We start from the raw sequence: 224,010 nt of genomic DNA, 5'->3' as shown, positions 1-224,010 counted from the left end.
ATAACGGCCCGGAATACGTCAGTGGCAAGCTAGCAGCCTGGGCAGGAGAGCAGGGTATTGCTTTAACCTTTATCCAGCCTGGCAAACCACAACAGAATGCCTACATTGAGCGCTATAACCGAACCGTACGTTATGACTGGTTGGCACAACACCTGTTCGATAGCATTGAAGAAGTTCAGAACTACGCCACAGGCTGGCTCTGGCATTACAATAATGAACGGCCCAATATGGGGCTTGGAGGGATCACCCCTCAACAAAAACTGGCCATGGTGGCCTGACTCTACTTTTGAACCCCGTTAAAAATGGGGGGATTACCCTTCTTGTCCACGGCTCTGACATTATTTTTTCAGAACGAGGAAACGCTGGGTGGGTAATCAAACTAAATGTAGGACGACCTGCATCACTCTTGAATTCCTCGGCAAAGCTCAGCACATTTCTACCGCCTTGAAAGCCAGCCAAATAGCCAACCAGCCTTTCGTGCAATCTCAACTTGAGTACATTTATCTCGTCGACTTGGGCTTCGCTCATGATTCATCCCCCAGTAAATCCTGCCATGGATCATCTGAAAGACTTATCTTTGCATCTTCTTTTGCGGTTTTTTTCGCCTGGGACACATACGCTTTATCTGGCTCGGAACTCTCCTGCTCAAGCAGCGCCATAACAGCGCCAAGCTTTTCCTTTGGTATGAGCATTAGTTCACTATTCAGGCCCTTCGCGATCAACTCCAAGGTGTCGAGCCTAGGGTTTCCTTTGGACTCCAGGCGCTGATATTGCTGACGAGATACGCCTACACGCAACATCATGTCGTTCTGTTTGAGGCCAAGTGTCAGACGCCGCTGCTTTATTTGGTGGAGTATCGAATTCATCACTGTAAATACATATGTTGCTTTTATAGTCGATAGCAACATATTAGTTGCCCAAAACCCAAAAAGCAACTTATTCGTTGCATTTGCGTGGCTTACTACAGCAAAAACAGAAAAAGCAACACAAGTGTTGCTTTTTGTTGTTTGGCTCTCTTTGTCAGTCCGCAATTGCACCTGTGATGCTTAGCCGTGGTACGCTCCTAAGTCATTGATTTGCTGTTGTCTGCGACAAATTGTCAAAATGAGGAGTTGTCAAAGTTTCCTCACCTATTCTGTATATAGGGAAGGATACTCCATGCCATGTCGCCTGATTGAGGCTATACAAACCCAAGGCTATTCCATTCAGCTGTGATGGCAACTACCAAGGCATTCTCAGTGGTTCGCTGAAGTAGTGACCTCAAGGTCAAACGATAGATTATGCACCTCAGGCTGATTACCAATTGTCCCAGTGTGAGACCGCGCAAGCTCCGGTCGGCACACAACGTCGATAATGGGTGCCCACCTTACAGCAGCATCTTGCTCCGAGCCATAGACTGAAGCGGCAGCTTTTATCGGAACGAAGGAAACGGCTGCAATACCTTGGCAGTGCGGGCGCTTTAGAGTGCGGAAAACCAACCAATTCCAAGGAGCCTATGATCCGCCCAGCTGATACAGGACAGCCTCACTAATCCGAAGGAGTTCTCAACAGATTCACCCAGTAATCCCCCAGTCCGCGAATGACACGAATGAACTGGTCGATGTCCATGGGTTTGGTAATGAAACCTGCAGCACCAGCTTCATAACAGCTTTTGATATCTGTTTCAGCATCGGATGTTGTGAGCACTACCACCGGTATGCTTTTCAACAGCACATCAGACTTCAGCCGCACCAGAAGATCACGCCCATGCATGCCGGGCATATTCAGATCCAACAGGATCAGGCTGGGTTTAATGCTCTGCTGCCAGGGGGGTTCATGTCGCAGATAAGAAAGTGCCTGGTTGGCATTTTCAACATGATGTAAAGCTGCGTTCAGGCCGCTTTCTTCCAGTGCCACACGCACCAGATACGCATCCGCCGGCTCATCTTCAACCAGCAGCAGGTTGAAGGGCTCCCTGTTTTCCTTGCCAGTGACCATGATTCATTCCTGCTCCGTTCAGAATGCCGTTGCCATTACAGGCTCTGTTATACTTGCCAGCTTAATACAAAAACAGTCCACTCGCTGCATTAACAGAATATTATTTTTTACGGGTTTAGTCATGCGCATCTTGCTGCTTTCAGACTACAAGGCACTCTATGAGGCTCTGCAACAGGAGGCCCTGCGTTATTCCGGGCTGGAAATCCTGCAGGTCAGTCCAGACACAGAGTTGCTGACCCTGCCTGACTTTCAGTTTCTGCTATTGGCTCCTCTGGGTGAAAGCGGAGAGGTTGGTTTGCAACCAGACCTTCAACGACTGGCATTCTGGGACCAGCGGCTGGCTGCACTGACCGAGCTTTGTGAGCTACGTCAGGCACACCTGTTGCTCTTGTCGTCTGATCTGGTATTTACTCCTGATCAACAGGCCGTCAGTGAGTTGGACCCTGCCAACGGCACCAGTGATGCAGCAAAAAAACTGCTGAGTATTGAAAGCCAGGCTGCAAGCCTTAACAACGCCATTATCCTGCGCACACCTCCCAGCCTGAGTAACAGTCAAAGCGGCGGACTGAGCTGTATGGTGGAGCGCTGCCACAAGCATAAAACACCTGAAAACGTCGATTATCGTGGCTTGCAGCCACTGGATGATATCGCCAGAGTCATGCTGGGTATCCTGCTGCAAATTGACGCAGGCGCTCAGGCGTGGGGACTGTATCATTATGCTGGCAGTGAGCCCGTCAGCCAGATGGAATTGATGCACACCCTGGCGCGCTATCTTAAAGTAACGCCCTATCCAGCAGATCCTTCGGGTACTACTCGACAGGGGATGAACACCTCGCACCTACTGGAAACCTTTGGCGTCCACCCCAGAGCCTGGCGCGCGCGTCTGCCCGAATTACTGGAACAGCTACAAACCCATGAAACAGTTCAGACCTGAAAGCGATCAACCACCAATGAACAAAGCGTCACGCACTCCACGCCCACTGGGCAGCCTGATGTTCTACCTGGGTTATTTTTCAGCCTTGCTGCTGCTGGGCGCCCCTCTGGCATTGCTGTCCATCCCCTTTCCACTGCGCCAGCGTTTTGCCATTCTGAATCTCTACAACCGCTTCATCATTTTCTGGCTAGGCATCACCTGTGGTATTCGTTACCAGTTTGAAGGTGTTGAGAAGCTGCCCGATGGGGCTTATGTGATGGTTGCCAACCACCAGAGCGAATGGGAAACCATTGTGCTGCAAACCTTACGGCCACCACTTTGCACTGTGTTAAAACAGGAACTGCTGCAGATCCCGATTTTTGGCTGGGGATTACGTCTGATCAAACCCATTCCTCTGGATCGTAGCCAGCCTGCAAAAATGTTACGCAAGGTGTTGAAAGTTGGTGGCGAACGGCTGCAAGAAGGGCTTTCGGTATTAATTTTCCCGGAAGGCACTCGTGTTCCTCCGGGACGGCGCAAGCCTTTCAGTAAGAGTGCCGCAATGATTGCCTGCAAGGCAGGTGTGCCGCTTATTCCGGTTGCCCATAACGCCGGTGAACACTGGGACCCGAAAAACTGGATCAAACAATCCGGCACTTTGAGCCTGCGCATTGGCGAGCCAATTCCAACCGCCGGTCGCAAGCCGGACGAAGTAATGGCAGAAGCTGAAGCCTGGGTAGAGCGTCAACTGACCGACATCTCGGCTGTACCACGTCCGCTGCCAGCTCCAGGCAAGGATGAGTCTGAATCAGCTGAAGTGGAAAAAATGACTCAAGATTAATCAAGGCTTCCAATAAAGTTGATGGCAACAAAAAAGCCCGGTCACTGGACAGTGCCGGGCTTTTGCATCACTGGCTCTGATTAGCCTTGATAACGCTGGAACACCAGGCAGGCGTTGGTGCCACCAAAACCGAAGCTATTGGACAGCACACGATTCAGCGTTACACCTTCGCGCGCCTTGCCGGTGACAATATCCAGACCTGCTGCAGCTTCATCCAGCTCCTCCACGTTGGCAGACGCAGAAATGAAGTTGTTTTCCATCATCAGCAGCGAGTAAATGGCTTCTTGTACACCGGTAGCACCCAGGGAGTGACCCGTCAGCGACTTGGTGGAGCTCAGCGCCGGGCAATCATCACCAAACACCGCACGAATGGCTTTCAGTTCAGCCACATCACCGACCGGGGTGGAAGTACCGTGGGTGTTGATGTAGTCAATTTTGCCATCCAGGCCAGCCATCGCTTGCTGCATGCAGCGGATAGCGCCTTCACCGGAAGGGGCAACCATGTCATAACCATCAGACGTGGCACCGTAACCCACCAGCTCACCATAAATCCTGGCACCACGCGCCTTGGCGTGCTCCAACTCTTCCAGCACCAGCATGCCGCCGCCACCAGCGATAACAAAACCATCACGCTTGGCATCATAAGCACGGGAAGCTTTATCTGGCGTTTCGTTGTAGCTGGTAGACAGTGCACCCATGGCATCAAACAGGCAGGACAGCGTCCAGTGTTCTTCTTCACCGCCACCGGCAAATACCACATCCTGCTTGCCCAATTGGATCATCTCCATCGCATTACCAATACAATGGGCTGAAGTGGCACAGGCTGAGGAGATCGAGTAGTTAACACCCTTGATCTTGAAGGGTGTGGCCAGGCAGGCAGAAACGGTACTACCCATGGTGCGGGTGACGCGATAAGGACCTACACGGCGCAGCCCCTTGTCACGCATGATGTCGGCTGCTTCCACCTGATTGGCAGAGGAGGCACCACCAGAACCTGCAATCAGGCCAGTACGCACATTGGAGACCTGATCTTCAGTCAGGCCTGAATCTTCGATGGCCTGCTGCATGGACAGGTAGGCATAGGCTGCCGCATCACCCATAAAACGCTTGAGCTTACGGTCAACCAGTTCATCAAGATCCAGGTCAACACTGCCGGCAACATGGCTGCGGAAGCCCAGGTCTGCATATTCCTGCTTGAACTTGATGCCGGAGCGCCCCTGGCGCAGGGCATCCAGCACACTGGCCTTGTCAGTGCCCAGACAGGATACAATGCCCATACCGGTAACAACGACTCGTCTCATCAGCTTGTCCTCTCTCAGAAGCCACTGGTGCTGGTGAACAGCCCCACACGCAGATCCTTCGCTTCATAGATTTTGCGGCCATCCACTTCCATGATGCCGTCGGCAATACCAAGAACCAGTTTGCGGTTCATGGTTCGCTTGATATCAATACGGTAGGTGACCAGTTTCGCTTCCGGCAACACCTGACCGGTGAACTTCACTTCGCCACTACCCAGCGCACGACCACGCCCAGGGTTACCTTGCCAGCCCAGATAAAAGCCGACCATCTGCCACATGGCATCCAGACCCAGACAGCCAGGCATCACCGGGTCACCGGGAAAATGACAGGCAAAAAACCACAGATCAGGATTGATATCCAGTTCGGCAATGATCTGGCCCTTGCCATAAGCACCACCGTCGGCATTGATTTCGATGATGCGATCCATCATCAGCATGTTGGGAACTGGCAACTGGGCATTGCCCGGGCCAAAAAGTTCACCGCGGCCACAGGCCAGCAGTTCTTCACGGGTATAGGAGTTTTGTTGGGTCACTGGGTCTTTCCGTTGTTGTGAGTCTTTGGATCAAGAGCAGTTATTGTTGGTTTGCTGCTGCCTAGTTTACTGCCAAAGGGCCAAGTTTGCATCTGTGGCCCAAATCATCCGTCAGTAACCATTTCAGTTGCAAGACTTAACCGACAAAGCTGTCACCAAGCTGCTACAATATGCCATTGACAAAAACTGCAGACCCTGCCGACCATCAACGATACTCATGAAAACCAATCTGCCTGTAACGGATCAAGAAGTTGTGCTTTCAGCCGGAGATCGCCTGGTATCCACGACGGACCTGAAAGGCATTACTCTCTACGCCAATGACGACTTCCAGCGTATCAGCGGTTTTGCAGCTGAAGAGCTGGTTGGCAGAAATCATAATGTGGTGCGTCACCCGGATATGCCGCCACTGGCGTTTGCTGATCTCTGGCAACGCATCCAACGTGGTGAGTCCTGGATGGGGGTGGTCAAGAATCGCTGTAAAAACGGTGATGCCTACTGGGTGGATGCCTACGTCACTCCCATTTTTGAAGGCAACGAGCGTATTGGCTACCAGTCCGTTCGTGTCAAACCGGAAAAAAGTCTGGTGGAGCGTGCTGCGGCCACCTATCAAGCCATTAATACCGGCAAACAAAAAGCCCCCTTGCGCCGCTGGTCCGTCTATGGCCTGCTGGTTGGCCTGGTGTTGCTGCAGGTGCTTTCCACCCTGACTGTGCTGTATCTGGTGGATGATCGCAGCTGGGCCGGGGTATGGGTCGGCAGCCTCGGTTTACTGATCCTGGGGGCCGCGTCTTTCTTTTTAAGTCCACTGAAATACGTTTATCGTCGGGCACTCAGTATTGTTGAAAACCCGGTTGCACAACAGGTTTACAGCGGTAACATGAGTGAATTTGGTGCCATCGACCTGGCCTTGCGCATGCAGCAGGCACAATTGCGCACCGTGATCGGTCGGGTGGAAGATGCCACCCGCACCCTGGGTGAAGTGGCTGAAACCACCGATCAGGCCATGCATCAAGCCGAGTCTGGTGTCCGCGAGCAGGAATCTCATCTGGATTCACTGGCCAGCATGGCAGAACAACTGGCCAGTAGCATTCACGAAATTCAGCACAGCATGCAGGGTATCAACCATGCCAGCGAACAGATGGACGAAGAAACCCGTCGCGGCCAGGATAGCGTAGCGTTGAGCGTCTCCAGCGTGAAGCGTATGGCTCAGCGCTTTGAAGTTGCTGCTGAACGCATCGACAACCTGCGCGAAGATGCCGAAGCCATCAGCGACAGCATCCGCGCCATCACTGACATTGCTGATCAAACCAATCTGCTGGCCCTCAACGCCGCCATTGAAGCAGCCCGCGCCGGTGAGTCGGGCCGTGGTTTTGCTGTGGTGGCCGATGCGGTCAGACAGCTTGCTGGTAGCACCCAGGAAGTCACCGAAACCATCACCCAGCGCATTCAGGCCATTCGCCAGAATATCGGTACAGCGGTTGAGCAGATGATGGCCAGCCGAGAAGACAGCCAGCAAACGGTGGAGCAGATCGAAACTGCAGGCAGGGTGCTTCAGGAACTCACCGATGCGGCAGCCAGTGTGCTGACTGCCAGCCATCGGGCAGCCTCAGCCGTTGAGCAACAGGGCAGTGCAAGTGATAGTGTTGTGGCCAGCCTGCAGCAACTGCGCGAGCTGGCACAAGGTACACGTGGACAAGCGGAAGAAACCTCCCGCAGTGCAGATCACCTGACGGATCAGGTACGGCAGATGCATTCGCTCGCCAAAGCCTTTTCCATCAGGTAATCCTTCATGCCGGAAAACTTAGCTCAACTTTTTCCACTACTGTCACTTCTCCCTGTTGTCCTGGCCGTGGGGTTTATGCTGGGCCAGTGGTACTTGCGCTACCGCAACCGGGAGCAGCGCACTGCTTTCCGGCTGATGAAACAGGTATTTGACCACACCCATGACGGCGTCACCATCACTGATCCCAAGGGCAACATCATTGCAGTTAACCGAACCTTTACCCAGGTCACCGGTTACCGGGAAGATGAAGTGATCGGAAAAAATCCTCGCATTCTCAGCTCCGGCTATCATGACGCCGCGTTTTACGAAAACTACTGGCAAACCCTGATGCGCGATGGCATCTGGCAGGGTGAAATCTGGAACCGCCGTAAAGATGGTGAGGTTTTCCTTGAGTGGCTGACCTGCAAAGTGGTCAAGGATGCACGCGGTGAGGTCAGTCATTATGTTGCTGTATTCACGGACATCACTGAACACCGTCGACAGGAAGCCCGCCTCGAGCATGCCACTGAACATGACCGCCTCACCGGCCTGCCCAACACCGCCACCACACTACGCGAGCTTTCCCGCCAGATTCCCAATCTGCAACAACGCTGGTGTCTGGCACTGATTGATTTTGATAATTTCCGACTGGTGAATGCCAGTTACGGCTTTGCGGTGGGTGATCAACTGTTAACCAGCCTGGCACGACGACTCAGGGAATGTGGACAAAGCCTGGTCGCCCGCCATGCTGCGGATGTTTTTATCGTTGCTTTCCCGCTCACTGGTGGCAATGATGATGGTGAGCGTCTGGCACACATCAACCGGGCGCGCGAGTGCTTAAGCAAACCCTTTTCTGTGATGGGTCGGCTGATGGAGTTCAGCTTCTCGATTGGCGCCACGGTCTGGGACAATGCCTCGGTTCCGGTTGCCGATGTGCTGCAACAGGCAGAACTGGCCTTGCATGCAGCCAAATCCCGCAGCGCCGGACAAACACGCTTTTATACCGAGGACCTGCGGAGCGAAAACAATCCGCTGGCTCGCCTGCAGGGTTTGCGTGATGCCCTGAGCAATCACGAACTCAGCCTGCACTTTCAGCCTCTGGTCACCGCCGAAAGTGAGCAGATTCACGCGCTGGAAGTCTTGTTGCGCTGGGATCATCCCGTCATGGGGCGCATTCCACCGGATCAGTTCATTCCCCTGGCAGAACGCCATGGCCTGATGGAGCTGCTGGGTCAGTGGGTACTGGAGCAGGCATTAAAACACTATGCAACCTGGCAACAGCAGGGCATTGCTCCACACCACATTGCAGTCAATGTCTCACCCCTGGAGTTCCAGAGTGAAAACTTCGTTGACAATGTACGCTCAGCCCTGAAAAAACATCAGGTTGCCGCGCAATGCCTGGAGCTGGAACTGACGGAAGGTGTGTTTGTACAGCAGGATGTGGAAACTCTGGAAAAACTGGATGCCTTATCCCATCAAGGCATCCAACTGGCCATAGATGACTTTGGCACCGGTTATTCTTCACTGGCTTACCTGAAGCACCTGCCGGTGCATAAACTGAAACTGGATCGCGCCTTTGTTAAAGGTTTGCCGGTTAATGAGGCTGATCGCGCCATTGTTGAATCCACGCTGGCACTTTGCCGCGGTTTGAAAATGAGCGTGGTTGCCGAAGGTGTGGAAAACCAGGCGCAGGCTGACTACCTGCGCCGCAAGGGCTGCGACCTTTTGCAGGGATACTATTATGGCCGTCCGAATGATGCACAGGCCACCACCCAGCTACTCATTCAGCAGAAAGTCAGGGCTGCACGGGCATCCTGAGACGGGGATGGCGACCCAGCCATAACAACAAGGGAAAGATGACAGCCCAGGCCAGGGCAAACACCACAAAAGTCAGCAAGCGCCCGTGGGGTAACACAGCAGCGCCCAGCTCTGCACCCGCCAGATAACTGAAACTGCCGCCCAGGCCCCCCAGCAAAACCGCCCAGCCCCATCGACCATACAGCCAACCCAAAGCATGGCGCAGGGTAGTGGCAAACAACAGCCACAACAACATCAACCAGGGTGGAATCCATTGGGCCGACCAGCCAGGAAAGGTCATCCAGCCAGCTTGCATCCACAGACTGTCCATCAAACTACCCAGTGCAGCAACGGCCAGTAAAAAGCGTGCTTCCCCCTGCTCAGCCACAAACAGCAGATGCACAGCAATCAGGCCCATCACAAATACCAGCCAAGGCGTGGTACCACCCAGTACACAGGCAAACCAGCCCACCTGAAATACCACTGCATTGAATACCAGCCTGCGAAAAGATCCGGCAGACGCTTTGGCTACCTCATTCATGCTTGTTTCACTCCAGTCGACCAGCCAGATTGGCGCGGCGATTGGCCGGACGTGCCAGCAACAGCTGACTGGTGCCTATGGCACGCTCGGCAAAACCACCCTCGCAATAGCACAGATAATACTCCCACATGCGAATGAAGCGCTCATCGTAACCCTGTTGCCGCACCTCATCCAGGCGGGTTAAAAACCGCAGCCGCCAGTCATTCAGGGTACGGGCATAATGAAAGCCGATTTCATCCAGATGCAGCAGATTCAGATCCGTGTGACGAGTCAGCTTTTCCAGCAGCTTGGTGTTGCTGGGCAAAAAACCACCGGGAAAAATGTACTTCTTGATGAAGTCCACTTTTTTAACCGACTCCTGATAACGCTGATCACGCACGGTAATGGCCTGAATCAGTGCCAATCCATCCGGCTTTAAATGCTTTTGCAAGGTCTGCAGATAGGTCGGCAGAAAATCGTGGCCAACCGCCTCAATCATTTCAATCGACACCAGCTTGTCATATTCACCCTGCAGATCCCGGTAGTCTTCAAACAACAGCGTGATGCGACCCTCAAGCCCCTCTTCAGCAATCCGGCGACGGGCATGATCATGCTGTTCACGTGAGATGGTAGTGGTGGTCACCCGGCAGCCATAGTGTTTTGCGGCATAAATCGCCATGCCGCCCCAGCCGGTACCAATTTCCAGCAGATGATCGGTGGGTTTAAGATCCAGCTTGTCACAGATGGTTTTTAACTTGTAGGTGGATGCTTCTTCCAGACTCGCTTCTGGAAAGGGATAAATCGCACTGGAGTACATCTTGTGCTCGGTATCCAGAAACAGCCGGAAGAAATCATTACCCAGATCATAGTGGGCACTGATGTTGCGCCGTGAACCTTCACGGGTATTGCGATTAAAAAAGTGCAGCAGCCGATTGACCGGTGCACCAAGGCGCTTGAGCGGATTATCCACACCCTGACGCAGCACTTCCAGGTTGCGCCCCATGATGCGGGTCAAAGCGGTCAGGTCACTGCAGTTCCAGCGCCCTGCCATGTAAGCTTCTGCTCCAGCCAGAGTGCCGCCCAACGCCAGTTCCTGCCACATGCCACGATCCAGAAAACGCACCTTGACCGACAACTCAGCGCCAGGTGTTCCAATCATCCAGCTACCATCCGGGTCCTGAATCTCCAGAAAGGCATCATCAATGCGTGATAACCAGCTTATGGCCAGCTTGCGAAACAGCCGGGTACTCCAGTTGGACTGATCTTTTATGGGTGACAGGTGTTCAGCTTTCATGGGTCAACTCCTTGCTCACCGCTTGGCCATTTTGGCCGGGTGGGCATACACAGGGTTTTTCTTCAACCACAGGCGCAAGGCTTCAAAATGAATCCCGGCCACTGCTTTTAAAGTCATCCAGGGGTGGCGCAACAACATGCGCAACATCGACAACCCCAGATCATCACGGCGCTGCAACACCAGTGTTGAGTCAAAAGGCACTCGTCCATCCGGGTCGATGTTGTCCATGTGCATCACCAGTTGCTCACCAGGTGTGGTGAACTTCCAGAGATACTGCTGCTGCATCGGGTTAAACGGGGAAACGTGCATGCGTTTGTCAAAACTGGCCTGATGCCGGCTTTGATCGGTTTCACAAAGTGCCACATAGGGGGTACGTTCCAGCCAGGGCATGTTGGACACATCACCCAGCACTGCCTGCAGCTGACCCTTGGGATCAAAGCAGTAATAAAGGCTGATCGGGTTAAAACAGATCCCGCCATAACGCAGGTTGGTCAGCAAAAAGATTTCACCTTGTGGGCGAGTCCCCGTCTGACGTTCCACCTCATTGAGTACCGCTTGTTTTAATGGCAGCGAAGCAGGAGCCAGATAATCACTGCGGCGAAACTGCGCCCAGCGCCAGCGTGAACCTTCACGGGTAAAAGGCAGCAGTTCCAGCTCGTCCAGATTCAGCCAGCTCATGAACACCTTGTAGGTGAACGCATGAGGCACCGGGTAATAACGACGGTGCCGCAGGGTGCCAGTGTAAAACCGACTGGTTAATGCCTGCGTGGCGGACAAGCCGGAGCGGTTCATCAGAGGGTCACTCCAAGCTTTTCTGTGACTGCCAGCGCACTGACCACGCCATCTTCATGAAAACCATTGCGACACCAGGCACCACAGAACCAGGTATGACGACTGCCGTTGAGCTTCTGAATGCCTGCCTGAGCCGCCATACCCTCCAGCGTGAACACCGGGTGGGCATATTGATAACGCCCAAGGACTTTATCCGGATCAATGGCCGGGCTGTCATTCAGGGTGACACAGAAGGTGGTGTTGCTGGCTTGCAGCTGCGGATCATCTTCCAGGCGCTGCAGACGATTCATGTTATAGGTCAGGCTCACCAGTGACTGATCATCCTGACCCGGCTGCAGGCGCGCCGGATCGCGACGGCGATAGTTCCAGCTGGCCCAGGCGCGACGCTCGTCCGGCAGCAGGCGGGTGTCGGTGTGCAGCACCACATCATTCATCTGGTAGGGCAACTGCCCCAGCAGCTTCTTTTCTTCATCACTGGGATCTTTCAGTAACGCCAGTGCCTGATCACTGTGGCAGGCCAGCACCACCTCATCAAACACTTCCTCGCCCTGATGGGACACCACGCGGACCTTGTCATCTTCCCGGTAAATGCCCTGCACGGGTGTGCTCAGGCGAATGCCTTCAGCAAAGGGTTTGGACAAAGGCTCAATATAACGGCGTGAACCACCCTGAATCACCCGCCACTGCGGACGATTTTTGATGCTGACCAGCCCATGGTTTTTGAAAAAGCGCACAAAAAACACCAGCGGAAAGTCACGCATGGCTGTCAGGCCGGATGACCAGATGGCAGCCCCCATCGGAATCAGGTAATCCATCATGAAGGCCTGGCTGTAGCCCTTGCGATCCAGATAAGCCCCCAGGGTTTCTCCATCCTTCAACAGCCCCGCATCCAGTTCAGCTGGTGCTTCCTTGTTGAACCGCAGGATGTCGCGGATCATGCCGATAAAGCGCGGACTGAACAGATTGCGCCGCTGGGCAAACAAGGTGTTCAGGTTATGGCCGTTGTACTCCAGTCCTGATTTTTCACAGCTCACCGAAAAACTCATTTCGGTTGGCAAGGAAGCCACCCCCAACTGATCGAGCAGCTTGATGAAATTGGGGTAGGTCCAGTCGTTAAATACAATGAAACCAGTATCGATGGCCCAGTTGCGACCATTCAGCTGCACATCCATGGTTGCTGTGTGTCCACCCAGTCGGCTTTCGGCCTCGAACAGAGTGACCTGATACTTGCGGCTGAGCAGATGGGCTGCCGTCATACCGGCAATGCCCGAACCGATGACAGCAATGCGACCTTGTTTATCCATGAGATGCACCATCCTTCTGACGAACCATTTTTAAACCCAGACGGGTCCTGATGAAAAAAGGCAGGCGACCCAGACAGCGAACCAACCCGACAAACAGTTTTGGATAACGGATTTCCGGCTTGCCCTTCACCAACCCCTGATGAATCGCCGCCGCCATCGCCTCTGCAGTGACCCGCATCGGCATAGGGAAATCATTACGATCCGTCAGCGGCGTTTTGACAAAACCCGGGTAAACCACCGTGACTGCGACCCCCTGCTGAGCCAGATCCAGCCGCAAGGTTTCCATGAAATAACTCACTGCTGCCTTGGATGCACCATAGGCTTCCGCACGGGGCAGAGGTGCATAGGCAGCAGCGCTGGAAATGGCCACCAGCCTTGCTGAATGGCTGTTGGCCAGCAAGGGTTGTGCAACATCGATACAATGCACCAGGCCCATGAAATTGGTTTCCATCACCCGCCGCACCAGCGCTGAATCAACACGCCCGTCATTCAGGTATTCACAGGTACCGGCATTCAGAATCACGCAGTCCAGACCGCCCAGACGCGCCTGAATCAAAGTGGCCACCTCACTTAATGCCTGAGGATCAGTAACATCGGCTGCAGCAGCAATAAAACGCTCAGATTGTCTGGCCAAAGCCTGCAGGGATGCTTCGGAGCGAGCCGTGATCACCACCGAGTGACCGGCTTTTGCCAGCTGCAACGCCAGCGCTTCACCGATTCCGGAGCCGGCACCGGTCAGCCAGATACGGCTGTAGGGTTGCAAACCTTTCATAGAGGTCACTCCTGTTGGTGTTCATCAAACCGCCATGCGCCGCTGCAGCAACCGAATCACGCCGCCCAACAAGGGCAGGTGCTCGTACAACATCTGTCCGGCATCAAAAAAGTCCCGGTGCGCCATCACCTTGCTATCTTGCCAATCCAGCCGACTGACACCCTCCACCCGCACCGGCTTGCCGCCATTAATCCGTGGATGACTGTAAGTCATCACCCAACTGGCCCACACACGCTCACCCAGCAGTTGCGGTTCATCAAACTCAAAACTGATTGCAGTGACTCGTGCATAAAGCTTGTCAAAATAAGCCACCAGTGCATCCAGTCCCTGCACCTGATGAAAAGGATCGGTGAAGGTGATCTGCTTGGCATAAAACTGATGCAGGTCTTTCGTACAATTCTTGTCTAGCTTTTGATAAAAGTCAAAGAATTCTTGTACTCTTGTTGGACAGAGCATAAACACACCTCGCGGGAAAGATTCGGAAATCTGGCAAATGCACAGCCAGGGATTAAGGGAAAAGATGAAAAAGATTAGTTGAACACGGCACCAAAGCCAAACCCGATCAATTAGACAAAGCTGTTATAATGTTTTTTTGGTCAGTCATTGGAGCTGTTCATGGACACAATTAAAACCGTAAAAGTTGAAGCTGAAATGCAGGAAGGTTTTGCCATTCGCAGCAATATCAACGGTCATACACTGATCATTGATCAGCCCGAAGCGGCCAGAGGCAGTAACCTTGGAGCAACCCCACTGGAGACTTTTTTATTTGCCATTGCCGGGTGTGTCGGCACCATCGGCCGCATCATCGCCATGCAGCGTAAACTGGAACTCCGGGGCATGCAGGTACAGGTGGAAGGCGATTACAATCCAGCCGGCCTGCTGGGCAAGCCCACCGATGATCGCATTGGCTTCCAGCAGATCCGTATCAGCGCAGCCATTGATGCCGACTGGAGTGAAGAAGAGAAAAAATCCTTCCTGGATGAAGTCTGCCACCGCTGCCCGATTCACGACAATATCAGCCTGGAAACACTTGTAACCCATCAATCAAGTTAAACCAAAACCTTCCTCCTGCATGCAAAGAGTGCCCATTCAGGCACTCTTTTTTTTAAGTCTTGTCTATGCTGAAAGAAAGCCATGCGAGACAAACAGTTGTGACAGGGGGTGAGCCATGAGCATTTTTGACCGGGTGCAGAGCCGCTACGAGCGGGTGCAGCAGGAAAGCATGAGCCTGCAGGACTACCTGCAACTCTGCCGCAAGGACGCCAGTGCTTATGCCACTGCGGCTGAACGCATGCTGCTGGCGATTGGTGAACCGGAGGTGATCGACACCGCTAAAGACCCCCGCCTGTCACGTATTTTTATGAACAAGGTGATCCGGCGTTATCCTGCCTTTCCGGAATTTTTTGGCATGGAGGATGCGATTGAACAGATCGTGTCCTACTTCCGCCATGCAGCTCAGGGACTGGAAGAGCGCAAACAGATCCTCTACCTGCTCGGCCCGGTGGGTGGTGGGAAGTCATCACTGGCAGAGCGCCTGAAACTCCTGATGGAGCATCAGCCTTTTTATGCCATCAAAGGTTCACCGGTGTACGAGTCCCCGCTGGGGCTGTTTGATGCTGAAGAAGATGGCGAACTGCTGGAACAGGAATACGGCATCCCCCGCCGTTATCTGAAATCCATCCCTTCCCCCTGGGCTGCCAAGCGCCTGAAGGAGTTTGGTGGCGACATCAGCAAATTTGAGGTGGTGCGCCTGTATCCATCCCGTTTGAATCAGCTGGCGATTGCCAAGACCGAACCGGGGGATGAAAACAACCAGGACATCTCCTCCCTGGTCGGCAAGGTGGACATCCGCAAACTGGAGCACTATGCCCAGGACGACCCGGATGCCTACAGCTTTTCCGGTGGTCTGTGCCATGCCAATCAGGGGCTGCTGGAATTTGTGGAAATGTTCAAGGCACCCATCAAGGTGCTGCATCCACTGCTGACCGCCACCCAGGAAGGCAACTACAACCCCACCGAAGGCATGGGGGCGATTCCCTTTGAAGGCATCGTGCTGGCTCACTCCAATGAGTCGGAATGGCAGACCTTCCGCAACAACCGCAACAATGAGGCGTTCCTGGACCGCATCTACATCGTTAAGGTGCCCTATTGCCTGCGGGTTTCCGAAGAAATCAAAATCTACAAAAAGCTGCTGGAAAACTCCTCGCTGGCGCAGGCGCCCTGTGCACCGGACACCCTCAAGCTGCTGGCACAGTTCTCAGTGCTGTCACGCCTGAAAGAGCCGGAAAACTCCAATGTTTTCTCGAAGATGCGAGTGTATGACGGTGAAAACCTGAAGGATACCGACCCCAAGGCCAAGTCGATTCAGGAATACCGCGATGATGCCGGAGTCAACGAAGGCATGGATGGCCTGTCCACCCGCTTTGCCTTCAAGATCCTGTCGCGGGTGTTCAACTTCGACTCCACCGAAACCGCTGCCAACCCGGTACACCTGATGTATGTGCTGGAACAGCAGATTGAGCAGCAGCAGTTTGCGGATGAGGTGCACGACCGCTACCTGCGCTTCATCAAGGAATGGCTGGCACCGCGTTATGTTGAGTTCATCGGCAAGGAAATCCAGACCGCTTACCTGGAATCCTACAGTGAATACGGCCAGAACATCTTTGACCGTTATGTCACCTATGCTGACTTCTGGATTCAGGATCAGGAATACCGTGATCCGGAAACCGGTGAGCTGCTGGATCGCCAGGCACTGAACGAAGAGCTGGAAAAAATCGAGAAACCGGCGGGCATTTCCAATCCCAAGGACTTCCGGCATGAAGTGGTCAACTTTGTGCTGCGTGCCCGCGCCCAGAACAACGGCAACAACCCCGGCTGGCAGAGTTATGAAAAACTACGCAGCGTGATTGAGCACAAGATGTTCGCCAACACCGAGGAGCTGCTGCCAGTCATTTCCTTCAACGCCAAGGCTTCGGTTGCGGATCAGAAAAAACACGAGGATTTTGTCGCCCGGATGACCGACCGGGGTTACACCGAAAAACAGGTACGACTCCTGTCCGAATGGTACCTGCGTGTTCGCAAGTCCCAATGATGGATGGCCTGACACCGAGGTGAAGCATGGGTTACTTCATTGACCGCCGTCCCAACGGCAAGAACAAGAGTGCGGTGAACCGGCAGCGCTTCCTCAGGCGCTACCGCAACCACATTCGTCGTGCGGTCAGTGAAGCCGTTCGCAAACGCTCCATCACCGACATGGAGCGGGGTGAAGAAATCAGCATTCCCGGCAAGGACATCAGTGAACCGGTGTTTCATCACGGCAAGGCCGGGCGGCGTGGGCTGGTGCATCCCGGTAACAAACAGTTCCAGCGCGGGGACCGGGTGTCACGGCCACCGGCAGGCGGGGGCGGCAGTGGCAGTGGTTCCGGCAAGGCCAGTCGGGATGGCGAAGGTGAAGACGAATTTGCTTTCACCCTGTCGCGTGACGAGTTCATGAACTTCCTGTTTGATGATCTGGAACTGCCCAATCTGGTGCGCAAGGAACTGACCGAAACCGACGAAACCCGTCCGGTTCATGGCGGCATTGTGCGCCAGGGCACACCCTCGCGGCTGCATGTGGTGCGCTCCATGCGCTCAGCTTATGCCCGTCGCATCGGCATGGGTTCATCATTGAGGCGTGAACTGCATGAATGTGAACAGGCACTGGCCGCAGAAGAGCAGAAGGATCTGGCCCTACGCCACCCCTTGCGCATCCAGGAGCTGCAGGCCAGCATCGAACAACTGAAAAAACGCCTGGCCGCCATTCCCTGGCTGGATGATGAAGACCTGCGTTACCGTCACATGAAGCAGCAGCCGGTACCGGCCACCCAGGCCGTGATGCTCTGCATCATGGATGTCTCCGGCTCGATGACTGAAAAGCACAAGGAACTGGCCAAACGCTTTTTCCTGCTGTTGTACCTGTTCCTTGAGCGCAACTACAAAAAGGTTGAGCTGGTGTTCATCCGCCATCACACCAGTGCCAGAGAAGTCACTGAAGAAGAGTTTTTTTACTCACGCGAAACCGGCGGCACCATTGTTTCCAGTGCCCTGAAACTGGCCAGCAGCATTCTCGAAGCCCGTTATCCGTCCAGCCGCTGGAATGCCTATATTGCCCAGGCCTCGGACGGTGACAACTGGGATGATGATTCCGACCAGTGCGCAGAATGGATGGCACGTCGACTGATGCCGCTGGTGCGTTATTTTGCCTATGTCGAAATCACCCCTCACGCCCATCAGGCACTGTGGGAAGCCTATGAAGGCATTCAGACCCGCTTCCCGAACAGCTTTGCCATGCGCCAGTTTTTTGAGCCGGGGGAAATCTACCCGGTGTTCCGCGAACTCTTTCACAAGGAGGCGCGCCCATGAACCAGCGTCAGCCCCTGGCCCGTGGCAGTGAGTGGACCTTTGACCTGCTGCAGGCATTTGAAAAGAACATCGCCCGGCTGGCGGAAAAATACCGGCTGGACACCTACCCCAACCAGATTGAAGTCATCACCAGTGAACAGATGATGGATGCCTATGCCGCCACCGGCATGCCGGTGGGTTATCACCACTGGTCTTATGGCAAACACTTCCTCAAGGTGCAGCAGGCCTACAAACGCGGCCAGATGGGACTGGCCTACGAACTGGTGATCAATTCCAACCCCTGCATTGCCTACCTGATGGAAGAAAACACCCTGATGATGCAGGTGCTGGTGATGGCCCATGCCTGTTACGGGCACAACTCGTTTTTCAAGAACAACTACCTGTTCCGCACCTGGACCGATGCCGAAAGCATCATTGATTACCTGGTGTTTGCCCGCCAGTACGTCAGTGAATGCGAAGAGCGTTATGGCATTGATGCAGTGGAAAACCTGCTGGATGCCTGCCATGCCCTGCAAAGCCACGGTGTTGATCGTTACAAGCGGCCACGCCCCCTGTCGGCCCGGGAAGAGCGTGAGCGCCAGCAGGAGCGGGAAGCCATCCTGCAACAGCAGGTCAACGACCTGTGGCGAACCCTGCCCAACCTGAACCCGGAAAAAGAAGCAAAAAATGGCAAAAAGCTGCGTTTTCCGGCGGAACCTCAGGAAAACCTGCTTTATTTCATCGAAAAACATGCCCCACTGCTGGAGCCTTGGCAGCGTGAGCTGGTACGCATTGTGCGCAAGATCGCCCAGTATTTTTATCCACAGCGTCAGACCCAGGTGATGAACGAAGGCTGGGCCACCTTCTGGCACTACACCCTGATGCATGACCTCTATGATGAAGGACTGGTGGATGAAGGCTTCATGCTGGAATTCCTGCAATCCCACACCAGTGTGGTGATGCAGCCGGATTTTGACAGCCCTTGGTATTCTGGCATCAACCCCTATGCCCTGGGGTTTGCCATCTACACCGACCTGAAACGCATCTGTGAACAGCCCACCGATGAAGACCGCCACTGGTTCCCTGACCTGGCCGGGGCCGACTGGCTGGATACCCTGCACTGGGCCATGCGTGACTTCAAGGATGAATCCTTCATCCAGCAATTCCTGTCGCCCAAGGTGATGCGGGACTTTCACCTGTTTGCACTGGTGGATGACGATCAGGACAGCCAGATCGAAATCACCGCCATCCATGATGATGCCGGTTACCGTGCCGTGCGCTCAGCGCTGGCCGAACAGTACAACCTCAGCTTTCGGGAACCGGACATCCAGATCTGGGAAGCCCACCTGCGCGGTGACCGCAGCCTCACCCTGCGCCACAACCGCAGCAACCGCCGCAACCTGGGTGAATCCACTCAGGATGTGCTGCAACACCTGCACACCCTCTGGGGCTTCCCGGTCAAACTGGAAAGCTGGGAAGGTCAGGAAAAGGTCAGTGAACTGGTTTGGCCCGTAACGGAAGACCCGGCCTGTCCGGTGAATTAGCAACATCAACAATGATCAATAAAAGGGATACGATAATATCCAAAACTCCTTACAGAGAATTTGGTTAACATGAACAACTGCTCATAACAGAGGAAAGTGGTGCCATGGATCGTGTTTTATGGACAAAAGACCAGGTAAAACTAGCATTCCATCTTTACTGTCAGCTGCAATTTGGAAAGCTGCATCGCGGTAACCCGGAGATTATCCAACTAGCAAAACTACTGGGCCGAACCCCATCATCACTGGCTCTGAGACTGGTTAATATGTCGAGCCTTGATCCTGCAATTAGGGCAAGTGGACGATCAGGCATGAAAAATGCGTCCAAGCTGGATCATGAAGTTTGGGAGGAGTTTCATGAAGACTGGGAAAGGCTGGCTGAAGATTGTGATCGCTTGCGGCAAGCGTTAGAGCAGTCTCAGCCACTAGAGCCTCTCGTAACAACTGCTGATGAGCTTGGGATACTGGATGACTTCACTGGCGAAACACGCTCAGTCATAACCCAGCAGCGAATGAAGCAGAACTTTTTTAGGCGAGCCGTATTAGCCAGCTATCAGGGGCGCTGCTGCATGAGCGGTTTATCTGAGCCGAGATTGCTCATTGCCAGCCACATAGTACCTTGGAGCAAAGATCATGCAAATCGGCTGAATCCGAGTAATGGCCTGTGTTTGTCAGCCATCCATGACAGGGCTTTTGATCTTGGTTTTTTAACCCTTGATGATGATTACCGAGTCCTTCTCTCCGAGAAGCTACAATCTTCATCTGATGCGTTTGTAGTACAAACTTTCCACGCAATTGCTGGTCGGCCGATCGAAATGCCTTATCGCTTCTTGCCAGAACCAGCATTTATCAAAAGGCACCGGCAAGAAGTGTTTAATGGCTAATCAAAACCTCAGCCCAGCTACCGCTGCCTGGCCTCAACAATCTGATCAATGCTTCCAAGCAACTGCCCGCTACTGGCTTCAGCCTGCTGCATCAACGCAACAATTTGTTCGCGGCTGGCCACACTGGATTGCTGGTAGAGGCTCAAAGCCTGCTGAAGCTGATCCTGCAGGTTGTGATAACTCTGCTGAAGCTGCTGAAAAACAGGCATGCGCCCCAATTCAGTGGTGGCGTTTTTTTCCAACCACAATTCCAGCTGTTCACTGGCGGTCTGTGAACATTCATCACCAGTTGAATTCAACCCATCATAAGCCTGCTGCTTGCTGATCACATGATCCACTTTCAGCAGCGAAGCAAAGCTGATGTCTTTCACCAGCTCAACCTGCTTTAAAGTCTGATGAGCATCTTCTGCCACTTCGGCAAAACGCTGTTGAAAGCCTTTGATTTCCTGCTGGATTTGTTCTGCCAACTGCTGGCTTTCCTGTGCCCCATCCAGCGACTGGCCCACCTGTCGGCTAAATCCCAGCAGGGTGGTGTTGATGCTTTGTGCCGCCTCTTTGGTTTTGTGGGACAGCTGTTTCACTTCATCGGCAACCACCGCAAAGCCCCGGCCCTGCTCTCCTGCACGGGCTGCTTCGATGGATGCATTCAGTGCCAGCAGACTGGTCTGATCAGAAATATCCGTTATCGCCTGCAGCGTGCCGGAAACGGCCTGGCTTTGCCGGTTCAGTGCGGCCACTGTTTCACCCACCAAAGTGACACTGGCTGAAATTTTTTGCAGCAAACCAGCCATCGCTTCTGCAGATTTCTGGCTCTGAGTCGCATTTTCAGCATTCTGCTCAGCTGCATGAGCAATGCCATTCATGGTGTGGCTGATGTTTTTCAGATCCTTCTGTGTCAGCTGTAAGTTGTCTTTGAGATTATCGGTATTCAGTTCATGCAACTGGGAAGAGAGTCGATTCTGTTCGGTGAACGCCTTGTTCGCCTGCATGGCATCAATCGATTGATTGATACTCCCCAGAGAACGGGCAAACTCACCCGGCATGCCCTTGGATAGGGCTTTACGAGAAAAATCACCTCTGCCTACAGCAGCAAAAGCCGAGTTAACCTCTTTAAAATAACTTTCGATCAGGTCTAAAAAGTCATTTAAGTCCCAGCTCACCCGCCCCACTTCACCCAACCCCTGGGTATGAGTAATGCGATGATGCATTTCTCCAATGCGGGCACGGCGCAAAGCATCATCAATCAATGACAGGGTGATCAGCGGTTTGCGTGAATAACGCCAGGCATAAAGGGTAAAAACCAGCGCCATCACAGGCGGCAGCACTACCCACAACCAATGGTGAGTGAGCAGTGCAACCAATGCGGTCACTATCACCAGCAGATTAAAAATCACACAAGTGATCAGGAATTTGCCACTCAGAAAAGGTGAGCCCTTGGAGGTGTGACTTTTTAACATTGCACGATACATGGCATCACTCCGGCAAGGATTCCAACTGGCGAACCAGCTCGTTGTAGGTGCAGCCTTGTGCAGCCACCTGATCCAATAGCCACTGCATGGAGGCTTCCGGTGCCTTGCTGGCAGACTGCTGTGACTCGATGGCCCGCATTTGCCGGTACCAGTGACTGACCTGCTGGATTGCTGCACGATTAGGGCGACGACGCACAGAAAAATATCCCGCCAATTGTGAATTGGCCGTGTAGTCTGGCGTGACATTGGCAAAAACCCAGTAGTACCCACCGTCAGAAGTTCGGTTTTTTACATAACCAAAAAACTCCTGACCAGCCTGTAAGGTGGCCCACATAAAACGAAAAACACCCCGGGGCATCTCAGGGTGTCGTATCAGATTGTGAGGTTTTCCCAGCAGCTGTGGTTCAGAATAGCCGGCAATTTCCATAAACCGGCGGTTGGCATAGGTGATGCGCCCTTTGGGATCTGTTTTGCTGACGATCAGGTCATCCTCATCCAGCCGGATTTCTTCTGCTCCGGTCATAGTGAGTGCTCCTTGTGGGGTGGAAAGGCCATGGAAAACTATCGTTTAAATATATAAACAAATAGTTTAGCCAGGCTGCCCCACAGGCGTTTGTAAATTTGTACAAAAGGTTAATCCAGGTCAAAAAACACCCGTCTGCAACAATCAGCCAACAGGATTTATCCCCATACTTCCACAGACTTATCCACAGAAAGGACCTAGCTTGGCAGTCTCTTAGAATAACCCCAGCGGATGGTCAGTTGCCAGGCTGCCAAGCAGCAGGCTGCTACCCAGCAGCAGAATAAACAAGCCACCCAGTACCGCCAAGAGTGCAGTAAACACGAACAATCGTCGTCCCTGCAGGCGTGACAGGCGCTGAGCCAGGTTACGAGCCTGCACAGCCAGTGTGGCCAGCAGGCCAACGGTCAACGCAGTACCCAGAGCCATGGCCATGGCAGACAACACACCTATCCACCAGAGCCCCAACAGGTTAGCCACCACCAGAACCAGTACCGCACCAGAGCAGGGCCGTAAGCCAATGGATAACAGCAGACCACCTTGCTCCCACCAGCTTTTGCCTTCAACCTGTTCAGGGGCAACATGGTGTACCTTGCCACAACTGGGACAGGGGGTAGCGCTGGCAGCAGGAGCCATTAATGATGAGCCACCTTGTACCGGTGTAAATGCCGTGATGTGCATGCTGCCTTGCTGCACCGGCGTAAAGCCGGTTTGAGCAACCAGCGGAGTATCCACCCTGGTGACCGGCTGCTGTCTGAGATGGTTCAGCAGTTGCCTGGCACCGCGCCAGATCAACCAGCAGCCCATCAGCGCCACCAGCGCAAAGCTGGCCATTTCAACATAGAGCACACTGGAAAAGGCTTCTCGGGCTAAACGCCCCAGGCCATGAACCAGCACAGTGACCAGCAATATGGCTGTCAGCCCTTGCAGCATGGCAGCAAGAAAAGACAACAATAATCCACGACGGAGCTTTTCCGGCTGAGTCAGCAGGTAGGTGGTTAATACTGCCTTGCCATGCCCGGGTCCGGCAGCATGGAACACACCATAAAAGAAGCTCAGCACCAGTAATGCCCAACCATGCTGCCAGCTACCCTGCTCACTGAGTTTTTCAATGCCATCAGCCAGGGCGCGATGATACTCGCGCTGTTTTTGCAGTATCCAGAAGGTTAACTGCTGCCATTGATTACGAAGGCTTGCAGCTTCCTGAGATGGTGCCACTCGCTCCACGGCTGCAGTGCTTGTTCGCTCTGCTGCAGGCAACCCCGGCAAGGGGGCAGCCAACAAGCTGCTGCTCAACAACAGCATCCATAGCAGTAGTAGAGGTTTTGTCATGCGCGCTCCTTTACCGCCAACCTGACCAGATGCACAAGCCCTGTGGCATCAAGGTCGGCAATCCAATACTACCCGCTCAGCAAAGTACTGACCTAACTGCGGGTCATCAGAGATGTCATCAACATCCAACGCCATAGCTTTTTCTATCTGTTCACTGCTTGGGTTGGGTGCTTCAAGCCGTACCCTACAGGCTGCATCCAGACTCTGTGTATCTACGCCTTGTTCGGGAATATGCAGGATTTCAATAAAATAACTGGGGTCATACACCTGATAGCTTACGCGCGCCTCGTTGAGAGACACGGGGTGTTGCAGCGGAAGCACAAAGCTGAACTCCACGCGCTGACCGATACGCATCAGGTTATAGTGTTGCACCTGCCCCACAGGCAATCTTCGGCCCTCACTGTGCAAGCGGGAAAAAAAATCAAAGCGCTGCAGATTGGCCACTACCTCACTGGCCAGCTCATCGTAACGTTTTTCCAGTTCACTGGATGGACCGCCACGTTGCAGCTCTTCAATCAGAATCAGGCTATAAAAGGGGTCAAATCGCCAGGCCTGCTGCAAACCGGTGAGCTGGCCCTGTTCATTCAGCAAGGGACGGACTCGCAGCTCCACCCAGACATGTGGGTGGGCAAAAGCCGTTGCTGAAATCAGCAAACAAAACAGCAGGAACACAACAGCCAACAAGGGCCGAGTCCGACAAGACATGGCAACAGATCACTCCACAAAAACAAAGCGGATAACTTGCCAGACTCGGACCTGCTTTACCAGCGATTGTTCCTGCCCACTTAAGGCTCGAGGGCGCTGAGCAGGGTTTCCAGATTATGTTCCATCATTTTCAGATAGGTGGCTGCCGGGCCGCTGGCATCCGAGAGGGCATCCGAGTAAAGGGTGCCGCCCAGTACTGCTCCGGTTTCACGCTTGAGCTGCTCCACCAGACGGGTATCCCCGATGTTTTCCATGAAGATGGCGCTTACCTTCTGCTGACGGATCTGACGCACCAGTGCTGCCATTTCAGCGGCAGATGGCTCGGATGCTGTGCTCACCCCCTGAGGTGCCACGAACTTGATGCCGTAGGTTTTTCCCAGATAACCGAAAGCATCGTGAGGTGTCAGTACAGTACGGCGCTCGGCTGGCAGGGCATCAAAACGTGCCTTCATGCGCTGATGCAAGGCCTGCATTTCTGCGACATAGGCTTCAGCCCGCTCGGTGTACCCGGCTTCACCGGCAGGATCCACGGCAATCAGACCTTTCTGGATGTTGCGCACATACTGCTGGGCCTGCTCCAGGCTCTGCCAGGCATGCGGGTCGTATTCACCGTGGTGGTGGCCTTCATGACCATGCGAATGACCATGTCCGTGTGAATGGCCGTGGCTGTGACCATGAGAATGGCCATGTGAATGATTGTGACCCCGCTCTTTTCCATGGTTATGGCTGTGAGCATGGCCAGTATCTGCTTTACGGTCATGCGAGTGACCATGACTGTGGCCATGCGAGTGGCCGTGGCTATGACCATGTGATTCCTGATGGTCATCCATACGCAAGCGGGTGATGCCCTCAGTGGCAATCACGCGTGTACCACGGTAACCACTGGCCTCCACCAGGCGGTTCATCCACCCCTTGAAGTCCAGGCCGTTTTCCACCACCAGACTGGCCTGAGCCAGCGTACGCGAATCGGAAGGGCGCGGCTGATAGGCATGAGCATCTTCATCAGCACCCACGAGGGTGATCACTTCAGCCCTCTCTCCAGCTACCTGACGGACCATATCCTGCAGGATACTGAAGGTAGTGACCACTTTCAGGGGTTGCTGTTGTGCAGTTGCCACCAGGGGAAGAGTAATCAGTGTTGCAGCCAGCAGGCCATGCAACCATTTTGAGTAACGCATATTTAACCTCGCTCAGGATTTCAGATGCTTGCCAGGATGTAACCAGCGTTTCAGCAGACCATCCCGACCCATAAAGAGTGAAAAGACATGCAGCAGACCCAACATCAAAATAATGGCCGGACCGGTTGGTAAATCCAGATGCCAGGACATCAGAAGCCCCAACCAGCAGCCCAGCATGGCCAGTGCAACCGCCGTAAACAGCAGTTGGTCCAGTTGTCTGGCCCAGAAACGTGCAGCCGTTGCCGGTAAAATCATGATGCCAACCGCCATCAAGGTGCCCAGTGCCTGAAAACCAGCCACCAGGTTTAATACCACCAACGCCAGAAAAACCAGGTGGGTGGGTGTGCCAATGTTGCTATGGCGCCGCAGAAAGTCAGGATCCAGGCACTCCAGCACCAGCGGACGCAAAAAAATGGCCAGCAAAATCAGCGTGATGGTGGCTATCCCGGCCAGCAGGATCAAGGCTTCATTGTTCAACGCCAGTACACTGCCAAATAACAGATGCAACAGATCTATATTGCGACTCTGGGTGGAAACCAGCAGCACCCCCAGCGCCAGTGACACCAGATAAAACACCGCCAGATTGGCGTCTTCCTTCAGCACCGTGATGCGCGCCAGACCACCGGCCAGTAACGCAACAATCCAGCCTGCAATCAGTCCGCCCAGCGTCATGGCTCCCAACGACAGTCCAGCCACCATATAACCCAACGCTGCACCGGGCAGAATGGCATGCGCCACCGCATCACCGGTCAGACTCATGCGTCGCAGCATCAGAAACACACCGACCGGCGTAGCACTGATCGCCAGCGCCAGACAGCCAATCAAAGCACGGCGCATGAAACCAAAATCAACAAAAGGCGCAAAAAGTGCCTGATAAACCGTCTCAATCATGCCGGTGTGCCTCCGGCATGGCAGACTCAACATCCAGGTCACAAACCGGTGCCAGAGGATCAAAAGGCGCTTGCATACGCCTTGCGCGCTCCAGATTTTGTGGCACCAGCACCTCTGCGGTTGGGCCAAAACCCAACACATCCCGAGCCAGCAACAGGCATAAGGGAAAATGCTCTCGTACCTGATTCAGGTCGTGCAGCACGGCTATTACCGTGCGCCCTTGCTGTTGCCACTGATGCACCAGCGCCAGCAGATCCTGAGTGGTCGACTCATCCACTGCGGCAAAAGGTTCGTCCAGCAGAATCAGTCCCGCATCTTCCAGTAATAACCGGGCAAACAGCACACGCTGTAATTGACCACCAGACAAGGAATCCAGGGAGCGCTGCTCAAAACCATCCATACCAACCTGATGCAGGGCATCGTGCACCGCACGGCGATTGGCACCACTGATGGCTGCAAAAGCACCCTGCCGTGGCCAGTGACCCAGACTGACAAAGTCCGCCACGCGCAGTGGAAAGTCCAGATCAAGTCGCGCCCGCTGCGGTAAATAAGCCATTTGCTGACGACCTGTGGGCCATATAAAACGGCCACCCAGTGGACGCAATTCACCCATCAGGCCTTTCAACAAAGTGGACTTGCCGCCACCATTGGGGCCAACCACCGCCAGCAGGTCACCCTGATGAATATGGCCGCTCAGGTGATGCACTGCCGGGTGGCGCTCATAACCCAGGGTCAGGTTTTCAAACTCGATAACCGGATTTTGTTGTCTGCTTTTCTGCATAAGGCTTGTTCCTAAGCTGTGGCCCATCTTGTCAACAACCACAACAAGCCCAGTACAGGGATCAATGCCAGCAGACGAGTGATCACTCCTTGCTGCAACAATGAAAAACGAACACGGCTCATGACTGCCTCAAATGTTATAACGTAACAATACTGGAATGCAAATTGAATGCACGAACCAGTACCAATTTATTCTTCTTTTTCTACCGGCTGCTCCAGCCCATTACCCAACATCACCGCCAGCCATTGTGTGGAAGGTGCCTGCTCCAGAGCAATCTTGACGATCATGGTCAGGGGAATCGAGAGGAACATACCTACCGCACCAAACAGCCAACCCCATAAGATCAAGGATAAAAACACCACCAGCGGTGACAAACCCAGTCCTTTACCCATAAAACGCGGCTCGACCAGATTACCCATCACCACATTAACAGCCAGGTAACCACTAGCCACCAGCAGCGCATCAGGAATACCCAACTGAACAACTGCCAGTAATACCGCCGGAATGGCAGCCAGTATTGAGCCGACATTGGGGATAAAGTTCATCAGCAACGCAATCAATCCCCATAATACGGGGAAGTCCAACCCTAACCACCAAACCCACAGGGTGATCAGCACACCGGTGATCAGACTGATGGTGGATTTGATCACCAGATACTTGTTGACCTGGCGCACAAAGTCACTGGCATGGCGCAGCTGTTTTTCCACACTGGGCACCGCCTGGCGCAGCTTCTGCCCAAAGGTGGCTTCTTCCAGCAGCAAAAACACCACAATAAACAGGATCAGAAACAGGTTGGTTAACAAGGAGCCCAGATTGCTCAATGCCTTGCCGACCCAATCCATCGCCTGGGAAGGATTCAGGTGTTCCAGCAACTGATCTCGTGTTACCGGCATACCAACTCGTTCCAGCAAGGGCAGCAGGCTGACCATTTCTGCTTCCAGGCGACGCTGATAATCCGGCAGACGGTTGATAAAACTGTCGATGGCGCTACCCACCACCAGGCCCAGCAAACCTCCAAACACCACCAGAAAGGCCACAATAATCAAAATCGCAGCAACTGGCGGCACCTTGTGGCGGGTCATAAAATGCAGAGGCGGCGTGCAGATGATGCCGATAAACAACGCCAGCATGATGGGTATTACAATGGTTTCAGCAGCCTTCAGGCCAGCCAGTATCACGACCAATGCCGCGATACCAACCAGCCAGGTCAGTCCTGAACTGCGGAATTTAAATGCCTGTGACATGAGTGCCTGCCCCGATGAATTGCAGGGCCAAGCTTACACCAGCAGCCCCCTGTAAACCATGGCACAAAACCCTACCGGGTGGATAAAGGGGTACAGGGAAAATCAAGCGGTCGGTGGTTCGTTTTTTTCAACCGGTGTTTTCAGCTGTTGTTTGAGTGCTTTGACGCGATCAACACCCTTGCGACGCTGAGCATAAATTACATCCAGCTTGATCTGAAGCTCATCAGCATCATCCCGCTTTGGCTTTTTTTCCAGCTTTTCACGCAACTTACGCTCTTTTTCCTTAAGCTCTTTCAACACCTTGCGAATGGCCTTGATTTCTTCCAACTGGGTTTTGGAGTCTGCATCCAGAAACCGGGTCAGCCGCTCCAATAATTTGTTTGCTTTCATCCGCTTGCTCCAGACATTCATCATTTCACCCCGTTGTCAGTGCCGATGCCGACAGCTGACAACAGGACAATTATCGGGAAGACTCCGAATCCTGCTCCATCAGCTGCTGCAGCTCTTTTTCATCAAGGCTCAGCGGCTCAGCTTGAGCTGCTACGGCAGGGCGAATCAGTGTATGCACTGCATCCAGTAAACTGCGACTGATCTCAGTGGCATAGTTCTCGTCATTCATGATGGATGTGGCAATGCTTGGAGCAATACGCCGATTCCGGATCATTTCATCCAGATCATCAATCATCTTGCGGCTGGCCTTTTCCAAAGACAGTTTTAGTGAATCCAATGACAGGGATGTGACATCTGAGGGCTCTTCCTTTAACAGTTCGCGCAATTCGCGCAGCAACTTGGCCAGTTGCAGGCGAATCTGGTCATAACGCTCACGCACCGCCAGATTGGATGACAGGCCGTGACGTGACAGGTTGTTATGCAGATGTTTCATGCCTTTCACCGCTTCCACAATGTCACGACTGGCCTGACGCAAGACATAAAGCTCTTCCGTGGCCGTTCGGGTCGACTCACGAGTCTGTGCCTCACCGATAAAGGCCACAATATCGCTGTGCAGGCTCTTGATTTTGGCTTCATACAGGTCTTCCACATCCAGTGGAATGATGCGACGGGTGTATTTGACTGCATCCGCCAGTGACTCATCGGATTCAATGGTGGCACGCTTCAGACTCAAACCATGTGCCAGCAATCCAAAAGCATTGTCGAACAGATGCTGCACTTCCTTGCGCACCGCATTCACCACGGTGGCAGGGGTTTCCAATGCTTCGGGAAAAAGATACAGGGGCTTTTCCGTGGTTTTGGCTTCAAAGCGGATGTGGCGGATCAAGGCGGCTTCCAGCTTGCCGACAAAGGGCGTTAACATCACCACACCCAGCAGGTTGAACAGGGTGTGGAAAAGCGCCAGCTTGAGCAGGTAATCCTGCTCCCTGATCCCCAGTAGTTCAGCCAGTACATCAACCAACTGACCCAACTGGGTAATAAAACTGATCGCCACAACTGCGGTAAGCACGTTAAACAGTACGTGGGAAGCTGCCAGGCGTTTGCCACCCAGGTTGGAGGCAATACTGCCCAGCACGATGGTGATGGTACTGCCCAGATTGGCGCCGATGGCCAGTGCCAGGGCATTTTCATAATTCACCTGGCCCGCTGACAAGGCAGTGATGATGATCAGCAGGCTGGCATGGCTAGATTGCATGATTACAGTAATCAACATCCCGATCAGGGTGAATACCAGTACACCGGCCAGCCCAGTCATGGCATATTCTGTAAGGTCAAATGTTTGCTGGAAGGCTTCAAAACCTTCCTTCATGAAATGAATCCCCAGAAACAGAAAGGCAAATCCCAGCATCAAAGAGCCAATGCCTTTGCGTACCTTGCTTTTCTGCATCATGAACACCATGCCAAACACCAGCACCGGCATGGCATAAGCGGCAATATCCACCTTCAGACCCAGACCGGCAATCAACCAGGCTCCGGTGGTGGTACCGATATTGGCACCCATGATGATGCCGATACCGGCAGCCAGGGTGATCATTTCGGCACTGACAAAAGAGACAGTAATCAGCGAGACCAGTGAGCTGGATTGCATCACCGTGGTGCTGGTCATGCCAAATGCCAGACTTTTCCACAGTCGGTCGGTGGATTTACGCAGGATGGTTTCCAGCGTACCGCCGGTGAATGCCTTGAAACCTTCCTCAAGACACAACATGCCAAACATGAACAGTGCCACACCGGCAGCAATTTCCATAAAGTCGGCATTGGCCCACAGGGCATAAGCCAAAAACAGCAGTACTGCAGGGAAGGTGAATTTTTTCAGCATGATCGAGCAGGTTTCCTTGCTGGCTCTCTGGGATAGTTGTTATGGCGCTGGCAGAAACAGGTCTGGATCCACCCTGGCTCCATTCAGGCTCATGGTCCAGTGTAGATGAGGCCCGGTGGAACGGCCAGTGGTGCCGATCTGACCGATCACCTGGCCAGCTTCAACCCGGTCACCCACCTTCAGATCAGCAAAGGCATGCATGTGGCAGTACATGCTGGTCATGCCCTGACCATGATCGATCACCACGGTTTTACCGTTAAAAAAGTAATGGTTCTGCGCCACAATGCGCCCCGGCAAAGCCGCTACTATCGGGGTGCCCTGCGGGGCAGCAATATCCAGTCCGTTGTGTGGATTGCGAGGCTGATCATTAAAAACCCGACGAAATCCGAAAGGACTGGTCCGTCGCCCTTCCAGCGGCAATGTCACCTCAGACGGCAGCTGTTCCTGCGCGGGCCTGAAAATATCCATGGCACCACGCAGCTCGGGTGTTTCACGCCGTACCCGAGCCAGGTCTTCCGGCGACAGGTCAACATGGCGTGGCTCCACATTCAGGCGCTGCTCAGGGTAGTCCTTGTGATTCACCTCAAAAGCCAGCGGCACATCACCATCACGGGTACGCCACAAGGCCGCCACCAGCCCGGGGGACTGGCTCAGCGGAATACCCACCCAGGCATACCAGCGCCCATCGTGCCGCGCGGTGTACACCCGACGATCATTAAAAAACACATGGGGTGCTGATTCGCTGCGCTGAGGAATCTCGATAATGGCAATACCGCCCGGCACACGATCTTCACGGGGCCAGAAGGCCGCCTGCACAGCACCTGGAAGCCATAACAAAAGTGCCAACAACAGGATCACCAGTGGATTTAATTTTGCCTGACCCGTGTTTTGGCGGGCTTGCTGACTTTGCATCGGTTTCTCCACTGACTTCATGACTCAATCCTTACCTTTTCCACTCGACAGTCCAGGCTGCCTTCTGCCAGTCGCACTTTCACCGGATCACCGGGTTTGATCTGCTTGCTGCTGCGCAGAACCTCACCGGTTTCACTGCTGGCCAGTGCATAACCTCGATTCAGGGTATTTAATGGACTGATGGCATGCAGGCGTGCAGCCAGAGACTGCAGACGCTCCCGATCCAGCCGCTGATGCGATGCCAGCCCTTGCTGCAGACTTTTTTGCCACTGCTGCAAGCGCTGTTGTTGGCGCAGAATTTCCCTTCGGGGTGATGCCGCACCCAGGCGTTCGTTCAGACGCTGCCATTGCTGCCCCATCAACGCCAGTCTGCGACAGGGCTGTTGCGCCTGCAAACGCAATACCAGCTGCTGCAATCGCTGTTGCTGCTGCTTGAGCAGCCGGTTCGGACTGGCGGCACGCAGACTGAGGCTGTCCAGGTGCTGCTGGGCACCTCGCAGCCGGCTGAAAAAAGCCTGTATCAAGCGGCCTTGCTGAACATCCAGCTGTTGTTGCAGGTGCTGGCGATCCGGGCTGACGGCTTCGGCTGCCGCTGAGGGAGTGGGCGCGCGCAGATCAGCAACAAAATCCACCAGGGTAAAATCGGTTTCATGTCCCACCCCGGTAACAACCGGCATGGCTGAAGCTGCCACCATACGGGCCAGGGTTTCATCATTAAATGCCTGCAAATCCTCCAGACTGCCACCACCACGTGCCAGCAACAAAACCTGCGGCTGGCCATGATACTGCGCCAGCGCCATGGCTCGACGTAAGCTGGCGGGGGCTTCCTGACCCTGCACCAGCGCCGGATAAACCAGCACTTCTGCCAGTGGCCAACGGCGTTTCAACACCTGCAGTACATCACGCAGGGCGGCTCCCTGCAGCGAGGTGATCACGCCAATGCGCTGTACCAGGGGTGGGAGGGGGCGTTTGCGCTCGCTGGCAAAAAGACCTTCAGCCGCCAGCTTCTGTTTCAGGGCTTCCAGCCTGGCCAGTAAATCACCTTCACCGCTGAAACGCAGTTGTTCGGCCAGAAGCTGATACTGTCCGCGCCCTTCATAAAGGCTGACGGTACCGCACAGCAGCAGCCGGTCACCATTGCGCGGCTGACGCACCAGCAATTGATTGCGCCCGGCAAACATGACACAGGAAACCTGGGCACGCTCATCCTTTAATGAGAAATACCAGTGCCCGGCAGCAGAAGCCATGAAGTTGGAGACCTCACCCTCGACCCAGACCTGCGCCAACCCCTGCTCCAGCAACTGCCGGGCACGGGCATTAAGCTGGCTGACCGTAAGGCTTGCCACCAACCCTGAAGGGGTGCCCGAAACCAGCGGTGCGTGCACTGAAGGAACTCAGAAGCCGATAAAACGGGCTACCGGCAGTCCCGCCATTTGTGCCAGCAAACCCACAGCCACATTGCTGACCAGGTTGATGCCGAGGAACACAAAAATGGGTGACAGATCCAGCCCACCCAAGCTGGGAATGAACTTGCGCACAGGTGCCAGCAAGGGCTCAATCAACTGATGCACCAGCAGCGCACCGGGGTGTGCTGCCTGGGGAGCAACCCAGCTGAGGATGATGGAAATGATCAGTGCAAAGAAATAAAGATCCAGGATGGTTTTGACCACACCAGCCACACCACCGACAAAAATACTGCCGATACCTGCCAGCTGTCCGGTCATCTGCAGCGCCAGAAAGATGCCCAGCGACTTCAGCAGCACTGCCAGCAGCAGGCTTGCCGGATCTATCCGGCCCACCGGACGCAACAGGGTCTGCAATGGCAGGATCACAGGGTTGGTTGCCTTCACGATGCCCTGAGTGATGGGGTTGAAATAATCCGCTTTACTCAGGTGCAGCAGAAAACGCAGCACAACAATAAAAGTGGCGAGATGAAACAACAGCTGAATGAATGATGCCATGCCTGCACCCATGCCCATAAATATCTCCGCTTGATTCGCTGTGTAAAGGTTTGCCGCTATTCTACGTCAGCCACTGTCCGGCTTCAGCCTTTTGCTGCATCAATTCAACCTTTCAGGGTTTCTGCCAGCTCTGCAGCCCGTTTTGCCGCTGCTGCCGTGGCCGCTTCCACCATGCCTCGCAGGTCAGCCGCCTCAAAGGTCAGCACCGCGCGCTCGGTAGTGCCACCCGGCGAAGTCACCTTGCGACGCAGCTCTGCCGGTTCATCAGTACCTGCCACCAGCATCTGCCCGGCACCGGCAGCTGTCTGCAACGCCAGTTGCCTTGCCAGATCGGTCGGCAACCCCAGTTTTTCACCGGCAGTGACCAGAGCTTCCGTGAACAGGAAATAATAAGCAGGGCCGGAACCGGAAATGGCGGTCACGGCATCCAGCTGGACCTCAGATTCCACCCACAAGGCCTGACCCACAGCCTTGAACAGGGTTTCCACCCAGCCACGCTGTTCTGCCGTGACATCCGGCAGGGCATAAAGTCCGGCGACACCAGCACCCAGCAGGGAGGGTGTATTGGGCATCGAACGTACCAGTGGCAGCGATCCACCCAGCCACTGCAGCAGGATTTCGGTGGTTAATCCGGCGGCAATGCTCAGCACCAACGGGCGGCGCGCCTGTACACCACTAGCCAGCTCGGTACAAACCGCTTTCATGGCTTGAGGTTTTACACCCAACACCACCAGATCTGCAGTTGCCACTGCCTGCAGGTTATCTGTTGAGGTTTGAATACCGGTTTCAGCAGCCAACCCTTGCAAGGACTCCGGATCACGGCTGGTAGCCAGAATAAGTTCAGCAGGGTAACCCTGACGGATCAGGCCACGAATAATGGCACCGCCCATGTTGCCAGCACCAATAAAAGCCAGCTTTGGAAGTTTTGTGTTGGTTGTACTCATGGTTTACCTTGTATTCGGTTCAGAGTTTTCCCGGGATCCGGGGTGGTTTCCAAGGCTTTGGGATTGCGGGCACCAAAAATGGCGGTACCAATACGCACCAGACTGCTGCCTTCTGCAATGGCGGCCTCAAGGTCACCACTCATACCCATCGACAGGCAATCCAGTGGCTGTTCCGGTAAAACCTGCTGCAGGTTTTCCAGCAACCGGCGCATTTGTGCAAAAGCCCTGCGCTGCACCGTCACATCTTCAGTGGCTTCAGGAATACACATCAAGCCACGCAACTGTAAATGGGGTAGCTGGGTCACCGTGCTTGCCAGTGCCTGAACGGCATCCGGTGCAACACCTGACTTGGTTGCTTCACCACTGACATTCACCTGAATCAACACCTGCAAGGGTGCTTTTCCAGGCGGACGCTGATCATTCAGCCGTTGCGCCACCTTTTCCCGGTCCAGGGTGTGCAGCCAGTCAAAGTGGCTGGCGATATCCCGCGTTTTATTGGATTGCACCGGGCCAATAAAATGCCATTCCAGACCGGGCAGATGTGCCAATGCCTGTTGTTTCTGCAGGGCTTCCTGCAGATAGTTTTCACCAAAGGCGGTTTGTCCGGCAGCAACAGCCTCAGCCACAACTTCAGCAGGCTGGGTTTTGCTGACAGCCAAAATTTTGACTTCAGCGGGGTTGCGACCAAATTTATGACAGGCTTGCCCTACCTGTTCGCGCACCTTTGCGATATGCTCAGCAATTACAGAATGCAACATCTTTTCACTTTGTTGTTTGAATAGCCCGGAACTGCGATTTCTTTCACCTGCCAGAGGATTGTGGATGGATATTACAGAATTGCTGGCCTTCTGCGCAAAACAGAAGGCATCGGACCTGCACCTGTCATCAGACTTACCACCGATGATCCGAGTGGATGGCGACATCAAGCGTGTTAATGTCCCAGCCATGGATCACAAGGAAGTGCATGCTCTGGTGTACGACATCATGAACGACAAGCAGCGCCGGGATTTTGAAGAGTTCCTTGAAGTGGACTTTTCCTTTGAACTGCCCGGCCTGGCGCGTTTTCGTGTTAACGCCTTTAACCACAACCGGGGGGCAGGCGCCGTATTTCGCCTGATTCCCTCCACTGTGTTAACGCTGGATCAGCTTGGCATGGGTGATATTTTTCGTAATCTGGCACAGGTCCCTCGGGGCCTTGTGCTGGTTACCGGGCCCACCGGTTCGGGTAAGTCCACGACCCTGGCCGCCATGGTTGATTATGTTAATGAGCGCAAGAATGGTCACATCCTGACCATTGAGGATCCGATTGAATTTGTGCACGAATCCAAAAAATGCCTGATTAACCAGCGGGAAGTACATCGCGACACCCTGGGCTTCTCGGAAGCATTACGCTCTGCACTGCGTGAAGACCCGGATATCATCATGGTGGGTGAAATGCGCGACCTGGAAACCATCCGCCTGGCACTGACAGCTGCCGAAACCGGCCACACCGTATTCGGTACCCTGCACACCACCAGCGCCGCCAAGACCATTGACCGGATCGTGGACGTGTTCCCGGCGGAAGAAAAGTCGATGGTACGCTCGATGCTGTCCGAGTCACTGCAGGGCGTTATTTCACAGATGCTGCTGAAGAAGGAAGGCGGCGGTCGTGTGGCTTGTCATGAAATCATGATCGGCACCCCGGCCATCCGCAACCTGATCCGGGAAGACAAGATTGCCCAGATGTATTCTGCCATTCAGACAGGCTCCGCTCACGGCATGATGACCATGGACCAGGCATTGAAACAACTTCTCTCCAAGGGACTGATCTCAAAAGAGATTGCCCGTGAAAAAGCCAAACAGCCGGAAACATTTTAAGCCATGAAATTCACCGACTTCCTCAAGGAAATGGCTGATCGCAAGGGCTCGGACCTGTTTATCACCACTGGCATGATGCCGAGCATGAAGGTAGATGGACAGCTGGCACCCCTCACCGATCAGAAACTCAGCCCGGATCAGGCTCGTGACCTGGTTCTGGGCGTGATGAACCAGGAGCAGCGCGAAGAGTTTCGCAAGAACAAGGAGTGCAACTTTGCCATCAGTGCACCGGGTATTGGACGCTTCCGGGTCAGCGCCTTTTTCCAGCGCAACCAGGTGGGCATGGTGCTGCGCCGTATTGAGTTCAACATTCCCCAACTGGATGACCTGCGCCTGCCAAAAATCATCAAGGATCTGGCCATGACCAAACGGGGGTTGATCCTGTTTGTTGGTGCCACCGGCACCGGTAAGTCCACCTCGCTGGCCTCGATGATTCAGTATCGTAATGAAAATGCCCGTGGGCACATCATCAGCATTGAAGACCCCATCGAGTTCATCCACCCTCACAAACAAAGCATCGTGACCCAACGTGAAGTGGGCATTGATACTGAAAGCTTTGAAGTGGCGCTGAAAAACACCCTGCGCCAGGCCCCGGATGTGATCATGATCGGTGAAGTGCGTACCCGTGAAACCATGGAGTATGCACTGGCCTTTGCTGAAACCGGACACCTGTGTCTGGCCACCCTGCACGCCAACAATGCTGACCAGGCACTGGAACGGGTGATCAACTTCTTCCCGCAGGAAAGGCATAACCAGATTTTCATGGACCTGTCGCTGAACCTGCGTGGCATCGTTGCCCAGCAACTGCTGCCGATGAAAGATGGTAAGGGTCGTCGTGCAGCCATTGAAGTGCTGCTGAACACGCCGCTGGTATCAGACATCATCCGCAAGGGTGAAGTACACCAGTTGAAAGGCCTGATGAAAAAATCCCGTGAAGCCGGCATGCAGACCTTTGACCAAGCCCTGTTTGACCTGTTTTCAGCAGGTGAAATCACTGAGCAGGACGCTTTACAACATGCTGACTCACCCAACGATTTGCGCCTGATGATCAAACTCGGCACTGCAGATGCAGATAACAACTCGTCTGCTTTTGACAAGGCTGGCAGCAAGTTCACCCTGCAAGACTAGTACGTTGAGTTAAAAAAGCCGCCCGGGGGAGGGCGGCAAAAGACTCGCTTGATGATGAGGAGAACCTGAAAGGCGGGAACCAAGCCACAGAATGCTGACATGAAACCTGTTCAGGTGGAGGGATCTCGCGACCCGTAAATCAATGATAAGCATTCTCATTGAAGCTTGCAAGCACTTTTTTGAGAAAAATTCTCATTGGATCCCTGTCGGTGTATTTTTCATGCCTGACCATTTATTTTCTTGGCGGCAATGGAAGATCCGGCAACTGACGATAAACCGCCTGCATCGCCAGTTGATCAAAATAACGGCTCTGGCGCTCTTCACCCAGTGCCGCATACAAACGGCTCATTTCTGCACACAACTGATTGCTGGCTTCCTGACGATAACTGGCCTGATAGTACTCCAGTGCCTTGCCCCACAATTCCAGTTGCTGGCTGATGCGTGCCAGCGCATGCAACAAAGCCGCATCATTGGGACGTTCCTGCAGCCATTTTTCGGCTTCCAGCAGTCGACGGCGCGCCTCGGCTTCCACCGGCAACAAACCATAGGCTTCAATCAATCGGGCTGACCAGTGATCCCTGAGACTGCGCTTCAACAGCTGCTCAGCTTTTGAATAGTCCTGATGCTTCAACAACACCCGTAACCAGGCCAGCACCAGATCATCCTCGTGTTTAAGCCGTGATGGCAGGCTTTCCCATAGCTCGCTGACCGCTGCCAGCTGGTTTTGCTGCTGATCACGCAGCAACTCATCAAAACGTCGCAGGTAAACCTGACGCTCCAGCTGGGTCAACTCTTCAGGTGAACAGATATGGTGACGCTGCAACTCTGGCAGCAACTGCATCAGGGGTTTCCAGTCAGCCAGCGCCAGATGTACATCCTTCAAGTGACGTAACACCAGTGGGTGATTGGGTACTTTCTGATGTAACCGCACCAGGGTGGCCAATGCCTGCTCATAGTGTCCCTGATCCAGCTGAATACGAGCCTGAGTGAAATCCACTGCCAACCCGGCATCGGGTGTGCTGGCTTCGGCAGCACGCAGCAGGCGCTCGGTTTCTTCTTCCTTACCTTCATAGTGTGCAGCCTGAGCCGCAGCCAGATAGTTGATCAGTGGTGCACCGCTATCTGTCGCCGAGCGGGACAAGAGCTTGCGGGCCTTGCGCCAGCGGCCCTGGGATAACTCCAGCAAACCACGAACGGTGGCGCGCAGGGCGCGCTGGCTCTTAAAGCGCTGATGACGGTTTTTCAGGCCACGCAAGGGGTGGGACAACCAGCCCAGAAGGTGCAGCAGCCAGGCAGCCACTAGCCAGCTGATGATTAACAGAAGCAGGCCAGTCCAGAAGGACATTTCGATACTGGTCTGACCATCCGGCAGCACCACCAACAGGTAACCCGTACCTTTCATCAGTTGCTGACCGGCCAATGCAGCCAATGCCAGAACACCCAATAACAGCAAGATACGCCGGATCATGGAGCATCTCCCTGCTGCGCTTCTTCACCCGATACCGGCAAGGGCACACCATAACGCTGTGCAATGAAGGTTTGCAGTGCATCCAGACTGGACTGGATATTCGGTAAAACCCGGCTGACAGATTGCTCCCTGAGTCCTGTTAATTGCTGCTGCATCAACCGGGTGGATTCCAGTTCTGGATCAAAACCTTCCAGACGCTGCCAGGCCCTTTCAAGGCTGGCCTGATAAAGTGGCTCCTCGCCCCGTAGTGCAGCCCAGGCCGCCTGTTGCAACAGCGCACTTAACTGGTGCCGCAAAGCCAGCTCATCTTCAGTGAAAGGCAAGGATTGAATCGGCAGCTCACGCTTGCGAACCACCACCAGGCTACGAATTTCCAGCCACAAAGCCTCGTACCAGCGCAGGTTTTCTGCTTCCACCACACGATCCAGACTCAGTGCCGGCATCACAGGTAACGAATAGACTTTCAATGCCAAAGCCTGATCCGCCATCTCCTGCAACTCCAGCGCCAGCGAAACCCTGTCAATCTTGTGAATATTCCGTAAAGCTTCGATGTCTTCCAGTAGTCGAGCCCTGACCGCCAGGGTTCCAGGTACATCAGCCTGCTTTAAGCGCTGGTCTGCGGTTTTAAACAGTGTCAGAGCCCCCTGAACATCCTCCTCCAGCTGCAAACGCTGGTTGGCCAGTCGCAACAGGTACTCCACCTCTGCCAACAGCCAGTCACGCGGCCTGGGCTCAGCAGCCTTCAACAAGGCTTGCTGCATCTGTTCCAGTTGCAGGTGATACTGATGCAGACTTGCCGCGACCTGCTGTTGTTGCTGCTGTTGCTGAGTTTCCAGCAGCTGCAGGGGTTGCAGTGCGGCATCCAGTTGCTGGTGGGTGGGTTGAGACTCCACCTGTTGCTGCAGCGCCAGGAGTTGTTGACTGGTTTGTTCTGCCTGTTGATGCGCCAGCCAGGCGACACCACCGGAAACAACCAGCGCCAGCAGAGCGAGCAGACTGACCAGCAGGTGCAACCCCCGTCTTGCGGTGGGGCTGTTTACCGCTGGGCTATTTGCGGCAGGATCACTTGCAGCAGCACTATCGGATGATCCGGCACTACGGCTGTCCGATGATTCCGGCTCCTGCGCCTGGTTCACCGCTCCACTTTCCTGTGGTACTTCCTGTTGGGGCTCGTCCTTTGCTGTGGCTTCATCGGCAGTTTTTTTGTCGGACATGCCGTTTCCTCATGATGGGTCAATCGGTAGCCAGCCGCTGCAGCTGCTGCAAGCTGTCCAGAATAGCTTCTGCACCTGCACCTTCGGTGCAGATCAGTTGCTGGAATCCCAGGGTCTCAGCCTGGCGCACAAGGCGATGACTCGGCAAGAGCAACCAGCGCTGCTGCTGCAGTTGTTTCACCTGTTCCGCACTGGGTAAGTACTGTTGCGCAAACTCCAGGTACTGCTCCAGTCCTTCGCCACTGGTGACCACCATCACCGGGTAATCGCCGGTCAGCAGGTCCTGGAGCTGCTCCAGTTTCAAGCGGGGTTTAACGCGCTGGTAAAGAGGTAACACATCCACTCGGGCACCCCGCTCGACCAGTGCCTGCTCCAGCAATGGACGGCCACCTTCCCCTTTAACCAGCAGTACTCGCTGCCCACTCAGATCCTGCAAAGCATCCAACGCCAGCAGGTCTTCACTGCGATCACCGGTTAATGGGCATTCAGCCACTATGCCTGCCTGCTCCAGTCGCTGGCGGGTGCCTGCACCCACGGTGTACCACTGAACACCCACGGGCCATTGTGGCCAGAAGTCATCCAGCACCTCCAGCAACTGTTCGGCGGCGCTGGGACTGATCACCACCACTCGGTGATAACAATCCAGATCCAGCAGCCATTGCTTTTGTTGGGGTGACACGGGCAAAGGCTCAATCGCCAACAATGGAATATTCACCGCAGTATAACCAGCCGCAGCCAGTGGCTGTAATAAACGATCAGCCTGTGCCAGCGGCCGGGTGGTTAAAACACGAGGCAAATGGGCCAAGGTCAGTCCACCTTAAACCCATAGACCTGGGTCAGAATCTCACCAGCACCCTGCTCAAGCAACAATTCAGCTACCTTTACACCCAACGCCTGTGGATTACTGGCGGGGCCACGCGCTTCGGCTCGCAGGATGCGACTGCCTTCCGGTTCTCCGACCAGTGCCCGCAGCCACAGCTGATCATCTTCCAGCAGGGCATAACCCCCGATCGGCACTTGGCAACCCCCTTTCAGGCGGGTATTCATGGATCGCTCGGCAGCAACACACAGTGCTGATTCAGGGTGATTCAGGGGAGCCACCAGTGCCGCCGAGCGCTCGTCTCCGGTGCGCAATTCAATGCCCAGCGCGCCCTGACCACAGGCAGGCAGGGAAACATCCGCCGGAATTTCCTGACGGATGCGATCGCCCAGCCCCATGCGCTGCAGCCCGGAAGTGGCCAACAGGATGGCGTCATACTCTCCGGCATCCAGCTTGCCGATGCGGGTTTGCAGGTTACCCCGCAACCACTGCACTTTCAGATCCGGCCGACTGGCCAGCAACTGGCAACTGCGACGCAGGCTGGAGGTGCCGATCACCTTGCCAGCGGGAATGGCGTCCAGACTGGTGTAGTTGTTGGATACCAGTGCATCTGTCGGTGCGTGGCGCTCGAGAATTGGCCCCAGCTCCAGCCCTTCCGGGAACTCCATCGGCACATCTTTCATGGAGTGCACCGCTATGTCAGCCTCACCATTCAGCATGCAGGCCTCCAGCTCTTTCACAAACAAACCCTTGCCACCAATTTTGGACAGGGGAGTGTTGAGAATAATGTCGCCCTGGGTCTTGATTGGCACCAGCACCACCTCCAGACCAGGGTGCAGGGCTTCAAGCCTTGCCTTGACGTGTTCTGCCTGCCAGAGGGCAAGCGGGCTGCGGCGGGTGGCAATTCTCAGTTGGGACACAGGGACTCCAGAGTTCAGTTCAGATTATTCAACAGTAACGGATTTTGCCAGGTTGCGGGGTTGATCCACATCGGTGCCTTTTAGCACGGCCACATGGTAGGACAACAACTGCAAGGGCAGGGTGTAAAGGATCGGGGCCAGAATGTCATGCACCTTGGGCAGGTGCAGCACCTTCATACCAGGCTCAGGTTCCAGCAGGGTTTCCGGGTCAGCAAACACATACAACTCACCCCCGCGGGCACGCACTTCCTGCAGGTTGGACTTGAGTTTATCCACCAGATCATCCCGCGGAGCCACTGCAATCACCGGCATGTCCTTGTCGACCAGTGCCAGCGGGCCGTGTTTCAGTTCACCGGCCGGATAGGCTTCGGCATGAATGTAGGAGATTTCTTTCAGTTTCAGCGCGCCTTCCATGGCAATCGGATACTGGCTGCCACGCCCCAGGAACAGGGCATGGTGTTTTTCGGCAAAGTCTTCGGCCAGTTGTTCGATGGCCGCATCCAGCTGCAGGGTCTGTTCGCTCAGGCGTGGCAACTCACGCAGTGCCTGCACCAGCTCAGCTTCCAGCGCATCCTCTTCCGTCTTGTGATGCGCCCGACGCAAGGCCAGTGTCAGCAACAGCAGGGCGGTCAGCTGGGTGGTGAAAGCCTTGGTGGAGGCCACACCAATTTCCGGGCCCGCCTGAGTCATCAGGCTCAGATCGGACTCACGCACCAGTGAAGAACCCGGCACGTTGCAGACCGCCAGCGAGCCCAGATAGCCCGCCGTTCTGGCAAAACGCAGGGCCGCCAGGGTATCTGCTGTTTCACCGGACTGGGAAATGGTCACAAACAGGGTGTCCGGTGTCACCACCACATCGCGGTAGCGGTATTCACTGGCCACCTCAACCTGGCAGGGCAGCCCTGCCAGACGCTCAATCCAGTAACGCGCCACCATGCCGGCATGAAAGCTGGTGCCACAGGCAATGATTTGCACCTGCCTGACCTTCGGCAACAGTTCCATTGCCGCACTGCCCAGTGCCTGGGGCAATACCCGACGGTCAGACAGCCGACCCTCCAGGGTGGCCGCAATCACCGCTGGCTGCTCGTGAATTTCCTTCAGCATGAAATGCCGATAACTGCCTTTTTCAGCAGCCTGATTGCCATGTTCCCACTGGCTGACCGGGCGCTCCACTGCGGCTCCGGCAGCATTGATGACATGATGTTCATTCAGGGTCAGAGTGGCCAGATCACCCTCTTCCAGATACACAAAACGATCGGTGACCTGCAGCAGCGCCAGTGGGTCAGAAGCACAGAAGTGTTCACCAATGCCCACACCAATCACCAGCGGGCTGCCCTTGCGGGCACAAACCAGTCGATCCGGATGCTGCTGATGGATCACCGCCAGCGCATAGGCACCTTCCAGCTGTTGTAATGCCTGCTGCACAGCCAGCGTCAGATCACCGGCCTGTTGATAAAGCTGATGCACCAGATGTGCCACCACTTCGGTATCGGTTTCGGAAGTAAAGGCATAACCAGCCGCCTGCAGCTGGCGCCGCAGGGGTTCATGATTTTCGATGATGCCATTGTGCACCAGCGCCAGTTCATCACTGGAAAAATGCGGATGAGCGTTGGCTTCACTGGGTTTGCCATGCGTGGCCCAGCGAGTATGGGCAACGCCCAGCCCCCCTTTCAGGGGTTGTTCATCAAGGCGCTTTTCAACCTCCGCCACCTTGCCCTGAGCACGGCGGCGCTGCAGCTGCCCCTGATCATCAATGATGGCCAGACCCGCCGAGTCATAACCCCGGTATTCCAGCCGTTTCAGGCCTTCCAGCAGGATGCCGGTGACATTGCGTTCGGCAACCGCGCCGACAATTCCACACATGATTCAGTCTTCCTTCAATTTGGCCGGACGCGGCCAGTTGGCTTTTTGCAGCTGTTTGGCACGGGTGACTGCCAGCGCCTGATCTTCCACATCACGGGTGATGGTTGAACCGGCACCGATGGTGGCCCCACAACCGATCTCTACCGGTGCCACCAGACTGGTGTTGGAGCCAATGAATGCACCCGCACCGATCAGGGTTCGATGTTTGTTCACGCCATCGTAGTTGCAGGTGATGGTTCCGGCACCGATATTGGCGCGTGCCCCTACTTCAGCATCACCGATGTAACTCAGGTGATTGACCTTGGCACCCTGATGAATCAGCGCTTTTTTGGTTTCAACAAAGTTGCCGATGCGGGCACCTGACTCCAGCCTTGTACCGGGGCGCAGACGGGCAAAAGGTCCAACCTGGTTATCTCCCATCAGCTCAGCATCTTCAATCACACTGTGGGAAGCCAGTTTCACACCAGGGCCAAGGCGGGCATTTTTCAGCACACAATAAGGCCCAACCTCAACGCCTTCCGCCAGCTCCACATTGCCTTCAAACACACAACCAACATCAATGAATACGTCCCGTGCAGTGGACAGATGACCGCGTATATCGATGCGAGCCGGATCAGCCAGCGTCACACCAACCGTCATCAGCTGCTCAGCCTGTTCACGCTGGTACACCCGCTCTAGTGCGGCCAGTTGTAGGCGGTTATTCACACCTTCCACTTCCGCACTGGACTGTGGATGCACAGTGTGAATTCTGGTGTTTTCCCGGTGGGCCATACCAATGATGTCGGTCAGATAATACTCACCCTGGGCATTGTCATTGCCAAGTCTTGGTAACCAGCGCTGCAACTGGGCAGCGGTCACCGCCAGAATACCGGTATTCACTTCCTGAATGGCCAACTGCTCAGGAGTGGCATCCTTCTGTTCAACAATGGCCACCACCTGCTGTTGCTCATTACGCAGAATGCGGCCATAACCGGTGGGATTGTCCAGATGCACGGTTAGCAACCCGATGCTGCTGTCACTGACCTGATCCAGCAGTTGTTGCAGGGTTTCAGTACGAATCAGCGGCACATCGCCATAAAGAATCAAAACCCGATTAGCTGGGTTGAGCCGTGGCAACGCCTGCAATACGGCATGACCGGTACCCAGTTGCTGCAGCTGCTCAACAAAGTCCACATCGACCGCCGCCAGCTGTTCTCGCACCTGTTCAGCACCATGGCCCACCACCAGATGGATGCGTTCCGCCTGCAGGCTGCGGGCCGTATCCACCACATGACCCGCCAGCGGTTTACCGGCCAGCTTGTGCAGCACTTTGGGCAGCGCAGAACGCATCCGCGTACCTTGCCCGGCAGCCAGAATCACAACATCCAGAGACATAAACACTCCATCAACAACAGCCTGAAAAGTTAAAGGGGCAGCAGAATCAAACATTCTACTGCCCCTTAGGGGGACTAGCCAGTCAGTAAAGGTTGCAGGCAGTGTCTGACAACTCGTTGCTCAACCCAGATCCAATATTGAAGTGGCAATGGCAAAATAAATCAGCACACCCACAATATCAGCAATGGATGTTACCAGCGGCGCCGAAGCAGTGGCCGGGTCCCAGCCGAGTTTATTGAGCATGAACGGCAGGCTCATGCCAATCAGGCTTCCCACCACCACGATGGCAAACATGCTGTAGGCCACCACCTGAGCGATGTCCATGCCACCCCGCCAGAAACCAATACCAGCAATGGTAGCCGCCATGGTCAGGCCCAGCGATGCAGAGACCACCAGTTCACGGCTCAGCAGCTTACCCCAGTCGCGGGCGCCTACATCTCCGGTGGCCAGACCCCGAATCATCAGTGTTGAGGCCTGGGATCCGGCATTACCACCACTGGCAACCAACAGCGGCAGGAAAAACACTAACACCACATAGGCTTCGATGGTTTCTTCATAAAAAGCGATACCGGCACCAGACAGGATGTTGGCAAACACCAGCAACACCAGCCAGTTGACCCTGCGACGATAAAGGCTGGTGATGCGTGCCTTGCCGAAACCTTCATCCAAGGGGCCAACCGAGGCGCTTTTGTGAATGTCTTCCGTGGCTTCTTCTTCTGCCACGTCCATCGCATCATCGTAGGTCACAATACCCACCAACCGCTGCTGGTCATCCACCACCGGCAAGGCCAACAGGTCATAACGACTGATCAGGCGCGATGCCTCTTCCTGCTCTTCATGCACATTAATGCTGACCAGGTCGGTGGTCATCAAGCCATCCACCACCGCTTCCGGTTTAGCCAGGATCAGCTGACGCAGGGATAGGGTGCCCAGCAATTGCTGAGCCTGATCCAGAATGTAAATCTGATAGATGGTTTCAGCATTGGGTGCCGTCTGGCGCACGATATCCAGCGCACGACCAACCGTAACGCCGGCAGGAACAGTGACATAATCACTGGTCATTACGGCACCCGCTGTGCCCTCTTCATAACTGGCCAGACGCCGGATATCTTCCCGTTCGTCCTGAGCCATGCGGCGCAGGATACCTTCCTGGCGCTCTTCCGGCAGTTCGTTGAACAGGTCAGCCCGCTCATCCGAGTTCATGTGCACAAACAGCTGCGACAGACCTTCTTCGGTCATCTTCAGTGCCAGTTCACACTGCTTTTCCAGTTCCAGATAACCAAAGGCTTCTGCCCGTTCTTCCAAAGGCAGGTGGGTGAGCAGTTTCAGCGAGACTTCCGGCGACTCATGGCGAACAAATTCAGCCAGGTCCGGTGGCTGCATTTCTGCCACCAGCCTTTCGATGGCCAGGGTATCTTCCTGGTCCATGGCTTCATTGAGTGCCTGCGTCAGCTCTTCAAAGGTCATACCCACCTCCTGAAATCATCAGCGACTGAGAATCTTGTTGCTCAACTCACTACCCAAAAGGGTTCGCATACTTTCCGAAAGATCGGTTTTCCAGCCGTCACCCTCCCGGCTGATCAACAGGATATCCAGCTTTTCCCGGTTGGCCAGCTCCAGTGCGGCATTGGTTCCCAGCACCATAAACGCCGTAGCCCAGGCATCTGCCACAGCATTGCTGGGGTGTAAAACAGTAACTGAGGCCAGTTGGTGATTAACCGGCCAGCCGGTACGTGGATCTATGGTGTGCGACATCCGCCGACCGTCCACTTCATAGTAGTTGCGATAGTCGCCCGAGGTGGCCACTGACATGTCACTGACCGGCAAGATGTGATGTGCAACCTGAATGCGCCCATCCGGCACTTCAACACCGATCCGCCAGGGCTGCCCTGGATTGCGCTCTCCAGCCACAATCAGGTCACCACCAATGTTCACCAGAAAGTTATCCACACCCTGTTGCTTCAACCAGTCAGCAACCCGGTCTACCGCATATCCTTTGGCCACACCGGAAAGATCCACATAACTGCTTCGCAGTCGACGAGCTTGCTGGTTTCCATAATCCAGCTCCAGATAACGATAACCTGTTTCTGCTTTGCGCTGCTGGAGCAGCTCCCTTCCCGGAATGGCTTCCGGACGGGCCTCAGGTCCGAAACTCCAAAGGTTGACCAAACCACCCACGGTGACATCAAAAGCACCCCGACTGGCTTCGGATACTGCCTGACTCAGGCTTAACACTTCAAACAGGGGGGTTGAAACGGCCACCCACTCGCCGGGTTCAGCAGCATTAAAGCGGTTCAGCTCTGAATCCTTCAGGTAGGTGGACATGGATTGATTCACCTTGTCCAACTCAGCCTTGATGCCGGTTTCCAGGCGTTTCACCTGGTCAGTTGACCATTGGTCCGGGAAAGTTGCCAGCCAGAAGGTGCCAAAAATCTGTCCTTGCAGACGGACAGGCTGAGGCTCAGGTTCTTTGCCACAACCTGCCAGCAACAACATCAGTAAAACCAGCAGCAGACCCGCACTGAATTTATGTAGTTTTGAAATCAACATACTTCCATCCTGTCACCAGAAAAAGTACAAGAGCAAACCACCCAGCAGCAGGCGATACACCACAAAGGGTTGCATGCCAATACGCTTGATGAAGGCTAAAAAATAATGAATGCACAGATAAGCACTGACGCCTGATAGTAGCGCGCCCCAGAAGATGGCAGACCAGTCTACTGCCTGTGCTTCTTGCAGCAATCCCCTGGTTTCCAGTAATCCCGCCAGGGTTATCACCGGAATCGACAACAGGAAGGAAAAGCGGGCTGCACCTTCCCGACTTAATCCCATCAACAGGGCAGCGGTAATGGTAATGCCAGAACGTGATGTGCCGGGAATTAATGCCAGCGCCTGAGCAAAAGCGATCACCGCCACATCCTTCCAGTTCATCTGGTGCTCTGACCGGTTGCCACGCCGCTGCCAATCGGCGTAGCCCAGCAGCAGACCAAAACCGATCAGTGTCCAGGCCATCACCAAGGGACCGCGCAACTCGGTTGCAATCCAGTCTTTTAACAACAATCCAGCCAACCCCACCGGAATGGTGCCCAGTATTACCGCCCAGGCCAATCGGGCATCCTCGTCCAGTCTGCGCGTCACCAGAGAACGGGTCCAGCTACGAGTCATGCCCAGCAGATCCTGCCGAAAGTAGAGCACCACAGCTGCCAGACTACCGATGTGTAGTGCCACATCAAAAGCCAGCCCCTGGTCTTCCCAAGAGGTCAGTACCGGCACCAGAATCAGGTGGGCGGAACTGGAAATGGGTAAAAATTCTGTCAGTCCCTGCAGTAAGGACAAAACCACCAGCTGCATCCAGTCCATCAACAACTCCAGTAATACTAATACAGACCCAGCAACCAGGTGGCCAGGGCAAAATAGGTCACCACACCAATCACATCAGCCAGAGTGGTAACCAGCGGTGCTGAAGCAGTGGCCGGATCCCAGTTCAGACGTTGCAGGATAAATGGCAGGCTCATACCTATCATGCTGCCCATCAGTACAATAAAAATCATGCTGATGCCGACGACCATCGCCAGATCCATACCACCACGAAAAATACCAATGGGAGAAACGGCCAGCGCCATGGTTAAACCCAGGGCTCCGGCAACCAACAGCTCACGGCCTAACAAACGTGCCCAGTCACTGAGGCTGACATCACCCACTGCCAAACCACGCACCATCAAGGTGGATGCCTGAGAGCCGGCATTACCGCCACTGCCAATCAGCAGTGGCAGGAAAAATACCAGGGCGACATGCGCAGCAATGGTGTCTTCAAAAAAGGAGATACCCAGCCCCGAAACCAGGTTGGCAAAAATCAGCAGGATCAACCAGGTGATACGACTGCGGAACAGATCCAGCATGCTGGAGCGCAACAGGCCTTCTTCCAGGGGCGCAATACTGGCACTTTTGTGAATGTCTTCAGTGGCCTCTTCTTCAGCCACGTCCATGGCATCGTCGTAGGTAACAATGCCCAGCAAGCGCTGGTGTTCATCCACCACCGGCAAGGCCAGCAGATCATAACGACTGATCAGGCGAGTCACTTCTTCCTGGTGTTCATCGGCTGACACACTGATTAACTCTGTGGTCATCAGTTGGTCCAGTGTGGTGCGTGGACTGGCCAGGATCAACTGACGCAAGGAAACCACACCCACCAGTCGATGGCGGGGATCCACCACATAGGTCTGATAAATGGTTTCTGAGCCGGGTGCTGTACGACGCAGGATTTCCAGTGCCCTCTGGACATTAATGCCTGTTGGCAGCAAGGACATTTCCGTGGTCATCAAGGCACCGGCGGTGCCTTCTTCATAACGTGACAGGTGTTCAAGGGCTGCACGATTGCGTGAGGGCAGGGCTTTCAGCAGGCTGGCCTGCTGTTCAGGGCTTAACAGACTGTATAAGTCAGCAGCACTATCCGCCGGTAACTCTTCCAGCAGCTCCATCAAGGAATCAAGCGAGAGAACTTCTGCCAGCTCTTCCTGAACCGGGTCGGGCAGATAGTCAAAGATTTCTGTGCGGCGTGCCAGTGGTAGCAGATCCAGGCAGCTGGCAATGGCCTCCGGCTGTTTTAACTGGCTCAGTTGATCAGCGACATCCACGGCTTGCAAACTGGCCTGGGCATGACGCCAGCCATTTTCACCCGGCAAAGGCAGCTCAGGTGCTGACACCACTTCAGTTTCCGTATTGAGATGGTCTTCGCTCATGCGGCACTCCTGCTGCGGATGTTATGAACGAAACAGAAAAGGCGGCTGATGGCCGCCTTTTCCTTTAGGTAGTATCCGATTGGAACCACCTCTGGGTTTAAACAATCCTGGTGGATTATTTGCCCAGTTTCTTGCGCAGTTGCTGAATGGTTTGAAGCTGAGCGGCTGCCTGGGCCAGCATTGCTGCGGCCTGAGCATACTCCAGCTCGGCAGACTGGTCTGCCATCGCACGCTGAGCGGCTTCAATGGCTTCCTTGGCGGCAGCCTCATCCAGATTCGCAGCCCGTTCGGCCGAGTCGGCCAGTACAGTTACGGTATCCGGCTGGACTTCCAGAAAACCACTGGAAACGTAGATCAGCTCTTCTTCGCCATTCTGTTTAACCACCTTGATGCTGCCGGGTTTCAGCTCAGTCAACAGTGGGGTGTGGCCGGGCAGAATGCCCAGCTCACCCATGATGCCTGATGCCACAACCAGCTCGGCACGGCCGTCAAACAGTTTCTTTTCAGCACTGACAACATTGCAATGCATTGTCATCGCCATGGGTACTCCCCCCGGGTTGTCCCGTCAGCCTTACTTCATGCCCTTGGCTTTTTCGACAGCTTCGTCGATGGAGCCAACCATGTAGAAAGCCTGCTCTGGCAGGTGATCATAATCACCATTCAGGATGCCCTGGAAACCACGAATGGTGTCCTTCAGGGAAACGTACTTACCGGGAGAACCGGTGAATACTTCCGCCACGAAGAAGGGCTGAGACAGGAAGCGCTGAATTTTACGAGCGCGAGATACTGTCTGTTTGTCTTCTTCGGACAGTTCGTCCATACCCAGAATGGCAATGATGTCCTTCAGCTCTTTGTAGCGCTGCAGAACGGTCTGTACACCACGGGCTGCTTCATAGTGCTCAACACCAACAACCAGCGGGTCCAGCTGACGTGAGGTGGAATCCAGTGGATCAACCGCTGGGTAGATACCCAGAGAAGCGATGTCACGGGACAGTACCACGGTCGCGTCAAGGTGCGAGAAGGTGGTCGCAGGAGACGGGTCAGTCAAGTCATCCGCAGGCACGTAAACGGCCTGTACGGAAGTGATGGAACCAGTCTTGGTAGAGGTAATACGCTCCTGCAGTACACCCATCTCTTCAGCCAGAGTCGGCTGGTAACCTACCGCTGAAGGCATACGTCCCAGCAGTGCAGATACCTCGGTACCGGCCAGCGTGTAACGATAGATGTTGTCTACGAAGAACAGTACGTCACGACCTTCGTCACGGAACTTCTCGGCCATGGTCAGACCGGTCAGAGCCACGCGCAGACGGTTACCCGGCGGCTCGTTCATCTGACCGTAAACCAGGGATACCTTGTCCAGTACGTTGGAGTCCTTCATCTCGTGGTAGAAGTCGTTACCTTCACGAGTACGCTCACCGACACCGGCAAATACGGAGAAACCGCTGTGCTCGATGGCGATGTTACGGATCAGCTCCATCATGTTTACGGTTTTACCAACACCGGCACCACCGAACAGACCCACTTTACCACCCTTGGCGAAAGGACATACCAGGTCGATAACCTTGATGCCCGTTTCCAGCAGCTCAATGGCGCTGGACTGTTCATCATAGGTTGGCGCCTTGCGGTGGATAGCCCAACGCTCGTCTTCACCGATCGGACCTGCTTCGTCGATCGGGCGACCCAGCACATCCATGATACGGCCCAACGTCTTGGTACCTACGGGTACCGAGATTGGAGCCTTGGTATTGTTTGCCACCAGGCCGCGCTTCAGACCTTCGGTGGAGCCCATTGCAATGCAACGCACGATGCCATCACCGAGCTGTTGCTGTACTTCAAGAATCATTTCAGTGCCATCAACGGTCAGGGCGTCATACACGTTGGGTACGTCTGCCCGATCAAATTCCACGTCGATAACGGCACCGATGATCTGTACGATACGTCCGCTACTCATCTTGGTTCCTCTCAAACCTGCAAATGAAACCTGCTACCCTCTTCACTTCCACAAAGTGCGTGGAAGCACTCATCAGATCGCTGCAGCACCGCCGACAATCTCGGCGATTTCCTGGGTAATTGCTGCCTGACGCGCTTTGTTGTAAACAAGCTGCAACTCACTGATGAAGTTGCCAGCGTTGTCGGTTGCGCTTTTCATTGCAACCATACGCGCAGACTGCTCACAGGCGATGTTTTCAACAACAGCCTGATAGACCTGGGACTCGATGTACCGGATCAGCAGGCTGTCGAGCAGACTGCGTGGATCGGGTTCATAGAGGTAATCCCAACCGGCTACCTTACGACTGTTACTGTCTTCTTCGACTGCTCCAGCTTCCAGGGGTAACAGCTGCTGGACGAGCGGCTTTTGACTCATGGTGTTGATAAACTCGTTATACACCACATAAAGCCGATCTATTCTGCCTTCTTCATAGGCATCCAGCATGACCTTGACACTTCCCACCAGCTCACTGGCCTTGGGAGCATCACCCAGCCCGCTCTTGGCAGCCACCAGACTACCGCCGTAACGGCGGAAGAAGCCGCCAGCCTTGTTGCCGATAGCACAGATATCAATTTCTGCGCCCTTGTTTTTCCACTCCAGGATGTCTTTTACTGCGGCCTTGAACAGGTTGATGTTCAGACCACCGCACAGACCCCGGTCGGTGGAAACAACAATGTATCCAACCCGCTTGACGTCCCGCTCCTGCATATAGCTGTGGCGGTACTCAGGGGTGGATTCAGCAATGTGGCTGACCACTTTTCTGATCTGGGTGGCATAAGGGTGGCTGGCGGCCATGCGATCCTGTGCTTTACGCATTTTAGACGCCGCGACCATTTGCATGGCCTTGGTGATCTTTTGCGTATTCTTGATACTCCCGATCTGGGAGCGGATCTCTTTTCCGACTGCCATACGCTTTCGCCTTCTTAGCCAACAAGTACCTGAACCGGTTGATTATGCATCAGCCGGTTCATGGGCACTTACCAGGACTGGGTGGCCTTAAACTGCTCAACAGCAGATTTGAGGGCCGCTTCGATTTCCTTGCTGAAATCACCAGAGTCATTGATCTGCTTCATCAGGCCAGCGTGCTCAGCGTGCATGTAAGCGTGCAGGGCCTTTTCGAAGGGCAGAATCTTGCTGACTTCGATGTCATCCAGGAAATGGTTTTCCGCTGCAAACAGCGATACACCCATCTCAGCGATGGACATAGGCGCATACTGGTTCTGCTTCATCAGCTCGGTAACGCGCTGACCATGCTCCAGCTGTTTGCGGGTGGCTTCGTCCAGATCGGAAGCAAACTGGGAGAAGGCTGCCAGCTCACGGTACTGAGCCAGAGCCAGACGGATACCACCGCCCAGTTTCTTGATGATCTTGGTCTGTGCTGCACCACCTACGCGGGATACAGAAATACCGGCGTTCATCGCAGGACGGATGCCTGAGTTGAACAGGTTGGTTTCCACGAAGATCTGACCATCTGTAATGGAGATTACGTTGGTCGGTACAAACGCGGATACGTCACCACCCTGGGTTTCGATGATCGGCAGAGCCGTCAGCGAGCCGGTTTGACCTTTCACTTCACCGTTGGTGAACTTTTCCACGTACTCAGCGCTGACGCGGGAGGCACGCTCCAGCAGGCGAGAGTGCAGGTAGAATACGTCACCTGGGTAAGCTTCACGTCCGGGTGGACGCTTCAGCAGCAGGGAGATCTGGCGGTAAGCCCAGGCCTGCTTGGTCAGGTCATCATAAACAATCAGGGAATCCTGGCCGCGATCGCGGAAGTATTCACCCATGGTGCAACCGGAGTAAGGAGCAATGAACTGCAGGGCAGCTGCTTCAGATGCAGAGGCGACCACCACAATGGTGTGAGCCAGAGCACCATGCTCTTCCAGTTTACGTACCACGTTGGCAATGGTGGACTGCTTCTGGCCCACGGCAACGTAGATACACTTAACACCAGTACCTTTCTGGTTGATGATGGCATCAACTGCAATGGCAGTTTTACCAATCTGGCGGTCACCGATGATCAGCTCACGCTGACCACGACCAATCGGCACCATCGCGTCAACGGCCTTGTAGCCGGTCTGCAGGGGCTGATCAACACTCTTACGCCAGATTACACCCGGAGCTACCTTTTCGACCGCATCGGTCTGCTTGGCATCAATCGGGCCTTTACCATCAATCGGATTACCCAGAGCGTCGACAACACGACCCAGCAGTTCATCACCGACGGGTACTTCCAGGATGCGACCAGTACAACGGGCAGACTGGCCTTCAGCCAGACCGAGGTAATCGCCCAGTACTACCACACCTACGGAGTCACGCTCCAGGTTCAGGGCCATACCATAAGAGCCCTGTTCAAACTCAATCATTTCGCCATACATGACGTCGCCGAGACCGTGAATTTTCACGATACCATCAGCAACACTCACGATGGTGCCCTCGTTCTGGGCTTTCGAAGTGACATCCAAGCTACCGATGCGCTTCTTGATGATGTCACTGATCTCGGATGGATTCAGTTGCTGCATGCCTTGTCCCTCAAAATCAGGATTTCAATGACTCGGCCAGTTTCGCGAGTTTGCCGCGAAGCGAGCCATCGATCACCAGGTCACCGGTGCGAATAACAACACCGCCAATGAGACGCTTGTCAATTTCAACCTTGAGGCTAACCTCACGGTTTAAACGCTTGCGCAGTGCATCTACCAGCAGTTGTTGCTGCTCGGCACTCAGTTCAAAAGCTGAGATCACCTGGGCTTCAACAGATTTTTCCTGCTCGGCTTTAAAAGCCTCATAGATTTCGGCAATCACCGGAATCAGGGGTAAACGGCTTTTTTCACTCAACAGCTTGATGAAGTTGCGGCCCTGGTCATCGATTTTTGCGGCGCAAATTTCGAGCAGGATTTCCGCTTTGGCATCACTGTTCAGCGACGGGTTCAGCAACAGCGCAGCAACTTCTTTATTGGAAGCTGCTTCGGCTACCAGACTGAGCATTGCGGACCAGTCTGCCAGCTTGCCTTCACTTAACGCGTACTCAAAGGCGGCCTTCGCATAAGGCCTGGCGAGTGTGTTCTTGTCAGCCATCAGACACCTCGCTTACAGTTGTTTGGCGAGTTTGTCGACCAGCTCGCTATGTGCTTTTGCATCCACAGAGCTTTCAAGGATTTTTTCAGCACCTTCTACAATCAGGGCAGAAATCTGAGCACGAAGCTCATCCTTGGCACGGTTGATTTCCTGGGTGATCTCGGCCTTGGCTGCTTCAATCAGACGCTCGCCTTCGGCGCGGGCCTGCTCTTTGGCTTCTTCGATCATCAGGGTCGCGCGCTTGTTAGTCTGCTCAAGAATCTGGGCAGACTGCTCTTTGGCTTCACGCAGGGTCTGGGACGCCTTTTCCTGAGCCAGTTCCAGGTCGCGCTGGGCGCGGCTGGCTGAATCCAGGCCATCGGCAATCTTCTTCTGGCGCTCGCGCATGGCCTCGGCAATCGGGGGCCATACAAACTTCATGCAGAACCAGACAAAGAGTGCGAAGGCAATTGACTGACCCAGAATGGTCATATTCATATTCATTGCGATACACCTTTTGCCATTGTTGAAGGTCCGTAGAAAGAGTTTTGCAGGGTCAGACGTTGCTGACCCTCATCAACTCAGTCTTAACCGGCAACAACGAAAATCAGGTACATCGCGATACCAACACCGATCATCGGCACGGCGTCGAGCAGACCAGCCATCAGGAAGGTCTTGGTTTGCAGCTGTGCGCCCAGTTCAGGCTGACGAGCGGTGGACTCCAGCAGCTTGCCACCCAGCAGAGCGAAACCAATGCCGGTGCCCAGAGCACCCAGACCGATCATGATAGCGGCGGCAATGTATACGAGTTCCATGAGTTACTCCTAAGTTACTAAGGTTGGTTGAAGTTGAGTTGAGGTTAAGTTACTGCTAAAACTCGCCTGCCTGCCTCACGGCAGACAGGCTGGTTACTGCTTTGCTCAGTGATGATCTTCGTGAGCAGCACTCAGGTACACAATGGTTAGTACCATGAAGATAAACGCTTGCAGCGGGATGACCAGCAGGTGGAACACTGCCCAGATCCACTGCATGCCCAGACCCAGAAGACCCATGAACAGGCCCGCACCAAAGGTCAGTGCAATCAGGATAAAGACGACTTCACCAGCGTACATGTTACCGAACAAACGCAGTGCCAGACTGATTGGCTTGGTCAACAGGCCAATGATTTCCAGTACCAGGTTGACCGGGATGAACAGCCAATGATTAAACGGAGTGAAAGACAGTTCCTTGGCAAAACCACCCGCACCCTTGACCTTGATGCTGTAGAAAATGATCAGCAAGAATACACCCAGTGACATACCAAAGGTGGCGTTCGGGTCGGTGGTGGGAACAATCTTGAAGTAGTCAGCGCCCAACAGGTGGGCCAGACCTGGAATCCAGTCAACTGGCAACCACTTCAGGCTGTTCATCAGGAAAATCCACACAAAAATGGTCAGTGCCAGTGGGGCAATCAGTGGATTGCGGCCATGGAAGGTTTCCTTGACCAGGTTATCCACAAATTCAAAGCACATTTCTACAAAGTTTTGCAGACCACCTGGAACACCGCTGGTGACCGCATTGGCAGCTTTTTTAAACAGAAACAGGAACAGCAGACCCATGGCAATGGACCAACCCAGGGTATCCACGTGGAATGCCATGAATCCCATTTCAGCCGCTTCAGCACTGCTTTCGGCCATTTTCCACCCCAGCTCGGGGTGCTTGCCGTAAGTCATGTTCTGCAAGTGATGCTGTATATATTCTACAGGTGTATCTGCCATGATCAGCCTCGAAACGTTGCGTGGTTATCGTCTGGACTGCATTAGCCATGGTGCCAGCCAGTGCGCCATCAGAACCACTGAGTAAGCAATTAAAAGTGAAATTGGGTTTGAGGGTTGCACTGCAACAAACACCAGTACAAAAAGAACAACCGTCAAACCAAACTTCAGCAACTCAGCCATAAACATCTGCTGAACAGCCTTCCCTATACGCCTTGCACCACGATGCCGAAACATCACGTAAGCAAATACTGCCTGCGGCAGCAGCGCTATCATGCCACCCCATAGCGCAGACAGACCGGAACCTTTCCATGACACTTCCAGCAAAAGCGCTAACACCAGCGCAGTCAGCAGCTGCAGTAACAGCAGTTTTTTATAGGGCGGAAGGGGTAAATCTGCCATCTTCCGTTATGTCCTGCTGCGCATTCTGTGATTACCTTGTTACCGCTTTTTTACAAAGCCCAAGGATTATAGAGATTAAGCCATTGGGCTTCAACAATGACCGGACAGTCTAACCGGGTCTTTCGACCAAGGTGCAAGAGCCCGGTTTAACGCAGGTGGCGCAGGATGCCATCCAGTTCAGCCAGGCTGGAATAACGTATTTCCAGCTTTCCTTTACCTTTGCTGGAATGCTGAATGCTGACCGGTGCACCCAAACTGGCCTGCAACTGCTGTTCCAGACGACTGATATCCGGGTCTTTTGGTGCCTTGTCATTTGTTTTTTCAGGCTTTTCCAGCAAATGACGCACCAACGCCTCGGTTTGACGCACCGACATACCCTTGGCAACCACCTGACGGGCTGCATCCAGTTGCTGATTTTCTTCAAGCCCCAGCAGTGCGCGTGCATGACCCATTTCCAGGTCACCATGCTCCAGCATGCGGCGTACATCCCGTTGCAATTGTAATAACCGCAACAGGTTGGTGATGCCACTGCGTGATTTACCAACCGCGTCGGCAACCTGCTGTTGTGTCAGTTCAAACTCTTTTTGCAAACGCTGCAGCGCGAGGGCTTCTTCCACTGGATTCAAGTCTTCACGCTGCAGGTTTTCAATCAAGGCCAGTGCAATCACATCGCGGTCTTCTGCTTCACGCACCAGTGCCGGAATTGCATCCAGACCAGCCAGTTGGGCGGCCCGCCAGCGCCGTTCACCAGCAATGATTTCATACTGACCAGAACCCAGTGGCCGCACCACTACCGGCTGCATGATACCTTGCTGTCGAATGGATGCAGCCAACTCTTCCAGTGCTTCCGGATGCATGTCACGTCGAGGTTGGTATTTGCCTGGTCGCAACTGTTCAATCGGCAGCTTTTTCAGTTCACCTTCCGGCAAGCGCTGTTCAGCCGTCTGCACAGCTTCCAGTTGGGTTGGTTCGGGATTAACGGCACCCAGCAGGGCATCCAATCCGCGTCCTAGTCCTCGTTTTTTTGCTGGTGTCATAAGCCTTCTGTGGTATCCAAGGGTTTACAGGGAGTTACGACGCAGAATTTCACCCGCTAAAGCCAGATAGGCCAGACTGCCTTTGGACTTCGGATCATAACTTAATACCGGCATGCCGTGACTGGGTGCTTCTGCCAGACGGATATTACGCGGAATCACGGTACCCAGCACCTGACGTTCAAAATACTGAATCAATTGATTGGAAACATCCTGCGTCAGGCTGTTGCGGGGATCATACATGGTACGCAGGATACCGGTGATTTCAAGACCGGGATTCACTGAGCTGGCAACCCGTTTGAGGGTATCCAGTAAAGATGTCAGACCTTCCAGGGCATAGTATTCACACTGCACCGGGACCAGTACTCCCCGTGCGGCAGTCAGTGCATTGATGGTCAATAGATTCAGTGATGGCGGGCAATCAATCAGAACAAAATCATAATCCTTTTTGACGCTTTCCAGGGCTTCGGCCAGTCTCCGCTCACGACGCGGCTCATTGATCAGCCCAACTTCAGCCCCGGCCAGATCAACATTGGCTGGCAGCAGATCGTAACCACCTGCCTCAGCAGTTATTCGAACTGCCTCGATACCGGCTTCACCCATCAACAGGTCATATACTGAAGCTTGTAATTGTTTTTTATCGATGCCACTGCCCAATGTGGCATGGCCCTGTGGGTCCATATCCACCAATAACACCTTACGTTTGGTAGCAACCAAAGAGGCCGCAAGGTTAACGCAGGTCGTTGTTTTACCAACACCACCCTTCTGATTGGTCACAGCAAAAATCTTGGTCACAGCCTTATCCTTTCGCTTGCAGAACCCTGATCAATCAGTGCAACCCGCACTCACCAGTGGAAGTCCATGGATGACAAAGTTTGATCAGCAGTTTTCTTGTCTGACTAAAACCAACAGATGACGCTGTCCATCTTCTCCGGGAACCTGCAATGGATGCGTCTCCTTTAAAACAAAACCTTGTGGCAAAGCCGCAAGTTCATCTTCCGGGTACAGGCCTTTCATTGCCAGCCAGCGGGCATTCGGAGCCGCCAGTGGTTCTGTTAACCGAATGAAGTCACCCAGACTAGCAAAGGCTCGACTCACCAGCTGTTGCGTTCTTGTAGCAGGCTGCAGACTTTCAGCGCGTACCTGTTGCACAACAAAGTTCTGTAGTTTTAATGCTGCTGCCACCTGAAACTGGAAACGGGTTTTTTTACCATTGGAATCCAGTGACAAGACCTTTAAATCAGGTTTCATGATGGCCAGCGGAATACCGGGTAAACCAGCGCCAGAGCCCACATCAGTGATTTCACCTGCTGCCACATAAGGTAAAATCGACAGGCTATCAAGCAGATGCCGACTGACCATGTCCAATGGATCACGCACTGCAGTCAGGTTATAAGCCTGATTCCATTTATCCAGCAGTTGCAGGTACTCCAGTAACTGCTGTAACTGCTGCTCACTGATGTCCAGCTGCATCTGCTGCATACCCTTGCGCAGCAAATGTTCAGCCGTGTTTAAATAACTCATGCCTGCTTAGCCACCAGATCACGTTTTTTCAAATGAATCAGCAACATCGAAATGGCTGCCGGGGTCACACCGGGAATACGGCTGGCCTGCGCCAGGGTAGCTGGGCGGATGCCACTCAGCTTGTTGCGAATTTCATTCGACAGACCATCCACCCGGCTGTAATCCAGATTTGCCGGTAACAGGGTTTCTTCCTGCCGTCTGACTCTTTCAATATCCTGAGCCTGGCGTTCAATGTAGCCCGCATATTTGGTCTGGATCTGCACCTGTTCCTGCACCTGTGGATCATTCGGCAACTCACCGGGGGCCAGATGGGCCAGATCCCAGTATTCCAGTTCCGGACGACGCAACAGATCCAGCAAAGTCTGCTCTCTGGACAGCGGCTGCGACAGCTTGTCATTGAGTGTTTCAGCGGATGCAGTACCTGGATGCACAAAGGTATCCTTCAGGCGTGCCATTTCCCGCTCAATCCCTTCCCGTTTGGCTTCAAAAGCGGCCCAGCGCTGATCATCCACCAATCCCAGTTCGCGGCCTTTTTCAGTCAGGCGCAGATCCGCATTGTCTTCACGCAACAGCAGACGGTATTCAGCCCGCGAAGTAAACATGCGATAAGGCTCGGAGGTTCCCAGCGTGATCAGATCATCCACCAGCACACCGATGTAGGCTTCATCACGTCGCGGGCACCAGCCTTCTTTTTCCTGCGCACGCAAACCCGCATTCAAACCTGCCAGCAAGCCTTGTGCTGCCGCTTCTTCATAACCGGTGGTGCCATTGATCTGACCAGCAAAAAACAGGTTGTGGATAACTTTTGTTTCCAGGGTTGGCTGCAGGTCCTGTGGATTAAAGTAATCGTATTCGATGGCATAACCGGGACGAGTGATGTGCGCCTGTTCCATGCCACGGATTGAACGCACCAGATCCAGCTGTACATCAAATGGCAAGGATGTGGAAATGCCATTCGGGTAAATTTCATGGGTGGTGAGTCCTTCAGGCTCCAGAAAAACCTGATGACTGTTTTTATCTGCAAAACGATGAATCTTGTCTTCAATGGAGGGGCAATAACGCGGCCCGATGCCTTCAATAACACCCGAGTACATGGGTGAACGATCCAGATTATTGCGAATGATTTCGTGGGTGCGCTCATTGGTATGGGTGATATAACAACTCACCTGCTCCGGGTGTTCTTCCGGTTGCCCCAAAAAAGACATCACCGGAATCGGATCATCACTGGGCTGAGCCTCCATACCGGAAAAATCGATGCTACGGGCATCAATCCGCGGAGGTGTCCCTGTTTTCAAGCGACCAACGCGCAACGGCAATTCACGCAAACGCTGAGCCAGTGCAATCGATGGCGGATCACCTGCCCGGCCACCGGCATGATTCTGCAACCCGATGTGGATCAAACCACCCAGGAAAGTTCCAGCGGTCAGTACCACGCTGGTGGCGTAAAAACGTATACCGGATTGGGTGACAACACCTTTGACCTGATCCCCTTGAACGATCAGATCATCAACAGCCTGTTGAAAAATCTGTAAATTCGGCTGATTTTCCAGGATATGGCGAATCGCCGCCTTATAAAGCACTCGATCGGCCTGGGCACGAGTGGCACGCACTGCCGGTCCCTTGCGGGCATTAAGCACACGGAACTGAATACCGCCCCGATCCGTTGCCCTTGCCATGGCACCGCCGAGCGCATCCACTTCCCGCACCAGATGGCTTTTGCCGATGCCGCCAATGGCCGGATTACAGGACATCTGACCCAAGGTTTCAACATTGTGGGTCAACAGCAGGGTTTTACAGCCCATGCGTGCAGCAGCCAATGCGGCTTCCGTTCCTGCGTGGCCACCGCCAATCACGAGCACATCAAAGCGGGTTGGATAATCCACGGATACACCTCGGAGAACTTGCTTCAGGGAAAACGGCTGATTATAGCTTGATCACGCCTTTACAGCAGCAGAAATCCTTTGTTTCAGCCTTTGTCATAACAATTAATGAACTGAAAAAAAGAACTGATGTTTTAGTTATTACTATGTGGATGATTTCTGTGGATAAATTACTCCAGGCCTTAGTAGTGCTGATTATGCTGAATGGATAAGTGCAGCGGTTAGCCGTTAAAAAGCAGTGCTGATGTTGTGATAACCTGTGGATGACAGAGGGTTTTATCCACTACCCTGAATAATCAGTGATGACTCAACAGGTTTTTTCCAAGGATTCAGCTGCTTTATACACTGGAGTGTGGCATGAAATACCCCATTCACTTACGACGCATTTATCAACCCATTGAACCTGCATTCAGGGTATTAACCGATCGTTTGTGGTCAAGAGGAAAAAAAGCCGAGGAACTGGCACTGGACCTGTGGTTACCGGAAATTGCTCCGTCCCACAATCTCAGACGCAGCTTTCATCGGGGAGAGATGGATTTTCTAGCATTCAGCAACGCTTACAGCAATGAGCTGAAAACACTTGAGGCGTTATTTTTACCACTGATGTGTGCAGCCCGTCAGGGCCGTGTGGATTTATTAACCGCAGCACAAAGGCCTGAAATGTCCCACCTGCCGACGATTCAGAGGCAACTGCTGGTTCTGCTGGAAAGAGATGACCAGTTAGCCGAAGGCAATGAACCAAGCTCACCACCCTGTTACCTGGCACAATTCAGCAAAGACTTTTGATCTAAGGCTGAATAACCTTAAATCGCTGCTATTTACCGATACAAAACTCACCAAAAATCCGTCCCAGCAGATCATCAGCTGAAAAAGCACCGGTGATTTCACCCAAAATTTCCTGAGCCTGGCGCAGATCTTCAGCCAGCAGTTCACCTGCACCATGCAGTTCCAGTTGCTGATAGCCTGCTGCGATGATTTCATCGGCACGCTGCAAGGCATCGAGGTGACGACGTCTTGCTGAAAACCCACCCTCTGTGGTGTTTTGAAAACCCATCACCTGCTTCAGGTGTTGTCTCAAGTTATCCACACCCTGTTTTTTCTTGGCAGAAATCCGGATTACCGGAGGGGTTGTGGATAAATCACAGGTTTCAGTTTCGCCACTCAGATCAATTTTATTACGTACCAATGTCAGGCGTTCAGGATGTGGCAGGCGTGCTACAAATTCAGGCCAGATCTGGTAGGGGTCAAGGCTTTCAGTGGTTTGTGCATCCACCAGCAGTAAAATCCGATCAGCCTTTTCAATTTCCTGCCAGGCTCTTTCAACACCCAGTTTTTCCACCAGATCTTCAGTTTCCCTGAGGCCTGCAGTATCAATGATGTGCAAGGGCATACCATCAATGTGGATGTGTTCCTTCAAGACATCACGCGTGGTTCCCGCAATATCAGTGACCAGTGCACGTTCCTGCCCTGCCAGTGCATTCAGCAGGCTGGATTTACCGGCATTGGGGCGACCAGCCAGCACTACATTCATGCCGTCCCGTAACAGGCAGCCCTGACGTGCTTCGTTGCGTATGGCAGACAACTGTTGTTGAATGGTGAACAATTGCTGGCTGACATGACCATCACTGATAAAATCAATTTCCTCTTCTGGAAAATCAATGGCTGCTTCGACATAAATTCGCAATTGGGTTAATTGTTCTACCAGTTCATGAACCTTGCTGGAAAAAACACCCTGCAGCGACTTGAGTGCATTTTCTGCTGCCTGACGTGAGCTGGCATCAATCAGGTCTGCAATGGCTTCTGCCTGTGTCAGATCCAGCTTGTCATTAAGAAATGCCCGCTGACTGAATTCACCAGGCAAAGCCAGGCGTGCGCCGACCAACAGCAGGTTTTCCAACAGTCGATCCAGCAACATCGGACCACCATGGCCCTGAAACTCCAGCACGTCTTCACCGGTAAAAGAATTAGGTCCGGGGAAAAATAGCGCAATCCCTTCATCAATCACCTGGCCCTGGAGATCATAAAAAGGCCCAAAATGGGCATAACGGGGTTTGGGTTGGTGGCCCAGGAAGGATTTGGCTATTTCACCGCATAAAGGGCCTGAAACACGCACAATACCGACACCACCCCGACCGGGCGGAGTGGCAATGGCTGTAATGGTATCCTGGTGATTCATGATGTTGTCCTGCAGATAGAAAAACCCCCTCAGAAGAGGGGGTCGATTTTTAGTTCCTGATCAGGCCTTGGCAGCCTTCTCTTTTTCCTTTTCTTTTTCTCTCTGGCGATCTTCTGCCTCAATCTTGCGGGTAATGTACCACTGCTGCAGGATCGACAGGATGTTGTTGACCAACCAGTAGAGCACCAGACCTGCCGGGAAGAACAGGAAGAAGAAGGTGAAAATCACCGGCAGCATCTTCATGATCTTGGCCTGCATCGGGTCCGGTGGTGTCGGATTCAGCAGTTGCTGCAAGTACATGCTGACACCCATCAGGATTGGCAGTACAAAATAGGGATCCTTCATTGAAAGGTCTGCAATCCACAGCATAAAGGGTGCATGACGCAGTTCAACGGATTCCAGCAGCATCCAGTAAAGGGCAATAAACACCGGCATCTGCACCAGAATCGGCAGGCAACCACCCATCGGATTGATTTTTTCCTTGCGGTAGAGCTCCATCATCGCTTGTGACAGCTTCTGACGGTCATCACCGGCATCTTCCTTGATTTTCTGCAGCTTGGGTGCAACACGGCGCATGTTGGCCATGGAACGATAAGCAGTGGCTGATAGCTTGTAGAAAACCAGCTTGATCACCACAGTGACCAGAATGATGGCAACACCCCAGTTCCCGACAAAACCGTAGAACCAGTCCAGCAACCAGAACAGCGGCTGGGCAATAAACCACAACCAACCGTAATCCACCGTCAGATCCAGATGCGGAGCCACTTGCTTCATCTCGCTCTGAACCTTGGGTCCTACAAAAGTGCTGGCGGAAATAATGGCAGTTTCACCCGGATGAATCTGGTGTTCTGCACCACGGAAACCAACAATGTTGTTACCGTTGCGATCCGTGCGTGTACTGAAGAAACTCATCTGATCCTGGGGTGGAATCCAGGCTGCAAGGAAGTAGTGCTGCAGCATGGCAGCCCATCCACCCATTGAGTGAGCCTGGAAATTCTGGCGCTGAATGTCACGGAAGCTGACTTTTTCATAACGCTTTTCATCGGTGGAAAAAGCACCACCCAGATAAGCACTCATGCCCAGGAATTCACCCTGACTTGGGTCAGGTGAGGAATCGCGTTTGACCAGACCAATAAAACTGGACGTTACACTGCGGTCTGACTGGTTGTTGATTTCATAATCAACCTGAATCAGGTGACTGCCACGAGTAAAGGTAAATACCTTGGTCAGTTCGATGCCATCCACTTCACCGGTCATGCGAACTTGAAGGTTGTTCTGGCCTTCTTCCAGTTGATAACTGACCTGCTCCGGTTGCAACTGAATCCGCTGCTGGTTCCCAAGGCCACTGATATCACTCTGTACGACATAGTGACGGATATCGTCATCCTGCAGCAGTACAAAGGGATTATCAGAGTTAACACGGGTTTTATGACGCAGGAGGGCGGCGTAAACCAGATCACCACCACGGGGGTTGATGCGAATATCCAGTGTATCTGTTCTAACACTGATCAGACCACTGGAAGTTGTTGTCTGGCGTGCTGGAGCAGCCAATACCGGTGCGGTTGGATCATCCAGCTCCAGCACAGCATCCTCGTCTTCCGATGTCACAGAAGCCTGTTGCTGAACTTGAGGAGCTTGAACTTGAACATCCTGCTGCTGGTAGTCTTTGTTCCACTGAATGATCAGCAGATAGGCGACTACCGCCAGGGATGAAAAGAGCACGATGCGTTTTACGTCCATGGGGTCACTGCCGCTTAATCGAGTGGAGATGGATTTGCAGTCGCCTTGGCGATGCGTCTGCGAAGTTGTGGCCAGGCTTGTTCCAGTTGCTGGTGAAAAGTATCAGCAGGCTTCTGGTCAGCCCCTTTGATGGCAAGAACGATGATATCCACTGCCGGCAACTGGTGTTGCTGAAGTCTGAATGACTCCCTGAACATCCGTTTGTAACGGTTGCGATTAACCGCCAGCTTGACATGCTTCTTGCCGATTACAAAGCCGATGCGGGTTTCCATCTGTTGGCCTGGTGCTGCTAACAGTAAAAAACCGGGACAGAAGGCTTTATAACGGGAGTTCTCAAAAACATAACGGAAATCCCCGGGCTTGAGTAGTCTCAGACGCCGGGGAAAACCATTATTTTTCATCGCTCAACTGGTGCTCAAGCACACAGACGCTTGCGACCTTTGGCACGACGACGAGCCAGAACCTGACGGCCATTCTTGGTCGCCATGCGAGCACGGAAACCGTGGGTGCGCTTGCGCTTCAGAACGCTGGGCTGAAATGTACGTTTCATGATGTCTACTTTCCACTAAGGGTGATGAATGTAAGGGTTCCCTCAGGGTTTGAGAGCGCCCGGAAAATCTTGTGTCATGCAAGAGCGGGGATTTTAGTGAATTCTGCGCCGGAGCGCAATTTTTCCTTTAGCTGCAGCATTCATTCACAGCAACAGGACATAAACAAAAGAGATTTTAAAAGAATAACTGCTACTGTTATTTCTAGTGAGGACAGTTTCTGTGGAAAAGTTGATTTTTCTCTTAATTTTCATGCCTATGTAAACTTGATAACCCTGCTGGTGAGCTGCGATCATCCCTTGCGTGAACTGTCTTTTGCCTGTGGATGAATCGGTCTTTTTTCCACAAGCTGATTTTTTCAGGGTTTTTCTGACCTGTTTTACATCAGTCTAAGGTGTTGTTATCCACAACAGCAATGAAGAAGTGTTCGGTAAAAGCTGGTTGTGGTTGTGGATAACTGATCTGCAAGCAGTTAAAATGCGGAGGTTGAATTCAGGAGTGTTGATGTGTCCGTAGATGACCTCTGGTCGCAATGCCTTGCGATCCTGGAAAAAGAAATCCCTGCCCAGCAATTGTCGACCTGGATTCGGCCATTGCAGCCGGAAATGAACGGACGCAGCCTGCAACTTCTGGCTCCGAATCGGTTTGTGTTGCAGTGGGTGGCTGATAAATATGCTTCACGTCTGCAGCAACTGGTACAAGAGGTATCCAGTGGCCAGGTACCCGATGTTCAACTGGGTGTTGGCAGCCGCCAGGTGCCTGGAGTCAAACCGTCCATCCAGTCACCTACACCGGTTGTTGCTCCCCAGCCAGTGGCAGCTGCTTCCTTGCCCGATTATCAGAATACTTTAAGTGACCTGTCTGATGAGATAGGTGAACTGCCTGATCGTAGTACATCAGGTCTGGCAGGCCGAGGACGGCAAAACAACCGTTCAGGCAACGCTGCAAGCAATGTTCAGGTGGAAGGTGCCATACGTCATGCTGCAACACTGAATCCCATGCATACTTTTGACACCCTGGTCGAAGGTAAGTCGAACCAACTGGCTCGCGCGGCTTCCTTTCAGGTTGCGGAAAATCCAGGTGGTGCCTACAACCCTCTTTTTATATATGGCGGTGTAGGTCTGGGTAAGACTCACTTGATGCATGCTGTGGGTAATCAGATCCTCAAGCAAAACCCTAATGCACGTGTGGTTTATCTGAACTCTGAACGTTTTGTGCAGGATATGGTCAAGGCGCTGCAGTTAAACGCCATTAATGAATTCAAGCGCTATTACCGTAACCTGGATGCCTTGTTGATTGATGACATCCAGTTTTTTGTTGGTAAGGATCGTTCACAGGAAGAGTTTTTTCACACCTTTAATGCTCTTCTGGAAGGAGGTCAGCAGATCATTCTGACTTCTGATCGTTATCCCAAGGAAATCGGTGTCGAAGAGCGCTTAAAAAGCCGCTTTGGTTGGGGGCTGACTGTGGCCATCGAGCCACCTGAGTTGGAATTGCGTGTTGCCATTTTGATGAAAAAAGCAGAAATGGCGGGCGTGGAGTTACCTCAGGAAGTTGCCTTTTTTATTGCTCAGAAAATCCGCTCCCATGTTCGAGACCTGGAAGGTGCACTCAATCGTGTGATCGCTGATTCACGTTTCAAGGGTCAGCCAATCAGTGTTGAGCTGGTGCGTGAATCACTGAAAGACCTGTTTGCGGTGCAGGATAAACAGGTGGGTGTGGATAACATACAGCGCACCGTTGCAGAGTATTACAAAATCAAGGTTGCTGATCTGCATTCCAAGCGCCGTAATCGTTCGATTGCACGACCCCGACAGATGGCTATGGCGCTTGCCAAGGAATTGACCAATCATTCCCTGCCAGAAATTGGTGATGCTTTTGGTGGACGCGATCACACCACCGTATTACATGCTTGCCGCAAGATTGCTTCGTTGCAGGATGAAAGTCCCGATATCCGTGAGGACTGGAAAAACCTGCTGCGTCTGCTGACCAGTTAATAATAAGGTGAAATCAATGAAATTTTCAGTCGCCAGAGAAGTGCTGTTGCGCCCACTGTCCATGATGGCCGGTGTGGTTGGACGACGTCATACACTTCCGATTCTTTCACATATTCGTATTGATGCCACTGCTGAAGGTTTAATTCTGACAGGCCTGGACCTTGAAGTTGAGCTGATCTGGCGTGTAGGAATGCAACAACTGGATGTTCCGGGTAGCATTACTGTTCCAGCTAAAAAGCTTTCCGACATTTGTCGCTCGTTGTCTGACGGTGCCATTATTGAGTTTGCTGTGGAAGATCAGCGTGCAGTGGTGCGTTCCGGGCGTAGCCGATTTGTGTTGGCCACTCTGCCTTCATCCGAGTTTCCATCCATTCAGCTTAGCCAAATCAGGCATCAGGTCGGTTTGCCACAGAATCAGTTACTGAATCTGATTCGTCGCAATGATTTTGCCATGGCGCGTCAGGATGTGCGTTATTACCTGAACGGGATGTATTTTGAACTGCAAACAGGTCGTTTGCGGGCAGTAGCTACAGATGGCCATCGACTGTCATTGGCTGATGCTCAGGTACAGACTGCTGAAGTTGAAAAGACCAGCATGATTGTGCCCGCTAAAGCGATTAATGATCTGGCTAAACTGTTGGATGATGTTGAAGAGCCGGTGCAGCTGATTTTTGGTGAACAACATTTCCAGGTGAACACACCTCACTCCACTTTCATTTCCAAGCAGATTGAAGGTCGTTACCCTGACTATGAACGAGTGATCCCTCAGGGTGGTGACAAGCTGGTGCTTTGTGATCGTTTGCAGTTACGCCAGATGTTGTCGCGCATTGGTATTCTGGCCAATGAAAAATTCCTTGGTATTCGTTTATTGCTCAGTGTTAACACCCTCACCGTGGTGGCCAACAATCCAGAGCAGGAAGAAGCAGAAGAAAGCATGACTGTGCAATACCAGGGTGAAAGCCTGGAAATGGGCTTTAACGTGGGTTACCTGATCGATGTTATGGATAATATTGGTGAACAGGTGGAACAGGTGCAGTTGGTGCTTTCTGATCCTGCCTCCAGTGCACTGATTCAGGCTGCAGGGGGTGGCGCAGCCATTTATGTTGTTATGCCAATGCGCCTCTGATTTTTTAAAGATGCCCGACAGCATTGTTTGTCGGGCCATCAAAATTTCTTGTAGCTGCATTTAATGACCATTCGTCGTCTGCAACTTCAGCATTTTCGAAATATTCAGTCAGCCGATCTAACGCCTGCAGCTGGTATCAATCTGTTGATTGGTGAAAATGGCAGTGGCAAAACTTCCTTGTTGGAAGCCATTCACCTGTTGAGTCTGGTACGTTCCTTCCGAAGCAAAAAACTGAAAAATCTGATTCAACATGAGTCAGAGCGTTTTACAGTTTTTGCACAACTGGCTTCTGGTGATGACCAGACACTTTATCCTTTGGGTATTCAGCGTGGTCAGCAGGATGAAGAAACAGAAATCCTTTTTTGTGGATCACGTCCTTCCGGTGTTGCAGAGTTAACTGCTGCACTGCCAGTGCAATTGATCAATCCGGATGCTTTTCGTTTGCTTGAAGGTAGTCCCAAAGAACGCCGCCAGTTTCTTGATTGGGGAGTGTTTCACGTGGAACCTTCTTTTATGCCCCAATGGCAGCGTTTTCAGCGCGCTCTGAAACAGCGCAATAGCCTGCTCAGGCATGGTAGAATAGATCCTTTACAGCTGCAGTTGTGGGAACAGGAAATAGCAAGGTGTGGTGAACAAATTACCCTGTTCCGTGAGCAATACATGGAAGCCTTGAGGCCTTTGTTTGCATCGCTGTTAAAACGCTTTCTGGATGTTGATGATTTTAAACTCGGCTTTCAACGAGGCTGGGATAAAAATATGGAGCTGGCAGAAAGTTTGCTGGCTTCACGTACAAAAGATGCAGAGCAGGGTTTTACTCAGTCAGGACCACAGCGTGCTGATATCAGAGTCAGCCTGGATGGTCATGCTGCCATGGAAGTGCTTTCACGTGGGCAGCAGAAGTTGGTTGTTTCTGCATTAAAACTGGCACAAGGCGCACTTTTGTCAGTAGTGACTGACAAGCAGTGTGTGTATTTGATTGATGATTTACCGGCGGAACTGGATCGTCATCACCGCAGCATTTTCTGTGAGGTGTTGGAGGCCCAGCAAGGCCAGGTGTTTATTACCGGTGTTGAAGCTGAAGCCCTGGCAACAGGCTGGCAACAACCTGAAAAAATCATGTGGTTTCACGTGGAACATGGGCAGATTCAGCCTGGTGTTCAACCCTGAAGTTGATTGACGGGGATACACGGCAATCATCAGGTGAACAAAAGCAGTGGAGCAGAACGGGAGTGGCTAATGAGCGAAAATAATGCGTATGACTCGTCCAGTATCAAGGTTCTGAAAGGATTGGATGCAGTTCGCAAAAGACCCGGCATGTACATCGGTGACACGGATGATGGTACTGGTCTGCATCACATGGTTTTTGAGCTGGTAGATAACTCGATCGATGAAGCCTTGGCAGGTTATTGCAGTGAAGTACGCGTGATCATACATCCGGATGAGTCCGTCAGTGTGTCTGATGACGGGCGCGGTATGCCAGTGGATATTCACAAGGAAGAAGGTGTCTCTGCTGCAGAAGTGATTATGACGGTGCTGCACGCCGGCGGTAAGTTTGACGATAACACCTACAAGGTTTCCGGTGGTCTGCACGGTGTGGGTGTATCGGTTGTTAATGCCCTGTCAGAAGAACTGACGCTGACCATCTGGCGCAACAAGCAGATTCATGAACAGGTGTACCGCCATGGTGTGCCTGATGCACCCCTGTCTGTGGTGGGCTCGACGGAAAAAAGCGGCACCCTGGTGCGTTTCAAACCTTCCCCCAAGACTTTTAATAACATCGAATTCAGTTTTGATATTCTGGCCAAACGTCTGCGTGAACTTTCTTTCCTGAATTCTGGCGTGCGTATTTCGCTGCTGGATGAACGTGCTGGCCGCGAAGAGATTTTCCATTATGAAGGTGGTCTGAAAGCTTTTGTTGATCACCTGAACACCAACAAAAATGCACTGGGTAAGGTGTTCCATTTTTCGACCCAGCGCGAAGATGATGGTGTTGGTGTTGAAGTGGCAATGCAGTGGAACGATGGTTTCTCCGAAAACCTCTACTGCTACACCAACAACATCCCTCAGCGGGATGGTGGTACCCACCTGGCGGGTTATCGTGCTGCCCTGACCCGTTTGCTGAATCAGTACATCGAGCAGGAAGGCCTGGCTAAAAAGGCCAAGGTATCCACTACCGGTGATGATGCCCGTGAAGGTTTAACAGCCATTATTTCCGTGAAAGTTCCTGACCCCAAGTTCTCTTCCCAGACCAAGGACAAGCTGGTTTCCTCGGAAGTGAAAACGGCTGTGGAACAGGAAATGGGCAAGGCATTTGGTGATTACCTGCAAGAAAATCCGCTGGAAGCCAAGGCCATCGTCAACAAGATGATTGATGCGGCTCGTGCTCGTGAAGCAGCACGTAAAGCTCGTGAAATGACCCGTCGCAAGGGTGCGCTGGATATTGCAGGCTTACCCGGCAAACTGGCTGACTGTCAGGAAAAAGACCCGGCATTGTCTGAAATTTACCTGGTGGAGGGTGATTCCGCCGGTGGTTCTGCCAAACAGGGACGCGATCGTAAAACCCAGGCTATCCTGCCACTGAAGGGTAAAATCCTTAACGTTGAAAAAGCCCGTTTTGACAAGATGCTTTCTTCTGCGGAAGTGGGCACCCTGATCACCGCACTGGGCTGCGGTATCGGGCGGGAAGAATTTAACCCTGACAAGTTGCGTTATCACTCCATCATCATCATGACGGATGCTGACGTGGATGGTTCCCACATCCGCACCCTGCTGCTGACTTTCTTCTTTCGCCAGACGCTGGAACTGATTGAGCGCGGGCATGTTTTTATTGCTCAGCCACCGCTTTACAAGATCAAGCGTGGTAAACAGGAACAGTACCTGAAAGATGAAGCTGCCCTGGAAGAATACCTGACGCAGACCGCGCTGGAAGGCACTGCGCTGCACGTTAATCCTGACGCACCTGGAATGTCAGGTGCGGGCTTGCAGAAGCTGGTAGAGGACTACCGGGCCACCATGAACCGTGTTCATCGCCTGGCGCGTGTTTATCCGGAGTTTGTACTCACTCAGATGATTGATGCGCCGAGTCTGGATGTGTCTGACCTTTCAGATCGTCAGAAGGTTGCCGGCTGGGTTGAAAGGTTGGAAGCCCTGGTTGTTGCAGCTGCCAGTGATACCACCCAGGTGCGCATGCGCATTGAAGAGGAGCATGAGCGGGGTATTTTCTTGCCAGCCGCTGAAGTGATTGCTCACGGTGTACCAACCGAATACGTTTTTGGCATCGACTTCTTTAAATCTGCTGATTACCGTGCACTGCGTACCCTGGGTGAACAGTTGGATGGTTTGCTGGAAGAGGGTGCATACATTGCCCGTGGCGAGAAAAAACAGCCGATTAAACGTTTTGTTGATGCCCTGAACTGGATGATGGCTGAAGCGCGTAAGGGCATTAACATTCAGCGCTATAAAGGGCTGGGTGAAATGAACCCCGAGCAGTTGTGGGAAACCACCATGAACCCGGAAACCCGTCGCATGTTGCGTGTCACCATTGAAGATGCAGTGGCTGCTGACATGATGTTCAACACCCTGATGGGTGATGAAGTGGAGCCGCGCCGTCACTTCATTGAGGCCAATGCCTTGTCAGTATCCAATCTGGATATCTGATTTGTATTGACCGGCAAGAAAAAAGCCCTGCTTCCTTCAAGGAAAGCAGGGCTTTTTTATACCTCCAGGAAAAGGCCTAGCAGCCGTTACGCAAACGCGCAGCCAGCACCTTACACATACCCAGCAGGATTTGTGGTCGTTGCATCACCAGGCTGTGAAATCTCAGTTTATCCAGTCTGAGCAATTCGGCATCTTCTAACAGGGTGGCCGTAGCTGAACGGGGCTGATCATCCAGCAAAGCCATTTCACCCACAGGCTGGCCAGCATCCAGTACTGCCAATACCTGATTTGTACCCTGTTGATCACGACTGATGCTTACCTTGCCTGACACCATGATGTACAGGCAATCACCAGCCTCACCTTGCTGGAATAAACACTCACCCGCACTGGCTTTACGACTTCGTAGCTGTGCATCAAGGGATTGCAGGTCATCAAGGCTGAGCTCAGAAAATAGCGGAATACGGTGTAATAACTCCAGGCGTTCCATCATTGAAGCTCCAAGGTAACTGAAGTTTGTTTGCTGGCTAGCTAAACGTGGCCAAAGCTCGGCCATTTTTTGCATCCATGGATCAGGCATAAAGCGAAACACATTCATTAATAAGCTTTCTGCTTTGTGGCCTGATAAAAACATTAGTTTCAGACTGAATTGTGGCAAGGGCTCAAAAGCAAGGGGTAGCCAGTAGGTAAATCGTCGCTCAGGGATCAGGCTGAGGCTTTCCAGTGCCTGGGCTTGTTGTCGGGCATCACCGGCATAAAGGCGAATTTCTATGCCCTGCATCGTGCCCTGTTGATCAAGTGGGCGTAAAAGCTCCATGAGAATGGATTGGGCTCGGGTTCGAAAATTATGGGTGACCAGCCAGATTAAACGGCGCTTCAAAGGTTCATGAATTTTTGCTGTCAGCGGGAAATCTGCTGCCAGTTTCAACAGTGGATTGCCCCAATGCTTTCGATACCAGTTGATCAAAAGCACACGGGTACGGTCATTCATTACAGGTAAGGCACGCAAAAAAAGTACTATTGAATCAATGGGATGATGTGTGAGCTTGGGTAACATGTACATCAGCGCCCTACGCAGGTTCTTTTCATCCAGTTGCTGGATCTGTTGCAGCACCTCCTGCGCCATTGAAGGTTGATGCAGCAAGGTTAACCAGCGATTCATTCGTCCACGTTTCAGCTCAAAGACAGCAACAGGAACAGCTTTTGTGCGCTCAGGTCGGATGTTTGTCAGGGGGGATGCGGTAAAGCTATGCAAGCCAGGAGAACGAGGTAAATGCTGTTCTGCAGCCTGATTGGCAAACTGCAATGTTCCCTGACTGACCTGGTGCCGCAAGCGCTGCTCATAACACCGTCCAGCTTGCCAATGCACCAATAACAGCAGGCAGGATAAAAGGAAACCTAATACAGCGAGTTGCAACAGGCTCATAAGAGGCTCAAGCAGCAGTAATAACACACCGGCAAAACCAAGTGCCAATGGATAGACCATGCCATCATTAAAAAGCCTCAGGCGGCCAATCACAGAGGCTGGCAAGGCATTGTAGAGGAGTGTTGTGGTGGGTGTATTGACGCTGCTGTCCAGTGGGTCACTGGCAATGTGTGCAACAACACCACTCCATAAACGACCACTGGCCGCAACGGTGACAAAAGCCGCGAGATTTAAAAACGGGTGAACCAGGTGAGTTTTGCTGACACCTAACCGCGGCAACATAAAACCGGTTACCAGCATGGCTAACAATAAACTGGACAGGTGCAGGATACCTACTGCAAAGCCGAGAAAAACGGCCAGGGACTGTTCATCAGCGTAGTGGTTTTCATAGAGGGTAAAAGCCAGGATTTCCTGCAGACACTGAAGCAGTACAGCCAGAGCTACACCAAGTGTTAACCAGCGCGCCAGGGGTTGTTGCCGGTAAATTTGCAGTAACACACCGAGGTTTTTAAAACGTCCAGCCGTTTGCAGGTTTGCTGCCGGTTCATCTTCCTCATCACTGCGGGAGGTTTGCAGTGGTTGCTGCCAGTGATGATAAACAGCAACCACCAGCAGTCCCAACAGGCTCAGCAGACCAATCAGCCAGAGTGACTCAGCGGGTGATAACCAGAGTGCTGTGAGGCTGACCAGTAAAGCACCCGAAATGCCGCCCAATGCCAACACCAGGCTGACCTTGCCGGTCAGGCGTTTACTTTGGGTCAGCGAAAAATAGTCGCTTAACAAAATACCGGCAAGACTGCCAAGCAGTAGTTCGGTGGTGCTGATGCCAAGGTAAAATACAAACGCAGCCGTAGCATTGTTGATACCAAACAGCCAACCAAGGCACGCAATACCCCCCAGTAAAGCCCACAAAGCTGCCAGGATAAACAATCGGGCGGTGCGGTCCAGCCACCAGGAAACCAGAGCGCTGACAGGTGTGGAAACCAGCGCAAAGATAATAAAAAAAAGTGGTAGTGAAGCAGCACCCGCCTGACTTAAAAAAAGTGTAGTGGCCAGGGTGGTGCCGGTAACAATTGATAAGGACAACAAAAACACCAGCACAAGAAAACCGATGGCACGCAACTGCTGATGATTTAAAAATGCATGGGGCAGAGGTGGAGTGGGCATCGCTGCAAGGCTTCCTGTCCGTTAAGAGACCACTGAGGTTGGAGTTCAGTGGCTGGCTTCGGTTAACAGCATCTCAGCCAACTGTGCCAGATTATCCACCACCAGTACATCATCCAAACCTTCTCCGGCAGCCAGGGTTTTTTCGCCCTTACCGGTACGAACCAGTACGGCCTTACAACCCACCGCCTGACCTGCCTGCAGATCGCGCAGCGCATCACCCACCATGAGGGCACCCTCCAGATTCAGATTTAATGCCAAGCTGATCTGGTGCAACAGGCCCGGTCTGGGTTTACGACATTCGCAGTCATCATCCGGCCCATGAGGGCACCAGGCAATGTGATGCACATCACCACCGGCCGCATGCAGCAGGCGCAGCAGTTTTTCATGCTGGTCGTCCAGATCCTGCTGGGTGAACTTACCGCGTGCCAGTCCGGATTGATTGGTGGCAATCGCCAGGATCCAGCCAGCCTGGTAAAGGCGTGCCATGGCTTCAATGGAGCCTGGCAGGGGAATCCATTCATCGGCATTTTTGACAAAGGCGTCTGAGTCTTCGTTGATAACGCCATCCCGGTCAAGGATCAGTATTTTTTTCATCGGTTCAACATTCTACTGGCAAGGTCTGTCATGGCCCTGCTGCTGGATCAAAAAGAGAGTTAAAAAACAGGGGCCATCAGGCCCCCGGTCATCACTGTTGCAATTGGGCAATGTCGGCAGTATGCAGGAACAAAGCCTGCAGGGCTGCCAGCAAGGCCAGACGGTTGTTGCGGATGGCTGGATCATCAGCCATCACCAGTACCTGATCAAAAAATGCATCCACTGGTTCACGCAGCCCTGCCAGGCAGTTCAGTGCAGCCTGATAGTCACCACGGGCATAAAGAGGCGCAACATCAATGTCTTTCACCGCCAGTTGCTCTGCCAACGTCACTTCCGCGGGTTCGGTCAGCAGCGCTTTATTGATGTCGGCAGCAACTGGTGCATCCAGTTTGCCAAGCAGATTGCTGACCCGCTTGTTGGCTGCAGCCAGTGAGGCGGCTTCCGGCAGCTTGCTGAAGCTGGCAACAGCCTGTACGCGTCGGTTAAAGTCGTGCGGATGGGTCACGCCTCGGCTGCGCACGGCCAGAAATACACCGGTGGCAATGCCTTCAGCCTGATACCAGGCGCGGAAGCGATCCAGCATGTAATCCAGCAGCTCGGACGCCACTTCGTCAGCTTTTGGCAGGCGTGAATGTTGGTCCAGTGCCAGTTGAATCAACTCTTTCAGGTCCAGATCCAGTTGGCGGTGCACCAGAATATTCAGTACACCCAGGGTGGCGCGACGCAGGGCAAAGGGATCTTTCACGCCAGTGGGCTTCTGACCGATGCCAAAAATACCGGTGAGAGTATCCAGACGGTCAGCCAGTGCCAGGCAAATGCCCGCCTGGGTTTGTGGCAGTTCATCACCGGCATGGCGTGGCAGGTACTGTTCACGCAGGGCGCGGCAGACTTCCGGATTTTCACCATCGTGCAGGGCATAGGCTTCTCCCATGATGCCCTGCAGTTCCGGGAATTCCAGCACCATTTCGGTGCTCAGGTCACACTTGCTGAGCTGGGCAGCGCGTTCAGCATGGCTGGTGTCAGCATTAATGCGTGAGGCAATGGCAACGGCCAGCGCAGTGACCCGCCGGGTTTTGTCGGCCAGGGTGCCAAGCTGTTGCTGAAAGACCACCTTGTCGAGCCCGCTGCTGCGAGAGGAAAGGCGGGTTTTTTTATCGGTCTGGAAAAAGAAGGCAGCATCAGACAGGCGAGGACGGATGACGCGTTCATTACCCAGGATCACCGCGCTGGGGTCCTGACTTTCAATATTGCAAATGGTGATAAACAAGGGCAGCAGTCGACCTTCATCATTCACCAGATGGAAATACTTCTGGTTGGCCTTCATGGACGAGATCAGGCAGGCATCGGGTACTTCCAGGAAGCGCTCTTCAAAGCTGCCGGTCAGGGCTACGGGCCACTCCACCAGACCGGTAACCTCGTCCAGTAGTGCTTCATCAATCACTGCTGTGCCGCGACGTTTTTCAGCTTCTGCCAGCACCTGCTGGCGAATGATTTCCCGGCGCTCATTAAAATCAGCCAGTACCCGGGCTTGTTTCAGGGCATTCAGGTAATCAGCCGGTTGTTGCAGTTCGATGGCGCTGGGGGCATGGAAACGATGGCCAAAGGTGGTGCGACCAGCCTTGAGCCCCATGATTTCAGCACTGACAATTTGTTGTCCGTGCAGCAGCACCAGCCAGTGTACCGGACGGGAGAATTCAATACGGCTGGCTCCCCAGCGCATGCGCTTGGGCACAGGCAGCGCAGCAAAAGCCTTGTTGACCAGTTCCGGCAATAGGGTTGCAGTGGCCTGCCCCTGCTGGGTGGTGCGGTAAACCAGCCAGCTGCCCTTATCGGTTTCCAGAGTCTGCAGATCGGTGACACTGACACCACAGGAGGCCGCAAAACCTTGTGCTGCCTTGGTGGGTTGGCCATCTTTATAAGCAGCGGTCAGTGCCGGACCACGCCGCTCGATGTCCTGATCCGGTTGTTGTTCAGCCAGTTGATCGATCAGTACCGCCAGACGACGCGGTGTGGCAAAAACACGCGCGGCCTGGTAAGGCAGGCCAGCTTCCTGCAGGCCTTTTTCAATCGACTGGATCAAGGCTTCAGACAGGGGCTTCAGCAGGGTTGGCGGTAGCTCTTCGCAGCCCAGTTCAATCAGTAAATCGGCAGCCATTATGCCTTCTCCTCTTCTGCAGCCAGTTGAGCCAGTACTTCACGCGCCAGATGTTCAGGAGCCAGCGGGAAACCCAGAGCCTTGCGTGAGTTGAAATAGGCCAGTGCCACTTCGCGGGCCAGGGTACGTACACGCAGAATGAAACGTTGGCGCTCAGTCACGGAAATGGCGTGACGGGCATCCAGCAGGTTGAAAGTATGCGAGGCTTTCAACACCTGCTCATAAGCGGGCAGTGGCAGACCGGCAGCCAGCAGTTTGTTGCACTCTTTTTCACACTGATCAAACCAGCTGAACAGTGCTGCAACATCAGCCTGCTCAAAGTTATAGGCGCTCTGTTCCTTTTCGTTCTGCAGGAACACATCACCGTAGGTCACGGGTTGACCCTGAGGATCCAGGGTCCAGACCAGGTCATAAACACTGTCCACACCCTGCAGGTACATGGCGATGCGCTCCAGGCCGTAGGTGATTTCGCCGGTCACCGGGTAACACTCAATGCCACCCGCCTGCTGGAAGTAGGTGAACTGGGTCACTTCCATACCATTCAGCCAGACTTCCCAACCCAGACCCCAGGCACCCAGGGTGGGTGATTCCCAGTTGTCTTCAACAAAACGGATATCGTGCACCAGCGGATCAATACCGAGTACACGCAGTGAGCCCAGATAGCGTTCCTGAATATCGGCAGGAGAAGGTTTCATCACCACCTGAAACTGGTAGTAGTGCTGCAGGCGGTTGGGGTTTTCACCGTAACGACCATCAGTGGGGCGGCGTGAAGGCTGCACATAAGCCGAGTTCCAGGTTTCCGGCCCCAGCGCGCGCAGGAAGGTAGCAGGATGGAAGGTACCGGCACCCACTTCCATGTCTAGCGGCTGCAGGATCACACAGCCTTGATCAGCCCAGTATTGCTGCAGGGCCAGGATCAGGCCCTGAAAGGTTGAAACATCCGGCGTTGACGGGTTCATGGTCAAAACTGCCCTTGCAAACGGTGAATGGATATGAATGGGCAGCGATTATACCTGATCCTTGAGGCTTTCTCAGCTTCCTGACTCACCTTTCAGGGAGCGAATGATGGCCTGGTAAACCGCCAGGTGTTTCAGTGCCACTTGTTCCGGAGCGGATTCCTTAACCAGGCTTTGTGCATCCCGGGTGATACGGGTCCGCATTGGCACGCTGTCATAGAGGACGCGGATCATCTCGATCAGGGACTTCACATCACCTTTACGAAATAACAGGCCATTACTGCGGTGGCTGATCAGTTCAGCAAATCCGGACACCTTGCTGGCAATGACCGGGATATGAAAATTCATGGCTTGCAACAGGGGAGCAAAAGTTGTGGCGTGGTTGGCAGGATCAACAAAAATATTCATCACCGAGTAGTAATCACCGGGGTGCTCGGGTTCACCCACAAAGTCGATGTTGTCCAGGCCTGCTGTTTTCTTGCTCAGTTTGTCCAGTAATGGGCCTTCCCCCAGTACCACAAAAATGGCACCGGGCAACTCCTTGTGCAGGATTTCTGCCGCAGCAACCAGCATCTGTTGGTTGCCTTCACTATCCAGACGGCCGGCATGGCCAATGACAAAACGGCCACGGTAGTGACTGCGCAGCTCGGTCATTTTGATGGGGTTGGTGCTTAATGACTGGATGACGTCCGGGATGCGTTTGACTGGGCAACTGGCACGTTCACGCATGGCTTGTTCGGTGGCAAGGCTGGTCACCAGCATGGCCTGGGCTTTTTTAAGTGAGCTTTGGCTCAACTGACTGATGGAGTCGGCATCAGGATCACGCCAGCTTAATAACCAGGGTGTACCACGTAAGCGTTGTTGCCAACGCGCCCATTGAATGGCTTGAGGATCATGGGCATGGACCAGACCCGTGCGCGGTACACTGAAATGCCCCATAAACCGGGATGAACTGGTAACAATAGGCAGATTGCGCAGATGCCTCAGCTTGTTGTGCAGTTCAGAGTTGCGACGACAGACCAGCAGTTGCCTGATTTTTTTTTCTGCCAGGGTGTGAACCAGGGTTTCAACCTGACGGGTTGATTCATCATAACGGTCACTGAGACATACCTGTATCAGTCGCATGGTTTACGGCCTTGTCTGGGTTGGGGTTTACTGTACCAAGACTCTAGTTTCGCATTAGCAGCAGGCAGTCGGGGTGAATTAATCAGGTTTTTTTGCAATCAGTTGTTGCTGTGGTGCTGTCGCTGTAACCGGCCCGAATCGCCTGCATCCAGCTGTGAGTGGTCAAGGCATTCAGTTTGATCAGACCTCGTTGCAGACGTTGCAGGTTGCGCTCCGCTATCCTGGCATCAGGTTGCCCCAGTCGGCAGCGATCAAAATCGATCAGCCAGACCTGTTGATCCTGTAAACGAACCAGCAGATTACGCGGGTTCAAATCTACATGATCCAGCCCGACCGCATGAAAACGCTGAATACAGGCACCCACCTGATGCAAGAGCGCTGGAATCAGTGACTGATAATCCGGGCTCAGTAAGCATTCGGCCAGTGGCATCACGTTGGGCAGTCGCAGTGTGATCAGATCGGCAGTGTAGGTCAGACCGCTGCGCTTCACCGCCGCAGCCAGAGGCTGGGGTACGGGCAGTCCCAGTGACAGGAGTTTGTTGGTCAGGTGGAATTCCTGCCAGGCGCGGGTGGTGTTTAATCCGGTCCAGAGGTAGCGGTCGCGGATAAAACGCCCGGGCAATCCTCCCCGGTGATAATGCCGCCAGACCGCTTCACCTGCTGGTGTAAGAATGAATGCACTGGTGCCACGGCCGGGTGCACCGCCGAGCAGTGCTTGTTGAGTTTGCCAATAATCAGCATCAAACCATGCTGCACTGATATTTGAGATACACTGGGGGTCATATAGAATGATTCGCCCTTGATCCTGCAGCTGTTGGAAACTGCTCATGCCATCCAAACCTTCTTCCGGTGTTTCAGTCAGTGATGTTTGCATCCTGCGCCTGTCGGCACTGGGTGATGTGTGTAATCTGGTGCCCAGTGTGCGTGCATTGCAGCAGGCTCGACCAGATATCAAAATCACCTGGGTGATCGGTCAGGCTGAGTATAACCTGTTGGCCGGGCTGGAAGGTGTGACCTTCCGTGTTTACGACAAGAAAACCGGCATTGCTGGCATGCGCGCTTTACGTCGTCAATTGCTGGAGGAACGTCAGGGCCGCCCTTTTGAAGTGTTGTTGCACATGCAGGCTGCTTTGCGAGCCAGTATCCTGTCACGTTTTATCCCGGCAAAACGCCGAATTGGTTTTGATAAAGCCAGAGCCAAGGATTGGCAGGGCTTTTTTGTCAGTGAACACTTGCTTCCTCATCCCAATAGTCATGTAGGAGAGGGCTTTCTGGATTTTGTTCGTTATCTGGGTGCTGAACCTCAACAACGCCAGTGGTCCATTCCCTTGCCTTCTGAAGCAGAAAAAGAAGCCGCTGCCTGGGTGTCTGGCAAACAGCCATACCTGCTATTAAGCCCCTGCTCCAGCAATCGGGCGCGCAATTGGCGCAACTGGTCGGCTGAGGGTTATGCACAGATGATTGATCATGCCTGGCAGGCTTATGGATTGAATACCGTGATCACTGGTGGCAACAGCCCGATGGAACAACAGATGGTGGCTGATATTCAGGCACTCTGTGCGGCGCCGGTGATCAATGCAGTGGGAAAAACCTCATTAAAAGCCCTGCTGGTGTTAATTCGGGATGCACAACTGGTAGTGGCTCCGGATTCCGGTCCCATCCATATGGCAGTGGCCATGGGTACTCCACCGCTGGGACTCTATGTGACGTCCAATCCCCTGCGCACCGGCCCCTGGTTGCCAGCAGAACAATTGCAGAGCTGGATAGTGAATTGTTATCCAGCGGCAGTGCGGCAGTTTCTGAAGCGCGAGCCAGAGCAGGTGGGCTGGGGGCAGCGTGTCAGAGACCCGGCCGCGATTGACCTGATTCGGGTTGAAGAGGTCATCATGCGACTGGATCACATCATGTCAGCGGCACGAGCCACAACAGCTTTCGAGGAATTGAAACAATGAAAATCAATCTGGCCGCTTTTGAGCAGGCCCGTTTGCTGGTCGCAGGGGATGTGATGCTGGATCGTTACTGGCAGGGTGCCACTTCCCGCATTTCACCGGAAGCGCCGGTACCGGTCGTGAAGGTGCAGCAGAGTGATGATCGTCCCGGTGGTGCGGCCAACGTGGCACTGAACCTGGTGAGCCTGGGTGGCGTTGCCAGCCTGGTCGGGGTGATCGGCGAGGATGACAATGGTCGTCTGCTGGATCAGCGGCTGCATCAGTTGGGTGTGAAAACTTTTTTTGAATACTCAAAGACCCATCCAACCATTACCAAGTTACGGGTGATGAGTCGTAACCAGCAGCTGATCCGGCTGGATTTTGAAGAAATGCTGGAATCCGGGCAGACGCTGCTGGATCAATACAGCAAAGCAATGGATCAGGTGGATCTGGTGATTCTGTCAGACTATGCCAAGGGTAGTCTGAAGCAGGTTCAATCACTGATTCAGCAGGCTCGCAAGGCAGGCAAACGGGTACTGGTCGATCCCAAAGGCAAGGATTATTCAATTTACCGGCAGGCCAGTGTACTGACACCCAATCTGAGTGAGTTTGAAACAGTGGTCGGACACTGCCGGGATGAAGGAGAGCTGGAGCAGAAAGGTGAAGCGCTGCGCCAGCAGCTGGAACTGGAAGCCCTGCTGATCACACGCAGTGAAAAGGGCATGACACTGATTCGTGCTGATCATCCTCCCTTGCACCTGCCGACCCGTGCGCAGGAGGTTTATGACGTTACCGGTGCCGGTGATACCGTGATTGCAGTGCTGGGACTGGCGCTGGCCTCCGGGCATGACTGGCCGGAAGCCGTGATGCTGGCCAATCTGGCTGCTGGTTTGGTGGTGGCCAAGCCGGGTACTGCCACTGTCAGCCTGGGTGAAATTCATGCTGCCCTGCATGGTGAAAAGCTGATTGAGTATGGTGTATTGCCCGTCAACACGCTGATTGAAGCCGTAAGAGCGGCACAGGCTCGTGGTGAAAAGGTGGTGATGACCAACGGCTGTTTTGACCTGTTGCACGCCGGTCATGTGGCCTACCTGGAAGAGGCCCGCAAGCTGGGTGACCGTCTGGTGGTTGCCGTGAATGCCGATGACTCGGTCAGTCGCCTGAAAGGGCCGTCCCGTCCGATCAATCCACTGGATCGGCGGATGCGGGTATTGGCAGGGTTGCAGTCGGTGGACTGGGTGGTGCCGTTTGAAGAAGACACCCCTGCAGCGCTGATTGAACAGGTATTGCCTGATTTGCTGGTGAAAGGCGGAGACTACAAACCGGAAGACATTGCAGGTGCTGATGCTGTCTTGAAAGCAGGTGGTGAAGTTCGGGTGCTGAGTTTTGTGGATGGTGTTTCCACCACCGCAATGGTTCACTCCATTCTGGATCGTAATTGATAGTGCTGGAGCAAGCATGGCATCCCTGCCTCGACTGATTTATACCGGTTTGCTGTTACTGCTGTTGCCCTTGATTAACCGGCGACTGGAGCGCGAGCGATTGAATGCGCTGTCGGCACGGCAACGTGCGGGCCATGTATCACCCAGTGAACTGCCGGTGATCTGGGCACACTGTGCATCGGTGGGAGAAGTGTTGGCGGCAGAACCCCTGCTGCGTGAACTGCAACAACAGCACCCGGATAAACAGCTGGTGGTCACTACCATGACTGCCACCGGTGCCGCACAGGTGCGTCAGCGCCTGCCGGAAGCACGCCATTACCTGTTGCCACTGGATCTGCCCTGGAATACTGACCGCTTTGTTGCCACACTAAAGCCAGTGCTGGGCATTATTTTTGAAACGGAACTCTGGCCAAACCTGATCCACAGCTGCCAACAAGCCAAGGTACCGCTGGTGATTGCCAATGGCCGCCTGTCTGAAAAGGCGTTTCGGCGTTACCGGCGCATTCGGCCCTTGGTTCGTGAGGCCCTGCAGGCTGTCCGTTGCGTGGCAGCCAAGGCGCAAGAGGATGGAAACCGCTTTGTTGCACTGGGGCTGCCGACTGATCGCATGGAAGTCAGTGGCAGCATCAAGTATGACCTGCAGGTGCCGGCAGATCTGTCGCGCTGGGCTGCGGACCTGCGCAGTGGCTGGGGCACCACGCGCCCGGTCTGGATTGCTGCCAGCACCCATGAAGGTGAAGATGAGTTGTTGCTGCAAGCCCATCAACAACTGCTGAAACACCAGCCAGACACACTGCTGCTGTTGGTGCCACGCCATCCGCAACGTTTTGATCAGGTGGCTGAGCAGGTGGCAGCGCAGGGCTTTTCTTACAGTCGTCGCAGCTTGCAGCAGCCAGTGACCAGTCAGACCCAGGTGTATCTGGGTGACACCCTGGGTGAGCTGTTGTTGCTCTATGCAGCGGCTGATCTGGCTTTTGTGGCAGGCAGCCTGGTGCCGATAGGTGGCCACAACCTGCTGGAACCAGCGGCTGTTGGGGTGCCGGTGATCACCGGACCGCACCTGAATAACTTCACCGAAATTGCCGGGTTATTACGTCAGGCTGGAGCCTTGAAAGAGGTTGCTGATGCTGCCGCTCTGCCGGAAGCCTTGTTACAGCTCTGGCGTGATGCAGAGGCTCGCCAGCACCAGGTTCAGGCTGGCCTGCAGGTGGTGGATGCCAATCGAGGCGCGTTGAAAAAACAACGCCGCATGATTGAACAGTTACTGGCGGAGCAGGATGCTCTGGCAGATAAAGCCCGCACAGAACACTCCTGATATCTCCTTGCCATTCTTGTTAGCCACACTGTTCTTGAAGAAACAGCACCCTGTGTCAGGGTCGCTGTTTCACACAAATGCCGTGGTTTTCATGCTGGGCCTTTGCATCAGTGACTGCAGGCTGGCGGCAAGTTGCGGACAGCGCTGCTGCCACTGGATTTCCGGTAAACGAAAACTCAGGTAATCCAGCGCCACGGCCACCAGCAGGCTGCCCAGATGCAGTTTTTCCAGTTGCCGTGCCTGTTGCTCCAGCTGTTCAAGGGTGTGCTGAATGGCCGCCAGGCGGCGTTGTCCCAGTATCGACCGATCTGCTTCTGCCCCCTGATGCTTGCGGGCAATGACGGTATTAAAGGCCGCATCCGTCAATCCCTGCCCCCAGCCCATCAATTGCAATACCTGCTCCTGCTCTCCGGTGGGCAGCAGTGAGGGTATGGTTGCCGCCTGATCCAGATGCAATGCAATCAGCATGGACTCACTCAGACAGGTGCCTTGTTCAGTTTCCAGTGCCGGAACCCGCAGGGCCGGATTGGCGGCCAGTAATGCCGGATCATTGGCCCAGGGGTCCACCCATACCAATTCCGGCTGCAGGCCTTTTTCCAGTGCAACAACACGCACAAAACGGGCATAGGGCGAAGTGGCGTTCAGATAAAGCTTCATGAAATCTCCAGAGAGAAGCGGCAGGACTGCCGGATGATCTGCTAAGCTGGTATATTCAAACACATGTTTTGAGGTGAGTCATGTTGACCCTGCATCATCTGGAAAAATCCCGTTCCCACCGTGTGCTCTGGTTGCTGGAATTACTGGGTCTGGATTATGAGTTCAAGACCTATCTGCGTGACCCACAGACCCTGTTGGCACCTCCTGCGTTAAAGCAGATCCATCCACTGGGCAAGTCGCCGGTGATTACTGATGGTGAGCTGGTGGTGGCTGAATCGGGGGCTATCATTGAGTACCTGCTGCAGCGTTATGGCAAGGGGCGTTTGCAACAGGTTGCAGACGATCTGCAGGGCTGGGTTGATTACCGTCACTGGTTGCATTACGCGGAAGGGTCGCTGATGCCGGTGCTGTTGATGAAGCTGGTGTTTACCCAGATTCCGAAACGGCCCATGCCGTTTTTTGTAAAGCCGGTGGCCAAAGGCATCAGCAACAAGGTGCTGGAGACCTTTGTGCAGCCGAACCTGGATACCCACCTGGCATTCATCGAGCAGCATCTGGCACAACACCGCTGGTTTGCCGGTGATGCGCTCACTGCTGCAGATGTGCAGATGAGTTTTCCGATGCTGGCTTTGGCCGCACGCTCAGACCTTTCGGCTTATCCGCACATTCAGGCTTACAATCAGCAGCTGTTGGCTGATCCGGCCTGGCAGCGGGTGGTGCAGAAAGCCGGGCCATTGCAGATTCCTTCCTGATCCTTCACCCGGCCTGCAATATCACGCTGCCTGCAATATCAATCCATGGAGGTTCAGCGGCTGGCGGTCAGACGTTTCACGCCGTCGCTGCAACCCAGTAACAGTACATCGGCAGGGCGCTGAGCAAAAATGCCGTTGCAAACCACACCGCTGATGTTGTTGATCATGGTTTCCAGCTTGATTGGGTCGTCCAGCAGGAAGTTGTAACAGTCGATGATCAGGTTGCCGTTGTCGGTTTTTACACCCTCGCGCCATTGAGGATCTGCGCCCAGTTTCACCAGCTCCCGGCCGACATGGCTGCGTGCCATGGGGATCACTTCCACCGGCAAAGGGAAGTCGCCCAGAATTTCAACCTGTTTGCTTTCATCTGCAATGCAGATGAATTTTTCACTGCAGGCAGCGACAATTTTTTCGCGTGTCAGTGCTGCACCGCCGCCCTTGATCATCTGCAGTCGGGCATTCACCTCATCCGCACCATCAATGTAAAAGGGCAGGATGCCTGAGCTGTTCAGGTCATAAACCGGAATGCCGTGGGCTATCAGGCGTTCTGCACTGGCCTCGGAGCTGGCCACGGCACCGTCAAAATCCTGTTTCAGTCGTGCCAGTTCATCAATGAAAAAGTTGGCGGTGGAGCCAGTGCCAATACCTATGATGGTGTCCTTGTACAACTGGTTGCGGATTTCTTCCAGGGCAGCTTTGGCAACGGCCTGTTTCAGTTCATTCTGGTTCATGGCTGGGTCCGGTCTTTGAAGAGAAAAGAATCTGTGCAGTATAACAGCAGCACCCAAGGGCTTCGACTGGACGCAGCCGCAGCAAAACGCCACAATGGTTCGTTTACAGCCTGAATACCACTGCTGCCGGGAAATAACTGCCATCATGCTTGAGCGTTACGTCAAAAAAATCCTCCAGGCCCGAGTTTATGACGTGGCACTGGAAACGCCTCTGTCCGAAGCCCGTTTTATGTCAAAACGCCTGAACAATCAGGTGTGGATCAAGCGTGAAGACCTGCAGCCGGTGTATTCCTTCAAGATTCGTGGTGCCTACAACAAGATGGCGCAGCTGACTCAGGCGGAGAAAGACAAGGGAGTGATTGCGGCCTCGGCAGGTAATCATGCCCAGGGGCTAGCGATGGCAGCCAAAGAAATGGGTGTGAAAGCCACCATTGTGATGCCGCGTATCACTCCGGATATCAAGGTGCAGGCGGTCCGGGCGCGTGGTGCCCGGGTGATTCTGAAAGGGGATGCTTTTGGTGAGGCGCTGGAGCACGCACTGGAGTTGGTGGCAGAGCAGGGTTACACCTATGTGCCACCTTATGACGACCCGGACGTGATTGCCGGTCAGGGCACGATAGGCATGGAGATCCTGCATCAGCACCCGGACCCGATCCATGCCATTTTTGTCCCGGTCGGTGGTGGTGGTCTGATAGCCGGTGTGGCTGCCTACGTTAAATACCTGCGCCCGGACATCAAGATCATTGGTGTGGAAGCAGAGGACTCTGCCTGCCTGAAAGCCGCCATGGAAAAAGGGCGTCGGGTGGTGCTGGATCAAGTCGGTATTTTTGCTGAAGGGGTGGCCGTGGCCCAGATCGGCAAGGAGCCCTTCAAGATCTGCAAGGATTATGTTGATGAAGTCATCACCATCAACACCGATGAGATGTGTGCCGCTGTTAAGGATATCTTTGAAGATACCCGGGCAGTGTCTGAACCTTCCGGTGCCTTGTCACTGGCAGGCCTTAAAAAATACGTGGAAAACACCGGCATCAGTGACACCACGCTGATCTGCATCAATTCAGGTGCCAACACCAACTTTGATCGCCTGCAGCATATTGCCGAGCGCACCGAGCTGGGTGAAAAGCGTGAAGCCATTCTGGCAGTGGGTATTCCTGAGCGGCCCGGCAGCTTCAAGAATTTCTGCAAGGTGATCGGTCGCAAGCGAATGGTCACCGAGTTCAACTACCGTTACGCGGATGCGGAGCAGGCACAGATTTATGTTGGTATTCAGGTCAAACCTGATGGCAATGACCGTGAAGAGTTGATCCATGCCTTGCTGGAAGCTGAATACCCGGTGGTGGACCTGACCGACAACGAGCTGGCCAAGTTGCATATTCGCCATCTGGGTGGTGGCCGCACCCCTTCTGACAGCAATGAAGAAATTTACCGTTTTGAATTCCCGGAGCGCCCCGGTGCACTGCTGAATTTTCTGAACCATCTGGGACATGACTGGAACATTTCGCTGTTCCACTACCGCAACCACGGTGCCGCTTATGGACGAGTGCTGGTGGGGCTGCAAATTCCCAATGGTGACCGGGCCCATGTTGAGGAATACCTGGACAAGATCAGTTATCGCTATTGGCGTGAAACGGATAATCCAGCCTATCAGCTGTTTCTCCGTTAAAGCTGAAGCTTTTTCTGCATGGCTATTAACAAAAAAATAACAAAATGCTGGTCAAAAAGTGACCTGTTCCACTTGTTTGAATTTATTTAAAGGAATAAATTGGAGAAACCTTGGATGGTGCACGGTTTTAAAGTCTTTTTAACCAGGGGACGGTAACACGGAGTTTGCAACAATGAAGAAAAAACCTGATTTGATGCTGCTGCTCGGCATGTTGTTTGTGCTGGGGCTGGTGGCAACCAGCTATGCCCAGACTCTTTTACACTGAAGGGTAAAAGCCGGAACCTGTCACCACACCTGCCAGAGGGACATCCCAGTCGGCGACCGACAGATGTTCAACCCTCTGGCAGTCATGCGCCAGACCAATCAACAGTGGCTGATTGAACTTTGCCGGACGTGCTGCAAAGGTCCGATCATAAAACCCCCCCCCCATCCCCAGTCGACCACCCTGCAGGTCAAAGCCCACCAGTGGCATTAATACCAGATTCAGTGCCTGAGCCTTACGCTGGTTCTGTCGTAAATGGCCGTATCCACGCAAACGCGGTTCATGAATGCCAAAACGATTGGCCTGCATGGGAGTATGGGTGTCATAACGTACAAAACACAAAAAGCCCCGCTGTAATGGGTGCAGCACAGGAAGGTATACCTTTTTGCCCAGTTGGTGAGCGAGTCTGATCAGTTGCTGAGGATCAACTTCACCGTCACTGGCCAGATACACAGCCAGGTGCTTGGCACGCTGAAACCAGCGTTGCTGGCGCAACACACGGCAAATACCTGAAGCGGCTTGTTTTTGTGTGTAAATAGAGAGATTGCGCCGTCTGTTACGCAGTTGCTGGCGTAGGGTTTTACGGGATGGGCTGGTGTCTGTTGCTGCTGGCATGGACAGGTCAGGGAAATAGAGGTGGCCCCAGGGTGCCGCTGTTGTCGTGGCCCTTGAACCCTAAAGTTCAAGGTGGAAGCTACCGATCTGCCGAAGGCTTTCCGCTACATGGCGGACCTGCACACGGGCAAAAACAAGCAGCGTCCCGGTAGTACATCATAGGCTCGAGGACTTGGACAACTGGCCAACACCCCAGGGATGACTTCAGTGTATCAGATCATGTGGGAATTATGGGATCTTTCGTGACCCGACCAAGGCATCCAGTTCTCCAATCGCATTGTCCATCTGATCATTCAGACGCTGAATGCGAGAGGTGCTGGAGCGTTGATTTTCATCATTTTTCAGCAGCTCATGGGTGATATTCAGGGCCGCCATGATCACCAGCCGATCCAGGCTGAGGATCTTGCCACCCTGGCGAATTTCCATCAGCTTGCGGTTGAGGTATTGCGCCGAGCGCAGCAGATCATCCTGTTCCTCGGGCGGGCAGGCAATGAGATATTTGCGATCCAGCAGGGTGATTTCAGTGGTATTCTTGTCACTGCTCATGTGCACGGCTCCAAAGCCCTTTAAAAGCAAGCAACTACTATAGTTCGGCCGCCAGAAGCGGTCAATTGCCGACAAAAAGGCTTGTTTTTTTGTGTGGCGGCTCACCGCACTTTTTATTGAATGAGAGAGAGAACTTCATGGCTTCTGAAATGGCTGACAAACGCCTGGTGGACTTTGATCGTCTGGCCGACTTGTGCCTGAAATACCGCTGCTTTCAATCACCCTCGCTGTTTCATGGCGTGCTGACCGGCCAGCTCTGTGGTCAGGAACGCCTGTCGCGTGAGCACTGGCTGGTGCTGATGGGGCAGCTCTTGGGGGATGAAGGGGTGAACCTGCAGGGTGACGAACGTCAGCTGGCACTGGACTTGCTGGATCAGACCCTGGAAGAGCTGAGCGCGGGGGGGCTGGACTTTGAACCCCTGCTGCCGGATGAACTCTATGAATTGGAAGAGCGCTTCGCTGCCCTGGTGAAATGGTTGCAGGGTTTTCTGAAGTCTTTAAAGGCTGCTGACATTGCTGAACGTGAAATCAGTGCTGAGGCACGCGAGGGCCTGGAAGACCTGCAGAAGATCGTGGATGCCGGTGGTGCACGACTGATAGCAGATGATGACAATGAAAAAGACCTGACTGCACTGGCTGAATTTGTGCGCATGGTGGTGATGTTGTTGTACACCGAACTCCACCCCGGCCGCCCACAGGTTGAAAAGCCCGGTCAGCCCGGTAGCCTTCACTGAAACCCTTCGGAGCCAAGATGAATACTCATGCCTCTTTGCTGCGCCCGGATGTTTTACCGGCCTTGCCACAAAGCGTTTATCGGGCACGACGCCAGCAGTTGCTGGATCAGTTACCCGAAGGGGCGCTGATGATTCTTCCGGCTGCCAACCTGGCGACCCGGAGTCGGGATACAGAATATCCTTTTCGCCAGTCCAGCGACTTCTGGTATCTGACCGGTTATCAGGAGCCTGAAGCACTGCTGGTGCTTTGCAAGGGGCGGCGGGAAGGTGAGCAGTTGCTGTTTAACCAGCCCAAGGACAAGCTGATGGAAACCTGGACGGGTATTCGCCTGGGTCAGGAAGCGGCCATCAGTCAATTGGGTGTGGATCAGGCTTTTGTACTCAGTGAAGCGGATCAGCGAGTCCCGCTGTTATTGGCGGAGGCCAGTGAAGTCTGGTTACCGCTGGAGGATGAGGCGCTTTATCACCGTTATCTGGGTTGGCGTCAGGGTGTCCGACGCCTGCAAAAACGGGCAGCGCGTTTGCCCGATCGGATCACGGATCTCAGCACCCTGCTGGGTGAGCTGCGCCTGATCAAGCAGCCGGAAGAAATTGAGCTGCTGCGAGAGGCGGCACGGATTTCTGCTGAGGCCCACTGCCGTGCCATGCGCAATTGCCGTCCAGGCATGTATGAGTACCAGTTACAGGCCGAAATCGAGCATGAGTTCATGCTGCAGGGAGGTTGCCCGCCCGCTTACGGCAGCATTGTCGGCGCCGGTGACAATGCCTGTGTCCTGCACTATGTGGACAATCGTGATGCCCTGCAGGATGGTGACCTGGTGTTGATTGATGCCGGTGCTGAGTTTCAGGGTTATGCCGGAGACATCACTCGCATCTTCCCGGTTAATGGCCGTTTTTCATTGCAGCAAAAGCAGCTTTATCAGCTGGTGTTGCAAGCCAATGAGCTGGCCATCAGTCTGGTTCGCCCTGGCACCACGCTGGATGCCATTCATCAGGCAGTGGTGCGTTGTCTGGTGGAAGGGCTGGTGGCACTGGATCTGCTGCAGGGCGAGGTACAGCAGCTGATTGACAGTGAAACCTACAAAACCTTTTTCATGCACGGCACCAGTCATTGGCTGGGGCTGGATGTCCACGATGCCGGTCTTTATCGCCAGCAAGGGCAAGCCCGAGCGCTGCAGCCAGGCATGGTGTTCACCATCGAACCGGGCCTTTATATTGCGCCGGATCAAATGGATGTGGATTCACTCTGGCGCGGCATTGGCATTCGGATAGAAGATGACGTGCTGGTGACCGAGGAAGGCTGTGAAGTGCTGACTCAGGGTGTACCCAAAAGCGTGGAAGGGATCGAAACACTGATGGCAGGTGGTGATGCAACAGATTGAGTGTGACATAGCCATTATTGGTGGCGGCCTGGTGGGTGCCAGCCTGGCGCTGGCATTACAACCGCTGGTGAAGCAGTTGGGTTTGCAGGTTTGCCTGATGGAAAGCCACCCTCCGATGCTGGGCCAGCCGGAACACTGGCAGCCCAGCTTTGATGCGCGCTCCTCGGCCCTGTCCTGGGGAACCCGGCTGATTTATGAGCAGTTGGGTTTGTGGCAAGACTTGTCCCGCCATGTGTACCCGATCAAACACATTCACGTATCCGACCGGGGTTATCTGGGCTCCAGCCAGCTGGATCACGAGGAGCAGCAGGTTGATGCCCTGGGTTATGTGGTGCCGAATGCGTGGCTGGGACAGGTGCTGTGGCAAGGCCTGCAGCAGGCAGGTTCAACCCGGCTGCTGGCTCCGGCATCCATTCAATCGGTGCATTTCCCGTCACCGGATCAGGCGGTACTGCAAGGCACCCTGGATGATGCACCGCTGCAGCTTAAAACCCGTCTGGTGGTGGTGGCCGATGGCGGCCGCTCTGGCATCAAGCAGCAGCTGGGTATTGCTGACCGGGTGCATGATTATGAACAGACAGCCCTGATTGCCAATGTGCGCATGTCACGACCTCACCGTGGCTGGGCTTATGAACGCTTTGCTGCAGATGGGCCCATGGCACTGCTACCTCTGGCCGGACAGGATATGGCGCTGGTGTGGACACGTCCCGGCCAACAGGCGCAGCTGGATGCAGCACTGCCGGAAGCTGAGTTCATCCAGCGTCTGCAGCAGAGTTTCGGGAAGCGTGCCGGTCGCTTCCAGCAGGTGGGTGAGCGCTTTGCCTACCCGCTGAAAAAAGTCCGTGCCGTTGAGCAGGTGCGTCGCAATCTGGTGGTGTTGGGTAATGCCGCTCACTACCTGCATCCGGTGGCCGGGCAGGGTTATAACCTGGCAATTCGTGGCGTGATGTCTCTGGCGCAGGCACTGCAAACCGGTGCCACTCAGGCGCGTGCGGAAGGTCAGCCATTCCACCCTGGTGATCTGACCCTGCTGGAAAGCTGGCAGGCACAGCGCATGATGGACCAGGATGAAGTGATCGGTTTCAGTCACGGTCTGATTCAGTTGTTTGGCAGCAGTTTGCCCTTGCTGGGGCATGCCCGTGCAGCCGGTTTGATCGGTTTGAATCTTCTGGCACCGGCACGGCGCTGGCTGGCTGCCAAAGCCATGGGCGTCTGAATGAGTGTCTGAATGGGCTGCCTGAGCGCTGGATTTCAGCGGGGCCGGGGATGTCGGTATTACCGGGAATTTCGGTATTAAAGGATATTAACGTCTGGAGTGAGCATGCAGGAATTTGATCTGATCATTGTGGGTGGTGGCATGACCGGCCTGGCTGTGGCCGCCGGCTTGCGTCATACCCGTCTGCGGCTGGCCATTGTTGAAGCTGCAGCAGAGCCACCCACCTGGCAGGCTGCACAACTGGATCTGCGAGTGAGTGCCTTGTCTGAGGCCAGTCGCCAGCTGCTGGAAAGTCTGGGTGCCTGGAAGCACATGGCAGCCATGCGGGTGAATCCCTATCAGGGTATGCGGGTCTGGGACAGTGAAGGTACCGCAGAGGTGGTCTTTGATGCGGCTGAAGCCGGTGTCAGCCATCTGGGTTATCTGGTGGAAAACCCGGTGACTCAGCTGGGTCTGTTGCAGGCCGTTGAGCAGCAGGCCAACCTGCAATGGTTTCGCGGTGTAGAGCCGGTCAGCCTGAGTGAACCGCTGGATGGTCAGGGGCGGCGCACCCTGATCCTCAGTGATGGCACCGAGCTGCGTGCTGATCTGGTGGTGGGTGCCGATGGTGCGCGCTCCCGCTTGCGCGAGTGGGGTGGTTTTGCCACTCGTGAATGGAATTATGGACACCATGCACTGGTCACCAGTGTGCGTACCGAAAAAAGCCACCAGAACGCTGCCTGGCAAAGGTTTCATGCCAGTGGGCCGCTGGCCTTTCTGCCACTGAATCGCGAAGGGGATGATCACTGGTGCTCCATTGTCTGGTCGACCGACCCGGAAACCGCTGCAGAACTGCTGGAACTGGATGAAGCCAGCTTTAACCGGCGACTGACGGAAGCTTTTGAAGGGCGACTGGGGCAGGTGGAGACCAGTGAGGGTCGGCAGGTGTTTCCTCTGCGGCAACGCCATGCGGTGGATTACATCAAGCCGGGGCTGGCATTGATTGGTGATGCCGCCCACACCATTCATCCGCTGGCCGGGCAAGGGGTCAATCTGGGGTTTCTGGATGCCCAGGCACTGACACGGGTGTTGTGTCAGGCCGCGGAGCGGCAGCGTCCACTGGGCAGTCTTGCCGTGTTGCGTGAATACCAGCAGCAACGCAAACCGGACAACCTGGCGATGATGGCCCTGATGGAAAGTTTCAAGCGCCTGTTTGCCACCCGGCAACTGCCGGTACTGTTACTGCGTAATCTGGGTATGAAACTGGTCAACTCCAATGCCTGGATCAAACGTCAGTTGATTGCCCAGGCACTGGGTTTAAGGCCACTGGCGCGTTAATCAAAGCCGCCATGAGCGGCTTTTTTTTCATTGACTGCGAAAAATCACCAGTCCTTTCAGCAGGTTCAGTGCTTCATTCAACGGGTAGTCGTCTGAGGTGCTGAGCCGTGCAGCCGTGCTGCGGCTGTGTTCACGAGGCTGCTGACCGCCCAGATGGCCCTCCAGATCGGCTTCGCGGGTGCCGACAGGCATTTCCAGCGGGGTGATGCGGGCGTTGACCACTTCAATGTCCGGATGAATGCCATCCGCCTGAATCGAGCGGTCACCGGGGGTGTAATACAGGGCGGTGGTCATTTTCAGGGCGCGGTCATTGTTCAGTGGCAGTACCGTCTGCACTGATCCCTTGCCGAAGCTGGGGGTGCCCATCACCAGTGCTCGGCGATGATCCTGCAAGGCACCAGCCACAATTTCTGAAGCTGATGCCGAGCCGCCATTGATCAGCACAATCAGCGGTATACCTTCCAGTGCATCACCGGGTGAGGCGTCAAAGCGCATTTCGGTATCCGGTAAGCGGCCTTTGGTGTAAACAATCAGCCCGCCATCCAGAAAAATGTCTGCAACATCGGCAGCGGCTTGCAACACGCCACCGGGGTTGTTACGCAGATCCAGAATCATGCCCTGCAAAGGTGTTTCACTTTCCTGTTGCAGGCGTTTGATGGCTTCTCGGGCTTCATCACCAGAGCGATTCTGAAACTGGCTGATGCGCAGGTAGCCAAAACCAGGCTCAAGCAGGCGATGGCGTACACTGGTGATGCGTATTTCGGCGCGCTCCAGTTCCACTTCAAAGGGTTGGTTAACATTTTGGCGCTGGATGGTGAGGCGGATTCTGGTGCCAGGTTCACCACGCATCAGTTCAATGGCTTTATCCACCGACATGTCGCGGGTGGGAGTGTCGTTGATGCGGGTGATCAGGTCGTGAGGCTGCAGTCCGGCGCGTGATGCCGGGGTGTCATCAATCGGGCTGATGACCTTGATGTAACCTTCTTCAATGCCGATTTCGATACCGAGGCCACCAAAACTGCCTTCAGTGCTTTCGCGCAGTTCACGAAAGGCTTCCGGCTCCAGATAACCCGAGTGGGGGTCCAGGCCGGAGAGCATGCCACGAATGGCATTTTCCAGCAGGGTACGGTCATCCACTTCATGGACATAGGCTTGTTTGATGCGCTCATAAACCTCGGCAAAGCTGCGCAGTTCATCCAGTGGCAGGTCGTATTGCGGGTCCAGCGGCTGGTGAAACTGGGCGTTGGCCGACAAGGGCAGGCCTAGCGCCAGTGCAAGCGCGGCACCCGTTAACCAGCGTTGCAACGGGCTGCGGTGATAAAAGGATGCGTCTGGGCGGTACATCGTTTTCTCCTCGGGTGCGCGGGTCGTTCAGCGCCTTGCAATCCAGCTGACTGGATCGACTGGCTGGCCCTGACGGCGTATCTCAAAATAAAGTCCGGTCTGTTGTTGGCCACCAGTGGCGCCAGCGGTGGCAATTACTTCACCACCATTCACCCAGTCACCGGGCTGTTTACGAAGGGTCTGGTTATGACCATAAAGGCTCATGAAACCGTCACCATGGTCAATGATGATCATGAAACCAAAACCGCGCAGCCAGTCAGCAAACACCACCCGACCGCCGTGGATCGCCTGTACGGGTGCGCCTTCACTGGCTTGAATCAGCATGCCGCGGCTGACCAGTCGATTGTTATGCTGGCGGCTGCCAAAGGCACTTAGCACCCGACCTTGTATCGGCCAGGGCAGGTTGCCACGCATTTGCTGGAAGGGCCGGGCATCGCGTGGTGGTGGCAGGCGCACAATGGCCTCGGTAACCGCTTCCAGTAATTGTTCCAGGCGTTTTTGGTCGGCCAGCAGTTTTTGCAGTTCATCATCCCGACCGGCGATTTCACGGCTTAACTCCTGCACCAGTTGCTGGCGCTGACGCTGCTCGGCCAGCAGTTCGGTGCGGCGTTGTTGCAATGAGCGACGCACCTGATCAAGGGTCTGGCCGCGGGTGATGATTTCACTCTGAACGGTATCCAACTGACGTGCCACCGCCAGGTAGGCTTCCATCTTGCGGGTCCGTTCACGGTTGATGTAATCGTAATAACGCAACAGGCGGGCAACCCGGTCCGGCTCCTGCTGGTTCAGCAGTACTTTCAGGTATTCCTGACGGCCCATGGCGTAAGCCGAGCGGATCTGCTGGCGCAGGTATCCGGCCTGCTGGTCCAGTTGGGTTTGCAGTTCCCGTTGTTCAACCCGCAGGCGGGTCAGTCGCTGTTCCAGCTCAGCAGCCTCACGAGTGTTGGCCTCAATACGAGTGACCAGTTGACCGATCTGGGATTCGGTTTGTTTCAGTCGGTCCTGCAGCTGGGATTGTTCACCCCTGGCCTGGGTCAGCCAGCCCTGCAAGCGGTTGATGTCCTGTCGCAGCTGTTGCAATTGCTGCTCGCTGGCTTCTTCCCGATTGGCTTGCAGGGGCGCAGTGGCAAGCAGGGTGGCAGCCAGCAGGCAGATCAAACTGATGCGTTTCATGGCTGATGTATGCCCTCCGCTGGCAGCTTCACTCAGGCGTTGGCCGGTTCAAATTCGACCAGTGGGTGTCCGGTCATTTCAGGCGGCTGCGGCAGACCCATGGCTTTCAGCAGGGTGGGTGCAATGTCGCTGAGGCGACCACCATCCAGCAATCGCGCCTTGCGCCCGGCCGGTGGCAGGTAGATCAGCGGCACCGGGAAGGTGGTGTGGGCGGTCTGGGCCTGGCCGGTGCTTTCATCCAGCATCTGTTCGGCGTTACCGTGGTCGGCAGTGATGAAGCACTGACCATTGACCTGTTGCAGGGCCTCAATCACCCGGCCGATACAGGCATCCAGGGCTTCCACAGCTTTGACTGCGGCGGCAAAGTCACCGGTATGGCCGACCATGTCACCATTGGCGTAGTTGCAGATGATGGCGTCATAGTCGCCGGACAGGATGGCCTGCACCAGGCGCTCGGTCACTTCCGGCGCACTCATTTCCGGCTGCAGGTCGTAGGTGGCAACCTGTGGGGATTGCACCAGAATGCGGGTTTCCCCTTCAAAGGGCTGCTCACGGCCACCGGAAAAAAAGAAGGTGACGTGGGCGTATTTTTCGGTTTCGGCAATGCGCAGCTGGGTTTTGCCAAGACTGGCCAGGTATTCACCAAAGGTGTTGCTGAGGTTTTCCGGCGGAAAGGCAGCCGCCGCAGGAATGTCGTCAGCATACTGGGTCAGCATCACAAAACGACTCAGGCGTGGCCAGGCACGGCGGGCAAACCCCTTGAATTCCGGTTCAACAAAGGCACGGCTGATTTCACGGGCACGATCAGCACGGAAGTTCATGAAAATGACGGCATCGCCATCTTCGATCTGCACCGGCTGACCAATCACTGTGGGCTGCACAAATTCATCATTTTCATCACGTGCATAGGCGGCTTGCAAGCCGGCAACAGCCGACTCGGCAGAAAACTCAGCCTGGCCCAGGGTCAACAGGTTATAAGCCTTTTCAACCCGATCCCAGCGGTTGTCACGGTCCATAGCGTAATAACGCCCGACCAGACTGGCTACCCGTCCGGTGCCCAGCTTGCGAAATGCTTCGTCAGCGGCCAGCAAGGAAGCTTCGGCGCTGCGCGGTGGCATGTCACGACCATCCAGGAAGGCATGCAGGTATACCTGGCTGGCACCACGTTTAACGGCCAGCTCGGCCATGGCAAACAGGTGTTCTTCGTGGCTGTGTACTCCGCCCGGAGACAGGAGTCCCATCAGGTGCACCGCACCCTTGTGGCTGGTGGCCTGATCGACGGCTTCACAGAGGGCGGCGTTGTCATAAAAGCTGCCGTCACGAATGGCCTGGGTGACGCGGGTGAAATCCTGATAAACCACCCGCCCGGCGCCCAGGTTCATGTGACCCACTTCGGAGTTACCCATCTGGCCATCCGGTAGTCCAACGTGCATGCCATCGGTATTGATCTGGCTGGTCGGCAACTCGGCACGCAGTCGATCCATCACCGGTGTGCGGGCATGGAAGATGGCATTGTTGTCCGGAGAAGGGTTGTCGCCGTAACCGTCCAGGATGATCAGGGCTGTCGGGGTGCGTCGGGAACTCATGGGAATATCGGGTCACTCTTGAATGGGAAGGACTTTGCACTGTTGAACAAAACATGACCATGATAGCGGCAGCAGCCTGAAATCGCCATCCTGCTGATGCCATGAGTGTCACTCTGGTGTATCCTTGAACGCCAAATTTTTTGATCCGGACCGGAAATAGTTGCAATCCATGTCTGCGGCACAACCCATGCAATGTTTGCCATGTAAAGAGAGCTGAGATGTTTGAGCAAATTATCGAATTCAGTCTGAACCATCCCCTGCTGGTCAGTGCCTTTGTCATTCTGCTGGTGCTGGTGATTTTCAATGAGACCCGTGGTGCCACAACCGGAGTGACCACTTCTGAAGCTGTGCGTCTGATGAACCGGGACGAAGCCATTGCTGTGGACATTCGTGATCGCAAGGACTTTGCTGCCGGACACATCACCGGCGCCATCAATATTCCGCTGGCCAATCTGGACAAGCGCATGGATGAGCTGGACAAGTACAAGGACAAAAAGGTGCTGGTGGTTTGCCGTATGGGCAATTCCGCCACCCTGGCTGTCGCCAAGCTGCAAAAGGCCGGTTACAAGGGTGCGCTGCGCCTGAAGGGCGGCATGATGCAGTGGCAGACAGATTCCATGCCAGTGGTGAAAAAGTAAGCCTGGCTCCAGACTATTTTGTTGATCAAAGACTTTTAGAAAAGACTCAAGGAAAACCTCATGAGCGAAGCACAACAGCCCCAGTTTGCCCTGCAGCGCATTTACCTGCGGGATGTTTCTTTTGAAGCACCGAACAGCCCGGAAGTGTTCATGGGCTCTGAAAAGCCCCACGTGGACGTCAAGCTGGACACCAGCAACCGCAAGGTCAATGATGAGCTGTATGAAGTGACCGTCAAGATCACGGCGCAGGTGACTTTCGGTGAAAAAACCGCGTTCCTGGCAGAAGTGCAGCAGAGTGGTGCCTTCCGTGTGGTTGGTATTGAAGGTGAAGGACTGGAGCACACCCTGGGTGCTTTCTGCCCGAACATCCTGTTCCCCTATGCGCGTGAAGCGGTGGACAATCTGGTGGTGAAGGGTGGTTTCCCTCCGCTGATGATTGCACCGGTTAACTTTGAAGCCATTTTTGCCGAGCGCAAGCAGCGCCAGGCTCAGCCGGCTCAGCAAACCCAGTAAGTCAGCAGACGCTGCAGCGTGCGCCGCTTCTTTTCACCTCGCGCCCTGGCCGGTCAGCAGCAGTTGGAGCTGGATGGTCAGGTGGTGCGCCACATGATTCAGGTGTTGCGCCTGCAGCCTGGTGAGCAGGTGCAGTTGTTTGATGGTCAGTGCTGTTATCTGGCCGAGCTGCTGGAAGGCAACAAAAACCGTGCTCTGCTGCAACTGCTGCAGCTGCTGGATACAGCACCACCTTCACCGTTACGCAGTCATCTGGGTCAGGCCATTTCCAAGGGTGACAAGATGGACTGGATCATCCAGAAGGCCACCGAGCTGGGAGTGAGTGAAATCACCCCGCTTTATACCCGTTACGGGGATGTGCGCCTGAAGGGTGAGCGTGAGCAGAAGAAGCTGGAGCATTGGCAGCAGGTGGCCATCAGTGCCTGCGAGCAGTGTGGTCGCAATGACCTGCCTGTAATCCATCCCCCGCTGCAACTGGCCGAATGGCTGCAACACCGTGATGAACAATTGAAACTGCTGCTGCATCCGCATGGTCAGAGTGATGCACTGGCGCGCCAGTCGGTGCAGTCAGTGGCGCTGTTGATTGGCCCGGAGGGTGGTCTGCAGGATGAAGAGGTGACACAGGCCCGCCAGATGGGTTTTGCCGGTTTGCGGCTGGGACCACGCATTCTGCGCACTGAAACGGCACCCCTGGCGGCACTGACGTTGGTGCAGCATTGGTGGGGCGACTTTACTTGAATTCCTGCATGAGGTGGTGTTGATGAATAAGCCGGTTGTTCTGGGTGTGGTGATGGACCCCATTGCTGACATCACTTACAAAAAAGACACCACCCTGGCCTTGTTGCTGGCAGCCAGAAAGCGAGGCTGGCAACTGAAATACATGGAACTGGGTGACCTGCACCTGCGTCAGGGTAAAGCCTGGGCACGCATGGCGGATCTGGATGTGTTTGCTGACCCGGATGGCTGGTTCCGTCTGGGTGAAGCTGAGTTGGCACCTCTGGCCGAGCTGGATGTGCTGCTGATGCGCAAGGACCCACCCTTTGATCATGCCTTTTTAACCTCCACCTGGTTGCTGGAAGCAGCCGAGCAGGAAGGGGTGTTGGTGGTCAACAAGCCGCAGAGCCTGCGCGATTGCAACGAAAAACTCTTTGCCCAGCAGTTTCCCCAGTGTTGCCCGCCAACCCTGGTGGCCAGCCGCAGTGAACTGATCCGTGAGTTTCATCGCGAACACCAGGACATCATCCTCAAGCCGCTGGATGGCATGGGTGGCATGGGAGTGTTTCGTGTCACCGCGGAGGGCATGAACCTGGGGGCCATCATCGAACAGCTGACGGATAATGGTCAGCGCCAGATCATGGTGCAGAAATACCTGCCGGAAATTGTCCACGGCGATACCCGCATTCTGGTCATCAACGGTGAGCCGGTACCCTACGGGCTGGCCCGCATTCCCATGGCCGGTGAAACCCGCGGCAATCTGGCTGCTGGTGGCAGTGGTGTGGCACGCGAGCTGACCGATCGGGATTACTGGCTGGTCAGCCAGGTGGCCCCGGCACTGAAAGAAAAAGGTTTGATTTTTGTGGGTCTGGATGTGATTGGTGACTACCTCACTGAAATCAATGTCACCAGCCCCACCTGTGTGCGTGAACTGGATCAGCAATGTGGCCTGGACATCGGCGGTCAGTTAATGGCGCATCTGGCCGAGCGTCTGGGGCGCGGCTGAGTCGCTGGTGATCGGGATGCCGCTGAAGTTGCAGCGTCCCGCTTTTCTGTGGGCATTGCTGCTGGCCCTGCTGGCGCATGCTGGACTGGTGTTCTGGCCTGCTGAACCTTTCCGTATGCCTGAACCCTCAAGGCTGCAAACCACTCAGGTAATGCTGGATGATCTGCCGCAAACAGATGGAGCCAGTGTTGATGGCCAGGCCACAGCACCTGGCATTGCAACCATGCCTCAGGATGCTGCACAAGAACCCGGCCACCCGGCAGCCGTTGACCCTGAGCCGCCCTTGTCTCTGCCCCAGTCTCATTCTCCGTCTTTGCCGCAGCCTGAGCTTTTGCCTGATCCTGTGGATCAGCAACCCTCTGTCATCACTGAACCCATCGAGCAGTCGGTGCGTTCCGGCAGTCTGGTTTCACGCAGCCTGGAAGTGGCAAGACTGGAGGCCGAGCTGCAGTCGCGCGAATCCTTGTTGAGTGAGCGTCCCAGGGTGCGCCGGATCACTTCCGGTGCCCAGATGAGCACTGAAGAAGCGCTTTATTTACGCCAGTGGGAAGCACGGGTGGAGCGCATCGGTAACCTCAACTACCCCGAGGAGGCGCGCCGCCAGAATCTGGGCGGTCGTTTGCGCCTGCTGGTGGTGATCAATGCTGATGGCAGTATCCGTGAAGCCCAGCTTTTAACCAGCTCAGGCCATCGGCTGCTGGATGATGCCGCTATCCGCATTCTCAATCTTGCGGCACCCTTTGCGCCGCTGCCGGAATCGGTCAGGGCTGAAGCTGATGTGCTGGAAATCATCCGCACCTGGCAGTTTGGTGATGGCTGGCAAGCCAACTGAAGAGTCAGGGGCAGTCAGCCCCTTCCTTTCCCGGTATAATTTCGCCAGAATCCGTTTGTATCGACCTGAACAACGAGTTGCCTAGTGAATACTTTGCGGGATCATTTTCTTCTGGCCATGCCACAGCTGGAAGACCCTCACTTCAGTGGCACTTTGACTTATCTGTGTGAACAGAATGAGCAGGGTGCACTGGGTCTGATCGTGAACAAACCCTTGCCATTAAGCTTTCAGGAATTACTGGAACAGATGCAGCTGACCATGTCGGACCTGCGCCATGCTGACGCGCCGGTTTATCGCGGTGGACCGGTGCATGGTGACCGGGGATTTGTATTGCATACCGGCAAGGCAGGCTGGAAAGCCAGTCTGCCGGTCAGTGAACAACTCAGCCTGACCACCTCACTGGATATTCTGGAAGCCCTGGCCGCCGGAGAAGGTCCGCAGCACTTTCTGATAGCGCTGGGTTGTGCCGGCTGGGAAGCCGGTCAGCTGGAGCAGGAACTGCTCGACAATGCCTGGCTGACCTGCCCGGCCAGTGAACAGCTGCTGTATGACATTGCACCGGAGGCCCGTCTTGCCGCTGCCGCTGCCAGTCTTGGCATCCAGCTGGAACTGCTGAGCGGGCAGGCTGGTCATGCCTGATCCGGTGGCCAGGCGGGTGATGGCTTTTGATTTTGGCAGCAAGCGTCATGGAGTGGCGATGGGTAATGAACTGACCCGCACGGCCAACCCGCTGGGTGTGATTCCGGCAAAGGATGGCATACCCTCCTGGGAGCTGCTGGATGCATTGATCCGGGAATGGCAGCCGGACCTGTTTGTGGTTGGTCTGCCACTGGCTGAAGATGGCAGTGAAACACCCCTCAGTCAGCGTGCGCGCAAGTTTGCCCGCCGCCTGTTCGGGCGTTATGGCAAGGCCTGTTATGGCATGGATGAACATGGCACCACCCGCATGGCCAAAGCAGTGGTGAAACAGCAGGGGCATCGCGGCAACTACCGGGAAGATCCGGTGGACAGCCTGGCTGCTGCCATGATTCTGGAAGGTTGGCTGGCGCTGGAGCCGTCGACTGCCAGTCCGTTTTTGCAATCCATTGCCGGACCTGATTTTGTCCGTCAATAAACCCTTTTCTTTTGTGGAGCAACACAGCACATGAATCAGCAAGGCATCACCCATCACCAGCTGCCGGATGTTGCTCCGCTGCTGGAACAGCTGGCTGCACAGCTGGAGCAGCATCTGGCCGCACGTGGCATCAAAGAGCCTCTGCTGGTGGGTATTCACACCGGTGGGGTGTGGGTGGCAGAAGCTCTGCGCCAGAAGATGCAGGTGAACTGGCCGCTGGGCAGCCTGGATATTTCTTTTTACCGTGATGATTACAGCCATAACGGTTTAAACCCCAGTGTTAAACCCTCCAATCTGCCTTTTGCCACCGAAGACCGCCATCTGGTGCTGGTGGATGATGTGCTGATGTCCGGTCGCACCATCCGTGCAGCCCTCAACGAGATTTTTGATTTTGGTCGCCCGGCTTCTGTCACGCTGGTGACCTTGCTGGCCTTGCCGGGACGGGAGTTGCCGATTCAGCCGGATTGTTGTGGTCAGTATCTGGAGCTGCCGGAAGATCAGCGCATCAAGTTATCTGGCCCTTCTCCCTTGCAACTCAACCGGGTGACTCGGCCACTGGACACACCACCGCATAACGGGGAGCAGGCATGAGCAGTGCACAGAACAATCCGGCCCATCCACGCAATGTCCAGTTGACGGCTGATGGTCGTCTGAAACACTTCCTCAGTATCAATGGCCTGTCACGGGCGTTGTTGACGGAAATTCTGGATACTGCTGAATCCTTTGCCAACATGGGCGAGCAGGCGGTCAAGAAGGTGCCGCTGCTGCGTGGCAAAACCATTGTTAACCTGTTTTTTGAAAACTCCACCCGCACGCGAGCCACCTTTGAACTGGCTGCCAAGCGCCTGTCGGCTGATGTGCTGAATCTGGACATCAAGACCTCATCTGCCGCCAAGGGTGAAACCCTGATGGACACCCTGCAGAACATCGAAGCCATGCATGCCGACATGTTTGTGGTGCGCCATGCCGACTCGGGTGCTGCGCATTTTATTGCCAGCCAGGTAACCCCCAGGGTTGCCATCATCAATGCCGGTGATGGTCGCCATGCGCACCCCACCCAGGCGATGCTGGACATGTTCACCATCCGTCGTCACAAGGGCGGTTTTGAGGGACTGAAGGTGGCCATTGTGGGTGACATCCTGCATTCCCGCGTGGCGCGCTCACAAATTCGTGCCCTGCATACCCTGGGCGTCGAAGAGGTGCGCCTGGTCGCCCCTAAAACCCTGCTGCCTATTGGTGTGGAAGACCTGGGTGTCAAACTCTTCACCCGCATGGAAGAGGGCATCCGTGATGTGGATGTGGTGATCATGCTGCGCCTGCAGAAGGAGCGCATGAGTGGTGCCTTGTTGCCATCAGAATCGGAGTTTTACCGCCTCTATGGCCTGACCACTGAAAAGCTGGCTTATGCCCACCCGGAAGCCATCGTGATGCACCCGGGCCCGATCAATCGGGGTGTGGAAATTGAATCCGCAGTAGCCGATGGTTCCCGTTCGGTGATCCTGCAGCAGGTAGGTTACGGCATTGCGACCCGCATGGCGGTGATGAGCATGGCAATGAGTGGACAGATGCAGGAAAGGGCACAGATACAATGAGACTTTCAATTCTTGGTGGACGCGTGATTGATCCCGCCCAGCATCTGGATGAGGTGCTGGATCTGCATGTGGAAGAGGGTCGTATTCTGGCACTGGGCAAGGCTCCGGCCGGTTTTCATGCCGAGCAGACGCTGCAGGCGGAAGGCTTGCTGGTGTGTCCTGGTTTCATCGATCTTTCCTGTCACCTGCGTGAGCCTGGCCCCAGTTACAAGGGCAACATTGTCAGTGAAACCCGTGCCGCACTGGCCGGTGGTTTCACCAGTGTTTGTGCCCGCCCGGATACCCAGCCACCGCTGGATTCAGCGGCGGTTTTACGGGTGGTGCGTGAGAAGGCACAGACTGCCGGTCAGGCCAGAGTGTTGCCGCTGGGTGCGCTGACCCAGAATCTGGAAGGCCAGTTGCTGGCCAACATGGCAGCGCTGCAGGGGGCTGGTTGTGTGGCGGTGACCAATGTGCGCCGCCCGGTGCAGGACAACCTGATTCTGCGTCGTTGCCTGGAGTATGCAGCGACCTTTGATCTGCTGGTTATTTTTTATCCCGAAGACCCCTCGCTGGCAGCCGGTGGCTGCGCCCATGAAGGTGCACTGGCTTCCCAACTGGGCCTGACCGGTATTCCGGAAACGGCAGAAACCCTGGCGGTCAGCCGGGACCTTTTGTTGATTGAACAAACCGGCATTCGGGCTCACTTCAGTCATTTGTCCACTGCTCGTGCCGTGGAACTGGTGCGTGAAGCCCAGTTGCGTGGTTTGCCGGTCACTGCTGATGTGGCCTTGAGTCACCTGTTGTTTACTGATGCGACACTGGAAGCTTTTGACAGCAACTACCAGGTGCAGCCGCCACTGCGCAGTGAAGCGGATCGTATGGGGCTGTTACGTGGGCTGAAGGAAGGTGTATTAACGGCGGTATCCAGTGGTCACCTGCCGCACGAAAAGGCGGCCAAAATGGCACCTTTTGCTGCAGCCGAGCCGGGCATGAGCAGCCTGGAAGTGGTGGTACCGCAGCTGTTGCAACTGGTTGCGGATGGCTGGTTCGGGCTGGATGTGCTGGTTGATCGCCTGGCACTGGGCCCGGCCGAGCTGCTGGGGCTGGAGTCCGGAGCCCTGTTGCCGGGTTATGCAGCAGACATCACCCTGATCGACCCTGAGGCAAGTTGGCAGTTGGATGAACAGAGCTGCTGCTCAGCGGGCCACAATACACCTTTCTGGCAGCAACCCTTGAAAGGTCGGGTAGTGGCTACGCTGGTTGATGGTGATGTCAGATACACAACAAGAGAACAACAAAACCACTAAGTGGAGCATCCAATGATTTCAACTCGGGCTTTTGTACCCACCCTGCAGGGCCAGAACTGGGCGCATTCACTGGGCAAAATTGTTTGTGTTGGCCGCAATTACGCTGAACATGCTGCCGAGCTGAATAACCCGGTGCCGGAACAACCCCTGTTGTTCATCAAACCGGTGACCTGTGCAGTGCCGATGGGTCAGCCGCTGCAACTGCCACAGGGGCGAGGTGAAGTGCACTATGAAACCGAGATTGCCCTGCTGATCGGACAGCCATTGCAACAGGCCGCTGCTGAACAGGCCATGGAGGCTCTTGCCGGAGTCGGGCTGGCGCTGGACCTGACCTTGCGAGGCCTGCAATCGGAGCTGAAAAAACAGGGCCATCCCTGGGAAAGAGCCAAGGCCTGGGATGGTGCCTGCCCTTTGTCCGAATTTGTTCCGGCAAGCCGGGTGGATGACTGGTCTGCACTGGCTCTGAGCCTGTCCATCAATGGCGAACTGCGCCAGCAGGGTAGTGCTGCACAGATGCTGACACCCATCGCACAACTGTTAAGCCACATCAGCGAAACCTTCACGCTTTTACCCGGCGATGTTGTGATCACCGGAACACCGGCCGGTGTAGGTGTGCTGGCATCCGGTGATCAGTTGCAGTTAAGTTTGCAAGGGTTGCTGGAGGTTGAAACGACAGTGATCTGACTGGCAGGAAAATTGCTTAAAACTTCTTCTTAACGGAATGTTACGGCAGGGATGCATAAATCCTGTGGAATACATGCCATTAACGGGCCTAGTCTGAGGTCATGGTCTGAAGGAGTTGGTCCGATGCAAAACACCAGTCTGGTCAGAGAACTGAATCGTTTCCACTCCTTGCCGGAGAAGCTTCGGCATCTGGGTATGCAGCTGCGTACCCGCCACTCAACGGTTGAGCGCTTTTCAGTGGCGCTTTATCACCCGACGACGGATCAGGTTCGCACTTTTTTCACCACCAGCGATATCAGTGAAGCCATCACTGGTTATGATTTTCGTCTGAAAGATGCCTGGTCTTTGCGCCAGATTGCACTCAATCGTCACCCGCGAGTCATTAATGACCTGACCGAGCTGGTGCCACCACGTCAGACGGGGCGCATCAATCCTCACACCCTGCAGCTGGTGCAGCAGGGCTGGCGGGCCAGTTTCACTGCACCCTTGCTGTGCAGCGATGAGCTGCTGGGTTTTGTGTTTTTCAACTCTCACAGTCCATTCACGTTCAAGGGTGATCTGCTCAATGAGCTGGAGCTGTACAGCCAGCTGATTGCTCAATTGATCCATCAGGAGCATGCTGCGGTACGCACCTTAACCGCTGCAGTTCGCTCCACCATGTCTCTGTGTGCGGGCCGTGATCCGGAAACGGGTGGTCATCTGGAGCGGATGGCCCAGTATGCTTTGCTGATTGCCAGACACCTCGAGCCGAAATGGAGTTTCAGTGACCGGCAACTGCAGCACCTGCTGCTGTTTGCGCCTTTGCATGATCTGGGCAAGCTGGCCACACCTGATCGCATCCTGCTGAAACAGGGCAAGCTGACACCGGAAGAATTCAGTGAGATGAAACAGCATACCCTGCAAGGGGTCGTGCTGCTGGATCGGGTGATCGAAAATCATGGCCTGGAGTACCTGCCGGATGTGCAGATGTTAAAAAACATCGTGTTGTACCACCATGAAAAGATGGATGGCACGGGTTACCCGGAAGGTCTGCAAGGCGAGCACATCCCGATTGAAGCACGCATTATTGCAGTAGCGGATGTATTTGATGCCCTGACCAGCGAACGCCCCTATAAAAAGCCCTGGCCTGTAGAACGGGCGCTCAGTGAGTTACAGCATATGGCTGGCACTCACCTGGATCCGGATTGCGTGGATGCTCTGGTGCAGCATCACCTTGAGGCTAGCTTTATTCTGGAGCAGCTGCAATCCGATGTGGTGGAGGCCTGAGCGACCTCACGCCAATAACGGCTTCACTCCAGATAGGTATAACCACTCAGGCCCTCTTCAAACAGCTGCAGAAAAAGCTGTTTCTGAGCGGCATCCAGGTTACTGGCAGCCAGCTGATCCTTGAGTGAAGCCAGCAGCTGATCGGGATCAAAGTTCACATAACGCAATACCCGATCCACTGTGTCGCCCTTGATCAGGTTTTCCAGCACAGCCTGGCCCTGATCATCCAGCACCACATCCACTGAGTCGGTGTCACCAAACAGGTTGTGCAGATCACCGAGAATTTCCTGGTAGGCGCCGGTCAGGAAAAAGCCCAACAGTTTTTCATCCTGCTCGGCCCAGTCTGGAATGGGTAGGGTGCTTTCCAGTCCCTGGGCATCCACATATTCATCAATGCGGCCATCCGAGTCACAGGTGATGTCCTGAATCACACCACGACGGGTTGGCGGTGTTTCCAGACCGGACAGGGGCAGCACCGGAAAGACTTGCTGAATGCCCCAGGTGTCCGGCAAAGACTGGAACAGTGAAAAATTAACAAACAGCTTGTCGGCCAGTTTTTCATTCAGCTCATCATGGATTTCCCGGTGCACCCGGTTGGATAGATTCAATTGCAAGTGGATGCGAGCCGCACAACAGGTGTAAATGCGCTCAGCCAGTGCCCGCCCCGGCAGATCCAGTAATCCATGAATGTACATGTCCTGTGCTTCAGAGAGTGCCTGGACCACATCGTGCCAGGTTTCTACCAGCGAACGCTCATCAATGTCTTCAGCGGCCTGACCATAAACCCGCCAGAGTTCATGCAGGATCAGTGGTGCATCTTCCTCCGGAGGTGCCGGAGGCGTCAGATCCGGCGCCTCAACATCAATGATGTTGGTGATCAGTACCGCGTGATGAGCAGTCAGGGCGCGCCCCGATTCACTGATCAGGTGTGGATGCGGCAGGTCGTTGGCCTCACAGACCTGATGCAGGGCATGCACCACGTTGTTGGCGTATTCAGCCATGGAGTAGTTGATGGAGCAGACGTTGCGCGAGCGGGTGCCGTCATAATCTATGCCCAGACCACCACCAACATCCACCACCTGAACCGGTGCACCTTGAGCCAGCAACTCCTGGTAAAAGCGACCGCATTCTTTCAGTCCACGCTGAATGTCACGGATATTGGCAATCTGTGAGCCGAGGTGAAAGTGCAGTAGTTGCAGGCAGTCCAGCGCATCCGCCTGGCGCAGTTGTTCGACCATGGCCAGCAACTGGCTGGCAGCCAAGCCGAACTTGGACTTTTCACCGCCACTATCCTGCCAGTGGCCCTTGCCGATGGATGATAGTCTGGCTCGCACGCCCAGACGTGGCCGGATTCCCAGCTGACGACCTTCTTCCAGTGCCAATGCCGCTTCCGAGGGTTTTTCCACCACAATGTAAACCTTGTGGCCCAAGCGCTCACCCATCAGGGCCAGGCGCAGGTATTCCCGATCCTTGTAGCCATTACAGACCAGTGTGGTGGGTTTGGTGCCAGCCAGTGCCAGTACAGCCAGTAATTCAGGTTTACTACCGGCTTCGAGACCAACACGAGCATCAACACGTGCCTGACTTTCCAGCAGCTCTTCCACCACCCGCCGCTGCTGATTCACCTTGATCGGGTAAACCGCAGTGTAACCACCCTGATAATCATGGTTTTCAATGGCTCGGTCGAAGGCAGCACAAAGCCGATTGACCCGGTCTTGCAGGATATCGGGAAAACGCACCAACACCGGTAGGGTGACACCTGCTTCACGCAGCTGGCTGACCAGGTCAGTCAGGTTCAGGCGTGCCGGACGGTCTGAGGAGGGTTGGACTTCAATCCGGCCGGCTGGATTGGCAAAAAAATAGCCACTGCCCCAGTGCTGGATGTTGTAAACCTTGTTGGCGTCGTATCGGATAGCTTGGTTCACCCGCTGCTCCTGTTCAGACTGAATCAAACGGCATCTTTGCCGGTTTCACCGGTGCGGATACGGATCACCTGGTCCAGCGGTGAAACAAAAATCTTGCCGTCACCGATCTTGCCGGTATTGGCAACACGCACGATGGCATCAATGACCTGCTCAGCCATGTCATCATCCACGGCAATTTCCAGTTTCACCTTGGGCAGAAAATCCACCACGTATTCAGCACCACGATAAAGCTCGGTATGGCCCTTTTGACGACCAAAACCTTTCACTTCAGTGACAGTGATGCCTTGTACACCAATTTCAGACAGGGCTTCGCGAACATCATCCAGTTTGAAGGGTTTGATAACGGCGGTAATGAGTTTCATGCTGGTTCCTCAGAATAGCGTCAGGGAGAAAGGTTACCTTGCCCTTTAGCATAAAGCCTTATGCAACAAATCACCAAAAACCCGGATAAAAAAAGGGCGCCCGAGGGCGCCCAAACTTCCATGCTCACCAGTCAAGTGTCAATCAACACCTTATTTGGATGATTTGGTAAATTCCGGGTAGGCTTCCATACCGCATTCGGTCAGATCCACACCGGCGTACTCTTCTTCCTCGCTGACGCGGACACCCATGATGGCTTTGATGATCAGCCAAACGATCAGGCTGGCTGCAAAGACCCATACAAAGATACCGACAATACCGAGGATCTGGGCACCGAAGGTGGCATCAGCGTTGGTGAGCGGAACAGCCAGCACGCCCCAGATACCAACCACACCATGTACAGAGATGGCGCCAACCGGGTCATCAATGCGCAGTTTGTCCAGCAGGATGATGGAGAAGACCACAATCACACCACCCACAGCACCGATCAGCGCAGCACCCTGAGCGCTAGGCGCCAGCGGCTCGGCAGTAATGGCAACCAGACCAGCCAGGGCACCGTTCAGGATCATGGTCAGATCCGCTTTCTTGAACAGCAGCTTGGCAACAATCATTGCAGCAATCACACCACCGGCAGCGGCAGCATTGGTGTTTACGAAAACCTGGGCAACGTTATTGGCAGAGTCGAAGTCAGACATCTTCAGCTCGGAACCACCGTTGAAACCGAACCAGCCCATCCACAGGATGAAGGTACCCAGGGTAGCCAGCGGCATGTTGGCACCGGGGATGGCATAAACTTCACCATTCGGGCCATATTTGCCTTTACGGGCACCCAGTACCAGCACACCAGCCAGAGCAGCGGAAGCACCAGCCATGTGAACAATACCGGAACCGGCAAAGTCGGAGAAACCTGCTGCGTCCAGCCAGCCGCCACCCCAGGTCCAGAAGCCGGACACAGGATAGATCACACCAGTCAGTACTACGGCAAAGGCCAGGAAAGCCCACAGCTTCATACGCTCGGCAACTGCACCAGAAACGATGGACATGGCTGTTGCCACAAACACCACCTGGAAGAAGAAGTCAGAACGCATGGAGTAGTAAGGTGCATCTTCATCACCAGACAGGGCTGCATCCAGGGTGTTTTCTTCACCAATCAGGAAACCCAGGCTGGGCAGAATGCCACCTTCAGGGCTGGAGTACATGATGTAGTAGCCCAGGAACAGGTACATGGTGCAAGCAATGGCAAACAGTGCAATGTTCTTGGTCAGAATTTCAGTGGTGTTCTTGGAGCGAACCAGACCGGCTTCCAGCATGGAGAAGCCAGCGGCCATCCACATGACCAGCACACCACAGATCAGGAAATAAAAGGTGTCTATTGCATACGCAAGATGAACGAGATCTTCCATCATTTAATCCTCAGTCAGTCCGTCAATCAAACCGCGTCGTTGCCGCGTTCGCCAGTACGGATGCGGATGGCTTCATCCACAGGAGATACAAAAATCTTGCCGTCACCAATTTTGCCGGTGTTGGCAGCGCCGATGATGGCCTCAACCACGCTTTCAACGCGGGCGTCATCAATGGCAACTTCAATCTTCACCTTGGGCAGGAAGTCCACGACGTACTCAGCACCACGGTAAAGTTCGGTATGGCCTTTCTGACGACCAAAACCTTTCACTTCCGTGACGGTGATCCCCTGAATACCGATTTCGGACAGGGCTTCGCGTACATCATCCAGTTTGAAGGGCTTTATAATGGCTGTTACCAGTTTCATACCTGTATCCTCTCAGCCGTTTCTCGGTGACGCAGCGGTATGCCACGCCGTAAAACTTTCACACTCAGCCCAAAGCAGTGTGTGTGCCACAAGTTACCAAATGCTTTTAAATCATTGGGTTGGGTGCTTTTGTGGATTTTTTGAGTGGCTGCAGTTGCAATTGCGAAGGCTAAAGAGCACCAGTATGAAGCTGTTATAGTTCCATTTTGGTGCGTAAATGCCTGCTTGGCGGGGTGAGTGCCTGTGTTAAGCTGTCGCCGGAGGACATCACCATGATTAATGCTGAACAATTGCAGAAAATTTCCGAAGACCTGTCCGGGCGCTTGTCGGCCATGCCGCAACCCCCGGGTGCATCGTTGTTGAAAGGCATGGTGCGAGAAGCTGTAGCCAAGCTGGATCTGATCACGCGTGACGATTATGAGAGGCTGTTGGAAATCCATCAGCGTACTCGCCAGAAGCTTGATGAGCTGGCGCGTCGGGTGGAGGCACTGGAGCGGGGCCCGGGATCGCAGAAATAAAGCGATCGGAGCAATAAAGCCATCGGAGTAATCGATAAGGACAGCAAACCAACAAGGAGGTTGTTATGTCACTGGCACTGGTTCAGAGCCGTGCACTCTTGGGGTTGGAAGCACCGGAAGTCAGAGTGGAGGTGCACCTGGCCAATGGCCTGCCAGCGTTTAATCTGGTGGGTTTACCAGAAACAGCCGTACGTGAAAGCCGTGATCGGGTGCGCAGCGCCCTGTTGACCGCCGGTTTTGAATTTCCTTCCCGTCGCATCACCGTCAACCTGTCACCTGCAGACCTTCCCAAGGAAGGCGGGCGTTATGACCTGCCGATTGCCCTTGGCATCCTGGTGGCTTCTGGCCAGCTGCCTGCTGCTTGTTTAGAGAGGCGGGAATTTATTGGTGAGCTGGCATTAAATGGTGAGTTGCGCAGTGTGCGAGGTGTATTACCTACCGCACTGGCAATGATGGCTGGTGATCGTGAGTTGATCCTGCCAGCTGTGGATCTGCCAGAGGCTGGGCTGATTGCCGGTTTGCACTCAAGCGGTGCGGAGCATTTGTTACAGCTGACGGCAGCATTACAAGGTCAGCAAGCGTTGCTGAAGGCTGGCCCTCAAACACCGGTCGCAGCCCCGCCAGACCTTCCTGATTTACGTGATGTACGCGGCCAGCCTGCTGCCAGGCGTGCATTAACCGTTGCTGCTGCGGGCCAGCATAACCTGCTGTTGTGCGGTCCGCCGGGAAGTGGCAAAACCCTGTTGTCACGCTGCTTACCCGGCTTATTACCGGAACCGGACGAACAGGAAGCATTACAGGTGGCAGCCGTTCAATCGATCAGTGGCGGTTTTGATCCTGCACAGTGGAAACAGCGGCCTTTTCGTGCGCCGCACCACACTGCATCTGCCGTGGCTTTGGTGGGGGGTGGCAGTAATCCGCGCCCTGGTGAAATCTCCCTGGCGCATGCTGGTGTGTTGTTTCTGGATGAGTTGCCTGAGTTTGGTCGGCAGGTGCTGGAAGTATTGAGAGAACCGCTGGAATCTGGCGAGATCCATCTGGCCCGGGCTGCCCGGCGCGCCAGCTACCCTGCACGCTTCCTGTTGGTGGCAGCCATGAATCCCTGTCCCTGTGGTCATCTGGGTGACCCGCGCAAGGATTGCAGCTGCACGCCTGGCCAGATCAACCGTTATCAATCACGCCTTTCAGGTCCCTTGCTGGATCGCATTGATTTGCAGCTGAATGTACCACCGCTGGATCCAGAGTTACTCTGGCAGGCACCGGATGGCGAGTGCACCAATGCGGTGCGAGAGCGAGTGGCTAAAGCGCGAGACTTGCAATTAAAGCGGGCAGGTAAGGTGAATGCACTTTTGTCAGCCAATGAGCTGGAGCAGCATGCACCGCTTTCGGGCGATCTGCAGCAGCTCATGGCGCGTGCCATGCAGCAGCAAGGCCATTCTGCCAGGGCTGCACATCGTACCCTGCGTGTGGCTCGAACTTTGGCAGATCTTGACGGAGATCAGCATATTGAACGCAGACACCTGCTAGAGGCACTGGGATACCGTAAACTGCCGCTCTGAACCTTGCCCCGACTTCTGTTGTTTTGTTGTACGGCTGGTATAGTGGCTGCCATCAAATACCGGATGAACTGATAAAGTGGACAGACTCAAAAGTGTATTAAAAACCCTTCGGGGGTTTGTTTTTTCATCAATTCTGGCAGTTACCCTGGCGGTATTTTTTGGTGTCACGCTGGTGGCTTCGATCCTCTATGAAAACATCATTGCGCGTCAGGCCGAGCAGACTTCCAGCAGCATTGCGCAACAAACCTTCAACTCGATGTTCCAGGTCATGCGGATGGGCTGGACCCGTCAGCAGTTGGAGGATTTTCTGGATGCCACACGCAGCTCTTTTGAATCCAGCCCCTTTGAGGTCGAGATTTACCGGGGTGAGCTGGTTGAGGCGCTGTTTGGCAGCATTGATCAGCCGCAAAAGGATGCGGATATTCTGCAGGTATTTGCCAGCGGGGAAGATTTATTAAAAGAAACCAATGGCATGCTGCGTCGGGTATTCCCGATGCAGGCACGTGCTGAATGCCTGTCCTGTCACATGAATGTGCAGGTGGGTGATGTGCTGGGTGTGATTGATATTCGCCAGGACATGCGACCGATCAGTGCTGAAGTGCGCCGCAACAATATCGCCATGTTCCTTGGCTTTGGTGTGCTGATCCTCTTGCTGGCGGTGTTTTTGACCCGGCATGTAGCGCGTCGTATTCAGGCCTCCACCGATGGTTTTAAAGGCCGGTTGGAACAGGTCAACTCGGTCAAGGATTTCCGTCAGCTGGACATTAGCAAGGACGACTTTCATTTCCATGAACTGAATGATGCCTTTCAAAGTGTGAACCTGCTGGTGGAACAGCTTAAAGATGTGGCTGTGGACAAGGACATTCTGGAGTTTGAAATCCGCCTGCTGGGTAAATTCATCATCACCTCGGATATTGTGCGTGACTGGCGTGAATTCATTAAAGACCTGTTGATCGACATCAACACCATCCTGGTTGCTCACTCACTGGTTACGGTGTTCCAGGTTGAGGATGAGGGTTATGAGCTGGAAATCTTCTGGCGCTACAACGTGCCGGAGGCCACCCGCCAGATGTTTGAAGCAGTCGTGACGGCACAACTATCCAAACATCCACACTTCCATCAAGGGGTGCCCATTCTGAATATTGTGCATCATGTGGCTGATCCTACCCGTGATGAAGACCTTGCAAGTGCAGGACTGACCTTGAAGGACATCGACCTGCAAACCAAGTCACTGTTACTGGAAACACCCAAGATTGGTGGCGTGGTGGGCATTGGGGTGCAATCGGAAATGGCCCGTGATCCGATTCGTCATATGGTGATTGGCAGTATCCTCACGACCCTGCTGAACCTGGTGGGTTCGGTTAAAGCCATCTACAAGTACACCCGGGACCTGGAGTATTACGCCACTCGTGACCCACTGACCAGCCTTTACAACCAGCGGATGTTCAAGGAACTGCTGGGTTATGAGATTGGCCGCTCTGATCGGCATAATGTTGGCTTTGCACTTTTGATGCTGGATCTGGACAACTTCAAGACGGTTAATGACCGTTATGGCCACAGTTTTGGTGACCAGTTCCTGCAGGCTTTTGCCCAGGTGCTGGAAGAGTCGGTACGCCCCGGTGACTGTCTGGCACGCTACGGTGGTGATGAGTTCACCATCATTCTGCCGGATGCAGGGGAAGAGCAGGCACACAGTGTGTCTCAGCGCATCATGCAGCACCTGGAAAAACTGGTGCTGACCACGCCGGATGGCAATAACGTAAGGGCCACCAGCTCCATCGGCATAGCTGTTTATCCACAACATGGCAAAAACCCGACTGACCTGTTTGTGATGGCCGACAACATGATGTACAAGGCCAAGCGGAGTGGGAAAAATGCCATTGCCTTCCCGGCTGAAGATGAAGTGGCCGAAGTATTCAAAGAGGTGGGTGAAAAAAGTCAGCTGATTCTCAGTGCTTTGGATGAGCGAAGAATTGTCCCCTATTTCCAGCCTATTATTGACCTGAAAAATGGCAATATTGTGATCCACGAGCTGTTGATGCGTATTCAACTGGCTGACAAGGTGGTGTCTGCTTTTGAGTTTATTGATGTCGCAGAAACCATTGGTGTGGTTCATAAAATGGATTACCAACTGATCGAAAAGGCTTTTGATCAGGTACAACGGCAGGGGTATCAGGGACAGCTGTTTATCAACCTGTCGCCCCGCTCACTGATCATCGGAGAGTTCATTGCCAAGGTGCATCGTCTGGCGATGGAGCATCAGCTATCCACTGAGCGGGTGGTGTTTGAGCTGACCGAGCGGGAAACCGTCAGCAACATGGCGTTGCTGGAAAAGTTTGTACTGGATCTGAAAATGGAAGGTTTCAACTTTGCCATTGATGATTTTGGTTCAGGCTTTTCGTCCTACCACTACATCAAACATTTCCCGATTGATGTCATCAAGATCGAAGGTGAGTTCATCCGCAACATGCTGGTGGATGAAAAATACATGGCCTTTGTGAAGAGTATTGTCACCCTGGCACAAAGTCTGGGGATGAAAACCATTGCTGAATATGTGGAAGATGAGGCGGTGTTACGGGCCGTGCGTGAGCTGGGTGTGGATTATGCGCAGGGTTATTTTGTCGGCAGGCCCGGGCCGCAGCTGATCAGCCACGACCCAGAAATGGATGCTTTATTTGCCCAGCTGGTGCAGGATGGCCAGTGAGGGTTCAGCCTGGTTGAGGGTATAAAAATGCAGGCCCGGCGCGCCACCGTCCAGCAACTGTTGACAGAGCCGGACTATAACTTCCTCACCAAAGCGACAGATGCTGTCGCTGTCATCGCCGTAAGACTCCAGCTGTTTGCGAATCCAGCGCGGAATCTCCGCGCCACAGGCATCTGAAAAACGGGCCAGCTTGCTGTAGTTGGTGATCGGCATGATGCCCGGAATGATGGGAATCTCAACACCCGCAGCGCGCACCCGTTCCACAAAGTGGAAATAAGCATCCGCATTGAAGAAGTACTGGGTGATGGCGCTGTCAGCACCAGCCTGGCACTTGCGAATGAAGTTTTTCAGATCAGCCTCCAGTCCTGCTGCCTGGGGATGAGCTTCCGGGTAGGCGGCCACTTCAATGATAAAATCTGATCCGAACTCACTGCGAATGAACTCAACCAGTTCATTGGCATAACGCAGTTCACCACCCATGCCCATGCCGGAAGGCAGATCTCCACGCAATGCCACCAGACGACCTATGCCCTGAGCGCGGTAGTCTCTTAACAGCTCACGCAGCTCATCCCGGCTGGCACCAATGCAAGACAAGTGTGGTGCTGTATCGATGCCTGTCGCACGCAAAGCCAATACGGTTTTGAGGGTGCCATCCTGAGTGGAGCCACCGGCACCATAGGTCACTGAAAAAAAATCCGGGTTGGTGGCAGCTAACTGGTCACGCACAGCCAACAGTTTTTCCTGGCCGGCCGGTGTTTTGGGGGGGAAGAATTCAAAGCTTACAGGGGCAGATGACATGTTCGTTTCCAAGGCTGGGGGTATCCCGGCAGCTTACCTTGCCGGGATCATGAATAAAATGCTGGGGGAATGAATTTTTTTGGCGGGCAAGCTGAAACAAATTCATTTTGTTGCTTTGCGACGCCCTAAAACGGTGGCCAACCAGATACCACAGAAGATAAACGCCATACCCAGCCAATGGAACAACTGTAAACGTTCAGCAAGGAACAGGCTGGCCAGCAGCAGGCCCCAAACGGGAATCAGGTGAATGAAATACCCTGCTCTGGCCGCAGTCAGGATTTCTACACCCTTGTTCCAGAACAGGAACGCAGCCACTGAGGCAAATACTGCCACATAACTGATGCTCAGCAGACTGGTGGTGTTAAAAGTCAGGCTTTTGCCCTGCACCAGCATTTCATAAAGATAAAAGGGTGTTAACAGCAACAGCCCGATCAGGGTGGTCAGCCCAAAAAATGCCAGGCCGCCCAATCCGGCCGGGCGTAGTCGTAACATGACAGAATAAAGTGCCCAGCTGATCACGGCCGTAAGTACCCATAAATTACCATTGCCACTGCCCAGTTGGCTCAGGATGTCCAGCGGTGCACCCTTGCTGACCAGAATGGCAATACCACCCAAAGAAACCAGCATGCCCAGGATCTGTAGCTGGTTAACCCGATCCCCAAAAAACCACCAGGAAAAGGCCAGAATAAAGACCGGGCAGGCGGAAAGTAACAGGATGGCGTTACTGGCAGGCAGGGTCTGTAATCCCAGATAAACCAGAGTATTAAAGCCGGTTACACCCAGTAGCGACATCAGAGTCAGGTTTTTCCAATGCTGGCGAAGGATGCCACGCGCTTGCCACAGCGGACGCAGTGCAAAAGGCAGGATGATCACCAGCGCCAATAACCAGCGCCACCAGGCCAGGGCAATGGGTGGTATTTCAGCATGAACGGCGCGGCCGACGACAAAATTCCCACCCCAGAATAGTGTGGTCAGGATCAGCAGCAGATAAGCCAGCCATTCGAGTTTCTTGAATGAAGTGTTTGCAGGCATGGAAATGGTCCGGATGGATGAGATATCAAACCTTTGCCAGGTGCTGGGTTTGAGTGTTTTGGTCAAGAATATCATGTATTCTTGCCCTCCAGATCAGGAAGTGACTTGTGAAAGTTTCGCACAGGGATTTTGCATCAACTAAATTCAAGATCGACAGATAACAAAAAAGAGGGCTGCAACGTGCAGGCTTTAGCGCTGATTGTTCGTTTTATCAGCCGGCTCAACATCCTGCTCGGGCACTTTTTCTCCTGGTTTTCGCTGGGTATTGTGCTCGTGTGTTTTACGGTGGTTGTGCTGCGCTACGTGTTTTCCATGGGGCATGTCTGGATGCAGGACCTGTACGTCTGGCTGAATGCCATGATGTTTATGGGTATTGCCGGCTTTGCCCTGTACAACAACTCCCATGTGCGGGTGGATATTTTTTACCGCCCGGCCAGCCGCAGGCGTAAAGCCATGGTCGACATGTTTGGCAGTGTGTTTTTTGTCGGCCCTTTTGTCTGGGTGTTGTTCAGTTATGGTTTGCCCTATGTGCAGCGCTCCTGGCGTTTTATGGAAGGCTCGGCCAACTTTGGCGGCATGCCGGGCTTGTATGTGATCAAAACCTTCATTCTGGTTTTTGCAGTGGTCATTGCCTTGCAGGCCTTGGCCATGTTTCTGCGGGGTTTGCTGGTATTGCTGGACAGGGAAGACCTGCTTCCTGAGATGCACCGTTATCAGGAGGACAAATAATGGATTATCAGCTGATTGGTGAGATTCTTTCACTCATCATGTTTTTCGGCATCATTGCAGTGTTGATGCTGGGTTATCCGGTTGCCTTCTCGCTCGCTGGTGTATCCCTGTTCTTTGCCGGTATCGGTTACCTGATCGGTGTGTTTGATCTGTCCAACTTCAACAGTCTTGCCCCCCGTTACATGGGCGTGATGCTGAATGAGGTGCTGGTGGCTGTGCCGCTATTTATTTTCATGGGCATGATGCTGGAGCGATCCGGTATTGCAGAACGTCTGCTGATCACCATGGGGCGTCTGTTCGGCACCCTGCGCGGTGGCCTTGGTCTGTCAGTGATTGTAGTCGGTGCACTGTTGGCGGCATCCACGGGCATTGTTGGTGCTACGGTGGTGACCATGGGGCTGCTGTCCCTGCCAGCCATGATGCGCGCCGGTTATGACCCACGTCTGGCCTGTGGTGTGATCTGTGCTTCCGGCACCCTGGGTCAGATCATTCCGCCGTCGACCGTTCTGATTTTTATGGGGGACATGCTGTCTGGCATCAACTCCCAGGTGCAGATGGCGCAGGGTAACTTTGCACCTTCCGTGGTTTCGGTCGGTGACCTGTTTGCCGGTGCCTTTATACCGGGTTTGATGTTGATCGTCCTTTATATGCTGTGGATGGTGTTCAAGGCTGTGCGTCAGCCAGAAAGCTGTCCGGCACTGGAAGTGACTGAACAGGAGCGCAAGGATCTGGGAAGGGATATTCTGACCAGCCTGATCCCCCCGCTGATTCTGATTTTTGCAGTGCTTGGCTCGATTCTGAGTGGTATTGCCACTCCCACTGAATCAGCCTCGGTGGGTGCCGTGGGTGCCATGCTGCTGGCAGCCATGAGTCGCAAGCTGACCCTGACCAACCTGCGTCAGGTGATGCTGGCCACTGCCAACACCACCACCATGATTTTTGTGATTCTGCTGGGTGCATCGGTTTTCTCGCTGGTGTTCCGCATGATGGGTGGTGAGGAGCTGGTGAATGACTTCCTCAACAGCCTGCCGGGTGGCAAGCTGGGCGCCATCCTGTTTGTGATGCTGCTGATGTTCCTGCTGGGTTTCATCCTGGATACCTTTGAGATCATCTTTATTGTGTTGCCGATCACGGCACCGGTATTGTTGATGATGGGTGTGGACCCGATCTGGCTGGGTGTGATGGTGGCAGTGAACCTGCAGACCAGCTTCCTGACGCCGCCTTTTGGTTTCTCACTCTTTTATCTCAGGGGTGTGGCACCCTCTTCGGTGTCCACTCGCCAGATTTATGAAGGGGTACTGCCCTTTGTGGTGTTGCAGATTATTGCGATGGGCATTCTGATCGCCTTCCCCGGTCTGGTGACCTGGCTGCCGAATCTGTTGTACGGCAGTTGATCAGCGCAGCAGCCAATAAAAAACCCGTCGCATGCGACGGGTTTTTTTACATCAGAGCACCTGCAATCAGGTGTACTTGATGTACTTCTCGCGGGCCAGACCAAAACGCTGATCCACCAGCTCGGTACGCGTGCGCAGCAGGTTGAAGTTCTTGACGAAGCTTTCTGCTGTTTCGCGGGTCAGTGGATCACGGTGCTGACGCAGCTCGTTAACGATGTCCATGGAGGCCTTGGCACCCGCTTCCAGCAGGTCTTCCGGGAAGGTGCGCAGGTTGACGCCATGACGCTCCACCAGGGTTTTTAATGCCACCGGGTCGTTGGCGTAGAAGTCGGAAGCCACCTGGTCGTATTCAGCCTGACAGGCGATTTCAACAATGCGCTGCAGATCCTGAGGCAGGGCAGCAAACTTGGACTTGTTCACTACCAGCTCAGTGGCCAGGCCCGGCTCGATGAAGCTGGGCAGGTAGTATTCCTTGCAGATCTGGTGGAAACCCAGCGCCAGATCGTTGTAGGGGCCTACAAACTCAGCGGCGTCCAGAGCACCAGACTGGAGTGCCTGATAGATTTCACCGGCAGCCATGTTGGTGACGTTGGCACCCATGCGGGACCAGACCTGACCACCCAGACCGGGGGTACGGAAGTTGATGCCCTGAATGTCGGCCAGGCTCTTGATTTCACGGCGGAACCAGCCACCGGCCTGAGTACCGGTATCACCGGACAGGAAGCCTTTGACACCAAACTGGTCATACACCTTGTCCCAGATTTCCTGACCGCCCATGAAGCGTACCCAGGCGGACAGCTCGCGGGAGGTCATACCATAAGGAACACCGGTGAAAAAGGAGGTTGCCTGGCTTTTGTTCTGCCAGTAGTAGGCTGCACCGTGGCTCATCTCTGCCGAGCCTTCGATAACGGCATCAAAGGACTGCAGTGCCGGAACCAGCTCGCCCGCTGCAAATACACGAACAGTCAGGCGGCCACCGGACATGGCGGTAATGCGATCAGCCAGACGCTGGGCACCCACGCCCAGACCGGGGAAGTTGCGAGGCCAGGTGGTGACCATGCGCCAGGTGATGTTGCGCTGGGCAATGGCGGGGGCAGCAACTGTGGCGGCGGCAGCGGCACCGGCACCAACAGCAGCAGTTTTCAGAAAGCTGCGTTTGCCCTGATCAACGGTTTGATCTTTCATGTTCAAAAAGCTCCCAAGTCGATTTTGGTATTTTTGTTTTGAGCTGCGGTTTCGCATCCAGGCGTTGAATCCACTAGAATGCCTTCTCTGCCGTGCAGCTGAATTAATACTACACGCAAATTCGCCGGGCATTAAAGAAAATTGATCCAACAAGTCAACGAGGTAGCGATTGATGTCACAGCAAGCCCCAGACCCCAAAGACCCGCAGCTGTTGCGCCAGAAGCTGGCGCTTGAAACCGCGCGTATTGGTTGGCGTGAGCTGGAAGCACACCATGCCCGTGGTGTGGTGGTACAGGTTGCTGACCAACTGGATCTGGTGGAAGTTGCCATGCAGCTGATCAGTGACAATAAACCTCAGTTTGAAGCCTGGTTGGCCAGTGGTGAAATTGGTCCGGTGGCTGATGCTGATGCACATACCTGGCACCATGAGTCCGCCGCTGTCTGGGCATTGGTTGTTGCGCCCTGGGTACTGGTGCAACAACGAGGCGAAAATGAAGCTGCTGGTAAACCAGCCAGTGCCCGGTTGCAATGAATCCGCTGGACTACCAACCGCCTGTTGAACCCTGGCTGGATATCCTCTATCAGGACAAGGACCTGCTGGTGCTCAACAAACCGGCTGGCCTGTTATCCAATCCTGGTCGTGACCCAGCCATGCATGACAGTGCTGAATCACGCGCCAAGGAATTAAACCCTTATGCTGAGCTGGTGCATCGACTGGATATGGATACTTCCGGTGTATTGCTGCTGACCCTGCGTAAAAAAGCCGAGCGGGCTCTGAAAATCCAGTTTCAGGAGCGTCAGACGCGTAAGGTGTATCGCGCCAGGGTCTGGGGTTGCCCGCCGGAGCTGGAGGGTGAAATCAATCTACCGTTGATTTGTGACTGGCCCAATCGACCCTTGCAGAAGGTCTGCTTTGAAACCGGCAAGCCTTCATTAACCCGCTACCGGGTGCTGAAGCAGGAGGGGCCAACCAGTTTGCTGGAGCTTTACCCACTGACAGGTCGCTCTCATCAGTTGCGGGTGCATCTGTTATCGGTAGGTTGCCCGATTCTGGGTGATCGCTTTTATGCTTCCGGGGAGGCTTTGGAGGCCAGCTCCAGGCTGCTGTTGCATGCACTGGAGCTGGAGGTGGGTCATCCTTACTCAGGAGAGCGACTGCTGTTCACTGCTCCCTGTCCTTTCTGATGTCTTGGTTTTTCTGGCTTTACGTGCACGCCAGAAGGCTTTTTCCACTTCAACCAGCAACAGCACCACCACCCCGTACGCCAGCATCAGGCCCCAGTGCTGCAGGGTCAGTGGAGCACTCTGGAACAGGGTGTTCATCAGCGGGGTATAGATAAAGGCCAGTTGGGCCAGCAGCATGGCACCAACACCACCCCAGATCCAGGGGTTGGAAAAGATGGGGGTGCGGAACAGGCTGATGGTCAGTGAGCGGCAGTTGAACAGGAAGGCGCTCTGCACCACCACAAACAGGGTGACGGCCAGAGTGCGTGCCACTTCCTCTGTTTCTCCCTGAGCCAGTGCCCACTGGAACAGACCAAAGGCACCTATCAACAGCAGGGTACTGACGGACACAATGCGCCCCATCATTTCACCACTGAGAATTGGTGAGTCAGGAATACGCGGCATGCGCTTCATGATGCCGGGTTCGCGGGGTTCAAAGGCCAGCATCAAACCCAGGAAAACGGCCGTGGTCATGTTCAGCCACAGGGCCTGCACCGGCAATACCGGCAGGGTGGCACCAATCAGGATGGCCACCATGATCACCATGCCCTGACCCATGTTGGTGGGCAGAATCCAGGTGATGAATTTCACCAGGTTGTCGAACACGTTACGACCTTCTTCCACCGCACCCTCAATGGTGGCGAAGTTGTCATCGGTCAACACCATGTCGGCCGCTTCTTTGGATACTTCCGTGCCGGCAATGCCCATGGCCACACCGATATCAGCCTTTTTCAGTGCGGGTGCATCATTCACCCCGTCACCGGTCATGGCGACCACGTGTTTTTTGGCTTGCAGTGCAGTCACCAGTTTCAGCTTCTGCTCCGGGGCAACACGGGCAAATACTGCGACTTTCTCTACTTCAGCCAGCAGCTCGTGGTCACTCATTTCCGCCAGTTCACGGCCGGTTAATACCCGATGTTTTTCTTCCTTGCCTTCCGGATGGGCAATGCCGATCTGTTCGGCAATGGCGCGAGCCGTCAGGGCGTGGTCACCGGTGATCATTTTCACCGAGATACCGGCACGCTGACAGGTGGCCACTGCACGAATGGCTTCGGCACGCGGTGGATCAATCATGGCCTGCAGACCAATAAAGGTCAGCTGTTCAGCATCTTCCTGTGAATGGAAGCGGTCAAAGGTGGTTTCACTCTTCGGCACCCGCTGCATGGCCAGGCACAGCACCCGCAGACCCATGGCGGCAAACTTTTCAGCCATGGCGGTGATCTTGTCGCGATCCAGCGCAAGGGGATTGCCCTCGGCATCCTGAGCGTCCTTGCAGCGAATCAGGGTGCGCTCCAGTGAGCCTTTCAGGTAAATGACATTCTGCTGTTCATCAAAGTGATGCAGGGTGGCCATGTACTGGCGGTCGGACTCAAACGGAATCACATCCAGGCGCTTGTGGGTTTGCAGCAGCGCATCACGATCCAGCCCTGCTTTCAGGCCGGAGGTGATCAGTGCACCTTCGGTGGGGTCACCTTGTACCTGCCACAAGCCCTCTTTCTGGATCAGGTCGGAGTCATTGCTGATCAGACCAGCCACCAGGCACTCACGCAGTGCAACAGGCAGGCTGGTCAAGGCAGTGCCATCCACAGGTTTGACTTCACCTTCCGGCTGGTAACCACTGCCAGACAGGTCATATTCCTGGTCCCCGGCAAACACCTTCTGTACCGTCATCTGGTTTTCAGTCAGGGTACCGGTCTTGTCAGAGCAGATGATGGTGGTGGAGCCGAGGGTTTCCACTGCAGGCAATTTCCGCACGATGGCATTACGCATCGCCATGCGGCGTACACCAATGGCCAGGGTGATGGTGACTACGGCTGGCAGACCTTCAGGAATGGCGGCTACCGCCAGTGCGACAGCGGCCATGAAGGTGGAGACCCAGTCCTGACCATGGAACAGGCCAACCAGGAAGGTAACGGCAGCCAGGCCCAGGATCACATACAGCAGGATTTTGCTGAAGGCATGGATTTTCTGGGTCAGTGGTGTATCCAGACTGACAGCTTCGGAAATCATGTGGGCAATCTTGCCGGTTTCCGTGTCATCACCAGTGGCAATCACCACGCCGCCGCCCTGACCATAGGTCACCAGAGTGCCGGCAAAAGCCATGTTGACGCGATCCGCCAGTACCGTGTCTTTTTCCAGCTGTGCACGCTCTTTCTGCACTGCCACAGATTCACCGGTCAATGCCGACTCATCAATCTGCAGGTCGCGGTTTTCAAACAGGCGCAGGTCGGCAGGCACCTTGTCGCCGGATGCCAGATAAACAATGTCGCCCGGCACCAGTTCAGTAGCCGGTACGGAAATGCGTTTGCCATCACGCACCACATTGGCATTGGCAGACAGCATTTTTTTCAGCGAATTGATCGCTTCTTCTGCTTTGGATTCCTGCATGTAACCAATGATGGCGTTGATGATCACCACGCCAAAAATAACCGCCGAGTCGATGTACTCCTTCAGGAAGAAGGTCACCACCGTAGCCACCAGCAGGATGTAAATCAGCGGGTTGTGAAATTGCAGCAGGAAGCGCTTCCAGGCTGGAACCGGTTTTTGAGCCGTGATGGCGTTGGGGCCAAACAGCCGCAGGCGTTCTTCAACCTCCTGTTTGGTCAGGCCTTCATGGTGATTACTTTTGAGGGCTTCAAAAACGTCCTCTTCAGCCAGGTGATGCCAGAGATCTTTGGGTAGGTTTTCCACGGGATTCCTCCTTAGCAGCCGCACAAAGATACTACCAATAGGGGGGATTACATAAAAGCAAAACCGGCGGGATGGATGACAGAAGTCATTTGGTGCAGGATAAAAAAGTAACATTGTGTAAATGTTATCCTGCATACTGAGCCAGTAGCAGTTCATATTGACTGGAGGTCATCATGAAAGGACAACGTTACACCTTCATGGTCAGTATCCTGGCCCTGTTTGGTTGCTTGACACTGATCTTGTCGATCTTTCTGATCAGTAACTTCTATGCACGCAGCCTGAACCAGGCTTATGAGCTGCTACAGCAGAACAATACAGAAACCACCCGGCATGTTGCGGAAAGCTTGCGAAGCTCACTCTATGGTGCTCAACGCCAGCTGCAGGTGCTCCAGGCGCTGGATCAGGAAGCGGATATCAGTGATTCTGAAACCCTGTTGCAGCGCGTGATGTGGCAGCAACTGGGGAGTGATGCCAGCATTGCCAGCCTGTTTATGGCTGATCAGCAAGGCAGTTTTATCCAGGTAAGGCGTGAACCCGAGCTGGCTTTACGCACCATCAACCGCAGCGTGCCGAATCCGCAGGATGTCTGGACTTACAAGGACCCGTCTTTTCAGACCTTGCGTGTGGAGTCGCTGGCGGCAGACTATGATCCACGCCCCCGCAGCTGGTATCAGGCCGTGACTGCCCAGAGTCCCGCTTACTGGTCTGATCCTTACTTGTTTGCTTCCACTGGGGCGCCGGGCATTACGCTGGCGCTGGGGCAGTTTGCAGCGGACGGGCAGAAAACCAAGGTGGCAGCCGTGGATTTTTCCCTGCAGGGCATGCAGCGCCTGCTGCAGGAGAAAGCCGCACAGCTGGGTGGTCAGTTGGTGATGTTGGGTGCCGGTGATGAGGTGATTGCCACGACTCTGCCACTGGACTGGCAGGACGGACTCCTGCTGAATGTTGCGCAGGCCGGATCACCCCTGCTGCAGCAGTTGCATCAGCAACAGCGGTTTGGGGTGTCGAGGGGGGAGCTGATGGATGAAGCTGGTCGTACCCAAATCTTTTTTATCTCGGAGCTACCGGGGGAAGCCGGGCGACGCTGGTATCTGATCGCCTTGTTCGACAAGGCAGAGGTGATTGGTGACATCCGCCAGCAATTGCTCAGGAATGTACTGATTTCGATTCTGGTGATTCTGCTGACCTATGTGCCGCTGCAGGCCATGCTGAGGCGCTATGTGATTCGGCCAGTACAAAAGCTGGATGCCATGACTCACGCCATTGCCCGTCAGGAGTATGACCGGGTTGAACCACTGGAAACGCGTATCCACGAGTTTCATCAACTGTCCCGCTCGATGGTCAACATGGCGGGGGCCATTCGCCAGTACCAGGAAGATCAGAAAAACCTGATTGATTCTTTCATTCGTATTCTGGCCGAAGCCATAGATGACAAATCCCATTATACCGGTGGCCACTGTGAGCGGGTACCCGAGGTGGCGCTGTTGCTGGCAGAAGCAGCTGATCAGTGTCAGCAGGGCACACTGGCCGATTTCCGTTTCCACAATGATGATGAGTGGCGGGAGTTCCGGGTGGCGGCCTGGTTGCATGATTGCGGCAAGATCATCACGCCGGAGCATGTGGTAGACAAGGCCACCAAGCTGGAAACCATCTACAACCGCATCCACGAAATTCGTATGCGTTTTGAGGTACTGCACCGCGATGCCACCCTGACTTATTACCAGCAATTACTGCAAAAACCACAGCATGAAGCACAGCTGGCGACCACCTTGCAGCAGCATCATCAGGCGCTGCAGGAGGCTTTTGCTTTTGTGGCCCGTTGCAATCAGGGTGGTGAGTTCATGGCCGATGAAGACCTGGTGCGTTTGCAGACCATTGCGGGTTGGCAATGGCAGCGGCATTTTGATGATCGTCTGGGGTTGGGGCAGGATGAAATCCTGCGCTTGCAGGGTGAGCCAGGTGTTTTGCCTGTAACGGAGCCCTTATTGGCGGATCGGCAGGAACACCGTATTCCCCGAGGCCGCGCCATTGATCTGAAGGAGTATCAGCGGCTGGGTTTCAAGATGCAGGTACCGGAATACGAGCGCAATCTGGGCGAGTTATACAATCTGAGTGTGCGCCGTGGCACCTTGACGGAAGAGGATCGCTTCATTATCAAGGGGCACATGATCGCCACCATCAAGATGCTGGAGCGTATTCCTTTCACTGATAATCTGAAACGGGTGCCTGAGTATGCCGGTAGTCACCATGAAACCCTGATCGGCACAGGTTATCCGCGTCAGTTGGTGAAGGAGCAGCTATCCATTCCAGCACGCATCATGGCGATAGCGGATGTGTTTGAAGCCCTGACAGCCAGTGATCGCCCTTACAAAAAGGCCAAACCCCTCAGTGAGTCCCTGAAAATCATGGCGTTCATGCGCAACGATGGGCACCTGGACCCGGAGTTGTTCGACCTGTTCCTGACCAGTGGGGTGTATCAGACCTATGCGGAACGCTTTCTGGCACCCGAGCAGATGGATGTGGCCGATATTACGCCTTATCTTGCAGCAGCATGAGGCAAGGGATCAGGGATTAAGCCAGATCAGCAGCCCGCCACCGAGCAGGCTGCTGATCAGCAGCGCCGGGATCGACCAGTAGTGGAACTGCAGCAGTAGCCCCGGCAGGCGCACCAACCGCAGGGCAATCAGGTTGGCCAAGGATCCCAGAGCCAGACCAAATCCACCGACACTGACACCCCAGGCCAGCGCCTGCCAGTCTTCGGTGAAATGCGCCAGAAACAAGGTGGCCGGAACATTGGACAAAACTTGTGACAACAGTACGCCAGCCCCGTAAACACCACCCGGCCAGTGATCCAGTTGTTGCCCCAGCTCAGTGAACAGCGGCAGGCGAGCCAATAGTCCCAGATTGATGAACATCAGCAGGAAAATCACCAGCAACAGCCAGTCAATGCCCAGCAGCAAGCGGGGATGCAGCAGCAGGTACACCAGCAATACCAGTAGTGCCGCCAAGGGCGCATAACCCGCATCCGCCAGCAGCAGAAATGGCACAAACAACAGTAGTGATGTCCACAGCAGCGGCCCATGCAGGGTGGGCAGGCGGGGTGAGGTGTCTGCTTGCAGGGTTCGGCTGGAAAAAGCCGGGATCACAGCCAGCAGCAACAGCAGTAACAGGCCAAGAGCCAGTGGCCACATCATCTGCAGGAAGGCCAGAAAGCTCACGCCGGAAGCCTGCCAGATGAACAGGTTTTGTGGATTGCCGATCGGGCTGATACTGGAGCCTGCATTGACGGCCAGCGCCATAAAAATGGTCAGGCGCGCCAGTGGCAGGGGGCTGATCTGATGCAGGGACAGCATCAGCGGGATCACAATAAAAAGTGCTACATCATTGGTGATCAGTGCCGACAGGGTGGCAGCAAATAACACCAGCATGGCAGCCAGCTTGCGTTCAGTGGATAGCTGGGTCAGCAGTATTACACCCAGGCGGGATAACAGGCCGCTCAGTTCCAGTCCGCGACTTAACAGCAGCAGCCCGGTGAGGGCTGCCAGGGTTTGCCATTCCACCAGTTGCGGCAGCTCGGCTGCTGCAACTGGTGACCACCAGAGCAGTGGTGGCAGGCTGAGCAGTAACACCAGCAGCAGCCGGTCTTCCGTAATCCGATTGATCAGATGACGTAACACCGGCAGCATGCTGGAGCGCCCCTGTTTCTTAGTAGCGGTAGGTTTCCGGTTTAAACGGACCTTCCTGCGGAACACCCAGGTACTCGGCCTGTTTGGGGGTCAGCTGAGTAATGACTCCACCAAAACCCTGCACCATGTAACGCGCCACTTCTTCATCCAGTTGTTTGGGCAGCACTTCAACAGTTACCTTGCCGGGCTTCTGGTCGGCGGGCAGGTTGGCAAAACCACCCTGATACAGGTGAATCTGTGCCAGCACCTGGTTGGCAAAAGAGCCATCCATGATGCGGCTGGGATGGCCGGTGGCATTACCCAGATTCACCAGACGGCCTTCGGACAGCAGGATCAGGTAGTCATCGCTGGTTTCATCAAACTGGCCGGGCTTGCCATCGCGGAATACCTTGTGCACCTGAGGTTTGATTTCCTGCCAGGCCCAGTTGTTGCGGGTGTAAGCCGTGTCGATTTCATTGTCGAAGTGGCCGATGTTGCAGACCACGGCACCTTTTTTCAGGGCTTTCATCATCGGGGCATCACAGACATTGACGTTACCGGTGGTGGTGACCACCAGATCAATTTTGCCCAGCAGGGGTTTGTCGATGCAGTCGTCCTTGCCGGTGTTGCGGCCATTCAGGTAGGGGGATACCACTTCATAACCGTCCATGCAGGCCTGCATGGCACAGATCGGATCCACCTCGGTGACTTTGACAATCATGCCTTCCTGACGCAGGGAGGCAGCAGAGCCCTTGCCCACGTCACCATAACCGATCACCAGTGCCTGCTTGCCGGACAGCAGGTGGTCAGTGGCACGCTTGATGGCATCGTTGAGGCTGTGACGGCAGCCGTACTTGTTGTCGTTCTTGGATTTGGTCACCGCATCGTTGACGTTGATGGCCGGGATTTTCAGGCTGCCCTTTTTCATCATTTCGATCAGGCGATGCACGCCGGTGGTGGTTTCCTCGGAAACACCGTGGATGCCATCCAGCAGTGCCGGGTATTCGTGATGCAGGATTTCGGTCAGGTCACCGCCGTCATCCAGCACCATGTTGGGCACCCAGCCATCCTTGCCTTCAATGGTCTGCTTGATGCACCAGAGATACTCTTCTTCGGTTTCGCCCTTCCAGGCAAACACCGGAATGCCTGCAGCGGCAATGGCGGCAGCGGCGTGATCCTGGGTGGAGAAAATGTTGCAGGATGACCAGCGCACTTCAGCACCCAGATCCACCAGGGTTTCAATCAGAACACCAGTCTGGATGGTCATGTGGATGCAACCAGCAATACGAGCGCCTTTTAATGGCTGCTGAGCACGGTATTTGGCACGAATGGCCATCAGTGCCGGCATTTCACTTTCGGCAATGCGCAGTTCTTTGCGGCCCCAGTCAGCCAGCTTGATATCGGCGACCTTGTAATCATTAAAAGCTGTCATAAACACTCCGTTTAACTAATCAATAAAGATCAGCAATCCGCCGGTTGAGCGGCAGAAAAACTCATCATTTCAAGTTGAACGGGCGCCGTTGAACAGTGTTTCCTGAACTGAGCCTGACAGTAAAAGCTGCTGCAGCGCCCCTCAGTTCAGGGAAAAGGGGGCAGTATGGCTGCCCGAAAATCAATTATAGCAGGCCGGTGGCTTAACTCACACGCTGGTAAATCAAGTCCCAGACACCATGCCCGAGGCGTTCGCCGCGTTGTTCAAACTTGGTCAGCGGGCGGCTGTCCGGGCGGGGTACAAAGTCTTCTCCCGCTGCTGCGGTGTTCTGGTAACCCGGTGCGGCATTCATTACGTCACGCATGTGTTCAGCATAGGCTTCCCAGTCGGTGGCGAGGTGAAAACGGCCGCCGATTTTCAGTTTTTTGCGGATGGTTTCCACAAAAGGGGGCTGCACAATACGGCGTTTGTGGTGTTTCTTTTTTGGCCAGGGATCAGGGAAAAACAGCTGGAACAGGTCGATGGATTCATCGGCAAAACACTGGTTCAGCACTTCCACGGCATCGGCGCGATAGACCCGCAAGTTACCCACACCCCGATCGCCAGCTTCACACAGCAGTTTGCCAACACCGGGCAGGTGCACTTCAATGCCAACAAAGTCGTGATCCGGCATGGCCTGGAGTTGCTCCAGCAGGGAGGCACCCATGCCAAACCCCACTTCTACCACCAGCGGTGCTGAGCGGCCAAATACGCTGGCTGCATCAAAAGGGCCTTCTTCCAGCGTGCGGCCATATTTTGGCAGGAATTCATCAATGCCCCGTTGTTGGGCTGCAGTCATGCGGCCCTGGCGCAGTACAAAACTGCGGATGCGCTTGTCGTGGATGGCATCATCAGCACGGTCATGTTTATTGCTGGGCATCTTGTCTGACGTCTGGCTCATGAATGGATCAGTCCTTCCAGGGGTGAGCTGGCGCTGGCATAGGCTTTTTTCGGCATACGGCCGGCCAGGAAGGCTTCTCGTCCGGCTTCGATGGCTTTTTTCATCGCGCTGGCCATCAGCACCGGGTTGCGGGCATGGGCAATGGCGGTGTTCATTAATACGCCTTCACAACCCATTTCCATGGCAATGGCGGCATCAGAGGCAGTACCCACCCCGGCATCCACCAACACCGGCACCCTGGCATCTTCCATGATCAGGCGAATGTTGTGTGGGTTCAGGATGCCCAGCCCGGAGCCAATCAAAGAACCCAGCGGCATGATGGCAACACAACCCATGGCTTCCAGCTCCTTGGCAGCAATGGGGTCATCACTGCAATACACCATCACTTCAAACCCTTCCTTGATCAGGGTTTCCGTGGCGGTGAGGGTTTCACGCATGTTGGGGTAAAGGGTTTTCTGGTCACCCAGTACTTCCAGCTTGACCAGATTGTGCCCATCCAGCAGTTCACGAGCCAGCATACAGGTGCGCACGGCATCCTTGGCGGTGTAACAACCGGCCGTATTGGGCAGGATGGTGTAACGATCCGGTGAAATCACATCCAGCAGGTTGGGTTCATCCGGGTTCTGGCCAATATTGGTGCGGCGTACGGCGACCGTGACAATTTCGGCACCGGAGGCTGCAATGGCCTCGCGGGTTTCATTCAGATCCTTGTATTTGCCAGTGCCAACCAACAGGCGGGATGTGAATTCCCGCTGGCCAATCCGGAAGCTGTCTTTTGTATTCATCGTGGGTCTCTTTATTCGGGGTCACACAATATGGGGTCACACAGCGTTATGCATTTACAGGGTATCAGCCGCCGCCAATGGCGTGGACAATTTCCACCTGATCCTCTGCTTGCAACAGGGTTGTGGCATGGCGACTTTTGGGAATGATGTTTTCGTTGACCTCTACGGCCAGGCGTTTGCCGGTCAACTGCAATTGTTGCAGCAGATCTTCAATGCTGGCTTGCTCAGGCAGGGCATGGGGTTGCCCGTTTAAACGTATCTGCATGTCCACCTCCGGTCAGGGGTGACATTCTACCGGATTTTCAGTCTTGCTGAAGGGTGGTTGACCGGATGGTGGCCAGTGGAATCAGCTTGGCTGATAGTGGCTGACCTGCATTTAGCGTGGAGGGATGGAGTAGGTGGCAACAACATGAGCCACGCTTTCCGCTTCGCCTTCGCTGTAGAGGTTCACCTCTCCGATCACCAGGCGTTTTCCCAGTTTTAAAAGGCTGGCTTTAGCCATGATGGCGCGATCAGCACGGGGTTTGTTGAGGAAGTGAATGGTGAAATCGGTGGTGACAGCCAGTGCTACCGGGCCAATTTTTGACAGGATGGCCACATACAGGGCAACATCCGCCAGCGCCATCAGTGTTGGGCCGGAGACGGTACCGCCGGGGCGCAGATGACTGTCATTGATTGGCAGGCGCAGCAGACTGTATTGATCTTCCACTTCACAGACTTCGCCCACATACTGGGGAAACTCCTGCTGCAGAAAGGTGATCATTTCTTCGCGGGTCATTTTCAGTGAGCTGGTCATCCGGTTATCTCGCTTTGTTCTTGTTGGTGAAAAAAATTATGCAGCAGTTTCCAGAGCTTGTATGCCTTCCATGCTGGTTGAGTGTGACCGGGCGGTTTTGTTAATGGTCAAAAATCCACTGCAACTGCTGTACCGGGATGCCGACCTGCTGGTGGTTCACAAACCCTCTGGCTTACTGGTGCACCGCAGTCCGATTGATCGGCATGAAACCGAGTTTGCCTTGCAGTACGCGCGTGAGCTGAATGGCGGTGAACACGTTTACCCGGTGCACCGGCTGGATAAACCCACCTCGGGTTTGCTGGTGTTTGCCCGCTCAGCGGAAGTGGCTTCAGCACTGGGGCAACTGATGATGACTCGCCAGGTGCAGAAAACCTATCTGGCGGTGGTGCGTGGCTGGCCGCAGGATGCAGGCAGCATTGATTATCCCTTGCGGCTGGAGCCTGCGGATAAACGGGATACCAGTGAGCAGCCGGTACAATCCGCAGTGAGTGATTATACCTGCCTGGCCAGGGTGGAGCTGCCGGTGCAGGTGGACCGTTACCCCCAGACCCGTTATGCACTGGTGGCCGTGCACCCGTATGAGGGGCGCAAACATCAGGTCAGACGCCACCTGAAGCAGTTGGACCACCCGATTCTGGGTGACATCAAACACGGCAAAGGCCCGCACAACCGTTATGCTGAAAGTGAGTTTGGGCGTGGGCTGTTGCTGGCCTGTGTGCAGATGACTTTTCCGCACCCGGACTCCGGTGAACCACTGACCTTGAATGCACCGCTGGAGCCCCGGTTTGCCGAAGTGATCCGGCGCTGGAACTGGCAGCAGAGCCTGCCTATGGAATGGCTTCAGTCCACCTGAAAAATCTATTGGCAAGTTATTGATGGCGGCTTTAATATCCGCGCACTTTCCTGTATCGCCGTCCGGCAAAAGCAAGTAACCCCCTCTCCTTTTCTGTGAGGTTCTGAGCGTGAAGCTGATTACCTTTGATGCCCTGCGTACGCTGGGGCTTCCGCGTGCCCGTTATATCAAGCCGGAACGGATGTATGATCATCTCGATGAAATTCGCGCGGCAGACTGGCTGCTGTTTCCTGAGTACTGGCAGATCAACACCCTGTTGTATGGCCTGAACAAGCGTATTTTTCCCAGCCCGGCCAGTTATTATCTGGGGCACAACAAGGTGGAGCAGACCCGTGCATTCATGGCGGTTTGTCCGGAGCATCTGCCAAAAACAGCCATTCACGGCAGCTCACGTTATGCCTTGCAGGCAGTGCTGGAAAACTTTTCCCTGCCGCTGGTTGCCAAGGCGGTAAAAAGTGCGCGGGGAGAAGGGGTGGCACTGTTAAACACGGAGGCAGAGTTGTTTGACTGGGCCGCCAACCATGATGTGTTGTATGTGCAGGAAAAGCTGGATATCAACCGGGATCTGCGAGTGGTCTGGGTGGGTGGTCGGTGCCTGGATGCTTACTGGCGCATTGCCCCCGAGGGTGGTTTTTTAAACAATGTTTCCCAGGGCGGCAGCACCAGCCGGGATGATGTTCCACAGGCAGCACTGGATCTGGTGGCCCGGATAGCAAACCAGTTACAGATCGATCACGGTGGTTTTGATGTAGCGATGGTGGACGACTGGCCTTACCTGTTTGAGTTCAACCGCCTGTTTGGCAATCAGGGTTTGGCCGGTGGTACTGCGGTGTGGGCTGAGGCAGTGTTGGCGCGCCTGTCCTCGCAATAACCTCAGCTATCACGCAGGTTACCGATCCGGCCGCTCATTTCCTGTGCTACGTCCACGGCATAGTTGTCGGTCATGCCACCGATGAAGTCCAGCGCCCGACGGTAGCTCTGATACAGCGGCCAGTTTTTTTCCGGCATGTTTTCGCCGATCAATGCCAGCACTCGCTGGTGTTTGAAGCTGGGTGCTGATGGGTCACGGTGCAGGGCATTACAGGCCTCACAAAAGGTTTGCAGCAGGGTGCCCAGGGTGGTGTAAGCCCCGATTTCCAGCTTGGCCTTGCGCTGATGGCGGAAAATGCGGTCTCGGGCCAGAATTTTGGCCTGGCGCACACCCTGCGCAACTGGCGTTGGGCAGACATCGATCAGGTCCTGATCAAAGCGCCCGGCCAGCAAATCGGGTTGATGTTGAACAAAAGCCTGCACCACTGCAGTGACCATCTTTTCCATGGCATGGCCACGCAAGGCAGCCACCTTGCGGCGGCGTGAAGCGCCCGTCAGTCGCTGATAATCGGATGGTGTGCCACCACCGATGGACTCCAGCAGCTCGGCAACCTCGGCAAACTGCAGGATTTCCATTTCCAGGCCATCTTCCAGGTCCAGCAGGGCATAACAGATGTCGTCGGCGGCTTCGACCAGATAAACCAGCGGATGCCTGACCCAGCGCCAGTCTTCAAGCTGGATCAGTCCAAGATTGTCTGCCACTTCCCTGAGTTGCTGTTTTTCCGTCTGAAAAGCAGAAAATTTGCCCTTGTTGCTGGCGTGTTCCACTGTCCAGGGGTATTTCAGCATGGCCCCCAGGGTGGCGTGGGTCAGGCGCATGCCACCATCAAACTGGTTGTATTCAATCTGGGTGACCACCCGAAAACCCTGGGCATTGCCTTCAAAAGTCTGCAGGTCCAGCTGTTCAGCTTCACTCAAGCCTTCCAGCAGGCCTGCTTGTCCGGCCTGGCGAAACCAGTCACGGATGGCATATTCCCCGGCATGGCCAAACGGCGGGTTGCCGATGTCATGGGCCAGGCAAGCTGCCTGTACTATCACCCCGAGGTCTGCCGGGGTGGCCCAGTCTGGCAGTGCCGGGCGCAGCAGTTCACCGGCCAGCATGCCCAGGCTGCGACCGACACAGGCAACTTCCAGAGAGTGGGTCAGGCGGGTGTGGACGTGATCATTGTTGGCCAGTGGATGCACCTGGGTCTTGCGGCCCAGCCGCCGGAAAGAACCGGAAAAGATGATCCGGTCATGATCCTTGTGGAATGGGCTGCGCCCCCGCTCTTCACGAGGGCCGCGGACTGCGCCGAGCCTGCCGGAACTGAGCAGGCGCTGCCATTCCATCATTATCCGGTTATTCAGAAGTTAAGGCGGAAACCGACATGAAAGCCCTTTTCGATCGGGTCATTAAAACCCCTATCGGTTTTCAGGTGTATGTGACGGTAACCCAGAAACACATCGGTGTTCTGGATGGCGCGATAGGCAACACGGCCACCGACTTCATAAAGGGTTTCAGTGTCATTGAAGCTGGTGACCTTGGGTGCATACCAGGCATAACCACCGGCTGACAGGCGCTGTGCGCCCGGCACCACGTGATAAAACAGGCCGCCAAAGGCAATCGCCAGGCCGGAGTTGGAGCCGGGGGCGGAGTAACCGTACATGCGGGCACCGATGGCGGCCCGGTAGGTACGATTATCGGTTTCCACACCCTGCAGGCCAAAAGTGGCCACCGTTGCGGAAGAGTCACTGTCTTCTTCCGTATAAAGGAAACTGCCATTGATGTGCAGATTGCTGGCACCCGTCAGTGGTCGGTCGTATTCCACCTGCAGGGTGTCATTATTGATATTGGCTTCCAGTGAACCGGGTGACAAGCCAAAAGCTGCGGCAGGCAGGCTGAGCACCAGCAGTGGCAGTAACAGAGCAGATGAGCGCAGAACGTGAGTCAGCATAAGCAGGTTCCCTTGGGTAAAAAGTCAGACACCATAAGTCTGACGGTAATCTTCAATGGCTCCGACGTGTTGCTGGAGTTCGGGGCGATTGGATGCAAATTCCAGCACATTGTCCAGTGAAATGATACTGATCACCGGGATCTGCAAGTCCTGTTCGACTTCCTGGATGGCAGAGCGTTCACCCTTGCCACGCTCCTGGCGGTTCAGGGCAATCACCACACCAGCCACTTCACCGCCTGCCTGCTCAATCATCGGCAGCACTTCGCGAATGGCAGTGCCGGCAGTGATGACATCATCAATGATCAGCACTTTTTTGCCCTGCAGGTCAGCGCCCACCAGTTGGCCGCCTTCGCCATGCGTTTTGGCTTCTTTGCGATTAAAGGCAAAAGGTGTCGGGCGCTGATGGTGTTCGGCCAGCATGCTTGCCGTGGCTGATGCCAGCGGAATACCCTTGTAGGCCGGGCCAAACAGCACATCAAAATGCAGGCCGGAAGCCATGATGGCCTGGGCATAACTCTTGCCCAGTTGAACCAGTGCTTCACCGGAGTTAAACAGGCCGGCATTGAAAAAATAGGGGCTGACGCGGCCGGATTTCAGTTTGAACTGGCCAAAACGCAATACCTGCTGCTGCAGGGCAAAATCAATGAAATCTTGTTGATAATTTAACATTGTCAAATAAGGTCGAGCTGGCAACTGGTTAACTGAATTGTGTATGAAGACCGTATTGCGGCAAAATGACGCCGATTCGCGACCGATACAAACAGCAATTCCCCAAAAGTCTGAAGGTCAGGTATCATACACCCAAACAAAACGAGTCACCACGCAGGAATGGGAACAGCGCACGCATGAAAGTGATCAGCCTGAATGTTGGCGGAATCAAACAAGCCGTTGAAAAGGGGTTCCTGGACTGGTTAAAAGACCAGGATGCAGATGTTGTCTGTGTTCAGGACGTGCGTACCAAAAGCTGGAAGCTCGGTGATGCCATCGAGCGTCCGGATGGCTGGGAAGGTTACTTCTTTGACGCCGAGCAGGATGATTATGCCGGCACTGGCATTTATTGCCGCCAGATGCCCAAGGCAGTGATGACCGGCCTGGGTTTTGAGCTGGCTGATCGGGAAGGGCGCTTCATGCAGGCTGACTTCGACAAGGTCAGTGTGGCCAGCTTCCTGATGCCTTCCGGCAGCAACCCGGCGGAAAAGAAACTTTTCATGGAGCAGTACCTGGAGTTCCTCACCAAGCTGCGTCGCAAGCGTCGTGAATTCATCATCTGCGGCACCTGGAACATTGCCCACAAGACGCTGGATCTGGCCAACTGGCAGGACAATCAGCTCAGCATCGGCTTCCGTCCGGAAGAGCGCGCCTGGATGGATCAGGTATTTGGTCCGCTGGGATTCATCGATGCCTACCGTGAAGTCAACCGGGACAACGATCAGTTCACCTTCTGGCCAGACAGCCAGCGGGACAGGGATCGTCAGGAAGGCTGGCGCCTGGATTATCAGGTCACCGGCCCCAACCTGCGCAAGGCTGTTAAAAAAGCCTGGATTGATCGCAGTGTGAAGGTTTCTGATCACGCACCGGTTTATATTGAATACGACCTGTAACCTGTGTGGATGTAATCTGGTGCTGATATAAAAAAGCCGGGTAGCGTTGCTCCCGGCTTTTTTACGTCTGACCTGTAAAAAATCAGGGCTGTTCCAGTGCCTGCTTCTGCAGTTCAATCAACTCACGGCAACCCTTTTCAGCCAGCTCCAGCATCGCGTTCATTTCGTCACGACTGAAGGGCTGGCCTTCTGCAGTGCCCTGCACTTCAATGAACTGGCCGGCTTCAGTCATCACCACATTCATGTCGGTTTCGCAGCCGGAATCTTCCGGGTAATCCAGGTCCAGCACCGGTACACCCTTGTAGATGCCCACAGAAACCGAACTGATGAACTGACGGAAAGGATCCGTCTTGATCTGCTTGTTCAGCTGCAGATGACGCAAGGCATCCACCAAAGCCACACAGGCACCGGTGATGGAAGCGGTGCGAGTGCCGCCATCCGCCTGAATTACATCACAATCCAGGGTGATGGTGAATTCGCCCAGTTTGTTCAGGTCCACCACCGAGCGCAGCGAGCGGCCGATCAGTCGCTGGATTTCCAGTGTGCGTCCACCCTGTTTGCCGCGTGTGGCTTCACGGGCATTCCGGGAGTGGGTGGAGCGTGGCAGCATGCCGTATTCTGCCGTGATCCAGCCCTGCCCCTTGCCGTTCAGCCAACGTGGTACACCTTTTTCAACGGTGGCGGTGCAGATCACCTGGGTATTGCCGAAACAAACCAGTACAGACCCTTCGGCATGGCTGGTAAAATGACGGATAATTTTTACATCTCGTGCCTGATCCGGTGTTCTGCCACTTGGACGCATTGATCTTTCCTGAAGCCTGATGAATGGATAGGCCGACCAGTATACCACTCCAGAGGAGCACACATGACCGCCAGCATGACCGCATTTGCCCGCCGGGAAACTCACCAGCCCTGGGGTAGCCTCAGCTGGGAAATCCGCTCCGTCAACCAGCGTTATCTTGAGCCCAGCTTCCGTTTACCCGATAGCCTGAGAGAGCTGGAGCCAGCACTGCGTCAGCAACTGCGCCAGAGCCTGTCGCGTGGCAAGCTGGATCTGACCCTGCGCTTTTATCCGGCACAACAGGATAAAAGCCTGCAACTGGATACCGAGCTGCTGGATCAGGTGATCGAAGCCGCTGACCAGATTTATGCCCGTATGCCCTCCGCAGCGCCGCTGGACCCATTAAAGCTTCTGCAGTGGCCCGGTGTGCTGCAAAGTCAGGAAGCGGATCATGAGACTGTTAAACAGGTGGCGTTGCAGGTATTTAATGAGGCACTGGACGAGCTGCAGCAGCACCGATTGCGGGAAGGCGAGGCATTGGCAAAAGCCATCACCGAACGCTTGCAGCAAATGGTCAAACACCTGAAAACAGCCAAAACCCTGCTGCCGGAAGCCTTGCAGAAATGGCGGGAGAACCTGCTGGAGCGGGCTGCCAAACTTCAGGTGGATGTAGACCCTGCCCGGCTGGAGCAGGAAGTGGTGCTGCTGGCGCAGAAGCAGGACATCGAAGAAGAGCTGGACCGTCTGGCCGTACACATTCGTGAAGTGACCCGCGCCCTCAAGAGCAAAGAACCGATCGGCCGCCGCCTGGACTTCCTGATGCAGGAAATGAACCGCGAAGCCAACACCCTCGGCTCCAAGGCCATCAGCATGGACATGACCCAGGTTTCAGTGGACCTGAAAGTCCTGATCGAACAAATGCGCGAGCAGGTGCAGAACATCGAGTGAAGCCTGTCGAGGCCTGACCTGCATCATGACGCTTATCGGTGGCTTCTTAAAAACGCTCTTAACTTAAATTAATGCGGCCTGTTATTTTATCTTTGCGATTAAGTTAAAATAACGTGAGGATTTATTTTAATGATGAGTCAGCAAAGAGGTGTCTATGGAGCGACGAGCTACCGGATATTATGTCCCCAGCATTGCTGGAGGGGTGAACTGTCAGGCGTTTATCCCTGCTCCTTTACCGCCCAACCCTGCCTTGCAGCTAGACAACAAATTACAGAGTCGCATTAATCAAGCCATGCTGGCTCTTGGGCGACTGGATGCGATCAGCACCCTTTTGCCTGATGCCCGACTCTTTTTATACAGCTACGTGCGTAAAGAAGCGGTGATGTCCTCACAAATTGAAGGCACACAATCTTCTTTAAGTGACTTAATGCTCTACGAAATGGAGGGTGTACCTGGTGTGCCAATGGATGACGTGCAGGAGGTATCTTGTTACGTCAATGCATTGGAGCTTGGGGTGCAGCGTATCCGGGAAGGTGAGCCCATCACCTTTCGACTACTGACAGAGCTGCATAAAGCCCTGATGACGTCGGGCAGGGGCATCAGTAAAGGTCCGGGAGCGTTCCGTAAAAATCAGGTATGGCTTGGCGGCCATCGAGCAGATGAGGCCATCTTTGTGCCAACACCTGCCAATGAGCTCGCCCAGTGTTGGTCTGAATTGGAGCGCTTCATCAATGATGTGCCAGAAGCCACTGACCCACTGATTAAAGCCGCTTTGGTTCATGTCCAGTTTGAAACCATTCATCCTTTTATGGAAGGTAATGGCCGGCTGGGGCGTTTACTCATTCCGCTCATTCTGGTCGAGGCCAGAATACTCAGTGAACCCTTGTTATATTTATCCGTATTCTTCAAAAAACATCGCCAGATCTACTACGACAAGTTGCAGCAGGTTCGTTTAAGCGGAGACTGGGAAAGCTGGTTGCTGTTTTTTGTTGATGCCGTTGCTGAAACGGCCAATCAGGCCGTGAATACTGCGCAACAACTGAACCAGCTGCGCCAGATGCATCGCAGTCAATTAGTCAGCCTCGGACGTATGGCTGCTTCTGCTCAGCAGGTGTTGGATGTGTTGTTTGAATTCCCCGTCGTGAATATCAATACCCTTGTAAAACACAGTGGCATCACACCTGCCACAGCAGGCAAGGTGATGGATAAGCTGGCACAACCAGAGTTTGCACTGGTGCGTGAGCTCACCGGGCAAAAACGTAATCGCGTCTTTGCCTACAGTGCTTACATTGACATCCTGAATCAGGAATAGGCCCCCCCGGCGTAATGCTTCTAAAGCAGTTCCTCTCCGGCCAGGGCCAGGCGTGAGCGTTCGATGCTGCGCAGGGTGACGTGCCCGGCATGCGCCCAGTTGCGAAAGCCTTCCACCACAGCCGCCAGTCCACAGGTGTTGGCGGTGAGGTAGGGGGTGTCGATCTGGCCGACATTACCAAGGCAGACAATCTTGCTGTTGCGTCCGGCGCGGGTGATCAGGGATTTCAGTTGTTTGGGAGCGAAGTTCTGCGCTTCATCAATGATCAGAAAGGTGTCGTTGAGGGTACGTCCGCGCATGAATCCCGGTGAGCGGATCTGCACCCGGCTGTTGACCAGGCTGCGGGTGGCCGAGTCACTCCAGGTGTTTTCACCATCTTCGTTGCGCAGCAGGTTGTCCATGTTGTCGTGAAAGGCTCCCATCCAGGGTGACATCTTTTCCTCTTCGGTGCCCGGCAGAAAACCGATGTCCTCACTCATTGAAATGGGCGCACGGGTGAACACAATGCGTTCAAAACGCCGCTGGTCAAAAGTCAGTTCAAAAGCGGCGGCCAGCGCCATGTAGGTTTTTCCGGTGCCAGCACTGCCGGACAGGGTGACCAGATCCATGTCCGGGTCCATCAGCAGGTTCAGGGCAAAATTCTGGCGGCTGTCACGGGCATGCACTCCCCAGACGCTTTTCTGATGCCGGTAGTTGCGCAGCAATTCCAGCCGGGCGCGCTGTGGCTCCAGTTCACGAATGATGGCTTCAAAACCGGCGTCCCGCTCACTGTCACTGATCAACTGGCTGAGGTGCCAGTCATGCGGCAACCTGCCCTGCAGTGAATAAAAGGTATGGCCGTCGCGCCGTTCGGTCTGTACATCCATCTGCAATGCCTGCCACAGGCTGCCGTCATGCTGGCCATCCAGCTCCGGGTAGATGCGCACACCGTCAATCATGCTGTCGGAATCAGCAAAGGCCTGATCGGTTCGATAGTCTTCCACCGGCACCTGCAGGGCTGAAGCCTTCACCCGCAGGTTGATGTCCTTGCTGACCAGAATCACCGAGGCATCGGTACGCTCATCACGCAGTCGACAGGTTTCTGCCAGCAGGCGATTGTCCGGGGTGTCGGTCAGGTGTGAAGGCAGTTGCAGGTCGGTGTAACACAGGAAGCGGAGTTTTCCCTTGCCGGGCAGGGTGATGCCCTGCTGGATGTCACTGAAACTGGCCTGACGGGTGAGGTCGGACAGGGTACGACTGACCTGACGGGCGGTGCGGGCAATTTCCTTCAGGCCATTCTTGTGCTTGTCGAGTTCCTCCAGCACCGTGAGTGGAATAACCACGTCGTGCTCATCAAACTGGAACAGGGCGGCGGGGTCGTGCAGCAGGACGTTGGTGTCGAGGACATACAGGCGGGTGGCTTTCTTTTCGAGTCGGACCATCAGGCATTCACTCCCCTTGCATCAGCTGCTTTCAATCTGCAGTCTGTTGATGACAGAAGCATGACTCTGGCAGGAGGCTGAAACTGGTGCGTTTTTATCCTGCGCTTGCTTTGTTATGGTGCCTTTTTTGCACTGCGTCAAAGGCTTTTTTGCGATGATGCTTTTACATCAATGATTTGCAAGGAAAAATATTTTGTGGCATATCACTTGCTTGAAACCTGATGCAACAGAACAGTGTTCCTGGTCATGCTGCACGACTGAAAACTGAAAAAATAGAGCGCTAGGGTTCCGATTGTCCGCTTCGCAGGCATCGACAATGACTGGTCCGAGAGCACTCAACCTTCTGGTTGGTATCCCCGTTGATGCCCCCGGCGGAAGGTCACACGGCGGGATAAAAGCCCGGGAGATCACTGGCAACAGCCAGGAATACTCCAATAACCTGTGACAACCCGATGGGGGTTCAACATGAAGCGACTGACTTCTTCTCTGCTGGCACTGGGCCTCAGCGCCCTGCTGATTGCCGCTCCGACGCATGCCACTGCCGACAGCCAACGCACTGACTTCAGCATCTGCTGGTCGATCTATGTCGGCTGGATGCCCTGGGGTTATGCCGCGGATCAGGGCATTGTGAAAAAATGGGCTGACAAGTACGGCATCAACATTGATGTGGTGCAGATCAACGACTACATCGAATCCATCAACCAGTACACCGTGGGCCAGTTTGATGGCTGCACCATGACCAACATGGATGCCCTGACCATTCCGGCTGCCGGTGGTGTGGATTCCACCGCGCTGATTGTCGGTGACTTCTCCAACGGCAACGATGGTGTGGTGTTGAAGGGCAAGCGCAACCTGCGTGATATTCGTGGTCAGCGGGTTAATCTGGTGGAGCTGAGTGTGTCCCACTACCTGCTGGCACGTGCACTGGAAAGTGTTGGCATGAGTGAGCGGGATGTACGGGTGGTGAACACCTCGGATGCGGATCTGGTGGCTGTGGCCGCAACCCGTTCGGTGACTGCAGTAACCACCTGGAACCCGCTGCTGAGCGAAATTCTGGCGATGCCCAACACTCATCTGGTGTTTGATTCCTCAAAGATCCCCGGTGAAATCATTGACCTGCTGGTGGTGAACAGTGCAACCCTCAAGGCCCACCCGGAACTGGGCAAGGCATTGACCGGTGCCTGGTATGAAACCATGAGCCGCATGCAGGATGGTGCCAGCACTGCCAGTGCCAGCCGCAGTTACATGGCAGAAGCTTCCGGCACCGATCTGGCCGGTTATGAACAGCAGCTGGCCAGCACTGAGATGTTCTACGACCCGGCAGCGGCTGTAGCCTTCACGCGCAGTGCCCAGTTACCCGCCACCATGCAGAAGGTTGCTGCCTTTTCCTTTGAGCATGGCCTGCTGGGTGACGGTGCAGCGGATGCCGGTTTTATTGGTGTGGAAACCCCCGCCGGTGTGGTTGGCAACCCCAGTAACATCCGCTTGCGCTTCACCGCTGACTTCATGCAGATGGCCGCTGACGGTAGCCTCTGATGAAACGCCTGCTCAATCTGCAGCCTTCCCGTTTCAGCCGGGTGTTGCTGGGACTGCTGCCGCTGGCACTGATTCTGCTGGTGTATCTGGTGGCATCAGACCTGCGGCTGGCAGCCAACCCGGATGACAAACTGCTGCCGTCACTGGCGCAGATGGGCGATGCCATCAGCCGCATGGCGCTGGAACCGAATCGCCGCACCGGCGAGTACATCTTCTGGGTGGATACCTTCAGCAGTCTGCAACGCTTGCTGCTGGGGGTATTGATTGCCGCTTCACTGGGGCTGGTGATTGGATTGTTGACGGGTTCGTTGCCCTTGTTCGGTGCCGGCTTTTCGCCGCTGCTGACCATCCTGTCACTGATTCCCCCGCTGGCGCTGTTGCCGGTGCTGTTTATTGTGTTCGGGCTGGGTGAATTGTCCAAGGTGGCCTTGATTGCCATTGGCATCACCCCGTTCATTGCCCGGGACATTCAGCGGCGGGCGCAGGAAATCCCGGTGGAACAACTGATCAAGGCTCAGACGCTGGGCGCCAATACCCTGCAGGTGATGATTCGGGTGCTGTTGCCGCAACTGATGCCGCGCCTGCTGGATGCCGTGCGCCTGTCGCTGGGTGCCGGTTGGTTGTTCCTGATCGCAGCAGAAGCCATTGCTTCCACTGACGGGCTGGGTTACCGCATCTTCCTGGTGCGCCGTTACATGGCCATGGACGTGATTATTCCCTATGTGGCCTGGATCACCCTGCTGGCCTTTGTGCTGGATCAACTGCTGGCCTGGTTCAGTCGCCGTTTGTACCCCTGGCACGGCAAGGGAGGTGTGTGATGCTTGAAGCCCGCAATTTGTGGAAGCGTTATGGCGACAAGGTGGTGCTGGAGCGCATCAGTGTGTCTGTGCAGGAGGGGGAGTTTGTCACCCTGGTGGGCACCTCCGGCTGTGGCAAAAGCACCTTTCTGAAACTGCTGCTGGGTACGGAAACTGCCAGCGAAGGCCAGTTGCTGCTGGACGGCCAGCCGGTGCGGGATGAACCGGACTCTGATCGCGGCATTGTGTTTCAGCAGTATTCGGTGTTCCCGCACATGACGGTGCTGGATAACGTGATGGCGGCCCGTGCTTTTGCCCGTCGTGGCCTGACTGGTTATCTCTTCGGGCAGGCAAGGCGTGAAGCGCAGGGAGCGGCAATGGAGCTGCTGCACAAGGTGGGACTGGGGCATGCCCTGAAACTTTATCCACACCAGCTTTCCGGCGGCATGCGTCAACGCCTGGCGATAGCTCAGGCACTGTTGGCAAAACCCCGCATCCTACTGCTGGATGAACCCTTTGGTGCACTGGACCCCGGTATCCGTGCCGACATGCATCAACTGGTGCTGGAACTCTGGCAGAGCCATCAGTTGACCGTATTCATGGTCACCCACGACCTCAAAGAAGGTTTTTATCTCGGTACCCGCCTGTGGGTGTTTGACAAGCTGCGCCACGATCCTCAGGCACCGGATGCCTATGGTGCAGGCATCACCTACGACCTGCCGGTGGGTAAAAGTGATCGCCAGACGCTGCAAGCGATACAGGCCGATCTCAAGGAGCCACAACATGATATCCAGAATTGAATACACCACGCAGTTGCCGACTGGTGGCCACTGGTCGCTGCGCATGGCCCGTGGCACGGTGCTGCGATTGACCGACCTGAAAGGCGGTGCCAATGCCGGACTGCTGTTTTACAACCCGGAAAACCTGCTGGAGCGTTATAACGCCCCGGACACTCTCAAGTGTCAGCACACCTTTCGGCTGACGCGCGGCCACTGCCTGTATTCCGACATGGGGCGGATTTTCTGCTCGCTGGTGCAGGATGACTGCGGTTGGCACGACACGGTTTGTGGCAACAGCAATGCCCGAGGCGTGGCAGAGTGCTGGGGCAAACGGGATTACCAGCACCAGCGTAATGCCTGGTATCAGAACGGTCAGGATGCCTTCCTGGTTGAGCTGGAAAAATACGGTCTGGGGCTGGCGGATCTGGCTGCCAACCTCAACCTGTTCAGCAAGGTGGTGGCGGATGAAGCCGGTCAACTGCAACTGGATGCCAGTGAAACAAGACCGGGGCGTCAGGTGACCTTAAGGTTTGAAATGGACACCCTGGTGCTGCTGCATGCCTGCCTGCATCCACTGAATACTGCTGCAGATTACCCGGATGCACCGGTGCAGGTGGAGCTGGGACTGGCCGAGCCAGTCAGTGAAGATGACTACTGCCGCAATTTCCGTCCGGAAAACCAGCGCGGCTTCCAGAACAACGCACTCTATCACCTGGGACGCTGAGGAGGACAAGATGCTGAAAACCAGTGATCGCCTGCCGGAGCAGGCCAGCTTTCGAACCGTGGTTGATTCCGGTGATTATTACATCGGGCGACTGAGCAAGGGCCAGACCCTGCGCATTCTGGATCTGGAAGGTAATCAGGCAGCGGATACCCTGTTTTACAACGCGGACAACCCGGCGGAACGCTACAGCATGACGGATACCCTGAGTGCTCAGGGGCAGATCTACCTCACCACCGGCAGCCGCCTGATGTCCAACGAACAACGGGTGATGCTGGAGATTGTGGCTGATACTTGTGGCCGCCATGACACCCTCGGCGGTGCCTGTGCCACCGAAAGCAACACCGTGCGTTATGACCTGGAAAAACGCTGCATGCATGCCTGTCGTGACAGCTGGATGCTCGCCATCGGTGAACACCCCGAATACGGCCTGACCAAACGTGACATCGGCCACAACATCAACTTCTTCATGAACGTGCCGGTGACCAGTGATGGCGGCCTGAGCTTTGCTGATGGCATCTCCGCTCCCGGCAAGTATGTGGAAATGACCGCCTGCATGGACCTGATTGTGCTGCTGTCCAACTGCCCGCAGCTGAACAACCCGTGTAATGGGTATAACCCGACGCCAGTTGAGCTATTGGTTTGGAATAATTAACAACAGCAGTAATATCCAGCAAGGATTCACGTAACGAGCGCAGATCAAACAAGGCGAAATTGACCGAAAAAAACGCAGTTTACACGCAGTAAATGAGTATTTTTAGGGCAATTTCAACGCAGTATGATCAAGCGCAGTCGTGAAGACCATCAAGACTTCAGTGGACGACCACTGTCGTATTCTCTTCGGGACGACCCGCCAGGATTGATGATGTTTTCCAAAGTTCTGATTGCCAACCGGGGTGCCATTGCCGTGCGTTTGTTGCGCACCCTGAAAAAACTTGGCATCACTTCGGTGGTGGTGTACCACGCCAGTGATGCCCGCAGCCTGCATGTGCAACTGGCGGATGAAGCCTGGCCGCTGGGTGATGGCAGTGCAGCAGAAACCTACCTGAACATGGACCTGCTGCTGGATATTGCCCGTCAGTCCGGTGCTGAAGCCATCCATCCCGGTTATGGTTTTCTCAGTGAAAAACCTGAATTTGTACGCCGTTGTGAAGCGGCCGGGCTGGTGTTCATCGGTCCGACTGCAGAGCAGATGGAGATGTTCGGCCTGAAACATCGGGCACGTGAGCTGGCACAGGCTGCCGGTGTGCCGTTGTTGCCGGGGTCAGAGCTGTTGCAGGATCTGGAAGCTGCCTGTCAGGTGGCGGCAGCAATCGGTTATCCGGTGATGTTGAAAAGCACCGCCGGTGGCGGTGGTATCGGCATGCAGGTGTGTGCTGATGAAACCGCCTTGCGTGAAGGTTTTGAGCGGGTCAAACGGCTGGGCAGCAACAACTTTGCGGATGACGGGGTGTTTCTGGAGAAGTTTGTGGCCAGGGCCCGTCACATTGAAGTGCAGGTGTTCGGTGATGGTCAGGGCCAGGCACTGTCGCTGGGTGAGCGGGATTGCTCCAGCCAGCGGCGCAACCAGAAGGTGGTTGAGGAGTGTCCGGCCCCCGGCCTGAATGAGGCGCAGCGGCAACAACTGCATGCCACGGCGGAGCGCCTGCTGGCATCCGTTCACTACCGCAATGCCGGTACGGTGGAATTCATTTATGACGCGGACCGGGATGATTTTTATTTTCTGGAAGTGAATACCCGTCTGCAGGTGGAGCACGGCGTTACTGAAGAAGTTTTTGATATTGATCTGGTGGCGTGGATGCTGCAACTGGCTGCCGCTGAGCCGCTGGACCTGCAACAGCAGCGACAGGCACTGCAACCACAAGGGCATGCCGTGCAGGTGCGGATTTATGCAGAAGATCCCTGGCGCAATTTTCAACCCAGCCCCGGCCTGTTGAGTCAGGTGCTGCTGCCGGAGTTGCCGGGGGTACGCATTGATCACTGGATTGAAACGGGTATTGAAGTGCCTGCCCTGTTTGACCCGATGCTGGCCAAGGTGATTGTGCATGGTTCAGATCGTGCCACCGCCCTGCAGCAGCTCCAGTCAGCCCTGCAGCAGATTCAGCTCTACGGCACCCAGACCAATCTGGATTACCTGCAGGCCTTGTGTGTTGATCCGGTGTTGCAGGCCGGGCAGGTCACCACCGCCTACCTGAATCATTTCCGTTACCAGTCGGCGCGCATTGATGTGCTGCAGCCCGGTACCCAGACCACCCTGCAGGACTGGCCGGGACGTCAGGGACACTGGGATGTCGGGGTGCCACCTTCTGGTCCGTTTGACAGTTATTCCTTCCGGTTGGGCAATCGTCTGCTCGGCAATGAAGCAGGTGCCACGGCACTGGAAATCACCCTGCAAGGCCCGCTGCTGGAATTCAGTTGTGCCACTCAGGTGTTGCTGGCCGGTGCACCGGCAGAAGTCTTGCTGAATGGGGTGGCAGTGAGCCACTGGCAGCTGCTGGCCATTCAGCCGGGGGATCGTTTGCAGATCGGGCGTATTCAACAGGGTGCCAGGGCCTATCTTTGTGTGCGTGGAGGTATTCAGTGCCCGGCTTATCTGGGCTCCACCAGCACCTTCACGCTGGGTCAGTTTGGGGGTCACAATGGCCGCGCCCTGCGCAGCGGTGATGTATTGCAGCTGGCCGTTGATACGTCACCGGTACAGTCGCCGCCGCTGGATGCCGCATTGCTGCCGGACATCAGCAACCACTGGCAGTTGCGGGTGATTTACGGGCCACACGGTGCCCCGGACTATTTCACCGGGCCAGATATCGAGCGCTTTTTTGCCGCTGACTGGGAGGTGCACTACAACTCCAGTCGCACCGGCATTCGGCTGATCGGCCCGAAACCTGACTGGGCCAGACGGGATGGTGGTGAAGCCGGTATGCACCCGTCCAACATCCATGACAATGCCTATGCCTTCGGCACGGTGGATTTCACCGGTGACATGCCAGTGATCCTGGGACCGGATGGCCCGTCACTGGGTGGTTTTGTCTGTCCGGCCACGGTGATCACGGCCGATCTGTGGAAACTGGGCCAGTTACGGGCCGGAGATCGCATTCGTTTTGTGCCGGTCAGTCTGGCCGACGCCGTGGCACTGGAAGCGGCTCAGCAGCAGTCCCTGCAAAACCTGCAAAGTGTACCTTGTGACTGGCAGCCGGTGCGGCCGAGCAGCCCGATTCTGGAACACCTGCCGGCATCGGAATTTGGTGATGACATCCTGATACGTGCTGCCGGTGATCATTTCCTGCTGGTTGAATACGGTGAACAACAGCTGGATCTGCGCCTGCGTTTTCGCGCCCATGCCTTGATGCAGTGGTTACAGCAGCACCCACTGCCGGGATTAAAAGAGCTGACGCCGGGGGTGCGTTCATTGCAGTTGCACTTTGACAGCCAGCAGCTCAGTCACCAGCATTTATTGCAACACCTGCGCCGTGCGGAGCAGCAACTGGCGCGTCAGCTTAACCAGCTGACGGTGCCATCACGCACCGTCTGGTTGCCCTTGTCCTGGGATGATGAAGCCTGTCAGCTGGCGATCAGAAAATACATGCAATCGGTGCGCAAGGATGCACCCTGGTGCCCCAGCAATCTGGAATTCATTCGCCGCATTAACGGCCTGGATAGCCTGGATGAAGTGAAGCGCATCGTTTTTGAGGCGGCCTATCTGGTGATGGGGCTCGGTGATGTGTATCTGGGTGCTCCGCTGGCAACCCCCCTGGACCCGCGCCATCGGTTGGTGACCACCAAATACAATCCGGCACGCACCTGGACAGCGGAAAACTCGGTGGGTATCGGTGGTTCTTACCTCTGTGTGTACGGCATGGAAGGCCCCGGTGGTTACCAGTTTGTCGGTCGCACCCTGCAGATGTGGAACCGTGAACGCACCACTCGTGAATTCACGCGCCCCTGGTTGCTGCGCTTTTTTGACCAGATACGTTTTTATGAAGTGTCGGCTGAAGAACTGCAGCAGATTCGCCGGGATTTTCCCCTGGGTGACTATCCGTTAAAGATTGAAGAGGGGCATTTCAGTCTGGCTGAGTATCAGGCGTTTCTGGACCGGGAACAGGCCGATATCCAGGCTTTTGTGCAACAACGGGAAGCCGCCTTTGAGGCTGAGCTGGCGCATTGGCATGCCAGCGGTCAATTCAACTTCACCCACGAAGAAGTAGAACAGACCGAACAGCAGCTGGACTGGCCGGAAGGCAGCCTGCTGGCCGACAGCCCGGTTTCGGGCAGTGTCTGGCAATTGCAGGTTGCGGTGGGGGATCTGGTGCAGGCCGGTCAGACCCTGCTGGTGCTGGAATCCATGAAAATGGAAATCCCGGTGCTGGCAAGCGCTCCCGGTGTGGTGGAACAACTGCTGGTGAATGCCGGTGGGCGTGTCACCGCCGGACAACCGCTGGTGGTCATGTCAGCGGCTGAAACCTGATGGCGCGCCTTTTCTGAACATCACTGCACCGGATCAGTCGCCAGCGTCCGGTGCAGTTTTCAGATGTTTGCTGATGACGTATTCACTGTAATACAGCGGCATCACATGGGGTTGCTGTTCAAGCAAGGAAGAGCCTTGTGTGCCAGTGAGCTTGATGCTTTTGTGGGGCGTACACTTGCTGATGTAAGACAGAAGTGACTTAGCGCGGGTACGTTTGCCGCTTTTCACTTCGATTGGAACAACCCGGCCCTGATCGTCTGCGGCAATGAATTCAATTTCTGCTCTGGCATCATTCCATGAGTAAGTCGTATCCATACCCTGGGCGGCAAACTCCTGCTGGACAAAGTTTTCAGCAACATAACCCTTGTATTCGTAACCCTGCTGTTTGATTTCCCGATAACTGACGCCAAGCATGTGGTTGAGCAGTCCAACATCAAACAGGAAGAGCTTGACCAGGTTGTCTTTGCGGTAGGCTGCCAGTGGGCTGCGGGGTGTGCCTGAAAGGGGGTGGTTTTTCAGAATCAAGCGGCATTTTTCCAGCCAGCTGATGGCACTTTCAAACTCACCATAACGTGATTTGCGCTCATGCACCTCTTTGAACTTGAAGCGTTTCACGGACTCATCCATAACACTGGACAGCTGTGATGGTATGTTACGAAACACGGCCTCAATCAGAGTTGCATCCACCTTGCCGGCATATTTTCCAAAATCCCGCATATAACCTGAAACCAGGTTGGTATGGATATCCGAGACAGCTTGTATGCGCTCAAGGATGCTGCTTTTTTCCAGTTCAAACCAGGTGTGAACAGCTTCAGGCATACCGCCGGTGAAATAATAATCTGTGAGCTTGTCGAAGAGCTTGTTGTGGGCCGCAGCTGAATTCATCTGGGAGTCAAAAGCCTGAAACAGTGGTTTGTCGCCTGATGCAATAAGAAACTCGCGAAAAGTAAGTGGGCGCAGATTGTGCTGTTCAACCTTGCCAACAGGAAAGGTGTTCAACAGGCCAATATTGGAGCCACTGGCTGCAACATACATCTGGGGAGCTTTTTCAGCGAAATACTTCAAGCCAGTGACAGCTCGCGGTGACTCACCAATTTCATCCAGAATCAGCAGGTCTTTGTCTGGGTTGAATGGTTGGCCGGTCAGTAGCTCAAGGTTTTTGATCACATCTTCTGGAGTCAGCGAGCCTTCAAAGGCAGCAGCCATGTCTGGTGATTCCAGGAAATCAATGCGTAATACCTGTTGGAATTGCTGGCCGAGCAGGGTCTGCAGCAGGTAGGTTTTTCCAGTCTGGCGAGCACCATCGATCAACAGCGGCTTTCGTGTTGGTTTGTTTTTCCATGCCAGTAGTTGTTCAAGAAGTAGCCGCTGCATGCTTGATCCTCGGTGAGCAGGCAAGTCACCGATCATTACACTTTATGGCGCATAAAAATGCAAGTATGCACACTTTTAAGCGCGTAAAAGTGCTGCGCTCCCGTTTTGGAAGTTCACTGCTCGGGCGGGATTTGTAAATCTCGGTGCAGCAGGGTGCGCAGCAGGATGCCGAGCATGGGGCAGGCGGCCATCACTGCCAGCATCGGGATGGGTGAACCATCACCTAACAAGCCAACCAGAGTGCCGCTGGCGGCCCCGACCATAAAACCGGTGGCGGTGATCACGGCACTGGCAGTGGCAGCACTCTGCGGGAAATAATCCACTGCACTGGAAATGCCATTGGCCATGATGAAACCGTGCTGCCCCATGAACAGCATGATCATCAGCACCAGTCCCCAGAGGGGCAGTTCAAACAACAGGTAACTCAGCAGCAGGACCAGGCCAAACAGCAGTTGTACAGCCTGCCCGATTTTTAACAATCGCAGCGGCGAGGTGTGATTGAGGAACAGCACATTCAGCCGATTGCAGGCCACCAGGGTGAGGATGTTCATGCCAAACAGCACCGGAAACAGTTGCGGGCTGGCACCGTAATATTCCATGTACACCAGCGCCGAGCCGGTGATGAAAGCAAACATCCCGGCGTGACTGAATGCAGTGGCGCTCAGAAAACCCAGTGTTGGGCGATGGCGGATCACCGACCAGTAACGCCGCAGCGGATGCATGGATACCTGAACACTGGCCTGACGGGTTTCCGGCAGGGTGCGCAGCAGCACCAGTAATAAAGCGAGGGCATAAAGCATCAGTAGCGCAAAAATGCCGCGCCAGTTGCTGAACAGCAGAATACCACTGCCGATAAAAGGAGCCAGCAGGGGTGCCGCCAGCATGATCGACACGATGCGCGACAAGGCACGGGCACTGTCACGGCCACTGTAAAGATCCCGCACCACTGCCATGGTGTTGACCACCCCGATGCCGCCACCAAAGGCTTGCAGCACACGAGCCAGCCACAGGATTTCAATCGAAGGTGTCAGTGCTGCCAGCAGGCTACCCAGTGCAAAAATACCCAGCCCGGAAAGGATGGTCAGGCGGCGACCGTACTGGTCGGAAAAAGGCCCGCCGAACAACTGCCCCAGCGCAAAACCGATCAGAAAGACACTCAGGGTCAGCTCCACATGATGAATGGAGGTGTCCAGGCTGGTGGCAATTTGCGGCATGGCCGGCAGGTAGGCATCAATCGCCAGCGGTCCGATGGAAATCAGACCGGCCAGCATCCAGGTCAGGCTTTGAAACGAGGTGGCGGGAATCTTCATGCCGGATGTCCTAAAAATGGACTTGATAGTCTAACCGATCTGCCAATAAAAAACCGCCCCGAAGGAGCGGTGAAAAGCACAGCTATGACTACAACAACAAAACGAAGCAGGTTCAGCTTCAGACCGTTTCAGTGGCCTGGGCAGCAACAGGGGCCGGTGTGCGGATCAGGTGATCAAAGGCACCCAGCGCTGCAGTGGCACCGGAACCCATGGAAATGATGATCTGCTTGTAAGGTGTGCTGGTCACATCACCGGCAGCAAATACACCCGCCATAGAGGTACGGCCGTGGCTATCCACCACAATTTCACCGCGCTCAGTCAGCTCCAGGGTGTCGCGCAGGAATTCACTGTTGGGCACCAGGCCGATCTGCACAAAAATACCGGCCACATCCAGCACGTGCATTTCATCATGCTTGCGATCCTTGTATTTCAGACCGATCACCTTGTTGTCATCACCCAGCACCTCGGTGGTCATGGCCTCCTTGATGATGGTGATGTTGGCCATGGACTCAGCCTTGCGCACCAGCACAGCATCAGCCCGCAGGGTGTCACCGTATTCCAGCACCGTGACGTGCTCAACAATACCGGCCAGATCAATGGCGGCCTCAATACCGGAGTTGCCACCGCCAATCACTGCCACACGCTTGCCTTTGAACAGCGGGCCATCACAGTGGGGGCAGTAGGCCACACCCTTGCCACGGTATTCCTTCTCACCGGGCACATTCATTTCGCGCCAGCGGGCACCGGTGGCCAGAATCACACTGCGGCTCTTCAGGGTGGCACCACTTTCCAGCGTCACTTCGATGTAATCGCCTTTTTTCACCGCTGCGGCTTTCTGCTCGGTGATCAGGTCCACTTCATATTCCTTCACGTGCTGTTCCAGGCTGGCCACCAGTTTCGGGCCTTCGGTGTAGGGCACGGAAATGAAGTTCTCGATGCCTACGGTGTCCATCACCTGGCCACCAAAACGCTCAGCCACCACACCGGTGCGAATGCCTTTGCGGGCCGCATAGATGGCTGCAGAAGCACCCGCAGGACCACCGCCGATCACCAGTACTTCATAGGGTGCCTTGTCATTCAGGGCAGCTGCCTTGCGTTTGGCAGCACCGGTATCCAGCTTGCTGACAATTTCATTCAGCGTCATGCGGCCCTGGCCGAAGGGTTCATCGTTCAGGTAAACCGAAGGCACTGCCATGATCTGTTTGGCTTCCACTTCCGGCTGGAACAGTGCGCCATCCACCATCACGTGAGTGATGCCGGGGTTCAGGGTCGCCATCAGGTTCAGCGCCTGCACCACGTCCGGGCAGTTCTGGCAGGACAGTGAAATATAGGTAACAAAGTGGTATTCACCCTGGAGATTGCGGATCTGCTCCAGGACTTCGGGGTCAGCCTTGGACGGATGACCACCGGCCTGCAACAGTGCCAGCACCAGGGAGGTGAATTCGTGACCCATCGGAATACCGGCAAAACTCACGCGCGGTGTTTCGCCGACTGGGCCTACAGCCATACTGGGCGTGCGCTCGGCCGCCACTTGCTTGAGGCTGATCTTGCCGGACATTTCGGCCAGTTCAGTTGCCAGTTCCAGCAGTTCTTTAGATGAGGCCTGTTCGTCAGTGGACACGCTCAGCTCGATCGGATTCACGATGTGCTGCAGGTAGGCGTCCAGCTGTTGTTTCAGAGTAGCGTCCAACATGGTGCGTGTCCTTTGATAACAGAAAGAGAAAAACGCTTGATACAATAAAGGCAAAGCAGGGGGTAAAGACCCCGCCGGCAGGGGACACCGGCGGGTCAGATCAGTAAACGCGGGGTTTACTTAGATCTTGCCGACCAGATCCAGAGACGGCTTCAGGGTGGCAGCACCTTCTTTCCACTTGGCAGGGCAAACTTCGCCGGGGTGGGAAGCAACGTACTGAGCAGCCTTAATCTTGCGCAGCAGGTCATCAGCATCACGGCCAATGCCTTCAGCAGTGATTTCAACAGCCTGAATCACACCCTGCGGGTCGATGATGAAAGTGGCGCGATCAGCCAGGCCCTGGCCTTCACGCATCACACCAAAGTTGTTGGTGATGGTGCCGGTCTGGTCGCCAACCATGAAGTACTGGATCTTGCCGATGGTTTCAGAAGCATCGTGCCAGGCTTTGTGGGTGAAGTGGGTGTCAGTGGACACGGAGAAGACTTCAACGCCCATTTTCTGCAGTTCAGCGTACTTGTCAGCTACGTCACCCAGCTCGGTTGGGCAAACAAAAGTGAAGTCGGCTGGGTAGAAGAAGAATACCGCCCACTTGCCTTTAACGTCGGCTTCGGTGATGTCTACAAACTTGCCCTGCTTGAAAGCGGTGGCTTTAAAAGGTTTGATTTCAGAGTTAACAATACCCATGACTTTTACATCTCCTGGTTGGTAAAAAAAGGTTGAATCCTCAAGACAGGCTCATATTATCGCTGTCTATTGGTATTTCAAAATTGATTAACTTTAACAGTGCGATTGGAAACGCCTATCATCTGTAGGGTCAGAATGATAAGCTGATTCCAATATACAGCAGAAACACGTGAATGGAATGTGTCAGGGCCATGAAAGGAAAGCAAAACTCACCAGCTGTAGATGGTTTTCAGGCGGTTTCCACCATCCTCGATAGCCTGGATGCCTTGGTTTATGTTGCGGCTATGGATAGCCATGAGTTGCTGTTCATGAACGAATATGGTCGCAGCAAGTGGGGTGAGGCAGGAGGGCGTAAATGCTGGCAGGTACTGCAGGCGGATCAATCCGGTCCTTGCACCTTCTGCACCAACAACCAGCTGCTTGATGAACAAGGCCAGCCCACCGGTGTGCTGGTGTGGGAGTTCCAGAATACGGTAAATGGTCATTGGTATCAGTGCCGGGATCAGGCCATTCGTTGGCCGGATGGTCGTTTGGTACGGATTGAAATTGCCACCGATATTACCGACCGCAAGCAAATGGAGCAACAGCTGGAAGCGGCCCGGCGAGAAGCAGAAATCCGGGCGGACACGGATGCCCTGACCGATCTGAACAATCGCCGTGCCTTCTTTAATCTGGGCCGCCAGGTGCTGCGTCAGGCCCAGTCAAGTGCTACACCAGTGAGTCTGGTGATGTTTGATCTGGACCACTTCAAGCAAATCAATGATGAGTATGGCCATGCTGCCGGAGACGAAGTACTCAAGGCGATGGCCACAGCCGCAGCCGGACAGGTGCGGGCGACAGACATTCTGGCAAGGTTGGGCGGTGAGGAGTTTGCCATCCTGATGCCTCAAACCACCTTGCAACAGGCTGAAAAACTATCTGAGCGACTGTGTCAGGCCCTGGCCGCCTGTGTCATCAGTTTTGAAGGCAAGCAGCTGCAATGCACCGGCAGTTTTGGTGTCAGTACAGCATCCAGTGGCGAGGCGTCACTGGATGCACTGCTGGCCCAGGCAGACAAGGCCATGTTTAAAGCCAAGGGTGCCGGGCGCAATCGCGTCAGTATTGTCGACCGTTGAGTGGATCAGTTGCGGTGCTTGCCAAGTTGACAGTTTTCCCCGTCCAGTTCCTGCAGCTCCCGCACCCTGTCCAGCGTCTTGCGCAGGTCGGCAATATCACGTCGATGCCCGGCTCGCAGTTGCTTGCGCAACTTGCCCATCACAAAGCGACGGATTTCCTGATCCGTCTGCAGGATCAACCCCGGCACTGAGGTGGGCTTGCGGGTTTCTTCATCCACTGCCACCATGGTGAAATAACTGGTGTTGGTGTGTTTCACGATCTCCTTGCGAAAATCTTCGGAAATCACCTTGATGCCCACTTCCATTGAACTCTTGCCGACATAGTTCACCGAAGCAAACAAGGTCACCAGCTCACCGACTTCCACCGGATTCACAAAATCCACCGAATCGACTGAAGCCGTCACACAATATGCCTTGGCGTGAGTGGCCGCACAGGTATAAGCAATCTTGTCCATCAGCGACAGCAACACACCACCGTGCACCTTGCCACCGAAATTGGCATAAGACGGCACCATCAGCTCTTTCAGAATCACCTGCGAAGACTGCACCGTACGAAAACCAGCCTCATTCACCATCGGGGGTCAACTCCTAATCAATTCATCAATTGATGCAAGGGTATTGCATCCCATCGCTGACGGCCAGCTATCGGGGTGATAGGGTCAGCATGACTCAGGCCAGGCATAAACCGGGGCAAAACCGCCGCCGGGGGTACGAAAATTGGTGGTCTGTCCCTGATACAAGCGTGCGGCCAGCCATTGTACCTGCCCTTGATAAACATAGTTGCGCAGGTCGAACTTCAGCGGGGCAGCGGGATTATCCGGGGAACACTTGCGCTCTCCCGGTGGCACCAGTGTTTGTGCCACATAACGTCCTTTCAGAATCTCTGCCCAGACACCGCGGGTTAACTTGTCACCCCTGTAAGCAGCTTTGCTACCGTACCCGCTGGCTGGTTTGAAGAAGAGTTGCTTCCTCTGCTGCCACAGGCGCTCGGCTTGCTCCGGTGTGACTCGCTCGGTATGTGGGATACCTTGCAGTAACACCTGTTGTATAGCCCCTGGTACACCCAGCTCCTGCAATGCCTGTGGATCAGTCAGCAGCGTCAGATTGAACTTGTCAGCATACAAGGCATAAGCACGAGGATGAGGTGTCACCAGTGCTGCATCGTCCAGCAATGCCTGGCGTATCAAGGCGCTGCGTGGCTGTTCCAGAGTAAAATCTGTCAGACGGTTGTAGACCAGATCAATCATTAGATCACCACACCAGAGGTGACCATCACGCAATTCCAGCTGTTGTGGATCTGCAATCACTGCCTGGATGCCGTGTTTCTCGAACAAACGCCGGAACAGGATGAATTCCGGATAGAGGTACTGCTGTTCAGGGTTTTCATCCACCAGCGCAATGCTGCTTAGGGATCGATCACGCCCAGCCAGCGCCCATTCCTGTCTGAACATACGAATGATGTCCTGCTCCAGCCGCTGGGCTGAAACCGGCATCGGCCAGAGATTTGCCATTTCCGGGCAGCAAGCACGCTGGGCGCGACCCAGTACGGTATTCAGCATCGCTCCACCGGCATTGGTATTGATTTCGATCAGCCCCAGCTGTTCACCGCGCAGGTGGAAATCAAACCCCATGAATACCCCGCTGGCACGCCCAGGCGTATGGTGCACCACCTCGTCACATCCGTGCAGCACCCGCTCCTGCCAGGATGGCAGCGTCACGACTTGCTCCACCGCAGTAATCACCGCTGCCATACGTTGTTGCTGGCGCTGTGGCAAAAACACCGGCTGGGCGGAGAACAGGTAAGGGCAGCGGGATTGAACCAGATCAGCCAGCCCCGGACTACCTAGTTCCTCCTCCAGCGCGTGACGCAACACTGCCTCATCCAGACTGAGGCAGAAACATTCATCGTTAAAGCGTTCGGGAGAAAGCAGGGTGGGGTGGGTCATGGTATTTACAGGTTTTCCGGCCGAGGATTTAAGCCTTGTGTCGCCCGGTACAATTCTGGGCACTGAGTTGTTCGCCATCCAGTGTGGCAAAATACACGTCATCCTTTTCATACGCCAGTCTGGCTTTTGTGGCCTGCTGCAAGAAGGCCTGAGAGGTGGCTGGATGCTGTCAGTTTCCTTTGAAATTTGCCTGATTTTCAGCCGATCGAAAACACAGGCGATGAAGCAGTTTTTCAGCAGGAAGGTATTTTGGAAAGCAGCCTGTAAGCCTTGATTTGCAAGGGTTTGACGAGAATCAAGGAAGACTTGGCTTAGAGGAAAGCATCGAAAAAGTTTTGGCGCGCTCGGCGGGATTCGAACCCACGACCCCTGCCTTCGGAGGGCAGTACTCTATCCAGCTGAGCTACGAGCGCGTGAAGAGGTCGGGAATTGTAGGGGGCTGGTCCCTATTTGTCCAGACTTCTACCCTGGCGGCGGATGAACTGTTCGATCTGGGCGCGGCTGAGTTCTCCGAAGTGCCGATCGACCAGTTGTCCTTCTGCAGAATAGAACAGGGTGGCGGGTAGTCCGGGAGCTTCAAAGCGGCGCATGGCGTTCTGTTCCGGGTCGAGCAGTGGCAGGGTGAAGCGCAGTCGCTGGTCGTCCAGGTAACGTTCCACTGCCAGCAGACTTTCTCCCTGGTTGATCAGCAGAATCTGTACTCGTGGGTCATTTTCAAAGTCCATCAGCATTGGCATTTCACGCCGACAGGGCGGGCACCAGGTGGCCCAGAGGTTGACCACCAGCGGGCGTCCATCCGCCAGTTGATTCAGGCGCAGTTCTTCACCATCCAGATTGAATACCCGCAAATCCGGGATGGCATCGCCCTTGCCCTGGGTGCCCGGCAGCAGTGCCAGCACCAGCAGGCCGGTGGCCGCAGTGGCGGCAAAGCTGAGTCCGCCGATTTTACGCAAGGGCGCGTGGCGGTGGAGGTAAATACCGGTGAAGATCAGACCACCCAGCAGCGCGCCCCACCAGCTGTAACCCGGCTGCCAGAAGTAGAGCAGTGTCCAGGGGGCGCTCAGGTAAGCGCCGGGTGCTCCGGCAGCGTAGATCAGGCGTCCGGCCAGTGCCGCCACCAGCAGGGTCAGCCAGCCCCAGCGCGCCAATCCGGGATGACGTTTGTCCAGCAGTTCGGTACTGATCAACAGCACCAGCAGGGCTGCCAGTCCGGGCAGGCGACTGACAGGTAGCAACAGTGGACCGAGGGTCAGGGCTTCCATGGTTGGGTGTGCCTCAGCGGAAACGCATCAGTGCCGGTTCCGGGTGCTGCTGTGCTGGCAGACCGGTCACATCCGGCAGGCGTGGCAGGCGCAGCATACCGGCGTGGGTGTGCAGCTTGCCGTCAGCATCCTGCCAGACCCAGCCGGGAGTGCCGTTGATGCCCAGTGACTGCATCAGGTCCATGTTGGCCTGGAGTTGTTCACGCTCCAGATTGTCCGGGGTTTTGTCCAGCTCTGGCAGCGGCTGGCCAAACTCTTTCATGTTGCGTTCCAGCAACAGCGGCTGGCGGCTGGGCGGTGCACTCAGCAGTGCGGCGGCACGGTTGCGGCTGTCCGGTTTCAGGTAGGCAACGGGAATCCAGCGCACTTCCAGCCCGGCAGCACGGTAAGGTTGCAGGGCCATCCAGGCCAGTTGGCAAAAGGGGCAGTTGGCATCAAAAAACACATAAAGGGTGTTTTCGGTGATGCGATCACCGCTGTCAGTGATGCGACTGCTGCTTTCCGTCAGGTAGCTGGCACTGGCCAGATCATTCCAGTCCGGGCGCGGCAGCCATTCTTTCTGGTGGGCTTCGGTCAGATCCTGCCCTTGTGCATTCAGCAGTACACCATTGATCAGAAATTCGCCATCAGTGGTGGTGTAAACAATCAGGTCGCGGCCTTCAAAACTGACCACCCAGCCGCGCAGGGATGCACCAACCGGGAATTCACGTAGAATGTCCAGTCCCTGATTCTGCAGGTGCTGGATGGGTTCCGGCAGATCCAGCAGGCTGGACTGCTGGCCGGGTTGTGTTGCAGCCTGCTGGGCAAAGGCCTGTCCGTTGCCGGTCAGACCGGCCATGAGAAGGCCCGTCAAGAGTAAGCCAGTGACCAACAGGGCGATCATCAAGGATCGCTGCAGAAAGCGGGATGTAAAAGACATAAAACGAAAATTCCTCTGTTGGCCGTGCCGGACAAAAAACAAGCGGTAAGGGTAGCCAGTTTGACTGCAACTGTCACCCTTGGCCTGTTGCTGCACTATTGGGAGTCATGAATGTTGAAAGATCCTTTGCGCTTCTGGGCGGTGGTTTCGCAGGCTGCAGGATTTACGCTGATTGTGCTGCTGGAGACCTGGCTGGGGCGTGCTCAGGCAGGTTATTGGCAAATCCGTGTATTGGTAGTGATGCTGGCCATTGCGTTGGTGATTGCGGTGTTGCGGCGGTATCAGCAGCGCAAGGCCCAGCGCCTGGCAGCAAAACGTCGTCAGCTGCTGCAGGATGAAGCAGCCGACGATTGAAGCTGTTTACGGCATAATTTCAAGGTGATGCAGGCTGTTGATGCGGATGCGCCAGTCATGGTGGCGTGAGTTGTCACGCACCAGCCAGCCTCTGACACGTACAGCTTGACCTTGCAGTTGACGCAGTTGTTGTACTTCGTCTGCGGTGAGGTCGTTTTTTGGCCACTGCAGTGCCACTCGCCCTTCCAGGTTCAGCCACAGGTTGTCGCGGCTTTCTCCGATGCGTTCCACCCGTCCATGCAGGATCACGGCACCCTGGGTGCCGGCAGGAATGGCGGTGGCGGCAATGCCGGGGTGGTATTCAGTCTGTGACCAGATGCCACGGCGTGCCTGGCGGGCTTCACGCTCCACCGGTTTGAGGCATTCAGCATAGGCGGTGTTGGGTGCCAGAGTGACCTGCATCACATAACCCTGCTCCAGCAGCAGGCGTTGCACATTGCGTCCATCCGGCAGAAACAGCCAGGCCAGCAGGCGGCCATGACGGTCCTGAGCCTCAGTACCCAGATGCAGGTGTACCCGGTTGCCGGACATGGCCAGCAGCTGGCGCAGGTAATCCCGGCCTTCCAGTGCAAAGGGTTCGTGCGGGCGACCATCCCGCCCCAGTTCCGGTGCATCGATGCCCAGCACCCGCAGACGTTCACCACTGGCCAGGGTCAGGGTGTCGGCGTCATACACATTCGCCACCCGAGCTTCCCGATCCAACTGCTGAATGGGGCAGGGTTCGGCTTGCAGCAGTGAACTGAACAGCAGGCTGAGTAGCAGCAGTGCCAGTGGCTTATACGACTGAGTATGCAACCGGGCACGTGGCTGGGTGGGTTGTTGGGCAGGTGTAAGCCGGAACAGATGCATCACGGGTTTCAGACCTTCAGGTGTTTCATCAGACCTTGCAGATGAAAAAGCTGTTTGTAATCCCCTTCCACTTTAACAGCACCTTCCTGGATGGCACGCATGAAGGCGTTTTTGTCCTTGCTGGTGAGGGTCTGCCAGGCTTCAGTCGGGGTGTTGAACACCAGTTTCATGTCGGCCTGATCCAGATCGCCGCTGGTGCTTTGAATGCCATTTGGCTGCAGGCTGTAGCTCCGGCCCAGACGCTGATCGCTGGTTTTGATCACAAAACGCAGGGGTTGTTGTTCGAGTTTCTGACGAAAGGCTTCGTCCTTGCGCCAGGCACCTTTTAACAGGCGGCCGAGCATCCAGAGTAAAAAACGCAGTTTCAGCATGGTGGTGTTAATCCAGTTGGGTCAGTGGTGCAGCCAGAATAAAACAAGTGTTTTAAAAAGTCAGCTATCAGGATTATGGGGGGTTAACCTGCTCAGGCCAGCAAGGGCGGCAACAGCCGGGTCAGTCGAGCCTTCTGGCGCACGGCTTTACCGGACAGGGCAAAACCCAGCAATTGGCCCTGGGCATCCAGAAACTGGCCTTCCATGCCTTCTTCATCACCGCTGAACTGCCATTCCCCCCGGCTGCCAGCGGGTGGTGTGGCTGCCACCACCGGGCAGCGACTGGTTTTCACCAGCACCGGCAGGGCTTCCAGTGACAAGTGAGCGGTGTCATCACCGTGCAGCAGGCTGGCCAGCATCCGCGCACTGGCCATCAGGGGTTGCACATACATCAGGTTCAGGCCGTCAATTTCAGCACAGTCTCCCAGCGCATGGATATCCGGATCACTGGTTTGCAGTTGGCGGTTCACTCGTATGCCACGTCCGCAGTCCAGTCCGGCCTGTTGTGCCAGTTGAATGCGTGGTCGCAAGCCGGTGGCGCTGATGATGAGCCCAGCATCCAGGGTCTGGTGCTGATCGGTATTAACCTGCCATTGCCCTGGCTGGCCGCTGATGCTGGTGGCCGAGGTGTTCAGGTACTGTTTCAGCCCCTGTTGTTGCAGTGCCCATTGCAAGGGGGCGGCCACTGCTGCGGGCACCAGACCCGGCAACAGGTTGGCGCTGCGGGCCAGCAGGCTGACCGAATGACCGGCATTCAGCAGGTCCTGAGTCATTTCCACCCCTACCAGTCCGCCACCCAATACCACCACCGGTGTATCGGCGGTCAGTTGCTGGCGAAAGCGGCGATAGTCGTCCAGATCGTTGATCGACAGTAATGCACCTTCGGGTGAAGGTGTTGTCAGGCGCGGTGCCAGGGCTTCAGCACCGGTGGCAAGGACCAGTTGGTCGTAACGAATCAGGCCCTGCTCAGTGAGCAGGGTATGCTGTTCACGGTCAATGGCCTGGACTTGCCGATGATGACGAATTTCGATTTGCAGGCGTTTGGCCTGTTCATGGGCTGTGGCTTGAATCAGTTGTTCAGGCTGTTGTTTTTTGGCCAGTGCAGTTGATAGCAGCGGCTTGGAATAGGCTTCCCCGCCATCCTGAGTCAACATCAGGATCGGGCGATCATCACCCAGACGGCGTAACTCGGTGGCCAATTGGTATCCCGCCATGCCGGAGCCAAGGATCACCAGGGAGGCAGCAGGTGTTAAAGGCATCAGCTTGTCCTTGTGTTAGAATCCGGGGCCATTATAGACCGCCTTGCTCAGCTTTGGTTTTTCATGCATTTAACCGCCGCACCGCTAAAAATACAGATCCAGGCCAGGTTGCAGCAACTGGATGGCCGCCTGCCACCACGTTGGCTGCCAAGCAGTCATTTGACGGGTGCGCCCGCAGGTGCCTGGCGCAGCTGGTTGCAGGAGCAAGGTTCGTTAACCCTGAGGTTGCAGTCGCAGGCACGGCAAGGTTTTCGGGTGCGGGTATTAAGTGAAGGAGTGAGCCGAGTCCACCCGCAGGAAGCGCAATTGCTGCAAGCCGCTTCACATCGGGTTTGGGTGCGCCAGGTGTTGCTGGAAGTGGATGATCAACCCTGGGTGTTTGCCCGTTCGTTATTGCCGCTGGATGACCGGGGGTTGTTGCGTCGCCGGATTTTACAGGTCGGTAACCGTGCGCTGGGGCACATCCTGTTCAGTGACCCGCTGATCGAGCGTGGCCCCTTGATGTTCTGTGCACCGGGGCAACTGCCTTTTGACAGTTTATGGGGGCGCGCTTCCTGTTTTTACGGTGAACACCTGCGGTTGCTGGTGGCCGAACATTACCTGCAGCCCATGGCTGAGCGTTTGGCGTTGCCAACACTGCCTTATTACGCAACCGCTTTGATGCAAGGAGTGACCCCGTCATGACCCCCGCGCCACACCTGACTCCCTCCAATAGTTCCTGGCATCAGCGCTTGCCCGCTTTTGTGAACCTCACCCGGTTGAATCGCCCGATTGGCACCTGGCTGGTGATGTGGCCAACCCTGTGGGCCTTGTGGTTTGCAGCCGGTGGTTTTCCGGATTTAAAAGTGCTGCTGATTTTTGTACTGGGTGTGGTGCTGATGCGCTCGGCCGGTTGTGTGATCAATGACTATGCAGATCGCAATTTTGACGGTCATGTGCAGCGCACTCAGCAACGGCCACTGGCCACCGGGCAAGTGTCCACCCGCGAAGCCCTGACCTTGTTTGTGATTTTGTGTCTGCTGGCTTTTGTACTGGTGTTGTTCACCAATACCCTGACCATCCTGCTGGCACCGGTGGCGTTGCTGCTGGCAGCCTGTTATCCCTTTATGAAGCGTTACACCCACTTTCCTCAGGTGGTGTTGGGTGCGGCTTTTTCCTGGGCGATTCCAATGGCTTTTGCTGCCCAGACCGGCAGTCTGCATTGGGGGTTGTGGCTGGTGTTTCTGGCCAATCTGATGTGGACCGTGGCTTATGACACGGCTTATGCCATGGAAGATCGTGAAGATGATTTGAAAATCGGCGTGAAATCCACCGCGGTGTATTTTGGCCAGTATGACCGGCTGGCGATTGGCATCCTGCAGGCCTTTACCCTGTTGCTGTTACTGGCTGCCGGAGTGGCCTTTGAGCGGGGTGCAGTGTTTATGGTTGCCGGTGTCGGCGGCATGGCGCTGCTGTTCATCTGGCAGCAGTGGTTGATCCGTGATCGCCAGCGGGGGCCTTGCCTGCGTGCCTTTCTGAATAACCATTATGCCGGCATGCTGGTGTTTGCTGCCTTGTTTATCGACTATCTTCTGTATTGAGCGCCGGGCTGTCATCATCCTGTCATTTAGTGAAGTTGTAATAAGGATGAAATACGCTTGCAGCGTGCATGACAGGAAGGTGTTATGACAGCAAAAACTGTTCTCATCGTTGATGATGAAGCCCCGATTCGGGAAATGATTGCCGTGGCGCTGGAGATGGCTGATTACCAGTGCCTGGAAGCCGCTGACGCCCAGCAGGCCCACGGGCTGGTGGTGGATCGTCAGCCGGATCTGATTCTGCTGGACTGGATGATGCCCGGCACCAGTGGCATCGAGTTTGCCCGTCGCCTGAAGCGCGACCCGGTGACCGCCGAAATTCCGATCATCATGCTGACTGCCCGCAGCGAGGAAGACAACAAGATCCTCGGTCTGGAAGCCGGTGCCGATGATTACATCACCAAACCCTTTTCCCCGCGTGAACTGGTGGCCCGCCTGAAAGCGGTGCTGCGTCGTACTACCCCGGCGGGTATTGAAGAGCCGGTGGAAGTGGAAGGTTTGCGACTGGACCCGGTCAGCCACCGGGTGACTTCCGGTGAAACACCGCTGGAAGTGGGACCCACGGAATTCCGCCTGCTGCAGTTTTTCATGACCCACCAGGAACGGGCTTACACCCGTAATCAGTTGCTGGATCAGGTCTGGGGTGGCAATGTGTATGTCGAGGAGCGTACGGTGGATGTGCACATTCGCCGTCTGCGCAAGGCGCTCGGCCCTAAACATGAGCATCTGGTGCAAACCGTGCGCGGAACCGGTTACCGTTTTTCCACCAGGGTCTGATTCATTCGTGAAACAACTTGTCCACAGGGAGTTGCGTCGACTGCTGTTGCTGCTGGTGATCGGCGCACTGCTGGGTTGGGTTGCAGGTTATGGATGGGTCGGTGTGCTGTCTGGAGCTCTGTCCGGGTGCCTGGTTTATGCACTGCTGAACATCCATCAGTTATGGCGATTGCAGCGCTGGTTGCAGCAGCCTCAGTCAGAGCCGCCGGAAGCCAAAGGCTTGTGGGGTGAAGTATTTGATGCCCTTTATCATTACCAGCGCCAGCAATTACGCAGTCAACTGCGGCTGAAACAGACTCTGGATCGCATTCAGGAGTCGAGTCAGGCACTGCGTGATGGGGTGGTGATGATCGACAGCAAGGGCGACCTGGAGTGGTGGAACAAGGCCGCTGAAGGGCTGATTGGTCTGCGCCACCCCGGTGATCGTGGTCACCCCATTACTCACCTGCTGCGTGAGCCACGTTTTGTGGAGTATTTTGAGCAGCAGCGTTATGCCGAACCCTTGATTCTGCCATCCCCGATTGCCGAAGGGCGCACGCTGGAATACCAGGTCACGCTGTTTGGTGAAAATGAACGGCTGCTGCTGATCCGTGATTTCACCCGCATGCAGCGGCTGGAACGCATGCGGCAGGACTTCATTGCCAACGTGTCCCATGAACTGCGCACACCACTGACGGTTTTGTCCGGTTATCTGGAAACCTTCAGTGATCATGCCGATAACCTCCCCAGCAAATGGCAGCGTGGCCTGTTGCTGATGCGTCAGCAATCCACCCGCATGGAACATCTGGTGGAAGATCTGCTGACCCTGTCGCGCCTGGAAACCAGTGATTTTGAAGCGGAGGCAGAGCCGATTGATGTGGTGACGCTGCTGCGTTCCATTCGCACAGATGCGCTGGCGCTATCTGGTGAACTACACCGGGTGCAACTGGATCTGGACCCGCATCTGCAGATTTATGGTTCTGAAAAAGAGCTGCGCAGTGCTTTTTCCAATCTGGTGTTTAATGCAGTGAAGTACACACCCGCCGGTACTGAAATCCAGTTGCACTGGTTTCATGACCGAGCCGGGGCTCATCTGGAAGTGAAGGATAATGGCCCGGGTATTGATCCGGCTCATCTGCCGCGTTTAACCGAACGTTTTTACCGGGTGGATCAGGGGCGCTCCAGCTCCACCGGCGGTACGGGCCTGGGCCTGGCGATTGTAAAACACGTGATGTTGCGCCATCAGGGCAAGCTGGATATTCGCAGCCGCCAGGGTGAAGGCAGCAGTTTCACCTGCCACTTCCCGCTGTCCAAGGTTTACCTGTCAACCGACCAGTAACAAGACTTTAGCCAGTTGGGCTGCTGCTTCGGCGCTTTCCGGTTGCAACTGGATGCGCAGGTGGGCGGTGTCACACTCGGCAGTTTTTTCGGCCAGCTGCAGGCTGTAGACCAGTGCCGGTACACTGATGCGCACCGGTGCTTCATCAGTACCCGCAGCCAGTAACAGCTGTACCTGACCACCGAGGGATGGAAAGCCCTTGGGTGTTTTCAGGGTTAACAGCGCCTCTTCACGGTTGATCTCGCGGATGGCTACCGGGCAACGCTGCTGATCCCAGTTCAACAGCCCCTTGCCTTTGCTGCGCCTGGCAGGGGCCGCGGCGCGAGGAGCACCACCCCCGGCCAGCAATTCCGCGCCACCCGCTGCTGCGATACGATCCTTGCGCATCAGCGACATGGCTTCTTCACGGCTGACTCGACCCGACTTGATCAGTTGTTTCATGACCTTGTCGATCAGCTGTTTGGGTGAAAAGGGTTTGCTCAGGTAGTCACTGACACCAGCTTTACCGGCTTCCACCACATGTTCTTTCTGGTCCAGGCTGGTGATCAGCACAAAAGGCTGGGCTTTTAACGTCTCTTGTTTGCGCACCCATTTCAGCAGTTCGATACCGGTCATTTCCGGCATTTCCCAGTCACACAGCACCAGATCAAAACTGTGATTCTGCAGCAGTTGTTGAGCTTTTTTACCGTTCTCGGCCTGATGGATCTCAAAACCTTTCAATTCACTGCGCAGGGTTTTATCAATCAGTTCGCGGATGAACTTGTCATCATCAATGCTGAGAATGCGGATGGTGGTCATGGTCTGTTCCGTATCTGCGTGCTGAAAGTTTATGAAAGGGATTCTAACCTTTCCGCCTACCTGGATGCACGGTGATGCGATGTGTTTGTTAAAAAATGCAATCAGATGACATAAAACAGCTTCGCTGTAAGAAAAGTGTCATCCGGGCGTCAGATAATCCGTTTTCGAAGTCACCCACGTGAGAGAAAACATGCTGAATCGCCTGAATATTCCCATCCGCCTGTTGTTATTGGGTGGCGTTCCCATGCTGGGGTTGCTCCTGGTGTTGGTCGCCTCCTTTCGGGTCTCGGAATTCAAGGACGAACTTTTTGACCGGCTTTATGACCAGCATCTGGTCATTCTCGGTGATGTGCTCCATACCCAGCGTTTGCTGCAACAAACGGCGCTGGATGAGATACGCCGTTACCGGACTGGCTGGGCCAGTCAGGATGCAACCAGGGATTCAGTGACACAACTGCTGGAACAGGCAAAAGGTTACTGGTCTGCTTATCAATCGGTACGGCCGGATGCTGACAATGAGCTGGATCAGCAAGCGGATCAACAGGTGGAGCGAGCCTTGCGCCTGTATCAGGAGTGGTTGCAGCCAGCCGGTACTGATGCCCTGTTTGTGCGTATTCTCAATGAGTCCACCTTTAACGGTGAAGTGGGGCAGCATTTAAATGCCATGGGCCAGGCGCTGGATCAACTGGTGCAAGCCCAGATCCATGCTGCCGCTGATGTGCAGCAGGAAGCGGCAGGCCTGACCGAGCGTATGGCGGCCTGGTATCTGCTGGGCGGTACTGGCCTGGTGCTGGGTTCCTTGTTACTGGCCTGGCGTATTCAGCGTTCCATCAAGTTGCCGCTGTATGAACTGCGTCGTCTGATTCTTGCGGTGGAGCGGGATTCCGACCTGACCCTGCGATCTTCAGTCAGGGGCAGTGATGAGGTGGCAGAGGCTGCCACGGCATTGAACACCATGTTAAGCCACTTCCAGCAGTTGATTCAGGACATGGAGCGTAATGCCAACCAGCTGAAAAAACATGCCGGTCGTATGCACGCCATCAGTGAAGAAGTCAGCAGCAGTGCCATCAATCAGGCCAGTGAAACCGATCAGATGGCTGCATCCATCAGCCAGATGTCCCAGGCCATAGCGGATGTTGCCGCCAGTGCAGACCATGCCGCACGGCTGGCGCGTCAGGCGGATGTATTAAGCAGCGACGGTGCCGGAAAAGTCAGTGAGGGCATGCAGGTCACCGAGCAGCTGGCTGGACGGATGGCGAGTGCAGCCGAAATCATTGCCGGTCTGCATCGTGAATCAGCCAATATCTCCGGGGTGCTGGGGGTGATCCAGAACATTGCGGAACAGACCAACCTGCTGGCATTAAACGCAGCCATTGAAGCAGCACGAGCCGGAGAAGCCGGACGCGGATTTGCAGTGGTGGCTGATGAAGTGCGCAGTCTATCCGCCAGTACTGCCAGTGCCACTGAATCCATTCGCAAGATGCTGCAACAGTTGCAGCAGCAGGCTGATCTGGCGGTGGAGTCGATGCAGCAGGCCGGTGATCAGGTTAAAGGCAGTGTTGATTTTGCCCGCGAATCCAGTGTTGCCCTGGAAGCCATCAGCCAGGCGGTGCAGTCCATTGCCGAGGTGAATGCCGGTATTTCGGCTGCCACGGAACAGCAGAAGCTGGCAGCAGACCAGACCCGTGATGGTGTTGGACAGCTGAATGCAGATGTCACCCGACTCAGTCAGGAAGCTGGTGAGTCCACCCGCATCAGCCAGGAGCTGGCGGATCTGGCGGTCAGTCTGCGCACCAAGGTGCGCCAGTTCAAGGTGATCTGATGCAGTTGTTGCTGGCTGATGCCGTGCGCCATCCATTGCTGTTGCTGCTGGCCGAGGTTCGCACCCAGTTACAGGAATTGCAGCGGCTGCTGGAAAAACCGGGCGCTGCGTTGGCACAGGGTCTGCTGCGACGCCGTGGTCAGCCGCATCAACTGGCACACCGAGTGCAGCAGCGGGCGTTGGAGCAGCTGCACGCCAGTACAGATGGGCACTTGCTGCCTTCGGTGCGTGCTGCCGGTGATACTGCCGACGAGCTGGAGCGTATTGCCACCTTATGCCGGGAGGCAGCCCGGGAAGCCCTGCAACTGGAAGGTCAGCGCCTGCAAAGGCCGCAGCGTTACATCAAGCGCCTGCAGCAGGTGGATCAGACGCTGCAGCAACTTGAGCAATTGATCAGCACACCGGATGCCCATGAAATCCTTCGTATCAGTCGGGTGCAACGCAAGTTGACCCGCTTTTATCAGCGGGTGCGCAAAGCCCACCTGAAAGCCTTGAAACAGCAGGAGAATCCTGAGCTGCTGATCATCAGTCTGTTTCTGGCGCGTCATATCCATGAAATGGGGCAGGCACTGGTCAGCATCTGTGAGTCACTGATCAGTGTGCTGCTGGGCCAACCCATGAGTCCGGCACAACTGCGGTCATTAAAATCCATGATGACCCAATTGGGAGTGGAACCGGACTGGCAGGGGCTGTCACTGGCTCCGCTGGCTGAAACCCGTTCCGGCAACTCGATTGCAGCACTGGCCAGTGAAGCCGGAACCGGCAGTATGATTGGTGTGCTCAAGGAAGGTGAACTGCACAAGGTGAAAGAGGAAAAACGCGGATTGCGTCAGTGGAACAGCCTGTTTCCCGGCATTGCCCCGCAGATCCTGTCACACCATGACCAGGGTGATTCTGCATCCCTGATCATTGAGCACCTGCCGGGCCTGACCTTTGAGCGGTTGTTGTTGCAGGAGGATGCACCGGCATTGCAGGCCGGTATGACCCATTTGCTGGCACTGTTGCCCCAGGTATGGGAGGCAACCCTGCAGTCCCGCCCGATCAGCGGTCAGTACATGCGCCAACTGGGCAAACGCCTGCCCTCGGTTTACAACGTGCACCCGGAATTTCGGCGCTGGCAGCAGCAAGCCATGACGCTGGCTGATCTGTTGCAGGCAGCGGGGCAACTGGAGCAGAAGGCACCGGCCCCCTTTTCTGTCTATATTCACGGAGATTTCAATCTCGACAACCTCTTGTATGACGCCCGTGAAGAGAAGGTGCGTTTCATTGACCTGCACCGCTCAAGACAGATGGATTATGTACAGGATGTTTCGGTGTTCATGGTGTCCTGCCTGAGGTTGCCGCTGTTTGAAAGTGAATCACGCCAGCGCGCCCGGCAAACCGCCTGGCAGATGTTTGATATGGCACAGGCTTTTGCCAGCGCACATCAGGATGATGGCTTTGAGTTGCGCATGACCCTGGGCCTGGGGCGCAGTCTGATCACTTCCACCCGTTATCTGCTGGATCGGGCTCATGCCCGTGAACTGTTTGAGCAGGGTTGCAGGCTGCTGCTGGCATTGCATCAACAGAAACCCAACAAGCCCCTGCAGATTCATCTGAAGGAGTGGTTGCATGGCTGATCCACGTATTGCAGTGATAGGTACTCCCGGCAAGTGGTCCACTGAAGTGATGGCGGATGCACTGGAAGAGCGAACCGGTTTTCGGCTGGTGCTGGACCTGGCTGAACTGAGTCTGGATCTGCAACACCGGCGTCTGATGGCGCAGGGCATCAACCTCTGTGAACTGGATGCCATAGTGGTGCGCAAGGTCGGTGCACAGCCCGGCCCCCTGACCCTGCAGCGGCTGGAAATGCTGCGGGTGGCGGAAGCGGCTGGAGTTCGGGTGTTCAGCCCGGCGGGCAGTCTGTTGCGCTTGCTGGATCGGCTGGCCTGTACCGTGACACTGCGCAATCAGGATCTGCCGATGCCTGCCACACGCATCACGGCCAGTGAAAAGGAAGCCCTGCAGTGCATTCAGCAGTGGGGGCAGGTGATTTTAAAGCCCATGTTTTCCAGCAAGGCGCGTGGCATGCTGCCCCTGTCGGCAGAGCAGCCGGAAGCAGAATTAAAAGCGGCACTGGCAGACTATCACCAGCAGCACCCGCTGCTTTATGTGCAGCAGCGCATTCATCTGCCGGGGCAGGACATGGCGCTGGTTTTTCTGGGCGGTGAATACCTGGGCGCTTATGCCAGGGTGGCAGCAGAGGGAGCCTGGAACACCAGCACCAGTAACGGTGGCCGTTATGCTGCCTGTCAGCCGGATGCCTCACTGATTGATCTGGCATGGCGCGCACAAAAGCCCTTCGGACTGGACTTTGCCACGGTGGATCTGGCGCTGGGTGAACAGGGGCCGGTGGTGTTTGAGGTTTCGGCACTGGGCGGATTTCGTGGCTGTCAGACCGCCACCGGGCTGGATATTGCCGGTTATTGTGCCGAACATGCCCTGCAGCAGTTGCGCCAGGGTCTGGCATGACACCCTTTAAACATCTGCTGGCCACCGCAGAAGCCTGGCCTTTGCCGCAGGCTTGCCAGTTATTGCCGGATGCAAGCCGCTGGCCTCATCAGCCGGTGATTTTCATCAGTGATCTGCATGCCACCCCGGAAGCCCTGACCACCAGCCTGCTGGCCACCGGTTTTTTTGGGCTGGATGCTGAGGGTGAGTTACAGCCGCTGCTGCCGGTCAGTGACTTTCGATTGGTGCTGGGCGGTGATTATTTTGACAAGGGCCAGCAACCGCTGAAGCTGGTGCAGCAGTTGTTGCGACTGCAGCAGCAGGTGCAACTGACACTGCTGGCCGGTAATCATGATGTACGCACTTATCTGGCAATGCAGGCAGTGGGGCGTAGCAGTGATCCCCTGACCGGGCATTTTTTTCTGCGTCAGGGCAGTCGTTTTTTCAGCTGGGCGGATGCTTTGCGGCGTGATCTGGATGAAGCTGCCCAGCCGGATGAAGCAACCTGTTGTCAGCGGCTGTTGCCACCGGATGACTGGGTCGTGCGTTTTTCCGAAGCGGTGGCAGGTCGGTTGCCGGTGTTGCAAGTGGAAGCGGAAATTCGTCGTTTTGCCCGTCGGCGGGATGCTTTTCTGGCCGAGCGTAAAAAGCGCCGGATGAGCTGGCGTCAGGTGCATGCGGTGGCAGAGTGCTGGCGCAGCCGGTTTTTGCATCCTGAGGGTGAGGCCTTTGCTTTCACCGCTGCCCTGCAACTGCTGCACCGGGATGCCGGTGTGTTGTTCAGCCATGCCGGTGTTGATGACTCTCAGGCTCAGGCTCTGCTGCAGCAAGGTGTGGCTGCCATGGATCAGCAGTTTCAGGTGCAGTTGTTAAGCGGCCAGGATGAAATGGCATTTGCCGTTTATTTCAGTGCTGCTGCCAGCCTGCTGCGTACCAAATACCGCAGCCATGAATGGGCCTTCACGCAACAGGGTGCAACAGCGCTGAGCCAATCCGGCATTCAGCTGCTGGTGAATGGTCATCGCAACCTCACCGCAGGTCAGCAACTGGTCTGTCGCGAAGGCTTGCTGTGCATTGATGCCGACATCAGTCTGAACCCGACAACGCGCCGGGAAAACGGACTGAAAGGTGAGGGTGCCGGGTTTACCCTGCTGCTGCCAGATGCACAGGTGCTGGCAGTGGCTGCAGACTACCCCCGGCCGCGTTTGTTACGAGTTGGTTGAGGCTGTTTGTGGTCGTCCCGGTGGCAGCGCCAGAGACACCAGAGCAGCCAGCAACACCAGCAGGGCTGAAATCCACAGGCAGGCTTCCAGTCCATAAACCTGATACACCCAACCGGATAGCAGAGTGCCAGACAGGCGACCCATGGCATTGGCCATGTAATAAAAACCAACATCCAGGGATACACCATCGCCACGGGCATAACTGACAATCAGGTAGCTGTGCAGTGAAGAGTTGACCGCAAACACTGCGCCAAAGATCAGCAGACCCGTGACCAGCACCTGTGCCGGGTCCAGATCCGTCATGAAACCCAGAGCAATCAGTGCCGGCAACAATGCCAGCAACAGTCCCCAACTGACCACTGTACCACGACCGGGGATCTGCCCGGAGGCCTTGCCGGTGAAGCGTGGAGCCAGTGATTGCACCACTCCGTAACCCAGAATCCACACCGCCATGAAGCCACCCACCAGCCAGAAATCCCAGCCCAGGGTTTCTTTCAGGAATACCGGCAAGGCCACCACAAACCATACATCCCGCGAGGCAAACAGGAACAGCCGCGCAGCTGACAGGAAGTTGATGGCTCGGCTCTTGGAAAACACATCCGTGAACTTGGGCTTGTTTTTCATCCGCCCCAACTCTTCTTTCAGGGTGAAGATGGAAAACAACCACACCAGCGCCAGCATGGCCGCCATGGCCAGCAGTGCCCCACTGAAACCGACCAGCGTCAGCAGCAGCGCACCGAGGAAAAAGCCGATGCCCTTCAAGGCATTTTTGGAGCCGGTCAGTAATGCCACCCACTGATACAAACGGCCCTGAGCCTGTTCCGGCACCAGCAGCTTGATGCTGCTTTTGGCGCTCATCTTGTTCAGGTCCTTGGCAATGCCGGACAAAGCCTGGGCCAGCATCACCCACACCAGCGTCAGGTATTCGGCGGGTACCGTCAGCATCAGCAGGGCACCGACCTGCAAGGCCAGGCCGATGTTCATGGTGCGATTCAACCCGATGCGGGCACCCAGCCAGCCGCCCACCAGATTGGTGATGACACCAAACACCTCATAAAACACAAACAACAGTGCAATCTGCAGCGGGCTGTAACCCAGCAGGTGGAAGTGCAGCACCACCAGCATGCGCAGGGCACCGTCAGTGAGGGTGAAGGCCCAGTAGTTGCCGGTGACAATCAGGTATTGCCGCACCGCCAGTGGTAGTCCTGCCAGCATCATGCAGCGCCCTGATCCAGCAGCCCAACCTTGCGAGCCAGCTCCGCCAGTCGCAGGGCATAACCCCACTCATTGTCATACCAGGCGTAGATTTTCACATGGGTGCCATTAACGACCATGGTGGACAGGGCATCCACAATGCTGGAACGGGGGTCACCCTTGTAATCAATGGATACCAGCGGACGTTCTTCATAACCCAGAATGCCTTTTAACGGGCCATCCGCCGCAGCCTTCAGCAGTGCATTCACTTCCTCGGCACTGGTGGCGCGCTCCACTTCAAACACACAATCGGTCAGTGATGCATTGGCCAGTGGCACCCGTACCGCATGACCATTAATGCGTCCGGCCAGCTCCGGGAAGATTTCGATGATGGCCTTGGCCGATCCGGTGGTGGTGGGAATCAGGCTCATGCCGCAGGCACGGGCACGACGCAGGTCCTTGTGGGGTGCATCCAGAATGGTCTGGGTGTTGGTCAGGTCGTGGATGGTGGTCATGCTGGCATGGCGAATGCCCAGGGCTTCATGAATCACCTTGACCACCGGCGCCAGGCAGTTGGTGGTGCAGGAGGCAGCAGTGACAATCCGGTGTTGGGTTGGATCATACAGGGTGTCATTCACACCCATCACCACATTCAGTACACCGGCTTCCTTGATCGGGGCTGAAACCACCACCCGTCTTACACCCTGATCCAGATAGGCCTGTAGCACTTCAGTGGTCTTTTTCTTGCCGGAACATTCCAGGACCAGATCACAGCCGGACCAGTCGACATCAGCAATTTCTTTCTGCTGGCTGCAGCGCAGGGTGCGACCGTTAATGATCATCTGGTCACCTTCGGCATGGGCCTCGTGTTGCCAGCGACCTTGCACGGAATCAAAGTTCAGCAGGTGTGCCAGGCTGGTTGCATCCGCTGCCGGGTCATTGATCTGCACAAATTCCAGTTCCGGCCAGTCCCAGGCACCGCGTAATGCCAGCCTGCCCATACGACCAAAACCATTGATGCCTACTTTGATTGCCATGATTCACCTCGTCAAAACCACGATTCATATGTTTAACACAACATATATGTGTTGGGGTATATGCGCAATACTGAGGGTGAACCATGACACTAAGATGACAATGGCTCAGCGTTTGGGTCGACTTTGCACGATGGCCTGCAGCTGGTCATCATCCTTGTGACGCACATCCAGCCCCTGCACCAGATAAATGGTGTACTCACAGACATTGCGGGCGTGATCACCAATGCGTTCAATGGCGCGACCCACCCAGGTCATTTCCACGATGCGGGTGATGTTGCGGGGGTCTTCCATCATGTAGGTCATGTTCTGGCGCAGGATGGCTTCATAATCACTGTCGATGGATTTGTCTTGCAGTGCGGCAGCCAGGGCTTTGTCAGCGTCCATTTCACGAAAGGCCTGCAGGGTGTTCTGCAGCATGCTGATGACATGGCTGCCGATCAGCTCAAATTCACCATACTGCTTCTGGTAACGTTCATCGGCATCCGCCAGTTTCACGGCAATGCGCGCAATGCGTTTGGCCTGATCACCAATGCGCTCCAGATCCTTGATGGCCTTCATGATGGCGACCACGGCACGCAGGTCACCGGCCGCCGGTTGGCGTCGAGCCAGAATCTGGATGCAGTGATCATCAATTTCCAGTTCCAGTTCATTGATGCGGGTGTCCTTGCTGATCACATCCTGTGCCAGGGCAACATCGCCTCGAATGAAGGCAAACAGGGCGGACTCGGTCTGTTCGGTGACCAGTTCACCCATGGCCAGCAGGTCGCTGACGATGCCTTCCATTTCTTCATCAAAACGTTGTGAGATGTGTCCGTCAATGCGTTGGGTACTCATGTCTGACTCCCGATCAGCCGAAACGGCCAGTGATGTAGTCTTCGGTACGTGAATCCTGCGGATTGGTGAAGATTTCACGGGTATCGTTCAGCTCCACCAGATTACCGAGGTGGAAAAATGCCGTCTTGTCGGAAACCCGTGCTGCTTGCTGCATGTTGTGGGTCACGATGGCGATGGTGTAACTGCCTTTCAGCTCATCAATCAGCTCTTCAATGATGGACGTGGCAATTGGGTCCAGTGCCGAACAGGGTTCGTCCATCAGAATCACTTCCGGGCTGACAGCAATGGCACGGGCAATGCACAGGCGCTGCTGCTGACCACCGGACAGACCGGTGCCGGGTGCCTCCAGACGATCCTTCACCTCGTCCCAGAGACCGGCGCGACGCAGACTGGACTCCACCACTTCATCCAGATCGCGCTTGTTGTCGACCAGACCGTGCAGGCGCGGGCCATAAGCAATGTTTTCAAAAATCGATTTGGGGAAGGGGTTGGGTTTCTGGAACACCATGCCGACCTGCGCGCGCAGTTGCACCACGTCCAGGCTGCGGTCGTAGATGTCCTTGCCATCCAGTGTCACCAGACCGGTGACGCGAGCGGTATCGATGGTGTCATTCATGCGGTTCAGGCAACGCAGGAAGGTGGACTTGCCGCAACCGGATGGACCGATGAAGGCAATCACCTCATTTTCGAGGATGTCCATGTTGATGCCGTGCAGGGCTTCATTATCCCCGTAAAACACCTTCACATCGCGGGCACTCATTTTCACGGCGTGTTCGGCCTGAGCGGCGTTATCCTTTTTTTCACCAAAACTGACTTGCATGGTATTCATGGCTGGCTGTCCTCTCATGGCTTACCAACGTGTTTCAAAATGTCTGCGCAGCCAGATCGCCAGCGCATTAAGGGAGATCATCAGGGCCAGCAGCACAATGATGGCTGCTGAAGTGCGTGCTTCGAAGAAGTTACGCAGCTCGTTGCCCTGCCACAGGTAGATCTGTACCGGCAGGGCGGTGGACTGGTCAAAGGGGCTGCCGGGTACACTGGCAACAAAAGAACTCATGCCAATCAACAGCAGTGGTGCGGCTTCACCCAGTGCCTGGGCAACACCCAGAATGGAGCCGGTGAGAATGCCGGGAATCGCCAGTGGCAACACATGGTGGAATACCGACTGCACCTTGGAGGCACCAATACCCAGTGCCGCCTGACGGATGGACGGTGGAATGGCCTTGAGGGTGGAGCGGGTGGCAATGATCACGGTGGGCAGGGTCATCAATGACAACACCAGGCCACCGACAATCGGTGCTGACAAGGGCAGTTTGAACCAGAGGATGAACACCGATGCACCCAGCAGACCAAACACAATGGAGGGTACGGCGGCGAGGTTGTTGATGTTCACTTCAATCAGATCGGTCAGGCGGTTTTTCGGTGCAAACTCTTCCAGGTAAATGGCCGAGGCCACACCCACTGGCACCGCCAGGAACATCACGATCAGCATCATCATCAGTGAGCCCATGAAGGCACCGGCCAGACCGGCAGATGCCAGTGAACTGCGCGAGTCAGCATTCATGAACAGGGCGGTGCTGAACTGGTTGCGAATGATGCCGCGTTCGGCCAGCTCATCCGCCCAGGCGCGGGTGCGCGCACTTAACTGCTGTTGACTGTCCGGCAGGCTGCGGTCGATGTTGCCCTTTAACCAGACATCCACGTTGGCATCCGCCAGCAGTTTCAGGCGCAGGGTCTGACCCACAATGGCCGGGTTGTCTTCCACCAGCTGACGCAGTCCAAAACGTTCACCACTGGTCACCAGGCGCATGGCATCCCGCTGATAACGGGGTGCTTCCGGCAGCACTTCAGCCAGAGAGTTAAGAATGATGCGGTTGAAATTCACAAAGCCCAGGTCGGTTTGCCAGGCCAGCATACGCTGCTGGAAGGCACCGTCACTTTCACCGGGCTGGCGCACCGGCTTTTCATCAATTTCGATGATTTCCGGGTCAAAATACACATCCAGTGTCAGGGTGGCCTGCCAGAAGGCAGGTAAACCTTTGGACAGAATGGTGATGAACAGGATGGCCACAAAAGACAGGGCCACAGTCACTGCTGCCATACCGTAAAGGCGAAAGCGTTTTTCACTGGCATGGCGGCGTTTTAAGGACGCAGCCACACGCTGTTGCATCAGATCGCGTTTCTGAGCCAGATCCATGAGGTCTGGCTGCTGGGTCTTGGTTTGCTCGGAATCAGAAGGGGTCATGGCTTCACTCATACTGTTCACGGTATTTGCGGACAATCACCAGTGCCACCACGTTCAGCAGCAGGGTGATGACAAACAGGGTCAGGCCCAGGGCAAAGGCCACCAGTGACTGGGGGCTGGCAAAGTCCAGGTCGCCGGTTAACTGGTTGACGATGGTGACGGTCATGGTGGACACCGCCTCAAAGGGGTTGGCTGTTAATACCGGGCTGTTACCGGCGGCCAGCACCACAATCATGGTTTCACCAATGGCACGGCTGGCGGCCAGCAGGATGGCACCGACAATACCGGGCAGTGCTGCAGGCAAAACCACCTTGCGGATGGTTTCTGATTTGGTGGCGCCCAGTCCCAGGGAGCCGTCTCGCATGGCTTTGGGTACCTGGGTGATGATGTCGTCACTGAGTGAAGAGATGAACGGAATGATCATGATGCCCATCACCACACCAGCGGTTAAGGCTGAGGTGGTACGAATTTCCAGTCCGAAGCTGGCGCCCAGCTGGTTCAGGAAAGGGCCAACAGTGATCAGGGCAAAAAAGCCGTAAACAATGGTTGGAATACCGGCCAGCACCTCAATGATGGGTTTGGCCGTGGAGCGGACCTTGGATGGCGCATATTCAGCCATGTAGATGGCTGCCATCAGACCGACCGGGATCGCCACTGCCAGTGCAATCAGGGCGATCATCAGGGTGCCCCACAGCAGTGGCAACATGCCAAATCCGGTCTGGCCATCGGTGCCGACCGTCGAAAAACGAGGGTTCCAGGTGGTGCCAAAAAAGAAATCCAGCGGGTTCACAAAGGTAAAGAAGCGGAAGGCTTCGCCCAGCATCGACAGCACAATGCCGACGGTGGTCAGGATGGCCACGGTGGAACAGATGATCAGCAGCCAGCGAATGATGCTTTCCATCTGATTGCGGGCGCGCAAATGGGGTTCGATCCGGCGCCAGGCCAGTACCAGTGCAGTGGCGGCCACGGCAGCCATCAACGCCGTCATCAGGGTGCGGCCGATGCCGTGCAACTGGTTCAGGTAAGCCGCAGCGGCCAGTTCGTAATCAGCTGCTTCTTCAGTCAAACCAAAACCTGAGGCCAGATTGGCCAGGCGGCGCAGCAGAATACGCTGTTCGGTATCCGTGGTCGGTTGGAATTCAGGTGGAAGTTGGGCGAGTACCAAGGCGTTGATGATGCCAGGCTGTGCCAGACTCCAGACTGCAAAAATGGCTGCTGCCGGGACTACGGCCCAGAAAGCCACCAGCATGCCGTGGTAGGTGGGACGCGAATGCATCCGGAAGCCTGTCCCATTGGTGGTGACAGCCACCCGTTTGCTGCGGGTCAGACCCAGCTGATAAGCCAGTGCCATGACCATCAGCAACAGCGTCATCAATACCAGATTACTCATATATGTTTTGCCCTATATCTTGCTGATGTGCAAAAACCGGGGATGCAAGCAGAGCCCCGGTTCTTGTGGTTAAAGCAATTACTGCATGATGGTGCGAGCACGCACACTGCGGATCACATCACGACGCTCGTTGCTAGGCATCGGGATCAGACCGGCGGCCTCCAGCGGGCTGCCATCACCACCCACTTCTTCACTCATGAAGTAGAGGCTGTATTCCAGCAGGCCGGGGATCACACCCACGTGCTGGTTCTTGACGTAGAAGAACAGCGGGCGGGATACCGGGTATTCGCCGGAAGCAATGGTTTCCAGGCTGGGGGTGACACCACTCATGGTGGCAACCTGCAGGCGGTCACGGTTCTGGTCGTAGAAGCTCAGACCGAATACACCCAGGGCATTGCGCTGGGCATCCAGGCGCGCCAGGGTTTCAGTGTAGTCACCGGCTACTTCCACCACGCGACCATCGGTACGAATGGCGTTACAGAAGTTGTTGCGAGCGCTGCTGTCCATGGCTTTGACTTCGGCAAAACTATGGCAGCCGGGGTGTACCACGGTTTCTTCATAAACTTCACGGGTGCCGTGGTTGGAGCCGGGGATGACCAGCAGGATTTCCTGGTTTGGCAGGCTGGGATCAATCTGATTCCAGCGGGTGTAGGGGTTGCGTACCATGCGACCATTCTGTGGAACCTGAGCGGCACCGGCCAGAAAGACGTGGCGTGGCTCCAGCGCGTAATTGGCGCTGTCAGAGCGGGAAGCAAACACAATGCCGTCATAACCGAATTTCACTTCGATCACTTCAGTCACGCCGTTGCTCTTGCAGTTGGCCAGTTCGTTGGGACGAATCGGGCGAGAAGAGTTGGCGATGTCGATGGTGTTCGGACCCACACCCTGACAGAACTGACGCAGACCGCCACCGGAGCCGCCAGAGCCGACCACTGGAGTACGGAACTGCGGGAAGGAGTTACCAAATTCTTCAGCCACGATGGAAGCAAAGGGCAGCACGGTGGATGAACCGGCAATCTGAATGGTGTCACGAGCCAGAGCCGGAGCGGCCAGGGCAACACTGGCTGCAGCAGTCAGTGCCAGGGAAAGGGTTTTGTTGCGAAAAGTCATGCTTCATTCCTCGTCTGGTTTTAATAGTCACGACCAGCAGGCAGAGGGCCTTTGAATTGATCGCTAACTGAAACGCAGTTTGCAGCGAGTTTATTTCAGCCAGATGTCGAGAATGTGACAGTTGGATGACAGTGCGCAGGAGCAGGAATGACGCTTTTTTGGCTCAGACAGACGGCAGCTTTAGCAATGAAATCAATAAAGTATATTTTTATTGAACATTAACTGATTATTTCATAGAATCATCTTAATGGAATTTTTATTGACGCTAATCAACCTTTCCGGTGGTCGTTGGGGCGGGAGGGGATGAATGATGCAGGAGATGTGTCATGGCTCTGTCAGCAACACACGGTTATGGAGAGGTGTTGGCTGGACCTTTACTGCAGCAATTGCTCAGTACAAAGGACCCAGACCTTCAGCCGCGTATACAACCCTTGCTACCGGATGAAAAACCGGCGGCAGATGCACGTTTTCAGGTAGCGGACTGGTCGCTGGACATGTCTGCCCAATCCCTTGTGCTGCGGGTGAATGGTGCGCCAGATCACCTGCAGTTACTGACTCATGCCCATCTGATCAGTCTGCAACTGAATTTTGCACATCAGCTTTATCAGAGTCATGCGCTGGAAGTGCTCAGGGTGGAGTTGTTCAACAAGTACCTGTTGCTGCGCGTTCAGTTGCCTCGACACCTGAGCCGGGTGTTCCAGCGATCCTCCTTTCGGGTGCACCTGTCTGCCAGTCTGATGGTCCGGGCGCAGGTTCAGCACCTCGGTCGTTTGATTGAGGGGCGCCTGCTGGATCTTTCTTATGGTGGTTGTCGATTGGTTCTGCCGATCCAGAGCAGCCTGTTGCTGGGCATTGAACGGCAGCAACTGCCACTGACACTGGCGTTTCCCTGTGGGGAGCAGTTGCAGTTGCAGCTGGAAAGGATCTGCTTGTTGCCCAGCAGTGATTTTGACAAGGCATTATTGGGTGGTCGTTTTGTTAATCTCAGTGAAGCGGATGAAAAACGCATCATGCGTTTCACACTGGAAACCGAACGCGAGGTGGCGCGTATTGGCAAAGAGCACTATGGCCACCTGAAACCTTCCTGGCTTTATCAATATCCTGCGGATCATCCGCCATTCAAAGCAGCGGCGCACACCTCCCCGATTCATGAAATTGCTGATCGTCTGGGTGGCCAGATGCTGCTGCTGGGCAGTGGCAAGGGTTTGAGTGCAGAACAACTGGAACTGCTCAGCAAGCGGTTGATCCAGTTGCTGGAAGACAATCCGGGTCAATTGCACCTGCAGTTGTGTGATGTCAGTCACTGCCACAGCCTGCTGCTCCACCATCTGCGTGTTGCCGCCCGCTTTTATCCATTGGCACTGCGTATTGGCATCAGTGATCGTTTTCAACTGGCCTTGATGGCGGCCATTCTGCTGCATGATCTGGGTCGGTTGCTGGTGGATGGTTTTGCCTGTCCGACGGAAGGGCAACTGATCATGCGCCGTCAGGAGTACCGCATCAGTCTGCTGCAGCTGTTACGAGCAACGGCAAAACTCAGTTGGATTCCACGTGGCTTGGCTGAAGCAGTGATCGTGAACGCCAATGAAAAGCTGGATGGCAGTGGGTTTCCGCGGGGCTTATCCGGCAATCAGCAGGATAGCTTGACGCGTGCGTTGGCGGTGGTGAAAAAACTGGATTGCCTGACCGGTGATTATCCGGGGCAACCGGCGCTGTCCTGGACCGAGGCTTATGCCTGGATGAAGCAGCATGACCAGGCTTATGATCTGAACATGCTGGAGCATTACATCCGGATCCACGGGCTTTATCCGGTGGGCAGCTGCATTCATTTTGAAAAGGGCCAGGTGGCCCGGGTGATCCGGGTGGACCACCAGGGTGAGCCGGCAGAGGTGGAGTTGCTGTACAGCCTCGATGCGCCGGAACAGTTATTGCGTCAGGAGCGCATCACTGATCAGACCATGATGCAGCTGGGTCGGATTCTGGGTGAATACGGAGCCTGATCGGTGATTCAGCCTTCCAGGTCCTCATCGGTGCGTGTGCCAAGACGGGTGTGCTGGCTGATGGCGGCCTCGATCTTTTCGGTTTTGGTGTAACGCACGTCCTGTCCTTCCACCAGGTAAATGACAATTTCCGCCAGATTGCTGGCGTGATCGCCGACCCGCTCCAGGGAACGCAGTACCCACATGATGTTCATCACCTTGGAGATGGAGCGGGGATCTTCCATCATGAAGGTCACCAGTGCGCGGGTGGCAGAGCGGTATTCCAGATCCACATTGTCATCTTCACGCAGGACTGCCAGCGCTTGGCTGGTATCAAAGCGGGCAAAGGCATTCAGGGCATCCTGCACCATCTGGCGGACATGTGCACCCAAGTGACGGGCTTCAATGTAACCCCGTGGAGAATGGCCTTCTTCTGCCAGCAGCAGCGTGGCGCGGGCAATCTTGCTGGCCTCATCACCCATGCGCTCCAGGTCAGAGGTGGCACGAATCACCGCCAGCACCAGTCGCAGGTCGGAGGCAGCCGGTTGGCGACGGGCCAGAATCTGGGTGCACTGTTCATCCAGCTCCAGTTGCAGGCGGTTGACCTGTTTGTCACGCTGGCGCACTTCGCTGGCCAGCCGGGTATCACCATCGATCAATGACTGAATGGCATCCTGAATCTGTTTTTCCACCAGCCCCCCCATCTCCAGCAGATGGCTGCGGATGTCTTCCAGTTCTTCGTTATAACGCTGGGAAATGTGGCTGGTATGACTTTCCTTGCTGATTCTCATGATGTTTGCTTGCCTCAGGGGTTCTGGTGATCAGCCGTAACGGCCGGTGATATAGTCTTCAGTCTGTTTGTGAGCCGGGTTGGTGAAGAGTCGCTCGGTGTTATCAAACTCCACCACTTCTCCCATATACATAAACGCAGTGTAGTCAGAGACACGTGCCGCCTGTTGCATGTTGTGGGTGACAATGACAATGGTGAAGCGGTTTTTTAACTCATGGATGAGTTCTTCAATCTTCAGGGTGGAGATGGGGTCAAGTGACGAAGCAGGTTCATCCAGCAATAGAATTTCCGGTTTTACGGCAATGGTGCGGGCAATCACCAGTCGCTGCTGCTGACCGCCGGACAGCTCCAGGGCTGATTCGTGCAGGCGATCACGGGTTTCATCCCACAGGGCTGCAGAGCGCAGTGCCCATTCGATGGTTTCATCCAGCAGACGTTTGTTGTTGATGCCCTGCACCCGCAGACCATAAGCAACATTCTCATAAATGCTTTTGGGGAAGGGGTTGGGTTTCTGGAACACCATACCCACGCGACGGCGCAGATCCGGCACATCCACGCCGCGGGCATGAATGTCCTCACCATCAATCAGGATCCGGCCCTGATGGCTGGCATTTTCAACCAGATCGTTCATGCGGTTGAAGGTGCGAATGAGGGATGACTTGCCACAACCGGAAGGGCCGATGAACGCGGTGACCCGCTGGCAGGGAATATCCAGATTGACCTGCTGCAGGGCTGGCACCTTGCCATAAAACAGTGAAAAGTCCTGCACCTGAATGCAGACCTTTTCCTGAGTGATGTCTGGCATCTGTCGGTGCAGCGGGCGGCGACTGGATGATGACGAAGTGTCTGAAAACTTGTTCATGGTTATGCCTGTTACATGTCCAGGGCGCGGTATTTTTCCCGCAGGTGGTTACGCAGTGCAATGGCGGTCAGGTTCAGCACCAGAATCACCAGCACCAGCAGCAGGGCGGTGGCGTACACCAGTGGCCGGGCGGCTTCAATATTGGGGCTCTGGAAACCCACATCATAAATGTGAAAACCCAGGTGCATGAATTTACGCTCCAGATGGACATAGGGTGCATTCAGATCCACCGGCAGGCTGGGGGCCAGTTTCACCACACCCACCAGCATCAGCGGCGCCACTTCACCGGCGGCACGTGCCACTGCCAGAATCACACCGGTCATCATGGCCGGGCTGGCCATCGGCAACACCACGCGCCAGAGGGTTTCAGCCTGGGTGGCACCCAGCGCCAGGGAGCCTTCACGAACCGAACGGGGAATCCGTGACAGACCTTCTTCAGTGGCCACAATCACCACCGGCAGGGTCAATAATGCCAGCGTCAGGGAAGCCCACAGCAGGCCGGGTGTGCCAAAGGTGGGTGCCGGTAGCGCTTCGGGGAAAAAGATCCGGTCCAGCCCACCACCAACAAAATAGACAAAAAAGCCCAGACCAAACACCCCGTAAACAATGGAAGGCACGCCGGCCAGATTGTTGACGGCAATACGAATGCTGCGAGTCAGCCAGTTCTGGCGGGCATATTCATGCAGGTAAATGGCGGCGACCACCCCCATGGGGGCCACCATCACTGACATGATCAACACCATCATCACGGTGCCGAACAGGGCAGGAAAAATGCCACCTTCGGTATTGGCTTCGCGCGGTCCTTCTGACACAAAAGCCCAGAGATTCAGCAGGTAAAGCCTGATTTTCTGCAGCAGTGACAGGTTGTTGGGTTGATGAATACTGACCAGGTTCCGGAATGGCAGCAGCAGTTGCTGGCCATCAGCGGTTTGCACCAGCAGGCTGTCTCGGGCCAGGGGTTGATGGATGGCCAGCAGTTGCTGTTCCAGTCGCTGGTATTCTGCCTGCAGGTTGCGGCGCTCCAGCTGCAGGGCGGCCAGTCGGGTGGCATCTGTCTGTCCACGCAACGCCATGCGTCGTTCTGCCAGTCGCAGGCGCTCCAGTTGATGGTTGATGGCACTGATGTCGCGTTGTTCCAGCTGGCGCATTTTACGCTGCAGCAATTGCACGCGCTGCAGGCGTAACTGTACTTCGTCCCACAGGCGGTTTTCATCCGGTTGTTGTTCTGCGATCAGCAGTCCACCTTCCTGGATGCCACGGATGAAACCATGGAAATTACCCCATTCACTGCGCTGAATCACCACGGCGTGGCGCGGGTGATGCAGGTTGGATAACTGGTATTCCAGCACCCAGCGGAAATCGAGGCCATACAGGTCGCGGTTACCCACCTTGATCAACTGGCGTTGCAACAGATCCACGCCAGGTGGAACCGGCAGTCCGGCATTGCGTATCTGGTCGGCAGTGACCTGCTGGCGTTCAACCCGGATACCCAGTAACTGCAACTCCTCACCCTGCGGATCGGTATAGGTCACCAGCTGCAACGGGGCTGGCCAGAAGTGACCCAGGCCACGCACCAGCAGAATACCCATCAGACCGATGACCAACAGCAGGCTGATGGTGACCGCACCGGCATTCAGCCAGATCCAGGGTTGCCCGGTGCGAAACCATTGCTGCAGCGAGTTGTACATGGTGAATCCCTTTTCTGCCTAGAGGCGACTGTATTTCTGTCGCAAACGCTGGCGTACCACTTCAGCCAGCGTATTAAAAACAAAAGTGAATACAAACAGCACCAGCGCTGCCAGGAACAGGATGCGGTAATGCGTGCTGCCGACTGCTGATTCACCCATTTCCACCGCAATGTTGGCGGCCAGGGTGCGCATGCCTTCAAAAATATTGGCCGACATCACCGGGGTGTTGCCGGTGGCCATCAGCACAATCATGGTTTCCCCCACGGCTCGTCCCAATCCAATCATGATGGCTGAAAAAATACCGGGGCTGGCAGTGGGTAAAATCACTCGGGTCAGGGTTTGCCAGGGGGTGGCACCCAGTGCCAGTGAACCATGACTGAGTGAGCGAGGCACACCGAAAAGGGCGTCCTCCGCGATGGAATAAATGGTGGGGATCACGGCAAAACCCATGGCAAATCCCACCACCAGTGCATTGCGCTGATCATAGGGGATGCCCATTTCATTGGTTAACCAGTGTTGCATGTCACCACTGAACAGCAGCAGCTCCAGTGGTTGACTGAGGCTCAGCGACACCCAACTGATCAGCAGGATCACCGGGATCAGTAATATGGCATGCCAGCCATCCGGCAGGGCGTGGCGCAGGGTTTCCGGCAGGCGTGACCAGAGGTAACCAAACAGCAGCATACCGGGTGGCAGCATCAACAGCAGCGCCAGAATGCCCGGCAGGTATTGCTCCAGGAAGGGTGCCAGGAACAATCCGGCAAAAAAGCCCAGCACCACAGTGGGCAGCGCTTCCATCAATTCAATCACCGGTTTGATCTTGCGCCTGAGGCTCGGTGCCATGAAAAAGGCGGTGTAAATGGCACCACACAGCGCCAGCGGGATCGACAGCAGCATGGCATAAAAAGCTGCTTTCAGGGTGCCGAATGCCAGCGGGGTCAGGCTGAACTTGGGTTCAAAGGCATTGGAGGCTGAAGAGGACTGCCAGACCCACTCGGGTTCTGGATAACCTTCATACCAGACCTTGCCCCACAGTGCCTTGAAAGATGCTTCAGGGTGGGGATTGTGCAGGTGCAACTGGTGCAAGTGCTGGTGTTGATCCAGTGTCAGCAACAGGCTGCCACGCGGCGACAGTGCCATCAGTTGTGGCTGTTCCGGCAGCAGTGGCCCACTGATCACCCGGTTTTCTGCGGTGGTGCTGAACACACCCAGTTGACCCGTGGCATCTGCTGCCACCAGTCCTTTGCGTCTGGCTTCGGGCAGCAAATGGGTAACGGGTTGCTGGCCCAGTTGCAGGGTGCGAATGTGGGTCAGCTGTCGATTTTCCTGCTCATCACGCACCATGAACCACTGACTGACGTGGCCATGACTGTCACTGACCAGCAGTGACTGGCTGCCCAGCTGAAGGGTTAGTCCAGTGATCTGACCACCGTTTGGCAAGAGTTGGTGCTGTTGACCTTGTTGATCCTGCAGCAGGGTCAGGGTTCCATCCTGGCGGGCCAGATACACCAGCCGGTGCCCCGGTGTGGTTAACAGGTAATCCGGTGGTTCATCCAGCTCCAGTTCCAGGCGCTGGCTGGTTTGGGTGCCCGCACCGGGAAACAGGCTGCGGGTGTTGTTGTAACGCAGCAGGGTCAGCTGTGTTCCACTGACAGCAGCAAGGGTGATTTCCTGCTCCTGTTGCTGATGGTGCAATAACCGGATGGCCTGTCCCTGGTGATTGATGGATATGGGTTGCTGACCCAGAGGGAAGCTCAGGCTGGGCTGAATGCCACGCGGCTGGCCTTCCTGGCTGAAAGCCAGGGTGAACTCAACTCGTGTGACCAGTAACTGACCCGTATCCAGACCCAGCAGTAACAGCCGACTGTCTGCATGGGGTGGGCTGATGCTGGAGATGCGTGCGCCTTGCAGATCCAGCTGCAGGCTTTGTTGCAGCTGTCCACTGGCAAGATCAACAAAGTGCAGCTGGCCTGAAGGCATCAACAGGCCAGCCATTTGTTCCTGTTCTTCGGTCAGCAGCAGCAGCGGGGCTTCCTGATCGGGTAGATCCAGTTGCAGTACGGGTCCATGACGGGTGGTGGCCGGTTGAAACAGCGGCAAGACTTCGTGGAATAAATAGAAAAAAATCAGCGTGATGGCCAGAATCACACCGAGCCCGCCAGCACCGACCAGCCAACGTACACCCTTGTCGCGTCCAGCCCGCAGCCGCCGCTGACGTCGGATGCGCGGACTGTTCAGTTCCTGTTCCAGTTTTTCGGAAATGGATTTCATGCAGGGGCTCTGGACATAACGGGCAGATTACAGACCAAGCTGTTGTTGAAGATGCTGGACCAGCTCTGCTGACAGCGGGATATAACCGTCACGTAACACCACCTGTTGGCCCTGATGAGACAGTAACATGCGAATAAACTCGCGTTCCAGCGGTGGCAGCGGCTGATTGGGGCGCTGATTCACATACACATAAAGGAAGCGAGACAGTGGAAAGTCACCGCGTGAAGCCTGCTCTGCTGTCGCTTCAATAAACGGCTGACCTTCTGCAACGGCAATCGGAACGGCGCGCACTGAAGAGGTTCGGTAACCGATGCCGGAATAACCGATGGCATTCAATGAAGTGGAAATGGCCTGCACCACTGATGCAGAGCCGGGTTGCTCATTAACGTTGTTACGGAAATCACCGCCACACAGGGCCACATTCTTGAAATACCCATAGGTGCCGGATACCGAGTTGCGACCATAAAGCTGGATGGGGCGCTGTGTCCAGCTGCCGGTTAATCCCAGCTCACCCCAGCGGTTGACCCGGCTGCGGGCACCACAGTGGCGGGTGGATGAAAAAATGGCATCCACCTGAGCCAGTGTCAGGCCCGGCAGAGGGTTATCCTTGTGGACATAAACAGCCAGTGCATCAATGGCCACTGGAATGGCGGTGGGTGGATAGCCGTGGCGCATTTCAAAGGCCTGAATTTCCGAATCCCGCATTGGGCGAGACATGGCGCCCAGATTGGCGGTGCCCTCGGCCAGTGAAGGAGGGGCGGTGGAAGAACCCGAAGCCTGGATCTGGATGTGAATGCCAGGGTAAAAACGGCGGAACTCCTCTGCCCAGAGGGTCATCAGATTGGCCAGGGTGTCTGAACCGACCGTGGAAAGATTGCCAGAGATGCCACTGACCCGTTGATAATCCGGCAGGCGCTCCGTTGCTCCAGCCTGTAGTGGCAGGCTGGATAACAGTAGAAAGGCCAGCAAACTGCAGGATCTGAGACTGGACATGAGGGGATCTCCCTGGCTGGATGTGGGGCAACAGCTGAGCTTAACGGATCAGGATGACAGTTTCATGAAAAGTGTTTCAGCCGGTGAAAAAGTCTTGCTTTCCCTTTCTGGCAGGCTAAGCTTTTGTGTATCGCATCTGCGAAAAGCCCGGGTGGTGTGAATCTGTAGTAATCTGAGTACAGCTTGATACTTCACAGAATAATGATAAAAGTGATCCCATGACCGAACTTGATGATCTGGAAGACAACCCCGGCCCGGAAGGCCAACTGACTTTAAAACTGGTGGCTACCCCGCAAGATACCAATCTCCATGGCGACATTTCTGCCGGCTGGGTTGTTTCTCAGATGGAGCTGGCGGCTGAATTGGCTGCCGCGCGTCTGGCCCACGGACGCACCGCCACCGTGGCCACCAGCGGCATGGATTTTCTCTGCCCGGTACGGATCGGCAGCCTGGTGCAGATTCACACCGAACTGCTGGAAACCGGCAACAGCTCCATGCGCCTGAATGTTGAAGTCTGGATTTTGCCGCCCAATGAAAAAGACCCCAATGCCCTTTACAAGGTCACCGAGGCCTCATTTGTAATGGTCGCACTGGACGAAAAAGGCCGCATACGCACCCTGCCGGGTCAGGGATAAAATAAAAGATGTTTCCATTCAAGGAGCTGGATATGAAGTTAACCCTCAAGATTTCCGCAATGACGTTGGGCTTGCTGTTGGCTGTTACTGCTCAGGCACAACAGAATCCTGCCGCCAATCCTGCTGCTGAAGCAGCACGCTCAGGTGCTCTGGCGCTTCCTGAGGCAGCAGCTGATCAGGCCAGAGAAAGTTCTCAGCAGGGTTTGGATCGAGCCAATCAGGCTCGTGAACAACGTGGAGAGCAGGGCCAGCAGCGAGCAGAACAGGCTCGCGAAAGAGCTGAGACCATGCGTGAGCAGCAACAACAACAGGCTGAGCAGCGGCGTGAAACCGGTGAAATGATGCGCGAGCAGCATCAGCATCGCAATATGCCGGAAGCCGGCTCGCGCCAGCCTATGCAGCAACGCCCGGAAGCGCCAGCGCGCCCCGGACGTCCTGAGCGCTGAAAATCAGCTCAGCTCCTGAAAACACTCACGGATGATCTGCAGACCCTGTTGCAGCTGTTCGTCCGGCACGGTCAGTGGCACCAGGATACGAATGACGTTGCCGTAGAGTCCGCAGGACAAAAGGATCAATCCCTTTTCACGGGCTTTGGTGAGGATCTTGCCGGGCAGTTCGCTGTCCGGTGTGCCATCAGCCTTGAACACTTCCATTGCCACCATGGCGCCCAACCCCCGCACATCACGAATCGCCGGGAAGTCTTTGGCTAAGGCTTTCAGGTTTTCGGTGATGGTCTGCCCGAGTGCCTTGCTGCGATCCAGCAGCCGCTCTTCTTCAAATACCTCCAGCACAGCAAGGGCTGCGGCACAGGCAATCGGGCTGCCGCCGTAGGTGCCACCCAGACCACCAGGTGCAATCTTGTCCATGCATTCGGCCTTGCCAACAATACCGGACAAGGGGAAGCCACCGGCAATGGATTTGGCAAAGGTAGTGATATCGGCACTGACGCCCATCTGCTCCATGGCAAAAAAGGTACCGGTGCGCCCGGCGCCGGTCTGCACTTCATCGGCAATCAACAGGATACCGTGTTGATCACAGAGTTCACGCAGGGCTTTCATGAATGCCGGTGGTGCAACATAAAAGCCACCTTCGCCTTGCACGGGTTCCAGAATGATGGCGGCAATGTTGCTGGGTTCAGCGTCAAACTTGAAGATGCGCTGAATCGAAGCCAGGGCTGCTTCGGTACTGACACCGTGCAGCTCGCAGGGGTAAAGGGCACGGTACACATCACCGGACATCAGTCCCATGCCGGTGGAATAGGGTGCCACCTTGCCGGTCAGCGCCAGGGTTGCCAGGGTGCGACCATGATAAGACGCACCAAAAGCAATGATTCCGGTGCGTCCGGTGGCCGCGCGAGCCACCTTGATGGCATTTTCCACGGCTTCGGCACCGGAGGTGAACAGGGCGGTTTTTTTCGGCTCCTTGCCGGGTGCCAGGGCGTTGATTTTTTCACACACGGCCACGTAGGGTTCATACCCCATCACCATAAAACAGGTGTGGGAGAGTTTTTCCAGCTGGGCGGCAACGGCGGCTTTCACCTTCGGGTGCAGGTGACCGGTGTTGAGCACCGCAATGCCACCGGCAAAGTCGATGAACTGGCGGCCTTCCACGTCAGTGACGGTAGCGTTCTCTGCTGATTCAACAAAGACCGGGTGTAATAAACCGACACCTCGTGCCACGGCGTCATTTTTGCGATTGATCAGGGATTGATTGGTATTGCTCATGACTACTCCGTTTTTGAGTCGCTGTTCAGACAAGGTAGCAGTTTGCAGGGTTACTTTTCCAGTCAGTCAGCTTCCATCTGTGTCGCAAGGCTGCTGCCTGATGGTGTTCATCTGTTATGCTTGCCGGTTTTTACTGGCAGACTTCTCTGGAAGCATGAAATGTCCAATTTATCCCCGGCCGTGCTGATCCGCTTGTTGAACACCCTCTGGGTCGGGCTGTTGGGTGGGCTGGTATTTACCTGGCTGCATATTCCGCTGGCCTGGATGCTGGGGCCACTGGTGGCCAATCTGCTGGTGTCTCTGGCAGGCATGCCGGTGGGCATTCGGCCGCGTTTGCGCGGTGTGTTTCTGGGTTGTCTGGGGTTGATTCTCGGTGGGCAGGCTGACCCGGAAACCCTTGCACAAGCCAGTCAGTGGCCTGGCAGTCTGGCCGTATTAAGCCTGGGTGTGGTGCTGATCATTGTGGGTGTGGCGGTTTATTTTCGTCGGGTCGCAGGGTTTGATCGGGCCTCTGCCTGGTTTTCGGCGGTGCCGGGGGCAATGACTTCGATGATTCTGATGGGTGGCCAGGCGGGGGGTGATGAGCGGCGCATCACCCTGGCTCATGCGCTGCGCCTGACCTTTGTGGTGCTGCTGGTGCCTTCCCTGTTCTGGATGGTCCACGAACCACCGCAAGGCGGCAATCCACTGGCTTATGGAACAACAGAGCACCTGTGGTTGTTAGCGGGTGTTTTACCGGCCTGGTGGCTGGCGCGACTGATTCGCATGCCAACCCCTGAGTTTACCGGTCCCTTGTTCATGGGCGTGGCGGCAGCCATGGCGGGATATTCTTTTCATGCCCATGAATGGCTGGTGGCTGCGACTTTTCTGGTACTGGGTGGCTCCATAGGTGCGCGCTTTCATGGCACGCCCTTGCGTGAAATTTTCTGGCTGGGCAAACATACGCTGGCTGCCACACTGGTGGCACTGATGCTGGCGCTGGTGTCGGCGCTAGTGATGAATTGGTTGCTGGATATTCCGCTGGCCACTGCCATGCTGACCATGACCCCCGGAGGGATTGGTGAGATGGCAATGGTGGCGCTGGCGCTGGGGGTTGATCCGGTGTTTGTGGCTGTACACCATTTGTTCCGGATTCTGGCACTGATGCTGCTGGTGCCTTTTATGGTGCGCTACTGGCGCAATCCTGAGGTGGCCGATTAACCCCGGTTACTGAGTTCCACATTTTTCTGGTGCAGCCGTTCAATCAGCTTGTAGATGATCTGATCCTTGATTTTTTCACGCGCAGCCGGTGCCAGGTTTTTAAGGGCGGCGCGATTGCAGCGGAACAGCAAGGTTTGTTTGATGGCAACTACACTGGCAGTGCGCGGGGTGTCTGTCAGGAAGGCCACTTCACCCACGGTTTCGCCGGGTGGGATTTTGGCCAGGGTTATTTCCTTGCCAGTTTCGTTGGTCATGCGTACTTCCAGCTCACCACTGAGCGGGATATAAAGTGTGGGGTCAACGGTGCCTTCCTTGATGACATACTCACCTTCTTCAGCAAGTACAATCATGCCCTTGCCATCCACTAGCAGGGTTTTTTCGGTGGCAGTGAAATCTTTGAAGAAATCCAGTCGTGCCAGTAGCTGGATGATTTTATGTTTGAGGGTGTTGATCTGTTTCATCGGTCCATCATTCCTTGTCCGCACTGATTGTCTGCAAGAATAGCAGAGGCTACACAGGAAGAAACGTGATGTGGGTAAAGTTTTTGGTTGTGTTCGGCCATCCAGGCACTACACGAAGGCCCGCATCTGCTGTAAATTGCCTTTCTGGCTTGATTCATGTCGAGAGGAACACTGTTTGAAGCAACAAGGCCTACCTGATTATTACCGCAAAAAAATATCTCAGCATGAAGCGCTGGAAAGGCAGTTACGTGAAGAGCTGCTGAAACTGGACGCCTCACGTCCCGGTCATGATCCGGATGCTGCCTTGCGTGCCGATATGGAAGCCCTGCTGGCACGTTATGATTTTTCTCCAGCGCAGATGGCTGACATTCTGCTGACCTGATTAACACGCAAAAATCCCCACTCGGGCTTGAAAACCACAGCCGCTATCCCCATCTACCCGTAAACAGCAATACCTGATTCATGTCTTTGGGCAAAATGCCCGGTTTACGGAGTTGATTTATGAGCAAGCAAGAGGAACTCGCACAGCAGGCCGAGCAAGCGGCTGCAGCTGCTTCTGCACCTGATGTGGCACTCAGCCCGGAAGAAGAAATTGCCGGTCTTTCAGCGCAGGTTGAAGGTTTGCAGCAAGAGCTGGCTGAAGCCCGTGATCAGATGCTGCGTGCTGCTGCGGAGGCCCAGAATGTTCGTCGTCGTGCCGAGGCGGATGTGGAAAAAGCCCACAAATTTGCGCTGGAAAAATTTGCCCGCGAACTCTTGCCGGTGGTGGACAGCCTGGAAAAGGCCTCTGAAGCCCTGGGTGAAGTGGATGAGTCACAGAAAGAAGGCGTGGAAATGACCCTGCGTCTGTTTCTGGGCGTTCTGGAGAAGTTTCAGGTTAACCAGCTGCACCCCATGGGCCAGACTTTTGATCCTCAGTTCCATGAAGCCATGAGCATGGTGCCGAATCCGGCTCTGCCTGCCAATTCGGTGATGGATGTGCTGCAGAAGGGTTATACCCTGAACGAACGACTGCTGCGTCCGGCAATGGTGGTGGTGAGCACCGGCGGCACAACAAAAAAGATTGATGAAACGGCTTGAAAAAGCACTCTGGCGCACACATTTATCAGTCAGGCGTCAGGAATCCAACCTGCAGAAATGAATTGAAACCTTTTTCGGAGAAACATTATGGGTCGCATTATTGGTATTGACCTTGGCACCACCAACTCTTGTGTTGCTGTACTGGATGGTGACAAGCCAAAAGTACTGGAAAACGCTGAAGGCGGACGCACTACACCTTCCATTATCGCTTACACCGATGACGGTGAAACCCTGGTGGGCATGAGTGCCAAGCGCCAGGCTGTCACCAACCCGGACAACACCCTGTACGCCGTCAAACGCCTGATTGGCCGTCGTTTTGATGAAGAGGTGGTACAGAAAGACATCAAGATGGTGCCTTACAAGATTGTCAAGGCCGACAACAACGATGCCTGGGTTGAAGTGAAAGGCAAAAAGATGGCACCGCCGCAGATTTCTGCTGAAGTGCTGAAAAAGATGAAAAAGACCGCTGAAGATTACCTGGGTGAAGAAGTCACCGAGGCGGTCATCACGGTTCCTGCCTACTTCAATGACAGCCAGCGTCAGGCCACTAAAGATGCTGGCCGCATCGCCGGTCTGGAAGTGAAGCGCATCATCAACGAACCAACCGCTGCTGCACTGGCTTATGGCATGGACAAGTCTCGTGGCGACAAGACCATTGCTGTGTACGACCTGGGTGGTGGTACTTTTGATATCTCCATCATCGAAATTGCTGACGTGGACGGCGAAACCCAGTTTGAAGTACTGGCCACCAACGGTGACACCTTCCTGGGTGGTGAAGACTTTGATATCCGCCTGATTGACTACCTGGTGGAAGAATTCAAGAAAGACAGTGGTATCAACCTGAAGGGTGATCCACTGGCCATGCAGCGCCTGAAGGAAGCGGCTGAAAAGGCCAAGATCGAATTGTCTTCCAGTCAGCAAACCGACGTTAACCTGCCCTATATCACGGCTGATGCCAGTGGCCCGAAACACCTGAATGTGAAGGTGACCCGTGCCAAGCTGGAAGCCCTGGTGGAAGAGCTGGTGCAGCGTTCGCTGGCACCCTGCCGTACAGCCTTGCAAGATGCCGGTGTCACCACCAGTCAGATTGATGACGTGATTCTGGTCGGCGGTCAGACCCGCATGCCGATGGTACAGGCCAAGGTTGCCGAGTTCTTCGGTAAAGAAGCACGTAAAGACGTCAACCCGGATGAAGCAGTTGCCGTCGGTGCTGCCATTCAGGGTGCCGTATTGTCCGGTGACGTAAAAGACGTACTGCTGCTGGACGTTACGCCGCTGACGCTGGGTATCGAAACCATGGGTGGGGTGATGACTTCTCTGATCGAGAAAAACACTACCATTCCGACCAAGAAGTCGCAGGTGTTCTCCACTGCTGAAGACAACCAGAATGCGGTAACCATCCACGTGCTGCAGGGTGAACGCAAACAGGCCGCCCAGAACAAATCACTGGGACGTTTTGACCTGGCTGACATCCCTCCGGCACCCCGTGGCGTACCTCAGATCGAGGTGACCTTCGATCTTGATGCCAACGGTATTCTGAACGTGTCAGCCAAAGACAAGGCCACTGGCAAGCAGCAGTCGATTGTGATCAAGGCCTCTTCTGGTCTGTCTGATGAAGAAATCGAGAAGATGGTGCGTGATGCTGAAGCTCACGCTGCAGAAGACAAGAAGTTTGAAGAGCTGGTGCAGGTGCGTAACCAGGCGGATGGCATGATCCATGCAACTCGCAAGACACTGGTCGACGCGGCTGACAAGGTTGAGCCAGCTGAGAAAGAAGGCATTGAAAAAGCCATTGCCGAGCTGGAAGAAGCCCTCAAGGGTGATGACAAGGAAGCCATTGAAAGTAAAACCCAGGCGTTGGCAGAAGCGTCCGGCACCCTGGCTCAGAAACTTTATGCTGAGCAGGCGCAGCAGGCTGAGGGCGCCCAGGCACAAGATGCAGCAGCAGGTCCGGATGATGCTGTGGATGCTGAGTTTGAAGAAGTGAAGGACGACAAGAAGTAAAGCTTCTTCCTGAAATAACACAGCAAGTAACCAACGCGGGATGCCACCCCGCGTTGGTTTTATTCAGACGGGTGGAAACAAGACGGTGACAGAAAACCATGGCAAAGCGTGATTATTACGAAATCCTGGGCGTCGAACGTGAGGCGGATGAAAAGGCCATCAAAAAGGCTTATCGTCGCCTGGCGATGAAGTACCACCCGGACCGCAATTCGGATGATCCGGCTGCCGAGGAAAAATTCAAGGAAGCCACGGAAGCTTATGAAGTGCTGGCAGATGCCGAAAAGCGCGCTGCTTATGATCGCTTTGGTCATGCCGGTGTAGACCCACAGATGGGTGGTGGCGGTGGTTTCTCCGGTGGTGGCAATTTTGGTGACATCTTCGGTGATATGTTTGGCGACATCTTTGGTGGCGCTGCTTCTGGTCGTGGTGGGCGTGGCGGTGCGCAACGTGGCTCCGATCTGCGTTACCAGTTGGATCTGGATCTGGAAGATGCCGTGCGAGGTACCAGCGTCAAGATCAAGGTGCCGACGCTGGAAGAGTGTCACCACTGTCATGGCACGGGTTCTGAAGATGGCAAGGCAGAAACCTGTGGCACCTGTAATGGCATGGGCCAGGTCCGCATGCAGCAGGGCTTTTTTGCCATCCAGCAAACCTGTCCGCGCTGTCATGGTTCCGGCAAGATCATTCGTAACCCCTGTAAAAAGTGCCATGGCGAAGGTCGGGTGCAGAACACCAAAACCCTGGAAGTGAAAATTCCGGCTGGAGTGGACACCGGGGATCGCATTCGTCTTTCCGGTGAGGGCGAAGCCGGGCGCATGGGGGGTGGCACTGGTGATCTGTACGTACAGATTAATGTACGCCCACACCCCATTTTTGAACGTGATGGTGCCAATCTCTATTGCGAGGTACCGGTGAGTTTTGTGGATGCCACTCTGGGCGGCGAGCTGGAAGTGCCGACCCTGGAAGGCCGGGTGAAGTTGAAGATTCCTGCTGAAACCCAGACCGGCAAATTGTTCCGCCTGCGTGGCAAGGGTGTTAAACCCGTGCGGGGTGGTGCGGCTGGCGATCTGTTGTGTCGGGTGGTATTGGAAACACCGGTGAACTTGTCCGAGTCGCAGAAGGAATTACTGCGCAAGTTCCATGAAGATACCAGCGGTGAAAAACATTCACCCAAAAAATCCAACTGGTTTGATGGTGTTAAAAAGTTCTTTGAGGACATGAAGCCCTGAAGCAACTGACCTCAGTGTCAAAAAGAAAAACCGCCGTGATGTAGAACAACACGGCGGTTTTTTTATGCTGGCATCAGTTGCCGGTAGGTATCAGCGCTCGATAGCCAGCGCTACACCCTGACCACCACCAATGCACAGGGTCGCCAGACCTTTTTTGGCATCACGCTTGACCATTTCATGCACCAGACTGACCAGTACACGACAGCCGGAAGCACCAATCGGGTGACCCAGGGCAATGGCACCGCCATTCACGTTCACCTTGTCAGTATCCCAGCCCAGTTGGCGGTTTACACTCAGTGCCTGAGCAGCAAAGGCTTCGTTGGCTTCAACCAGATCCAGGTCGTCAATGGACCAGCCAGCTTTTTCCAGGCACTTGCGAGTGGCAGGAACCGGGCCGGTACCCATGATTTTGGGGTCAACACCAGCAGAGGCATAAGCCTTGATGCGAGCCAGAACGGGTAAACCCAATTCGGCTGCCTTGCTGGCAGAGCAGAGAATCACAGCAGCGGCACCATCATTGATTGACGATGCATTACCAGCGGTGACAGTGCCATCCTTTTTGAAGGCAGGTTTCATGGTGGCCAGCTTTTCCACGGTGACAGAGCGTGGGCCTTCATCGGTATCAAAGACCACCGGGTCACCCTTGCGCTGTGGAATGGTCACAGGCAGGATTTCATCCTTGAAGCGACCTTCAGCCACTGCTTTGCTGGCCTTGGCTTGAGAGGCAGCTGCAAAAGCATCCTGATCTTCACGACTGATGTTGAACTGCTCAACAATGTTTTCAGTGGTGATGCCCATGTGGTAGTCATTAAAAGCACACCACAGGCCATCCACAATCATGGTGTCCTGAGCGGTCCAGTTACCCATGCGCTGGCCATTGCGCGAGTTGGGCAGAATGTGTGGCGACAGGCTCATGTTCTCCTGGCCACCGGCAATAATGATGTCGGCATCGCCGCAACGAATGGCCTGAGTGGCCAAATGCAGGGCTTTTAAACCGGAGCCACACACCTTGTTGATGGTCATTGCTGGAACGGTTTCCGGCAGGCCTGCGTGGATCACGGCTTGGCGGGCAGGGTTTTGGCCGCAGCCAGCAGCCAGTACCTGGCCGAGAATCACTTCATCCACCTGTTCTGGCTTGATGCCCGATTTTTCCAGTAGTCCCTTGATAACGGTGGCACCCAGCAGGTGGGCAGGAACACTGGCGAGACTACCTCCAAAACTGCCGATGGCGGTACGGCCAGCAGCGACAATAACGACGTCTTGCATTTTCGTTCTCCTGGTGAGCCTCGGGCCGAGGCGAATTGTTCTGATCAGCTCCATACTGGAAGAAAAAGGTAACAGAAGCGTGACGGGTTGCCTACCAGCCGGTAACAAAAAGCCGTGCGGAGTAAGACGAAAGAGTGGCAGGCAGAAGTTCAAAATAAACAAGGCAGCCGTAGCTGCCCTGGGATGGATGCCTGGTGAAGAATAACGCCTCAGGCTACCTGTACCGGAATGGCATTGCTGGTATGACTGACGGCATTGCCCTCAGAGAGGTAAATCAGTGCCGGTTTGTGTTTGATGCGCTCAGCTTCAGTGAAATTGGCATAAGCACAGATAATCACGCGGTCACCCACGCTGGCCAGATGAGCGGCTGCACCATTCACTGAAATGATGCCACTACCGGGTTCACCACGAATGATGTAGGTGGTGAAACGCTGGCCATTGGCCAGGTTATAAATCTGGATTTGCTCATACTCATGCAGTCCGGCCATATCCAGCAGGTCGCCATCAATGGCGCAGGAGCCTTCGTACTCCAGTACAGCATGGGTGACACGAGCCTGATGCAGCTTGGCCTTGAGCATAATGGTTTGCATGTTGTTCTGGTCCTCTTGAAATCAGTATCAGTCCCGGTGAACCACCAGGTTGTCAATCAGGCGGGCTTTACCCAGCCGTGCCGCCACCAGGATGACCCACTCCCTGGCACGTATGTCTGGTGGGCTCAGGTCCGTGGAACGAATGTCCACGTATTCAGGTGCAAAACCCTGCTCAGCAAGACGCGCACGCGCCTGATGGCTGAGTTCAGCAAAGTGAGTGTTGCCAGCAGCCAGTTTCTGACCGGTGGCTTTCAGCACTGCATAAAGTGCCGGTGCCTTTTTTAATTGTTCGGGTGTGAGGTAACCATTGCGCGAAGATAGCGCCAGGCCCTCTGGGGTACGGCAAGTGGGTACACCAATGATGCGGATCGGGAAACAGAGATCAGTGACCAGTTTGCGAATCACTGCCAGCTGCTGGTAATCCTTCTGTCCGAAACAGGCCACATCCGGCTGCACAAAATTGAACAGTTTGCTGACCACTGTGGCAACACCATCAAAGTGTCCGGGTCGTTTCTGGCCGCAAAGCCCTTCACTGACAACGGGGACCACCACCCGGGTATGATCTTCCTGCCCCTCGGGGTAAACATCGGCCACCGAAGGTGTAAACAGCAGGTGACAGCCGGCACTCTGCAGCATTTGCTGATCCTGTTCCAGGGTGCGGGGATAACTCTCGAAGTCTTCGCCAGGTCCAAATTGCATCGGATTGACAAAGATGCTGGCCACGACCACGTCAGCATGGCGGCGTGCTTCTTCAACCAATCGCAGGTGGCCCTGGTGCAGGTTACCCATGGTGGGTACTAACGCCAGGATTTTGCCCTGACGGCGCAGTTCGGCAAGGTGGCTGCGCAATTCACTAACAGACGTCAGAGTGATCAGTGAGTCGCTCATTTGAAGCAGTGTTCCTCAGCAGGAAAGGTGCCGCTTTTGACGGCTTGATGGTAGGCCGCCAGTGCATCCGCAATGGAGTTGGATTCAGCCATGAAGTTTTTCACGAATTTTGCAGTTTTGCCAACGGTAACACCCAGCATGTCATGCAGAACCAGTACCTGACCATCAGTATCCGGGCCAGCACCGATGCCAATCACCGGACATTTTACAGCCGCTGTCACTGCCTTGCCGACCTCACTGGGTACACACTCCAGCAGCAGCAAGCTGGCACCGGCAGCTTCCAGTTTGATGGCTGCATCCACCAGTGCCTGTCCGGCTTCACCGCGGCCCTGCACCTTGTAACCGCCCAGTTGGTTAACGGTTTGTGGTGTCAGGCCAAGGTGTGCACAAACAGGAATACCGCGTTGAGTCAGTTCAGTAATGCCGGGAGCCAGCCATGCATCACCTTCGATCTTGATCAGATGAGCCCCTGCACGCATCAGGCGGGCAGCATTTTCCAGCAGTTGCGGAATGCTGGCATCAGACATGAAGGGGAGGTCTGCCATGATCAGGCAATGCTGATTGCCACGTTTCACCGCAGCGGTGTGATAAACCATGTCATCAAGGGTGACTGGCAGCGTGGAGTCATGGCCTTGCAACACCATGCCGAGGGAGTCACCAATCAGCATTACCTCAATCCCGGCTTCATTGATGCGACGAGAAAAAGTGGCGTCGTAACAGGTCAGGACGCTGAATTTTTCACCTGCATCCTTCATGGCACGCAGGGTTTGGATGGTCACAGTTTTCATGGACTGCTCCCTTATTCTGGTTGTATGGGTATGGATGCCACTGAAAAGGCCAAGCATCCAGAGCATGGAAAAAGGGGATTGTTACCCCTGGTAACCCAAAAGTCAAAGAGTGCTCAAGCCCTCTGCTTCAAAGGGTAACACCTGCTTGATTTCATCAGTGCTCAGTGCACCTAACAACTGGGCCACCGGACCGTGATCCGGCACCAGCAGCTGATCATTCAGTTCAGCCAGAGGCAGTAATACAAATGCACGCTGACTGATGCCGGGGTGCGGAACCTTTAATCTGGGGTGGTTAATCCGCTGCTGATCATACAGCAATAAATCCAGATCCAGTGTGCGTGGTCCCCAGTGCTGCACACGTACCCGGTGATGCGCTTGCTCAATGCTTTGTAATGCATCCAGTAGTTGCAAGGGTTCAAGTTGTGTTTCCAGTTCGGCAACCGCATTCACATAGTCGGGTTGATCCTGGGGTCCCATGGGTTTGCTGTGCCAGAGGCGGGATGCACGACAAAGGTGGCTTGCAGGTAACTGCGCCAGGGCTTGTAATGCTCCTTGTATTTGTTGGACGGGCTGATCCAGGTTGCTGCCCAGTCCAATCCATGCTCGGGCCATCAGCTGCTGCTGCCTGTGTCAGCAGGTTTGCGCCGCCGCCTGGGCCCACGTTTGCGGTTGGCGGTTTTACTGCGAGCGGGAGATTTGCCCAAGTTTTCAAGCAAGCGTTGCTGACCTGCTTCATCGGTATCCTGGAAGCGAGTCCACCATTCTGCCAGACCGTCGGTTGCTTCACCGGCTGTTTCACGCAGCAGCAAGAAGTCATAAGCCGCACGGAAGCGGGGTTGGTGTAAAAGCTCCCAGGCACGCTTGCCATGACGCTGTGGCAGTTTTAACTGCAGATCCCAGATTTCACGCATCGGGAAGGCAAAACGCTTGGGAATGGTGATGTGCTGTTGCTGGCGTTGCAGCAGTCGGTTGCCCGCTTGTTGCATGGCCGGGAAGGGCGGCACACCATTTTTCAGCAGGTCGGAATAGATCAACTCAAGCCCGGGCCAGAGTAGTGCGGCATATAAAAAAGCCGGAGTCACTGGGCGTTCATCAGCAATACGCTGATCGGTATTGATCAATGCCTGTTCCACCAGCTTCAGTGACGTTGGATTGACCTTGAAGGCTTCAGCGCTGGCAGGGAAGAGGAAGGCAAACAGGCCATAGTCCTTCAGTAGCCGGAAGGTATCCAGGGCATGGCCGGCCAAAAACAGCTTGAGCACCTCATCAAACATGCGGGCTGGTGCCACTTGCAGCAGCAGGCTAGCCTGTTCGCGAATGGGCGCTTCGGTGGCCGGATCCAGATGAAAACCCAGTTTTGCAGCAAAGCGCACTGCACGCAGCATGCGGACCGGGTCTTCGCGGTAGCGAGTATCCGGATCACCAATCAGTCGCAGGGTGCGGCTTTTCAGATCTTCCAGACCACCAGTGAAGTCGTGAATGGCAAAGTCGGCAACATTGTAATACAGGGCGTTGATGGTGAAGTCCCGACGCAGGGCATCCTCTTCAATGTTGCCCCACACGTTGTCACGCAGCAGCATGCCTTCATCGGATTGGCGCAGGTGTTTGCTTTCATCTTCATTGGCCTGGCCGCGGAAGGTGGTGACTTCAATGATTTCACGACCAAAACGCACATGCACAATACGAAAGCGCCGACCGATCATGCGCGAGTTACGGAACAGGTGGTTGACCTGTTCAGGAGTGGCGTCGGTTGCCACGTCAAAATCCTTGGGCGTTTTCCCCAGCAGGCGGTCACGGATGCAGCCGCCAACAAGATAAGCCTGAAAGCCGGCTTTATGGAGACGATAAAGGACTTTCAGTGCACCCTCCGGGATTTCACTGCGTGAAATGGGGTGTTCAGAACGTGGCAGAATCTGCAGCTTTGCTACCGGCTGTACAGGTGCCTTGCCCAGTCGTTTCCTGATGTAGCGGGTGATTCCTTTAATCATTTTGACCTGTGCTTCTGAAATGAAGATGCAGCAGTTTAACCGACCAGCGGGGTGGGGCAAAGACTGAAGGGTAGACAGATAACAAAAGGGGAAGGCCGTGGCCTTCCCCTTTGAATCGATTGACACTGTTTTCCTGATGCATCCATGCATGAATTAGGGAGATGTTTCTAGATCGCCCTGAATACGTATCACAGTCACCAAGTTGCTGCCCGTTATTGTTGTTGTTGCGGGCTGACGGTTGACCGCCTCGTATTCAAAACAATTTAGCCTCAGCTTGGACCTGGTTCCGGAGTGCTTGTTGTTTTTATTCACTCCATTGATGCGACCTGATTTTGTTTTTGTTTTTATCAGGTGGCATCGGTTTTCGCTGAAGACCGGAGACCCTGGCAGTTATTTTTATTGTTAGTGCCTATTCCTGTGGTGCCTTTTGTTGTTTTTATGTCGGCTTGCAGGGGTCGCTCACCTGGCTTCCTGTTGTTCTTGTTATGTGGAAGCCGGTTCGGCCAGGCTCAGGTTTGTTGTTGTTTTGCTGAGTCACTGACGCCGGTGTTCTTGTTTTTCTTGCCAAGAATAATGCTCAATGCGTGCCATAAAAATTAAATTGCTTTAAAAACATTGGGTTATTGTTTTTTTGTACCTGAAAAACAAGGTCTGGAGCAGAAGTGTTACCTCGTTTCAGGAGGTGCGGTACGGGGGGTGGGTGTTACGGTAACACCCTGGGTGCTTAACGACTGGTAGCGGTTTTACGGCGCGGAATTCCCAGGCGCTGACGTCTTTCCCACAGGCACTTGCGTGAGATGCCGAGCTTTTTAGCCAGCTCGGTTTCACTCAGATGATCCTGGTTTTCCCGAACAAAACGGACAAAGTAGTCTTCCAGCGATAAATCATCCACAGGGAGGTGTGCGGGATCATGGTCGCTGCTGGTGGAGATCGGATTTTCAACCTGGGTTGGCAAGGCTGTTGTTGTTGCTGAGGGGGCAAAGCTGGCACGACGTGTTGCGTGACTGGGTTGAGGCAGATCCAGATCCTCGGCGTGTAACAGGGTGTCATCACACAGCAGTACGGCGCGTTCGACGCGGTTTTCCAGCTCCCGTACATTGCCTGGCCAGGAGTAGGACAGAAGTGCATTGCGGGCTGACTTGGAAAAACGTGCCTGGGGTTTGCCCAGGCGCTGGCAGATGTTGGTCAGCAGGTGGTCAGCGATCATCAATACATCTTCGCCGCGCTCAGACAAACAGGGCAGCTCCAGCTCCACAACATTCAGGCGGTAATAAAGATCCAGGCGAAAACGCCCCTGGTCCACCAGGGTGCGTATATCCCGGTGGGTGGCAGCAATCAACCGTACATCGACCCGTCGTGACTCGACAGAGCCCAGGCGTCGAATTTCACCCTCTTGCAGTACGCGCAGCAGGCGTGCCTGGGCTTCCAGTGGCAACTCACCGATTTCATCCAGAAACAGGCTGCCGCCATCAGCCGCTTCCACCAGACCATTACGGCTGGCATTGGCGCCGGTGAAAGCCCCTTTTTCGTGGCCAAAAAGTTCGGATTCGATCAGGGTTTCCGGTATCGCGGCACAGTTGACTGAAATCAGCGGTGCATCACGACGCGGACTGAGGGCATGCAGGGCCCGTGCGACCAGCTCTTTGCCAGTGCCGGATTCACCAAGAATCAGTACCCGACTGTCATAGGGTGCAATTTTTCTGATCTGACGGAATACCGCCTGCATCACGTCGCTGTCGCCGATCATGCCAGCCAGACCAACAGCCGGTGATGCGGTTGGTTGATCTTCTGCTGTGGCTTGTGACTCTTTTGTGCGGCGGTGTTGGCTGAGGATGTGGTTGACCGCTGACAGCATTTCATCATGGTCAAAGGGCTTGGCAATGTAGTCCACGGCACCCAGCTTCATGGCATCCACTGCCGAGCGTAGGCTGGCATAACTGGTCATGATCAGTACCGGGGTTTCCTGGCTGATCAGCTCGGTGCCAGACTCGCCCGGCAGGCGCAGGTCACTGATGATCAGGTCAAAGGTTTGAGCGGCCAGTTGTTGTCGAGCTTCAGCAACGGTTCCCGCTTCACTGACCTTGAAGCCGTTGCGCTCCAGCAAGCGGCGCAGGGCGGAACGGATGATGCCTTCATCCTCAACGATCAGTATCTGACTCATGGCGTTTTACTGCTCCTGATATTCGGGTGCGTTGGCCGTGATCGGAAAGCGGCAGCGGAAACAGCTGCCTTTTCCTGATATGGGGCTGGGGCTGATGGCCTGAATCTGCCCGTGATGTTCTTCGACAATACTATAAACCAGTGCCAGCCCCAAGCCTGTCCCTTCACCGGCCTGTTTGGTGGTGTAAAAGGGTTCAAAAAGGTGCTGCAGATGTTCTGCAGGTATGCCACAGCCATCGTCATGAACCTCAAGCACCAGATGGTGATTTTCCTGATAACCACAACAAAGTATCTGACCACCATCCTGGGTTGCATCACGGGCATTGCCAATCAGGTTGACAAACACCTGGATCAGCCGCTGCCCATCCCCCTGCATCACCAACTGCTCAGGGCAGTTGTTGGTGTACTGGCGATTACGACCCCGGTTGCTGAGGGAAATGAGGTTGATGGCTTCCTGGAAGGCATCATGCAGTTTAACCTGCTCAAAACGCAGGCTGTCACTGTGGCGTCCGGCATGAGCAAAACTGACCAGTGAGTGAACAATGGCTGTGATGCGGTTGGTCAGTTGCAGGATCTGGGTGCTGGTTTCGCGAACGGCATCCGGCTCTTCTGCGTCATAACGCAGATTCTGCGCCAGAGAAGAGATGCCAGTGACAGGGTTGCCAATTTCATGGGCCACACCGGCTGCCAGCCGACCGATTGAAGCCAGGCGCTCGTTATGCAGCAGTTTGTCTTCCAGTTCCTTGACTTCACTTTGGTCCTCCACCAGCAGCACGGTGCCACCCATCACCGCAACCGGATCATCCAGGCGCGCTTTGTGCAGGGTTAACCAGCGTGTTTTGTTCTGCTGCTCCAGAGGTTGGCGATAAGCCTGACGATTGGGGTTTTGCAGGAATTCGTCCAACAGGTTGTTCCAGGGTTCCGGCAGGTGACGAATGCGAGAGCCAATCACCTGATCACCACTGATGCCAGTGAGTTTTTCCATGGCGCGGTTCCACATCAGTACTTCCTGATCCCGACCCAGGGTGCAAATACCAACCGGGAGGTGCAGCAGGGTCTGGCGATGATGGCGGCGCAGTTTGTCCAGCTCACGAGCCATGCCGGTCAAGCGGGTACGATATTCCTCCAGATGACGCTCCACGTAGTGAATGTCATCTTCTGAGTCGGCACTTTTGGTTTTCCAGGGCAGGTAGCGATCAGTCAGTTCCTGCGCGACAGCAGGACCCATCAGGCCAGACAGGTTGGCCTGGATCTGGTCACGCAAGCGGCGCATTGAATAGGGCCTGGCATCGGCCGGATGCAAACCAAGTTCATTGAGTGCCCGGGTCACTTCGCGCTGGGCGGTTTCCTGCCCCAGGGGGATGCTGAGAAAACGGGTGAAGTCTTCACAGGTCCGCGCTTTCAGTTGCAGGCGTTTGGGCTGTAACAAGGCATCCTGTGAGCAGGCCAGTGCCCCGGCCTTTTCTTCTTCGCTGGCATCAGTAACCAGGGAGATCACAATAAAAATCAGAATGTTGCTGGTAATGGCCAGGATGGTGACCTGAAACCAGTCATCAATGCCGCGCAGTTCCAGCAGACCACCACCGGGGAGTGCCAGTTGGTGAATGTCCAGCATCAATGGGAAACCCAGTCCGATGGCCCAGACACCAAAACCGGCTGTTAAACCAGCCAGCAGCCCTTTGCGATTGGCCGTTGGCCAGTAGAGCAGCGCCAGAATACCGGGCAGGAATTGCAGGGTGGCAATGAATGCCGAGAGTCCCAGTGTGGCCAGATCATGGTGAGCACTGACCACCAGGTAAACCAGATAACCAATGAAAATCAGCGAGGCGATCAGCAGTCGCCGCATCCAGATCAGCCAGTAATAAATATCAAAGTGGGCCGGTGGCTGATACACCGCCAGCACCAGGTGATTCAGCACCATCGGAGCCAGGGCCAGGGTAATCACAATGATGGTGCCGCTGGCGGCGGCCAGACCGGCAATAAATGACAGCAGGGTCCAGTAACCACCTAAAGACAAACTGGCATATTCAATGGGCAGACTGCTGCCCAGGGCCTGATGTCCCCAGTAGATCACCGGTACTGGTAAGGCCAGTAGCAGCAGGAATATCGGCAGCATCCAGCTGGCCTGGCGCAGTGCTGTTTCGGAGGGGTTTTCGGTGAAAATGATGTGAAAGATATGGGGCATGGAAACAGCAGTGGCAAAAAACAGTAACAGCAGGGTGCGCCATTGGTTGTCTTCCAGTGGCTGCACTGCGGCAGCCAGGCTGTCACCGTGGGTTATCAGCCAGTTTTCCAGCCCGTCAAAACCATCAAACACCAGCCACAGGGTTACGGCTCCCAGTGCCAGAAAAGCCACCAGCTTCACCAGGGACTCAAAGGCAATGGCGACCAGCAGGCTTTCATGGCGCTCGCGCAATGAAATATGACGGGCACCAAACAGGGTGGCAAACAGGGAGATGACTGCGCAGAACACAAAAGCCAGATGATAGGGCGAAGATTCATTGGTCAGCAGGTGAATGACATCACCGATGGCCTGAATCTGCAGGGCCAGCAAAGGCATGGTTCCTGCCAGCAAACCGAGAGTGACCAGCATGCCTACCCAGCGACTGCGAAAACGGAAGGCAAACAGGTCGGCCAGGGAAGATAGTTGGTAGGTGCGGGTCAGCCGTAACAGGGGAGTCAGTAACACTGGGGTCAGTACAAAGGCTGCAGAGATACCGAGGTAATAGGTCAGATAACCGTAACCATAACGCTCGGCCATACCAAAGGAGCCATAAAAGGCCCAGGCGCTGGCATACATGCCCAGTGCCAATACATAAACCAGTGGATGACGGACCAAGCGTTGTGGCAGCCAGCCACGCTCAACAATCCAGGCGCAGGCAAACAGGATCGACAGGTAGCCGACACCAAGCACAAAAATCTGCGTGAGCGTGAAACTCATGTTATTCGAGCTGCTCCAGGCGGCGCTTCTGTTCCAACCACAGGGTGCCGCCAATCAGCGCCAGCCACATCAGAAAGGGTTGGTACCAGTTGCTGCTGCCCCAGGGCAACAGGAACCAGGGAGAGAAGAAATAACCGATGGTGACCAGTACCAGCACTAAGCGATAGAAATACATGGTTTCAGGTCCGTTTCACTGATGGCTGCCACGGCGGGCACCTTGTCCAGCTGCCAGAAGTGGATGGCTTCATGCAGCAGGGTTTCAGGTGTTTCCTGCTGAAGTGCCGGGTCGGGTTGTTGGCCCAACGCCTGCAAGGCCAGCATTAACAGGCTGCTGATGCGGGCGGTATCCAATGCCGGTGCCAGATTCTGTTTGGAAAGTTTCTGGCCGACGGCATTCACTATAACGGGAAGGTGCGCGTATTGGAATGCCGGGGCATCACTGTTCGCCCGGCCCATACAGACCTGCAGCCAGATCTGCCAGGGTGTGGAGTCGATCAGATCGATACCGCGCAGGATATGAGTCATACCCTGTTTCAGATCGTCCACCACCACCGCCAGTTGATAGGCCCAGAGCTGATCCTTGCGACGGATCACCACGTCACCGGCTTGTTGCAGTGGCCAGCATTGCGGACCCTGTACCTGATCCTGCCATTGAACACTGACCTGATCATCAACGCGAAGTCGCCAGGCCAGTGGTTGGTCCGGGTGTTGTGGTGCTGAGCGACACCAGCCGGGATAGCGGTGATGCCCTTCGAGTGCCTTGCGGCTGCAGCTGCAGGGGTAGGCGTGGCCCGCCTGAATCAGCTGATCCAGCTGTTGCTGGTAAGCAGCATGGCGTTGGCTCTGATACATCACCGAGCCATCCCAGGTCAGACCAAAGGCTTCAAGGGTGTGCAGGATGTGATCGGCTGCACCGGGCGCTTCACGCGGTGGGTCCAGGTCTTCCATGCGAACCAGCCACTGGCCCTGATGAGAGCGGGCTTCCAGCCAGCTGGCCACGGCAGTGACCAGCGAACCGAAATGCAACGGGCCTGAAGGAGTGGGGGCAAAGCGCCCCCGATAGGTGGTGGATGCAGTCAGCGGGGGCTGCATTCAACCGCCGATTTGTTTTTCCTTGATTTCGGCCAGGCTCTTGCAGTCAACACAGAGGGTGGCCGTGGGGCGGGCTTCCAGACGACGAATGCCGATTTCAATGCCGCAGGCATCACAGTAGCCGTAATCACCCTGCTCAATTTTTTCCAGTGTATCGTTGATTTTTTTGATCAGCTTGCGTTCACGATCACGGGTGCGCAGCTCCAGGCTGAATTCTTCTTCCTGGGTGGCGCGGTCTGCCGGGTCGGCAAAGTTGGAGGCTTCTTCCTTCAGGTGCTGAACCGTGCGGTCCACCTCTTCCATCAGCTCCTGTTTCCAGTCCAGCAGCAGCTGGCGAAAGTGGGCCAGTTGCTCGTCACTCATGTACTCTTCACCCTCGGCCTGCTGGTAAGGGGTAAAGCTCTGATTTGCTTGCATCTCTTGCTTGCTCTCTGGCATGGCCTTGCCTCGCGACGTGATTGCGTCCTGAAAATCGGTTACTACCGGGCGAAAAAAAGACTAGCTTATTTACTGTAATCCCAGACAAATTGCAAGAAAGTACTGCTGGACTTTAGCAGTGCAGGGTTTTGAAACGGCAGTTGGAGGCGACTTTTGAAGCAACTGAAATGGCACTGGAGTGCCTTGATTATGGGGCTGTTGTTGCTGGCAGGTTGTGCTGGCGCTGCTACTCAGAAAGAACCTGAATGGCTGGCCGGGGAGCAGATGGATCATCCCCTGGTGGGACAGCTCTGGTCAGTGAAAAAGCAAGCCCTGGTGAACCGGGATATGTGGCTGGAGTCGCTGCCTGATGGTGTCTGGTTGCTGGTGGGTGAGCAGCACGATCATCCGGATCATCAGCGGCTGACACACCAGTGGATGCTGCAACTGGCTGCACAACAACGGCTGGGGCCCCTGGCACTGGAAATGGCACGCCAGCCGCAACAGCCAGCGCTGGATGCCGCACTGGGTCAGTCATCCGTGACACCGGAGATGCTGGACTGGCAGCCCGGCTGGCCGTGGGAGCGTTATGGTGAGTTGGTGCAGAGCGGGTTATTGCATGCGAAGCGCGTGCTGGCTGCTGATCTGGACACGCAGCAGCAGCGTGATGCTTATCAGCAGGGAGCCCCTTTGCCTGCCATCAGCGAGGCCATGGCGCAGGTGCTGGATCGCATGATGGATGAAGGTCATTGCGGTCAGTTGCCTGAAGCACTGCTGCCAAAAATGCGGGAGGTGCAGCTGGCCAGAGATCAGGCCATGGCCGAGGTGTTACTGGGAGTTGAGCTGGATGGGCGCGTAGGCCTGCTGCAGGCAGGATCAGTGCATGTACGCAAGGATCTGGGTGTCCCACGCTGGCTCCCGCCGGATGTGAAACATGTCAGTGTCTGGCTGGTGCAGGTTGATCAGCGTCAGCAACCACAGGATTACCTGCCACCCGCGGTGGACGGGTTGCAGGTTTATGATTATCTGCTGTTCACACCGGCAATAATGCCGGTGGATTATTGTGCAGCCTTTCAGTCATCCAGTCGCAGGTGATCCCGGATCAGGCGCACCAGCGTCTGGCTGGCTGCCGGTGCATCGGTGTCAACGGTGACGGCACAGGTCAGTTCATCAGCATCCAGCGGTTCGTGAGTGGCCAATTGATGTTCCAGTACCAGCAGATCAGCTTCTGCGATCTTTTCACCTTCATCCATGCGCTTGGTCAGGCGGCGGCGCAGGGTGGCTTCATCGGCTTTCAGCGAAATGATCAGGGATGGCAGTCCGAGATTTTCAGCCACGGCGCGCAGGCGTGTGCGCTGGTTCTTTTTCAGGTTGGTGGCATCCAGGGTTACCGGGAAGCAGGCCCGCAACACCTGGTCGGCCAGTTCGGTCAGGCGCTGATAGGTTTGTTCAGTGGCCTCCGGCGTGTAGATGCCACCCGTGAGACCGGCACGCCCAGATTCTTCAGCACGTAACCCGAACAGGCGCTTGCGCTCCACATCGGAACGGATACGAATGCCACCCAGCTCTCTTACCACACTGCCGGTCAGGGTGCTTTTGCCACTGCCGGAAAAGCCGTGAGTGATCAGCAGGTAGGGTGTGTGGAAGTCGGTGTAGCTTTCGGCCAGATCAGTGTAGCTGCGGTACTGGCGCAGTACAGCGGCACGATCTTCATCATCCAGCCCGGGCTGGCCAAGGCGGAACAGATTGACCTTGGCGCGCACCAGTGCCCGGTAAACCTTGTAGAAGGCCAGCAGTTGCAGCCCCTGATAATCACCAGTCTGTTCCAGGTAATGATTCAGGGTCAGTTGTGCCATTTTTTTCAGGCCACGGTCTTCCAGGTCCATCAACAGGAAGGCCAGGTCACTGATCACGTCACACCAGCGGAAGGCGTCATTGAATTCGATGCAGTCAAAAGCCACCACCTTGCCTTGCCACAGGGTGGTGTTACCCAGGTGCAGGTCACCGTGGCAGGCGCGCACATAACCCTGCTCCAGACGCTGCTGCATCAGTTCCGAGAGGCGGGAAAAGGTGTCACGTGACCAGCTTTCCAGCAGTTGCAGCTGTTTCAGGGCTTCTTCGTCCTGCAGCAGATCACGGATCTGGTCAAAGTTCTGCTGAGCCGGTGCCCAGACCGCTTCGGGAGTACCAAGCCCTTCGGGCGGCTGACCCGGTGCAATGGCCTGGTGGAAGTCTGCCAGTTCAGTGGCCAGTTGCAGCAGGTGGCTTTCTTCCAGTTCACCGCGCTGTTGCAGGGCGTTGAGTAGCTGGCTGTCATCAAAGCGCCGCATTTTCAGCAGGTATTCAAAGGGGGCACTGGCATCACCGATGCGAGGTGCATCAGCAGTGCCGGAAACCGGCAAGACTTCCAGATAAAAGTCTGGCGCCATGCGCTGGTTAAGCTCCAGCTCCAGTTCGCAGTAGTGTTTGCGAAGATCCAGGCTGGAATAGTCAAGAAAGCCGAAGTTCACCGGTTTTTTGATTTTGTAAGCAAAATCACCGGCCAGAAACACCCAGGAGATGTGTGTTTCGCGCAGCTGCACCTCACTGACGGGGTGATCATAGGTGGATGGATTTTTAAATGCCTGCAGTAAAGCCTCGTTCACGGGCGACTCCTGATGGTGGCTGTCATTTCAGACGGGCAAAAGCCTTTTCGGCGGCTGCCAGTGTGGCTTGAAGTTCTGCTTCGCCGTGGCAGGAGGAAACAAATCCTGCTTCGTAGGCAGAGGGGGCCAGATAGACGCCCTCATCCAGCATGGCATGGAAGAAGCGTTTGAAGGCTTCAATGTTACAAGTGGTGGCTTCTGCAAAACTGCTGACACTCTGGGCGCTGGTGAAAAACAGTCCGAACATGCCGCCGACCTGCTGGGTCAGGAAGGGAATGCCGGCTGCATCTGCCTTCTGTTGCAGGCCCGCACAGAGGCGACCGGCATAGTCAGCAAGCTGCTGATGAAAGCCGGGCTGGCGCAGCTTGTTCAGCAGTGCCAGACCCGCAGCCATGGCCAGCGGATTACCGGACAGGGTGCCGGCCTGATACACAGGGCCCAGTGGAGATAGCTGGTTCATGATTTCCAGCTTGCCGCCAAACGCACCAACCGGCAGGCCACCACCAACAATTTTACCCAGGGTGGTCAGATCCGGTGTAACTCCATAGTGCTGCTGGGCACCGCCCAGCGCCACACGAAAACCTGTCATCACTTCATCAAAGATCAGCACGGTGCCGCTGGCATCACAGACTTCGCGCAGACACTCAAGGAAACCGGGTGCCGGCGGGATGCAATTCATGTTGCCTGCTACTGGCTCAACAATGATGCAGGCAATCTGTTCACCCATTTCGCTGAAGCAGCGGCGTACACCTTCGATGTCGTTAAAGGTCAGGGTCAGGGTGTGCTGTGCCAGATCGGCTGGAACACCCGGAGAGGTAGGCACACCAAAGGTCAGGGCACCGGAACCGGCCTTGACCAGCAGTGAGTCACTGTGGCCATGGTAACAACCTTCAAATTTGATGATCTTGTCCCGGCCGGTGTAACCACGCGCCAGACGTATGGCGCTCATGGTGGCTTCGGTGCCGGAGTTCACCATGCGTACACGCTGCATGGAAGGTACCAGTTGGCACAGGAGTTCAGCCATTTCCGTTTCCAGTGCCGTGGGTGCGCCGTAAGAAAGCCCCAGTTCCAGGCGGTTGCGCACGGCTGCAAGGATGTCCGGATCAGCATGGCCCGTGATCATCGGCCCCCAGGAGCCGACATAATCGATGTAGCGTCGGTTGTCCTCATCAACCATGTAAGCCCCTTCGGCCTGCTTGATGAACAGCGGAGTGCCGCCGACACTTCTGAAGGCCCGCACCGGGGAGTTGACGCCGCCGGGGATGGATTGTTGGGCGCGTTCAAAGAGTTCTGCTGAGCGGGTCATGCTGTACCTCATTTAAATTGAAGGAAAAAGAAGGAGCGCAGGCTTCATGATACTGGCGAACGGCCAATGCTGGATTGGCTGTGGCAAAAATGCCTTCCACGGCTGCAATCATGTGTGCACCGGCAGTGGCAACCTGCCCGGCAAGTTCTGGCGTAATGCCGCCAATAGCAACGCAAGGCAGTCCCAGAGGGCGGGCCTGTTTGAAAATGCCCAGGTCGGCAACGGGCGCCAGCGGCTTGGTGCCGGAGACAAAACAGCGGCCAAAAGCCAGATAATCAGCGCCATCCTGTCTGGCCTGGTGTGCCAGATCCAGACTGGAGTGGCAGGTGCGCCCAAGCAGGGCGTCAGTGCCAAGGAGTTCGCGGGCATGACGCAAGCAGCCATCCCCTTGTCCCAGGTGTACACCATCAGCCAGACTGGCTCGGGCCAATTCGGCATCATCATTAATGATTAACAGGCAGTCATAGCTGTGACAAAGGTCGGCCAGTAGGCGAGCCTGGCGTAGTGCTTTGCTGGCATCTGCTGTTTTGTCCCGGTATTGCAACAGGCGCAACCCACCCTGCAATGCTGATTCAACCTTTTCCAGCAGTTGGGTGTCATCCGCCATGAAGCGCGGGTCAGTAATGGCGTAGATGCCAGTAAGGAACGCAGTTTCAGCCATGGGCCGGCTCCCTGAGTCGAAGTGGAAGGTGCTGTCCTTCCGTCAGTTTTAATGCCTTTTCAAGGCTCTGCCAGGTGAAGTCCTGCGCCTGAGTGCTGGCTTTTTCCAGTGATTCTCCACGGGCCAGCAATCCAGCCAATGCCGCCGCTAGGGTACAGCCAGAGCCATGATATTCATACGGCAAGCGCTTCCAGCGACTGATCAGTGGAGGTATTGATGGGTGGGTGAATAACTGGTTCTTGATGCCACGACTCTGCGCATGTGCACCGGTTAACAAAACCGCCTTGCAGCCCTGGCGAAGCAGTTCGCGGGCTTTGTCTTCCGGATTCTTTTTGCCGGGAACCAATTGTTCCAGCTCAGGAAGATTGGGGGTGATGACGCTGCTGCGCGGCAATAGATGTTCTTTGAGGTGAGTCAGCTGCTGTTCATTCATGAAGCCGGTGCCACTGGTGCTGCTGATCACCGGATCAAGCACCACGGGGATATCTGGGTAGCGCAGTAACAGCTCGGCGATGGATTGCTGTATATCAAGGCTGCCGGTAACCCCGATTTTGATGGCTGCAGGGCGAAAGTCCTGTAACAGGGTTTCGAGTTGCAGGTGGAAGTCGGCTGGATCCTGAGCTTTGACACTGTTGACCTGGTGGGTGTTCTGGGCGGTCAGGCAGGTGATCAGTGTCAGTGGCCAGGCTTTAAGAGCCAGCAGCGCCTGTGCATCTGCAAGAATTCCGGCACCACCGCTGGGGTCGTGACCACCAATGGCCAGTACTGCTGGATAGTTTTTCTGGAATTGTGGATGTACGCCAGGTTTGATCATGCTGAATGGCCTTTGTCTTCACCAGGGTTTAACCACAACAAGAACAACCACGAAGACCAGGATGAAAACGGGCAGTTCATTAAAAATGCGATACCAGACGTGGCTGTGACGGTTGACTCCTGCTGCAAACTGGCGCAACAGGGCGCCACACCAGAAGTGATAGATCAAAAGCAGGACAACCAGTGCAAGTTTGGTGCGCATCCAGCCCTGCTCCAGGTAACCGGTAAAATTCATGCTCAGCAAAGCCAGTCCAAGCGCCAGAGCTACCAGCATTGATGGGGTCATGATGCCCCTGTAAAGTTTGCGTTCCATGACACAAAAGCGCTCTGCACCGCGCTGATCACCCTCCTGCTCTGCCTGGGTGTGATAAACAAACAGCCGAGGCAGGTAAAAGAGGGCGGCAAACCAGGTAACAATGGCAATGATATGAAAGGCTTTCAGCCACAGGTAGTTCATGGTTCATCCAGATGAATACAAGGCAGACAAGGATACCTTAATCAGCCTTCAGAGGGTAAGAAGGCTGAGCAAATGGCATACTCGAACAGGAATTTTGTGTATCATCTGCGGCTGATTAAATCTTATTTTGCTGGTCAGGCAGGAGGTGATGTGGTGATCAAGGTCGGAATTGTTGGTGGTACAGGCTATACAGGGGTTGAACTGCTGCGCCTGCTGGCCATTCACCCACAAGCCAGGGTTGATGTCATCACTTCGCGTTCCGAGGCCGGCATGCCGGTCGATGAGATGTACCCCAATCTCCGTGGTCATTATCCAGGGCTGGTATTCAGCGAGCCTGATACAGCCCGGTTGGCAGCTTGTGATGTGGTCTTTTTTGCCACTCCACATGGCGTGGCTCACGCATTGGCTGCCGAACTGCTGAACGCAGGTACTCGGGTGATCGATCTGTCTGCAGACTTTCGTATCCGCGATGCGGACGAATGGGCATGCTGGTATGGCCAACCCCATGGAGCCCCTGAACTCTTGCCTGAGGCGGTTTATGGCCTGCCAGAGGTTGCCCGCGATAAAATTCGGGATGCACGCCTGATCGCGGTGCCTGGTTGTTACCCCACTGCGGTGCAGCTGGGTTTGATTCCGCTATTGGAAGCAGGCTGGGTTGAACCCCAGGGAATTATTGCAGATTGCAAGTCTGGGGTGTCGGGTGCAGGGCGTGGAGCCAAGGTGGGATCGCTGTTCTGTGAAGCCGGTGAAAGCATGAAGGCTTATTCCGTCGGCAATCACCGTCATCATCCGGAAATTACCCAGGGATTGAGTGATGCAGCTGGTCAGTCTGTAGGCCTGACCTTTGTGCCGCACCTGACGCCGATGATTCGTGGCATCCATGCAACCCTGTATGTGAGGCTGAACGGTAACAGCCTGAAACGAAATGATGTGGAGTTGCAGCAGCTTTATGAGGCACGTTATAAGGGAGAACCTTGTGTGGATGTCATGTCCTGGCAGTCCTGCCCGGAGACACGCAGTGTTCGGGGTGCCAATGTCTGCCGTATCGCTCTGCACCGGCCGCAGGGTAGTGATCTGCTGGTGATCCTTTCGGTTATTGATAACCTGGTTAAGGGTGCCAGTGGTCAGGCAGTACAAAATATGAATATCATGTTTGGTCTTGAAGAGTCGGCAGGTCTTGCCTTCCCGGGTTTGATGCCCTGAAGGTAATGCAGGAAATCAACGGATACCGAAAATGAACAAAGGACAGGACGAACGTCTGGAGATAGTGGCTTACAACCCTGTAAGACGTCTTCTGGTACGTGCAATAACCTTGGTACTTATGATTGCCCTGGCTGTGGGAGGTTATCACCTGGGGCAGTGGTCGATCTGGCATGAGCGCGGTACAGCAGTGATCGAGCGTGATGAGCTTCGGATCAAGACACGGCAGCAGGAAAAGGAGTTGTCCGAATTGCGCCGTCGTGTGTTGGTGACTGAAAGCAGCAATGCAGTGGATCGCAGGGCTTATCAGGAGGTTCAGCAAACGGTATTGAACCTTAACGCACGTATTGCCCAGCTGGAAAATGAACTACATTTTTATCAGCGGGTGATGGCGCCGGAAAAGGCGGATCGAGGCTTGAGAATCGATCGTTTTGACCTGCGTCCAACTGATAATCCAAGGGTTTTTGATTATCAGCTGGTGATTACTCAGGTGACTGACAACAATACGTTTATTGAAGGTCGCGCATTGGTCAGTCTGGTGGGGTCAAGAGGCCAGACGATGAATGTTACCTTGCCGCTGAAGGATGTGTCTCCGGAAGTGGACGAGTTGAGTGTTCGATTCAGGTTCCGGTTTTTCCAGAACGTAGCAGGTCAGATACACTTGCCAGAAGATTTTAAACCCGAAAAAGTACAGGTTATCCTGCAATCAACCGGAAGCAAGGCGATGCGCATCGAATCAGAGTTTGACTGGGTCAGCCAGGAGGCTATTTAAATGTTTGGAAAAAATGCACCTCCAACAAATCATTTTGACACCCTGGTTTCCGGTAAGGCGGAAATTGTTGGTGATATCCACTTTTCCGGTGGACTGCACATTGATGGCCGAGTGTTCGGCAATATCATTGCTGATGACGACTCCAAGGCGGTATTGCGCATCAGTGACAAGGGTGTAGTTGAAGGTGAGGTGTCTGTACCTCACGTGATTGTGAATGGCACCATTGTTGGTGACGTTCACTCTTGTGAGCACCTGGAGCTGGCAGCCAAGGCCGCAGTCAAGGGCAACATTTTCTACAACACTGTAGAAATGGTGATGGGTGCACAGGTGGATGGCCGCCTGGCGCATCGCTACAAGAGCAGCAAGGGTAGCGAAAAACCCAAAATGCCAAAACAGGTTACACGCGAGAAGCCGCGCCCCTCTGTTGCAGTTGCGGAGGGTGACAAGCCTCAGGTTGCTGCAGCCAAGCCTGCTGCTCCTGCGACTGCAGCACCCGTTGCAGCCGCACCTCGACCGGCAGTGGCACCTGCATCTGCCGCACCTCAGTCTACAACGACTGATCCGCTCAAGAAATGATCGAGTGGGCCATCTGCCATCAGGTGGATGGCCAATACTTGACTGCTTTGCTTGGTTAAGTCAGACTTTATATCCGTATCACCGGAGATGAAGGCATGACCTCAGCTGTAAGTTTTGTTCCCCAGGCCCTGTTGATTACGCCTGCTGCTGTAAACAAGGTGAGGCAACTGGTTGCCGAAGAAGCCAATCCCGATCTGGCTTTGCGAGTTTATGTCACCGGTGGTGGCTGCTCAGGCTTTCAATATGGTTTTGACTTTGCTGAGTCGATCACTGAAGGTGATACAGTCATCGAAGAGCAGGGTGCACGCTTCCTGCTGGATGAGTTGAGTTACCCCTATCTGGCTGGGTCCACGGTGGACTATGTTGAAGGCCTTGAGGGGGCGCGGTTTGTCATACGCAACCCAAATGCCAGTACCACCTGCGGATGTGGTTCTTCTTTTTCCATCTAGGTTGATCTCAGGCGGGGTAAAATCCGCCCAGAATCCTTTCACCTTTGGCGCCGGTTACGGCGGGCAGATTTCCTGGTCGTCCGAGTGTATGGCGCCATGCCAGCCAGGCAAAGGCCATGGCTTCAACCAGTTGTGGGTCAACACCCAGCTCATGGCTGCTGATCAGTGGTCGTGGCGCTGTCAGATGCCGAATGCGCCGGATCAGGTCAGTGTTGAACCAGCCGCCACCACAAACCACCAGTTCAGCTGATGCATCAGGGTCAAGTAGCTTGATGCCCTGCGTTAGACTGATAGCAGTCAATTCACTGAGGGTGCATAACACATCAACAGGTTCTGGCTGGTTGCTGAGTCGTGCCAGGTGTTGATCCAGCCAGCCAGGATTAAAGTGTTCGCGTCCTGTGCTTTTGGGTGGGGGTTTTGAGAAATAGCCGTCACCCAGCATCGACGTCAGCAGTGGTTGATGCAGTTTGCCGCTGGCAGCCATCTGTCCTTGCGGATCAAAAGTGCCAGACCAATGATGCTGGTGCCAGTAATCGAGTAACAGATTGGCAGGGCCGGTATCAAAACCGGTAACAGGTTGCCGGGTGTCAGCAGGTATAAAGGAAAGATTGGCAATGCCGCCGAGGTTGATGGCAATTCGATCCTTGGCTGGGTGATGAAAAACGGCTCGGTGAAAGGCGGGCACCAGTGGTGCGGCCTGACCTCCCGCTGCAAGATCACGACGTCTGAAGTCGCAGATGATATTCTGGCCGGTCAGCTCCGCTAACAGGGAAGGATTTAATAGCTGCAGGGTATAAGGAATATTGGCATCAGGACGATGTTCAATGGTCTGGCCATGACAGCCGATTGCAATGGGTATTGTGGCGCCATGTTGTTGCAGCAGCTCTTGAATGCAGCGAGCGTAATGACGGGTGATGCCATCCTCTGCTGTGGCCAGTTCGGTGAAGCTGAGCTGTTCTGCGTGAGCCAGCTTTTCCAGCAGGGTACGTAGTGAGGCATCAATGTCTATGGAGTGTTTTGCCAGTAACCGGGGTTGCTGCCCTGAATCTGAAAAGGCGACCAGTACACCATCCACTGCATCCAGGCTGGTGCCGGACATGAGTCCTGCAAAAATGGCTGACATGGCTGATTCTCCATTGGGAAGGTGGGTTAACTGGTCGGTTTCAGATGTTATACTCTGCCACATTTTTCATTGACCTCAAATGCTGATGCCTGCCTGGCGGCAGGTACAGAAAGGACACAAGAATGGCCGACTCCCGTGAAGCGCTGGAAATCATCAAGCGCGGTGTACATGAAATCCTGGTTGAAGATGAGCTGCTGAAAAAACTGGAAGAAAAACGCCCGCTGCGTGTCAAGGCAGGTTTTGATCCTACTGCCCCTGATCTTCATCTGGGTCACACAGTGTTGATCAACAAAATGCGCCAGTTCCAGGAGCTGGGGCATGAGGTCATGTTTCTGATTGGTGATTTCACCGGTCGTATTGGTGATCCCACGGGAAAGAATGTTACCCGCAAGCCGCTGACCGAAGAGCAGGTGCTGGCCAATGCCCAGACTTACAAGGAGCAGGTGTTTAAAATCCTTGATCCAGCCAAAACCCGCGTGATGTTCAACTCTGAGTGGATGGGCAAGATGTCGGCTGCCGGACTGATTGAGCTGGCAGCACAACAAACTGTAGCGCGCATGTTGGAGCGGGATGACTTTGAAAAGCGCTACAAGGGGAATCAGCCGATTGCCATTCATGAGTTTCTCTACCCTCTGGTGCAGGGGTATGACTCGGTGGCCATGGAGGCGGATATTGAGCTGGGTGGCACCGACCAGAAGTTTAACCTCTTGATGGGGCGCGAGCTGCAGAAGGGTAAGGGCATGGCGCCACAGGTAGTGATCACCATGCCGCTATTGGAAGGATTGGATGGTGTGCAGAAGATGTCCAAATCGCTGGGTAACTACGTGGGCATTGATGAAGCGCCGGGCGTGATGTTCAACAAGCTGGTTTCCATGCCTGATAGCCTGATCTGGCGTTATTTTGAGTTGTTGTCTTTCCGTAGCCTGGATGAGATTGCGCAATTAAAGCGGGATGTTGAGCAGGGTGCCAATCCACGTGATATCAAAATACTGCTGGCGCGTGAATTGATCGAGCGTTTCCATGGCGCAGAAGCAGCGGCCAGTGCTCACAAGTCTGCAGGTAATCGCCTGGCTGAAGGTGAGGTGCCTGAAGATCTGCCTCAGGTTGAAGTGAATACAGAGGGTGAAGCGGACCTGCCGATCATTGCGGTGATTAATCGCGCCGGTTTAACCGCGAATGCTGCACAGGCCAAGGATGCAGTAAAGCGAGGGGCAGTGAAAGTCGATCACGAAGTGGTAGATGATGCTTGTCGGCTGACTAAAGGCAGTGAGCAGCTGATCCAGGTCGGCAAGAAAAAGTACGCGCAGGTAAGGCTGGTTTAATCGTTTTGTAAAAAAGTTTCAGAAACCCCTTGCAAGACAGAATTGAGTGCCTATAATACGCAGCTCTTGTCAGGACGGCCTCGGAAACGGGGTGAGCAGGAAGTTTTGGCAAGGGGTGTAGGGGTTTGTTTTTTCAGGGTTTTCTTTAGAGAATTTGAAAAAAGAGGCTTGACACTGAGTGGAGTTGCTGTAGAATGCGCCCCACTGATTCGGCAGGTGACTGGGTTGAGAAATCCGGGTCTGTTTTGAATCACGCTCTTTAAGAATGAAGCATCAGGTACATTCATGTGGGCGCTTGCGGGATGTTTTGTGATCAGTCACAAGATATCAAGGCAAGCGACTCGTCGGGATTGAAT

Annotated in this window: 209 protein-coding genes, 1 tRNA gene, 1 other RNA gene and 2 riboswitches; of the genes, 82 read left to right on the top strand and 129 right to left on the bottom strand. The window is 55.0% G+C overall.

The features are described from left to right. Nucleotides 1-278 (top strand): integrase core domain-containing protein (locus tag BT114_RS07895; protein WP_143142789.1); only part of this gene is annotated, 278 nt, incomplete at its 5' end. A gap of 246 nt (nt 279-524) precedes the next feature. On the opposite strand, the gene BT114_RS07885 is transcribed toward BT114_RS07895, so the two are convergent. After that, on the bottom strand, nt 525-1,037 hold the full coding sequence (locus tag BT114_RS07885) for a helix-turn-helix transcriptional regulator (RefSeq protein ID WP_218163473.1): 513 nt from the start codon (nt 1,035-1,037) through the stop codon (nt 525-527). A 490-nt stretch (nt 1,038-1,527) separates the two neighbouring features. Further along, nucleotides 1,528-1,977, bottom strand: coding sequence for a response regulator (locus BT114_RS07880; protein ID WP_072325811.1), 450 nt, complete (start codon nt 1,975-1,977; stop codon nt 1,528-1,530). A 121-nt stretch (nt 1,978-2,098) separates the two neighbouring features. Between BT114_RS07880 and BT114_RS07875 the strand changes: the two genes are divergently transcribed. Further along, a complete protein-coding gene (locus BT114_RS07875) occupies nt 2,099-2,911 on the top strand; it encodes a sugar nucleotide-binding protein (RefSeq protein ID WP_072325810.1) in 813 nt (270 codons plus the stop codon). 16 nt (nt 2,912-2,927) lie between these two features. Continuing rightward, a complete protein-coding gene (locus BT114_RS07870; RefSeq protein WP_072325829.1) occupies nt 2,928-3,731 on the top strand; it encodes a lysophospholipid acyltransferase family protein in 804 nt (267 codons plus the stop codon). 80 nt (nt 3,732-3,811) lie between these two features. On the opposite strand, the gene fabB is transcribed toward BT114_RS07870, so the two are convergent. Both fabB and fabA read right to left on the bottom strand, forming a co-directional pair. Continuing rightward, a complete protein-coding gene (gene fabB, locus BT114_RS07865) occupies nt 3,812-5,032 on the bottom strand; it encodes a beta-ketoacyl-ACP synthase I (RefSeq protein ID WP_072325809.1) in 1,221 nt (406 codons plus the stop codon). A gap of 14 nt (nt 5,033-5,046) precedes the next feature. Further along, the gene (fabA, locus tag BT114_RS07860) at nt 5,047-5,562 is read right to left on the bottom strand and encodes a 3-hydroxyacyl-[acyl-carrier-protein] dehydratase FabA (protein WP_072325808.1); all 516 of its coding nucleotides are present in this window, start codon (nt 5,560-5,562) and stop codon (nt 5,047-5,049) included. A 217-nt stretch (nt 5,563-5,779) separates the two neighbouring features. Here fabA and BT114_RS07855 point away from each other — a divergent pair, with 217 nt between their 5' ends. Together BT114_RS07855 and BT114_RS07850 are read left to right on the top strand one after the other, a co-directional pair. Then, on the top strand, nt 5,780-7,345 hold the full coding sequence (locus tag BT114_RS07855) for a methyl-accepting chemotaxis protein (RefSeq protein ID WP_072325807.1): 1,566 nt from the start codon (nt 5,780-5,782) through the stop codon (nt 7,343-7,345). Nucleotides 7,346-7,351: 6 nt separating this feature from the next. Then, a complete protein-coding gene (locus BT114_RS07850) occupies nt 7,352-9,142 on the top strand; it encodes a putative bifunctional diguanylate cyclase/phosphodiesterase (RefSeq protein ID WP_072325806.1) in 1,791 nt (596 codons plus the stop codon). Here the strand turns inward: BT114_RS07850 and BT114_RS07845 are convergent. Genes BT114_RS07845 through BT114_RS07820 form a run of 6 tightly spaced genes read right to left on the bottom strand, consistent with a single transcriptional unit; the run spans nt 9,120 to nt 14,259 of the window. Next, entirely contained in the window at nt 9,120-9,662 is a 543-nt protein-coding gene (locus BT114_RS07845) for a DUF2878 domain-containing protein (protein ID WP_072325805.1), read from the bottom strand. The two genes, BT114_RS07850 and BT114_RS07845, sit on opposite strands and share 23 nt — an antisense overlap. A gap of 7 nt (nt 9,663-9,669) precedes the next feature. Further along, the gene (locus BT114_RS07840) at nt 9,670-10,935 is read right to left on the bottom strand and encodes an SAM-dependent methyltransferase (RefSeq protein WP_072325804.1); all 1,266 of its coding nucleotides are present in this window, start codon (nt 10,933-10,935) and stop codon (nt 9,670-9,672) included. A 15-nt stretch (nt 10,936-10,950) separates the two neighbouring features. After that, nucleotides 10,951-11,727, bottom strand: coding sequence for a DUF1365 domain-containing protein (locus tag BT114_RS07835; RefSeq protein WP_072325803.1), 777 nt, complete (start codon nt 11,725-11,727; stop codon nt 10,951-10,953). Then, nucleotides 11,727-13,031: an NAD(P)/FAD-dependent oxidoreductase gene (locus BT114_RS07830; RefSeq protein ID WP_072325802.1), complete on the bottom strand. Its 1,305-nt coding sequence runs from the start codon at nt 13,029-13,031 to the stop codon at nt 11,727-11,729. The genes BT114_RS07835 and BT114_RS07830 overlap by 1 nt, the downstream gene beginning before the upstream one ends. Then, a complete protein-coding gene (locus BT114_RS07825) occupies nt 13,024-13,803 on the bottom strand; it encodes an SDR family NAD(P)-dependent oxidoreductase (RefSeq protein ID WP_072325801.1) in 780 nt (259 codons plus the stop codon). The genes BT114_RS07830 and BT114_RS07825 overlap by 8 nt, the downstream gene beginning before the upstream one ends. 24 nt (nt 13,804-13,827) lie before the next feature. Beyond that, nucleotides 13,828-14,259 (bottom strand): nuclear transport factor 2 family protein, encoded by a 432-nt coding sequence (locus BT114_RS07820; RefSeq protein ID WP_072325800.1) that lies wholly within the window; start codon nt 14,257-14,259, stop codon nt 13,828-13,830. Nucleotides 14,260-14,418: 159 nt separating this feature from the next. Here BT114_RS07820 and BT114_RS07815 point away from each other — a divergent pair, with 159 nt between their 5' ends. The 5 genes from BT114_RS07815 (at nt 14,419) to BT114_RS07795 (ending at nt 20,608) form a co-directional block, all read left to right on the top strand. Further along, entirely contained in the window at nt 14,419-14,856 is a 438-nt protein-coding gene (locus BT114_RS07815) for an OsmC family protein (RefSeq protein WP_072325828.1), read from the top strand. Between the two features lie 115 nt (nt 14,857-14,971). Next, the gene (locus BT114_RS07810) at nt 14,972-16,894 is read left to right on the top strand and encodes a PrkA family serine protein kinase (RefSeq protein WP_072325799.1); all 1,923 of its coding nucleotides are present in this window, start codon (nt 14,972-14,974) and stop codon (nt 16,892-16,894) included. Nucleotides 16,895-16,920: 26 nt separating this feature from the next. Further along, entirely contained in the window at nt 16,921-18,204 is a 1,284-nt protein-coding gene (locus BT114_RS07805) for a YeaH/YhbH family protein (RefSeq protein ID WP_072325798.1), read from the top strand. Continuing rightward, entirely contained in the window at nt 18,201-19,727 is a 1,527-nt protein-coding gene (locus BT114_RS07800) for a SpoVR family protein (RefSeq protein WP_072325797.1), read from the top strand. Before BT114_RS07805 ends, BT114_RS07800 begins: the two co-directional genes overlap by 4 nt. Before the next feature lie 104 nt (nt 19,728-19,831). Then, complete coding sequence (locus tag BT114_RS07795; RefSeq protein ID WP_072325796.1) at nt 19,832-20,608, top strand: HNH endonuclease; 777 nt, start codon at nt 19,832-19,834, stop codon at nt 20,606-20,608. A gap of 17 nt (nt 20,609-20,625) precedes the next feature. Here the strand turns inward: BT114_RS07795 and BT114_RS07790 are convergent, their stop codons facing one another. From BT114_RS07790 to BT114_RS07720, 15 genes are all read right to left on the bottom strand, one after another. After that, a complete protein-coding gene (locus BT114_RS07790; protein WP_072325795.1) occupies nt 20,626-22,077 on the bottom strand; it encodes a methyl-accepting chemotaxis protein in 1,452 nt (483 codons plus the stop codon). Between the two features lie 4 nt (nt 22,078-22,081). After that, a complete protein-coding gene (locus tag BT114_RS07785) occupies nt 22,082-22,600 on the bottom strand; it encodes a PAS domain-containing protein (protein WP_072325794.1) in 519 nt (172 codons plus the stop codon). 213 nt (nt 22,601-22,813) lie between these two features. Continuing rightward, nucleotides 22,814-23,929, bottom strand: a complete 1,116-nt coding sequence (locus BT114_RS07780; RefSeq protein ID WP_072325793.1) for a nickel/cobalt transporter — start codon at nt 23,927-23,929, stop codon at nt 22,814-22,816. A 48-nt stretch (nt 23,930-23,977) separates the two neighbouring features. Continuing rightward, a complete protein-coding gene (locus BT114_RS07775) occupies nt 23,978-24,613 on the bottom strand; it encodes a DUF1007 family protein (RefSeq protein ID WP_177247058.1) in 636 nt (211 codons plus the stop codon). A 101-nt stretch (nt 24,614-24,714) separates the two neighbouring features. Beyond that, nucleotides 24,715-25,812, bottom strand: a complete 1,098-nt coding sequence (locus tag BT114_RS07770) for a metal ABC transporter solute-binding protein, Zn/Mn family (protein ID WP_072325791.1) — start codon at nt 25,810-25,812, stop codon at nt 24,715-24,717. A 12-nt stretch (nt 25,813-25,824) separates the two neighbouring features. Next, nucleotides 25,825-26,703 carry a metal ABC transporter permease gene (locus BT114_RS07765; RefSeq protein ID WP_072325790.1) on the bottom strand — a complete coding sequence of 293 codons (879 nt, stop codon included), beginning with the start codon at nt 26,701-26,703 and terminating at the stop codon, nt 25,825-25,827. After that, nucleotides 26,696-27,484, bottom strand: coding sequence for a metal ABC transporter ATP-binding protein (locus tag BT114_RS07760; RefSeq protein WP_072325789.1), 789 nt, complete (start codon nt 27,482-27,484; stop codon nt 26,696-26,698). Before BT114_RS07760 ends, BT114_RS07765 begins: the two co-directional genes overlap by 8 nt. 188 nt (nt 27,485-27,672) lie before the next feature. Further along, nucleotides 27,673-28,728: an AI-2E family transporter gene (locus tag BT114_RS07755; protein WP_072325788.1), complete on the bottom strand. Its 1,056-nt coding sequence runs from the start codon at nt 28,726-28,728 to the stop codon at nt 27,673-27,675. A gap of 102 nt (nt 28,729-28,830) precedes the next feature. Further along, nucleotides 28,831-29,118 carry a hypothetical protein gene (locus BT114_RS07750; RefSeq protein WP_072325787.1) on the bottom strand — a complete coding sequence of 96 codons (288 nt, stop codon included), beginning with the start codon at nt 29,116-29,118 and terminating at the stop codon, nt 28,831-28,833. 70 nt (nt 29,119-29,188) lie between these two features. Further along, a complete protein-coding gene (locus BT114_RS07745) occupies nt 29,189-30,997 on the bottom strand; it encodes a Na/Pi cotransporter family protein (protein ID WP_072325786.1) in 1,809 nt (602 codons plus the stop codon). 39 nt (nt 30,998-31,036) lie between these two features. Further along, the gene (locus BT114_RS15285) at nt 31,037-31,930 is read right to left on the bottom strand and encodes a peptidoglycan DD-metalloendopeptidase family protein (RefSeq protein ID WP_084662003.1); all 894 of its coding nucleotides are present in this window, start codon (nt 31,928-31,930) and stop codon (nt 31,037-31,039) included. Further along, a complete protein-coding gene (gene xseA / locus BT114_RS07735) occupies nt 31,927-33,255 on the bottom strand; it encodes an exodeoxyribonuclease VII large subunit (RefSeq protein ID WP_218163472.1) in 1,329 nt (442 codons plus the stop codon). Before xseA ends, BT114_RS15285 begins: the two co-directional genes overlap by 4 nt. A gap of 48 nt (nt 33,256-33,303) precedes the next feature. Further along, nucleotides 33,304-33,870, bottom strand: a complete 567-nt coding sequence (locus tag BT114_RS07730) for a YggT family protein (RefSeq protein ID WP_245770407.1) — start codon at nt 33,868-33,870, stop codon at nt 33,304-33,306. 104 nt (nt 33,871-33,974) lie between these two features. After that, nucleotides 33,975-34,814: a pyrroline-5-carboxylate reductase gene (proC, locus tag BT114_RS07725; protein ID WP_072325784.1), complete on the bottom strand. Its 840-nt coding sequence runs from the start codon at nt 34,812-34,814 to the stop codon at nt 33,975-33,977. Beyond that, a complete protein-coding gene (locus BT114_RS07720) occupies nt 34,811-35,572 on the bottom strand; it encodes a YggS family pyridoxal phosphate-dependent enzyme (protein WP_072325783.1) in 762 nt (253 codons plus the stop codon). Before BT114_RS07720 ends, proC begins: the two co-directional genes overlap by 4 nt. 64 nt (nt 35,573-35,636) lie before the next feature. On the opposite strand from BT114_RS07720, the gene BT114_RS07715 reads away from it, so the two are divergent. Then, on the top strand, nt 35,637-36,671 hold the full coding sequence (locus BT114_RS07715) for a type IV pilus twitching motility protein PilT (RefSeq protein WP_072325782.1): 1,035 nt from the start codon (nt 35,637-35,639) through the stop codon (nt 36,669-36,671). Between the two features lie 3 nt (nt 36,672-36,674). Beyond that, entirely contained in the window at nt 36,675-37,799 is a 1,125-nt protein-coding gene (locus tag BT114_RS07710; protein WP_072325781.1) for a PilT/PilU family type 4a pilus ATPase, read from the top strand. A 232-nt stretch (nt 37,800-38,031) separates the two neighbouring features. Here BT114_RS07710 and BT114_RS07705 read toward each other — a convergent pair whose 3' ends face one another. The 23 genes from BT114_RS07705 to mnmG form a co-directional block, all read right to left on the bottom strand. Then, entirely contained in the window at nt 38,032-39,267 is a 1,236-nt protein-coding gene (locus tag BT114_RS07705) for a heme biosynthesis HemY N-terminal domain-containing protein (RefSeq protein WP_072325780.1), read from the bottom strand. Continuing rightward, on the bottom strand, nt 39,264-40,481 hold the full coding sequence (locus BT114_RS07700; protein WP_072325779.1) for a uroporphyrinogen-III C-methyltransferase: 1,218 nt from the start codon (nt 40,479-40,481) through the stop codon (nt 39,264-39,266). The genes BT114_RS07705 and BT114_RS07700 overlap by 4 nt, the downstream gene beginning before the upstream one ends. 19 nt (nt 40,482-40,500) lie before the next feature. After that, nucleotides 40,501-41,286 (bottom strand): uroporphyrinogen-III synthase, encoded by a 786-nt coding sequence (locus BT114_RS07695; RefSeq protein ID WP_072325778.1) that lies wholly within the window; start codon nt 41,284-41,286, stop codon nt 40,501-40,503. A 2-nt stretch (nt 41,287-41,288) separates the two neighbouring features. Continuing rightward, a complete protein-coding gene (gene hemC / locus BT114_RS07690; protein WP_072325777.1) occupies nt 41,289-42,221 on the bottom strand; it encodes a hydroxymethylbilane synthase in 933 nt (310 codons plus the stop codon). Between the two features lie 24 nt (nt 42,222-42,245). Beyond that, nucleotides 42,246-44,084 carry a glutamine--fructose-6-phosphate transaminase (isomerizing) gene (gene glmS / locus BT114_RS07685; RefSeq protein WP_072325776.1) on the bottom strand — a complete coding sequence of 613 codons (1,839 nt, stop codon included), beginning with the start codon at nt 44,082-44,084 and terminating at the stop codon, nt 42,246-42,248. A 3-nt stretch (nt 44,085-44,087) separates the two neighbouring features. Beyond that, a complete protein-coding gene (gene glmU / locus BT114_RS07680) occupies nt 44,088-45,458 on the bottom strand; it encodes a bifunctional UDP-N-acetylglucosamine diphosphorylase/glucosamine-1-phosphate N-acetyltransferase GlmU (protein ID WP_072325825.1) in 1,371 nt (456 codons plus the stop codon). 120 nt (nt 45,459-45,578) lie between these two features. Continuing rightward, nucleotides 45,579-46,925: a magnesium transporter gene (gene mgtE / locus BT114_RS07675; RefSeq protein WP_072325775.1), complete on the bottom strand. Its 1,347-nt coding sequence runs from the start codon at nt 46,923-46,925 to the stop codon at nt 45,579-45,581. Between the two features lie 18 nt (nt 46,926-46,943). Then, the gene (locus BT114_RS07670) at nt 46,944-48,008 is read right to left on the bottom strand and encodes an FAD:protein FMN transferase (RefSeq protein WP_072325774.1); all 1,065 of its coding nucleotides are present in this window, start codon (nt 48,006-48,008) and stop codon (nt 46,944-46,946) included. A 12-nt stretch (nt 48,009-48,020) separates the two neighbouring features. Next, nucleotides 48,021-48,818, bottom strand: a complete 798-nt coding sequence (locus tag BT114_RS07665) for an undecaprenyl-diphosphate phosphatase (RefSeq protein ID WP_072325773.1) — start codon at nt 48,816-48,818, stop codon at nt 48,021-48,023. Nucleotides 48,819-48,835: 17 nt separating this feature from the next. Beyond that, the gene (gene mgtE, locus BT114_RS07660) at nt 48,836-50,197 is read right to left on the bottom strand and encodes a magnesium transporter (RefSeq protein WP_084661999.1); all 1,362 of its coding nucleotides are present in this window, start codon (nt 50,195-50,197) and stop codon (nt 48,836-48,838) included. A gap of 115 nt (nt 50,198-50,312) precedes the next feature. Next, entirely contained in the window at nt 50,313-50,738 is a 426-nt protein-coding gene (locus tag BT114_RS07655) for a F0F1 ATP synthase subunit epsilon (RefSeq protein WP_072325772.1), read from the bottom strand. A gap of 30 nt (nt 50,739-50,768) precedes the next feature. After that, nucleotides 50,769-52,148, bottom strand: coding sequence for a F0F1 ATP synthase subunit beta (gene atpD, locus BT114_RS07650; RefSeq protein ID WP_072325771.1), 1,380 nt, complete (start codon nt 52,146-52,148; stop codon nt 50,769-50,771). Nucleotides 52,149-52,220: 72 nt separating this feature from the next. Then, nucleotides 52,221-53,096, bottom strand: coding sequence for a F0F1 ATP synthase subunit gamma (gene atpG / locus BT114_RS07645; protein WP_072325770.1), 876 nt, complete (start codon nt 53,094-53,096; stop codon nt 52,221-52,223). 68 nt (nt 53,097-53,164) lie between these two features. Further along, the gene (gene atpA, locus BT114_RS07640) at nt 53,165-54,709 is read right to left on the bottom strand and encodes a F0F1 ATP synthase subunit alpha (protein ID WP_072325769.1); all 1,545 of its coding nucleotides are present in this window, start codon (nt 54,707-54,709) and stop codon (nt 53,165-53,167) included. Between the two features lie 16 nt (nt 54,710-54,725). Further along, nucleotides 54,726-55,262, bottom strand: a complete 537-nt coding sequence (locus BT114_RS07635; protein ID WP_072325768.1) for a F0F1 ATP synthase subunit delta — start codon at nt 55,260-55,262, stop codon at nt 54,726-54,728. A gap of 12 nt (nt 55,263-55,274) precedes the next feature. Then, nucleotides 55,275-55,745, bottom strand: a complete 471-nt coding sequence (locus BT114_RS07630; RefSeq protein WP_072325767.1) for a F0F1 ATP synthase subunit B — start codon at nt 55,743-55,745, stop codon at nt 55,275-55,277. Nucleotides 55,746-55,828: 83 nt separating this feature from the next. Next, entirely contained in the window at nt 55,829-56,056 is a 228-nt protein-coding gene (atpE, locus tag BT114_RS07625; RefSeq protein WP_072325766.1) for a F0F1 ATP synthase subunit C, read from the bottom strand. Nucleotides 56,057-56,161: 105 nt separating this feature from the next. Further along, entirely contained in the window at nt 56,162-56,998 is an 837-nt protein-coding gene (atpB, locus tag BT114_RS07620; protein ID WP_072325765.1) for a F0F1 ATP synthase subunit A, read from the bottom strand. A 24-nt stretch (nt 56,999-57,022) separates the two neighbouring features. Continuing rightward, nucleotides 57,023-57,397, bottom strand: a complete 375-nt coding sequence (locus BT114_RS07615; protein ID WP_072325764.1) for an ATP synthase subunit I — start codon at nt 57,395-57,397, stop codon at nt 57,023-57,025. A gap of 146 nt (nt 57,398-57,543) precedes the next feature. Further along, nucleotides 57,544-58,434, bottom strand: a complete 891-nt coding sequence (locus BT114_RS07610; protein ID WP_072325763.1) for a ParB/RepB/Spo0J family partition protein — start codon at nt 58,432-58,434, stop codon at nt 57,544-57,546. A 24-nt stretch (nt 58,435-58,458) separates the two neighbouring features. Next, a complete protein-coding gene (locus BT114_RS07605) occupies nt 58,459-59,226 on the bottom strand; it encodes a ParA family protein (protein WP_072325762.1) in 768 nt (255 codons plus the stop codon). Between the two features lie 84 nt (nt 59,227-59,310). Continuing rightward, complete coding sequence (rsmG, locus tag BT114_RS07600) at nt 59,311-59,955, bottom strand: 16S rRNA (guanine(527)-N(7))-methyltransferase RsmG (RefSeq protein ID WP_072325761.1); 645 nt, start codon at nt 59,953-59,955, stop codon at nt 59,311-59,313. Further along, a complete protein-coding gene (gene mnmG / locus BT114_RS07595) occupies nt 59,952-61,838 on the bottom strand; it encodes a tRNA uridine-5-carboxymethylaminomethyl(34) synthesis enzyme MnmG (protein WP_072325760.1) in 1,887 nt (628 codons plus the stop codon). Before mnmG ends, rsmG begins: the two co-directional genes overlap by 4 nt. A gap of 354 nt (nt 61,839-62,192) precedes the next feature. On the opposite strand from mnmG, the gene BT114_RS07590 reads away from it, so the two are divergent. Beyond that, nucleotides 62,193-62,621 carry a DUF488 domain-containing protein gene (locus BT114_RS07590; protein WP_072325759.1) on the top strand — a complete coding sequence of 143 codons (429 nt, stop codon included), beginning with the start codon at nt 62,193-62,195 and terminating at the stop codon, nt 62,619-62,621. A 28-nt stretch (nt 62,622-62,649) separates the two neighbouring features. Here the strand turns inward: BT114_RS07590 and mnmE are convergent, their stop codons facing one another. Genes mnmE through rpmH form a run of 4 tightly spaced genes read right to left on the bottom strand, consistent with a single transcriptional unit; the run spans nt 62,650 to nt 66,301 of the window. Further along, on the bottom strand, nt 62,650-64,011 hold the full coding sequence (mnmE, locus tag BT114_RS07585; protein WP_072325758.1) for a tRNA uridine-5-carboxymethylaminomethyl(34) synthesis GTPase MnmE: 1,362 nt from the start codon (nt 64,009-64,011) through the stop codon (nt 62,650-62,652). 60 nt (nt 64,012-64,071) lie between these two features. After that, nucleotides 64,072-65,751 carry a membrane protein insertase YidC gene (gene yidC / locus BT114_RS07580; RefSeq protein WP_072325757.1) on the bottom strand — a complete coding sequence of 560 codons (1,680 nt, stop codon included), beginning with the start codon at nt 65,749-65,751 and terminating at the stop codon, nt 64,072-64,074. A gap of 14 nt (nt 65,752-65,765) precedes the next feature. Then, nucleotides 65,766-66,152, bottom strand: a complete 387-nt coding sequence (gene rnpA, locus BT114_RS07575; protein WP_072325756.1) for a ribonuclease P protein component — start codon at nt 66,150-66,152, stop codon at nt 65,766-65,768. A gap of 14 nt (nt 66,153-66,166) precedes the next feature. Beyond that, nucleotides 66,167-66,301 (bottom strand): 50S ribosomal protein L34, encoded by a 135-nt coding sequence (gene rpmH / locus BT114_RS07570; RefSeq protein ID WP_072325755.1) that lies wholly within the window; start codon nt 66,299-66,301, stop codon nt 66,167-66,169. A gap of 504 nt (nt 66,302-66,805) precedes the next feature. On the opposite strand from rpmH, the gene dnaA reads away from it, so the two are divergent. From dnaA to gyrB, 4 genes are all read left to right on the top strand, one after another. After that, a complete protein-coding gene (dnaA, locus tag BT114_RS07565; RefSeq protein ID WP_072325754.1) occupies nt 66,806-68,296 on the top strand; it encodes a chromosomal replication initiator protein DnaA in 1,491 nt (496 codons plus the stop codon). 16 nt (nt 68,297-68,312) lie between these two features. After that, complete coding sequence (dnaN, locus tag BT114_RS07560; protein ID WP_072325753.1) at nt 68,313-69,422, top strand: DNA polymerase III subunit beta; 1,110 nt, start codon at nt 68,313-68,315, stop codon at nt 69,420-69,422. Nucleotides 69,423-69,485: 63 nt separating this feature from the next. Then, nucleotides 69,486-70,589: a DNA replication/repair protein RecF gene (gene recF, locus BT114_RS07555; RefSeq protein ID WP_072325752.1), complete on the top strand. Its 1,104-nt coding sequence runs from the start codon at nt 69,486-69,488 to the stop codon at nt 70,587-70,589. Nucleotides 70,590-70,658: 69 nt separating this feature from the next. Then, nucleotides 70,659-73,079 (top strand): DNA topoisomerase (ATP-hydrolyzing) subunit B, encoded by a 2,421-nt coding sequence (gyrB, locus tag BT114_RS07550; protein WP_072325751.1) that lies wholly within the window; start codon nt 70,659-70,661, stop codon nt 73,077-73,079. A 76-nt stretch (nt 73,080-73,155) separates the two neighbouring features. On the opposite strand, the gene BT114_RS07545 is transcribed toward gyrB, so the two are convergent. The 6 genes from BT114_RS07545 to BT114_RS07520 form a co-directional block, all read right to left on the bottom strand. After that, nucleotides 73,156-75,669: a cyclic nucleotide-binding domain-containing protein gene (locus tag BT114_RS07545; protein ID WP_072325750.1), complete on the bottom strand. Its 2,514-nt coding sequence runs from the start codon at nt 75,667-75,669 to the stop codon at nt 73,156-73,158. 45 nt (nt 75,670-75,714) lie between these two features. Further along, nucleotides 75,715-76,263 carry a D-glycero-beta-D-manno-heptose 1,7-bisphosphate 7-phosphatase gene (gene gmhB, locus BT114_RS07540; RefSeq protein WP_072325749.1) on the bottom strand — a complete coding sequence of 183 codons (549 nt, stop codon included), beginning with the start codon at nt 76,261-76,263 and terminating at the stop codon, nt 75,715-75,717. A gap of 91 nt (nt 76,264-76,354) precedes the next feature. Beyond that, nucleotides 76,355-78,418 carry a glycine--tRNA ligase subunit beta gene (glyS, locus tag BT114_RS07535; protein WP_072325748.1) on the bottom strand — a complete coding sequence of 688 codons (2,064 nt, stop codon included), beginning with the start codon at nt 78,416-78,418 and terminating at the stop codon, nt 76,355-76,357. Then, a complete protein-coding gene (gene glyQ, locus BT114_RS07530) occupies nt 78,418-79,377 on the bottom strand; it encodes a glycine--tRNA ligase subunit alpha (RefSeq protein WP_072325747.1) in 960 nt (319 codons plus the stop codon). The genes glyS and glyQ overlap by 1 nt, the downstream gene beginning before the upstream one ends. A gap of 72 nt (nt 79,378-79,449) precedes the next feature. Continuing rightward, nucleotides 79,450-80,499, bottom strand: a complete 1,050-nt coding sequence (locus BT114_RS07525; RefSeq protein WP_072325746.1) for a glycosyltransferase family 4 protein — start codon at nt 80,497-80,499, stop codon at nt 79,450-79,452. An 82-nt stretch (nt 80,500-80,581) separates the two neighbouring features. Then, nucleotides 80,582-81,328 carry a 3-deoxy-D-manno-octulosonic acid kinase gene (locus BT114_RS07520; protein WP_072325745.1) on the bottom strand — a complete coding sequence of 249 codons (747 nt, stop codon included), beginning with the start codon at nt 81,326-81,328 and terminating at the stop codon, nt 80,582-80,584. Here BT114_RS07520 and BT114_RS07515 point away from each other — a divergent pair. The 3 genes from BT114_RS07515 to waaA are packed head-to-tail and all read left to right on the top strand — an operon-like array spanning nt 81,327 to nt 85,184. Next, the gene (locus BT114_RS07515; protein ID WP_072325744.1) at nt 81,327-82,451 is read left to right on the top strand and encodes a glycosyltransferase family 9 protein; all 1,125 of its coding nucleotides are present in this window, start codon (nt 81,327-81,329) and stop codon (nt 82,449-82,451) included. The genes BT114_RS07520 and BT114_RS07515 overlap by 2 nt on opposite strands. Further along, a complete protein-coding gene (gene hldE, locus BT114_RS07510) occupies nt 82,448-83,869 on the top strand; it encodes a bifunctional D-glycero-beta-D-manno-heptose-7-phosphate kinase/D-glycero-beta-D-manno-heptose 1-phosphate adenylyltransferase HldE (RefSeq protein WP_072325743.1) in 1,422 nt (473 codons plus the stop codon). The genes BT114_RS07515 and hldE overlap by 4 nt, the downstream gene beginning before the upstream one ends. Nucleotides 83,870-83,885: 16 nt before the next feature. Beyond that, on the top strand, nt 83,886-85,184 hold the full coding sequence (gene waaA / locus BT114_RS07505) for a lipid IV(A) 3-deoxy-D-manno-octulosonic acid transferase (protein WP_072325742.1): 1,299 nt from the start codon (nt 83,886-83,888) through the stop codon (nt 85,182-85,184). A 69-nt stretch (nt 85,185-85,253) separates the two neighbouring features. On the opposite strand, the gene BT114_RS07500 is transcribed toward waaA, so the two are convergent. Further along, nucleotides 85,254-85,841, bottom strand: a complete 588-nt coding sequence (locus tag BT114_RS07500; protein ID WP_072325741.1) for a glutathione S-transferase family protein — start codon at nt 85,839-85,841, stop codon at nt 85,254-85,256. An 80-nt stretch (nt 85,842-85,921) separates the two neighbouring features. On the opposite strand from BT114_RS07500, the gene BT114_RS07495 reads away from it, so the two are divergent. Next, the gene (locus BT114_RS07495; protein ID WP_072325740.1) at nt 85,922-86,593 is read left to right on the top strand and encodes a glutathione S-transferase; all 672 of its coding nucleotides are present in this window, start codon (nt 85,922-85,924) and stop codon (nt 86,591-86,593) included. Nucleotides 86,594-86,646: 53 nt separating this feature from the next. Here BT114_RS07495 and rpiA read toward each other — a convergent pair whose 3' ends face one another. Further along, the gene (rpiA, locus tag BT114_RS07490; RefSeq protein ID WP_072325739.1) at nt 86,647-87,324 is read right to left on the bottom strand and encodes a ribose-5-phosphate isomerase RpiA; all 678 of its coding nucleotides are present in this window, start codon (nt 87,322-87,324) and stop codon (nt 86,647-86,649) included. Nucleotides 87,325-87,469: 145 nt separating this feature from the next. On the opposite strand from rpiA, the gene ilvA reads away from it, so the two are divergent. Further along, nucleotides 87,470-88,987, top strand: coding sequence for a threonine ammonia-lyase, biosynthetic (gene ilvA, locus BT114_RS07485; protein ID WP_072325823.1), 1,518 nt, complete (start codon nt 87,470-87,472; stop codon nt 88,985-88,987). A gap of 256 nt (nt 88,988-89,243) precedes the next feature. On the opposite strand, the gene BT114_RS07480 is transcribed toward ilvA, so the two are convergent. From BT114_RS07480 to BT114_RS07470, 3 genes are all read right to left on the bottom strand, one after another. Next, a complete protein-coding gene (locus BT114_RS07480; protein ID WP_072325738.1) occupies nt 89,244-89,864 on the bottom strand; it encodes a 5-formyltetrahydrofolate cyclo-ligase in 621 nt (206 codons plus the stop codon). A gap of 20 nt (nt 89,865-89,884) precedes the next feature. After that, a non-coding RNA gene (gene ssrS / locus BT114_RS07475) (6S RNA) lies at nt 89,885-90,066 on the bottom strand. A gap of 26 nt (nt 90,067-90,092) precedes the next feature. After that, entirely contained in the window at nt 90,093-90,410 is a 318-nt protein-coding gene (locus tag BT114_RS07470; protein ID WP_072325737.1) for a cell division protein ZapA, read from the bottom strand. Between the two features lie 137 nt (nt 90,411-90,547). Here BT114_RS07470 and BT114_RS07465 point away from each other — a divergent pair, with 137 nt between their 5' ends. The 4 genes from BT114_RS07465 to BT114_RS07450 all read left to right on the top strand — a co-directional run bounded on the left by BT114_RS07465 (nt 90,548) and on the right by BT114_RS07450 (nt 95,059). Next, the gene (locus BT114_RS07465) at nt 90,548-91,144 is read left to right on the top strand and encodes a UPF0149 family protein (RefSeq protein ID WP_084661997.1); all 597 of its coding nucleotides are present in this window, start codon (nt 90,548-90,550) and stop codon (nt 91,142-91,144) included. Between the two features lie 17 nt (nt 91,145-91,161). Next, entirely contained in the window at nt 91,162-92,526 is a 1,365-nt protein-coding gene (pepP, locus tag BT114_RS07460) for a Xaa-Pro aminopeptidase (RefSeq protein WP_072325736.1), read from the top strand. Next, nucleotides 92,513-93,742, top strand: coding sequence for a 2-octaprenyl-6-methoxyphenyl hydroxylase (gene ubiH, locus BT114_RS07455; RefSeq protein ID WP_072325735.1), 1,230 nt, complete (start codon nt 92,513-92,515; stop codon nt 93,740-93,742). Before pepP ends, ubiH begins: the two co-directional genes overlap by 14 nt. 105 nt (nt 93,743-93,847) lie before the next feature. Further along, nucleotides 93,848-95,059: a UbiH/UbiF/VisC/COQ6 family ubiquinone biosynthesis hydroxylase gene (locus BT114_RS07450; RefSeq protein WP_072325734.1), complete on the top strand. Its 1,212-nt coding sequence runs from the start codon at nt 93,848-93,850 to the stop codon at nt 95,057-95,059. Nucleotides 95,060-95,086: 27 nt separating this feature from the next. On the opposite strand, the gene BT114_RS07445 is transcribed toward BT114_RS07450, so the two are convergent. From BT114_RS07445 to gpmI, 3 genes are read right to left on the bottom strand one after another with little or no spacing between them, the layout of a single operon-like run. Beyond that, on the bottom strand, nt 95,087-96,403 hold the full coding sequence (locus BT114_RS07445) for a S41 family peptidase (RefSeq protein ID WP_072325733.1): 1,317 nt from the start codon (nt 96,401-96,403) through the stop codon (nt 95,087-95,089). Nucleotides 96,404-96,430: 27 nt separating this feature from the next. Continuing rightward, nucleotides 96,431-97,576, bottom strand: coding sequence for a murein hydrolase activator EnvC family protein (locus tag BT114_RS07440; RefSeq protein WP_084661995.1), 1,146 nt, complete (start codon nt 97,574-97,576; stop codon nt 96,431-96,433). Nucleotides 97,577-97,608: 32 nt separating this feature from the next. After that, a complete protein-coding gene (gene gpmI, locus BT114_RS07435) occupies nt 97,609-99,162 on the bottom strand; it encodes a 2,3-bisphosphoglycerate-independent phosphoglycerate mutase (protein ID WP_072325732.1) in 1,554 nt (517 codons plus the stop codon). Between the two features lie 218 nt (nt 99,163-99,380). Between gpmI and BT114_RS07430 the strand changes: the two genes are divergently transcribed. The 12 genes from BT114_RS07430 to BT114_RS07375 all read left to right on the top strand — a co-directional run bounded on the left by BT114_RS07430 (nt 99,381) and on the right by BT114_RS07375 (nt 108,810). Then, on the top strand, nt 99,381-99,800 hold the full coding sequence (locus tag BT114_RS07430; protein WP_072325731.1) for a rhodanese-like domain-containing protein: 420 nt from the start codon (nt 99,381-99,383) through the stop codon (nt 99,798-99,800). 60 nt (nt 99,801-99,860) lie between these two features. Beyond that, a complete protein-coding gene (gene secB / locus BT114_RS07425) occupies nt 99,861-100,313 on the top strand; it encodes a protein-export chaperone SecB (protein WP_072325730.1) in 453 nt (150 codons plus the stop codon). An 18-nt stretch (nt 100,314-100,331) separates the two neighbouring features. Further along, nucleotides 100,332-101,051, top strand: a complete 720-nt coding sequence (locus BT114_RS07420) for a 16S rRNA (uracil(1498)-N(3))-methyltransferase (RefSeq protein WP_072325729.1) — start codon at nt 100,332-100,334, stop codon at nt 101,049-101,051. 22 nt (nt 101,052-101,073) lie between these two features. After that, a complete protein-coding gene (gshB, locus tag BT114_RS07415) occupies nt 101,074-102,033 on the top strand; it encodes a glutathione synthase (protein ID WP_072325728.1) in 960 nt (319 codons plus the stop codon). Between the two features lie 16 nt (nt 102,034-102,049). Beyond that, complete coding sequence (locus BT114_RS07410; RefSeq protein ID WP_072325727.1) at nt 102,050-102,865, top strand: energy transducer TonB; 816 nt, start codon at nt 102,050-102,052, stop codon at nt 102,863-102,865. A gap of 84 nt (nt 102,866-102,949) precedes the next feature. Next, nucleotides 102,950-103,504 (top strand): YqgE/AlgH family protein, encoded by a 555-nt coding sequence (locus tag BT114_RS07405; protein WP_072325726.1) that lies wholly within the window; start codon nt 102,950-102,952, stop codon nt 103,502-103,504. Continuing rightward, nucleotides 103,497-103,979 carry a Holliday junction resolvase RuvX gene (gene ruvX / locus BT114_RS07400; RefSeq protein WP_072325725.1) on the top strand — a complete coding sequence of 161 codons (483 nt, stop codon included), beginning with the start codon at nt 103,497-103,499 and terminating at the stop codon, nt 103,977-103,979. Before BT114_RS07405 ends, ruvX begins: the two co-directional genes overlap by 8 nt. 30 nt (nt 103,980-104,009) lie before the next feature. Continuing rightward, entirely contained in the window at nt 104,010-104,570 is a 561-nt protein-coding gene (pyrR, locus tag BT114_RS07395) for a bifunctional pyr operon transcriptional regulator/uracil phosphoribosyltransferase PyrR (protein ID WP_072325724.1), read from the top strand. Next, entirely contained in the window at nt 104,567-105,571 is a 1,005-nt protein-coding gene (locus tag BT114_RS07390) for an aspartate carbamoyltransferase catalytic subunit (protein WP_072325723.1), read from the top strand. The genes pyrR and BT114_RS07390 overlap by 4 nt, the downstream gene beginning before the upstream one ends. Next, nucleotides 105,568-106,860 carry a dihydroorotase gene (locus BT114_RS07385; RefSeq protein WP_072325722.1) on the top strand — a complete coding sequence of 431 codons (1,293 nt, stop codon included), beginning with the start codon at nt 105,568-105,570 and terminating at the stop codon, nt 106,858-106,860. The genes BT114_RS07390 and BT114_RS07385 overlap by 4 nt, the downstream gene beginning before the upstream one ends. A gap of 12 nt (nt 106,861-106,872) precedes the next feature. Then, on the top strand, nt 106,873-107,544 hold the full coding sequence (locus BT114_RS07380; protein WP_072325721.1) for a fumarylacetoacetate hydrolase family protein: 672 nt from the start codon (nt 106,873-106,875) through the stop codon (nt 107,542-107,544). Between the two features lie 123 nt (nt 107,545-107,667). After that, entirely contained in the window at nt 107,668-108,810 is a 1,143-nt protein-coding gene (locus tag BT114_RS07375) for an HD-GYP domain-containing protein (RefSeq protein ID WP_072325720.1), read from the top strand. Between the two features lie 23 nt (nt 108,811-108,833). Here BT114_RS07375 and speA read toward each other — a convergent pair whose 3' ends face one another. The 4 genes from speA to BT114_RS07355 all read right to left on the bottom strand — a co-directional run bounded on the left by speA (nt 108,834) and on the right by BT114_RS07355 (nt 112,863). Continuing rightward, complete coding sequence (gene speA / locus BT114_RS07370) at nt 108,834-110,735, bottom strand: biosynthetic arginine decarboxylase (RefSeq protein WP_072325820.1); 1,902 nt, start codon at nt 110,733-110,735, stop codon at nt 108,834-108,836. A gap of 23 nt (nt 110,736-110,758) precedes the next feature. Beyond that, nucleotides 110,759-111,097, bottom strand: coding sequence for a P-II family nitrogen regulator (gene glnK / locus BT114_RS07365; protein ID WP_072325719.1), 339 nt, complete (start codon nt 111,095-111,097; stop codon nt 110,759-110,761). Between the two features lie 150 nt (nt 111,098-111,247). After that, nucleotides 111,248-112,498, bottom strand: a complete 1,251-nt coding sequence (locus tag BT114_RS07360) for an ammonium transporter (protein WP_072325718.1) — start codon at nt 112,496-112,498, stop codon at nt 111,248-111,250. A gap of 26 nt (nt 112,499-112,524) precedes the next feature. Further along, nucleotides 112,525-112,863, bottom strand: a complete 339-nt coding sequence (locus BT114_RS07355) for a P-II family nitrogen regulator (protein WP_072325717.1) — start codon at nt 112,861-112,863, stop codon at nt 112,525-112,527. 272 nt (nt 112,864-113,135) lie between these two features. Between BT114_RS07355 and BT114_RS07350 the strand changes: the two genes are divergently transcribed. From BT114_RS07350 to BT114_RS07340, 3 genes are all read left to right on the top strand, one after another. After that, nucleotides 113,136-113,381 (top strand): accessory factor UbiK family protein, encoded by a 246-nt coding sequence (locus BT114_RS07350; protein WP_072325716.1) that lies wholly within the window; start codon nt 113,136-113,138, stop codon nt 113,379-113,381. Nucleotides 113,382-113,446: 65 nt separating this feature from the next. Continuing rightward, on the top strand, nt 113,447-114,940 hold the full coding sequence (locus BT114_RS07345) for a YifB family Mg chelatase-like AAA ATPase (protein ID WP_072325715.1): 1,494 nt from the start codon (nt 113,447-113,449) through the stop codon (nt 114,938-114,940). Nucleotides 114,941-115,016: 76 nt separating this feature from the next. Beyond that, nucleotides 115,017-117,644 (top strand): putative bifunctional diguanylate cyclase/phosphodiesterase, encoded by a 2,628-nt coding sequence (locus BT114_RS07340; RefSeq protein WP_072325714.1) that lies wholly within the window; start codon nt 115,017-115,019, stop codon nt 117,642-117,644. On the opposite strand, the gene metF is transcribed toward BT114_RS07340, so the two are convergent. Both metF and BT114_RS07330 read right to left on the bottom strand, forming a co-directional pair. Continuing rightward, complete coding sequence (gene metF, locus BT114_RS07335) at nt 117,612-118,442, bottom strand: methylenetetrahydrofolate reductase [NAD(P)H] (protein ID WP_072325713.1); 831 nt, start codon at nt 118,440-118,442, stop codon at nt 117,612-117,614. The two genes, BT114_RS07340 and metF, sit on opposite strands and share 33 nt — an antisense overlap. A 102-nt stretch (nt 118,443-118,544) precedes the next feature. Then, entirely contained in the window at nt 118,545-119,474 is a 930-nt protein-coding gene (locus BT114_RS07330) for a DMT family transporter (protein WP_072325819.1), read from the bottom strand. 180 nt (nt 119,475-119,654) lie between these two features. Here BT114_RS07330 and BT114_RS07325 point away from each other — a divergent pair, with 180 nt between their 5' ends. Both BT114_RS07325 and BT114_RS07320 read left to right on the top strand, forming a co-directional pair. Next, nucleotides 119,655-120,203, top strand: a complete 549-nt coding sequence (locus BT114_RS07325) for a TRAP transporter small permease subunit (protein ID WP_072325712.1) — start codon at nt 119,655-119,657, stop codon at nt 120,201-120,203. Further along, nucleotides 120,203-121,597: a TRAP transporter large permease gene (locus BT114_RS07320; RefSeq protein ID WP_072325711.1), complete on the top strand. Its 1,395-nt coding sequence runs from the start codon at nt 120,203-120,205 to the stop codon at nt 121,595-121,597. The genes BT114_RS07325 and BT114_RS07320 overlap by 1 nt, the downstream gene beginning before the upstream one ends. 66 nt (nt 121,598-121,663) lie before the next feature. Here BT114_RS07320 and BT114_RS07315 read toward each other — a convergent pair whose 3' ends face one another. After that, complete coding sequence (locus BT114_RS07315) at nt 121,664-122,782, bottom strand: TRAP transporter substrate-binding protein (RefSeq protein WP_072325710.1); 1,119 nt, start codon at nt 122,780-122,782, stop codon at nt 121,664-121,666. A gap of 172 nt (nt 122,783-122,954) precedes the next feature. Between BT114_RS07315 and BT114_RS07310 the strand changes: the two genes are divergently transcribed. Together BT114_RS07310 and BT114_RS07305 are read left to right on the top strand one after the other, a co-directional pair. Continuing rightward, nucleotides 122,955-123,314 carry a DUF2288 domain-containing protein gene (locus BT114_RS07310; protein WP_072325709.1) on the top strand — a complete coding sequence of 120 codons (360 nt, stop codon included), beginning with the start codon at nt 122,955-122,957 and terminating at the stop codon, nt 123,312-123,314. Next, nucleotides 123,311-123,967 (top strand): pseudouridine synthase, encoded by a 657-nt coding sequence (locus tag BT114_RS07305; protein WP_072325708.1) that lies wholly within the window; start codon nt 123,311-123,313, stop codon nt 123,965-123,967. The genes BT114_RS07310 and BT114_RS07305 overlap by 4 nt, the downstream gene beginning before the upstream one ends. On the opposite strand, the gene BT114_RS07300 is transcribed toward BT114_RS07305, so the two are convergent. Then, complete coding sequence (locus BT114_RS07300) at nt 123,926-126,697, bottom strand: cation-transporting P-type ATPase (protein WP_072325707.1); 2,772 nt, start codon at nt 126,695-126,697, stop codon at nt 123,926-123,928. The genes BT114_RS07305 and BT114_RS07300 overlap by 42 nt on opposite strands. 173 nt (nt 126,698-126,870) lie before the next feature. Here BT114_RS07300 and BT114_RS07295 point away from each other — a divergent pair, with 173 nt between their 5' ends. After that, complete coding sequence (locus BT114_RS07295; RefSeq protein WP_072325706.1) at nt 126,871-129,252, top strand: HD domain-containing phosphohydrolase; 2,382 nt, start codon at nt 126,871-126,873, stop codon at nt 129,250-129,252. Nucleotides 129,253-129,261: 9 nt separating this feature from the next. Here BT114_RS07295 and BT114_RS07290 read toward each other — a convergent pair whose 3' ends face one another. The 6 genes from BT114_RS07290 to BT114_RS07265 form a co-directional block, all read right to left on the bottom strand. Beyond that, nucleotides 129,262-130,383 carry an SLC13 family permease gene (locus BT114_RS07290; protein WP_177247057.1) on the bottom strand — a complete coding sequence of 374 codons (1,122 nt, stop codon included), beginning with the start codon at nt 130,381-130,383 and terminating at the stop codon, nt 129,262-129,264. 19 nt (nt 130,384-130,402) lie between these two features. Then, nucleotides 130,403-131,794, bottom strand: coding sequence for an adenosylhomocysteinase (gene ahcY, locus BT114_RS07285; protein ID WP_072325705.1), 1,392 nt, complete (start codon nt 131,792-131,794; stop codon nt 130,403-130,405). 73 nt (nt 131,795-131,867) lie between these two features. Then, a riboswitch (S-adenosyl-L-homocysteine riboswitch) is annotated at nt 131,868-131,943 on the bottom strand. A gap of 53 nt (nt 131,944-131,996) precedes the next feature. Beyond that, nucleotides 131,997-132,734 (bottom strand): tRNA (guanosine(46)-N7)-methyltransferase TrmB, encoded by a 738-nt coding sequence (trmB, locus tag BT114_RS07280; RefSeq protein ID WP_072325704.1) that lies wholly within the window; start codon nt 132,732-132,734, stop codon nt 131,997-131,999. Then, nucleotides 132,731-133,519: a thiazole synthase gene (locus BT114_RS07275; RefSeq protein WP_072325703.1), complete on the bottom strand. Its 789-nt coding sequence runs from the start codon at nt 133,517-133,519 to the stop codon at nt 132,731-132,733. The genes trmB and BT114_RS07275 overlap by 4 nt, the downstream gene beginning before the upstream one ends. A gap of 64 nt (nt 133,520-133,583) precedes the next feature. Beyond that, nucleotides 133,584-133,784: a sulfur carrier protein ThiS gene (gene thiS / locus BT114_RS07270; RefSeq protein WP_072325702.1), complete on the bottom strand. Its 201-nt coding sequence runs from the start codon at nt 133,782-133,784 to the stop codon at nt 133,584-133,586. Nucleotides 133,785-133,895: 111 nt separating this feature from the next. Next, nucleotides 133,896-134,315 (bottom strand): PaaI family thioesterase, encoded by a 420-nt coding sequence (locus tag BT114_RS07265; protein ID WP_218163470.1) that lies wholly within the window; start codon nt 134,313-134,315, stop codon nt 133,896-133,898. Between the two features lie 61 nt (nt 134,316-134,376). Between BT114_RS07265 and BT114_RS07260 the strand changes: the two genes are divergently transcribed. Then, the gene (locus tag BT114_RS07260; RefSeq protein ID WP_245770406.1) at nt 134,377-135,168 is read left to right on the top strand and encodes a pseudouridine synthase; all 792 of its coding nucleotides are present in this window, start codon (nt 134,377-134,379) and stop codon (nt 135,166-135,168) included. Nucleotides 135,169-135,277: 109 nt separating this feature from the next. Then, entirely contained in the window at nt 135,278-136,039 is a 762-nt protein-coding gene (locus BT114_RS07255) for an ATP-grasp domain-containing protein (protein WP_072325701.1), read from the top strand. 2 nt (nt 136,040-136,041) lie between these two features. Here the strand turns inward: BT114_RS07255 and BT114_RS07250 are convergent, their stop codons facing one another. From BT114_RS07250 to pyrE, 3 genes are read right to left on the bottom strand one after another with little or no spacing between them, the layout of a single operon-like run. Then, nucleotides 136,042-137,367: a deoxyguanosinetriphosphate triphosphohydrolase gene (locus BT114_RS07250; RefSeq protein WP_084662011.1), complete on the bottom strand. Its 1,326-nt coding sequence runs from the start codon at nt 137,365-137,367 to the stop codon at nt 136,042-136,044. Between the two features lie 14 nt (nt 137,368-137,381). Further along, entirely contained in the window at nt 137,382-137,972 is a 591-nt protein-coding gene (locus BT114_RS07245) for a YfaZ family outer membrane protein (RefSeq protein WP_072325699.1), read from the bottom strand. Between the two features lie 24 nt (nt 137,973-137,996). Beyond that, entirely contained in the window at nt 137,997-138,641 is a 645-nt protein-coding gene (gene pyrE, locus BT114_RS07240) for an orotate phosphoribosyltransferase (RefSeq protein WP_072325698.1), read from the bottom strand. Nucleotides 138,642-138,817: 176 nt separating this feature from the next. Between pyrE and BT114_RS07235 the strand changes: the two genes are divergently transcribed. Next, a complete protein-coding gene (locus BT114_RS07235; protein WP_072325697.1) occupies nt 138,818-139,573 on the top strand; it encodes an exodeoxyribonuclease III in 756 nt (251 codons plus the stop codon). Nucleotides 139,574-139,655: 82 nt separating this feature from the next. Here the strand turns inward: BT114_RS07235 and rph are convergent, their stop codons facing one another. Further along, nucleotides 139,656-140,375 carry a ribonuclease PH gene (gene rph / locus BT114_RS07230; protein WP_072325696.1) on the bottom strand — a complete coding sequence of 240 codons (720 nt, stop codon included), beginning with the start codon at nt 140,373-140,375 and terminating at the stop codon, nt 139,656-139,658. Nucleotides 140,376-140,438: 63 nt separating this feature from the next. Between rph and BT114_RS07225 the strand changes: the two genes are divergently transcribed. Beyond that, on the top strand, nt 140,439-141,302 hold the full coding sequence (locus BT114_RS07225) for a YicC/YloC family endoribonuclease (RefSeq protein WP_072325695.1): 864 nt from the start codon (nt 140,439-140,441) through the stop codon (nt 141,300-141,302). 154 nt (nt 141,303-141,456) lie between these two features. After that, nucleotides 141,457-142,614, top strand: a complete 1,158-nt coding sequence (locus BT114_RS07220) for a Fic family protein (RefSeq protein WP_072325694.1) — start codon at nt 141,457-141,459, stop codon at nt 142,612-142,614. Between the two features lie 20 nt (nt 142,615-142,634). Here the strand turns inward: BT114_RS07220 and BT114_RS07215 are convergent, their stop codons facing one another. After that, the gene (locus BT114_RS07215) at nt 142,635-144,035 is read right to left on the bottom strand and encodes a PhoH family protein (RefSeq protein ID WP_072325693.1); all 1,401 of its coding nucleotides are present in this window, start codon (nt 144,033-144,035) and stop codon (nt 142,635-142,637) included. Between the two features lie 269 nt (nt 144,036-144,304). Further along, nucleotides 144,305-144,443, top strand: a riboswitch (guanidine-I (ykkC/yxkD leader). Between the two features lie 57 nt (nt 144,444-144,500). Here BT114_RS07215 and BT114_RS07210 point away from each other — a divergent pair. The 6 genes from BT114_RS07210 to uca all read left to right on the top strand — a co-directional run bounded on the left by BT114_RS07210 (nt 144,501) and on the right by uca (nt 152,333). Further along, the gene (locus BT114_RS07210) at nt 144,501-145,571 is read left to right on the top strand and encodes a putative urea ABC transporter substrate-binding protein (protein WP_072325692.1); all 1,071 of its coding nucleotides are present in this window, start codon (nt 144,501-144,503) and stop codon (nt 145,569-145,571) included. Then, nucleotides 145,571-146,389: an ABC transporter permease gene (locus BT114_RS07205; protein ID WP_072325691.1), complete on the top strand. Its 819-nt coding sequence runs from the start codon at nt 145,571-145,573 to the stop codon at nt 146,387-146,389. Before BT114_RS07210 ends, BT114_RS07205 begins: the two co-directional genes overlap by 1 nt. Further along, entirely contained in the window at nt 146,389-147,168 is a 780-nt protein-coding gene (locus BT114_RS07200) for an ABC transporter ATP-binding protein (RefSeq protein WP_072325690.1), read from the top strand. The genes BT114_RS07205 and BT114_RS07200 overlap by 1 nt, the downstream gene beginning before the upstream one ends. After that, entirely contained in the window at nt 147,152-147,871 is a 720-nt protein-coding gene (locus BT114_RS07195) for an urea amidolyase associated protein UAAP1 (RefSeq protein ID WP_072325689.1), read from the top strand. Before BT114_RS07200 ends, BT114_RS07195 begins: the two co-directional genes overlap by 17 nt. Nucleotides 147,872-147,881: 10 nt before the next feature. Further along, nucleotides 147,882-148,523, top strand: a complete 642-nt coding sequence (locus BT114_RS07190) for an urea amidolyase associated protein UAAP2 (RefSeq protein ID WP_072325688.1) — start codon at nt 147,882-147,884, stop codon at nt 148,521-148,523. Between the two features lie 210 nt (nt 148,524-148,733). Next, nucleotides 148,734-152,333 carry an urea carboxylase gene (uca, locus tag BT114_RS07185; protein ID WP_072325687.1) on the top strand — a complete coding sequence of 1,200 codons (3,600 nt, stop codon included), beginning with the start codon at nt 148,734-148,736 and terminating at the stop codon, nt 152,331-152,333. 33 nt (nt 152,334-152,366) lie between these two features. Here the strand turns inward: uca and BT114_RS07180 are convergent, their stop codons facing one another. From BT114_RS07180 to ahpC, 4 genes are all read right to left on the bottom strand, one after another. Continuing rightward, complete coding sequence (locus BT114_RS07180; RefSeq protein WP_072325686.1) at nt 152,367-153,707, bottom strand: ATP-binding protein; 1,341 nt, start codon at nt 153,705-153,707, stop codon at nt 152,367-152,369. Nucleotides 153,708-153,820: 113 nt separating this feature from the next. Then, nucleotides 153,821-155,017, bottom strand: a complete 1,197-nt coding sequence (locus BT114_RS07175; RefSeq protein ID WP_072325685.1) for a multidrug effflux MFS transporter — start codon at nt 155,015-155,017, stop codon at nt 153,821-153,823. A 118-nt stretch (nt 155,018-155,135) separates the two neighbouring features. Beyond that, the gene (gene ahpF / locus BT114_RS07170) at nt 155,136-156,710 is read right to left on the bottom strand and encodes an alkyl hydroperoxide reductase subunit F (protein WP_072325684.1); all 1,575 of its coding nucleotides are present in this window, start codon (nt 156,708-156,710) and stop codon (nt 155,136-155,138) included. 120 nt (nt 156,711-156,830) lie between these two features. Further along, the gene (gene ahpC, locus BT114_RS07165) at nt 156,831-157,388 is read right to left on the bottom strand and encodes an alkyl hydroperoxide reductase subunit C (RefSeq protein WP_425434779.1); all 558 of its coding nucleotides are present in this window, start codon (nt 157,386-157,388) and stop codon (nt 156,831-156,833) included. Between the two features lie 197 nt (nt 157,389-157,585). On the opposite strand from ahpC, the gene BT114_RS07160 reads away from it, so the two are divergent. Next, a complete protein-coding gene (locus tag BT114_RS07160; protein WP_072325815.1) occupies nt 157,586-158,509 on the top strand; it encodes a GGDEF domain-containing protein in 924 nt (307 codons plus the stop codon). A gap of 5 nt (nt 158,510-158,514) precedes the next feature. On the opposite strand, the gene BT114_RS07155 is transcribed toward BT114_RS07160, so the two are convergent. Continuing rightward, on the bottom strand, nt 158,515-159,084 hold the full coding sequence (locus BT114_RS07155) for an acyl-CoA thioesterase (RefSeq protein ID WP_072325682.1): 570 nt from the start codon (nt 159,082-159,084) through the stop codon (nt 158,515-158,517). 84 nt (nt 159,085-159,168) lie between these two features. After that, complete coding sequence (locus tag BT114_RS07150) at nt 159,169-160,455, bottom strand: hypothetical protein (protein WP_072325681.1); 1,287 nt, start codon at nt 160,453-160,455, stop codon at nt 159,169-159,171. Here BT114_RS07150 and BT114_RS07145 point away from each other — a divergent pair. Beyond that, nucleotides 160,454-160,729, top strand: coding sequence for a hypothetical protein (locus tag BT114_RS07145; RefSeq protein ID WP_072325680.1), 276 nt, complete (start codon nt 160,454-160,456; stop codon nt 160,727-160,729). The two genes, BT114_RS07150 and BT114_RS07145, sit on opposite strands and share 2 nt — an antisense overlap. 62 nt (nt 160,730-160,791) lie before the next feature. On the opposite strand, the gene BT114_RS07140 is transcribed toward BT114_RS07145, so the two are convergent. The 3 genes from BT114_RS07140 to dsbG form a co-directional block, all read right to left on the bottom strand. Continuing rightward, nucleotides 160,792-160,868, bottom strand: a tRNA-Arg gene (locus BT114_RS07140). Nucleotides 160,869-160,901: 33 nt separating this feature from the next. Next, complete coding sequence (locus tag BT114_RS07135; protein WP_072325679.1) at nt 160,902-161,717, bottom strand: TlpA disulfide reductase family protein; 816 nt, start codon at nt 161,715-161,717, stop codon at nt 160,902-160,904. 13 nt (nt 161,718-161,730) lie between these two features. Continuing rightward, a complete protein-coding gene (gene dsbG / locus BT114_RS07130; RefSeq protein WP_143142787.1) occupies nt 161,731-162,636 on the bottom strand; it encodes a thiol:disulfide interchange protein DsbG in 906 nt (301 codons plus the stop codon). A gap of 111 nt (nt 162,637-162,747) precedes the next feature. On the opposite strand from dsbG, the gene BT114_RS07125 reads away from it, so the two are divergent. Then, on the top strand, nt 162,748-162,990 hold the full coding sequence (locus BT114_RS07125; protein ID WP_072325677.1) for a hypothetical protein: 243 nt from the start codon (nt 162,748-162,750) through the stop codon (nt 162,988-162,990). Between the two features lie 6 nt (nt 162,991-162,996). Here BT114_RS07125 and BT114_RS07120 read toward each other — a convergent pair whose 3' ends face one another. From BT114_RS07120 to BT114_RS07110, 3 genes are all read right to left on the bottom strand, one after another. Next, nucleotides 162,997-163,839 carry a thermonuclease family protein gene (locus BT114_RS07120; protein ID WP_072325676.1) on the bottom strand — a complete coding sequence of 281 codons (843 nt, stop codon included), beginning with the start codon at nt 163,837-163,839 and terminating at the stop codon, nt 162,997-162,999. Between the two features lie 8 nt (nt 163,840-163,847). Further along, nucleotides 163,848-164,210, bottom strand: coding sequence for an SCP2 sterol-binding domain-containing protein (locus BT114_RS07115; protein WP_072325675.1), 363 nt, complete (start codon nt 164,208-164,210; stop codon nt 163,848-163,850). A gap of 92 nt (nt 164,211-164,302) precedes the next feature. Continuing rightward, a complete protein-coding gene (locus BT114_RS07110) occupies nt 164,303-165,469 on the bottom strand; it encodes an FAD-dependent oxidoreductase (protein WP_072325674.1) in 1,167 nt (388 codons plus the stop codon). A 63-nt stretch (nt 165,470-165,532) separates the two neighbouring features. Here BT114_RS07110 and BT114_RS07105 point away from each other — a divergent pair, with 63 nt between their 5' ends. The 4 genes from BT114_RS07105 to phoR all read left to right on the top strand — a co-directional run bounded on the left by BT114_RS07105 (nt 165,533) and on the right by phoR (nt 169,141). Then, nucleotides 165,533-166,153 carry a chorismate--pyruvate lyase family protein gene (locus tag BT114_RS07105; protein ID WP_084661988.1) on the top strand — a complete coding sequence of 207 codons (621 nt, stop codon included), beginning with the start codon at nt 165,533-165,535 and terminating at the stop codon, nt 166,151-166,153. Continuing rightward, on the top strand, nt 166,150-167,049 hold the full coding sequence (ubiA, locus tag BT114_RS07100; RefSeq protein ID WP_072325673.1) for a 4-hydroxybenzoate octaprenyltransferase: 900 nt from the start codon (nt 166,150-166,152) through the stop codon (nt 167,047-167,049). The genes BT114_RS07105 and ubiA overlap by 4 nt, the downstream gene beginning before the upstream one ends. 84 nt (nt 167,050-167,133) lie before the next feature. Beyond that, nucleotides 167,134-167,823, top strand: coding sequence for a phosphate regulon transcriptional regulator PhoB (gene phoB, locus BT114_RS07095; protein WP_072325672.1), 690 nt, complete (start codon nt 167,134-167,136; stop codon nt 167,821-167,823). Between the two features lie 7 nt (nt 167,824-167,830). Further along, nucleotides 167,831-169,141 (top strand): phosphate regulon sensor histidine kinase PhoR, encoded by a 1,311-nt coding sequence (gene phoR / locus BT114_RS07090; RefSeq protein ID WP_072325671.1) that lies wholly within the window; start codon nt 167,831-167,833, stop codon nt 169,139-169,141. On the opposite strand, the gene BT114_RS07085 is transcribed toward phoR, so the two are convergent. Further along, nucleotides 169,127-169,939, bottom strand: a complete 813-nt coding sequence (locus BT114_RS07085; protein WP_072325670.1) for a response regulator — start codon at nt 169,937-169,939, stop codon at nt 169,127-169,129. The genes phoR and BT114_RS07085 overlap by 15 nt on opposite strands. 190 nt (nt 169,940-170,129) lie before the next feature. On the opposite strand from BT114_RS07085, the gene BT114_RS14950 reads away from it, so the two are divergent. Genes BT114_RS14950 through BT114_RS07065 form a run of 4 tightly spaced genes read left to right on the top strand, consistent with a single transcriptional unit; the run spans nt 170,130 to nt 175,474 of the window. Then, entirely contained in the window at nt 170,130-171,761 is a 1,632-nt protein-coding gene (locus BT114_RS14950) for a methyl-accepting chemotaxis protein (protein ID WP_072325669.1), read from the top strand. Next, nucleotides 171,761-173,380, top strand: coding sequence for a phosphotransferase (locus BT114_RS07075; RefSeq protein WP_072325668.1), 1,620 nt, complete (start codon nt 171,761-171,763; stop codon nt 173,378-173,380). The genes BT114_RS14950 and BT114_RS07075 overlap by 1 nt, the downstream gene beginning before the upstream one ends. Next, nucleotides 173,373-174,272 (top strand): GAK system ATP-grasp enzyme, encoded by a 900-nt coding sequence (locus BT114_RS07070; RefSeq protein ID WP_072325667.1) that lies wholly within the window; start codon nt 173,373-173,375, stop codon nt 174,270-174,272. Before BT114_RS07075 ends, BT114_RS07070 begins: the two co-directional genes overlap by 8 nt. After that, nucleotides 174,269-175,474, top strand: coding sequence for a metallophosphoesterase (locus tag BT114_RS07065; RefSeq protein WP_072325666.1), 1,206 nt, complete (start codon nt 174,269-174,271; stop codon nt 175,472-175,474). Before BT114_RS07070 ends, BT114_RS07065 begins: the two co-directional genes overlap by 4 nt. Here BT114_RS07065 and arsJ read toward each other — a convergent pair. From arsJ to BT114_RS07030, 7 genes are all read right to left on the bottom strand, one after another. Beyond that, entirely contained in the window at nt 175,460-176,689 is a 1,230-nt protein-coding gene (gene arsJ / locus BT114_RS07060) for an organoarsenical effux MFS transporter ArsJ (protein ID WP_218163474.1), read from the bottom strand. The genes BT114_RS07065 and arsJ overlap by 15 nt on opposite strands. Beyond that, nucleotides 176,689-177,705, bottom strand: coding sequence for an ArsJ-associated glyceraldehyde-3-phosphate dehydrogenase (locus BT114_RS07055; protein WP_072325664.1), 1,017 nt, complete (start codon nt 177,703-177,705; stop codon nt 176,689-176,691). Before BT114_RS07055 ends, arsJ begins: the two co-directional genes overlap by 1 nt. 105 nt (nt 177,706-177,810) lie before the next feature. Beyond that, nucleotides 177,811-178,539 (bottom strand): phosphate signaling complex protein PhoU, encoded by a 729-nt coding sequence (gene phoU / locus BT114_RS07050; RefSeq protein WP_072325663.1) that lies wholly within the window; start codon nt 178,537-178,539, stop codon nt 177,811-177,813. 13 nt (nt 178,540-178,552) lie between these two features. Beyond that, a complete protein-coding gene (gene pstB / locus BT114_RS07045; protein WP_342715776.1) occupies nt 178,553-179,359 on the bottom strand; it encodes a phosphate ABC transporter ATP-binding protein PstB in 807 nt (268 codons plus the stop codon). A gap of 30 nt (nt 179,360-179,389) precedes the next feature. Beyond that, nucleotides 179,390-180,796: a phosphate ABC transporter permease PstA gene (gene pstA, locus BT114_RS07040; RefSeq protein WP_143142791.1), complete on the bottom strand. Its 1,407-nt coding sequence runs from the start codon at nt 180,794-180,796 to the stop codon at nt 179,390-179,392. After that, complete coding sequence (gene pstC / locus BT114_RS07035) at nt 180,789-182,174, bottom strand: phosphate ABC transporter permease subunit PstC (protein ID WP_072325661.1); 1,386 nt, start codon at nt 182,172-182,174, stop codon at nt 180,789-180,791. The genes pstA (BT114_RS07040) and pstC overlap by 8 nt, the downstream gene beginning before the upstream one ends. A gap of 78 nt (nt 182,175-182,252) precedes the next feature. Beyond that, a complete protein-coding gene (locus tag BT114_RS07030; protein ID WP_072325660.1) occupies nt 182,253-183,284 on the bottom strand; it encodes a substrate-binding domain-containing protein in 1,032 nt (343 codons plus the stop codon). A 326-nt stretch (nt 183,285-183,610) separates the two neighbouring features. On the opposite strand from BT114_RS07030, the gene BT114_RS07025 reads away from it, so the two are divergent. Beyond that, entirely contained in the window at nt 183,611-185,284 is a 1,674-nt protein-coding gene (locus BT114_RS07025) for an HD domain-containing phosphohydrolase (RefSeq protein ID WP_072325659.1), read from the top strand. Between the two features lie 8 nt (nt 185,285-185,292). On the opposite strand, the gene phoU (BT114_RS07020) is transcribed toward BT114_RS07025, so the two are convergent. The 5 genes from phoU (BT114_RS07020) to BT114_RS07000 form a co-directional block, all read right to left on the bottom strand. Next, complete coding sequence (gene phoU / locus BT114_RS07020; RefSeq protein WP_072325658.1) at nt 185,293-186,054, bottom strand: phosphate signaling complex protein PhoU; 762 nt, start codon at nt 186,052-186,054, stop codon at nt 185,293-185,295. Nucleotides 186,055-186,084: 30 nt separating this feature from the next. Next, nucleotides 186,085-186,858, bottom strand: coding sequence for a phosphate ABC transporter ATP-binding protein PstB (pstB, locus tag BT114_RS07015; protein ID WP_245770408.1), 774 nt, complete (start codon nt 186,856-186,858; stop codon nt 186,085-186,087). Nucleotides 186,859-186,926: 68 nt separating this feature from the next. Beyond that, on the bottom strand, nt 186,927-188,603 hold the full coding sequence (gene pstA / locus BT114_RS07010; RefSeq protein ID WP_072325656.1) for a phosphate ABC transporter permease PstA: 1,677 nt from the start codon (nt 188,601-188,603) through the stop codon (nt 186,927-186,929). 18 nt (nt 188,604-188,621) lie between these two features. After that, on the bottom strand, nt 188,622-190,874 hold the full coding sequence (locus BT114_RS07005; protein WP_072325655.1) for an ABC transporter permease subunit: 2,253 nt from the start codon (nt 190,872-190,874) through the stop codon (nt 188,622-188,624). A gap of 27 nt (nt 190,875-190,901) precedes the next feature. Further along, nucleotides 190,902-191,867 carry a PstS family phosphate ABC transporter substrate-binding protein gene (locus BT114_RS07000; protein WP_072325654.1) on the bottom strand — a complete coding sequence of 322 codons (966 nt, stop codon included), beginning with the start codon at nt 191,865-191,867 and terminating at the stop codon, nt 190,902-190,904. A gap of 218 nt (nt 191,868-192,085) precedes the next feature. On the opposite strand from BT114_RS07000, the gene BT114_RS06995 reads away from it, so the two are divergent. Further along, complete coding sequence (locus tag BT114_RS06995) at nt 192,086-192,502, top strand: acyl-CoA thioesterase (RefSeq protein WP_072325653.1); 417 nt, start codon at nt 192,086-192,088, stop codon at nt 192,500-192,502. A gap of 32 nt (nt 192,503-192,534) precedes the next feature. Then, the gene (locus tag BT114_RS06990; protein ID WP_143142784.1) at nt 192,535-192,948 is read left to right on the top strand and encodes a hypothetical protein; all 414 of its coding nucleotides are present in this window, start codon (nt 192,535-192,537) and stop codon (nt 192,946-192,948) included. Between the two features lie 3 nt (nt 192,949-192,951). Here the strand turns inward: BT114_RS06990 and gabT are convergent, their stop codons facing one another. Next, nucleotides 192,952-194,226, bottom strand: coding sequence for a 4-aminobutyrate--2-oxoglutarate transaminase (gabT, locus tag BT114_RS06985; RefSeq protein WP_072325651.1), 1,275 nt, complete (start codon nt 194,224-194,226; stop codon nt 192,952-192,954). Between the two features lie 159 nt (nt 194,227-194,385). Between gabT and BT114_RS06980 the strand changes: the two genes are divergently transcribed. Next, a complete protein-coding gene (locus BT114_RS06980) occupies nt 194,386-195,426 on the top strand; it encodes an AbrB family transcriptional regulator (RefSeq protein WP_072325650.1) in 1,041 nt (346 codons plus the stop codon). On the opposite strand, the gene BT114_RS06975 is transcribed toward BT114_RS06980, so the two are convergent. Further along, on the bottom strand, nt 195,423-195,887 hold the full coding sequence (locus BT114_RS06975; protein WP_072325649.1) for a cyclic nucleotide-binding domain-containing protein: 465 nt from the start codon (nt 195,885-195,887) through the stop codon (nt 195,423-195,425). The two genes, BT114_RS06980 and BT114_RS06975, sit on opposite strands and share 4 nt — an antisense overlap. 175 nt (nt 195,888-196,062) lie before the next feature. Between BT114_RS06975 and BT114_RS06970 the strand changes: the two genes are divergently transcribed. The 4 genes from BT114_RS06970 (at nt 196,063) to dnaJ (ending at nt 200,200) form a co-directional block, all read left to right on the top strand. Beyond that, nucleotides 196,063-196,269, top strand: coding sequence for a hypothetical protein (locus BT114_RS06970; RefSeq protein WP_072325648.1), 207 nt, complete (start codon nt 196,063-196,065; stop codon nt 196,267-196,269). A 119-nt stretch (nt 196,270-196,388) separates the two neighbouring features. Then, a complete protein-coding gene (grpE, locus tag BT114_RS06965) occupies nt 196,389-196,967 on the top strand; it encodes a nucleotide exchange factor GrpE (protein ID WP_072325647.1) in 579 nt (192 codons plus the stop codon). 87 nt (nt 196,968-197,054) lie between these two features. Further along, nucleotides 197,055-198,971: a molecular chaperone DnaK gene (gene dnaK, locus BT114_RS06960; RefSeq protein ID WP_072325646.1), complete on the top strand. Its 1,917-nt coding sequence runs from the start codon at nt 197,055-197,057 to the stop codon at nt 198,969-198,971. Nucleotides 198,972-199,069: 98 nt separating this feature from the next. Further along, nucleotides 199,070-200,200, top strand: a complete 1,131-nt coding sequence (gene dnaJ / locus BT114_RS06955) for a molecular chaperone DnaJ (protein WP_072325645.1) — start codon at nt 199,070-199,072, stop codon at nt 200,198-200,200. Nucleotides 200,201-200,290: 90 nt separating this feature from the next. On the opposite strand, the gene BT114_RS06950 is transcribed toward dnaJ, so the two are convergent. The 11 genes from BT114_RS06950 to dksA form a co-directional block, all read right to left on the bottom strand. Then, a complete protein-coding gene (locus tag BT114_RS06950; protein ID WP_072325644.1) occupies nt 200,291-201,466 on the bottom strand; it encodes an acetyl-CoA C-acetyltransferase in 1,176 nt (391 codons plus the stop codon). A 209-nt stretch (nt 201,467-201,675) separates the two neighbouring features. Beyond that, a complete protein-coding gene (gene panD, locus BT114_RS06945; RefSeq protein WP_072325643.1) occupies nt 201,676-202,056 on the bottom strand; it encodes an aspartate 1-decarboxylase in 381 nt (126 codons plus the stop codon). Between the two features lie 27 nt (nt 202,057-202,083). Further along, nucleotides 202,084-202,932, bottom strand: coding sequence for a pantoate--beta-alanine ligase (panC, locus tag BT114_RS06940; RefSeq protein ID WP_143142790.1), 849 nt, complete (start codon nt 202,930-202,932; stop codon nt 202,084-202,086). 8 nt (nt 202,933-202,940) lie between these two features. Next, entirely contained in the window at nt 202,941-203,732 is a 792-nt protein-coding gene (panB, locus tag BT114_RS06935; protein ID WP_072325641.1) for a 3-methyl-2-oxobutanoate hydroxymethyltransferase, read from the bottom strand. A gap of 102 nt (nt 203,733-203,834) precedes the next feature. After that, nucleotides 203,835-204,344 carry a 2-amino-4-hydroxy-6-hydroxymethyldihydropteridine diphosphokinase gene (gene folK, locus BT114_RS06930; protein WP_072325640.1) on the bottom strand — a complete coding sequence of 170 codons (510 nt, stop codon included), beginning with the start codon at nt 204,342-204,344 and terminating at the stop codon, nt 203,835-203,837. Continuing rightward, nucleotides 204,344-205,720 (bottom strand): polynucleotide adenylyltransferase PcnB, encoded by a 1,377-nt coding sequence (gene pcnB, locus BT114_RS06925; protein WP_072325639.1) that lies wholly within the window; start codon nt 205,718-205,720, stop codon nt 204,344-204,346. The genes folK and pcnB overlap by 1 nt, the downstream gene beginning before the upstream one ends. A gap of 724 nt (nt 205,721-206,444) precedes the next feature. Next, on the bottom strand, nt 206,445-207,881 hold the full coding sequence (locus tag BT114_RS06920) for a sigma-54-dependent transcriptional regulator (RefSeq protein WP_072325638.1): 1,437 nt from the start codon (nt 207,879-207,881) through the stop codon (nt 206,445-206,447). A 6-nt stretch (nt 207,882-207,887) separates the two neighbouring features. Then, the gene (locus BT114_RS06915; RefSeq protein ID WP_072325637.1) at nt 207,888-210,821 is read right to left on the bottom strand and encodes an ATP-binding protein; all 2,934 of its coding nucleotides are present in this window, start codon (nt 210,819-210,821) and stop codon (nt 207,888-207,890) included. A gap of 1 nt (nt 210,822) precedes the next feature. Then, entirely contained in the window at nt 210,823-210,996 is a 174-nt protein-coding gene (locus BT114_RS14945; RefSeq protein WP_177247056.1) for a hypothetical protein, read from the bottom strand. Continuing rightward, nucleotides 210,978-211,913: a tRNA glutamyl-Q(34) synthetase GluQRS gene (gluQRS, locus tag BT114_RS06910; RefSeq protein WP_072325636.1), complete on the bottom strand. Its 936-nt coding sequence runs from the start codon at nt 211,911-211,913 to the stop codon at nt 210,978-210,980. The genes BT114_RS14945 and gluQRS overlap by 19 nt, the downstream gene beginning before the upstream one ends. Continuing rightward, nucleotides 211,914-212,330 (bottom strand): RNA polymerase-binding protein DksA, encoded by a 417-nt coding sequence (gene dksA / locus BT114_RS06905; RefSeq protein WP_425434778.1) that lies wholly within the window; start codon nt 212,328-212,330, stop codon nt 211,914-211,916. It lies immediately after the preceding gene. A 174-nt stretch (nt 212,331-212,504) separates the two neighbouring features. Here dksA and BT114_RS06900 point away from each other — a divergent pair, with 174 nt between their 5' ends. Continuing rightward, a complete protein-coding gene (locus BT114_RS06900; protein WP_143142783.1) occupies nt 212,505-213,425 on the top strand; it encodes a ChaN family lipoprotein in 921 nt (306 codons plus the stop codon). Here the strand turns inward: BT114_RS06900 and BT114_RS06895 are convergent. The 5 genes from BT114_RS06895 to hemJ are packed head-to-tail and all read right to left on the bottom strand — an operon-like array spanning nt 213,404 to nt 218,212. Next, complete coding sequence (locus tag BT114_RS06895; protein WP_072325633.1) at nt 213,404-214,975, bottom strand: bifunctional aminoglycoside phosphotransferase/ATP-binding protein; 1,572 nt, start codon at nt 214,973-214,975, stop codon at nt 213,404-213,406. The genes BT114_RS06900 and BT114_RS06895 overlap by 22 nt on opposite strands. A gap of 22 nt (nt 214,976-214,997) precedes the next feature. Then, nucleotides 214,998-216,281, bottom strand: a complete 1,284-nt coding sequence (hemL, locus tag BT114_RS06890; RefSeq protein WP_072325632.1) for a glutamate-1-semialdehyde 2,1-aminomutase — start codon at nt 216,279-216,281, stop codon at nt 214,998-215,000. Then, the gene (gene thiE, locus BT114_RS06885) at nt 216,256-216,942 is read right to left on the bottom strand and encodes a thiamine phosphate synthase (RefSeq protein WP_072325631.1); all 687 of its coding nucleotides are present in this window, start codon (nt 216,940-216,942) and stop codon (nt 216,256-216,258) included. The genes hemL and thiE overlap by 26 nt, the downstream gene beginning before the upstream one ends. After that, nucleotides 216,935-217,756: a bifunctional hydroxymethylpyrimidine kinase/phosphomethylpyrimidine kinase gene (thiD, locus tag BT114_RS06880; protein ID WP_072325630.1), complete on the bottom strand. Its 822-nt coding sequence runs from the start codon at nt 217,754-217,756 to the stop codon at nt 216,935-216,937. Before thiD ends, thiE begins: the two co-directional genes overlap by 8 nt. An 18-nt stretch (nt 217,757-217,774) precedes the next feature. Continuing rightward, nucleotides 217,775-218,212: a protoporphyrinogen oxidase HemJ gene (gene hemJ, locus BT114_RS06875; protein WP_072325629.1), complete on the bottom strand. Its 438-nt coding sequence runs from the start codon at nt 218,210-218,212 to the stop codon at nt 217,775-217,777. Nucleotides 218,213-218,365: 153 nt separating this feature from the next. On the opposite strand from hemJ, the gene argC reads away from it, so the two are divergent. The 4 genes from argC (at nt 218,366) to erpA (ending at nt 221,209) form a co-directional block, all read left to right on the top strand. After that, nucleotides 218,366-219,415 carry an N-acetyl-gamma-glutamyl-phosphate reductase gene (gene argC, locus BT114_RS06870; RefSeq protein WP_072325812.1) on the top strand — a complete coding sequence of 350 codons (1,050 nt, stop codon included), beginning with the start codon at nt 218,366-218,368 and terminating at the stop codon, nt 219,413-219,415. Nucleotides 219,416-219,446: 31 nt separating this feature from the next. Beyond that, a complete protein-coding gene (locus tag BT114_RS06865) occupies nt 219,447-220,184 on the top strand; it encodes a DUF6776 family protein (protein ID WP_072325628.1) in 738 nt (245 codons plus the stop codon). Beyond that, entirely contained in the window at nt 220,185-220,760 is a 576-nt protein-coding gene (locus tag BT114_RS06860) for a bactofilin family protein (protein ID WP_072325627.1), read from the top strand. A gap of 95 nt (nt 220,761-220,855) precedes the next feature. Further along, nucleotides 220,856-221,209, top strand: a complete 354-nt coding sequence (gene erpA / locus BT114_RS06855; protein WP_072325626.1) for an iron-sulfur cluster insertion protein ErpA — start codon at nt 220,856-220,858, stop codon at nt 221,207-221,209. 7 nt (nt 221,210-221,216) lie between these two features. Here the strand turns inward: erpA and BT114_RS06850 are convergent, their stop codons facing one another. Further along, the gene (locus tag BT114_RS06850; RefSeq protein ID WP_072325625.1) at nt 221,217-222,332 is read right to left on the bottom strand and encodes an anhydro-N-acetylmuramic acid kinase; all 1,116 of its coding nucleotides are present in this window, start codon (nt 222,330-222,332) and stop codon (nt 221,217-221,219) included. 122 nt (nt 222,333-222,454) lie between these two features. On the opposite strand from BT114_RS06850, the gene tyrS reads away from it, so the two are divergent. Next, a complete protein-coding gene (gene tyrS, locus BT114_RS06845) occupies nt 222,455-223,654 on the top strand; it encodes a tyrosine--tRNA ligase (protein WP_072325624.1) in 1,200 nt (399 codons plus the stop codon). Nucleotides 223,655-224,010 lie beyond the last annotated feature (356 nt).

Source organism: Marinospirillum alkaliphilum DSM 21637, from assembly GCF_900119735.1.
Classification (GTDB): domain Bacteria; phylum Pseudomonadota; class Gammaproteobacteria; order Pseudomonadales; family Halomonadaceae; genus Marinospirillum; species Marinospirillum alkaliphilum.
The sequence above is the reverse complement of the archived record's forward strand: the minus strand, read 5'-3'. Positions and strand labels throughout refer to the sequence as shown.

What these genes read in the sequence shown, in the direction of transcription:
- BT114_RS07545 (WP_072325750.1), bottom strand. Translation starts at nt 75,669, where the DNA reads ATGCCCACTCCACCTCTGCCCCATGCATTTTTAAATCATCAGCAGTTG.
- gpmI (WP_072325732.1), bottom strand. Translation starts at nt 99,162, where the DNA reads ATGAGTTCCCGACGCACCCCGACAGCCCTGATCATCCTGGACGGTTAC.
- BT114_RS07000 (WP_072325654.1), bottom strand. Translation starts at nt 191,867, where the DNA reads ATGTCCAGTCTCAGATCCTGCAGTTTGCTGGCCTTTCTACTGTTATCC.
- pyrE (WP_072325698.1), bottom strand. Translation starts at nt 138,641, where the DNA reads ATGTTAAATTATCAACAAGATTTCATTGATTTTGCCCTGCAGCAGCAG.
- BT114_RS07830 (WP_072325802.1), bottom strand. Translation starts at nt 13,031, where the DNA reads ATGGATAAACAAGGTCGCATTGCTGTCATCGGTTCGGGCATTGCCGGT.
- BT114_RS07075 (WP_072325668.1), top strand. Translation starts at nt 171,761, where the DNA reads ATGCAGTTGTTGCTGGCTGATGCCGTGCGCCATCCATTGCTGTTGCTG.
- BT114_RS07810 (WP_072325799.1), top strand. Translation starts at nt 14,972, where the DNA reads ATGAGCATTTTTGACCGGGTGCAGAGCCGCTACGAGCGGGTGCAGCAG.
- gyrB (WP_072325751.1), top strand. Translation starts at nt 70,659, where the DNA reads ATGAGCGAAAATAATGCGTATGACTCGTCCAGTATCAAGGTTCTGAAA.
- BT114_RS07665 (WP_072325773.1), bottom strand. Translation starts at nt 48,818, where the DNA reads ATGGACTGGATGCAGCTGGTGGTTTTGTCCTTACTGCAGGGACTGACA.
- folK (WP_072325640.1), bottom strand. Translation starts at nt 204,344, where the DNA reads ATGGCCCGAGCATGGATTGGACTGGGCAGCAACCTGGATCAGCCCGTC.
- BT114_RS07160 (WP_072325815.1), top strand. Translation starts at nt 157,586, where the DNA reads ATGAAAGGAAAGCAAAACTCACCAGCTGTAGATGGTTTTCAGGCGGTT.
- BT114_RS07195 (WP_072325689.1), top strand. Translation starts at nt 147,152, where the DNA reads ATGATATCCAGAATTGAATACACCACGCAGTTGCCGACTGGTGGCCAC.
- ubiA (WP_072325673.1), top strand. Translation starts at nt 166,150, where the DNA reads ATGACCCCCGCGCCACACCTGACTCCCTCCAATAGTTCCTGGCATCAG.
- BT114_RS06920 (WP_072325638.1), bottom strand. Translation starts at nt 207,881, where the DNA reads ATGAGTCAGATACTGATCGTTGAGGATGAAGGCATCATCCGTTCCGCC.
- BT114_RS07525 (WP_072325746.1), bottom strand. Translation starts at nt 80,499, where the DNA reads ATGCGACTGATACAGGTATGTCTCAGTGACCGTTATGATGAATCAACC.
- hldE (WP_072325743.1), top strand. Translation starts at nt 82,448, where the DNA reads ATGAAAATCAATCTGGCCGCTTTTGAGCAGGCCCGTTTGCTGGTCGCA.
- rpmH (WP_072325755.1), bottom strand. Translation starts at nt 66,301, where the DNA reads ATGAAACGTACATTTCAGCCCAGCGTTCTGAAGCGCAAGCGCACCCAC.
- BT114_RS07350 (WP_072325716.1), top strand. Translation starts at nt 113,136, where the DNA reads ATGATTAATGCTGAACAATTGCAGAAAATTTCCGAAGACCTGTCCGGG.
- BT114_RS07385 (WP_072325722.1), top strand. Translation starts at nt 105,568, where the DNA reads ATGAGACTTTCAATTCTTGGTGGACGCGTGATTGATCCCGCCCAGCAT.
- BT114_RS07375 (WP_072325720.1), top strand. Translation starts at nt 107,668, where the DNA reads ATGCAAAACACCAGTCTGGTCAGAGAACTGAATCGTTTCCACTCCTTG.
- BT114_RS07870 (WP_072325829.1), top strand. Translation starts at nt 2,928, where the DNA reads ATGAACAAAGCGTCACGCACTCCACGCCCACTGGGCAGCCTGATGTTC.
- BT114_RS07265 (WP_218163470.1), bottom strand. Translation starts at nt 134,315, where the DNA reads ATGACCAGCTCACTGAAAATGACCCGCGAAGAAATGATCACCTTTCTG.
- phoU (WP_072325658.1), bottom strand. Translation starts at nt 186,054, where the DNA reads ATGAGAATCAGCAAGGAAAGTCATACCAGCCACATTTCCCAGCGTTAT.
- pepP (WP_072325736.1), top strand. Translation starts at nt 91,162, where the DNA reads ATGAATACTCATGCCTCTTTGCTGCGCCCGGATGTTTTACCGGCCTTG.
- BT114_RS07610 (WP_072325763.1), bottom strand. Translation starts at nt 58,434, where the DNA reads ATGACACCAGCAAAAAAACGAGGACTAGGACGCGGATTGGATGCCCTG.
- BT114_RS07520 (WP_072325745.1), bottom strand. Translation starts at nt 81,328, where the DNA reads ATGAGCAGTTTCCAACAGCTGCAGGATCAAGGGCGAATCATTCTATAT.
- BT114_RS07085 (WP_072325670.1), bottom strand. Translation starts at nt 169,939, where the DNA reads ATGACCACCATCCGCATTCTCAGCATTGATGATGACAAGTTCATCCGC.
- ahpF (WP_072325684.1), bottom strand. Translation starts at nt 156,710, where the DNA reads ATGTTGGACGCTACTCTGAAACAACAGCTGGACGCCTACCTGCAGCAC.
- BT114_RS07310 (WP_072325709.1), top strand. Translation starts at nt 122,955, where the DNA reads ATGTCACAGCAAGCCCCAGACCCCAAAGACCCGCAGCTGTTGCGCCAG.
- BT114_RS07105 (WP_084661988.1), top strand. Translation starts at nt 165,533, where the DNA reads ATGCATTTAACCGCCGCACCGCTAAAAATACAGATCCAGGCCAGGTTG.
- BT114_RS07205 (WP_072325691.1), top strand. Translation starts at nt 145,571, where the DNA reads ATGAAACGCCTGCTCAATCTGCAGCCTTCCCGTTTCAGCCGGGTGTTG.
- waaA (WP_072325742.1), top strand. Translation starts at nt 83,886, where the DNA reads ATGGCATCCCTGCCTCGACTGATTTATACCGGTTTGCTGTTACTGCTG.
- BT114_RS06980 (WP_072325650.1), top strand. Translation starts at nt 194,386, where the DNA reads ATGTCCAATTTATCCCCGGCCGTGCTGATCCGCTTGTTGAACACCCTC.
- BT114_RS07760 (WP_072325789.1), bottom strand. Translation starts at nt 27,484, where the DNA reads ATGCAGAAAAGCAGACAACAAAATCCGGTTATCGAGTTTGAAAACCTG.
- BT114_RS07225 (WP_072325695.1), top strand. Translation starts at nt 140,439, where the DNA reads ATGACCGCCAGCATGACCGCATTTGCCCGCCGGGAAACTCACCAGCCC.
- BT114_RS07780 (WP_072325793.1), bottom strand. Translation starts at nt 23,929, where the DNA reads ATGACAAAACCTCTACTACTGCTATGGATGCTGTTGTTGAGCAGCAGC.
- BT114_RS07235 (WP_072325697.1), top strand. Translation starts at nt 138,818, where the DNA reads ATGAAAGTGATCAGCCTGAATGTTGGCGGAATCAAACAAGCCGTTGAA.
- BT114_RS07065 (WP_072325666.1), top strand. Translation starts at nt 174,269, where the DNA reads ATGACACCCTTTAAACATCTGCTGGCCACCGCAGAAGCCTGGCCTTTG.
- hemL (WP_072325632.1), bottom strand. Translation starts at nt 216,281, where the DNA reads ATGACCCGCTCAGCAGAACTCTTTGAACGCGCCCAACAATCCATCCCC.
- BT114_RS07150 (WP_072325681.1), bottom strand. Translation starts at nt 160,455, where the DNA reads ATGACCCACCCCACCCTGCTTTCTCCCGAACGCTTTAACGATGAATGT.
- trmB (WP_072325704.1), bottom strand. Translation starts at nt 132,734, where the DNA reads ATGAGCCAGACGTCAGACAAGATGCCCAGCAATAAACATGACCGTGCT.
- glyS (WP_072325748.1), bottom strand. Translation starts at nt 78,418, where the DNA reads ATGGCTGCCGATTTACTGATTGAACTGGGCTGCGAAGAGCTACCGCCA.
- mgtE (WP_084661999.1), bottom strand. Translation starts at nt 50,197, where the DNA reads ATGAGCGAAGACCATCTCAATACGGAAACTGAAGTGGTGTCAGCACCT.
- BT114_RS07770 (WP_072325791.1), bottom strand. Translation starts at nt 25,812, where the DNA reads ATGCGTTACTCAAAATGGTTGCATGGCCTGCTGGCTGCAACACTGATT.
- BT114_RS07495 (WP_072325740.1), top strand. Translation starts at nt 85,922, where the DNA reads ATGTTGACCCTGCATCATCTGGAAAAATCCCGTTCCCACCGTGTGCTC.
- BT114_RS07275 (WP_072325703.1), bottom strand. Translation starts at nt 133,519, where the DNA reads ATGAATACAAAAGACAGCTTCCGGATTGGCCAGCGGGAATTCACATCC.
- BT114_RS07315 (WP_072325710.1), bottom strand. Translation starts at nt 122,782, where the DNA reads ATGAAAGATCAAACCGTTGATCAGGGCAAACGCAGCTTTCTGAAAACT.
- BT114_RS07430 (WP_072325731.1), top strand. Translation starts at nt 99,381, where the DNA reads ATGTTTGAGCAAATTATCGAATTCAGTCTGAACCATCCCCTGCTGGTC.
- BT114_RS07705 (WP_072325780.1), bottom strand. Translation starts at nt 39,267, where the DNA reads ATGATCCGGCGTATCTTGCTGTTATTGGGTGTTCTGGCATTGGCTGCA.
- BT114_RS07700 (WP_072325779.1), bottom strand. Translation starts at nt 40,481, where the DNA reads ATGTCCGACAAAAAAACTGCCGATGAAGCCACAGCAAAGGACGAGCCC.
- BT114_RS07715 (WP_072325782.1), top strand. Translation starts at nt 35,637, where the DNA reads ATGGATATTACAGAATTGCTGGCCTTCTGCGCAAAACAGAAGGCATCG.
- BT114_RS07245 (WP_072325699.1), bottom strand. Translation starts at nt 137,972, where the DNA reads ATGCTGACTCACGTTCTGCGCTCATCTGCTCTGTTACTGCCACTGCTG.
- thiE (WP_072325631.1), bottom strand. Translation starts at nt 216,942, where the DNA reads ATGGCTGAAACTGCGTTCCTTACTGGCATCTACGCCATTACTGACCCG.
- BT114_RS06995 (WP_072325653.1), top strand. Translation starts at nt 192,086, where the DNA reads ATGACCGAACTTGATGATCTGGAAGACAACCCCGGCCCGGAAGGCCAA.
- thiS (WP_072325702.1), bottom strand. Translation starts at nt 133,784, where the DNA reads ATGCAGATACGTTTAAACGGGCAACCCCATGCCCTGCCTGAGCAAGCC.
- BT114_RS07355 (WP_072325717.1), bottom strand. Translation starts at nt 112,863, where the DNA reads ATGAAACTGGTAACAGCCATTATAAAGCCCTTCAAACTGGATGATGTA.
- BT114_RS07025 (WP_072325659.1), top strand. Translation starts at nt 183,611, where the DNA reads ATGGCTCTGTCAGCAACACACGGTTATGGAGAGGTGTTGGCTGGACCT.
- glyQ (WP_072325747.1), bottom strand. Translation starts at nt 79,377, where the DNA reads ATGAACCCGTCAACGCCGGATGTTTCAACCTTTCAGGGCCTGATCCTG.
- phoU (WP_072325663.1), bottom strand. Translation starts at nt 178,539, where the DNA reads ATGAGTACCCAACGCATTGACGGACACATCTCACAACGTTTTGATGAA.
- BT114_RS07855 (WP_072325807.1), top strand. Translation starts at nt 5,780, where the DNA reads ATGAAAACCAATCTGCCTGTAACGGATCAAGAAGTTGTGCTTTCAGCC.
- BT114_RS07880 (WP_072325811.1), bottom strand. Translation starts at nt 1,977, where the DNA reads ATGGTCACTGGCAAGGAAAACAGGGAGCCCTTCAACCTGCTGCTGGTT.
- atpB (WP_072325765.1), bottom strand. Translation starts at nt 56,998, where the DNA reads ATGGCAGATACACCTGTAGAATATATACAGCATCACTTGCAGAACATG.
- BT114_RS07800 (WP_072325797.1), top strand. Translation starts at nt 18,201, where the DNA reads ATGAACCAGCGTCAGCCCCTGGCCCGTGGCAGTGAGTGGACCTTTGAC.
- BT114_RS07305 (WP_072325708.1), top strand. Translation starts at nt 123,311, where the DNA reads ATGAATCCGCTGGACTACCAACCGCCTGTTGAACCCTGGCTGGATATC.
- BT114_RS06950 (WP_072325644.1), bottom strand. Translation starts at nt 201,466, where the DNA reads ATGCAAGACGTCGTTATTGTCGCTGCTGGCCGTACCGCCATCGGCAGT.
- pyrR (WP_072325724.1), top strand. Translation starts at nt 104,010, where the DNA reads ATGAATCAGCAAGGCATCACCCATCACCAGCTGCCGGATGTTGCTCCG.
- BT114_RS07055 (WP_072325664.1), bottom strand. Translation starts at nt 177,705, where the DNA reads ATGGCAATCAAAGTAGGCATCAATGGTTTTGGTCGTATGGGCAGGCTG.
- BT114_RS07005 (WP_072325655.1), bottom strand. Translation starts at nt 190,874, where the DNA reads ATGAAATCCATTTCCGAAAAACTGGAACAGGAACTGAACAGTCCGCGC.
- BT114_RS07330 (WP_072325819.1), bottom strand. Translation starts at nt 119,474, where the DNA reads ATGCCTGCAAACACTTCATTCAAGAAACTCGAATGGCTGGCTTATCTG.
- thiD (WP_072325630.1), bottom strand. Translation starts at nt 217,756, where the DNA reads ATGATCAAACCTGGCGTACATCCACAATTCCAGAAAAACTATCCAGCA.
- secB (WP_072325730.1), top strand. Translation starts at nt 99,861, where the DNA reads ATGAGCGAAGCACAACAGCCCCAGTTTGCCCTGCAGCGCATTTACCTG.
- hemJ (WP_072325629.1), bottom strand. Translation starts at nt 218,212, where the DNA reads ATGAACTACCTGTGGCTGAAAGCCTTTCATATCATTGCCATTGTTACC.
- panD (WP_072325643.1), bottom strand. Translation starts at nt 202,056, where the DNA reads ATGCAAACCATTATGCTCAAGGCCAAGCTGCATCAGGCTCGTGTCACC.
- BT114_RS07445 (WP_072325733.1), bottom strand. Translation starts at nt 96,403, where the DNA reads ATGTACCGCCCAGACGCATCCTTTTATCACCGCAGCCCGTTGCAACGC.
- BT114_RS07345 (WP_072325715.1), top strand. Translation starts at nt 113,447, where the DNA reads ATGTCACTGGCACTGGTTCAGAGCCGTGCACTCTTGGGGTTGGAAGCA.
- BT114_RS07390 (WP_072325723.1), top strand. Translation starts at nt 104,567, where the DNA reads ATGAGCAGTGCACAGAACAATCCGGCCCATCCACGCAATGTCCAGTTG.
- rnpA (WP_072325756.1), bottom strand. Translation starts at nt 66,152, where the DNA reads ATGAAAAATAATGGTTTTCCCCGGCGTCTGAGACTACTCAAGCCCGGG.
- dnaK (WP_072325646.1), top strand. Translation starts at nt 197,055, where the DNA reads ATGGGTCGCATTATTGGTATTGACCTTGGCACCACCAACTCTTGTGTT.
- BT114_RS07110 (WP_072325674.1), bottom strand. Translation starts at nt 165,469, where the DNA reads ATGCCTTTAACACCTGCTGCCTCCCTGGTGATCCTTGGCTCCGGCATG.
- grpE (WP_072325647.1), top strand. Translation starts at nt 196,389, where the DNA reads ATGAGCAAGCAAGAGGAACTCGCACAGCAGGCCGAGCAAGCGGCTGCA.
- BT114_RS07210 (WP_072325692.1), top strand. Translation starts at nt 144,501, where the DNA reads ATGAAGCGACTGACTTCTTCTCTGCTGGCACTGGGCCTCAGCGCCCTG.
- glmS (WP_072325776.1), bottom strand. Translation starts at nt 44,084, where the DNA reads ATGTGTGGAATTGTCGGCGCGGTTGCCGAACGCAATGTCACCGGCATC.
- BT114_RS07720 (WP_072325783.1), bottom strand. Translation starts at nt 35,572, where the DNA reads ATGTTGCATTCTGTAATTGCTGAGCATATCGCAAAGGTGCGCGAACAG.
- BT114_RS07615 (WP_072325764.1), bottom strand. Translation starts at nt 57,397, where the DNA reads ATGGCAGATTTACCCCTTCCGCCCTATAAAAAACTGCTGTTACTGCAG.
- BT114_RS07220 (WP_072325694.1), top strand. Translation starts at nt 141,457, where the DNA reads ATGGAGCGACGAGCTACCGGATATTATGTCCCCAGCATTGCTGGAGGG.
- dksA (WP_425434778.1), bottom strand. Translation starts at nt 212,330, where the DNA reads ATGCAAGCAAATCAGAGCTTTACCCCTTACCAGCAGGCCGAGGGTGAA.
- BT114_RS15285 (WP_084662003.1), bottom strand. Translation starts at nt 31,930, where the DNA reads ATGAAGTCAGTGGAGAAACCGATGCAAAGTCAGCAAGCCCGCCAAAAC.
- BT114_RS07730 (WP_245770407.1), bottom strand. Translation starts at nt 33,870, where the DNA reads ATGGCATCATTCATTCAGCTGTTGTTTCATCTCGCCACTTTTATTGTT.
- pstA (WP_072325656.1), bottom strand. Translation starts at nt 188,603, where the DNA reads ATGTACAACTCGCTGCAGCAATGGTTTCGCACCGGGCAACCCTGGATC.
- BT114_RS07850 (WP_072325806.1), top strand. Translation starts at nt 7,352, where the DNA reads ATGCCGGAAAACTTAGCTCAACTTTTTCCACTACTGTCACTTCTCCCT.
- BT114_RS07030 (WP_072325660.1), bottom strand. Translation starts at nt 183,284, where the DNA reads ATGACTTTTCGCAACAAAACCCTTTCCCTGGCACTGACTGCTGCAGCC.
- gshB (WP_072325728.1), top strand. Translation starts at nt 101,074, where the DNA reads ATGAATAAGCCGGTTGTTCTGGGTGTGGTGATGGACCCCATTGCTGAC.
- BT114_RS07180 (WP_072325686.1), bottom strand. Translation starts at nt 153,707, where the DNA reads ATGCAGCGGCTACTTCTTGAACAACTACTGGCATGGAAAAACAAACCA.
- gabT (WP_072325651.1), bottom strand. Translation starts at nt 194,226, where the DNA reads ATGAGCAATACCAATCAATCCCTGATCAATCGCAAAAATGACGCCGTG.
- BT114_RS07805 (WP_072325798.1), top strand. Translation starts at nt 16,921, where the DNA reads ATGGGTTACTTCATTGACCGCCGTCCCAACGGCAAGAACAAGAGTGCG.
- rpiA (WP_072325739.1), bottom strand. Translation starts at nt 87,324, where the DNA reads ATGAACCAGAATGAACTGAAACAGGCCGTTGCCAAAGCTGCCCTGGAA.
- BT114_RS07500 (WP_072325741.1), bottom strand. Translation starts at nt 85,841, where the DNA reads ATGAAGCTTTATCTGAACGCCACTTCGCCCTATGCCCGTTTTGTGCGT.
- rsmG (WP_072325761.1), bottom strand. Translation starts at nt 59,955, where the DNA reads ATGAGTTATTTAAACACGGCTGAACATTTGCTGCGCAAGGGTATGCAG.
- BT114_RS07755 (WP_072325788.1), bottom strand. Translation starts at nt 28,728, where the DNA reads ATGTCACAGGCATTTAAATTCCGCAGTTCAGGACTGACCTGGCTGGTT.
- atpE (WP_072325766.1), bottom strand. Translation starts at nt 56,056, where the DNA reads ATGGAACTCGTATACATTGCCGCCGCTATCATGATCGGTCTGGGTGCT.
- BT114_RS06990 (WP_143142784.1), top strand. Translation starts at nt 192,535, where the DNA reads ATGAAGTTAACCCTCAAGATTTCCGCAATGACGTTGGGCTTGCTGTTG.
- BT114_RS07360 (WP_072325718.1), bottom strand. Translation starts at nt 112,498, where the DNA reads ATGGAAGATCTCGTTCATCTTGCGTATGCAATAGACACCTTTTATTTC.
- rph (WP_072325696.1), bottom strand. Translation starts at nt 140,375, where the DNA reads ATGCGTCCAAGTGGCAGAACACCGGATCAGGCACGAGATGTAAAAATT.
- BT114_RS07290 (WP_177247057.1), bottom strand. Translation starts at nt 130,383, where the DNA reads ATGCTGCCGGTGTTACGTCATCTGATCAATCGGATTACGGAAGACCGG.
- BT114_RS14950 (WP_072325669.1), top strand. Translation starts at nt 170,130, where the DNA reads ATGCTGAATCGCCTGAATATTCCCATCCGCCTGTTGTTATTGGGTGGC.
- BT114_RS06865 (WP_072325628.1), top strand. Translation starts at nt 219,447, where the DNA reads ATGAACAAAGGACAGGACGAACGTCTGGAGATAGTGGCTTACAACCCT.
- BT114_RS06850 (WP_072325625.1), bottom strand. Translation starts at nt 222,332, where the DNA reads ATGTCAGCCATTTTTGCAGGACTCATGTCCGGCACCAGCCTGGATGCA.
- BT114_RS07480 (WP_072325738.1), bottom strand. Translation starts at nt 89,864, where the DNA reads ATGCCAGCAGCAACAGACACCAGCCCATCCCGTAAAACCCTACGCCAG.
- BT114_RS07465 (WP_084661997.1), top strand. Translation starts at nt 90,548, where the DNA reads ATGGCTTCTGAAATGGCTGACAAACGCCTGGTGGACTTTGATCGTCTG.
- BT114_RS07750 (WP_072325787.1), bottom strand. Translation starts at nt 29,118, where the DNA reads ATGAAAGCAAACAAATTATTGGAGCGGCTGACCCGGTTTCTGGATGCA.
- BT114_RS07670 (WP_072325774.1), bottom strand. Translation starts at nt 48,008, where the DNA reads ATGTTGATTTCAAAACTACATAAATTCAGTGCGGGTCTGCTGCTGGTT.
- BT114_RS07155 (WP_072325682.1), bottom strand. Translation starts at nt 159,084, where the DNA reads ATGGTGAATGAGGCTGGTTTTCGTACGGTGCAGTCTTCGCAGGTGATT.
- pcnB (WP_072325639.1), bottom strand. Translation starts at nt 205,720, where the DNA reads ATGATTAAAGGAATCACCCGCTACATCAGGAAACGACTGGGCAAGGCA.
- BT114_RS07190 (WP_072325688.1), top strand. Translation starts at nt 147,882, where the DNA reads ATGCTGAAAACCAGTGATCGCCTGCCGGAGCAGGCCAGCTTTCGAACC.
- BT114_RS07070 (WP_072325667.1), top strand. Translation starts at nt 173,373, where the DNA reads ATGGCTGATCCACGTATTGCAGTGATAGGTACTCCCGGCAAGTGGTCC.
- BT114_RS07630 (WP_072325767.1), bottom strand. Translation starts at nt 55,745, where the DNA reads ATGAATATGAATATGACCATTCTGGGTCAGTCAATTGCCTTCGCACTC.
- BT114_RS07145 (WP_072325680.1), top strand. Translation starts at nt 160,454, where the DNA reads ATGGTATTTACAGGTTTTCCGGCCGAGGATTTAAGCCTTGTGTCGCCC.
- BT114_RS07450 (WP_072325734.1), top strand. Translation starts at nt 93,848, where the DNA reads ATGCAGGAATTTGATCTGATCATTGTGGGTGGTGGCATGACCGGCCTG.
- glmU (WP_072325825.1), bottom strand. Translation starts at nt 45,458, where the DNA reads ATGTCTCTGGATGTTGTGATTCTGGCTGCCGGGCAAGGTACGCGGATG.
- mgtE (WP_072325775.1), bottom strand. Translation starts at nt 46,925, where the DNA reads ATGACCTTTGAAGAGCTGACGCAGGCACTCAATGAAGCCATGGACCAG.
- ilvA (WP_072325823.1), top strand. Translation starts at nt 87,470, where the DNA reads ATGCTTGAGCGTTACGTCAAAAAAATCCTCCAGGCCCGAGTTTATGAC.
- BT114_RS07745 (WP_072325786.1), bottom strand. Translation starts at nt 30,997, where the DNA reads ATGCTGAAAAAATTCACCTTCCCTGCAGTACTGCTGTTTTTGGCTTAT.
- BT114_RS07515 (WP_072325744.1), top strand. Translation starts at nt 81,327, where the DNA reads ATGCCATCCAAACCTTCTTCCGGTGTTTCAGTCAGTGATGTTTGCATC.
- BT114_RS07590 (WP_072325759.1), top strand. Translation starts at nt 62,193, where the DNA reads ATGAAATACCCCATTCACTTACGACGCATTTATCAACCCATTGAACCT.
- BT114_RS07710 (WP_072325781.1), top strand. Translation starts at nt 36,675, where the DNA reads ATGAAATTCACCGACTTCCTCAAGGAAATGGCTGATCGCAAGGGCTCG.
- BT114_RS07655 (WP_072325772.1), bottom strand. Translation starts at nt 50,738, where the DNA reads ATGGCGATGACAATGCATTGCAATGTTGTCAGTGCTGAAAAGAAACTG.
- dnaJ (WP_072325645.1), top strand. Translation starts at nt 199,070, where the DNA reads ATGGCAAAGCGTGATTATTACGAAATCCTGGGCGTCGAACGTGAGGCG.
- BT114_RS07785 (WP_072325794.1), bottom strand. Translation starts at nt 22,600, where the DNA reads ATGACCGGAGCAGAAGAAATCCGGCTGGATGAGGATGACCTGATCGTC.
- ubiH (WP_072325735.1), top strand. Translation starts at nt 92,513, where the DNA reads ATGCAACAGATTGAGTGTGACATAGCCATTATTGGTGGCGGCCTGGTG.
- ahcY (WP_072325705.1), bottom strand. Translation starts at nt 131,794, where the DNA reads ATGACAGCTTTTAATGATTACAAGGTCGCCGATATCAAGCTGGCTGAC.
- BT114_RS14945 (WP_177247056.1), bottom strand. Translation starts at nt 210,996, where the DNA reads ATGTATTTCTATCGCTTAGTGCTGGTACTGGTCACCATCGGTTATTTC.
- BT114_RS07125 (WP_072325677.1), top strand. Translation starts at nt 162,748, where the DNA reads ATGTTGAAAGATCCTTTGCGCTTCTGGGCGGTGGTTTCGCAGGCTGCA.
- BT114_RS07790 (WP_072325795.1), bottom strand. Translation starts at nt 22,077, where the DNA reads ATGTATCGTGCAATGTTAAAAAGTCACACCTCCAAGGGCTCACCTTTT.
- BT114_RS07815 (WP_072325828.1), top strand. Translation starts at nt 14,419, where the DNA reads ATGGACACAATTAAAACCGTAAAAGTTGAAGCTGAAATGCAGGAAGGT.
- pstB (WP_342715776.1), bottom strand. Translation starts at nt 179,359, where the DNA reads ATGCAAGTCAGTTTTGGTGAAAAAAAGGATAACGCCGCTCAGGCCGAA.
- BT114_RS07845 (WP_072325805.1), bottom strand. Translation starts at nt 9,662, where the DNA reads ATGAATGAGGTAGCCAAAGCGTCTGCCGGATCTTTTCGCAGGCTGGTA.
- gluQRS (WP_072325636.1), bottom strand. Translation starts at nt 211,913, where the DNA reads ATGCAGCCCCCGCTGACTGCATCCACCACCTATCGGGGGCGCTTTGCC.
- pstB (WP_245770408.1), bottom strand. Translation starts at nt 186,858, where the DNA reads ATGCCAGACATCACTCAGGAAAAGGTCTGCATTCAGGTGCAGGACTTT.
- tyrS (WP_072325624.1), top strand. Translation starts at nt 222,455, where the DNA reads ATGGCCGACTCCCGTGAAGCGCTGGAAATCATCAAGCGCGGTGTACAT.
- mnmE (WP_072325758.1), bottom strand. Translation starts at nt 64,011, where the DNA reads ATGAATCACCAGGATACCATTACAGCCATTGCCACTCCGCCCGGTCGG.
- BT114_RS07875 (WP_072325810.1), top strand. Translation starts at nt 2,099, where the DNA reads ATGCGCATCTTGCTGCTTTCAGACTACAAGGCACTCTATGAGGCTCTG.
- glnK (WP_072325719.1), bottom strand. Translation starts at nt 111,097, where the DNA reads ATGAAACTCATTACCGCCGTTATCAAACCCTTCAAACTGGATGATGTT.
- BT114_RS07795 (WP_072325796.1), top strand. Translation starts at nt 19,832, where the DNA reads ATGGATCGTGTTTTATGGACAAAAGACCAGGTAAAACTAGCATTCCAT.
- atpG (WP_072325770.1), bottom strand. Translation starts at nt 53,096, where the DNA reads ATGGCAGTCGGAAAAGAGATCCGCTCCCAGATCGGGAGTATCAAGAAT.
- BT114_RS07250 (WP_084662011.1), bottom strand. Translation starts at nt 137,367, where the DNA reads ATGGAATGGCAGCGCCTGCTCAGTTCCGGCAGGCTCGGCGCAGTCCGC.
- atpD (WP_072325771.1), bottom strand. Translation starts at nt 52,148, where the DNA reads ATGAGTAGCGGACGTATCGTACAGATCATCGGTGCCGTTATCGACGTG.
- BT114_RS07215 (WP_072325693.1), bottom strand. Translation starts at nt 144,035, where the DNA reads ATGGTCCGACTCGAAAAGAAAGCCACCCGCCTGTATGTCCTCGACACC.
- fabB (WP_072325809.1), bottom strand. Translation starts at nt 5,032, where the DNA reads ATGAGACGAGTCGTTGTTACCGGTATGGGCATTGTATCCTGTCTGGGC.
- proC (WP_072325784.1), bottom strand. Translation starts at nt 34,814, where the DNA reads ATGAGTACAACCAACACAAAACTTCCAAAGCTGGCTTTTATTGGTGCT.
- BT114_RS07820 (WP_072325800.1), bottom strand. Translation starts at nt 14,259, where the DNA reads ATGCTCTGTCCAACAAGAGTACAAGAATTCTTTGACTTTTATCAAAAG.
- BT114_RS07380 (WP_072325721.1), top strand. Translation starts at nt 106,873, where the DNA reads ATGATTTCAACTCGGGCTTTTGTACCCACCCTGCAGGGCCAGAACTGG.
- BT114_RS06915 (WP_072325637.1), bottom strand. Translation starts at nt 210,821, where the DNA reads ATGAGTTTCACGCTCACGCAGATTTTTGTGCTTGGTGTCGGCTACCTG.
- BT114_RS07260 (WP_245770406.1), top strand. Translation starts at nt 134,377, where the DNA reads ATGCCTTCCATGCTGGTTGAGTGTGACCGGGCGGTTTTGTTAATGGTC.
- BT114_RS07440 (WP_084661995.1), bottom strand. Translation starts at nt 97,576, where the DNA reads ATGAAACGCATCAGTTTGATCTGCCTGCTGGCTGCCACCCTGCTTGCC.
- BT114_RS06860 (WP_072325627.1), top strand. Translation starts at nt 220,185, where the DNA reads ATGTTTGGAAAAAATGCACCTCCAACAAATCATTTTGACACCCTGGTT.
- recF (WP_072325752.1), top strand. Translation starts at nt 69,486, where the DNA reads ATGACCATTCGTCGTCTGCAACTTCAGCATTTTCGAAATATTCAGTCA.
- BT114_RS07635 (WP_072325768.1), bottom strand. Translation starts at nt 55,262, where the DNA reads ATGGCTGACAAGAACACACTCGCCAGGCCTTATGCGAAGGCCGCCTTT.
- BT114_RS07410 (WP_072325727.1), top strand. Translation starts at nt 102,050, where the DNA reads ATGCCGCTGAAGTTGCAGCGTCCCGCTTTTCTGTGGGCATTGCTGCTG.
- dnaN (WP_072325753.1), top strand. Translation starts at nt 68,313, where the DNA reads ATGAAATTTTCAGTCGCCAGAGAAGTGCTGTTGCGCCCACTGTCCATG.
- arsJ (WP_218163474.1), bottom strand. Translation starts at nt 176,689, where the DNA reads ATGCTGGCAGGACTACCACTGGCGGTGCGGCAATACCTGATTGTCACC.
- BT114_RS07320 (WP_072325711.1), top strand. Translation starts at nt 120,203, where the DNA reads ATGGATTATCAGCTGATTGGTGAGATTCTTTCACTCATCATGTTTTTC.
- pstA (WP_143142791.1), bottom strand. Translation starts at nt 180,796, where the DNA reads ATGAGTGAAGCCATGACCCCTTCTGATTCCGAGCAAACCAAGACCCAG.
- yidC (WP_072325757.1), bottom strand. Translation starts at nt 65,751, where the DNA reads ATGGACGTAAAACGCATCGTGCTCTTTTCATCCCTGGCGGTAGTCGCC.
- BT114_RS07840 (WP_072325804.1), bottom strand. Translation starts at nt 10,935, where the DNA reads ATGAAAGCTGAACACCTGTCACCCATAAAAGATCAGTCCAACTGGAGT.
- pstC (WP_072325661.1), bottom strand. Translation starts at nt 182,174, where the DNA reads ATGAGTAATCTGGTATTGATGACGCTGTTGCTGATGGTCATGGCACTG.
- atpA (WP_072325769.1), bottom strand. Translation starts at nt 54,709, where the DNA reads ATGCAGCAACTGAATCCATCCGAGATCAGTGACATCATCAAGAAGCGC.
- BT114_RS07470 (WP_072325737.1), bottom strand. Translation starts at nt 90,410, where the DNA reads ATGAGCAGTGACAAGAATACCACTGAAATCACCCTGCTGGATCGCAAA.
- ruvX (WP_072325725.1), top strand. Translation starts at nt 103,497, where the DNA reads ATGCCTGATCCGGTGGCCAGGCGGGTGATGGCTTTTGATTTTGGCAGC.
- panB (WP_072325641.1), bottom strand. Translation starts at nt 203,732, where the DNA reads ATGAAAACTGTGACCATCCAAACCCTGCGTGCCATGAAGGATGCAGGT.
- gmhB (WP_072325749.1), bottom strand. Translation starts at nt 76,263, where the DNA reads ATGAAAAAAATACTGATCCTTGACCGGGATGGCGTTATCAACGAAGAC.
- BT114_RS07115 (WP_072325675.1), bottom strand. Translation starts at nt 164,210, where the DNA reads ATGCTGAAACTGCGTTTTTTACTCTGGATGCTCGGCCGCCTGTTAAAA.
- BT114_RS06975 (WP_072325649.1), bottom strand. Translation starts at nt 195,887, where the DNA reads ATGAAACAGATCAACACCCTCAAACATAAAATCATCCAGCTACTGGCA.
- BT114_RS07825 (WP_072325801.1), bottom strand. Translation starts at nt 13,803, where the DNA reads ATGAAAGGTTTGCAACCCTACAGCCGTATCTGGCTGACCGGTGCCGGC.
- BT114_RS07295 (WP_072325706.1), top strand. Translation starts at nt 126,871, where the DNA reads ATGAAAGGACAACGTTACACCTTCATGGTCAGTATCCTGGCCCTGTTT.
- BT114_RS07175 (WP_072325685.1), bottom strand. Translation starts at nt 155,017, where the DNA reads ATGAAGATTCCCGCCACCTCGTTTCAAAGCCTGACCTGGATGCTGGCC.
- dsbG (WP_143142787.1), bottom strand. Translation starts at nt 162,636, where the DNA reads ATGTCTTTTACATCCCGCTTTCTGCAGCGATCCTTGATGATCGCCCTG.
- BT114_RS07200 (WP_072325690.1), top strand. Translation starts at nt 146,389, where the DNA reads ATGCTTGAAGCCCGCAATTTGTGGAAGCGTTATGGCGACAAGGTGGTG.
- metF (WP_072325713.1), bottom strand. Translation starts at nt 118,442, where the DNA reads ATGTCATCTGCCCCTGTAAGCTTTGAATTCTTCCCCCCCAAAACACCG.
- BT114_RS07835 (WP_072325803.1), bottom strand. Translation starts at nt 11,727, where the DNA reads ATGAACCGCTCCGGCTTGTCCGCCACGCAGGCATTAACCAGTCGGTTT.
- BT114_RS07120 (WP_072325676.1), bottom strand. Translation starts at nt 163,839, where the DNA reads ATGCATCTGTTCCGGCTTACACCTGCCCAACAACCCACCCAGCCACGT.
- BT114_RS07135 (WP_072325679.1), bottom strand. Translation starts at nt 161,717, where the DNA reads ATGGAAGCCCTGACCCTCGGTCCACTGTTGCTACCTGTCAGTCGCCTG.
- erpA (WP_072325626.1), top strand. Translation starts at nt 220,856, where the DNA reads ATGACCTCAGCTGTAAGTTTTGTTCCCCAGGCCCTGTTGATTACGCCT.
- BT114_RS07765 (WP_072325790.1), bottom strand. Translation starts at nt 26,703, where the DNA reads ATGATTGAGACGGTTTATCAGGCACTTTTTGCGCCTTTTGTTGATTTT.
- uca (WP_072325687.1), top strand. Translation starts at nt 148,734, where the DNA reads ATGTTTTCCAAAGTTCTGATTGCCAACCGGGGTGCCATTGCCGTGCGT.
- phoB (WP_072325672.1), top strand. Translation starts at nt 167,134, where the DNA reads ATGACAGCAAAAACTGTTCTCATCGTTGATGATGAAGCCCCGATTCGG.